Genomic DNA, 230,686 nt, shown 5'->3' on the forward strand with positions numbered 1-230,686 from the left:
GCCCACCCGCCGCTCGCCCGACCTCGCCCGCCTGCCCGAAGGAGCCGATGATGCCCTCCACCAGCACCACCACGCCGCTCGCACCGCACCCCGACCGGCTGTTCCCGGCGGACCCGGGGACGCGCTCGGTCGCCCGCACCGTCTACGAGGCGGTCCGCGACGCCCCGATCATCTCCCCGCACGGGCACGTCGACGCGGCGCTCATCGCGGACGACCAGCCGTTCCCGGACCCCGCTGCGCTGCTGGTCACGCCCGACCACTACGTCCTGCGCCTGCTGCACGCGAACGGGGTCGGGTTGCAGGAACTGGGTCGCCGCGACCTGACGGGCACGCACCCGGACCCCGACGGCCGGGAGGTCTGGCGCCGGCTCGCCGAGCACTGGGACGACTTCGCCGGCACGCCGGTCCGCTACTGGTTCGAGACCGAGCTGCACGACGTCTTCGGTCTGACCGAGCAGCCGTCGGCCGCGAACGCGGACGCGCAGTACGACCGCATCGCAGCCGCGCTCGCGACGCCGGCGCTCCGACCCCGCGCGCTGTTCGACTCCTTCGGGATCGAGGTGCTCGCGACCACCGACGGCCCCGCGGACGACCTCGCAGCGCACGCACGGCTCGCCGCCGACCCCTCCTTCACCGGTCGGGTGCTCCCCACCTTCCGCGCGGATGCCGTGTTCGACCCGTCACGCCCGGACTGGAGGCACGTGGTCGCGTCGATCGGCGAGGCGTCCGGCATCGACACCGGCACCCACGACGGGCTGCTGGCGGCCCTCCGGGACCGGCGCCGGTACTTCATCGAGCACGGCGCGACCGCCACCGACACCGGCGTGCTCGACGCGGGATCCGCGCCGCTGTCCGCGACCGAGCGCTCGCGCATCCACGCGGCGGCGATGCAGGGCCCGTCGGGCGTCACCGCGGCCGAGGCGGTCGCCTACCGCCACGACATGCTCTACCGGTGGGCGGAGATGAGCGTCGACGACGGCCTCGTCATGCAGCTGCATCCGGGCGTGCTCCGGAACCACCACATGCCGACCCTCGAGCGGTTCGGCCCGGACACGGGCCACGACCTGCCGGCCGTCGGCGCGTTCACGGAGCCGCTCCGGCCGCTGCTCGAGGCCTTCGGGACCGCACCCGGCTTCCACCTCGTGCTGTTCACCGTGGACGAGACCGTCTTCTCGCGCGAGATCGGCCCCCTGGCAGGCTTCTACCCCGCCGTGTACGCGGGCGCCCCGTGGTGGTTCATCGACACCCCGGCGGCGATCGGCCGCTACCGGGCGGCGGTGACGGACTCCGCCGGGTTCACGAAGACCTCCGGGTTCATCGACGACACCCGGGCGTACTGCTCGATCCCGGCACGGCACGACATGGCACGACGGGCCGATGCGGCGTACCTGGCGTCGCTCGTGGTGTCGCACCAGCTCTCCGAGGAGGACGCGGTGCGGACGGCACGGAGGATCGTGTCGGACATCCCGCGGGCGACGTTCAAGCTCTGAGCGGGATGCCGCACATGTGACATGCGGAGTGTTCGGTCCTGCGGCGTCGGCGGGGTCAGGGTGAGGCGTCCGTCGTCCATCCGATCTCCGACCGAGGAGCGCCATGTCTCGTCGTCCGTCGTCCGAACGTCCTCCCTCGCCCGCCCCTGCCCGCTCCGGCCGACCCGGCCGACCCGGCGGACCCGACGGGCCGCCCTCGCTCGGCCGCGCGGTCGGCGCCCTGGGGGCAGTGGCCCTCGCGGTCCCCTCGGTCCTGCTCGGACCGGCCGGTGCTGCCGCTGCCGCGACCGCGCCGGCGGCGTTGGTCGGCCTGGCCGTCGAGGTCGCCGCCGACGGCCGCGGGCCCTTCACGCCGGACGACGGCCCGGGCGGGGACCGGGGTCCCGCGAACGGCATCGTCCGGACCCGCGACGCCGTCACGTACCGGGTCACGGTGAACGCCGTCGACGGGACCGCGCACCACGAGCGCTTCGTCCTCGACGCTCCGGCGGGCACGGGTTGGGCGGGGGTCCCGCTCGCGTGCACGGGTGCCGGGTCGGCGGTCGAGGGCCAGCGGCTCACCTGCGACCTCGGCGACGTCCCCTCGGGGCACGCCGTCGCCGTGCCGGCCGTGCTCGACGTCTCCGGGGACCTGCGGAACGGTGACCGCATCGCCGTGACCGGCACCGCGACCGCGGACGACGCCGAGCCCACCGCACCGGTCACGTCGGCGACGACCGTCGTGTCCGCCGCGCCGCGGTACAACCTCAGCAAGGCCGTGGTGGGCTCGACCCTGCGGACGGACGTGCCGGGGCCGGACGGCACCCCCGGCGTGCAACTGCGCTACCCGATCACCGTCGACTGGCAGTCCCCCGTCCCCGGGCAGGGCCTGCTCGGCTTCGAGCGGAGCACGGGCGACATGCACTTCACCGACGACCTGTCCCACCTGCTCGGCGACCGACCGTCGGGCGCGGTGCTCTGGAACGGCGGTCGACCCGCCTGCGGCCGCAACGGCGAGGACGGCGTGCAGTTCGGCGGTCTGCCGGGCGGCCGCGGCGGGGGCGACCGAGCCGTGGCCGACTCCGGCACCGTCACCTGCACGCAGGCAGCGCCGGGCGGCGAGGTCGACGTGACGATCCACGGCGCCGTGACGGACGCCGCGCGCATGCCGGGGCGCAACATCGGCGGCGGCCCGATCAGCGGCGGCGCGAAGCCGTACGTCGTGAGCGGGTGGATCTCGCTGTGGATGCCCACCCCGTCGGTGCCGACGTCCGTCGAGTCGGTGAACACCTTCACGCCGCTGCAGACGACCTCGGTCAGCGGGACACCGAACTTCCCCGGCGGGTCGGAGCCGACGGCCGACAACAGCGCCCGGCGGAACCTCGTCGAACTCGGACCGGGCAGCGCAGGCAAGCGGCTCTGGCGCCTCGGGAGCGACGGCAGCGGCGTGACCGCCGGATCGGCGAAGGACGGGGACCCGTGGGCCACGGGCGGCACCCGACTCCGCAGTGACGTCACGATGGCGAACACCGGTCTCGCACCCTTCCGCGGCGCAGCGCTCTGCGACACCTTCGACCGCCGGACGCAGCGCCTGACGACGGTGGCGGGGCGGGCTCCTGCGTGGTCGAGCGGCCTCGAGCACGCGCACGTGCAGTACGCCGCGTACGACATGGCGTCACCGCCGGCAGGCCAGGTCCGCACCTGCGACGACGGCGACGGTCCCTGGTTCGACGACCCGGCGGAGGTCCCCGGCGGCATCGCGGCGGTCGGGGCGGTCCGCGTCACCGGCGACCTGGCCGGCGGCGCGAGCGGCGGCCTGTACTCCACGGTGACGACGCAGCGCGCGCCCGACGGAACCCGGGTGTACGACTTCGGGCACGCCCGCTTCGGTGACCACCGGCCCGAGTGGGTGCACGACCACCAGGACCCCGGGCTCGGTGCCGGCGGGCTGGCCGACAGCGTGGTGCTCACCGAGGACCTGGTCCGCGTCGACAAGGTCGTCGTCGATCCGGGTACCGACGCTGCGGACACCCCGGACCGGACGAGCTCGGTCGTCCCCGGCAACACCGTCGACTACGCGCTCCGGCCGACCCTGACGAACGGCTTCGCCGACGGACGCCCCACCGACGTGACCGTCCGTGACGTCCTGCCCGCGCACACCTCGTACGTCGAGGACAGTGCGTCGAGGACCCCCGAGGTCGACACGGTGCCGGGTGCCGACGGCCAGGAGCACCAGCGTCTGACCTGGACGCTGCACGACGTGGAACCGAACAGCCGCATCACCCCGATCACCTACACGGCGCGGATCGACCGCTCGGCGCCGGCCGGTCCGATCAGCAACACGGTGACCGTGGCGTCACCGGCCGACCGGTCCGACGAGCGCTGGCGCACCGCCGAGCGCGGCCTGGAGGTCGTGACCACCGGCGGGGTCGGGGTCGAGAAGCGCACGCCTGCCCCCGTCGTCGTGACCGGCGACGATCCGGAGTGGGACCTCGACGTCACGAACACCGACGACGCCGCGATCGGCGGCCTCGACCTGATCGACGTGCTCCCGCACCACGGAGACGCACGAGGCTCGGACTTCCACGGCACCGTCGGACTCGCGGCGCCGGTCCCCACCGACCCCGACGCCGGTGAGGTCGTCCGGTACACCGACACCGAGGCCGCCGACGTCTCCCCCGACGGTGCCGACCCGAGCAACCAGCCCGGCGGTACGACCCACTGGTGCACCGAGGACGAGTTCGGTGCGAGCGGCTGCCCGGACGCACTCGACCGGGTGACCGCCGTCCGGATCGAACGGCAGACGCCGGTCCCCGCCGGCGAGACCGTCACGCACCGGCTCGTGCTCGCGACGAGCGGCGCGCACGACGGCGACCGCTACGTGAACCGGTTCGGCCTGCGGACGTCCGACCTGGCGCTCCCGGTGCAGTCGAACCCGTCGACGGTCCGGGTCGTCGCCGGCATGATCGGTGACCGGGTGTGGGACGACCGGAACGACGACGGCCTGCAGGACGACGACGAGCCCGGCGTCCGGGGCGTCCCCGTCGCCCTGACCGGGACCGACGACCACGGCGACGCGGTCGATCGCCGTGCGACCACCGACGACGAGGGTGGGTACCGGTTCGACGGGCTGCGGCCGGGCGACTACCGCGTGCACTTCACGGCGCCCGACGGCATGCACTTCACCGAGGAGCACGTCGGCGACGACCCGGCGGTCGACTCCGACGCCGGACCGGACGGTGAGACCGCGGCGGTCATGATCGACCGGGTCACGAGCGCGGAGGGTGCGCTCGAGGGGGTGCGCCGCGACACGACCGTCGATGCCGGCCTGGTCGAGGCCGGACCCGGCGACGGTGGGGACGGCGGTGGTGGGGACGACGGCGGGGACCCGGGGGCAGGCGACGGGACCGATGGCCCGGGGAACCCCGGTGACGGTGACGGCGGCCGTCCTGGTGGCACCGGTGCCGGTACCAGGGGCGGTGACGCGCCGATCGGCAGCGGTCACGAGCGGACCGGCGCGGCGCAGGCCCTGTCCGCCGGCCGACTCGCCTACACGGGGACGACCGTCGGTGCTGCGGTGGCGCTGGCGCTCGCGCTCCTCGTGCCCGGGCTGACCGTGCTCATCAGCCGACGACGGTCCCGTCGGTCGTCTGACTGACCCGGCGTCCGGCGCTCCGCACGGCGGGGTCGGGTCACCTCCGGGGGGCTCGACCCCGCTGTCGTGCGCCCACCGCTCACCGTCGGGCAGCAGCGGCCCCGGTCGTGCGCCCGTCGGTACGTCGGCGGTCGGCGGTCGGCGGTCGGCGGTCGGCGGTAGCGTCGCCCCGTGGACCCTGCCTCGATGAGCGCCCCGAGCGCAGCAGCTCGAGCGGACGCCCGTGTCGTGGCGGCCTACGACGACCGGGCGGACGAGTACGCCGAGGTCCTCGGGTCCATGGACGCCGTTCACCCCGAGGACCGGACGCTCGTCGAGGACTGGGCGGACACGACGCACGGACTCCTGCTCGACGTGGGATGCGGACCCGGCCATTGGACCGCGCACCTGCACCGTCGTGGCCACGCCGTCATCGGGATCGAGCCCGTACCGCGGTTCGTCGAGCTCGCGCGCGCTGCCGCTCCCGAGGTCGACTTCCGGACCGGGACGATCGAGGCGACCGGTCTGTCCGACGGCGGTGTCGGCGGTGTGCTCTCCTGGTACTCGCTCGTGCACCACCGTCCGGACCGGGTGCCGGTCGCGCTCGCGGAGTGCCGCCGGATCCTGGCACCCGGGGGCGGGCTGCTCGTCGGGTTCTTCGAGGGTCCGACGCTCGAGCCGTTCGACCACGCGGTGACGACCGCCCACCGATGGCCCGTCGAGCGGATGGTCGCTGCGATCGAGGACGCGGGTCTCACGGTCGACGCCGTGCACCGACGCTCCGACGACGGAGCGCGCCCGCACGCGGCCGTCCTCGCGCACCGGGCCTGATCACGGCTGCCATCCCGGAGTGACCAGCCCGGTCTCGTAGGCGAAGACGACCAACTGCGCGCGGTCGCGGGCACCGAGCTTGATCATGGCGCGCGAGACGTGCGTCTTCGTGGTCATCGGACTGACGAAGAGCCGCTCGGCGATCTCCGTGTTGGTCAGGCCGAGGGCGACGAGTTGCATGACCTGGCGCTCGCGTTCAGTGAGGACGTCGAGGGACGGGGCCAGCGCGGACGGCTTCGCGTGCGTTGCGTAGGCGGCGACGAGCGAGCGCGTCGGACCCGGCGACAGCAACGACTCCCCGGCGTGCACGGTACGGACGGCGCGGAGCAGTTCGGCGGGTTCGGTGTCCTTCACGAGGAAGCCGGCCGCACCGCCACGGATCGCCTCGAACACGTACGAGTCCTCCTCGAAGGTGGTGAGGATCACCACGTGCACGCCGTCGAGGTCCGGATCCGCCGAGATGCGCTGGGTCGCGACGAGCCCGTCCGTGCCCGGCATCCGGATGTCCATCAGCACGACGTCCGGACGCTCACGCCGGACCGCCGCGACGGCCGAGTCACCGTCGCCGGCCTCGCCGACCACGGTCATCCCCGGTTCGGCGTCGACCAGGGCGCGGAGCCCGGCGCGGATGAGCACCTGGTCGTCCACGAGCACGACCCGGATGGCCTCGTCGGTGGTCGTCACGATCGCTCCTCGTCCTCGTCCTCGTGCTCGTCCTCGTGCTCGGCCGCGTCCGCGTCCGACGACCGCGCGGCGACGGTCGAGGGCAGTCGTGCGACGACGCGCCACCCGCCGTCCGGCGTGGGTCCGGCCGACAGGGTGCCACCGACGGCGGAGGCCCGCTCGCGCATCCCGATGATGCCGTTGCCGGACGGTCCGAGCAGCGGCGTGACCCGGGCGTCGGCCGGGTCACGGTCCGGGGCCGGGGAGTCCTCGACCGACAGGTCCACGATCTCCGGTCCGAACCGCACCGCGATGCGGGCGCGGTGCTCGGGAGCGTGCTTCATCACGTTCGTCACCGACTCCTGCACGATCCGGAAGGCCGTGCGGTCCGTGGTCCGGTCCACCGGTGCAGGGTCACCCTCGACCGCCGCGCTGATGTCGACCCCGGCCGCGCGTGCCCGCTCGACCAGGTCCGCCAGGCGGTCGAGCCCCGGGACGGGGGTGCGGTCCGGGGCGCCGAGGTGCGGCTCGCTCCCGGCGGACCCGCGGTCGGCCGTTCCGCCGGTCGGTCCGTCCGTCCTGTCAACGACCCGGTCCCCGGACCCGTCGACCGACCGGAGGACCCCGAGGATCGTCCGCAGCTCGACCAGTGCCTCGCGGCTCGTCTCACGGATGTCGGCCAACGAGGTGCGGGTCTGCTCGGGGAGCGCGGACCCCAGGTGGAGCGCGACACCCGCCTGCAGGTTGATGAGCGACATGCTGTGGGCGACGGAGTCGTGGAGCTCACGGGCGATGCGGACGCGCTCGTCACGGGCGCGTTCCTGCTCTGCGGCAGCGCGCCGACGCCGTCGGTCCGCGACGCGGTCGAGACGGACGCGGACGAGCTCCGCCACGGACAGGGTCACCGCTGCCCAGGCGACGGCGAGGACGACCGCGTCGAGGTTCCGCGCGGGTGCACGGCCGAGGAACTCGTCGGCGGTCGGCAGCAGCGTGACGGCCAGTCCGAGCGCGACACCCACTGCGGTGCGGCGCCCGTGCAGCCACGCGTTCACCGCCGCCATCGTCAGCGCGGCCACGAACGGCCCCCGCGGACTGACCAGCAGGGCGTAGCCGATCGTCGTCACGAGTGTCACGGCGAGGACGCCCGTCGGCCACCGCCAGCGCCACGGCAGGACGAGCACCCCGACGACGAGCAGCACGATCGCGAGTGGACCCGGCTGCGCTGCGTCGACGATCGAGGAGCCGAGGACGTGGGTCGCCCAGGGCGGGCCACCGCGAGGGCCGACGGTGTCGGTCGGCCCGTTCGGGAAACGCGCCGCCAGCAGGGTCCCCACGATCTGCACGAGTGCGACCGGCAGCACCCGACCGAACCGGGCGAAGCGACGGACGCCGTCTCGCTGGTCGTCGGTCGCCTCGGCGGCGGCAGTGGGGGTGCGGTGCATGCGTCCGAGCCTAGGGTCGCCTCGGCGGCACGGCATCGGGTCGTGGCAGGAGCTGTGGACTACTCCCACGGGAGTAGTCGGCGGTGCAGGAGGACCGGTCGTACGGCTGCGGGAGCAGGCGGGAGTCGGCCTCCGTGGCGGACGCGGGACGAGCCTCCGGACCGGATGCTGGGAACGTCGCCCGACCGGGCGACACGATCCGCCCAGGAGGCAACCGTGCACACCGCTCTCACCACCTTCGCCGCCGTCGGCCCCCTCGGGCACGGCGGGCCGCCCTTCTTCCTGTTCCCGGCGTTCTTCCTGCTGGTGCTCCTGGCCACCGCCGTCGTGTTCGGCGTCCTGCGTCGCGGCGGCTGGCGGGCGCGGTCCGATGCCCGGGCCGTCCTCGCCGACCGGTTCGCCCGGGGTGACATCGACGCGGACGAGTACCGCTCGCGGCTCGCGGAGCTCAGCCGGAAGTGACCGCCAGCGCCGACGTGATCGTCGCCACGGTGTCGTCGACCGACCCCTCGATGGACACCGCGACGACGGTCTCGTCGGGCTGGGGCCGCTCGAGGGTCGCGAACTGCGAGTCGAGCAGCGACGACGGCATGTACTCGTGGTGACGGTGCGCCTGGCGCTCGGCGATGAGGTCGTGCGACCCGTCGAGGAAGGCGATCACCAGGTCGGGTGCCGCGCTGCGCAGCCGGTCGCGGTAGACGCGCTTCAGCGCGGAGTTCGCCATGACGCACCGGCGCCCCGACGCCTGCACCTCGGCGATCCGTGCCGCGCAGGCGTCCAGCCACGGCCATCGGTCCTCGTCGGTCAGCGGCGTACCCTGCCGCATCTTCTCCTTGTTGGCGGCCGGGTGGAGGTCGTCGGCGTCGACGAACGTGCTCGGCTGGCCCTGCTCGGCGAGCGCGTCGGCCAGCGCCTGACCGATCGTGGACTTGCCCGAGCCGGAGACACCCATCACGAGCACGGGCGGGAGGACGTCGTGGTCGGTCATCCCTCCACAGTACGGGTCGTCCGCTTCCCGTCCCCAGTTGACCGGATCCCCGTGCCGACCCCAGGTGTCGGTCGTACCGTGGGCCGCGACACGTCAGGACGAAGGAGACTCAGGTGGCGGACAACGAACAGCACGACGACGGCGGCACGGCGAACATCGGTGTCGTCGGTCTGGCGGTGATGGGGTCGAACCTGGCCCGCAACCTCGCCTCGCGCGAGGGCAACACGGTCGCGGTGTACAACCGCACCTACGCGCGCACCCAGGAGTTGCTGGACGAGCACGGCGACATGGGGTTCATCGCGTCCGAGGACATCGACGGCTTCGTCGCGTCGCTGTCGAAGCCGCGCACCGCGATCATCATGGTGCAGGCGGGCAAGGGCACCGACGCCGTCATCGAGCAGCTCGCCGACCGTTTCGAGGAAGGCGACATCATCGTCGACGGCGGCAACGCCAACTTCCACGACACCATCCGCCGCGAGCACGACCTGCGTGAGCAGGGCCTGAACTTCGTCGGCACCGGCATCTCGGGTGGCGAGGAGGGCGCGCTGAAGGGCCCGTCGATCATGCCCGGCGGCTCGGACGAGGCGTGGGAGACCCTCGGCCCGATCCTGAAGTCGATCGCCGCGGTGGCCGAGGGCGAGCCGTGCGTGACGCACATCGGTACCGACGGCGCCGGTCACTTCGTCAAGATGGTCCACAACGGCATCGAGTACGCGGACATGCAGTTGATCGCCGAGTCCTACGACCTGCTCCGTCGTGCCGGCGGACACTCGGTCGACGAACTCGTCCAGATCTACGAGAAGTGGAACGAGGGCGACCTCGAGTCCTACCTGATCGAGATCACCGGCGAGGTCCTCAAGCAGCAGGACGCCGACTCCGGGAAGCCGCTCGTCGACGTCATCCGTGACGAGGCCGGTTCCAAGGGCACGGGTGTGTGGACGGTGCAGAACGCGGTCGGGCTCGGCATCCCCGTCTCCGGCATCGGTGAGGCTGTCTTCGCCCGCGCGGTGTCCTCGAAGCCGTCGCAGCGCGCAGCCGTCCAGCGCTCCGTGACGAACCGACCGGACGTGGTCGACGTCCCCGACACGTTCGAGGACGACGTCCGGGCCGCGCTGTACGCGTCGAAGGTGGTCGCGTACGCGCAGGGCTTCGACCTCATCATCGCCGGGGCGAAGGAGTACGACTGGGACATCGACCTCGGCGCGGTCGCGAAGATCTGGCGCGGTGGCTGCATCATCCGCGCCCAGTTCCTCAACCGCATCGTCGAGGCGTACGACAAGAACCCCGCGCTCGAGAGCCTGCTGGTCGACCCGTACTTCGCGGACGCCGTCGCCGAGGGCGAAGCGGCCTGGCGTCGCATCGTCGGCATCGCCGCTGCGTCCGGCATCCCCGCCCCGGGGTTCTCGTCCGCGCTGGCGTACTTCGACTCGCTCGCGTCCGATCGACTGCCGGCGGCGCTCATCCAGGGGCAGCGTGACTTCTTCGGAGCGCACACCTACCAGCGCGTCGACAAGGACGGCACGTTCCACACGCTGTGGTCCGAGGACGGCCGGCGCGAGGTCGAGCAGGAACCCTCCACGCACTGACCCGGTCGGGCAGCAGGCCCCGTCGGACGGCGGGGCCTGCTGCCGCAGAGTCGACGGGGCGTGTTCCCGCCGGGTCGGCGGGGCCTGCTGCCGCAGAGTCGGCGGGGCGTGCTCCCGCCGGGTCAGCGGGGCGTGCTGCCGCCCGGCCGGAGGAGGCAGCTGCCGCGGCCGGTCGGTCGATCCGTTCGGCCCCGGGGCCGGACACGGGCGACGCGGTCAGGCCACGATCCGCTCCCGCGCGAGGTCGGCGACGAGTCGCTCGAGCCGAGGTCCCCGTCCGAGCAGCCGTCGGGACCCGGGCGACGAGCGGACGAAGAACGTCGCGACGGCAGCGGAGTCGTCCGGTCGGACGTAGTGCATCGCCACGGCGCTCGCGTCGCGCTCCCCCGGGACGTCCTCGACCCCGACGTGCACCATCCGGCTCCAGCGGATCACGAGCAGCCGCGTCGCCCGGCGCTCCTCGAGTTCCCAGAGCGACGCCTCGGTGGCTCCGAACGCCCAGGTCACGCGCTCGCCCAGGGTGGCCTCGGGGCGGGCCCGCAGCACGTCCTGTCGCAGTTCCGGTGTCGGCGCCGCGGGGACCAGCCAGACCGTCGGGTCGATGCGACGGATGGCCAGTGCGAGCGCTTCGTCCGCGCGTCGCCGACGGATCGCGCGGGCGCGGACGACGGCGACGACGAGCCCGACCACGCCGACGGAGATCGCGACGAGCTCGGCGATGCCGAGGAACGCCAGGTCGGTCTGCGGCGCTGCCGCCACGACCACGATGCGGCTGACGACGAGCGCGGTCCAGACACCGACGAGGGTCCACCGCAGGACCGCGAACCGGCGGCCAGCGCTCCCCGGCGTCCGCGGCCGGTGCGCGCGGCGGCCGCTGGGCACGCGGTCTGGTCGGTCCAACACGCTCCCGATCCTCGCACGGCCGCGGTCGGCGGCGCTGTCCCGGAGCGGCGCACGACCGACGAACCCGGCGCGGAGCGGGACCGAGGCGTCCACCGCCGTGCTGTTGTCAGCCCATCCGCGGTGGCGCCGACCTACGCTGCACGGGTGAGCACGTCAGCGGCACCGACCACCGAGCAGGCACCGACCCCGACCCCGGTCAGTCGCCCGGCCCTGCTCGCCGCGGTCTGCGGCGTGATCGCGATCGCCGCGTTCCTGGCGGTCGCCGAGCTCGGAGCACTGCTGCTCGGCGGGGCGGGCAGTCCGCTGGTGGCCGTCGGCTCCGCCGTGATCGACCTCGCTCCCCCGGCGGCGAAGGACCTGATGGTCGGCCTGTTCGGCACCGGGGACAAGGTCGCCCTCTTCGTGCTCATGGCCGTGGTCACGGCCGCGGTCAGCGCTGGCGCCGGTGTGCTCGAACGTGCCCGCCCGCCGTTCGGCGCGCTCGTCCTCGCGGCCGGTGCGGTCCTCGCGCTGATCGCCGTCACCACCCGATCGGGCAGCGGCACGTGGGACGGAGCGCCCACGGTCCTCGGCGTCGCAGCCGCGATCGTCGTGCTCCGCGTGCTCCTGCGTCGCCTCCGCCGGTGGGAGGCAGCGACCGCCGCGCCGTCGGCCTCGCCCCGCCCCGCGGCGACCGAGCGGCGCACCTTCCTCGTGTGGAGCGCGACGACGGCCGTGGCGGCGATCGTCGTGGGAGGAGCGTCGCGAGCCGGCACCGCGGCGGTGCAGGCCGCCGCAGCGGCACGGCGGGCGGTCCGGCTGCCGCGTGCGGCGACGACCGCGCCCGCCGTTCCCGGGGGCGCGTCCCTCGACGTCGACGGGATCACGCCCTACGTCACCCCGAACGCCGACTTCTACCGGATCGACACCGCGCTGCGGGTCCCGTCCGTCGACCCCGCAGACTGGTCGCTCCGCATCCACGGCGCCGTCGACCGCGAGGTCGAGCTGACGTGGGACGAGCTGCTGGCACTCCCGCTGCAGGAGCACATGGCCACGCTCAGCTGCGTGTCGAACGAGGTCGGCGGCGACCTGATCGGCAACGCGCTGTGGCTGGGCTACCCGATCCGTGAGCTGCTCGCTCGTGCGGGTGTCCAGGACGGTGCCGACATGGTGCTGTCCCGCAGCATCGACGGGTTCTCCGCGGGCACGCCGCTGGACGTGCTGCAGGACGAGGGCACAGCTGCGCTGCTCGCGATCGGGATGAACGGCGAACCGCTGCCGGCCGAGCACGGGTTCCCGGTGCGGATGGTGGTCCCCGGGCTGTTCGGGTACGTCTCCGCGACGAAGTGGGTGACGGAGCTCGAGGTCACCCGCTTCGCCGACGCCCAGGGCTACTGGACACCCCGCGGGTGGTCGGAGCGCGGGCCGGTGAAGCTCGAGTCGCGGATCGACACCCCTCGCGGCGGTGCCTCGGTGACCGCCGGGCAGCAGGTCGCGGTCGCCGGCGTCGCGTGGCAGCCGCACACCGGCGTGAAGGCCGTGCAGGTCCGCATCGACGACGGCGCGTGGCAGGACGCCACGCTCGCCGACTCCGTCTCGGCCGACACCTGGCGACAGTGGGTGTACCGCTGGACGCCCGACGCCGGCTCGCACACGATCCGGGTCCGGGCGGTCAGCGCCGACGGTCAGGTGCAGACGAGCGTCGAGCGGCCGCCGGCGCCGAACGGCGCGACCGGGTGGCACACGGTGCAGGTCAGCGCCGGCTGACCCCGCTGCCGATGCCGTCGCTGCCGCTGCCGGGCGCCGCGACGACCGTCACGAGGTCCATGCCCGGTCCGTCCTCGTGCCGGCGTCCGAAGCCACGCTGCTCGTAGAAGGCAGCTCGGCCCCGAGCCGCGAAGAGCTGCACGTCGTCGACCCCACGACGGCGCGACTCGTCGACGAGCCGCGCGAGCACCTCGCCGCCGACGCCCCGGCCGCGCGCGTCCTCCGCCACGATCATCTCGGTCACGAAGGCGTGCAGGGCGCCGTCGCTGATCAGCCGACCGATGCCGACCAGACGTCCCGTCTCGTCGCGTGCGCTGCACACCACCCAGCTGCCGGCCAGCGCCCGACGGAACCGTTCGAGGTCCCACGCACCCCACCCGGTCTCGTCGTACAGGGCCCGGAACTCCGCTGCGGTCGGCAGTGCGAACGAGTACTCCACACCGCGACGGTACCGCGGCGGACGAGTGTCAGGCGGGGAGCTCCGCGACGATGCACGTGCCCTCGACCTGGTCGTCGGACTCGACCGTCACGGTGAACCCGGCACCCTCGAACAGCGCAGCGGACTGCGGCGCCTGCGTCGACGAGACCTCGATGACGACCGCGCCGCCCGGGCGCAGCCACTCCCCCGCTCCCGCGGCCACGCGCCGGTGCACGTCGAGCCCGTCCGGCCCACCGTCCAGCGCGATGCGCCGCTCGTGCTCCCGCGCCTCGGCCGGCATGGTGGCCAGCGCGTCCGACGGCACGTACGGTGCGTTCACCGCGATGACGTCGACGACACCGCGGAAGCGCTCGGGCAACGGCGCGAACAGGTCGCCCAGGACGACGATCCCCCGGTCGCCGATGTTCTCCGCCGCGACGTCGACGGCGTCCGCGTCGATGTCCGCCGCGACGAGGTCGAGTGCGCCGACCCGTCCGAGCAACGCCACCGAGATCGCCCCGACACCGCAGCACAGGTCGACGACCCGGTCGTAGCGGTGCAGGCGTCGCGCGGCCTGCTCGGCGACGACGGTGGTGCGGGTCCGCGGCACGAAGACCCCCGGGACGACCCGGACACGGTGCCCGTCGAACGCGGCCCAGCCGAGCACGACCTCGAGCGGCTCACCGCCGAGTCGCCGCTGCACGAGCCCGCGCAGCTTCACCGGATCGCCGTCGCCGGCCTCGAGCAGCAGGTCGGCCTCGTCCTCGGCGAACACGCTGCCCGTCGCCCGCAGACGGGCAGCCAGGGCACCGCGTGCCGGGTGGACGGGAGGCACGGCTCAGCCCGCCGGCCGGGTCACGCCCGACACGCGTCCGGTCCGCCTACGCGGCACCGTCGAACATGGAGGTCACGGACCCGTCGTCGAAGACCTCGTGGATCGCGCGGGCGATGAGCGGCGCGATCGGCAGGACCTCGAGGCGGTCCCAGCGCTTGTCCTCGGGCAGGGGCAGCGTGTCGGTGACGACGACGCGGTCGATGAACTCGCTCTGCAGCAGCTCGGTGGCCGGGTCGGAGAACACGGCGTGGGTCGCCGCGACGACCACGCCGGTCGCGCCGGCGTTCTTCAGCGCCTCGGCGGCCTTCGCGATGGTGCGGCCGGTGTCGATGAGGTCGTCGACGAGCAGGCACACGCGGCCGGAGACGTCACCGACGATCTCGTGCACGGACACCTGGTTCGGCACGAGCGGGTCGCGCCGCTTGTGGATGATCGCCAGCGGAGCACCGAGCTTCTCGGACCAGATGTCGGCGACGCGCACACGGCCCATGTCGGGCGACACCACGGTCAGGGTCTTCGGGTCGAGGATCTGCTGGAAGCGCTCGAGCAGGACGGGCATGGCGAACAGGTGGTCCACGGGGCCGTCGAAGAAGCCCTGGATCTGTGCGGCGTGCAGGTCGACGCTCATGATGCGGTGGGCACCGGCGGCCTTGAACAGGTCGGCGACGAGCCGGGCCGAGATCGGCTCGCGCCCGCGGCCCTTCTTGTCCTGGCGCGCGTAGGGGTAGAAGGGCGCGACGACGGTGATGCGCTTCGCCGAGGCACGCTTCAGGGCGTCGACCATGATGAGCTGCTCCATGAGCCACTCGTTGATGGGCGCGGTGTGCGACTGGATGACGAACGCGTCGCAACCGCGGACCGACTCGTCGAAGCGGGCGTAGAGCTCACCGTTCGCGAAGGTCCGGGCATCGGTCGGCACCAGGTCGACTCCGAGCTCGTCGGCGATCTGCGCCGAGAGTTCCGGGTGCGCCCGGCCCGACACGAGGACGAGTCGTTTCTGGCCCGTGGTCTTGATTCCGGACAAGTGCGGTGCTCACTCCCTGACCCGCTCGGGGTCGTCTCGATCGACCCGACCGCCGTCAGATCTGTTCGCCGTGCGCGCGCCGAGCCGCCTCGGCCGCCGGCGAACCGGGTCGGTGTTCCTCGACCCATCCGTCGGTGTTGCGCTGCGGGGCGTAGCTGATCGCCAGCGACCCGGCCGGTACGTCCTTGCGGACGGTCGTACCCGCGCCGGTGTACGCCCCGTCACCAATCCTAACCGGGGCGACGAACACGTTGTGCGAGCCCGTGCGGACGTTCGACCCGACCTCGGTGCGGTGCTTGTGCACGCCGTCGTAGTTCGCGGTGATCGTGTTGGCCCCGATGTTCGAGTCCTCGCCGACCTCGGCGTCACCGATGTACGACAGGTGCGGGACCTTGCTGCCGCGGCCGATCACCGCGTTCTTCGTCTCGACGAACGTGCCGATCTTGCCGTGCTCGCCCAGGACCGTCCCCGGTCGCAGGTAGGCGAAGGGACCGACCGTGGCGCCGTCGCCGATGACCGCCAGCGTCGCGTCGACGCGGTTCACGACCGCGCCGGCTCCGACCTCGGTGTCGCGGAGCGTGGTGTCCGGTCCGACCACCGCGCCGGCGGCGATCGCCGTCGCCCCGACGAGCTGCGTGCCGGGGAGGATCTCGGCGTCGGCCTCGACGGTGACGTCGACGTCGATCCACGTGGTCGCCGGGTCCTGCACGGTGACACCGGCGAGCTGGTGCCGACGGACGATGCGGGCGTTGAGCTCACGCGCCGCGTCGGCGAGCTGCGCGCGGTCGTTGATGCCGGCGACGAGCCACGGGTCGGTCAGCGTGACGACGTCGATCGCTCCCCCGCGCGCGGCGACGAGCGACGGGACGTCGGTGACGTACTTCTCGCCCTGCGCGTTGGCCGTGGTGAGCGAGGGCAGCACCGCACGCAGGTGGGTCACGTCGAACGCGTAGATGCCGGCGTTCGCCTCGGTGATGGCCCGTTCGGCCTCGGTGGCGTCCTTGTGCTCGACGACGCGCACGAACGCCCCGGCGGCGTCGCGGACGACCCGGCCGAGCCCCGTCGGGTCCGGGGCGATCGCACTGACCAGGGTCACGGCGTTGCCGGCGTGCGCGTCCACGAGGCGTCGGAGCGACGCCGTGTCGAGCAGCGGGACGTCCCCGGAGAGCACCACGACCGAGCCGTCGAAGTCCGCCGGGAGCGCCTGCACCGCGACCTCGACGGCGCGTCCGGTGCCGGGGACCTCGTCCTGGTCGACCACGATCGCCCCGGGGGCACGCTCGGCGACCTCGGCCGCGACGCGCTCGCGCTCGTGCCGCACGACCACGGCGACGTGCTCCGGCTCGATCGAGGACGCCGTGCGCAGCACGTGCGCCAGCAGGGGCAGGCCGGCGAGGCGGTGCAGCACCTTCGGGGTGGACGACTTCATGCGCGTGCCCTGCCCGGCGGCGAGGACGACGACGGCGATCCGCTGGTCGGTCATGCACCCATCCTGGCGCATGTGCTCCGACCGGGTGCTCGACCCGCACCGGCAGCGCCGGCCCGGAGTGGGGAGAGCGGACCGTGCGCTACGCCCGCGCGGGCTCCCGCTGCACGAACGCCATGAGCACGAGGCCCGCGACGAGGACCACGACCACGCCGATGATCCCGTACCGCGTCGAGCCGCCGATCGTCACCGCGATGCCGAACAGCGCCGGCGCGAGGAACGACGCCGCTCGCCCGGTCGTCGCGTAGAGGCCGAAGAGCTCGCCCTCGCGTCCCGGGGTGGCGAGGCGTGCCAGGTACGCCCTGGACGACGACTGCACCGGCCCGACGAAGATCGCCAGCGTGAGCCCGAGCACCCAGAACCCGGCCGTCGCGCTCCCGATCAGGAACACCCCGATGCCGGTGAGCGCGAGCCCGACGAGCGCGACCGTGATGACCGCCCGCGAACCGAAGCGGTCGTCGAGCCGCCCGGACGCGAAGGTCGCGACACCCGCCACCACGTTCGCCGCGATCGCGAAGAGGATCACCTGCGACGGGCTGAAGCCGAACACCTGTGCGGCGACGATGCCGCCGAAGGTGAAGACCGCACCGACGCCGTCGCGGAACACGGCGCTCGCGAGCAGGAAGACCAGGACGTTGCGGCGTTCCCGCCACAGCCGGGCGACGTGCCGTCCGAGGTCGCGGTAGGCGCTGAGCAGACCGCCCGTGCGCGAACGGTCCGGCGCCGCCTCGGGCACGGTCAGGAAGAGCGGGACCGAGCTGACCGCGAGCCACACCGCGGCGATCCCGATCGCGACCCGGACGTCCCACGACCCGGACGCGACGGTCGACGGCAGCTGCAGGAGGCCGGCGACGCCCTCGGTGCCGAAGTCCTGGATGCAGAGCAGGAGCAGGACGACGAGCAGCACGATCCCGCCGAAGTACCCGGCGGCCCAGCCGATCGCCGACACGCGGCCGGTCTGCGGGCCCGACGCCACCTGGCCGAGCATCGCGTTGTAGCCGACGGTGGCGACCTCGTACGCGACGGTCCCGATGCCGAGGAGCGCTGCGCCGAGCACCAGGTACGGCTGCTGCGGCGCGACGAACACCATCGCCCCGATCGACAGCGCCACCCCGATCGTCCCGATGAGCACGGACCGGCGGCGGTGCCCGGACGAGTCCGCCAGCCGCCCCACCGCGGGTGCGACGAGCGCCACGACGATCCCCGCCAGGGTCAGGGCCGTCGACACCGTCGCGGCGTTGTGCGCCAGCTCCCGCTCGACCGTCTGCGCAGCGGCCGTCGACGAGTCCTCGGCAGCGACGAGCCGCGGGTCGACGAACGCCCGGCTCGCCAGGTAGGTGCTGAAGACGAAGGTGGTGACGACGGCGGTGAACGCCGAGGACCCCCAGTCCCAGAGCGCCCAGGACACGAGTGCCCGCCGGTCGGTGCGTCGCGGCACTGCCGCCGCCGGTGTCGCGGTCATGGCCGAACCGTAGCGCGTCGCGGTGTCGCGGCGGGGCCGACCCGGCCACGGCTCGCCGTGGTGACCGGACGACGGACGGGAGGACGGCACCCGCCGGCACCGCGCCTCCCGTCCGACGACCGCTCACCGGACGGCGCGACCCGCGTCGCGCACGTCGGCTCGCGTCCTCACGCGCCCGCGGGCACGCCGTTCGGGTAGACGACGGACTTGAGCGAGGCCGGGTCGGTGTCGCTCTCGAGGGCCTCGCGGACCGCGTCGAGTCCGAAGCGCCCGGTGACGAGCGCGTCGAGGTCGACCTGGCCCGACGCGACCAGACCGATCGCGACCGGCCAGGTGTTCGTGTAGCGGAAGATGCCGGTGACCGTCACCTCGAGGTTCTGGATGTGCTCGACGGGCAGCACCATCTCGGAGTTGCCGAGGCCGACGAGCACCGCCGCGCCGGCCGGTCCGACGGCCTTGATGCCGTCCGAGACGGCACGGGGCGCACCGCTGGCGTCGATGAAGGCGTCCACGGGGACGATGTCCGAGGTGACGTCGACGGCGACGGGGTCGACGACCTCGGTGGCGCCGAAGGACAGCGCACGCTCGCGCCGCTCGGGGACGAGGTCACTGACGACCACGCGGGTCGCGCCGAACGCCCGGGCGACCTGGGCGCAGATGACCCCGATCGGACCGGCACCGGCGATCAGGACGCTCGAGCCGGGCACGATGCCGGCCTTGCGCGCCGCGGCGATGCCGACGGACAGCGGCTCGAGCAGTGCGCCGGCCTCGAAGGACACCGTGTCGGGCAGGGCGTGCGCGAACTCGGCCTCGATCGTCACGTACTCGGCGAAGGCACCGTCGACCGGCGGTGTCGCGTAGAAGCGCATGTGCGGGCAGAGGTTGTAGCGGCCGGCCAGGCACTGCGCGCAGCGGTGGCAGGGGCGCTGGGGCTCGACGGCGACGCGCTCGCCGACCCGGGCGGGGTCGACGCCCTCGCCGACGGCGGCGATCGTGCCGGAGAGCTCGTGGCCGAGGACGAGGGGCTCCTCGACGACGAAGTCGCCGATGCGGCCGTGGCGGTAGTAGTGGACGTCGGAGCCGCAGACGCCGACGGCGGCCACGCGGACGAGCACGTCGCCGGGGGCGACCTCGGGGACGGGGCGGTCCTCGATCGTCAGGTCCTCGGTGCCGAGCAGGACGCTCGCGCGCTGGGTGTCGGAGGTGGTACTCATGCGGATCTCGCTTCCTCGACCGCGTCGTCGCGGTCGGCTGTGGTGTGGTCGGTGTCGGTCGCGCGGGTCCCGGTCGCTCCGGTCGTGGTCGCGCCGCTCGGGCCGGTCGTGGTCGCGCCGCTGGTTGTCGGGAGGGCCCCGTCGCGCAGCAGGTCGGCGAAGCCGAGCTCGGCGGCGCCCCGGACGAGGACGTCACGGCCGAGCTCCGCCGGCACGATGCGCAGCCGGTCGGTCATCGCCGCCATCGTCTGCGCCCGGACGTCGTCCTCGACACGGTCCCCGACGTGCCCGAGCAGCACGCCGAGGAACCCCCCGAGCACGACGACCTGCGGATCGACGGTGTGGATGGCGTTCCGGATCGCCGTCGCGAGCGCGGTCACCTGGCGGTCCACGACCCGTTCGACCGCGTCGTGTCGCTCGGCCAGGGCGGCGGCGAGGGCGTCCAGGTCGTCGGGCGCGGTCCGGGTCACCGCGGTGAGGGCCCCGCGTGAAGCCTCGGTCTCCAGGCACCCGATCGCCCCGCAGTGGCAGCGGATGCCGTTCGCCGCGACGAAGGTGTGCCCGAGCTCGCCCGCGTACCCGTCCGCGCCGCTGAACGGGCGGCCGGCGCTGACGATCCCACCGCCGATGCCGCTGGCGCCGCCGTTGAGGTACACGAGGTCGTCGACGCCGCGCGCGCTGCCGTAGAGCCGTTCGGCCCACGCACCGACGTTCGCGTCGTTCGCCGCGCGGACGGGCAGCCCGAGACGCTCGGCGAGGGGCCCGGCGAAGGGCTCGTCCCGCCAACCGAGGTGCGGGGCGTCGCGGACGACCCCGTCCTCGACCCGGACGATGCCCGGGACAGCGACGCCCACGCCGACGAGCCGCAGTGCCGGATCGGCGCGTGCGGTCAGCGTGGCGAGGACACGGGCCACGGCGTCGATCGCTGCGGCGGCACCGGGCACGCTCGACTGTGGTTCGACGAAGCGGTCGCGCACGGTGCCGTCGAGCGCGACGAGCGCCACGGCGACGGCGTCGATCTCCACGGTCACCGCGGCGGCCACGACGTCGCGCGATGCCCGGACGACGGCGCTCGGCCGACCGACCCCGGCGGGACGGTCCGCCCCGGCTCCCGGGAGCTCCTCGTGCACGAGCCCCTGCTCGACGAGCTCCCCGACGAGCGCCAGGACCGTCGAACGGTTGAGTCCCGTCCGACGGGTGAGCTCGGCACGGGTGACCGGCCCGCCCTCGTGCACGATGCGGAGGACGCGCGCGACGTTCCCGGGCGTGGTCGTGGCCGACCTGGCCATGGGTCCTCCTCGTGGTGGTGTGGTGTGGTGTTGGGGGGCCGAGTCTCGGCTCGGCGGACACCTTCGCGGGTTCGGCACCGCGGAACTGTCCGCGGTGCCGAGTCTCGCGGGTCCGTCCGTACCCGCGCGCGGCTCAGCGCGAGCGGGAGAACGCGGCGTCGAACGCGGCGTCCGGTGGGGCGATCGTCCCCAGGCGACGCACGAACGCGAGCGCCTCGGGGCCGCCGACGAGTCGGTCCATGCCGGCGTCCTCCCACTCGACGCTCGTCGGGCCGTCGTACCCGATGTGGTTCAGCACGCGGAACACCCGCTCCCACGGCACGTCCCCGTGCCCGGCGGAGACGAAGTCCCACCCACGACGGGGGTCGCCCCACGGCAGGTGCGATCCGAGTCGACCGTTGCGGCCGTCGAGCTGCTTGACCGACTCCTTGCAGTGCACGTGGTACACCCGGTCGGCGAAGTCGAGCAGGAACGCGGCGGGGTCGAGGTCCTGCCACACGAAGTGCGACGGGTCGAAGTTGAACCCGAACGACGGGCGGTCCCGGAACACCTCGAGCGCCCGCTTCGCGGTCCAGTAGTCGTAGGCGATCTCGGACGGGTGCACCTCGAGCGCGAAGCGGACGCCGACCTCCTCGAACACGTCGAGGATCGGCGACCAGCGGTCGTGGAAGTCCTGGTACCCGGCCTCGATCATCGCCGGGGGCACGGGCGGGAACCCGGCGACGGTCTTCCAGATCGAGGATCCCGAGAATCCGGTCACGGTCGACACCCCGAGCGCAGCGGCCGCACGGGCGGTCCACTGCAGCTCCTCCGCCGCCCGCTGCCGGACGCCCTCGGGGTCGCCGTCGCCCCACACGTGCGGCGCGAGGATGTCCTCGTGCCGCTGGTCGATCGGGTCGTCGCAGACGGCCTGGCCGGTCAGGTGGTTCGCGATCGTCCAGACCTGCAGTCCGTTGCGCTCCAGGACCGCCTTCCGGTCGGCCACGTACGCCGGGTCCGTCGCGGCGCGTCGGACGTCCAGGTGGTCGCCCCAGCAGGCGATCTCCAGCCCGTCGTAACCCCACTCGCCCGCCAGCCGTGCGACCTCCTCGAAGGGCAGGTCCGCCCACTGCCCGGTGAACAGGGTCACCGGCCTGGTCGAGCGGCCGCCGCCGTCCGGCCTGGAGGCGCCGCTCGCCCCGGTCTCGCCGGTTCCGTCCGTCGTCGTCATCGTCGTCGTCCTTCCTCGCCTGTCGTGTCGTGTCGTGTCGCGTCGTGCTGCTGCTGCTGCTGCTGCTGCTGCTGCTGCTGCTGCTGCTGCCGAGTCTGGCTCACCAGGACCCGGGGGTGGCACCGGCCGGCACGGTGTCGGGGCGGTCGACGCGCGACCGGACCTCGACCACGGTGTGCTCGCGGGCCGCGGTGGAGACCGCCTCCATCACCTCGAGCACGTGGAACGCGAGGTCGCCGGACGCGCGGTGCGGGCGATCCGTCGCGATCGCGTGCGCCATGTCGGCCAGGCCGTAGCCGCGTCCGGCGTCGGCGTACCCGGCGCTCGTCGGCAGGTCCCGCCACTCGCGGGTGGCTGCGTCGGCGATCGACACGGTGTCGGAGAACCGGTTCGGGTCGGGGACGCCGAGGGTGCCCGCGGTGCCGAACACCTCGAACAGCGGCGCCCTGGTGGCCCAGACCTCGAACGACACCGTGACGGTCGAGACGACGCCGTCCGCGTGCTCGAGGACGGCGACGACGTGCGTGTCGATGTCGACCCGGAGCGGGGTGCCGGCCGCGGGGCCGGTCGCGATGGTGCGCTCGCGGTCCGACCGGGTCGAGGCTCCGCTGACCCGGACGACCGGGCCGAAGAACGACACGAGGCTCGTCAGGTAGTACGGCCCCATGTCGAGCAGCGGGCCGCCGCCGGGCTGGTAGTAGAACGCCGGCGCCGGGTGCCAGAGCTCGTGCCCGGGCGCCGACCACGACACGGCGGCGCCGACCGGGGTGCCGATCGCGCCGCTGTCGAGCGCCTGCCGCGCCGTCTGGATCCCGGTGCCGAGCACGGTGTCCGGCGCGCTGCCCACCCGCAGGCCCGAGCGACGGGCGAGGTCGAGCACGGGGCGCGCCTCGGCCGTCGACATCGCCAGCGGCTTCTCGCCGTACACGTGCTTGCCGGCCTCGAGCGCCCGCGTGGCGATCTCGGCGTGGGCCGCCGGGATCGTCAGGTTGAGCACGACGTCGACGTCGTCCGCGGCGATCAGCTCGTCGACCGAGGAACCGCGGACGCCCTGCGTCTCGCCCACCGACCGTGCCCGGGCCACGTCGATGTCCGCGACGGCGGTGAGCTCGAGCCCGGGCAGTGCCGGGAAGTGCTCGAAGTACTGCTGGCTGATGACGCCGACCCCGACGACACCGACCTTCATCGGGCTGCCCACAGGAGTCCCCTCTCGATGATCGTGCGGAGCGGCTGCGACTCGACGACCTCGAGCCGGTGCCCGGGTGCCGAGACGAACACGCGTCCCTGCCCCCACTGCCGGGTCCAGATCGCCGGCGCGGTGACCGGACGGTTCCAGGCGTCGAAGTCCCGGGCCTCCTGCGTCGTCGTCGCCAGCACGTCGTTGTACTCGTCGGAGAGCACCCAGTACTGCTCGGTCACGAGGTCGAAGTCCTCGATGCCCTGCGTGATCGGGTGCTCGTGCCCGGCCTCGGTGATGTGCACCGTGTACGGGATGTAGTTGTCGGACTGCTCGCCGGTGCGCTCGGACGGGTGCTTGCCCGCGTGGTGCGCGAACTGCCCGCCGACCATGTGCAGGTAGTCGGCGGTGTTCCGGAAGGCGTCCGCGATCCCGCCGTGCCACCCGGCGAGCCCGGCGCCGCCGAGCACCGCCTGCTGCAGTCCCGCGAACTCGTCGTCGGCGATGGTCGACATCGTGACGACCTGCACGATCAGGTCGACGTCCGCCATCACGGACTCGTCGGCGTACACCGCCGTCGAGTCCGACACGTGGACGTCGAAGCCGTTGTCGCGCAGGAAGGGGACGAACAGGTCGGTGGTCTCGACGGGCATGTGCCCGTCCCACCCGCCACGGACGACCAGCGCTCGCTTCGTCGTGTCGTTCATCGTGTCGGCCATCAGATCGCCGTCCAGGCGCTGCCGTCGGACGCGCTGCGCTCGACCGCGTCGAGGACGCGCTGCACGTGCAGGCCGTCGGCGAACGACGGCGAGGGGTCGGTGCCCGCGACGATCGCCCGCACGAGGTCGGCGACCTGGTGGCTGAAGGTGTGCTCGTAGCCGATGAGGTGCCCGGTCGGCCACCACGCGGCCATGTACTCGTGCTCCGGCTCGGTGACGAGGATGCGACGGAAGCCCTGCTCCCCCGCGGGCGCCGACGACTCGTACAGGCGCAGCTCGTTCATGGACTCGAGGTCGAACTGGATCGCGCCCTCGGACCCGCTGACCTCGAGCGTCAGGCCGTTCTTCCGCCCGGTCGCGTAGCGCGTGGCCTCGAAGGTGCCGATCGCACCCTCGGCAGCGCCGCCGGTGAGCCGACCGAGGAAGAACGCGGCGTCGTCGACGGTGACCTGTCCGCGCTCGCTCGACGCGGTGCCGGAGAGCCCGACCCCCTCGGCCATCAGCGGACGTTCGTGCACGAAGGTCTCGAGCGTGCCGGACACGGTCGACAGGTGTGCGCCCGTGACGTGCTCGACGAGGTCGATCGCGTGCGCACCGATGTCGCCGAGCGAGCCCGAGCCGGCGAGCGCCTTGTCGAGGCGCCACGTCATCGGGCCGTCCTCGTCGGACAACCAGTCCTGCAGGTAGAGCGCGCGGACCTGGCGGACCGTGCCGATCCTCCCGTCCGCGACCAGCTGCCGGGCGAACGCGATCGCAGGGACGCGGCGGTAGCTGAAGCCGACCATCGCGCGGACGCCGCGCTCGGCGGCGGCCTCCGCAGCGGCGGTCATCGCCTCGGCCTCCTCGACCGTGTTGGCGAGGGGCTTCTCGCAGAGGACGTGCTTGCCGGCCTCGAGCGCGGCGATCGCGATCTCGACGTGCGAGGAACCGGGCGAGACGATGTCGACGAGGTCGATGTCGGGGTCCGCCACCACCTGCCGCCAGTCCGTCGACGCGGCCTGCCAGCCGTACTGCACGCGCGCTGCCTCGGTGCGCTCGGCGTCACGGCCGACCACCACGGCCATCTCGGGCTCGACGCCGAGGTCGAAGAACCGCGGTGCGGTCCGCCATGCCTGGGAGTGCGCCGCTCCCATGAAGCCGTGCCCGACCATGGCGACGCGCAGTCGTCCCGGTCCGTGTCCGTCCTGTGCCATCCACTCGCTCCTTTGCGATCCGGTGTTGCCAGGATCCACCCTACCGCTTATGTTGGGCGCGGCAACATTTTGTTTCGACGACGAACGGTGATCCACCATGGCAACGACGCCCACCCGCGACGACAAGTTCTCCTTCGGTCTCTGGACCATCGGCTACAACGGCTCCGACCCGTTCGGCGGCCCGACCCGTCCCGCGCTGGACGTGGTCGAGGCGGTCGAGAAGCTCGACGAGCTCGGTGCCTACGGCCTGACCTTCCACGACGACGACCTGTTCGCGTTCGGCTCGACCGACGCCGAGCGCCAGGCGCAGATCGACCGCCTCAAGGGCGCGCTCGACTCCACCGGCATCATCGTGCCGATGGTCACGACGAACCTGTTCTCGGCGCCCGTCTTCAAGGACGGCGGCTTCACCTCGAACGACCGGAACGTCCGTCGCTTCGCCCTCCGCAAGGTGCTCCGCAACCTCGACCTGGCCGCCGAGCTCGGCGCGAAGACGTTCGTCATGTGGGGTGGCCGCGAGGGCTCGGAGTACGACTCCGCCAAGGACGTGCAGGCCGCCCTCGAGCGCTACCGCGAGGCCGTGAACCTGCTCGCCCAGTACGTCACCGACAAGGGCTACGACATCCGCTTCGCCATCGAGCCGAAGCCGAACGAGCCCCGGGGCGACATCCTCCTGCCGACCCTCGGTCACGCGATCGCCTTCACCGAGACGCTCGAGCGTCCGGAGCTCTTCGGCATCAACCCCGAGGTCGGCCACGAGCAGATGGCGGGCCTGAACTTCACGGCCGGCATCGCCCAGGCGCTCTACCAGGGCAAGCTCTTCCACATCGACCTCAACGGGCAGCGCGGCATCAAGTACGACCAGGACCTGGTGTTCGGCCACGGCGACCTGCAGAACGCCTTCTCGCTCGTCGACCTGCTCGAGCACGGCGCCCCGCAGGGCGGCCAGGCGTACGACGGCCCCCGCCACTTCGACTACAAGCCGAGCCGCACCGAGGACATCACCGGCGTCTGGGACTCGGCGCAGGCGAACATGCGCATGTACCTGCTCCTCAAGGAGCGCGCCCAGGCGTTCCGCGCCGACCCCGAGGTGCAGGAGGCCCTGTCCGCCGCGAAGGTCGACGAGCTCTCGACGCCGACGCTGAACAGCGGTGAGTCGTACGACGACTTCCTCGCCGACCGCTCGGCCTACGAGGACTTCGACGCCGACGCGTACTTCGGCGGCAAGGGCTTCGGCTTCGTGCGCCTGCAGCAGCTCGCGATCGAGCACCTCATGGGCGCTCGTGGCTGACGTCGTCGAGCGTCGGCTGGTCGCAGGGGTCGACTCGTCGACCCAGTCCTGCAAGGTCACGGTCCGTGACGCGGCGACCGGTGCGGTCGTCCGGGAGGGGCGCGCGTCCCACCCGGACGGCACCTCCGTCGACCCCCGCCACTGGTGGGACGCGCTCGGCACCGCGATCGCGGACGCCGGCGGGTTCGACGACGTCGCCGCCGTCGCGATCGCCGGGCAGCAGCACGGCATGGTCGCGCTCGACGCCGACGGTCGCGTGGTCCGCGACGCACTCCTGTGGAACGACGTCCGCAGCGCCGACGCGGCCGCGCAGATGGTCGAGGAGCTCGGCCGGGAGGCATGGGTCGCCCGGACGGGTCTGGTCCCGGTGGCGTCCTTCACCGGCACCAAGCTGCGGTGGCTCCGCGACGCGGAGCCCGACAACGCGGCGCGCGTCGCCGCCGTCGCGCTCCCCCACGACTGGCTGTCGTGGCGACTGCGCGGGTACGGCCCCGCCGACGAGAGCCCGCTCGGGCCGGACCTCGACGCGCTGGCGACCGACGGTTCGGACGCCAGCGGCACCGGCTACTGGGACCCGGTACGCCGGGAGTACGACGCGGAGCTGTTCGAGCAGGCGCTCGGGCGTCCCTCACGGGTCGCTGCCGGACCGCACGACGGCGACGCGCACGCCGACGGCGACGGCCCGGTCGTGGTCCCGCGGGTCGTGGCGCCCGACGAGGCGATGGGCACGCTGGCGTCCGACGTCGAGCTGCCGGGCGGCGCCGTCGCCCGCGCCGGTCTCGTCGTCGGCCCGGGGCTCGGCGACAACGCCGGGGCAGCGCTCGGCCTCGGGCTCGGCCCGGGTGACGTCGCGGTGTCCCTCGGGACCAGCGGGACCGTCTTCGGCGTCACCGACACCGAGGTGACGGACCCGAGCGGGACCGTGGCGGGCTTCGCCGACGGGACCGGGTCGCGCCTCCCGATCGTCACCACGCTCAACGCGGCCCGCGTGCTCGAGGTGATCGGCGGACTCCTCTCCGTCGACCACGGCGAGCTCGGCGAGCTGGCGCTGCAGGCGCCGGCAGGGGCGGACGGGCTCGTGCTCGTGCCGTACTTCGTCGGCGAGCGCACCCCGAACCGACCGGATGCCACCGCCTCGCTCGTGGGCATGACGCCCGCGACGACCGACCGGGCGCACCTCGCCCGCGCCGCCGTCGAGGGCATGCTCTGCGCCCTGGCCGACGGCCTCGCCGCGGTCGAGGCCACCGGCGTGCAGGTGTCGCGGCTGCTGCTGATCGGCGGCGCCGCACGGAACGAGGCCGTCCGGGCCGTCGCCGCGCAGGTGTTCGGCCGCGACGTGTCGATCCCGGAACCGGGCGAGTACGTCGCCTCGGGTGCCGCTCGACAGGCCGCGTGGGTGCTGACCGGGAGCCTGCCGTCGTGGGAGGTCGCCGCGACGGTGGTGCCCGCGGACCCGCACCCCGAGGTGCTCGAGCAGTACCGCGCCGCCGCACGCTGATGCGCTGAGGCGCGTCCACCTGGTGGAATCGGGCGTACCCGGTCGGACCTCCCGACCAGGTACGCCCGTTCCGACCAGGGACACCCGGAACGACCCACCACCAGCAAGGACCCCATGCCGCTCACCGACCTGCCCCTCGACCAGCTGCGCGCCTACCGCCCGACCGTGCGGCGACCCGACGACCTCGACGCCTTCTGGACGGCCACCGTCGCCGAGGCGCGGGCGGCCGGCGCCGGGACCGAGCCCGTGCTCGTCCCCGCCACCACGCCGGTCACGGCGCTCGACGTGCAGGACCTGACGTTCCCGGGCTTCGGCGGCGACCCCGTCCGCGCCTGGGTCTCGCGGCCGGCGGACTCGACGGGCGACCTGCCCGCCGTGGTCGAGTTCATCGGCTACGGCGGTGGTCGCGGGCTGCCCGGCGAGCGGGTCGCGTGGGCGCTCGCCGGGTACGTGCACGTCGTGATGGACACCCGCGGGCAGGGCAGCGGCTGGGGAACCGGCGGCGACACCCCCGACCCGCACGGGTCCGGCCCGAACGGTGGCGGGTGGATGGCGAGCGGCATCGCCTCGCCCGCCGAGCACTACTACCGGCGGGTCTACACGGACGCCGTCCGACTCGTCGACGCCGTGCGGACACTGCCGGGCGTCGACCGGGACCGCATCGCACTGACCGGCGGCAGCCAGGGCGGGGGCATCGCGATCGCGGCGGCCGCCCTGGTCGAGGCACACACCGCGCCGCTCGTCGCCGTGCTGCCCGACGTCGCGTTCCTGTCCGACTGGGAGCACGGCACCGACGTCGCGACCGGCGGCCCCTACCTCGAGCTCGCCCAGTACCTCGCCGTGCACCGGGACGCGGTCGACACCGTGTGGGACACCGCGGCGTACTTCGACGGCGTGAACCTGGCCGCAGGCATCACGGCCCCGGCGCTGTTCTCGGTCGCCCTCATGGACGACGTGGTCCCGCCGCGCACGACCTTCGCTGCGTACAACGCGCTCGCGTCGACCGACAAGCACATCGAGGTCTACCCCTACAACGGCCACGAGGGCGGCGGCCACCGGCACTGGGAGCGGCAGGCCGCGTTCCTCGCTCGGCACCTCGGCTGACCCGCAGTTAAAGTTAACAACGTCGGACCGGCGACGATGAATTTAACGCCGCAACGCCGCAACGCCGCAACGCCGCAACGCCGGAACGCCGCAACGCCGGAACGCCGCGACGCGCACTGCACCACTGGTCCTCGGCGAGGAGGCGCAGACTGGTCCGCGCATGCGAACCGATCTCCGCACCCCCACCGCCACCGAACAGCACGGCGCAGCGGTCGACGACGCCGTGGAGCTGTTCGAGGGCGTCTACAGCAGTCACGACATCAACATCGGACAGGCGGTCTCCGAGGGGTTCTCGTATCGGTACCGCGCGGTCGGCGACGACCAGGTGACCACCGCGACGTCAGCGGTCGCGGCGCACCGCTGGGGCACGATCAACCCGGGGCGCCAGTACACCCTGGCGTGGGCGACCGGGCCGGGCATGGTCCTCGACACCGACCGCCGTGACCGGATCACCATGCGGCCGAACGTCCCCGTCATGTACCCGGCAGGACGCCCGTTCACCTTCGACGCCGCCCCCGCGGTCCAGCACGTGATCCGCTTCGACGGCGCCTTCCTCGAGTCCGTCTCGGCTGCGGTCCGCGGTGACCTCCCCGGCCCGCTGGACCTGCGCGCGGAGGCCGACCCGGACGCGCTCCCCGCACTGCGCCGGACCATCGCGGGCGCCGCCACGACCCTGTGGGACCCGGGCGCCGACCCCGTCGTCCGCTCGGTGCAGCACCGTCGCGTCGCCGAGGCCGTCATCGGGGCGTTCGACGTGACCGCTGCGTCCGGCGTCACGGCCGCAGGACGGGGATCGGTGCGGATCGCGCAGGAGTGGATCGCCGCGAACGCGCACCGCCCGCTCACCACTGCCGACGTCTGTCGCGCCACCGGGCTCAGCGCCCGCGGGCTGCAGGCGGCGTTCCACCGCGTCGGAGCCGCGAGCCCGATGCAGTTCCTGCGCGACGTGCGACTGCACCGGGTCCGTGCCGCGCTCGAGGCCGGGGACCCGACCACCACCACGGTCTCCGAGGTGGCGCAGGCGTGGGGGTTCGCACACCTCGGCCGGTTCGCGGGGACCTACGCCGGCGCCTTCGGCGAGCGCCCCTCGGACACGTTGCACCGCAGGGCCCGACGGGACACCGGTCAGTCGCCGAGCAGCGCTCCGACGGCGTCCACGACGACCTGACGGCGGCGCTGCGGCACGACCGCGGCGACCGGAGCGGACGCCTCGGGCTGGAGCGTCGACCAGACCTCCGCGAGCTGGACGACCAGCCCGTAGAGCACCGCGGGGCGGAAGCGCCGCGGGAGCACACCGGCGCGCTGTGCCCGCTCGACCTCGGCGACGGCGTCGGCGTACTGCTCGGCGAGCGCCTCGATCGGTGTCTCCGGCCGCTCGAGCCGGTGCCAGGTGGCGAGACGCTGCACCCAGGGACGCTCGACCAGGACGTCGTGCAGGCGTCCGGCCCACGCCGCCAGGTCGGCCGTGTCGAGCGGCGCGGCCTCGTGCACGGCCGTCAGCTCGCTCGTCAGCAGCGCGTCGAACAGGCCGTCCTTGCCCCCGAAGTAGTGGAACACCTGCGCCTTGTTGCTTCCGGCGTCTGCGGCGAGGCGCTCGATCCGCGCCCCGCCCAGCCCGTGCGCAGCGAACTCGTCGCGGGCGGCGGCGAGCAGGGCCGCACGCATCGCGTCGGCAGCGGGGGGTGTGAAGCGGGCCATGCCCGACACGGTACCGATCCGCGGCCCGGTCCCGCAGGCGACGCGGCGACCGGGGACGCAACGGGAGGCCCGTGGCGGCGTCGCCACGGGCCTCCCGTGCGTCTCGTGCTCGGGTCGGCTACTCCGCCGTCTCGTCGTCCTCTTCGGGGTTGAAGTGCGAGTCGTCACCGGCGAAGCCGGCGGCGACGCCCTCGGGGTGCGCGGGGATCGTGCCGTCCTCGCCGAGGCCGTCGGCCTTCTCGGTGCCCTCGGGGTCGTTGGTGGTGTCGCGGGGGTCGTGTGCGTCCGACATGGCGTGCTCCTTCACGGTGTGAGGAGTGCCACGGTACCCACGCTCCCCCGGGGTTCCCGGAGCGAGGTCGGGTCCCGGACCTCCCGGTGCGGTCCGCGGCCGTGTAGCCTCACGAGCACCGACACCGGGAGGGGCGTCATGGGGCACTCGGACGACGACCGACCGTGGGGTGACGACGCGTTCGAGCATCCGCGGAAGCGCGGGTGGTTCGCGACCGCGGTGAGTATCGTGACCCGCTCCGTCACGGCCGTGGGCGCTGCGAGGAACGGCGGCCAGTCGCCGCGACAGCTGCCGCTCGACCCACCACCGGGTCGGTACGACCACCGCCCCTGACGGGGTCGAGCGACCACGGTGACGGACCGCCTCGGCGCTGCGCGGTCAGACCCGGCCGAGGACGACGACCGTCACGTCGTCCTCGGCCCGCTCGGCCGCACGCAGCCGCACCGTCTCGAGGAAGGCGTCGACGCTCGACGCGGCGCGCAGGGTCCGCGCGAGGTCCAGCAGGGTGTCGATCGTCCCGTCACCCAGGTCGAGCGCGCCGTCGCTCACCACGACGAGGGCGTCCCCGGGCTCCAGGACCGTGGTCGACGCCCTGCGCCGTGCACCCTCGGCGTGCAACCCCAGCGGCAGCCCGTGGGACCGGAGCACCCGAGGCGTCCCCGCCGCCGGCACGTGCACCGCCAGCCCGTGGCCCGCGTCCACCACGTCGACCACGCCGCTGGCCGGGTCGAGCCGGGCGTGGAACAGTGTGGCGAAGGCGCTCGCACGTCCGAGGTCCTCGGCGAGGGCGGGTTCGACGGCGGCGACGGCGGCCACGGGCGCGACGCTGCGGTGCTGCCGGAGGGCGGCCCGGATCCCGGCCGCGAGGAGCGCGGCCGGCTGCTCCTTGCCCATGACGTCGGCGAGCGTCAGCACGAGGTCGCCGTCGACGACCGACCAGTCGTGCAGGTCGCCGCTGAGGTCGCCGTAGGGCACCGTTGTGCCGGCGATCCGGTAGCCGTCGGGCGCGACGGTGCTCGGCGCGAGTGCGCCTGCGACCTCGAGCAGGCGGTCGTGGTGCAGCCCCTGGGCGAGCGCGCGCTCGGCCCAGTGTCCGAGGTCGATGAGCGCGGCGGTGTCCTGGGGTGAGAAGGCGCGCGGTCGCGTGTCCATCAGGCAGAGCGTCCCGACGGGCTCCCCACCCGCGATCGTGAGCGGGACGCCCGCGTAGAACCGGATGCCGCGCCGTGTCACGCCCGGCAGGTCGGCGGTCCGGGGGTCGGCCGTGGTGTCCGGCACGACGGTCGGCTCCGTGTGCTGCACCGTCAGCTGGCAGAAGGACCACCCGACCGGTCCGGAGACGATCTCGTCGGGCACGTTCGGGGTGAGGGTGTGCAGCAGGTCGTCGTCGAGCACGTTGACGTACGACAGCGGCACGTCGAAGACCTCGCGCGCGACCCGGACGATGCGCTCGAAGCGCTCCGACGGTGGCGCGTCGACGACGTCGAGTGCCGCCACGAGCGCGCTGCGCACGCGTGCCTGGTCGTCGGTGCTCACGGGTGTCGTCCTCCTCCTGGTCCACCGGGGCCGCGGTGCGTGGTGGCGCACCGTGACGCGGTCCCCGTGGAAGACTCGTTCCACGCTACCGGCCGGACGTCGGAACGCACGCGGACGCCGCCGCGGAGGCCCTGATCCGGACACTCCACGGCGGCGTCGGCAGCTCAGACGGTCGTCCAGGTCACGGTGCGCCGGTCGGCCAGCGTGACCTCGTGCACGGCGCCGGTCAGGCGCACGACCGCACGGTCCGTCGCCGACCGGGGGAACTCGTGCCGGACCGGTCCGTCCCCGGACGCGACGATCCCGCCCGTCTCCACCGGGCCTCCCGGCCGCGACGCCGCCGCGTCGGACGCGACCCACACCTCGACGTCCCCCGGCTCGACCACCTTCCGCATCGCGCGGTCGGTGAAGGCGAACCGCTGCACCGGCACGTCGAACCGCACCGTGACGCACTCCCCCGCCGCGACCGCGACCCGGGCGTAGCCGAGCAGCTGCGCGACCGGGCGCGTGATCGACGCGTGCGGGTCGTGCCCGTAGAGCTGGACGACCTCGACGCCGTCCCGGTCGCCGGTGTTCCGCACGGTGACCGACGCGGTGAGCGCTCCGTCCGTGGACGCGGTCCCGTCCACCGTCAGGTCCTCGTACGCGAAGGACGTCCAGGTCAGGCCGAAGCCGAACGGTCGGACGGGCGTGGAGTCCGTCGCGGTGACGTCGGACGGTCCGCCGAGACGAGGGTGCAGGTACGAGTACGGCTGCGCGCCGGCCGACCGCGGCAGCGAGACGGGCAGGCGGCCGGACGGCGCCGCGGCACCGGTGAGCAGGTCGGCGATCGCGGTGCCGCCCTCCTCGCCCGGGAAGAACGCCTGGACGACCGCCGCGGGCTTCGGCTGGTCGCCGTCGAGTGCCCAGCCGATCGCGTACGGACGACCGGTCAGCAGCACGACGACGGTCGGCGTGCCGGTGGCGACGACGGCCTCGACGAGCTCGCGCTGCACGCCCGGCAGGTCGAGCGACTCGGAGTCGTTGCCCTCGCCGACCGTGCCACGACCGAACAGGCCGGCCTGGTCGCCGACGACGACGACCGCCACCGAGGACTCCCGCGCGACCGCCACCGCCTCGGCGAACCCGGCGCGGTCCTCACCCTCGACCTCGGCACCGCGGGCGTACCGGACCGTGTCGGACCCGAGCGCGTCCTGCATCGCCTCGAGCACGGTCGGGATCGCGAAACCGGCCTCCAGCCCGGTGTGCGTGGCCAGCACGTGGTTGGCGAAGGAGTAGCAGCCCTGCAGGGCCTCGGCGCGGTGGGCGTTCGGGCCGATCACCGCGACCGGGCCCTGCAGGTCGGCGCCCGGGGTCGGGGAGACGGGGGCTGCGGCGCCACCGTCGAGCGGCAGCACGCCGTCGTTCGAGAGCAGCACGAGCGACTCCGCCGCGAGCCGCCGCGCGAGCGCCCGGTGCTCCGGCGAGTCGAGGTCGACACCGGTGGGCGGTTCGTCCTCGAAGACGTCCGGGTCGAGCAGGCCGAGCCGCTCCTTCTGCCGGAGCACGCGCAGCACGGCGCGGTCGACGAGGGCCTCGTCGACGAGTCCGCTGCGCACCCGCTCGACCAGCGGCGCCAGGTAGGCGTCACCGGTCGGCAGCTCGACGTCGATGCCGGCGGCGAGCGCCGTCGCAGCGGCCTCGCCGCGGTCACGGGCGACGCCGTGCATGACCTCGAGGAACGCGACGGAGAAGTAGTCGGCCACGACCGTGCCGTCGAACCCGAGCCGGTCGCGCAGCAGGTCGGTGAGCAGCGCGGGGTCGGCGGCGACGGGGACGCCGTCGACCTCGGCGTACGAGTTCATGACGCTCCGCGCGCCGCCGTCGACGAGGGCCATCTCGAACGGCGGCAGGAACACGTCGGCGACCTCGCGCGGTCCGGCGTGGACCGGGGCGTGGTTGCGGCCGGCGCGCGAGGCCGAGTAGCCGAGGAAGTGCTTGAGCGTGGCGTCGACGCCGGCGCTCTGCACACCGCGGACGTACGCGGTACCGACGGTGCCGACGAGGTACGGGTCCTCGCCGATGCACTCGTCGACCCGTCCCCAGCGGGGGTCGCGGACGACGTCGAGCACGGGCGCGAGGCCCTGGTGGACGCCGAGCTCGCGCATCGAGCGGCCGATCACGGCGCCGACGTGCTCGACGAGCTCCGGGTCGAACGACGCACCCCACGCCAGCGGTGTCGGGAACGTCGCGGCCTTCCACGCCGCGAGCCCGGTCAGGCACTCCTCGTGCACGAGCGCCGGGATGCCGAGGCGGGTCTCGCGCTTCAGCCGACGCTGCTCCGCCCACAGCCAGGCGGCGCGCTCGTCGGGCTCGACGGGACGGGTGCCGTACACGCGGGTGTACTGGCCGAGGCCGTGCCGGGTGACGTCGGTGAGCGTCGTGCCCTGCTGGGCCGCGGCCATCTCGCCCTGCATCGGGGCGACGACGCCGTTCTGGTCGAGCCAGTAGCCGACCAGCTGCGCGGTCTTCTCCTCGAGGGTCATCGCGGCCAGCAGCGTGGTGACGCGGTCGGACGCGGTCGCGTCCGTGACGTGCCCCGGGTCGGACGGGAGGCCCGTGGCGGCGTCGCCACGTCCCTCCCGTCCGTCACGGGTGGCGGCGGGCCGCGGTGCGGACGTGCCGCGTGCCGCCTGGCCGTCGGTGGTGCCGTCGGTGGTGACCGTGTGGTCGAGCGTGGTCACCCCTTCACCGCCCCGGTCAGACCGCCGACGATGCGCTTCTGGAAGATCGTGAAGAACACCAGCGCGGGGATCATCGACATCGACGTGAAGGCGAGCACCTTCGCCGTGTCGACGGAGTACTGCGACGAGAACGCCTGGACGCCGAGCGGCAGCGTGTAGGCGGCCTCGTTGTTGAGGATGAACAGCGGCAGGATGTAGCTGTTCCAGCTGCCGATGAACGCCAGGATGCCGACGGTCACCACACCGGGCAGGGACAGCGGGACGATCATCCGGAAGAAGAAGCCGAGGCGGCTGGCCCCGTCGATCGAGGCGGCCTCCTCGAGCTCGTCCGGGATCGCCCGCAGGAACGGCACCAGGATGATGACGGTCGTCGGCAGGGCGAAGGCGATCTGCGGCAGGATCACGCCCGCCAGGCTGTTCGTGAGACCGAGGTCCTTGACGAGCAGGTAGAGCGGTGTGATCGCGACCGTGATCGGGAACATCAGGCCCGCGGCGAACAGCGCGTACACCGCACCGCGACCCCGGAAGGAGTAGCGGGCGAGCACGAAGCTGACCATGAGCCCGAGCACGACGACGCCGAGCGTCGTGGTGACCGCGCTGATCGTCGAGTTGCCGAGCTGCTGCCAGAAGATCCCGCTCGACAGGACCGATCCGTAGTTGCCGAACTGGAACGGTGCCGGCAGACCGGCCGGGCTCGTCGTGATCTGCGAGTTCGTCCGGAACCCGCCCAGCACGATGTAGAGCACCGGGGCGAGGTTCGCGGCGACGAACAGGATCGCGACGACGTAGGTCAGTGGGCTCGCCTGGCCGAGTGCTGCGCCGGACTTCCGTGCCCGGGCACCGCGGCGGCCGGGGGCGACGAGGTTGGTGGTGGCGCTGGTGACGGCCATCAGTGCTTCCTCTCGGTGATGGCGCCGGCGGTGTCCCGACGGAGCACGAAGTGCTGGTAGACCAGGGCGACGGCGAGCGAGATCAGGAACATGACCACCGCGACGGCACTGCCGAAGCCGTAGTTGCCCGAGGTCCGGCCGTTCGCGACCATGTACGTCGCCATGGTCGAGGTCCCTGCGGTCGACGAGATGTACTGGCCCCAGATGATGTAGACGAGGTCGAACAGCTGGAGCGAGCCGATGATCGACAGGAACGCCCAGATGCGGATGGTGGGGCCGAGCAGCGGCAGGGTGATGCGGCGCTGGATCTGCCAGTAGCTCGCACCGTCGATCGCCGCGGCCTCGAAGAGCTCCTCGGGGATGCTCTGCAGACCGGCCAAGAACAGGATCACCGCGAAGCCGATGTACTTCCACGAGATGATCGCGAGGAGGCTCCAGATGGCGATGTCCGGGTTGGACAGCCAGTCCTGACGGAGTCCGCCGAGTCCGATGCCCTGCATCAGGTCGTTCACGGCGCCGTTCGACTGCAGCATGAGGCTCCAGCCGGTGCCGACGATGACCTCGGAGATCACGTAGGGCACGAAGACGAGCACGCGGACGAGTCCGCGGCCGCGCATCTTCTGGTTGAGCAGCAGGGCGAGGACGATGGCGATCGGGCCCTGGAGCACGAGCGACATCACGACGATGAAGCCGTTGTGCAGCAGGACCGACTGGAACGCCTTGTCCTGGAAGATGATCAGGTAGTTCTGCAGCCCGACGAAGTTCGTCGGCGGGCCGTAGCCCTGCCACTTGTAGAAGCCGTAGTACGCGGCGAGCGCCACCGGCAGGATGACGAACGTCACGAAGACGATGACCGCGGGTCCGGCGAGGACCGCGATCTCGACGCGCTTGCGCCAGTCGGCGACGCGCTGGGCGGTCCGCCGGGCGGGGAGCGGCGAACCGCTCCCCGCCGGGGACGTCCCGGGAGCCGTGCCCGACGCCTTCGCCGGGGTCGTGCCGAGGGAGGTGTCGAGCGCCATGATCAGCCCTTGGCCGCGGCCTGATTGGTGGTCTCGACGATGTCCTTCGCGCTGCCCTTGCCGGCGAGCAGGTCGACGACGCTGGTGTTCAGCGCGTTGCCGACGTTCTGGCCGTACAGGGTGTCGAGGTACTGCGAGACGAACGGGGCCTCCTGGTAGGCGGCGAGGGCCGTCTTCAGGTAGGGCTCGGACACGACGGACTGCGCGTCCTTGTTGACGGGGATGGCGTTGAAGGCCTTGTAGTACGCCTCCTGGTTGTCCTTCTGCACGATGAAGTTGAGGAAGTCCGTGCAGGCCTTCTTCGGGGCCTGTGCCGAGCAGGAGTTGCCGTCGACACCACCCATCATCGACTTCGGGTCACCCTTGCCGCCGTCCACCGCGGGGAACGGGAACCACCCGAGGTCACCGAGCGGCTTCGCGTCGGGGGTCAGCGAGGCGATCACGCCCGGGTCCCAGGCGCCCATGAGCTCCATCGCGGCCTTGTGGTTCGCCAGGAGTCCGGCCGAGCTGCCGGCGCCCTGCTGCGCGGCGGTGGTGAGGAAGCCCTGGTTGAAGGGCTTCGTCGCGTTGAAGTCCTCGAGCTGCTGGCCGGCCTTGGTCCAGCACGCGTCGTCGAACTCGAGCGTCTTCGCCGCGTCGTTCAGCGTCTTCTCGCTGCACTCGCGGAGCGCGAAGTTGTAGTACCAGTGCGCGGCGGGCCAGGCGTCCTTCGCGCCGACGGCCACCGGGTCGATGTCCTTGGCCTTGAGCTTGGCGATGTCCTCGTTCAGCTCGTCCATCGTGGTCGGGGTGCCGTCGATGCCGGCCTGCTCGAACAGGTCCTTCGAGTACCAGATGCCCTCGGGGAGCACGGCGCCCGGCATGGCGTAGGTCTTCCCGTCCTTCTCGTACCCGGCGAAGGTGCCCTTGCTGATCGACTGCTTCGCGTCGTCGCTGATCGAGTCGGAGATGTCCATGAGCTGACCGGCTGCGATCATCGCGTCCATCTTGCCGCCGCCGCGCTGCAGGAAGACGTCCGGGCCGTCACCGGAGTTGAGCGCGGTCTGGAGCTTGCCGTCCAGGTCCTCGTTCTGGATCGCCTGGGTCTTGATGGTGACGTTCGGGTACTTCTCCTCGAACGCCTTGACGGTGCTGTCCCAGTAGGCCTTGCCCGGACCGGTGGTCGAGTTGTGCCAGAAGGTCATCGTGACCTTGCCGCCGTCCTCCGACGGGTCGCTGCCGCCGGCGGAACAACCCGCCAGCGTGAGAGCAGTGGCCCCGACCAGCGCGATGGCTGCCGCGGCACGGATCTTCCTCGTCATCGTGGAACTCCTCGGTGTCGTCGTTGACGTTCGCGGCAGTCGATGCCGCTGCGGAGAGCGTGCCAGCTGCTCCACGGGCTTGTCAATCGTTATCGATAACGTTTTCTAACCGTGATCTGTTCGCTGGCGGAACGCTGTTGCGGCGGTACGGTGAGCACATGCAGACCGCCGTCGACCACACGCCCGGACCGGGGCGGGTCACGATCGCGGACGTCGCGCGTGCCGCCGGCGTCTCGATCCCGACCGTGTCGAAGGTGGTCAACAACCGCGACGGCGTGGCGCCCGCGACCATGCTCCGCGTCCAGGAGGTGGTCGAGCGCCTGGGCTACGAGACGTCCCTCGTCGCGCGCAGCCTGCGGAGCTCCCGCACCAACGTCATCGGCATCCTGGTCCCCGAGTTCGAGCCGTTCTCGACCGAGCTCCTGCGCGGCGTCTCGGCGGCGACCACGGGGACCGGCTACGAGCTGCTCGCCTACGCCGGACTCGAGGCCGGCACGGGGCAGCCCGGGTGGGAACGCCGCTCGCTCTCACGCCTGTCCGGAACGCTCATCGACGGCGCCATCGTCGTGACCCCCTCCGCCGCCCTGTCGGGAGCGTCCATCCCCGTCGTCGCGATCGACCCGCACACCGGGCCGGAGGGCCACGCGACCGTCGACACCGACAACGTCGCCGGGGCCCGGGACGCCGTGGACCACCTGCTCGAGCTCGGGCACACCCGCATCGCCCACGTGCAGGGGCGCAGTGACCTGGCGTCGTCGCAGCTCCGCGAGACCGGCTACCGGGACGCCCTCGCCGCCGCCGGCATCGCGGTCGACGAGCGACTCGTGCGCGCCGGTGACTACCAGGAGGAGCGCTCGGCAGCCGTTGCTCACGAGCTCCTCACGCTGCCCGACCGGCCGACGGCGGTGTTCGCCGCGAACGACTCGTCGGCCATCGGCGTGCTGCACGCCGCAGCGTCGCTCGGGCTGCGCGTGCCCGAGGACCTGTCGGTCGTCGGGTTCGACGACGTCCCGCAGGCGTCGACCACGACGCCGCCGCTCACCACCGTGGCCCAGCCGCTCGCCGAACTCGGCGCGAGCGCGGTCGCGATGCTCCTCGCCATGCTCCGCGGCGAGCCCACGAGCGACCACGTGCGCCTGCGCTCGACGCTGCGCGTCCGGAGCAGCACGGCGCCGGCGCACGCCTGAGGCGCGCGGCCGCTGCGCGGCGCCTGCCGTCAGTACGGCGAGCGGGCCACATCCGTCACATTCGGCGCTGCTGGCAACCGATCGCACCCGCCCGACGCACGCCCGCGGCGTGCCGTACCCGCTCAGCCGTCGCGACGGGCCGACGGACAGGTCGACGGACGGGAGGCGCGCGACGACCCGGCACCGCGCCTCCCGGCGGTGCGGCGAGCGGGCAACATCCGTCACGCTCGGCACTGCTGACAACCGAACGCACCCGCCCGACGCACGCCCGCGGCGTGTCGTACCCGCTCAGCCGTCCCGACGTCCCGACGGATCGACGGACGGGAGTCGCGCGGCGACCTGGCACCGCGCCTCCCGTCCGGCGGTGCTCGCCTGCTGCGCGGTGGCGCGAGTCGTCCGCGGAAGCGACAGTGCGCCGCGGTCGGGAGACGGAATCACGTCGTTGCCGCGGCGCGGGCCGCGCCGCTCGCGCCCGCGGCGCCCGCGGCGCCAGCGGCACAACCGACGGCACGTCGCGCCACGGCTTTCCGTGGCGCGACGTGCTCCTGGTGTTGCGTGAGCACGTCGCACCCGCCGACAGCGGCGCAGGCCGCGCCGCTCGCGCCCCTCGCGCCCGCGGCGCCAGGAGCACAACCGACGGCACGTCGCGCCACGGCGTTCCGTGGCGCGACGTGCTCCTGGTCGTGCGTGAGCACGTCGCGCCCGCCGCTGCGCGCTGCGCCGACCGGTGCGGCGCCACCCGCGGCGCAGCGCTCAGCGCCGCAGCGTCTGCTTCGGGTACTCGCCGAAGCGCTCGGCGTAGGACGCCGAGAACCGCCCGAGGTGCGCGAAGCCCCACCGGCGCGCGATGTCCCCGACGGCACCGGCCTGCGGCCCTGCCTCGAGGAGCTCCTCGTGCACGCGGTCGAGCCGCACGTGGCGCAGGTAGGTCAGCGGGGAGACGTCGAAGACCCGCCGGAAGGACTCCTGGACGGACCGCACGCTCAACCCCGCGGCCTCGGACAGGTCGACGATCGACACCGGTTCGGCGGCGTGCGCGTGGATGTACTCCACGGCGGCCCGGAGCCGGGCGTTCCGCGGCTGCTCCAGCACGTCGGGCAGGTCGTCGCTCTGCGGCGGGAACATGTCGAGGAAGACCTCGGCAGCGGTGACCTTGGCGTCCTGCCACGCGTCCGAGTCCGGTCCGCCGACGCGCAGCGCCCGGGACAACGCCGTCAGGGCACCCTGCCAGCGGTGCTCGATCGACTCGTCGGCACCGCGTCGTGCGTCGAACCGCATCGGCCGGTCCGCGATGTCCGACCGCGCCGCGGCGACACGTCGGACGAACTCGCGGTCGAAGTGCACCAGCCGCTGGTCGTAGTCCGCGGTGACGAAGCCGAACTCCTCGTCGGCGGGGAACATCACCGGGGTGTCGTGCAGCATGGGCCAGCGCTCACCGCGCATCTCGAGCTCACCCGTGCCGGTGCTGATCCACGTGACGACGTAGTCGACCGAGCCGACGGGCATCCAGCCCCGGATCTCGCCGTGCATCTGGGAGCGCCGGATGGTGACCTCGCTGTCCCCGATCGCGGTGTAGCGGTAGTCGAACCGCCCGTGGGACGGCACGGCGCTCCACCGCTCCCCCGCGTAGATGCCGCCGAGGTCGCGGACGGCGGTGTCCGGGCGCGTCCCGGACACCTCGAACCGCACCGGTGCGATGGTCTCCTCGGCGCCGAACGCCTCGATCAACGGGTCAGCCACGGCAGGTCCGTCGGCGTGGCTCTGTCCAGATGGCGCATGCTTCCTCGTTATCCGGATACGGTTCTGGGGTGGGTGCCGCGTAGTGTCGCGCACGACCGATGCGCACAGAGGGGGCGACCACGTGAGTGAGATCGACCTGACGGCGGCGATCACCCGGCTCGAGGCCGCGATGGGTGCCCTCCGCGGCCGGCTGCGCGAACGCCTCTCCGTCTCCGGCTCGGACCTCACGGTCCTGCAGTTCGTCGCCCGCGCCGCTGCGGCCGACCGGACGGTCCGGGTGAAGGACCTCGTGTCGCACCTCGGCCTGACGGGCCCGGCGGTCACGGGGACGGTCGACCGGCTCGAACGCGCCGGGCACCTGTGCCGCGTGCCGAACCCGGAGGACGGCCGCAGCCGGTTCATCGAGCTCACGCCGGAGACGCAGCGCGCCTACGCCGCGGCGATGGACAGTACGAACGAGCACCTGCACGAGCTCCTGTCCTCCTTCTCCGAGCGCGAGACCACGCGGTACGTCCGCGTGATCGATCGTGTGATCGAGGCGCTCGAGTACGGCGCTCCGACCCCCTGACGGCAGGCTACGGGCGGCCGAGGACCCTGCTCGAACGTTTGTCCAACAAGCGCAGTTAGGTAACTTCCCGACCTATCTTGCCGGACGCGGAGCCGCTCTGCCCGTACCGTCACCACTGGGTACCCCCACACGGGGGTGGATCAGGGAAACGGGGAGGAACCATGGGTTCGTACCAGTCCGAGCCGGGCATCGACCCGGTGCGCATCGAGACGTTCCGCCGGATGCGCAAGCGGTGGAAGTACGGCGAGCTGCAGGACGTGAACGGCCTGTACGCCGACTTCTTCACCGACACCGCGCGCGACGCACGTCGCTGACGGCACGGCACCGCCCGGGCCGCGACGAGCGCGCACCGGCCGGGTGACGGACGGGAGGCCCGTGGCGGGATCGCCACGGGCCTCCCGTCCGTCACGGGGCCGGCGACCGGTCCGCGGTCACCGAGGCTGCGGACGTCACCCCTTGACCGCTCCGCTGGTGAGCCCGGAGACGATCGAGCGGCGGAACACCAGCACGAGGATGACGATCGGGATCGTCGCGGCGACGCTCGCCGCGAAGATCTGCGCGAACGGCACGGTGAACTGGGTCCCGAACAGGGCGATGCCGACCGGGATGGTCCGGAACGAGTTCTCGCTGTTGAAGGTGAGCGCCATGAGGAACTCGCTCCACGACGCCGTGAAGGTGAACACCCCGACGGTGAAGAGCCCGGGCTTCGCCATGGGCAGGATCACCGACAGCACGGTGCGCCAGGCGCCGGCGCCGTCGATCTCGGAGGCCTCCTCGATGGTCGAGGGGATCCCCTGCAGGTAGTTGCGCATGATCCAGATGGCGAAGGGCAGGTTGAACGCGACGTACGGCACGACCAGGCCCGGGTACGAGTTGAGCAGCCCGAGGTTCCGCTCGAGCAGGTACAGCGGCGTCAGGACCGCGATCGCCGGGAAGACCGACAGCATGAGCAGCGAGGTCATGATCGCCGTGCGGCCCTTGATCCACCGCCCGGCGAGGGCGTAGCCGGCGAGGAACGACAGCGCGAGCACGATGACCGTCGTCGCCACCGACACCACGATGCTGTTCACCATGTACTGCCCGAGGGCGTTGTCGCGGAAGGCCACGACGAAGTTGTCGAACGTCAGCGACTGCGGCACGACGGTCGGCGGCGACTGGGCGATCTCCGACGACGGCTTGAGCGAGGTCGAGACGAGCCAGTAGAGCGGCAGCGCGGTGAGCACGGCGATGACGACACCGCTGACGTTGACGGTGTTGACCCACTTCCGCCAGCCCTTGCGGACACGTTGACGGGGCATCAGGCATCCCCTCCCTTCGCCTGGTTCCGGAACGCCCGCAGGAAGAGCAGGCACCCGACGGCCACGATGACCGCGGTGCTGGTCGCGATCGCTGCGCCCGGTCCGATGTTGATGTCCTGGAAGAGCACCTTGTAGCCCATGATCGCGAGCGACTGGGTCGTGGTGCCCGGTCCGCCGTTCGTCAGCACGAACGGCAGGTCGAAGACGCCGAACGCCTGCAGTACGCGGAACAGGACCGCGATCGTCAGGGTCGGAGCCAACTGCGGGACGACGACGCGCCAGAACGTCTGCCACCCGTTCGCCCCGTCGAGCTCGGCGGCCTCGTAGAGGTCCTCCGAGATCTGGACGAGGCCCGCGAGCAGGATGATCGCCACGAACGGCGTGGTCTTCCAGATGTCCGCGACCATCAGACCCGTGATCGCGGGGACCGGTTCACCGAGGATCACCGGGGCGTCGCCGAACAGCCCGAAGAACCACGTCGCGACGCCGTAGGTCGAGTCGTAGATGTACTTCCACAGCTGTGCGTTCACGATCGTCACGAGCGACCACGGCACGAGGAGCAGCGCGAGCATCCAGCCGCGGGTGACCCCCAGCCGTTCGAGCACCAGGGCGACGAGCATGCCGAGGACGAGCTCCACGGACACCGTGACGACCGTGTACAGCACCGTGAAGCCGAGCGCCCGGTACCAGTCGGCGCTCTGCAGCAGGGCCGCGTAGTTGCCGAGGCCGAAGCCCTGGATCGTGAAGCCGTCGTAGCCGATCTCGACGTCCGCGAAGCTCAGGACGATCGAGTACACCACCGGGAAGATCGTGACCGCGGCGACGACCAGGAGCGCCGGGGCAGCGAAGCCCCACGCGCCCCGGGCACGGACGCGCTCCATCCGCGACCGAGCGCTCGTCGGGCGGTACCCGTCGGGCCTCCTCACCGGAGTCCGTCCCCCGGCCGCACCGGCCGGCGTCCGCGTCGCGGTGCCGGCGCTCACAGCGCGTCCCCGGTCAGGGCGAGCGAGATCGCGGAGGCCATCGCGCGGGTGCCGCCGTCGACGGACGCCTGCCCGCCGAGGATGCTGTTGCCGTTCTGGTACACGCCCTGCGAGACCTTCGGGTAGTACGCCGTCGAGGTCGGACGGGGAACGAGCGTGATGCCCGCCGCGGTGTCGTACGTCGGGCGGTTCTGCCGCTTCGCGTCGTCGCTGACCAGGCTCGCGCTGCGGGCCGGCAGGACACCGCCCTCGCGGGTGAGGAACTGCTGCGCCGTCTCGCTCGACATCCAGGCCGCGAAGGTGAGCGCCGCCGCGGGCTGCTGGGTGTGCGGGTTGATGTAGTTCCCCCACCCACCGATCGTCGAGTGGTGCTCGTCCGTGCCGTCGAACGTCGGGCGCGCGGCGAGACCGACCTTGCCCGCGACCGCGGAGTCCGGCCCGTTGGCGATGCCCCACGCGTACGACCAGTTGCGCAGGAACGCGGCGCGACCGCCTGCGAAGGCGTCGTTCGTGTCCTGCTCCTGGTACGTCAGGGTCGCGCGCGGTGCGGCGCCGTCGGTGATGAGCGACCGCATGAACTCGAAGGCGCGCTTCGTCTCCGAGCTCGTGGTCGCGGGCTTCGTCAGGTCGTCGTTGAGCAGCGAGCCGCCCGCATCGGCGACGAACTCGGTGACGTTGCAGGTGAGGCCCTCGTACACGTCGCCCTGGAACGCCAGCCCGTAGTCGACGTCGCCCGTGTCGACGAGCTTCGCGGCGGTCTCCTTGACCTCCTCCCACGAGCGCGGGACCTGGAACCCGTGCTTGTCGAGCAGGTCCTGCCGGTACAGGAAGAACGACTCGTCGATGTAGAGCGGGAACATGTAGTAGGTCCCGTCGACGCTGGCGGCCAGCCGGAGTCCCTCGGGGAACTGCTCGAAGAAGTCCTCGCCGACGAGCTGGTTCACCGGGGTCGCGAGCTTGTTCTTCGCGAACTGCCCGGGCCACGCGACGTCGCCCAGGTACACGTCCGGTGTCGGGCTCCCCGCGGCGATCTGCGTCGTCAGGCTGGTGCGGTTCGTGTCGGTGTCGCTCGGGGCGCTGACGATCCGCACGCGGATGTTCGGGTGCTCCTTCTGGAACTCCGCGATCAACCGGCGACGGAGGTCACCGCCGTCCTTCGAGGCCACCTGCCCCGCCCACCAGCTGATCGTGACGTCGCCCTCGGGCGGGTCGGTGGGCCACTGCTCGACGGTGGTGCGCTCCGGCCGGGTGGAGCAGCCGGCGAGCAGCAGCACCCCCGTGCCCCCGAGCAGGAAGAGCCTGCGGTCGATTGCCATCCGTCCTCCTCGACGAAGGGTGCGCGAGCACCCGGCGATCACGTGGCACCACAGAACCAAGCGCGCCTGAGCGACCGCACAGGGAGCCTGAGTAGGCGACGGACGGGAGGCGCGGTGCGGGCCCCGCCACGTGCCTCCCGTCCGAGGCATGGCCGCGCTGGTCAGCGGGTGGGTGCGGGGGCCGTCGACTCGGCGGGGCGGAGCACGCAGGGCAGCAGGAAGTGCGGGAGCTCGACGGACGTGCCGTCGAGGCGGTCGATCAGCGCGTCGGCCGCGCGCACGCCGAGCTCGCGACCGGGCGCGATCATCGTCGACAGGCGGGGGTGGTGCTGGTCCCCCGCTGCGGCCGACGACGCGATGCTGAGCACCGAGACGTCATCAGGCACCCGTCGACCCGCGGCGTAGAGACCGACCAGCAGACCGGCGGACGAGTCGTCCTTCATCACGAGCACCGCGGTGACGTCCGGGTCCGCCTCGAGCAGGCGTCGGGCGGCGTCGCGACCGCCCTCGCTCCCGGGGCCGGCGTACACGATCGTTCCCGCACCACCGCGCTCGGCGACCGAGCGGCGGAAGGTGTCCTCGACCCGCAGGTGCGGTGCGTACCCGGCCATCGGTGTGCCCTCGAGGCTCTCGAGCACGAGCCCGAAGCGCCGGTGGTCGAGACCCTGCAGGTGGTCGAGTCCGTCCTCGATGGTGGTCTCGAAGTCGATGTCCACGTACGGCAGCTCGTCCGCGTCGCGCGTCCGGCCGATCAGGGTGAAGGGCACCCCGAGCTCGGACAGCTTGACCACGCGCGGGTCGTCCATCCGCACCTCCATGAGGACGACGCCGTCGACGAGACCGCCGGAGACGAGGTCGTCGAGGTCGTCGCCGGCCGGGTCGACGGGCCAGAGCACCAGGTGGTACCCGCGCTCGGAGGCCCGCTCCGCGGCGTTCATGAAGAACTCGGACGTGGTCGGGCTGAAGCGGTTGCCCGTGGTCGGGAAGAGCAGGGCGATGATCCGCGTCCGCCGGCTGGCGAGCGCGCGCGCCACGACGTTGCCGCGGAACTTCAGCTCGCGCATCGCCGCGGTGACCTTCGCCGTCGTCGCCGGCGTGACGTACTTCGTGCCGTTCACCACGAACGACACCGTCGCGATGGAGACGCCGGCGCGGTCGGCGACCTGCTGCATCGTGGCCATCGGCCCCTCCTGATCGATCGGCACCGTCGGGTTCCGTGCAGGTCCGGCGGCAGGCCGGCGACGGTGCCGTCCTGCTCCGCGTGCACTGCGGTGGTCACGAGCATAGACCCGCACCGGAACCAGAAAAGCGCTTTACAGGTGAAGCGCTTCTCTGTTAGCTTCTCGCCCCAGGACCACCGCGACGACGACGTCAGTGGAGTCGACGCACCGTGTCCTTCCCCGCATCCGCGAAGAGAAGAGCAGTGCAATGAAGCCTGGTTTCCGCTCCACGTCCCGCCGGGGCCGCGCCCTCGTCGGCGCCGCCGCGATCGTCGCGACGGTCCCCCTCGTCCTGGCCGGGTGCTCCGGCTCCGGCAACGCATCGTCGTCCGGCGGCGGCGGCAAGACCCTCACGATCGAGGACTACTACGACGCCAACTACGACCCCGTGTACCAGCAGTGCGCGAAGGACGTCGGCGTCGAGGTGAAGATCAACCACGTCGCCGGCGCCGGCCTCATCTCGAAGGTCCTGCAGCAGGCGTCGTCGCGCACCCTGCCCGACGTGCTCATGCTCGACAACCCCGACGTGCAGCAGATCGCCTCGTCCGGGGCGCTGTCCGACCTCGCCGACTACGGCCTCGACGCGGACGACGACGTCCCCGGCGTGAAGGGCGCGAACACGTTCGAGGGCAAGCTCTACGGGCTGCAGCCGAACACGAACTCCATCGCGCTGTACTACAACAAGAAGCTGCTCGACGAGGCAGGCGTCCAGCCGCCCAAGACGTGGGACGAGCTCAAGGAAGCCGCGAAGAAGCTCACGAACGGGTCGACGTACGGCTTCGCGATGAGCAACATCAACACCTACGAGGGCACCTGGCAGTTCCTGCCGTTCTTCTGGTCGAACGGCGGCGACGAGAAGGACATCGCGACGCCCGAGGCCGCCCAGGCGCTGCAGCTCGTGCAGGACCTGCAGGACGACGGCTCGATGTCGAAGAGCTCGATCAACTGGGCGCAGGCCGACGTCAACAACCAGTTCATCGCCGGCAAGGCCGCGATGATGATCAACGGTCCGTGGCAGCTGCCGGCGCTCAAGAAGGCGAAGGACCTCGAGTTCGACAGCGTCCCGATCCCGACGCGCACCGGGTCCGAGACCGTCGCCCCGCTCGGCGGCGAGGCCTTCACCGTCCCGCAGACCGGGAACAAGGACACGATGCAGCTCGCCGGCAAGTTCGTCGGGTGCCTGAACAGCGACAAGATGCAGGCCGTCCTGGCCGGGGTCAGCGGCAATGTGCCCACCAACATCGAGGTCGGCAAGAAGTGGGCGGAGGACCACGCCGACGTGGCCTCGTTCGTCACCACCGTGCAGACCGCCCGGGCCCGGACGGCCGAGCTCGGACCGGACTGGCCCAAGGCCGCCACAAGGATCTACACCGCCGTGCAGCTCGCACTGACCGGCAAGGCCGACCCCGAGCAGGCGCTCGAGCAGGCGCAGTCGCAGAACCAGTAGCGGAGCCGGGGAGCCGGTCGCGAGACCGGCTCCCCGTTCCCTGACGGAAGGACCTGACATGAGCGCCTCCACGCAGATCCGGCCCCGGGCGACGACGCCCGCGGCCCCCGCCCGCCCCGGACAGCGCCGCGCGCGCATCCGGTCGTCCATCACCCGCTGGCTGTTCGTCGTGCCGGCCGCGGTGTTCGTGGCCCTGTTCTTCGGCTACCCCGTGGTCAAGAACATCCTGATGTCGTTCCAGGACTACACGACGAAGACCTTCTTCACCGGCGAGGCCCCCTGGGTCGGCCTCGGCAACTACATCGCGGTCTTCTCGAGCAGCGTCTTCACGACCAGCGTCGTCAACACCGCCCTGTTCACCGCGGGCTCGATCGTCCTGCAGTTCGTCCTCGGCCTCGGCCTCGCGCTGTTCTTCCGGCGGCACTTCCCGCTGTCGGGCTTCCTGCGCGGCCTGCTGCTCCTGCCGTGGCTGCTCCCCCTCATCGCCTCGAGCGCGGTGTGGAAGTGGCTGCTCGACCAGGACAGCGGTGCGCTGAACCAGCTGCTCGGCGTCGTCGGCATCGGCCCCGTGCCGTGGCTGGTCAGCCCGAGCCTGGCCCTCATCGCCGTCATCGGCGTGAACGTCTGGCTCGGCATCCCCTTCAACACGACGATCCTGTACAGCGGGCTGCAGTCCGTCCCGCCGGAGCTCTACGAAGCGGGCGCCCTCGACGGTGCCACCGGCGTCAAGGCGTTCTGGTACATCACCTGGCCGAGCATCCGGAGCGTCGTGAGCGTGGTCATCGTGCTCGGGGTCGTCTACACGCTGAAGGTCGTCGACATCATCCTCGGCCTGACCGGCGGCGGTCCCGCGAACTCGACGCAGACGCTCGCCACGAACGCCTACCACCAGTCGTTCATCAACTTCCAGTTCGGCATCGGAGCCGCGGTGAGCAACGTGCTCATCGTCGTCTCGTTCGTCTTCGCGATGGTCTACATCGCGATCTCCCGGAAGGCGGTCGACGAATGAGCGTCGGACTCGCGAACCAGACCGTGACCGTCACCCGCGCGATCACGACGAAGCGGAGCGCACGAGCGCCCCGCCCGCGCCGCACCGCGAAGGGGTTGCCGTTCACCATCCTCGGGATCGTGTTCCTCGCGATCATGGTCTTCCCCGTGTACTGGATGGTGAACACGAGCCTCCAGGCGACCTCGGGAGCCGCCACCGCGACCTGGTTCCCGTGGAACCCGACGTTCGCCGGCTACCGGGCGGCCTTCGCCCAGCAGGGGCAGAACTTCGTGTCGAGCATGATCATCGGCCTCGGCACCGTCGTGCTCACGCTGGCGATCGCGACCCCGGCGGCGTACGGCCTCGCCCGGTTCCGGATGCGCGGCACGAAGGTGTTCCTGCTCGTGCTGCTCATCACCCAGATGATCCCCGGCATCGTGATCGCCAACGCGCTGTACACGCTCTTCAACAACGTCGGGCTGCTCAACAGCTACGTCGGGCTGATCCTGGCCGACAGCGCCGTGCAGGTGCCCTTCGCGATCCTGCTCATGAGGGCGTTCATGGAGTCGATCCCGCCGAGCCTGGTCGAGGCCGCGCTCGTCGACGGCGCGAACGACCTGCGTGCCTTCGTGTCGATCGTGCTGCCGATCAGCCGCAACGCCATCGTCACCGCGGCACTCTTCACGTTCCTCGGCGCGTGGGGCGACTTCCTCATCGCGCTCACGCTCACCTCGACCGACGCGGTCCGACCGATCACGCTCGGCATCTACAACTACATCGGCTCGAACGTCACCGACTGGGGACCCGTCATGGCGACGTCGGTCCTCGCGTCCCTGCCGGCGGCCGTGCTCCTCATCGTCGCCCAGCGCTACATCTCCGCCGGTGCACTCGGCGGGGCGGTCAAGTGACGACCGCCCCCGACGTGCTCCACGCCACCCCTCCAGGAAGGCCCACACCATGACCACCACCCCGCTGCGCATCACCGTCTGGGGCGAGAACGTCCACGAGCAGGTCGAGCAGCACGTCGCCGAGCGCTACCCAGACGGCATGCACGGCGCGATCGCCGACGGCATCCGCGAGAACCTGCCGGATGCCGTCGTCCGCACCGCCACCATGCAGGAGCCCGAGCACGGGCTGACCGATGCCCTGCTCGCCGAGACCGACGTCCTGACCTGGTGGGGGCACGCCGCCCACGCCGACGTCGACGACGCCGTGGTCGACCGCGTCCACAAGCACGTGCTGTCCGGCATGGGGCTCGTGGTCCTGCACTCCGGCCACTGGTCGAAGATCTTCGGCAAGCTCATGGGCACCACCTGCACCCTGCGCTGGCGGAGCGAGCACGACCAGGAGCTCGTCTGGACCGTGAACCCGCAGCACCCGATCACCCGCGGTGTCCCGAACCCGATCGTCATCCCCGAGCAGGAGATGTACGGCGAGTACTTCGACGTGCCCACGCCCGACGAGCTGGTCTTCATCTCCGGGTTCACCGGCGGCGAGGTCTTCCGGAGCGGCATGACCTACCGCCGCGGCCTGGGGAGGATCTTCTACTTCTCCCCCGGGGACCAGGACTTCCCCGTGTACCACCACCCGGACGTCCGACGGGTGATCGCGAACGCGGCCGAGTGGGCGCGACCGGAGCGCGAGCGCGAGCTGCCGACCCTGCGCCGCTACGACCTCGGCGAGTACTTCGACGGGCAGCACTACCGCGGCCCGTTCGACGACGCACCCGAGGACGAGCTCGCCGAGCCCACCGAGCCGACCGAGCCGACCGAGCCCGCTGAGCCCGCCGAGGCCCGCGCATGACCGAGCACGCCCCGCTGCGGGTCGTGCAGGTCGGCGCCGGCGGCATGGGCCGCGCGTGGCTCGGGACGGTCGCCGCCGACCCGGACGTCGAGCTCGTCGGAGTCGTCGACCTCGACCTCGACGCCGCCCGCGCCGGGGCCGAGCTCGCCGGGTCCCCGACGATCCCGGTCGGTCGTGACCTGCCCGCGCTCCTGGCGGAGACCGGCGCCGAGGCCGTCCTCGACATCACGGTGCCCGTCGCCCACCACCCGGTGACGATGGACGCCCTGCACGCGGGAGTCCCCGTCCTCGGCGAGAAGCCCGCGGCGCAGACCGTCGCCGAGGCGCTCTCCCTCGCCGCCGCCGCCGAGGCCACCGGGCAGCTGTTCATGGTGTCGCAGTCGCGCCGCTACAACGACCAGCTCGTGGCCTTCCGGCAGCACGTCCGCGCGCTCGGCGGCGTCGGCAGCCTGAACACCCGGTTCGCGAAGGCCCCGCACTTCGGCGGCTTCCGCGAGGAGATGGACGACGTCCTGCTCCTCGACATGGCGATCCACGCCTTCGACTCCGCCCGCTACGTGCTCGAGCGCGACCCGGTGTCGGTGTACTGCGAGTCGTGGAACCCGTCGTGGTCCTGGTACCGCGGTGACGCGGACGCCGCCGCGGTGTTCACCTTCGAGGACGACGTCCGCTACGTCTACGACGGCTCGTGGTGCGCGCCCGGTGACGAGACGTCGTGGAACGGTGACTGGCGCGCGTCGGGAGCGTCGGGGTCGGCGTCGTGGGACGGCGACCACGACCCGTCGAGCGTGATCGACGACGCACCCGGCACGCCGGCGGGTGCGCCGGGAGTCGGTACGGAGATCGCCGGGGCGCTCGCGTCCTTCGTGCGGGCCGTCCGGACCGGGGTCACCCCCGACGGCGAGGTGCACGGCAACGTCATGAGCCTGGTGATGGTGGACGCGGCGATCGCCTCCGCCCGCTCGGGTCAGCGCGTCGTGGTCGACGACGTGCTCGAGCAGGCGCACGCGACGGCGCTCGAGGTCGAGCGGGACGACGCCGTCCGGGAGCGGCTCGCCGCGTGGGGGTCGGTGCGGCAGGCGCTCGCCTCCGCGCCGGACCGCACGCCCGCGGGCTGACGCAGGCACGCACGGACGGGAGGCGCGGTGCCGGCCGGCACCGCGCCTCCCGTCCGTCCCGGTTCGCGCCGCCCTGCCGGACGGATCCGCGCGTCGCGGGCGGATCCGCGCGTACCAGGTCGTTCCTCCTGACCAGGTACGCGCGGTTCCGCTTCCCACTCCAGGCGTGATGGGAAGGAACGGGCACACGACACACGGTCGGCTCGTCCGGCATCCGCGACCAGGACGCGAGTGCAGCTCAGGGCGATTACGGTTGCTCCGTGCGTGGACACCGGGCGTCGACCAGCGGGCAGCCGACCCCGGTCGTGCTCGTCACCGCCGACCCGCGTCGTCGTGCGGCACGGACCCCCTGGCGGCGGGTCCTCGTCGGGGTCGTCGTCGCCGCGCTGCTCGGCGGCGCCGTCGTCGCGACCGCGGGCACCCTCGTGTCGCAGCGCGTCGCCGAGTCCTTCGCCGTGCGGGACGCCACCGCCGACACGGCTGCGCTCGCCCGGGTGGTGGTGGAGCCCGCCCTCGTGGACGACGTCACCAGCGGCGACCCGGACGCCCGAGCCGTCGCCCGAGCACGACTCGACGACGCCCTGGCCGGCGAGTCCCGCGCCGGCTCGACGGTGCGTCTGAAGCTCTGGGGTGCGGACGGCACCGTGCTCTGGTCCGACGAACCCCGGCTGGTCGGCGAGCGCTTCCCGCTCTCCGACGAGGACCTCGCGGCGCTCCGGACCGACCGGTCCGACGCCGAGGTGTCCGACCTGGACGAGCCCGAGAACCGGTACGAACGCGGGCACGGACCGCTGCTCGAGGCGTACCAGGCGGTGCACACGCCCTCGGGCGAGGCCCTGCTGTTCGAGGCGTACCGGCCGTACGACCAGGTCATCGCCCGCGCCGCCGACCTGCGGGCCGCGTTCGCCGCGCTGGCGTTCGGCACCGTCGGGGTCGTGCTCGTGCTGCTCGTGCCGCTGCTGCTCTGGCTGCTCGTGCGGATCCGCACGGGCCAGCGGCTCCGCGAGCGGTTGCTCGGGCGCGCGCTCGACGCCGAGGCGGCCGAGCGCCGACGCCTCGCGGGCGAACTGCACGACGGTCCCGTGCAGGACGTCGCCGGGCTCGCACTCTCCCTCGGTGCGGTGCCCGAGACCCGTGCCGCCGCCGAGACGCTCCGGCAGGCGGTGTCCGCCCTCCGGACCTCGATGGCGACGATCCGCCCGGCCGCTCCCGGTCGCGACGGCCTGGGTGCCGCGCTCGACGACGCGTGCGCCCGTGCCCGGGCCGCGGGGGTGCTGACGGACGTCGACGTGCCGGAGCCGCTCGAGGCCTCCACGGCCGCGCGGACCGCGATCGTGCGCTTCGTGCGTGAGGCGGTCTGGAACGCCGTGAAGCACGCCGACGCGACCCGCATCCGGGTGTCGGTGCGGGCCGACCGCGGGGACCTGGTGGTGCGCGTGTCCGACGACGGGGTGGGGTTCGACCCGCGGCTCCTCGACGGGCCGGCTCCCGCCGGGCACCTCGGCACGACGCTCCTGCGCGAGGTCGCCGAGGACACCGGCGGCGCGCTGCTGCTGCGGACCGCACCTGGGGCGGGGACCGCCTGGGAGCTGACGCTGCCCGCCAGGACGGAGTCGCTGCGGTGAGGGTCCTGCTCGTCGACGACCACGCCCTGGTCCGACAGGGCCTCCGCGCCGTGCTCGCGACCACGACCGACTGCGACGTGGTCGGCGAGGCAGGCACGGGTGAGGAGGCCACCGAGCGTGCCGCGTCCCTGCACCCGGACGTCGTCGTGATGGACCTCTCCATGCCGGGCGCGGGCGGGGTCGAGGCGACGCGGGTGATCCGCACCTCGATGCCGGCGGTCCGGGTGCTCGTCCTCACCACCTTCTCCGACGACGACCGCGTGCGCGCTGCCCTGGCCGCCGGGGCGACCGGGTACCTGCTCAAGGACGCGGCTCCGGAGGAGGTCGTCGCCGCGGTCCGCTCGACGGCGCGCGACGAGGCACCCGTCGACCCACGCGTCGCCCGTGCCCTGCTGCCGGGTGCGCCGGCTCCGGGGCGGGACCGCGGACCGGCCCTGCCGCCCCGCGAGCGCGACGTGCTCGACCGCATCGCACGCGGCCTGTCGAACCGCCAGATCGCGACCGAGCTCGGGATCGCCGAACGGACCGTGAAGGTGCACGTCGGATCGCTGTTCCGCCGCATCGGCGTCGCCGACCGGACGAGTGCGGCGCTCTGGGCCCGCGACCACGGCTGGTGACGACGCGGCCGTGCACACGCCGGCGGAGCGGGTACTAGTACCAAGGTCCGATGGTGCCGCCTCCGCGTCCCGGCGACGATCGTCACGAGGGACGCGACCACCGCCGGCGCGTCGGACCAGCCCAGGAGGCACCCCATGACCACCCAGCGCACGCGACGCCGCACCACCGGCATCGCCACCGCGATCGCGCTCGGCGCCGTCGCCGCGGCGGCCCTCGTCGGGGTGTCCCCCGCGAACGCGTCCGGCAAGACGTCGACCGGCGGGGACTACGCCGTCACCGTCAACGGCGCCACGACGAACCCCGCGGTCGGCAGGGACTTCAAGCTCAAGGACGTCGCCGTCACCGGCACCATCGCGGTCCGCGGCAAGCACAACGGCTTCGACATCCGCATCGCCGACCTCGGCGTGTACGACTACACGCTGACCGGGGCACCGGACACCCAGCGGATGGTGACGAAGCCGACCGTGGTGTTCGCCTCGAAGGTCCCGTCGCTCACCGCCGCGCAGCTCGCCGGCACGAAGCTCTCCTCGCTCGAGGTCCGCGACGACACGCTCGTGGCGATCTTCGGCACCGGCGCGGGCAAGTTCAAGATCCAGGCGAAGGACGGCGCCCAGGGCGGGATCTTCCAGATGGAGACCGAGTTCGCCCAGCCCGTGACGTTCACGCACACGCTCGGAGCCGGGCTGTTCTACTTCACCAACCCCTACACGGGGAAGATCAACTTCGGCGACGGCGTCGCGGCGGTGTCCTCGGGCAGCGACGCGCACCAGATGCTGCTCGGCAAGGACAGCCCGCAGGTCGCGACGAAGACCTCGCAGACCGCGACGACCACGACCTGGACGGTCCAGCCCGGCGGACGCATGGGTGGTGTGCTCGGCGAGGACGCGGTCGAGCTGTCGCAGGGCGCGACGAACTGCACGAGCGACTGCCAGGCGCAGAACCAGGTCCGCGGCTCCCTGCCGGTCCCCCCGGACCCGGTGGACCCGCAGCCGCTGCGCGTCGCCACGCGCTGACGGGACCACGCGACGGACTGGAGGCGCGGTGCCAGCTGGCACCGCGCCTCCCGTCCGTCGTTCCGTCCCGCCCGCCCGGCCCGGCCCGGCCCAGCCCGGCCGGAGACTCGGGCTCAGCGACGGTCCTCGTGCCGCCGACCGCGAGGACCGTCGGTCAGGACGAGACTCGGAGCCCGCTGCGACGGACCACGCCGCCCACGCGGGTCAGCGCGGGATGACCGAGAACATGAAGCGCTTCCGGATCATGTACCAGACCAGCAGGATCAGGGCCGTGTGGGCCGCGAAGCCGATCCAGCCGTTGAACCAGTCCACGCCCGGGATCGACGCGATGGCCAGCGCGAAGAAGACCTGCCAGACGAACACGTAGAGACTCGCCTGCCCGATCGGGATCCACAGCCACCCGATGACGGCGCTGATGGGCTTCCAGAACACGGTGAGGATCGCGTACGAGACGATCGCGAAGAAGGCGATGTCGACCAGACGCCCCCACTGCAGGTCCACCCGCTGGTACGCCGTGTTGTACAGGTCGTTGTACATCGACGCGGGGAACGGTGCCGGGGTGAACCCGAACTGGTCGCCCGCCCACACGTAGACGAGGAACGCGGCGTACCCGGTGATCCCGATGCCGATCAGGACCTTGCCGAGTCGGCCGGTCAGCGCCCCGATCACCTGGCGCCGGTAGTAGCCGAGCACCAGGCCGTGCGTGAAGACCACCTGCCAGGTGAGCAGCGGGAACACCGACTCGAACTGCGAGTTCAGCGGGCGGAACTCGGGGTTCAGCGCCTGGAACGCGTACAGCCCCCAGCTGACGAGGAGCAGCGCCCACCAGAAGCCGCGCCGGATCACCCACAGGAAGACGGGGATGAACAGGCTCAGCACCACGAACAGGCCCATGATGTTGAACGGCCACGGCCCCATCTCGAGCAGCAGGAACTGCCGGATCGCGAACCAGGGCGGCGGGTAGGCCAGCAGCTGCATCGCGTTCGGGTACAGGTCGTACACCCGGCCCTCGGCGCCGACGCCCCCGGTGCCGGTCCCCCGGTCGGTGAAGGTGGTGATCGCATCGGTGTTCAGGAACGGCACGAAGCTCAGCGCGAAGACGACCACGATCACCGCCAGGGTGACGACGTACTGCTTCCGCGCCCGCTTCCACGCCCCGACGGCCGCCACCCACTCGCCGAACTTCTTGATCGCGAACGGGTACGTCATGCCGAGCACCATGCCGGACAGGAACACGAACATCTCGGCGCCGGTGATCGCACCGGTGGCGTGCAGCGTGATGTACGAGTAGGGCCCGCCGATCTCGATGTGCGTGATCACCACCGCGAGGATGATGAACCCGCGGAAGAGGTCGAGGCGCAGGTCGCGCCCGGGCTTGCCGTCGTCGGGGTACCGCCAGCTCGGCAGCAGCCGTCCGACGAGCCCGCTCAGCAGGAACGCCGCTGCGAGGCCGAAGGCGCACCAGACGATCCACGCCATCTGGTCGCCGCCGGTCTCGTACTGCTGGCTGATCGCCGCGGCACCCTCCTGCGTCGTCACGCGCTCCGTCACCGGTCCGAGGACGAAGTCCCCGGCCTGTTCGAGGTCCGTCCGGAAGGACCCGGCGATCCCGGGGTCGGCCGTGTCCCGCCAGTCGGCGACGCGGTTGCCGGCCTCGGGCTCGCGCCGGTTCGTCTCGAGGAACGTCACGCCCCGGACCTCGGGGTGGTCCTGCACGGCGGCGATCACCTGCCGCCACCACGCCTGCTTGACCGGGAGCTCGGCCGCACCGCGCAACGAGTGGTCGTACAGCGCGCCGGTGTCGAGCAGCATCGGCCGGTCCTCGCCCTGTGCGAAGCGCTCGGTGAACGTGCCCTCGGACTGCGTCTGCTCGTACCCCCAGGTCTCGTCGAAGCGTGCCGCGACCTCGCCGTCCTGCGGGACCTCGTTGCGGGTCAGCGGGACGTCGCGACCGGCGGCCTCGGTCGCCTTGCCCTTGCCGAAGAAGAACATCGACAGCCCGACCCAGTCGACGCTCTCGGCGCCGGGCCAGTACGGGCCGTAGGGGTCGTCGGCGGCGGTGAGTCGGCCGTCGCCGTCGGTGTCCAGCTCGGCGACGTCGCTGCCCGACAGGGTCTGCAGCCGCCCGGCGGACTCGCCGAACGGGTAGCCCGCGCCGTACGACGGCGACCACACCATGGCAGCGTCGGAGTCACCCGCGTGCACGGCCGCGGCCAGCGTCCGGAACGCCGGGACGAACGCGGTCGGCTGCTGTCCCCAGCGAACCCACGTGCCGTTCATCTGGGGAGCGAAGCGCACGAGCAACTGGGTGTCGTACTGCCGGTGGACCTCCTCGAACAGCCGGTTCGCCGCGGCGGCGTCGGCCTTCGTGAGGGACCGCAGCGACCGCGACGGCTCCAGGCTCACCGCGAGCACCGCGCCCTGGGTCGCCGCCGCGCGGGTCGCCCGCAGGAACTCGTCCCGTGCGCTGCGGTCGAAGGGGTACTCGATCTCGACCCCGTAGACAGACGGCGTCGCGCCGAGCCGACCCTCGTACCCGTCGGGGGCGTCGCTCCCCCAGTCGAGGTCCGGGCCGAACCACACGCGCCCGTCGGAGGGCGTCTCGCCGGCACGACCCGGAGCCGACACGGCCGACGCGGGGAGCGCCCCGCCGAGCAGCAGCGTCCCGACGACGACGAGGAACGCGACGGCCTTCGCCAGCGCGCCCCTCACCGGTTGCACGCCAGGGTCCAGATGTTGTGGCCGCCGGTGTGCTCGTGCTCGAGGCGGTCGAGCGCGGCGATCGCCAGCGCGAGGCCGCGACCGCTCTCCTCGTCGGGGTCGGCCATGGTCACGGCGGACAGGTCGACGTCGGCGGGGCGCCCGTTGTCGGTGAGCACCGCGACGAGCTCACGGTCCGTGGCGCAGAGCTCCACCGTGTACCCGCGACCGGCCTCGGCATCGGTGCGTCGCGTGTGCTCGACGATGTTGGCAGCGATCTCGGCGAGGGCGGTCTCGAGCGAGAAGCGGAGACGGGCGTCGTCGATCGCCATGGTGTCCCACCAGGCGCCGAAGCGGTCCTGCACGACGTCGAGCGACTCGGCGACGGCCGGGACGTCGAAGGTCAGGTCGTGGTCGGTCACAGTGGGCCTCCTGCCGTCGAGGACACGTGTTCGGACTGCGGCGTCCCCGCCTCCGGTCCGCGGTAGAGCACGGCGCGGACGACGATGCTGAAGATGAACAGGTCGAAGATCACCCACGCGGTGTTCACGAGCGGCGCGATGCCGTCCGCCTGGCCCGTGGCGTACCGGATCGCGATCATCACGAGGGCGGCGACGAGCGCACCCATCGCGTACAGCTGGGGCTTCACGAGGTCCCACCGCGGTCGCTGGTCGGACTCGTCCTTGACCTTCGGCGTGACCCGGAACCCCAGTGGCTTGCCACGGAACACGTTCTCGAACGCGCTCGTCACCGACTCGATCCAGACGGGGAACAGCGCGAGCGAGTACTGCTGCCCGCGCCACGTGGGTCTGCCGGCGGCCACCACCCAGAACAGCAGCTGGTTGAGCACGAGGAACGGGATGAGCCGCACGAAGAAGTCGACGCTGTAGGCCTGCACGGGCACGACACCGAACGACAGGCAGAGCACCGGGGCCGCGATGTACACGATCGCCGCGAAGCCCGAAAGGTAGCTCCACATGGTCGAGAAGTACATGAGGCGCTGCCCCCACGACAGGCCCTTCTGCACGAGGGGGTTCTCGCGGAAGAAGACCTGCATGGTGCCCTGCGCCCAGCGGAGTCGCTGCACGAGCATGGTGGGCAGGTCCTCCGGCGCGAGGCCCTTCGCCAGGATCTCGTCGTGGTACGCGGACCTCCATCCCAGGCCGTGCAGGCGCATCGCGGTCGCCATGTCCTCGGTCACGGAGATCGTGGCGAGCGGCATGATCGGCTGGGCCTCGTCGTCGCGGTTCACGTCGAGCGCCCGGGCGAGCACCGCGATGGACTCGATCGCGGCCACCGGCGAGGCGTCCCGTCGTCCGAGCACGTCGAGGGCAGCGTCGTCGAGGCCGGCGAAGGTGTCCGCCTCGGTCGACATCGCGGCGAGCTCCTGCAGGTCACGGCGGACCGACTCGAGGTCGGCGGCGGCGAACCGGTACGCGATCGCGTCGATGCCGCGCTGGAAGTCGTAGGTGACGTCGCCGAGCGGTTCGCCGCGGTCGATCTGGTCACGGGCACGGTCGACGACCTGCTCCGCACCGTCGAGCGCGTCGAGCACCCGCGGGTCGGTCTCGGTCTCGCGGGCTCGTGCGAGCAGCTTCCGCGACGTCTTGATGGTCCGCTCGACGGACTCCTCGACCTCGCGCACGTAGCGGGTCACGCCGAGCTGCATGAGTGCCTCGCGCCGCAGGATCGCGTTCGATCCGCAGAAGAACGCCGCGTTCCAGCCGTCCTTCGACTGCTGGATGGGCCCGTAGAACAGCGGAGCCTGGCTGCCGAGCAGGTCGGCCTCGGGCACGTTCTCGAACCACTGCGGCGTCTGGACCAGCGCCATGCGCTCGTCCTTGAAGTAGCCGAGCGTCCGGTCGAGGATCGACGGCTCCGGGACCTGGTCGGCGTCGAGGATGAGCAGGAACTCGCCCTGCGTCGCGAGCAGCGCGTTGTTGAGGTTGCCGGCCTTCGCGTGCCGTGGCCGGTCGACCCAGTCGGCGCCGCGCGTGATCACGCCGATGCCGAGGGACTCGGCGGCGGCGCGCATCTCCGGGCGGTTGCCGTCGTCGAGGATCCACGTGGCGTGCGGGTGCGTGATCGCCTTCGCCGCACGGGCGGTGCGGACGACCAGCTCGACCGGCTCGTTGTACGTCGTGATGAAGACGTCGACGGTGACGTCCCCGGCGGGCTTCGTCGGCGGTTCCCCGCGTTCGCGGAGTCGCCAGGCGCCGAACGCGAACAGCAGCGAGTCGATCACGCTGTAGGTCTCCGCGAGGATCAGCGGCACCGCGATCCACCACGAGTGCCAGTTCACCGAGCCGATCCAGCGCCAGACGATGTAGTTGACGCCGGCGATCGACGCGAGGAGCGCGACGGTGCGCACGGTCGCGAGCCGCTTGGTCGGGGTACCGGTGGTGAGTCGGCGACGGTCCTGACGGCTGACGTCGAGCGCGGTCATCGGCGTCCTTCCTGCTGCAGCCGGCGAGCGCTGGGTGAGTGCGCCGTACCGCCCTGTCTACCGCAGGCAGGGCACCGCTGTCAGCCCGCCGCCCCGTCCGCGGGGTGAGATCGGCTCATCCGGGCGCTGCGAGCCCCAGATCGTGCGCGAGGCGGACGATCACCTCGTCGAAGTACGCCGCCGGGTCGGTCACCGAGCCGACCGCGTGCCCGAACAGCTCGAACGACAGGACGCCGAACACCGTCGTCCAGGCGATCAGGGTCCGCAGGACGACCTCGGGCGAGGGGTCGTCGTGGAAGCCGCGCTCTCGTGTGTAGGCGACCGCGTCGGCGACGGCGCCCGGCGCTGCGGGCCGCGAGCCGATCGCGGGACCGGCACCGAGCCTCCAGTCCGGAGCCAGCTCGGACCCGGCGACTCCCGACCACGCGTCGGTGACGACGCGGACGAGCACGTGCGTCGTCCGCGAGGCGGGCTCGACCGTGTCCTGCGGTGCGACGTACCCGGGCACGGGTGAGCCGTACAGGAGCGCGAAGTCCCCGGGGTGCCCGATCGCCCACTGCCGGACGGCACGACACGCGGCGACCCAGCGGCCGACGTGGTCGGACCGGTCGACCGGCGCCTCTGCCGCCTCGACCGCGGCGCCGAGTTCGTCGTAGTCGAGCACGAGCAGCGCGGTGAGCAGGTCGTCGCGGCTCGGGAAGTACCGGTACACGGCGGAGGACACCAGGCCGACGTCACGAGCGACGGCGCGCAGGCTCAGCTGCTCCGGTCCCTCCTCGGTGAGCCGGGCGCGCGCGGCCGCGAGGATGCTCGCGTGCACGGCCTCCCGTGCCAGGGACCGGGCGGTCCTCGCCTTCTCCACCATGCCGTCAAGCGTGCCACGGGAGAGCACTGCACACAAACGAGAGCACTGCTCTTGCATCGGAGCCCGTCCGGCTGCATGATGGCTTCCGAGAGCACTGCTCTCCCGAATCTCAGGAGGAACCATGCCCCGTCACCACGTCGTCGTCGGCGCCGGCCCCGTCGGTCGCCACACTGCGGCACTGCTGTCCGAGCGTGGCGACGAGGTCGTCGTCGTCACCCGCTCCGGACGCGACACCGGTCTGCCCGGGGTCCGCCACGTCGGGCTCGACGCCGCCGACGCGGACGCCCTGACGGCCGTCGCGGACGGCGCGGCAGCACTCCACAACTGCGCGAACCCCGGCGACTACACGCAGTGGGAGCGGGTGTGGCCGCCGCTGGCGTCCTCCCTCCTCACCGCCGCCGAGCGGACGGGTGCCGTGTACGCGATCACCGGGAACCTGTACCCGTACGGCCCGGTCGACGGACCGATGCGCGCGGACCTGCCCGACGCCGCGACCGACCACAAGGGCGTCCTGCGGGCCCGGATGTGGGCGGACGCGCTGGCGGCGCACGAGGCCGGACGCATCCGCACGGTCGAGGTCCGCGGCTCGGACTACGTCGGCCCGGGCACCGGCGTCAACGGGCACGTCACGCGGGTGCTCCCGACCGCGATGCGGGGGAAGCCCGTCACCGTGATCGGGCGCTCGGACCAGCCGCACTCGTACACCGACGTCGGCGACGTCGCGCGGCTCCTCGTCGCCGCGGCGGACGACGAGCGGTCGCACGGTCGGACCTGGATCGTCCCGACCAACGCACCGCGGACCCAGGAGCAGGTCCTCACCGAGATGCTCCGGACGGCCGGTCGGCCCGCCGTCCGCGTGCGGTCACTGCCGATCGGCCTGCTCCGCGGGATCGGCGCGGTGTCCCCGTTCATGCGGGAGGTCGCGCAGCTCGGCTACCAGTGGTCGGCCCCCTACGTGGTCGACGACACCGCGACCCGTGCGCACTTCGGGTTCGGCCCGACGCCCTGGGACGAGGTCTGCCGCCGCACGGTGGACGGGCTGACCGTCTGAGCCGACCGGACGGGAGGCACGACCCGCGACGGGCGGGCGGCTCGCGTCCGTCCCGGAGTCGGCCCGGCAGTGGGCAGGGCCGATGGGGTCCCGCGACGCGACTGCGCGACCCCGCAGGACGGGGTCGCGCAGCGGATCAGTGGCCGGTCAGTGGCCGGTCAGTGGCCGGTCAGTGACCGACCGATGGCTGGTCAGTGCCGGGGCTTGCGTGCCGGACGGTCGTCGTCGCGGCGGTCGTCACGGCGGGGACGGTCGTCCCGACGGGGCGCACGCGGTCCGCGGTCGTCGCGGTCGTACCGACGGGCACCGCCGCGGCGGTCCGGCGCGATCTCGATGAGCTTCCCGCTGATCCGGGTGTCGGCGAGCCGGTCGAGCACGCCCGGGTCCATGCTCTCGGGCAGCTCGACGATCGAGAAGTCGGGTCGGATCTGGATCGCGCCGAAGTCGTCGCGCCGCAGGCCGCCCTCGTTCGCCAGGGCGCCGACGATCTGGCGCGGCTCGACGCGGTGGCGACGCCCGACCTCGATCCGGTAGGCGGTCATCGGCTGCGAGCGGCGCGGCCCACGGTCCTCGCGGCCACCACGGTCGTCGTCACGGTCGCGGCGCTCACCACGGCGGCCGTCGCGGTCCACCTGGTTGCGGAGCTGGTCGTCGGCCGGGTCGAGCAGCAGCGGCGAGTCACCCTGCGCCACGACCGCGAGCGCGGCCGAGACGTCCTCGGCGGGCACGTCGTGGTTGCGGACGTAGTGCGCGATGACGTCACGGAACTTCTCGATGCGGTCCTGCTGCTCGAGCGCCGCGGTGATCGCGTCGTCGAACCGGCTGAGGCGCGTCTCGTTGACGTCCTCGACCGTGGGCAGCTGCATCTGCGTGAGCGGCTGCTTCGTGTGGCGCTCGATGGCCGACAGGAGCCGGCGCTCGCGCGGCGTGACGAAGCTGATCGAGTCACCCTTGCGGCCCGCGCGACCGGTGCGGCCGATGCGGTGCACGTAGGACTCGATGTCGACGGGGATGTCGAAGTTCACGACGTGGGTGATGCGGTCGACGTCGAGGCCACGGGCGGCGACGTCCGTGGCGACCAGGATGTCGAGCTTGCCGGACTTCAGCTGGTTGACCGTGCGCTCGCGCTGTGCCTGGGCGACGTCACCGCTGATCGCCGCCGCGGCGTACCCGCGGGCGCGGAGCTTCTCGGCCAGGGTCTCGGTCTCGCTCTTCGTGCGGACGAAGATGATCATGCCCTCGAAGTCCTCGACCTCGAGGATGCGGGTGAGCGCGTCGACCTTCTGCGGGTACGACACCATCAGGTAGCGCTGCGTGATGTTCGCGGCGGTCTTCGTCTTGGTCTTGACGGTGATCTCGGACGGGTCGTTCAGGTACTGCTGCGAGATGCGACGGATCTGCGCGGGCATCGTCGCCGAGAACAGCGCGACCTGCTTGTCGTCCGGCGTCTCGGCCAGGATCGTCTCGACGTCCTCGGCGAAGCCCATCTTGAGCATCTCGTCGGCCTCGTCGAGCACGAGGTACTTCAGCTGGGACAGGTCGAGCGTGCCCTTGGCGATGTGGTCCATGATGCGACCGGGCGTGCCGACGACGACGTCGACGCCACGGCGCAGCGCGGACAGCTGCACGCCGTACGCCTGGCCGCCGTAGACGGGCAGGACGTGCACGTGCTTCATGTGCGACGCGAACTGCTCGAACGCCTCGCACACCTGCAGCGCGAGCTCACGGGTCGGCGACAGCACGAGGGCCTGGGGCACCTTGCTGCCCGACTCCATGCGGGACAGGATCGGCAGCGCGAACGCCGCGGTCTTGCCGGTGCCGGTCTGCGCGAGGCCGACGACGTCGCGCCCCTCGAGCAGCGTCGGGATCGTCGCTTCCTGGATGGCGGAGGGGGTCTCGTAGCCGATGTCCTTGACGGCCTTGAGCACCGGATCGCTCAGGCCGAGGTCGGCGAAGGTCACCACGGGCCCCTCGTCGGCGGTCTCGGTGGCGGTGGCGGTGTCCGTGCTCATGGGGAAACGGTACCTCGGACGGCGGACGCCCGCTGACGCGACCGGGCGAGCGGTGGCCGGACGGGAGGCGCGTGGCGGCGCCGCGACGCGCCTCCCGTCCGTCGCCATTTAGTTGCATTCCGGAACCACCGGATGTATCGTTGCGCGGTCTGCAAAGTTACACAGTACGAAAAAGGAGTTCGATGACCGCCACCGCACCCGTCTCGGTGCAGCAGGGCCGCGACACCGCCGGCCCCGACGCGGCGACCGGCGCGCACGCGCCCGGCACCTCCGGCCAACAGCCGCTCATGACGCACCGCCAGATCCTCCTGGTGATCTACGGCCTGATGGCGGGCATGTTCCTGTCGTCCCTCGGCCAGACGGTGTTCGGCACGGCGATCCGCACCATCGGCGACGACCTGCACGGTCTCGACCAGCAGGCATGGGTGACCACGGCCTACCTGATCACGTCGACGATCGCGACGCCGATCTACGGCAAGCTCTCCGACATCTTCGGCCGACGGCCGCTCTACATCTTCGGCATCGTCGTCTTCATCCTCGGCGCCGTGCTGTCCTCGATGTCCAACTCGATGCTCATGCTCGCGGCCTTCCGTGCCGTGCAGGGCATCGGCGCCGGCGCGCTCATGTCGCTGCCGCTCGCGATCATGGGTGACATCCTCGCGCCGCGTGAGCGTGCGAAGTACCAGGGGTACTTCCTCGCCGTGTTCGGCATCTCGTCCGTCATCGGACCGCTCATCGGCGGCCTGCTCGCCGGCTCCTCCGAGATCCTCTGGATCACCGGGTGGCGCTGGGTGCTCCTCATCAACGTGCCGATCGGCGTCGCCGCGCTCATCATGGTGATCGTCTTCCTGCACCTGCCGAAGGTGCACGGCAAGGGCGACAAGCCGAAGGTCGACTGGTGGGGCGCGACGGCCGTCATCGTCACGCTCGTGCCGCTGCTGCTCGTCGCCGAGCAGGGCCGCACCTGGGGCTGGGGCTCGCCCGCCGCGATCGCCAGCTACGTGATCGGTGCGCTCGGACTCGTCGCACTGCTGCTCGTCGAGTCGAAGATGGGCGACGCGGCGATCATCCCGCTGAAGCTCTTCCGCTCCGGCACGTTCTCGATGGCGACCGTCATCGGGTTCCTGGTCGGCTTCGCGATGTTCGGCGCCATGCTGACCATCCCGCTCTACCTGCAGATCGTCGTGGGCCTGACCCCGACCGAGTCGGGCTTCGCCACGCTGCCGCTCGTCGGTGGGCTGATGATCGCGTCGATCACCTCGGGCCAGATCGTCGCCCGTGTCGGCCGCTACCGGATCTTCCCGGTCATCGGCACGTTCCTGGTGTCGGCCGGCTACGTCGTCCTGACCTTCATGACGATCGACAAGCCGCTCTGGTTCCTGATGATCGGCATGTTCCTGATCGGCCTCGGGCTCGGCTCGGTCATGCAGTCGCTGACCCTGGCGTCGCAGGGCTCGGTCGAGGCCCGGGACATGGGCGTCGCGACCAGCTCGGCGACGTTCTTCCGGCAGATCGGCGGAACGCTCGGCACCGCGGTGCTGCTCTCGATCCTGTTCTCGGTCATGCCGAGCAACATCCTGACGGCGACCGCGAACCAGGCCGACCTGAAGCCGGCGCTGTCGGCCGCACTCGACCCCGCGGTGGCGAGCAAGCCGGCCAACCAGGGCGCGATCGACACGATCTGGGCCCCGATCACCACCCCGCTGCAGCAGACCGTCCAGGGGAAGCTCGACGACGCCTCGGCGCAGGCGAAGCAGGCGGCCGACCAGGCCGTCACGCAGCAGGTCACCGCGGCCGTGCAGCAGCAGGTCGCCGCCGGTGCCGTGCCCGCAGCCGCGGCGCAGGGCGTGATCGACCAGCAGGTCGCAGCGGCCACCCCGGCCGCAGAGTCCGCAGCCCTCGAGGCCGTGGCGGACGAGGCGCACGCCAGCGTCCAGGACGGCACGGTGTCGGTCGACTGGTCGAACGCCTCGCAGCGGTCGTACTGGGTGGACGAGCTCACGCCGGCCCTGGCGAAGCAGATCGACGACGGCGCCAGTTCGGACTCCGCGGCGACGAGCACGAACGACACCTCGTTCCTCACCGGCGCCGACAGCCGCCTCACGCGGCCGTTCATGGCGGGCTTCAACGCCTCGTCCGTGACGATCTACTGGGTCGGACTCGGCGTGATCCTGCTCGCCTTCGTGCTCACCTGGTTCTTCCGGGTGCCGCCGCTGCGCCAGCGCTCGGCGCTGCAGGAACAGCACGACGCCGCGAACGGATCCTCGTCAGACGGCTCCTCGTCCGACGGTTCCTCGTCCGATGTCGACCGCTCGGCGCCGTCGGCCGAGGCCGAGCTCGAGGCCCGCGCCGGGCTCGCAGCAGCCGAGGCCGGATCGTTCACCGGGCCGATGACCGGCTCCACGCCGACCCAGCGTCGGTGACCCCCGGCCGCCCGCACCCCGCCCGGGGTGCGGGCGGCCTCCCCGTGCCGGACCCGTCCGGCACAGACGACCCGGCCCACCGCAGGACACGGTGGCCGCCCAGCACCACAGGAGTGCACGTGAGCACCACAGCAGCACCGGAGCCGGTCACCGCACCGTGCACGTTGCGCGAGCGGAAGAAGCAGCAGACCCGGCAGGCGCTCCACGACGCCGCCCTGACGCTCGTCTCCGAGCACGGTCTCGACGGCGTCACCGTCGAGCAGATCTGCAGCGACGCCGACGTCTCCCCGCGGACCTTCTTCAACTACTTCACGTCGAAGGCGCACGCGGCGCTCGGTCTCGACACCGTCGAGGTGCCGGAGTGGGCGGCCACGCGCTTCGCCGAGGCGGACGGCCGACTCGTCGACGACCTGTGCGTCCTGATCGCCGCGACCGTCCCGCTCTCCCAGGACCGCCGCCGGATGAAGGAGCTCCTCGTGCTCCGACCCGAGATGGCACCGATGGTCATGCAGTGGATGGCCGAGTCGCGGCAGTCGCTCCTCGCCACGGTGTCGTCGCGCACCGACGAGCAGACCGCTCGCACGGCCGTCGGACTCGTGCTGTCCGCGCTGTCCGAGGTCGCGCACCGCGACACCGTCGGTGACAGCGACGAGCTCGCGGTGAAGCTCCGCACCGTCGTCGCCGAGATGGGCGCGATCGCCGCGTCCTGATCCGCGCCCGCGGTGCGACGCACGGTGCCGCACGGCGCTGCGGGGTTCCACAGGGTCCCTTCGGGAAGCCGCAACCGATCGTCCGCGAAGGTTCCTCGCCGCCTACGCTCGCGGCACCGGACGTACCCGACGACCGGTCCCGGCGCGGTCTCCCGACGCTCCGGGGATCCGCGAGGAGCACCATGCACCACGTCCCGAGCGCTCGGTCCGCAGCGCGCACCACCGCAGCGGCCGCCGCCGTGCTGGTCGCCGCCGCACTCGGCGTCCTGCCGGCCGCCACGGCCCGGGCCGCCACCCAGCCCGTGTCGGCGTCGACGGCGTCGTCGTCGCCGACACCGGTCACCCCGCCGACGACGGCGGACGTGCCGTCCTGGGCAGCGGCCACCAGCGAGTCCTCCCCCCAGGTGCTCCCGACCGTCCGGGCCGGCGAACCGTCCTCCGCCGACCTGCGCGCACGGGACGCCGACGGAGCCACGTACTCGCTCACCACCGCGGACGGCGCCACGGCCCACCCGGACGACGGGCTGACCTTCGCCCACGGTGTGCTCTCCGGCACCCCGACCCACGCGGGCACCGCCACCGTGCGGGTCACCGCGACGACCGCGGTCGGCTCCGCGGAGCACTGGGTGCGCTGGACCGTCCTGCCCGCTGCCGCCACCGGCGTCGGCGTGGTCGTCCGCACCGTCCCCGCCGCGTCGGACGGGACGTACACCTGGGTCGGTGCCGACGGCCGGGTCTACCCGGATCCGCTGGGCGTGGCGCTCGGCGGCTCCCTCACGCTCGAACCGTGGACGACCGACCGGTTCGGCAACACGGTGGCGGTCGCCGAGGACGCCGAGGTCCGTGCGAGCGACGACGCCGACCGGGTCGACCGCGGCGACGGGACCGTCACGGTGACCTTCGCCGGCGCGGCGTCGCAGACCGTCCGGGTGTCGGTCGACGGCACCGCGACCACGTTCCCGGTGCGGGTGACCGGCGGACGGGCGGCGACCGCTCCCGAGGGAGACGCCACCACCGCAGCTCGGGTCGGGCAGGACCCGGACGGTGGTTCGTCGAGCGCCCGCTCCGTCGCGGACACCGCCGGCGAGCTCGCCTGGACCGGGGCCGATGCCGCCGTGCCGATCGGCTGGGCCGTGGCGCTCCTCACGCTCGGCACGGCCGTGGTCGGACTGCGCCGGGCGCGTCGGACGCGGCACCGCGCCTGAGCCGGGCGGCCGGCCCGAGGCGCCGGCGTTTCGTCGTGCCGGACGGATCCGAGACGCCGGCGTCACCGCGAGACGCCCCCGATCGCTCGAGACGCCGTCCTCTTCGGCGGCGTCTCGGCACGACGGCGGCGTCTCGGCACGACACCGGCGTCTCGGCACGACGCCGGCGTCTCACGTCGACCACGGACAGGGAGGCCGAAGGGGGCCCGCCGCCGAGCACCGGAGTACGGTCAGCCCATGGACGGCACAGCCCCGACCCCGTACCTCCTGCTCCCCGGCACCGCCCGCACGGCGCTCGCCCGCTGGCAGCAGGTCTTCGGCGGCGACGTCCGCGTCACCTCGTACGAGGAGGCCTCTCGCGAGGACGGGCCGCCCGGCGCCGTGGCGCACGGCGAGCTCGTCGGCCCGGTCCGGCTCTTCGCCGCCGACACCGGTCCCGACGACACCGCGCTCGCGGTCTCCGGCCTGTTGTTCGCCCTGCTCGGGAGCGCCCGGCCCGAGGTGCTCCGGCGGTGGTTCGTGGACCTGGCCTCCGACGGCACGGTGGTCGACGACCTCCAGGAGCGGCCGTGGGGCGACTGGGACGGAACGGTGCGCGACGCGTTCGGGGTGACCTGGTTGATCGGGTTCGAACGGTCAGCGCTCGACGACCAGGACTGACCAGCCTCAGTCCGTCGGGTGCTCGTCGGACCCGAGCGGGAGCAACGGTGCCCAGAACGCGTCCGGGCCGTCCGTGACGACGGCGTCGGCCTCGAAGCGGAACCCGTACCCGCGCACGAAGTCGAGGGCTGCGACCCGCTCGTCCTCGGCGTCGTCGGACGCAGCGTCGGGGAGGTGCACGCCGTGCCCCATCCGGACGCCGGAGTCGCTGATGAGGGTGAGGTCCCACCGGCCCTCCTCCGCGCGCTCGATCCGGACGACGGCGGCCTGTGCAGCGGTGAAGTCAGCCATGCAGCGGATCCTACGGACGGCCGCCCGGGCGCGTTCAGGGTGCCGACGCCCGTACCCTGACCGCATGGACACCCCACAGCCGTCCGGCACGACGAAGCGCCGGATCACCCTCGACCTCGGTCGCCCCCTGCTGACCTGGGGAGCACGACCGACGGTGACGATCGACGGCGTCGGTCACCCGGCCCAGTGGGGCACCGGCACGTGGGCGGTCGCCGACGACGGGTCGACCCGGATCGGCGTCTCCTGCTTCAACCGCCTGTGGCACTTCGGCACCGCCAGCGGCACGGTCGGCGATGCCGACGGCTTCGCCTACCGCAGCAGCGCACTGCCACTGGGCCGCGGTCGGCTGACCGCCCGTCGCACCGCAGGCTGAGCCCGGAGGCGCGGTGCCGGTGGGCGGTCCCGCTCCTCACCGGCACCGCGCCTCCCGTCAGTCGTAGATCGCGATCCAGTCGACGCTCACGTGCCCCGAGGCGCCCGCCGGCACGCGCCCACCGGTGTCGGTCTCGGCCTGCAGCGTGACCCGCATCGGCTTCGTCGGCACGGCCTTCGTCGTCGACGCGACCAGCTTGCCGTCCCAGAAGAAGCGGACCACCTTGCTGTCCCACTCGGTGGTGGCGACGTGGTAGCTGCTCGTGTCGGTGGCCGCGAAGGTCTCACGCTCCGGCTGGAAGGTCATGGCGCCGTTCCGCAGGCTGCCCGGGACGGCCGACGCGGGTCGGGGCTTCGCGCCGAGGGCCGCTTCGGGCCAGTCGATCTCGCCCTCGTTCCACCGGTCGCTCGACGGCCACAGGATCACGACGAACTTGTACCCGGGGGTCTTCGTGGTCTTGTAGCGGATCGAGACGCGGCCGGTGCGGTGCGGCGCGTAGCCGTCGGGCATGACGGCCGCGGCGAGCGGCTGACCGCGGTCGGCCCGCAGCCAGAAGTCGAGCGCACCGTTCTGCACGCTCAGCACCTTCGACGGTGTGTAGCGCCCCTGACCGCTCGTGTCGGAGAACCCGTCGTACAGGCCCATGCCCGGGTACTTCGCGGCGACCTTGCCGGCCGGCGCGGCCGTGGCGAAGTCCTGCCGGTAGGTCTGCTTCCAGGTCCGACCGTTCGACACGACGGCGCCCTTCGGGGCGGAGGTCGTCGTGGTCGACGTCGGTGCGGCGGACGCGGAGGGGGGAGCCGAGACATCGGCGACCGCGCCGACTGCGAGCACGGCGACGGTGAGGGCTGCGACGATCGAAGACTGCAAGGGGCGCTCCTGCCTGTGGGCGCCGACGTGGGTGGCGTCGGCGGACCGTGGTGGTGGTGCTCGGTGTGCCCTGCTGTGTCGGCTCGGGAAGGGCTGCCGTCAGTGGAACGACGGGCGGCTGCCAGGCAACCCCCAGCGGCGTACCCCGTTCGCGCGAGCAGAACGGTCTGACTGCGCGCCGCTTCGCGGATGTCGGCGCGGACCCGCCGTCGCACGTACCCCGATCTGGGGGAAGCGCCGGCCGGTGGGAGGGCGCGGGACGGACGCCGGTGACCGCTCCAGTAGGGTGAGCGACATGTCAGTCGGGTTGCTCGCCGTGGTGGACGACATCCTCTCCGCGGCCCTCAAGGCCAGCGCGAAGACCGCGGGGGTCGTGATCGACGACGCGGCGGTCACTCCGCAGTACGTCCAGGGACTGCAACCGGCTCGCGAACTCCCCGTCGTCGGGCGCATCGCGCTCGGCAGCCTCTTCAACAAGTTCGTCATCATCATCCCGTTGGCGCTGCTGCTGTCGGCGTTCGCCCCGTGGGTGCTGCCGTGGCTGCTCGTCATCGGCGGCACGTACCTGTGCTTCGAGGGTGCCGAGAAGGTCACCGAGTGGTTCGGTGTGCACCACGAGGCCGCCGGCGACGCGCAGCCGACCACGGAGCCCAAGCTCGTCTTCGGCGCCGTGCGCACCGACCTCGTCCTCAGCACCGAGATCATGCTCATCGCCCTGTCGAGCCTGGACACCGGGCTCGACTTCTGGCCGAAGGTCGGTGCCCTCGCGCTGATCGGGCTCGGGATGACGGCCCTGGTCTACGGCGCCGTGGCGCTCCTGGTGAAGGTCGACGACATCGGCCTGCAGATGATGAAGAACGACTCCCGGCGGACCCGCCGTGCCGGTGCGCGGATCGTGCGCGCGATGCCGACGGTGTTCCGGGTCATCAGCATCGTCGGCACGGTCGCCATGCTCTGGGTCGGTGGGCACCTGGTGATCGCGAACCTGGCGGAGACGTTCTGGGCGGGCCCGCAGGAACTGCTGCACGTCGTCGAGCACGCGGTCGAGGCCGCCGGCCCGGTCGTCACGTGGATCGTCGACACCGCGGTGTCGGCCGTGGTCGGGCTCGTGCTCGGCATGGTCGTGGTCGGCATCGTGCTCGGGGTCGGTCGCCTGCGGGGCCGCGCACACTGACCCGGCCGGGCTCCCCCGACGGCACGGTGGCACGGGCCGACCGGCGCGACGCGGCCGTGGCACGGGCCGACCGGCGCGACGTGGCCGCGGCACGGTGGGTCGTCACCGCGATCGGGCGGGGTGCTGCGGCGGCCGGTCCGGCCGAGGGAGGGTCGCCTCAGGCCTCGCCGACCGCGGTCTCCCACTGGTACCAGGCCTCGAGCTGCGCCTGCGCACTGCCGAGGGCACTGTGCGACCCGCGCACCGATCCGTCCTCGGACTCGAGCTCGTACTGCCGCTGGAGCGTGATGCGGGCCAGCATGCGGCCGTCGGCCCACGCCGACCAGGTGGCGTCGCTGTCCTGACGCCAGGTGAGGTCGTTCCGGTGTGCCATGGTGCGGCTTCCGTTCGGTGCCGCAGGAGCCCGGGTGGCGGAACGACCCGTCGGACGCTACGCCGTCCGCCTGGACGGTGCTCAGCCGCACGGACGGCGCTCAGAGCTCGACGTCGCTGCCCATCGTCACCGTGCGCTGTGCCGGCAGCCCGAAGCGCGCTGCCGGATCGGCCGCGTTGTGCGCCAACCCGACGAAGAGCTTCTTCCGCCAGCGCGCCATGCCGCGGTTGCCGGCCTGCGGTCGGAGCGCACCGCGCGAGATGAAGTACGACGCCCCGGCGATCGCCTCCGGATCGACATCGAGCACCTCGGCCAGGCACGCGGCGTGCAGTGCCCGCGGCAGGTCCTGGTCGTCGGAGAACCCGAACTTCACCGTGATGTGGTCGATGCCGTCGTCCTCGTACCCGAGGTCGTCGCGGAAGAACGCCTTGGCGTGCGGCACGTGCGGCACGTTCGCGGTGAGCACCGAGACGATGATCACGGTCCGGTGCACCACGTGGTTGTGCTCGACGTTCGCGCGGAGCGCCAGCGGGGTCGTCTCCTTGTTGGGGTGCGGGAAGATCGCGATGCCCTCGACCCGTGGGACGTGCTTCGTGTTGATGCGCTCGATGAACTCGGCGAGTGAGCCCTCGCGTTCCTTGCGTTCCTCCTGCACGAGCTGCCGCCCCCGGCGCCAGGTCGTCATCAGCGTGATCACCGCGAGGGCGATGAGCAGCGGGACCCAGCCGCCGTGCACGATCTTCGACAGGTTGCCGGCCAGGAAGGTCAGCTCGAGCCCGCCGAAGACCACCGCGGCCAGCACGAGCTTCCACGTCGCCCAGTGCCAGAGCGGCTTGACGACCAGGAGCAGCAGCAGCGTGTCCACGACCAGCGCGCCGGTCACCGACACCCCGTACGCGGTGGCGAGGCTCGCCGACGACCGGAAGGCGAGCATGATCGCGAGGACACCGATGAAGAGCAGCAGGTTGACCGCCGGCAGGTAGATCTGGCCGCCTTCCTCCCGCGAGGTCTGCCGGATCGTCAGGGGCGGCAGCAGCCCGAGCTGGACGGCCTGGCGTGTGAGCGAGAAGGCGCCGGAGATGACCGCCTGGCTCGCGATCACCGTGGCCATCGTCGCGAGCACGACGACCGGGATCTGCAGGGCGTCCGGGAAGAGCAGGAAGAACGGGTCCTTCGCCGCCGAGGGGTCCTGCAGCACCAGCGACGCCTGGCCGAGGTAGTTGAGCACGAGCGCCGGGAACACCACGAAGAACCAGGCGCGGAGGATCGCCGGACGGCCGAAGTGGCCCATGTCCGCGTACAGCGCCTCGGCCCCGGTGATGACGAGCACGACGGCGCCCATCGCCACGAACGTGATGTACGGGTGGGCGACGAGGAAGGAGATCGCCCAGGTCGGCGAGAGCCCCTGCAGCACGCCGGGGTGCGCGACGATGTGCGGGACGCCGGCCGCGGCGATGACCACGAACCAGAGCAGCATCACCGGGCCGAACAGGTTGCCGACCTTGCCGGTGCCGAACCGCTGCACGAGGAACAGCAGCACGAGGATGACGGCCGCGATCGGCACGATGAGGTGCTCGAGCGACGGCGCCGCGGTCGAGAGCCCCTCGACCGCGGAGAGCACGGACACGGCCGGGGTGATGACCGAGTCGCCGTAGAAGAGCGAGACACCGATGATGCCGATCACCAGGAAGACCGTCGCGCCCCCGCGCCGCTTCGCGTAGAGCCGGCGCGCCAGTGCGGCGAGCGCCATGACACCGCCCTCGCCGTCGTTGTCGGCGCGCATGAGCACGAGCACGTACTTGATCGACACGACGATCGTGACGCTCCAGAACATGATCGAGATGACGCCGTAGACGTCCTCCTGGTTCGCCTTCACGATGCCGCCGTCGATGGTGAACACCGTGCGGAGGGCGTACAGCGGGCTGGTGCCGATGTCGCCGAACACGACGCCGAGGGCGGTGAGGGCGAGGGCTGCGAGGCCCTTCGCCGGGCCGTGCGAGGGGTCGTCGACGGTGTCGCTCGTCGGCGCCGGGGAGCGGGTCTCGGTCACGCTCGTCACTTCCGTCCGGGCCGTCCGGGCGACGGCCGCGGATCATCATCGCACCGGCGGAGCGTCGAGGCACTCGGCTGGCGCCCAACCGTGCACGAGTGTGCGGCGACCGGCTGTCGTGCAGGAGCCGTACCCCGTCCCCTCGACGCGTACAGGAACCGCGTCCTACCGTTCGGGTCGATGCGAGCGCGGACGTCCCGCGCACGGAAGGAGTGCACCATGGACCTCGACGGGTTCCAACCGGCCCAGCTGATCGTCTTCGTGATCGCGGTCGTCCTGGTGTTCGGCGGCCTGATCGCCAGCCGCCGGCGTCGCTGACCCGGCGCTCACCCGGTCTGCCGGCACGCGCGTCCGACGCGGGCGACCGACGGACGGGAGGCGCGGGACCGACGGGTGCCCTGCCTCCCGTCCGGTGGGCGGCGGTGGTCGCTGGTGGGCGCCGCCTCAGGCCGCCAGGTCGAGCAGCACGTCGTGCGCCACGCGCGCTGCGCGTGCCGACGCGTCGTCGAGGTGCTCCCGGAACTCGTCGCCGTCCGGTGCGCACAGGTCGCTGATCCCACGGATCGACAGGAACGGCATGTCGTGCACGTGCGTGAACTGCGCGATGGCCGCGGACTCCATGTCCACCGCTGCGACCGCGGGGAAGACCTCGCGCAGCGCACGGGCGCGCCCCTCGGTGACGAAGACCTCGCTCGAGCCGATGGTCGCGGACCGGATGCGGTACGGCGTCCGAGCAGCGGCGGCGCGGGCGAGCATGCGGGAGTCGGGCGCGTACTGCGGCGGCATCCCGGGGACCTGCCCGAGCGCGTAGCCGAACGCCGTCGCGTCCGCGTTGATGTTCACGTAGTGCTCGCCGACGACGACGTCACCGATCTCGATGCCGCGCATGAGCCCGCCGGCGGTCCCGACGCTGAGCACCGGGACGGTGCCGAAGTCGTGGAAGCAGTGCGCGACGGCGGCCGTCGCGTTCGTGAACCCGATGCCGCTGCGGCGGAGGGCGACCACCGATCCGCCGACGTCGAGCAGGTGGTGCTCGTCGTGTCCGCCCACCGGCCCGTCGTCGATGACGACACCACCCAGCAGGGTGGCGACGGCGGAGAGTTCCTCGGTCATCGCGGCGATGACGACGGCGACGGGCGTTGCTTGCACCGACCGATCCTCGCACGGAGCGGCTCGGGAGACGTCACCGGACCTCGACGGCGTACGTCGAGTACCCGTACGGCGTCGCCCGGTCGACACCCTGCAACCGGATCTGCCGCCACGTACCGGACAGCGGGACCCGGTCGGTGCCACCGTCGCCGTCGGTGACGGTGACGATGGTCGTCCACGCTCCGGTCGTCGCGTCGCGACCCTCGATGCGGTAGGCGCGGCCGTACGCGTCCTCCCACCGGATCGTCGCCTCGTGCACCTCGTGGCGCGCACCGAGGTCGACGTCGAGCCGGGCATCGTCCCGGTGCTCGCTCGCCCACCGCGTGCCCGGGTCCCCGTCCACCGCGTGGCGCGCCGGTGTGCCTGCCGACTCGTCGCCGGACGACGAGACCGCGGCGCGCCGGGCGAGGTCCGGCGTCGGCGTGCCCTCGGTGGAGAACACCCGGAACGACCACACCGAGACGCCGTACCGGGTCGTGCGCGAGTCGGCCACCAGGCGCACGAAGCGGGCCCGGACGCCGTCGAGGTCGTGCGTCTCCGTCCCGCCCCGTCCCTCGGCCGTCGTCGAGACCGTGCGCCACGGGTCGGATGCCCGGTCGCGGACCTCGACGTGGTCCGACGCCGCTGCAGCCGTCTCCCAGAGGACCTCGACGCGGTCGAGCGGCAGCACCGAGCCGAGGTCGACGGCGAGCCACTCGCCGTCGCGAGCCGTGCTCGACCACCGGGTGGTGTCGTCGTCGTCCACGGCTGCGTCGCCCGACAGGTTCCCGCGCTCGTCGGACGAGGTCGTCACCCGCTTGCCGACGGCGACGTCGCGGGAGACCGCGGGCGACTCACCCTGGTCGAGGGTCGTGAGGACGGCCTGCCCGGTCGCCGCACCACGGACCGCGCGGACCGTCGCGGTGGCACCGCCGCGGTCCGGCAGGGTCGCCGTGCCCGAGGCGCTCACCGTCGCACCCTCGTCCGCGGTCCAGACGGGCTGGGCGTCACCGGTCAGCAGACCGCCGTGGCCGTCGGCGTCGAACCCGTACGCGGCGAGCCGGACGGAGGAGCCGGGCAGCACCGTGACGCTGCGCGGGGCGACCAGCAGGTCGCGCACGTCCACGTCGGCGGTGGCCGGTGTCCCGGTCACCTGCACGTCCCACACCGAGTAGCCGTACTGGGTGAGGCGGTCGGTCATGTGCAGCCGGACGAAGCGGGCGGTCGCGCCGACCGGCACGGTGTCCACCGACGCGTCCGCGTTCGTGACGGTGCGGACGTTCCGCCAGGGGCCGTCGTCCGTGTCGGACACCTGCACGACGTACCGTGCCGCCGCGGCGTTCTCCCACGTGACCCGGACGGAGTCGACGTCCCGCGCGGACCCGAGGTCGAGCGTCAGGTCCACCGTGTCGACGCCGTGCGCGCTCTCCCAGCGGGTGGCGGGGTCCCCGTCGACGGCCTTCGCCGCGGTGTTGCCCCCGTCGGTCGAGCTCGCGGTCGCGGTGGTCCCCTCGACCACCGGGACCGAGGCGATCGACGACACGACGGCACTGCCCTCGACCCCGCCGGCCTCGACCCCGCCGGCCTCGACGTCGCTCACCGTCGCGACGACGTAGCCTGCGCCGGGCGCGGTGGTGGTGAGGGTCCCGTCACCGGTGACCGTGCCGGGAGCGGTGGTGCTCCAGGCGACGTCGGCGGGCAGCGGAGCCGGGTCACCGTACTGGTCGCGCCCCTCGGCGGAGAACGTCACCGGCTCGCCGACCACGGCACGGGCGGTGCCGGGCGTCACGGCGATGCCCGTGAGCACCGGTGCCGGGGCGACACGCACGTCGTACGCGTCGGAGACCGTGCCGACGGTCGCGGTCACGGACACCTGGTCCGCCGCGGCCCCCGCGTGCAGGGTGCCGTCCTGGTCGATCGTCCCCGCACTCGTCGACCACCGCACGTCGTCGAGCGGCACGGTCGCGCCGTACTGGTCGTAGCCGGTCGCGGTGAACGCGGTCGTGCTGCCCGGGGCGAGCGTGCGCGGGTCGCCCTCCGTCCCGACGACGACCTTCGCCAGTCGGGCATCGAGGTGCGACGTGATCTGCGTCCGGGCGGGCACCGCGATCTGCCCGACGACCCGCTGCCCCGCGTACACGTCGTAGGTGCGCTGGACGTCGTCGACGTTGTCGATCACGTAGGAGTACGTGCCGTCGGCGGCGCGGAACACCTGGCTCAGCGGGTTCGACGTGTGGCGGTCGGTGACCTCGTGCCCGACGGTGCGGTTCGACATCGCCTGGTGGTAGACCATCCCGGCCATCGACTGTCCGGTCACGGTCGGGTCCTGCGCCTCCCAGAGCGCCGCGTGGACGTCGGCGTAGGTGTCCGGGTCGTACTGGGCGAGGAACCCGAGGACGACGTTGCCGAGTGCATCGCCCATCTCGCTGAAGACGGCGGCCGCGCGGGCGGTGTCGGCGCCCGGGCGGTGGTGGGTCAGGTCGACGCCGTACAGCCGGCCGATGGTGTCGGGGTCCGCCCGGTAGTCGGTGACGAGGAACGGCAGGAGCGGCGACGGCTCCGGCCAGTCCCCCGGCTGCCGGTCCGCCGTCGAGCCGTCGAGCTGCGCGGGCACGAGTGCCGCCGGCAGGGCCTCGGGTGTCCACCACCGGGACGGGAACACGACGGAGCCGTCGTCGTCGACCGAGACGTACAGCGTGTCCGTCGACCGGTCGTACAGGGGGTTCGTCGCGGTCTTCGCGGTCACGTAGCCCGGGTGGTTCCGTTCCACGGCCCGGATCGCGTCCTGCAGCTCACCGATCGCCGCCGGCCGGTCCCGCGTGATCGCGACGTCCCCGTAGGTACCGACGCCCCACCACTTCTTGGTGAGCATCTGCACGTGCCCGGCGTTGCCGTCCACGACGCCGTCCTGCCCGACGACCTCGCCCCGGGCTGCCATCATCTGCCGCATGATCGCCATCGAGAAGTCCGGGTCCCACCCGAAGTACGTGAACCACGGCGCGGTCGGCATCCACTGGATCCCGTAGATCCACGCGGGGTCGCCGGAGAAGTACGTGGCCTCGGCCTGCCCGGAGTCGAAGAGGATGCCGGCCTGTCCGGCGTCGTACGCCTCGGGGAACGCGCCGTCGCCGTCGTACGCCGCCGACGCCGGGTTGCCGTGGGCGTTCTGGTAGTAGTCGCGGACGGCGGCACGCTCGGTGACGTACTGCACCGCACCGGCTGCCTGCATGTCCTCGTCACCGAGCACCGACCCGAGCAGGAACAGCCCGGCCTCGGACTGGATCGCCTCGGACGACGACTCCTGGTTGTTGCCGCCCGGCGAGGACACACCGCCGGCGTTCGAGTGACCGGTCCACACGCCGAAGGTGCGGAAGTGCGGGAAGCGCTCGTCGTCCCGGTCCCAGTTCGCGTACTGCTTCGCGACGAGGGTCGCCATCTCGCCGTACCGCTGTGCCCACTCGGGGTCGGCCCGTCCGAGCAGCGCGGTCGCGAGTGTGAAGTAGCCGTAGTGGAAGTGGTTGTCGTTGAACTGGGCGGACCCGTACGAGTCGCCGAACCCGATGAGGGCCTTCCACGTCGGGTACATCGCGAAGAAGTGCTCCCGCTCGCCCTCGCTGTACGTGTACCAGTCCGTGAGTGCGCGCTCGAGGGTCGCCCGCATCCGGTCGGCGTCCTCGGTGTCGCCGATCTGGTCCGCGACGCTCATGTACGCGCCGAGCTGCTGCAGGTCCTTGCCGCCCCAGTAGGTGTCGCCGCCGTAGGTCTCCTTCGCGGCGTAGTCCGACAGGTACTGCCGCATGACCTCCTCGCGGTACGGGTCGTCGCCCGTGCTCGTCGGCTCGGCGCCGATCGGGGTCAGCCCGCTGAAGGCGTACCGCAGCGTCCAGCCGTCGTGCCCGACGGTCGTCCTCATCGTGCCGCGCGGCGTCGCGTACGTGGCTCCGGTGAACGACAGGTCGTGCGTCGCCTCGGCGTACTGGTGCTGCAGCCAGCCCTGGACGGTGTCGTGGTCCGAGCCCTGCAGCACGTCGGTCTGCAGCGACCACCGCTGCTCGACCTGACCCGCCGCGGGGTCGTACGAGTAGTCCATCCGGGTGTCCCGCGGGACGGCGAAGGCCGTGCGGTGCAGGTCGTCGAGCGTCAGCCCCTGCTCGGGCACCGCGCTGAGCACGAGGAAGGGGGTGCCCGCGGATGCCTCGAGCACGTTCCCGGAGCGGGTGAAGGTGGTGCCGGTGGGCGCGTGCACCCCGAACACGTGCCCGTCCTGCCGGATCTCGAAGCGGTCGGTCGTGATCGTCCCGGTGAGTCCGCGGCCGTCGGCGTCGGTGAGCGCGGCGCCGTCCTGCAGGGTGATGCGCGGGGTCATGCCGTGGAACTCGAACCACTCGTACGGCGACCCCTGCACGCTCGTCACGTCCATGTACTGACCGCCCGGTCCGGCCTGCGGCATCCGCCAGCTCACGTTCCAGTCGCCCCAGCGCAGGGCGTCGGCCCGATCGGCGGAGAACGCCGTGGTGAAGCGCTCCGCGATGCCGTCCGGGGCGTCCGTGAGCAGCACCTGGTCGACCAGGACGTGCGCCCACCCGGCACGGAGCGAGTCGACGACCCGGACCTGCGCCGTCCGTCCGCGGTACGCGCTGACGTCCCACGTCGTCCAGCGCAGCTCCTCGCTGTCCGCGCCGGTCGCCTCCTCGACCACCGCGCCGTCGACGAGCAGCTGCACCGCCTCGGCCCCGGGGTGTCGGCCCCCGCCGACCAGGAAGGCGAGGGTCGACCGGTCGACCGTGAACCCCGGCGAGGTGAGCGTGCCGGTCGCGCCGTCGCCGTCGCGGTCGGTGAACGAGTCGACGAACCCACCACCGAGCCAGCCGGACACGGCGCTCTGCCCCGACGCGGTCCCGGACGAGGTCCCGGCGAAGGCGTCACCGGTCGTGGTCCACCCGTCGGGCAGACCGTCCTCGAAGTCGGCGAGCACCCGGTCGGAGGCGTCCGGCGTCGGGTCGACCGTGCCGCCCACGGTGACCGGCGCGTCGAGCCGCATCGCGGTGCCGTCCGCGTTCCAGGACGTCGGGAGGGTCACCTTCGTCCCCTGCGCACTGTTCGACGACACGAACGGGTACGCCCACATGTCGCCCGAGTACCTGCTGACGAGCAGGTCGGTCCACCACTGGTTCGTGGGGACGGGCTTCCCCGCCTGCGACGGGTCGACGTACAGGTGCTGGTCGACGGTCTTCCGCACGTCGGCGACGGACGCGATCTCCGCCGGCGGCGTCGGCGCGTACGAGCCGGCCCCGACGCGCACGCCGTCGACCTGCGGGCCGGCAGCACCGGGAGCGGATGCCACGGCCCGGTCGACCGGCTGGTGCGTCGGGTCGGCGGCTCCGGTCCCTGCGGCAGGGTCCGGCAGGACCGTCGGGAGGGTGCTCGCCGACGCGAGGTCCGCGGCGGCGACGGGCGCGAGCGAGAGCCCGCCGAGCAGGAGCGTGACGACGACGGTGCGGACCAGGTGCACGGAGGGGTCCCTTCCGGGGGCGGAGGTTCGGCGGCGGGGCGTGCGTCGGGTCGCAGGGACCCCTGTCGGCAGGCCCGCGCGGGACGTCAGGAGAAGTGAGGATCCGTTCTAGAGATGCGGTGGCGGCACGACCCCGCTGCGCGTCCGCCGGGCCCCGATCCGCACCGTCGTCGGCTCCCAGCGGGCCCGGGGCTACCGTCGGACCGGTGACGGACGAACGACGCCGCGAGGTCGGCGACAACGACGCCCCGGTCGAGGACGAGATCGAGGAGTCCTTCGACGCGGTGGTCGACGAGGGGGCCGAACGCCTGCAGCGGACCCTGCGGGTGGTGCTCGCGACCGGGTTCGCCGGCGGCCTGGAGATCGGGCTCGGCGTGATGGGGTACCTGGCCGTCCTGCACGAGACCGACAGCCACCTGCTCGCGGGCCTCGCCTTCAGCATCGGGCTCGTCGCGCTGTACCTGGCGCACAGCGAGCTCTTCACCGAGAACTTCCTCGTGCCGATCGTGGCGCTCGTCGCCCGGGAGGGCACGGTGTGGCAGCTCGTCCGGCTCTGGGCGGGGACGCTGGTCAGCAACCTCGCCGGCGGTTGGGTCGTGATGTGGCTCGTCGTCCAGGCGTTCCCGCAGTGGCACACGGTGCTCGAGGAGTCCGCCCGGCACTACGTCGACGCCCCCTTCGGACTGCAGACCGCGGTGCTCGCCGTGCTCGGTGGGAGCACGATCACCCTCGTGACCCGCATGCAGCAGGGCACCGACTCGGACCCGGCGAAGCTCGTCGCGGCGGTCGCCGGTGGCTTCCTGCTGGCCGGTCTGCAGCTCTTCCACTCGATCCTGGACTCGCTGCTGGTCTTCGGCGCCATCCAGGCGGGGGCGTCGATCACGTACGGCCAGTGGGCCGCCTGGTTCGGCTACGTGCTCGTGTTCAACGTGCTCGGCGGTGTCGTGCTGGTGACGTCGCTGCGCCTCATCCGGTCGGCGGACCTGCTGCGCGGTCGACGGCGCGACGCGCCGGACGCACCGGACCGTGCGACGGGCGAGCAGGAGCGGGGCACCGCGCGCTGACCGGACCGGGTGCCGGACGGGAGGCCCGTGGCGGCGTCGCCACGGGCCTCCCGTCCGGCACGGCGTCGGGTCAGCCGACCGGGGTCACCTCGTCCGCGTCGGCGGATGCCGTCACGGTGACCGCGTGCGGCCCGGGGTCCACCAGCAGGCGACGGCGTGCGTCGGTCGCCGACCCGGCGAGCAGCGCCGTCATCGAGCCGGTGCCGGCACCCGACGAGACCTCGACCGACGACTCGTCGAACCACAGGGTGAGCGCGACGCGGTCGCCCTCCGGTCGCACCGTCGACGCCACGTGCCGTCCGAACGACGCCGGGAGCCCCGGCACGGCGGGACGGTCGAGCCGGAGCGAGGCGTCGGCGGCGTCGTAGCGCAGGCCGAGCCGACGTCGGCCGTCGGCGTCGTCGAGCTCCAACCGGACCACACCGTCGGGTCCGCGCAGCGTGATCACGACCTCGACGCGGACGAGTCCCGGGAGCTCGTGGGTGCTCGCCGCGTCGTCGTCGTGACGGAGCACCGTGTCCACGGCACCGGTCGGGCCGACGATCCGCTGCACCAGCTCGAGGCGTCCGTCCCGCTCGGTCAGACCGAGGGCCCGAGCAGCGGTCATCGCGCCGCGCCACGGCGTGGTCGGCAGGTCCTTCGCGTAGTCCCAGTTGTCCATCCACGCGACGAGCGTCCGGTCTCGGAGGCCCGTACCGGAGAAGGTCACGCCGGCGTACGAGTCGGGACCGTGGTCGAGCCAGCGGTACGTCGCGAGCTCCTCGGTGGACTGCTGCCGCCAGGACCCGTCCGGCGACCGGGTCTCGGCGGGGAGCGGCTCGTCCGGGACGAACCGCTCCCCGTCGAACTGCCCGAGCACGACGTGCGTACCGGATCCGCCCGCGACCCCGCCGGGGTTGAGGCTGACCAGCAGCACCCAGACCACGCGGTCGGGGTCGCCGTCGACGGTCAGGGGGAAGAGGTCCGGGCACTCCCAGACGCCACCGACCGGACCGGCGGGACCGTAGGTCGACACGAGGGTCCAGGTGCGCAGGTCGGTCGACCGGTGCACGAGCACCTGGCGGTCCTGGGCCTCGACGGCGACCATGATCCAGCAGGGGCCGTCCGTTCCCTCGTACCGGAACACCTTCGGGTCGCGGAAGTCGGCGGAGCCGCGGCGCAGCACCGGGTTCCCCGGGTACTTCCGCCACCGGTACCCGCCGTCGGTGCTGGAGGCGAGGGCCTGCGACTGCTCGGTCTCGGCGGCCTGCGTCCAGATCGCGACCAGCGGCGGCTGCTCGGCCGATCCGAGCCCGCTCGTGTTCTCCGCGTCGAACACCACGGAGCCCGAGAAGACCTGCCCGTCCGCGTCGGCCTCGAGCGCCACCTCGTGCTCGGTCCACGTGAGCAGGTCGGTGCTCGACGCGTGCCCCCAGCCGACCGTGCCGTGGTCGATCCCGTCCGGGTTGTGCTGGAAGTAGAGGTGGTACCGGCCGTCGTGGACGACCAGGCCGTTCGGGTCGTTCATCCAGTTGCGGGCGGGCGTGAAGTGCCGCCGCGGGCGCCGGATCGTGGCGCCGTCGGCCGCTGGCTCGGTCCGGGTGCGCTCCGTCGCCGGCACGTCGGACTGCGTCGCCGTCTCCGTGCTCACTTGACCGACCCCGCGGTGAGGCCACGGACGAAGAAGCGCTGGAGCGACAGGAACACCACGAGGGGCACGATCAGCACGATGAACGAGCCGGCCGCGACCAGGTTCCAGCCCGACCCGTACTGTCCGAGCAGCCCGAGCAGGCCCTGCTGCAGCACGGGGTTCGTGTTGCCGATGAAGATGTACGCGACGAGGTAGTCGTTCCAGACCCAGAGGAACTGGAAGATCGCGAACGACGCCAGCGCCGGCACCGACATCGGGACCGCGAGCCGCCAGAAGATCTGGAAGTGCGACGCGCCGTCGACGCGGGCGGCCTCGATGAGCGCGACGGGGAGCGTCGACATGTAGTTCCGCAGGATGTAGATGCAGAGCGGGAGCGCGAACGCCGAGTGCACGATCCACGCCGCCGGGAAGGTGCCGGTGATCTGCAGCCCGGTCGCCTGCGTGATCGTCTTGTACAGCTGCAGGACCGGGATCAGCGAGATCTGCACGGGCACCACGAGCAGCCCGACGATGACCGCGAAGTAGAACTCCTTGAACCGGAACTGCAGGAACGTGAACGCGTAGGCCGCGAACGCGGAGATCATGAGCGGCAGGATCGTGGCCGGGACCGCGACGGCGACGCTGTTGAGGAACTCGGCCGCCAGGCTCTGCCCGGTCCCCGAGGTCGCCCCCGTCAGCGCGTTCGAGTAGTTGTCGAGGGTCCACTCCGTACCGAACAGGTTCCCGAAGACGGTCCACCACCCGGTGCTCTGGGCGGCGGTCGTCGTGCGGAAGCTCGTGACGAGCAGGCCGATCGCCGGCACCATCCAGAGCACGGCGATGACGCCCATGACGATGCTCAGCAGGACGCGGGGACGCTGCTCGGCGCTGGTCTTCGTGACCCGTTCGCGCTTCGTCGCGACGATCTCCGGGGCTCCGGCCACCGGGACGATCTCGGTCATCGGAGGGCCTCCTGTTCGCGGTAGGTCCGCACCTGGTACACGATGACGGGCACCACGGCGAGGATGAGGATGACGACCACGGCGGACGCCTTCCCGGGGTTGTTGAACGCGAAGAACTGCGAGTAGAACTCGACGCCGAGCACGTTCGTGTCGAACTGCCCGTTGGTCATCGCGAAGACGATGTCGAAGATCTTCATCACCGTGATGAGGACCGTGATGCCGACGGCGATGATGGTCGTGCGGATCTGGGGAGCGATCACACGGAAGAACGCCTGCCGCTCGCTGGCACCGTCGATGCGTGCCGCCTCGATCGTCTCCTCGGGCACGGCCTTGATCGCCGCGGAGAGCAGGACCATCGCGTAGCCGGCGTTCAGCCAGATCACGACCGCCATGAGCAGGAAGCTGTTCATGCGCAGGAAGTCGTTCTGCAGCCACGGGATCGGGTTCTGGTGCGTGATCGCGGTCCAGATGCCGTTGAGCAGGCCGACCTGGGGCTGTCCCGGTGCGTTGTACGCGTACACGAACGACCACATCGACGCGGCCGCGATGAAGCTCACCGACATCGGCAGGAAGATCAGGGACTTGAACGTCTTCTCGCGCTTCGGCCCGAGTCGGTCCGCCAGGGTCGCCACGAGCAGGCCGATCACGACCACCACCGCCGGGACGACGATGATCCAGAGCAGGTTGTTGAACAGGGTCGACAGGAACGACGGCGTCGAGAAGAGCGAGACGTAGTTGTCGAGGCCGCCGAAGGACGTCAGCCCGTACTGGTCCGTCTTCTGCAGGCTCTGGATGACCGTCTGCACCGTCGGGACGACCAGGAAGACGAGCAGGAGGAGCAGGACCGGCCCGATGAAGACGTAGGGCAGCAGCCGACCGTGCCACTTGCCGTGCGTCTTCGAGACCAGGAAGTTCAGCCCGAGGTAGATCAGGAACGAGACGGCCAGTCCGCCGATGACGGAGACGAGGACGCTGAGGACTTGCTGCACGAGGGGTCACCTCACTTCGTTGTCGGGGTGTGTCGTCGCGGCGTGCAGGCGCCGACGGCCGGGGGCGGTGCCGCCGGGCACCGCCACGGCGCAGGTGGAGGGTGTTACTGGGACGGCCAGGAGTCGTCGATGGCCTTGAGCGTCTGGTCGAGTGACTGCTGACCCGCGGTCCAGGCCGTCAGGTTCGTCCACTCGGTACCGGCACCGACGGCTCCGGGCATCTGGTCGGAGGCGTCGAAGCCGAACACCTTCGAGTCCTTCACGGCCTGCTGCGCGACCTTCTGGAACGGGCTGGTGTACTCGGACGCCGGGAAGTCGTTGTGCGGCGAGAGCGCGGCCGACCAGTTCTTGGCGTAGCCGTTCGTGCCGAACTCCTTGCCGACCAGGTAGTCGACGACCTTCTTCGTGTCGTCGTCCGTCTTGAACGCGGCGACCAGGTCACCACCGCCGAGCGTGCCGGAGGTCGCGGCACCCTCCGGCGTCGGGAGCGGGAAGGCGTTCACGTTCGTCGTGTCGCCCTTCGCGATCTGCTCCTGGATCGCGGCCGGGAAGTTGCCGGTGATGAAGGTGCCCTGGCGCATCATGTAGCACTGCCCCGCCGACTTGCCGCCGTCGACGAACAGGTTGTTGCCCGCCGCGCCGAAGTCGGTGGACGCCATGGCCTTGCCGCCGCCGTTGACCGCGCCGTCGGCGAAGATCATCGACTCGACCTTGCCCGCGGCCTGCTTGACCAGGGGCGAGTCGAACTTCACCTCGTGGGTGATCCAGTCGTCGTACTTCTCGAGGCCGCCGTAGCGGAGCACGTACTCCTCGAGCCAGTCCGTCATCGGCCAGCCGTTCGAGCCCTGCGACGCGATGCCGACGCACCACGGGTAGCCGGAGCCGTCCTTGATGATCTTCTCCTGCAGCGCGGTGAGCTCGGCGTCGGTCTTCGGGACCTCGTACCCCTTGGCCTCGAACGCGGCCGGGTCGTACCAGACGAGCGACTTCACGTTGATGTTGTAGGGCAGGCCGTACGTCTTGCCGTTGACCTTCGCGATGTCGGCGAGGCCGTTCGCCTCGTCCGCGGTGACGCTCTTGACGTCCACGAGGTCGTCGAGCGGCTGGATGCCCTGGCTGATGAGCGACTTGAGCACGCCGGGCTGGGGGAAGATCGCGACGTCGGGGGCCTGGCCGCCCTTCACCTGCGTGACGATCGACGTCTGGAAGCTGTCGCTGCCCGAGTACTTGACCGTGATGCCCTGGCCCTCGGCCCACGTGTCCAGGTCCTTCTGGAACGCCGTGGCCTGCGCACCGGTGAAGCCACCGGAGATCGTGACCGTGCCGTCGGACGATGCGGATCCTCCGGCGCTGCAGCCGGTCAGCGTCAAGCCGGTCCCGACCGCGAGCGCGGCGGCGACGGCGATGCCCTTACGAAGCCTCATTACTTCGACCTTTCACTCGCACAAACCCAAATCGTTTTGTGTTGAGGAAGAGCATCACACAGGGGCCGACCGCTCGCCACGGGCGCGGGTCACGAACGAGTAACGGTTACCGGTCCGATCGAGTCGCGGACGACGAGCTCTCCGCGGAGCCGCTCGACCCCGGCACGCGGCGTCGGCGGTGCGGTCAGCGCTCCCGTCTGCTCGAGCGCACGGCGGACCGCCGCACGACCCATCTGCTCGTGCGGGAGCGCGACGGTCGTCAGGCCCGGACGCAGGGCGGCGGCCACGAGCTGCAGGTCGTCGATGCCGACGACCGACAGGTCACGGCCGATCCGCATGCCCCGCTCCTCCGCGACCTGGTAGACCCCCATCGCCATCTGGTCGTTGAAGGCGAACACCGCGGTCGGGCGCTCGGCGGCGCGGTCGCCGGCTGCCTCCGGTACCGGTCCGAACAGCTCCGTCGCCGCCCGGAAGCCCGCTGCGGCATCCGCGACCTCGCCGACCGCGCGGACCACCACGGGGGTGCCGCCGGCCTCCACCAGGGTCCGCTCGTACCCCTCGACCCGGCCGGTCACGGCGGGACCGGCGCCCTCGACCGTCAGGTGCGCGATGCGCCGGTGCCCCGCCGCGAGCAACGCGCGGACCGCCGTCGCGGCGATGTCCTGCTCGTCGGGCACCACCGACGGCACCGGAGCAGCGGGGTCGAACGCGTCGAGCAGCACCGTCCGGGCCGGGTCGAGCGACCGCGGCAGCCGGATGACCCGGTTCGACGCCGAGGCGAACACCACCGCGTCGACCCGCCGCTGGATCAGGGCGTCGATGCGCGGGTCGTCGAACTCCCCGGCTGCGATGTCGACGATCATCAGGACGTGGTCGTGCGCGGCCGCCTCGGCCTGCGCCCCGACGATGATCTTGCCCGCGTACGGGGTCGACGCGATCTCCTCGGACACGAACCCCAGGACCGCCCGTCGGTCGGTCCGCATGGCACGGGCGATCGGGTTCGGCGCGTACCCGAGCCGTTCGACCGCTTCCTCGACCCGGAGGCGCGTCCGGGCACTCACGGTGCCCTTGCCGCTCAGCGCATGCGACACCGTCGTGATCGACACCCCGGCCTCGGCCGCCACGTCGCGGATGCTCGTCGCTCGCGCCACGTGGTCTCCTGCTCTCTGCCCGTCCGGCCCGACGGCCCTTCCGGGAACCACCCGCGGACCGCACGTGCTGAGCCTAGTCACGCACTCGGCGGACGCGGGCGCGGCGAGGGACTAGCGCGGAGCGGGCGCTCCCACGGCGAGCGCCGACGCCAGGGTCGCGATCAGCCCGAGCCGGGCGAAGTACGGTCGGGCGCCCACGGGGAGCACCGCGATCAGGGCGAACGCGTTTGCGGCGGTGTCCGCGAGCCGGTCCTGCTCGGACGCCGACAGCGGCACCCCGGCCACGACGAGGGTCGCCCACCCGACGATCTCCGCGCTCGGCAGCTCCGGGTCGCAGGCACTGGCACGGTCCACGCCGTCGGGCAGTGGCGTGACGCGGTGTGCCTGCAGGACCGCCTCGAGCTCTTCTCGCATCGCTCCACCGTAGAGAGCGGCACGACGTCGGTCACAGGGAACCGGGGGACGTCACCGCCCGGTCACCGGGTCGGCTCTCGGCTCGCGCGGGTTGAGTGGACCCGTGCAGCCCTCATCGGAACCGACGCAGACCCCGGGTGACGGCGCGCTGCTGTCGCTCGTCTACGCCAGCCGCGCGGTCGTCGGCTTCGGACTCGACGACCTCGACGACCTGCTGGCGCACGCCCGCAGCGCGAACGCCCGCGCCGGCGTGACCGGCCTGCTGCTGTTCCGCGACCACCGGTTCCTGCAGCTGCTCGAGGGGCCCGCCACGGCGGTCCGCGAGAAGATGGCGTACATCGCCGAGGACCCGCGCCACGACCAGGTCACCGTGCTGCTCGAGGAACAGGTGCCCGCACGGCAGTTCCCGGACTGGTCGATGGGCTACGCGGCCGAGACCACCCTGCAGCGCGCCGCGGTGCCCGGTCACCGCACCACCTTCGACGACCTCGACTTCCTGCCCGACGACCACGGCGGGGCACCGGACCTCGCCGCGGTGCGGGAGCTCCTGCAGTGGTTCCGGCAGGACCGGACCGGAGCAGGTGCGGACGTGGGCACGGCCCGCGCACGCTGACCCCGCTGCCGGGGCGACCCGGCCACGGACGGGAGGCGCGGTGCCGGCCCGCACCGTGCCTCCCGTCGGGCACCGCGCACGGCCGCAGCGTGCCGCGCCGGCACGCGTCGTACCTCCCGTCCGGTACGCCGCACGTCACACGCCCGCAGCGCGCCGATCAGCGCAACCAGCGGTACTCGTACTCCGGCCGTCCCTGCCCGCGGTGGCGGACGTCCTTGGCGACCTGCCCGGCGGCGGCCAGGTGCTCGAGGTACCGCCGGACGGTGACCCGCGACAGCCCGGTCGCCTCGGCGACCTCGGATGCCGAACCACCGTCGGACCGCTGCAGCAGCGCGTCGCGCACCACATCGAGCGTCTCCGGGGCGATGCCCTTCTCGTGGTCGGCGGGCGCGACCGGACGGAGCGTCCCGAGCCGCTGGTCGATGTCGGCCTGCGTGAGGGCACGACGGTCCTCGAACCCGCGCCGGAACTCGCGGTACGACGTCATCCGGTCGGCGAGCGACCGGAAGCTGAAGGGCTTGACGAGGTACTGCACGACCCCGAGGGCGATCGCGTTCCGCACCGCCTGGACGTCGTGTGCCGCGGTCACCGCGACGACGTCGACGGCGGAACCGGCGGCTCGCAGCGTGCGGACGAGCTGCAGGCCGTGGGCGTCCGGCAGGTTCAGGTCGAGCAGCACGAGGTCCGGTCGCTCCGCAGCGACCGCGGCGAGCATCGCCCGACCGGTCCCCACGGTGCCGACCACGGCGAAGCCCTCGAGGCGCGACACGTAGGCCGTGTGCGCCTCGGCGGTCAGCGGCTCGTCCTCGACGATGAGGACCCGGATGGGCGCGGTCACGAGGGCACCCGCCCGGTGGTGATCTCGACGGTGAACGTGCTGCCGTCCGGTCCCGTGGTCACGGCGACGTCACCGCCGATGCGGGCCAGTGTGGCGCGGACGAGGTCGAGGCCGATGCCGCGTCCCTCGGGACCGGACTGCTTCGTCGACCACCCGCGCTCGTAGACGGCGTCGACGTCGGCGATGCCCGGTCCGTCGTCGCGGACGACGAGCCGGACGGTCCCGCCGGCTGCGGCGACGACGACCTCGACGCGGCCGCGGTCCGGGCCCTGCGGGGAGCCGGCGACGGCGTCGACGGCGTTGTCCACGAGGTTGCCGAGCACGGTGACCACGTCGGCGGGTGCGGCCGGGACGGGGTCGAGCAGTCCGCTCGTGTCGGCGACCAGGTCGACGCCGCGCTCGCCCGCCTGTGCCCGCTTGGCGGCGAGGAGGGCGTCGAGCACCTCGGGCTCGGTGTGCGCCGGGTCGGCGCACAGGTCGCTCTCGCTGGACGCGTCGGTCTCGCTGCGCCGGTCGGTCTCGCCGTGCCGCTCGACCTCGCTGTGCCGGTCGATCTCGTGTGCGGCGAACCGGATCGCCTCGTCGACCCGACCGAGCTCCAGCAGCGCGACGACGGTGTGCAGGCGGTTGGCGAACTCGTGCGTCTGCGAGCGCAGCGCATCGGTGAGCGTGCTGGTGGCGGCGAGCTCGCCGGACAGGTGCAGCAGGTCGGTCTGGTCGCGGATGGTCGCGACGGTGCCGACCGGCCGGGTCGCCCCCCGCGGGAACGCCATCTCCTGGTTCACCACGAGCACCCGGTCGCTCGTGGCGTACGTCTCGTCCACGGCACGGTCACCCGATGCGAGCAGGGTCCGGAGGGCGTCCGGCACGTCGAGCGCCGCCAGCGGCACCGGATCCTGGCGTTCGGCCGGCGCCGGCAGGTGCAGCAGCTCCGCCGCACGGTCGTTGTGCAGGACGACCGCCCCCGACCGGTCGACGACCACGAGCCCCTCGTGCACCGAGTGGAGCACGCCCTCGTAGGACGCGAAGACCCGCGCGAGCTCCTCCGGGCCCCGTCCCGCGGTGACCCGACCGAGGTACCGGCTGAGCAACCACGAGAACAACGCGGACACCGCGACCACCGCCAGGCCGAGCAGGACGACCGACGTGAGCCGCGGCACGAGGGCACTCGAGATGTTCGCCACGGTGACCCCGGCGGCGACCAGTCCGACGATCCGGCCGTCGTCGTCGGTGATCGGCGTGACGGCCCGCACCGAGGGGCCGAGCGTCCCGGTGGAGGTCTCGGTGAAGGTCCGGCCGTCGAGCGCCGGCTGGACCGTACCGCGGAACGGCCGGCCGAGCTCCGACCGGTCGGGGTGCGTCCACCGGGTCCGGTCGGGCGCCATGATCGTGATGAAGTCCGTGTGGGTGCGGCGCATCAGGTCGAGCGCGTACGGCTCGAGGCGCTCGGACGGGTCCGCGGTGGTCGCCTGCTGGACCACGAACGGGTTCCGCGCGATCGACACCGCGACGGCGGTGGACTTCTCGGCCGCGTCCGCCTCGAGGTCGGCTCGCGCCGAGGTCCAGCTCCAGACGCCACCGACCGCCACCCCGACCACGACGAACAGCAGCTGCAGCGCGAAGAGTCGCGCGGCGATGCTCCACCGACGGGGTACCACTGAGCTGCCTCCTCGCTCCGTTGCGGGACGACCCATCCTCGCGCACGGGGGCCCGTCCGCGCAGCCTCCCCGTGAACGTTGTGAACACAAGTCGCCGCCGCGGGTCGCTCCGCGCGAGGGTGTGTCCGTTCCCCCGAGGACGAACCGACCGGAGCGACGCCGCTCCCGGTCCTGACGACAAGGAAGTCGCATGGCATCGACGCACTCGACCACCGCCCGCCCACGGCGACGCGGTCTGGATCGCTCGCACTGGCTCTACATCGCGGTCATCGTGGCCGTGCTCGCCGGCATCGTGGTCGGCCTGACGGCCCCCGACTTCGCCGTCGGACTCAAGCCCATCGGCGACGGCTTCATCGCGCTGATCAAGATGATGATCGCGCCGGTCATCTTCTGCACGATCGTGCTCGGCGTCGGCTCCATCGCGAAGGCGGCGACGGTCGGCAAGGTCGGCGGGTTGGCGCTCGGCTACTTCGTCGCGATGTCGACGTTCGCCCTGGCGATCGGCCTCGTCGTCGGCAACCTCATCCACCCCGGCGACCAGCTCGACATGTCGAAGGCGACGTACGAGCTGCCCGCCGGCACCGAGGAGAGCGCGTCCTCGACGTCCGGGTTCCTGCTCGGGATCATCCCCGCGACGCTCGTGTCGTCCCTGACGAGCGGCAGCATCCTGCAGACCCTGTTCGTCGCGCTGCTCGTCGGCTTCGCGCTGCAGGCGATGGGCGAGAAGGGTGCGCCGATCCTCACCGGCATCCGACACCTGCAGGCCCTGGTGTTCCGCATCCTCGCGATGGTCATGTGGGCCGCCCCGATCGGCGCGTTCGGGGCCATCGCAGCGGTGGTCGGTGCCACCGGCGTCGCGGCGCTCGTCGCGCTCGGGACCCTCATGGTCGCGTTCTACATCACCTGCATCGTGTTCGTCGTCGGCGTCCTCGGTGTCCTGCTCCGCGTCGTGACCGGCGTCAACATCTTCCGGCTCATGAAGTACCTCGGCCGCGAGTACCTGCTCATCGTGTCGACGTCCTCCAGCGAGGTCAGCCTCCCGCGGCTCATCGCGAAGATGGAGCACCTCGGCGTCTCGAAGCCCGTCGTCGGCGTCACGGTGCCGACCGGGTACTCGTTCAACCTCGACGGCACCGCGATCTACCTGACGATGTCCTCGCTGTTCATCGCGAACGCCCTCGGCACGCCGCTGAACATCCCCGAGCAGATCTCGCTCCTGGTCTTCATGATCATCGCCTCGAAGGGTGCTGCCGGGGTGACCGGTGCCGGACTCGCCACCCTCGCCGGCGGCCTGCAGGCGCACCGCCCGGACCTGGTCGACGGCGTCGGCCTGATCGTCGGCATCGACCGGTTCATGTCCGAGGCCCGCGCGCTGACGAACTTCACCGGGAACGCCGTGGCCACGGTGCTGGTCGGGACGTGGACGAAGCAGATCGACAAGCAGCAGGTCGAGCGGGTGCTGTCCGGTGCGGCGCCGTTCGACGAGCGGACGATGTCCGCCGACGACCACGGCGCGTCGGCTCGCGCAGACGGTCCCGGCTCCGCTCCCGCCACCGACGAGCGGATCTCGACCGAGGCCGTCCGCACCATCGTCGAGCCCGAGGGCTCGACCGCCACCCGCCGGTAGTCCCCCGTCACGAGGAGATCGACGATGATCACGAACCCCAACCACACGAGTCCCGCACCGCACACCGTGCCCGGTTCGCCCCGCGTCGCCCTGGAGGCGTGGGTCGCCCGGATCGCGTCCCTCACCTGCCCGGACCAGGTCGTCTGGTGCGACGGGTCGGCCGACGAGACCGCCCGCCTGACGCAGCAGCTCGTCGACGAGGGCAAGCTGATCGCCCTCGACCCGGAACGCCGACCGAACAGCTACCTCGCCCGGTCGGACCCGGACGACGTCGCCCGGGTCGAGGGGCGCACGTTCACCTGCTCCCGCACGCCCGAGGACGCCGGTCCGACGAACCACTGGTGGGAACCGGTCGCGATGCGCGCCGAGCTCGACGAGCGGTTCGCCGGGAGCATGCGCGGCCGCACGATGTACGTCGTGCCGTTCTCGATGGGACCGGTGGGCGGGCCGATCTCGCAGCTCGGCGTCGAGGTGACCGACTCGGCCTACGTCGTCCTCAGCATGGGCAGGACGACCCGGCTCGGGGCGGACGTGCTCCGCGCGATCGACGCCGGCGTGCCGTGGGTCGCGACCGTGCACAGCGTCGGGCACCCGCTCCGCGACGACCAGGGCGTCCCGCGGCCGGACGTGTCCTGGCCCTGCAACGCGACGAAGTACATCGTGCAGTTCCCGGAGACCCGCGAGGTCTGGTCGTACGGCTCGGGCTACGGCGGCAACGCCCTGCTCGCCAAGAAGTGCTTCGCGCTCCGGATCGCCTCGGTGATGGGTCGTGACGAGGGGTGGCTCGCCGAGCACATGCTGCTCGTCCGGCTCACCTCGCCCGAGGGCCGGGCCGTCCACATCGCCGCCGCGTTCCCCTCGGCCTGCGGCAAGACCAACCTCGCGATGCTGCAGCCGGCCCTGCCCGGGTGGTCCGTCGAGACGATCGGCGACGACATCGCCTGGCTCCGCCCGGGTGCCGACGGACGACTGCACGCGATCAACCCGGAGGCCGGGCTGTTCGGCGTCGCACCGGGGACCGGCCCCGACACGAACCCCGTCGCGGTCGAGACGATCGCCGCGGACACGATCTTCACGAACGTCGCGCTCACGGACGACGGCGACGTCTGGTGGGAGGGCCTCACCCCCGAACCGCCCGCGCACCTGGTCGACTGGACCGGCGCCGCCTGGACACCGGCGAGCGGCACTCCGGCCGCGCACCCGAACGCCCGGTTCACGGTGGCGCTCGACCGGGTCCCGACGCTCGCCGACGGGTGGGAGCGCAGCGTCGCCGTCGACGCCGTCGTGTTCGGCGGTCGTCGGTCGACGAACGTCCCGCTCGTGGCGCAGGCGTCGACCTGGGCCGAGGGCGTGTTCATGGGTGCGACGGTGTCGTCCGAGCGGACCGCCGCAGCCGAGGGCACCGTCGGGGAGCTCCGCCGCGACCCCTTCGCGATGCTGCCGTTCTGCGGCTACGACATGGCCGACCACTGGGCGCACTGGCTCCGGATCGGCGAGCGCCTCGGCGCCGGGGCACCGGCGGTGTTCCAGGTCAACTGGTTCCGGCGGGGCGAGGACGGCGCCTTCCTGTGGCCGGGCTTCCGCGAGAACGCCCGCGTGCTCGAGTGGATCGCGCGCCGCGTCGAGGGCACCGTGCCGGCGGTCGAGAGCCCGGTCGGCCTGCTCCCCGACCTGGACGACCTGGACGTGCACGGGCTCGACGTCACCGCCGCACAGCTCGAGGCCCTCTTCGCCGTCGACCCCGGGCCGTGGCTCGAGGAGTGCGACCTGACCGAGGAGTTCCTCGCCGGGTTCGGCGACCGCACGCCCCCGGTGTTCACCACGATCCTCGACGAGCGTCGCGCCGCCCTGCACGCCACGGCCGACGTCCGGCAGGTCGCCTGATGCCGTCCGGCGCCCCGACCACGACCGGGGTGTCCACCGCTGCCGAGCGTGCGCACCTGCAGCAGGTGTGGGACGAGAAGCTCGCTGCCGCCGAGGCGATGGTGCCGCTCATCGGACGGCTGTACCGGCGGGACGACGTCGTGCCGTCCGTCCACGGCCGTCCCCTGGTGGGGCAGTCCCCGATCGGGATCGTCAAGGCGCACCGGTCGAGCCGCCGGGTCGACGAGACCGAACTGCCGGTCGCGACGAGCCTGGCGATCCTGACCGAGCTCGACACGATGGCGCTGTCGTCGGTGTCGGTGGACCTCGGCGACCTCGCGTCCCGCCACCGACGTGACCGCCTCGGCAGCACCCTGCGCGAGTTCCTCACCGACGAGTTCTTCCTGCACCGGGGCACGGCGGACGGACCGCACCGCGACGCCCCACGCGACGTCGTGCTGTACGGGTTCGGGCGGATCGGTCGGATGCTCGCCCGGATCCTGCTCGAACGCGCCGGGGAGCACGCCCCGCTCGCCCTGCGTGCCGTCGTCGTCCGCCGTCGCGGGCCCGGCGACCTGGTCAAGCGGGCCGGCGGCTCTTTACGAGGGCGAACCGTCGTGGGCTGTGCCAAACCAGGAGTGCCCTTCGCCCCTATGGCTGACGCAGCGCGTTGGCCGATTTACCGTATTGACGCTACAGCGTATGATCAATTTACGAATCATACACAGGAGGGTCAGTGGCTAGCAGGAGCAAAAAAATCGCCGGCCGGCGCGTCGTACGCGCGAAGGACGGGTCGACGAATTCCTACACCAACCGGAACCCGTCCTCGTCGTTCGTGTCGAGGTCGCTCACCTCTGGCCGGTTCCTTCCGAGCGCTGGGGCGTCGCGTCCTGCCTCCGCTCTGGATCAGACGGCGGACGCCTGGCGCGCTTGGCGCGTGACCCGCCAAGAGGTGCCCATCGTTCTCGCACCGACGCAGGATCCCGCGTCGCGGCTCCTGGCAGCACTGTTCCAGCGCGTTGGCGTCATGGACCTGCTCGAGGTGGAGCGGGCGAACGGGTCAATGGAGGCAGTCGTCGACCGGATGCTCGCTAGCATCCCCGGAGCGAACGTCCTCGATGAACGCGTCGGACCGTTCTACGACACCGCCGGGCTCCGGGCGTGGTTCAAGATGAGCCGCCAGACGCTCGACGCGCAGGCGAGGGCGGGGGATGTCCTCTGTGTCATGTCGGGCGACAACCAACGGCTCTACCCATCGTTCCAGTTCGACGCCAATGGGTCGCTCCTGCCTCGGCTCCGCGAAGTGCTCGCAGCGCTCGACCCGGGCCGGGAGGCCCTGTGGGGCGACGCGGTGTGGCTGAACGCCCCCGTCGACGAGCTCGATGGGCTCACGCCGGCGCAAGCACTGCGACGCCGCCGTGGCGATGAGGTCGTGCGCCTCGCGCAGCAGGCGGGAGCGTTCCGGCTCGGATGAATGACAACATCTCACGCAACGACGTCGCGCAGCAGCCGCCCGTCGAAGATCTCGACCTCGACGGGTTCCCGGACGGTGGCCATCCATCGGACGCGGCGTTCCGGGCGCACCTGGCCGAGTTCGGCCCGTGGTACTTCGCCTCCCATGACCACTCGCGCTTCAATCTCGCCGATCCGAACGGCACCTGCTACTTCGCCGACGAGATCGAGACGGCGGTGCGCGAGTTCTTTGGCCAGCGCATCCGGCGCAACGAGCTTGCGGAGGAAGACGTTGCGAAGCTGAAGGTCTCACGCATCAACCCGCCGTCTGATGCGACGTACGCGCACATCAGCGGCAAGGGCGCGGCGACCTACGGGATCACGTCCGAGCTGACGACGATGGGCGACTACTCGGTGACGCGGGCCTGGGCGGAACGCCTCAAAGACGTCTTCGATGGGCTCCGCTACAGCTCCCGCTTCAACCCCGGCGCGACGTCCTGGGCGCTGTTCGGGCAAGCCGGCGCCGCTCCATCGCTCGGCGTCGAACCGGACGCGTCCCTCAACGGTGTCGATGCCGCCCATGCGGCCGGCATCCGTATCCTGCCGACGGCCACGCCGCCGCGGAAGAGCGCAGTCCGGCTGATCCCGCCGCCGTAGGTCCTGAGCGGCCTGCTCGGAGTCGGCAGCGGCCTCTCTCGCCTCACGATGTGTGAGCCGTGAGTCTTTTCGGGATGGCGCCAAGGGGAGCGAGCAATCTACGTCAGGGGCAAGCCCATCGCTTTCCGAACGCCTCATGCACCCGCCGGAGGGCTTCGGGGTTGCCCCACTCTTCGATGCTCGAACAGTCAGTCCGTGCACGGGCAGCTACCAATCCCCAGTTGCCGACGTACTGATACGCATACCAGTAGTCAGAATCAGTGCCTGCTACCCCACCGCCAGCCGTATCCTCACCGCCGAGCGGTACTCGTTCATTGTCCGGGAATACCAACTCCCGATTTACGGGCTCGCAGGATGGCATGTCCGAGGTTTTCAGCGTCTCTACATTGAGCGGCTCGTTTTCCGGGCATGCCCGGAGTGTGGATTCTCCTTGACCCAGCTCGAGAGCGGGGCCGCCCCCTATCCCTGCGCACGCTGTCGTAGAGAACAGCATGCAAATAGCTATAACGCTAATCTTGCCAGATCGGAAACCGTCGGACATGAGAACTCTTTCCGGATAGTGATCGGCCTGCTGACCGACGGCAGGCGAACTGCAGGTGCGACGCTTACTGCAGTGTAGAGCACGAAGCTGCACCCCATCCTCGTAGCGGGTAGGGTGCAGCTTCGCTATCTGCATTCGATCTGACTCAGCCTAGATCTGCGCGTTGAAATAAACTCCGCACAGTGGGCCGCTGGCTACGCCAGTGCTGGGGGTGCTGAAGAGGCACGGGAGCTGACCGTAGTTGACATACGGAGACGAGTACACCTTGTACCATTCCGACTGAACTACGCCGAAGAAGGCTTCGTGCTTGGGCATGTTGTCGTGGTACCCGAAGATGCGGGAACCACCGAAGCCAAGCCACACCTCAACATCCGTGTCGATGGCAGGGGCCCCTGGAACGATAGGAATGGTCGCGGAAGCACGAAGGGTCGCGGCGTTGAAGTAGGGCGTGCTGAGTTCGCCACGGCCGTTCAGTTCGCTGTACGGAGCCGTCCTGCGGGCGATCTCGGTGCAGTTCGTTGCACGGAACGTGCACTTATATCCGATCGACTCACCCATCTTCTCATCGTCATAACGGACATAATGGTCGCTGCCGAAGCCGGCTCGGATGGTCTGCTGGAATCGGCCCGTTGCATTGGGATCTGATCCGCGGCCGTCTCCATGGATACCGAAGAAAGGCTTCGAGAAGTCGCCGGTGAAGCCGGGGAAGTACAGAAGCGATTCTGGGATATAGGCATTCCACCGCACAAGAACGTCAGGTGCCGAGTCAGCGAGCGACTGCGTCGACATCGAACGCGCGGAAGCGCTACTAGTGCCCATCATCAGCGAGTCGATGACAGTCCGGGCTGCGGCCCCCTCGGGGCGAGCGGGCGACGCGCCAGCAGTCGTCGTTGCACTGCGAGCAGCCATGTTCGTGGGGAACGTGACCGCTGGAAGGACCAGGCGCGCGGCGTTGAGAGCCACGGCAGACGCCGGAGCGCCCGCAAGGGTGCTGCTGCAGGCCGTCGAGGTCACATTGGTGAGCTCGCTCACCGCGTATTCGTACTGTTTGGTCGAATCAAGATTGCTGTCCGTCCAAGTCGCCGCGCAGGTGATCGCGACCGGCTTTTCCGGAGTGGGCTCCGCGTACTGCGAGTAGGGATCAATTGACAGTCTCGTGATCAAACGCGGGACGTTCGCCGAACCAAGCATGACCAGTGTGGCCTTACCGCTTGTCATCGAACCGAGCGCCACGGAGGCACGGACATCGTCACTACCGTAGCTATTGGATCGGAACTCAAATGCCGCTAGTTCGGTGCCGCTTTTCTTTGCAGCGATCCTGACAGCGGGGATATTGTCCGCGAATGACAGTGTGGTAGTCGATGAGGACGCCAAGGTGGCACCACTCAGGTCAACGGCCTCATAGCTGGTCGCTCCCGAGACCGCAGCTACGGTGAGCTGGAATCCTCCCGCGGAAGTGCGGGTGAGGGCAGTGGCTCGGAAGGCAACATGGCCGTTTGCGGCCGTGGTGGTCGGCTTAGCTACGTTAGTCATGTCGGTGGAAGACACGTTCATGCCGACGAGCGAGACCTTCTTCGCCCCAGTTCGCCAGAAGCCAAGGACATCGTTCGCCCTGCTGTTTGTGGTGAGGGCCCCCGTTGCGCCGGCAGGCAGTGCAATTCCACCAGTGCGATTCGCATGCAAAGCCGCGAGCGAAATGGACTCACGTGAATCGTTTGGTGCAACCGTGATGTTCGCCGTGTTCCGGCCTGCTGCTTGAGACTGTGCGACCGACCAAACCGCAGCCCGCAGCGGGTCGGTAGAGTCTTCCTGGTGATACGAGGCAATCTGTTCCTCGTTCATGTAAGCAGTGGGTGCTGCGGCAGGGTCTCCAATGACCGTGAGCCCCACGGTGGACGGCAGAGAGGTGAGATAGGTCTTGAGCGCATCGCCGTTCACCTCGATTTGATAGGAGATCAGCGGGAGCGCTCGGCTACCGGCATAGGCTGTTGCCAGGGAGGTCGCAAACGCGTCGTCTCGGTCGGCAAGGACGACCTCACTGGGAGATGGCCCAACTTGCGCGGCAGCAACGGTGAGAGCGAAGTCCGAAGCCCCAGAAACGCGGGTACTCACAGATGCGCCAGCAGTCTTCAGCTCACTCTCAAACGAGCTGGTGAAGTAGGTCGACGCCCTGCTCACAAGAGTGACGTCTGTCACCTTCAGAGCCTTAAGCCGTGTTTGCAACGAGCTCGCGCTCGTGCCGCTGGAGGCGACGAGGACCGGCGCGCCGAGGCGACTCGCGAGAGTCGCTCCGTTGGACGTCAGCGCGTCCGTACCCTGAACGATCACGGCCTTGCTTGAGCCGCTCGCAAAGTCAAGAGCGGCGATGTTGTCGGCCAGCGCCGCGCGATTCGCGCCCGTGACGAGCTGCGTTGTTGTCGCCGCCTGAGCGGCCTGCGGCTGGACGGCAACAGTGATGCCAGCGACCATCAGGCCGGTAGCAACGGTGGCGACGATAGCTTGCCGTCGCTTGTGCTTGGTGCGACCTAGGCGCCCAAACGTCTGCTTCATCTTAAAATCCCCTCAAATTCAGCTGAAGAGTAGCGCAGAATCTGGGCGCTGCTGGCTGCTATCCGATAGGCGACACAACCGGGCCGAAGGCGAAGAGCGGAGGACCGAGTATGAGGAGCGCGAGCGCCCCAAGGATGGTCCAGCGCAGGTCACGATCTCGGGTCCGACGCCACTCCGCTATCCCCATAACGACGGCCGCAAGATCGATCGCCCAAGCGGTAACGGCGACGAGACCCAAAACTGGCCAGAGGAACAATGAGGCGCCGCTGCCCGTAACGATGACTGGCAGCCACATCGCGAGCCACGCGAGCAAGAACAGCACGGCCGATACACGAAGAAGCCTGGCTGGTCGACGGTGCTTTACGGGCTGGGGTGCCGGCCTGTGCTGACGGGATTTGCTCACGCCGCCGACGCTACAGACGGATCAGACCAGGCGAGCGGTTGCGTGTGACGGCAATGTCTCGTGTCTGGTGCAGACCCTGGACCATCAAGCGGATCGTCGTCCCGCAGGTCGCGGCCGGCTAGGTGGTCCCCCTCGTGCCGCGTGGCGTGAACTGACATGGTCCATATTATTGGCTACAACGAACGGCTCTCAGATTGCTCATCTGATGCGCGGATCGTGTGCCAGATGCCAGCTCATTGACCGCGTCGCGCCATGATGCGGCCGGCTACGATGACGGACTCGGCCTCGACGCGCAGCTGCCAGTCGGTCGCGATCTCGGCGATCTCGCCTTCGTCGTCCGGTGCCCACTCGCCGTCGCGGGTGCTCATGCCGATCAGCGCGGCGAAGTGCAGCGCCTCGATGTGGTGCTCGATCTGGATGACGCGTAGCGGGTTCAGCAGCATCCCGGACTGCAGGTCGGCACCAAGCACGACGGTCGCGTGATCGACCGGCGCATCGACGTCCTCGAAGTTCCGAAGCACGCCGAGGATCGGGTTCGTGAACCCCTGCGACGCTTCGGCGATCGTTGCACGACGCCGGGACTCGTCGAGGTGCAGCGTCCGCCCGTACATGCCGTCGTGTGCGTGCAGGTTGCCATCAATCGGAACGTCGAGATCGTCGCTCAAGTCGCTGGGCTCGAGGGCATAGTAAGTGAGCTCGTAGGATCTCGGCTTGGCGTCGAGCTCCGCAAGGTGGCGCCGAGCTTCTCGGACGATCGGCTCTTCCGTCGCCTGTGCTCGCGCCGCTGGGTTCCCGACTCGACGCCCCTTGGTCTTCGCCACGATTGTTCCCCTGCTCCCACACGACGCCGGTCTCTAGCAGCGTAGCTGAGCAACGTTCGTTGCCAGCGGTGCTGATGACATGGTCGGAGACGATCACCGATGCGCGGGGGACCCACCTCGATCTGCTGCACGTCCGCGATGGTGTCGCGCTCTACGACGCCTGGATCAGTGCTGAGCGAGCGCACTCCGACTTCGGACGGCTCGGACTCGTCGAAGCGGGCCCGGGCAGTTACACGGTGTCGCAGTGGATGCTGTCCACCGCGCCGCTCGAGCCGTACCCGGTGCTCGACGACGCCGCGCTCGTGTTGCGCTGCTGGCACCAGATCCTCGTCGAGCGCGGCGTCTGGGCCGAGGACGAGCTCGTGCACGCGCACGGGGGTGAGGTGAGTGGTCAGCGTCCAAGGCGCTTCTTCACGACACCGTAGGTGACGGCCCCGTACTCGGCGGCCGAGAAGAACGTCCCCGGGTCGCCGTTCCCCGAACCAAACTGCAACACGGAGTACGTGAGCCCTACGGTGAATGCCAGGATGATCGCGACGTCGGTGCTGTAGCGCTGGGCGAACCGATCGAGCCCGATCACCGACAGCTGGTCACGAGTACCCGGGTTTGCCGTGTGCGTGGCATCGCCAGCGACCTCTGCGGCGGCCGCGATCTCAGCCCGCTCCTCGCGGTCGAGGTCACTGATCTCGACGACGAGGTGCTCGGCGCCAGCGCCCACGGCGTCGAAGTTCACGCCGAATGGGCCGCGGCCGACGATGGCGGACGTGACTTCGTCGAGGGCGGACACGACTCCATCGTGTCGCGATACCGGTTGCCAGAGGTCGCCCAGCGCGTCGGCCTCGGTGCCGGTCTGTCGGCGGAACGCCGCGGCCGCGAACGTCGCTGAGAGGTCGGGCTGGCGCGCGGCGAACTCGCGAGCGAATGCTGACAACTGCGACGAGTCGCCCAGCATCTTCTCGATGGACGGCGTGAGGGAACGCTTCGCCGCCTCGACGGCGAAGAGGTTTGTCTTGTCGAGGTTCGCGAGGAGCGCGTTGATCTTGGTCTCGGAGATCAGGGGACGTTGGAGCGCGAAGTCGGCCAGCCGGTCCATGTCCCGCTTGTAGCCAGCGAGGAGTTCGCTTTCCTCGACCGACCGAGCCAGGCGCGCAAACTGGTCCGCGTTACGCTCGTTAATGCGAGCCACGGTCTCTGTGATGCTCGAGCTGTTGAGCAGGTCCTGCTGGGCCCGCGTCATGCGGTCGGCGATGCTCGCGACGGAGGTGGACGCATCCAGGAACGACGACCACCGCGTGTCGTCCTGGAACACGCTGTCATCGAACGGGTTGCCGAACGCTGCCATCCGTCGATCGTCCCATGAGCGACAGACAGCCGCCGGCGGATTGCGATGTGTCAGGTTCCGCGCAGTGCCTGAGCAAGGCGGAACTGGTCCCGGTGCTGCAGCCGGATCTGATCGAGCGCCGCCACGAAAGCGTCGACGTCCTTGTCGCGACCGCTCCACCGAGCGAGAGCGCTGCTGATGTCCGAGAGGAACTGCGCTGCCACGTGCCACTGGGGTGCGACGACCACGTCGAACACGAGCGTCTGCAGCTGCTGCAGCGCCTCCTGGCTCCGCGGTGTTCCGGCGAGCATGACGGTGTCGAGCGCTCCGCGGAGAGCCTCGTAACGAGGCCGCTGCGCTGACTCATGGAGCTCGACGCTCGCCCGGTCGAGGGGAGAATCGAGACGCAACGCCTCTTCCTCAAAGACCCTGTTTGAGGTGCCCTCGCCCAGGCCGCCCTCGATCGGACGCGCCGCCCAGGCGTTGGTTCGCCGCACCTGGTCGTGCAGTGACTCGATGAGCTTGCGGATCGCGTCACGAAGCCGGCCCTCGGCTCGCTCCTGCTGCAGCTCGCGCTCGGCCGCCATGCGCCCGGCTTCGGCGTTCCTCGCGATGCGAACGGCAACGATGACCACAGCGACGCTCGCGACCGCTGCAAGGGCTGCCGTCACGCCCGTCGCGTAGTCCCACCAGTCGCGGTGACCGATGGCGTCGACGATGCGCTGAAGATGCTGCTGTTCCACCGCGTCAATGTACGGAGCGGCGCGCCAACCGCCTGCCGCAGTCAAGGTACCGGGCCCTTGCCTCTGCTCGAACACCCGGCGCTCAGTCTGACATCAGATACATCATCGGCGCGGTGCTTATGACCTCTTGGGCGCTCCGGATCCCCGACAAGCTTGGCACATAGCCTCCGCCGGAACAGTGGCGATGACGTGCTCGTCCACACAATCAGCAGCGTCGAATCCGTATAAGCAAAACTCGTTCCTGAACGCCTTTGACCTGATAGCATCGGGTCGCCTCACGTTTATGCGGTAGTCGCAACACCTCATATCGGGCGTTATTCATAAATCAACTCTAGGGGGACGATTACCGCAGGTCGAGTTTGGGACACTGTACAAGTTTGTGGCGTCAATGGGTGTGGCGTTGCTCGTTGCGGCAGTAGTCCTACCATGGATTCTTCTTCAGTCGACCAGTGTGCTCCTAATCTCGGAGCACTCTATTGATGGCCTTCCTAAGTCCACAGCCGATGCTATCGAGCGCAGGCAAGAACTTGTAGTGTGGGCACAGAAGCATTTACCCTTGCCGATTTTCCTCATTCTTGCAGTTCTTGGCCTCTGCCTGCTCGGTTGGGCTCTGGTGAAGTGGGCGCCATCCCAGACGCGCTCCGACGCGAGTGAGCGGATAGCTCTCCAGAAGAATAAAGTTGAGTTCGAGCAAATGACTCGAGACGAGATTGACAAGAAGCTCGAGGATGAAGCGACTGAGGTTGGCCCTGCGCCTCCCGCGGGAGAGGCGTCTTTCGCAGCAGCGACCGACGCACTGACGGCGGCGCAAACCGACGGGACCGCTGGAAGTGGCCCTTCGGGCGGTGCGCCGGACGCCAGTAATGTTTCTGAGGACTCTCACAAGGCGGGAACGTCTCAACCTGCTGATTCAGTGGAAGCCGAAGAAGTAAGGGAAAGCTCTGTTGAGCGATCTCGGCGAGTGATCGAGCAAATTCGATATACCGAGAATCAGGTGGCCGGGCTGTTTGAGACCGCATTTGAGGGACCCTTCGCGGTTGAGCGCGAGATAAAGATTGCCTCGGGCACCGCGCGCGGACGGGTGTTAGATATCCTTCTTGATCCAAAAGACAAGTCGCGCGCGCAACTAGGTGTCGAGGTCAAGTGGTTTGGTGCTCAAATCATGTCCGATAGGCTCAGCGACTTTCTCATGCGGCTTGCAATCACTACGCAGGACTTGTCGGCTGGCACGGTATTCACCGGGATGAGAGGCAGGCCACGCGGGGCGAAGGCGTCTGGTGTTCTCGTGTTGGTGGTCAAGGGTGAGGGCTTCGCGGCGAACGCATATCGCGTTCAGCGCCATATTTCAGAGCTGAACTCCGCGTTGAAGCGGTCCATCGGGGTGGTAATCGCTACTCCCGAGGGGTTGGAGCGAATGCAGCCGGGCGAGTTGAGAGACGCGGTAGCTTCGCTTTGGGCCGAGCCGGACAAAGTTGTCAACTTCGAATGACAAGTCGGTTCATCGAGTAAGAGCAACCGTCCTCGGCGTTCCTCGCCATACGGACCGCAGAGACGGCGATGATGACGCTGGCGATTGCGGCCATGGCTGTAGTCGTGGCGACGACGTAGTCCCACCAGTCGAGCCGCGGCAGACGGCGGGTCGCTGAACGAGCCCGGCGAGCGCTCCGCCTCCAGGATTCGAACCCGGACCTAACGGCACCAAAGGCCGTCGTGCTGCCGTTACACCAAGGCGGAACACACCGGACGGGGTGGAGCCCATCCGGTGCCCGTCCATCCTCCCACGGCCCGGGCGCTGGCCGCGCGCGACCGGTTCGGCCAAGATGGAGGGATGCCGCAGCAGGACGAGGTCGACCGGATCGTCGCGGCGTGGGGTCGGGAGCGGGGCGACCTGGACTTCGGGCCGCTCGAGGTCCTGTCCCGCGTCGACCGTCTCGCCCGGCACCTCGACCGCGCACGACGGGCCGCGTTCGACGCGAGCGACGTCGAGCCGTGGGAGTTCGACGTGCTGTCGGCGCTGCGGCGTGCAGGCGAACCGTACGAGCTCAGCCCAAAGGCGCTGCTGCAGCAGACCCTGGTGTCGAGCGGGACGATGACGAACCGGGTCGACCGGCTCGCGGCACGAGGGCTCGTGAACCGGCGGACGGACCCGCGGGACGGTCGGGGCATCCTCGTGTCCCTCACGGCGAGCGGTCGCGCGGCCGTGGACGCCGCGATCGCGGACCTGCTCCAGGCCGAGCGCGCGATCCTGTCCGGGGTGTCCGAGGACGAGCAGGCGCGGCTGTCCGGGCTGCTCCGACGACTCATCCTCGGGCTCGGCGACTGACGACCGAACGGCTCGACGGGGTCAGCTGGCTCGACGAGGTCGGCCCGGTCGAGTGGATCGGCCGGGGCGTAGCCTGCCCGGCATGCACGCCATCACCCTCGCCGTGGCCGACGTCGGACGATCGGCAGCCTTCTACCGCGCACTGCTCGGCATCGACGGCAGCGGCGTCATCGGGACCGAGTACCCGTCGAGCGACACGGAGGCCGGCGGCACCACCGCGATGTTCACCCTCGACGACGGGTTGATCGTCAGCGTCTACGGGCGCGAGGACATGCGGAAGGACTCCGGCGTCGCACTCGCCGAGGCTCCGAGCACCACCATCGGGCACTTCGAGCCGTCGCATGAGGCCGCACAGGCGTTCCTCGACCGTGCGGCAGCCGCTGGAGCGACGATGCTCGCGGCGCCGTACACGCGCCCGTGGGGCATGTGGTCCGGCTTCTTCCAGGACCCGGACGGCCACCTCTGGGAGGTCGTGGCGAACCCCGGTGGCGGTGACCCGGCCGGAGCGGTCCCCGAGCAGGACAGCATCGACCCGGAGTCGATCGAGTAGCGTCCCCGAGCCCGCGGCCCCCGCTACACCCCGAGCTGCTCGGCCACCTCGAGCCAGCGCTCCTCGAGCTGCTCGACCTCGGCGTCGAGCCCGCCGAGCTTCGTCTGCAGCGCCCCGAGCCCCGCGTAGTCGGACTGGTCGTGCGCGGCGAACGCGTCGAGCAGCTTCTGCCGGTCCTGCCCCGCCTTCGCGATCTTCCGGTCGAGGGCCGACATCTCCTTCTCCGCGGTGCGACGGTCCGCACCCGACAGACCGGGTGCGGCAGGGGCGCTGGACCCGGCCGCGGCACCGCCGGAGCCGCCTGCCGGAGCCGTGTCGGGCCTCCCGGCCGAGGCGGCGGCGGCCGCAGCAGCCGTCTGCGGGACGGAACCGGACGCGCGCAGCCGCATGTACTCGTCGACGCCGCCGGGCAGGTGCCGGAGGTGCCCGCCGAGGACCGCGTACTGCTGGTCGGTGACCCGCTCGAGCAGGTACCGGTCGTGCGACACGACGAGCAGGGTGCCCGGCCAGGTGTCGAGCAGGTCCTCCATCGCGGCGAGCATGTCGGTGTCGAGGTCGTTCGTGGGCTCGTCGAGGATCAGCACGTTCGGCTCGTCGAGCAGGATGAGCATGAGCTGCAGGCGGCGCTTCTGCCCGCCGGAGAGGTCCTTGACCGGCGTGGACAGCTGCTCCGAGGTGAAGCCGAGCCGCTCGAGCAGCTGCGACGGCGTCATCTCCTTGCCGTCTGCGATGTAACTCGTCTTCTTGCGGGCGACGACCTCGCGGACACGGTCGTCCGCGAACTGCTGCAGGTCGGCGAGCTGCTGGTCGAGCACCGCGACCTGCACGGTCTTGCCGGTCTTCACGCGGCCGGTGGTCGGCTGCAGCTTGCCGGACACCAGGTTGAGGAGCGTGGACTTGCCCGCACCGTTCGGTCCGAGGATGCCGGTCCGCTCCCCCGGTGCGATCCGCCACTCGACGTCACGCAGGATCACGTCGTCGCCGAACGAGACACCGATGTCGAGCAGGTCGACGACGTCCTTGCCCAGCCGGGCGGTCGCCATCTGCGACAGGCCGACGGTGTCGCGGATCGGCGGCACGTCGTCGATCAGGGCGTTCGCCGCGTCGATGCGGAACTTCGGCTTGCTGGTCCGCGCGGGGGCACCGCGGCGGAGCCAGGCGAGCTCCTTGCGGGCCAGGTTCTGCCGCCGCTGCTCGCTCGCGGCTGCCTGCCGGTCACGCTCGACGCGCTGCAGGATGTACGCCGCGTAGCCGCCCTCGAACGGCTCGACGACACCGTCGTGGACCTCCCACGTGTCGGTCGACACCGCGTCGAGGAACCACCGGTCGTGCGTCACGACGACCATGCCGCCCTGGTTCGACGACCACCGGCGGTTGATGTGGTCGGCGAGCCACTGGATGCCCTCGACGTCGAGGTGGTTCGTCGGCTCGTCGAGGAACAGCACGTCCCAGTCACCCACGAGCAGCTTCGCGAGCGCGATCCGTCGCCGCTGCCCACCGGACAGGTCGTCCACCGTGGCCTCCCACGGGATGTCGGACACGAGGCCGCCGATGATGTCGCGGATCTTCGGGTCCCCGGCCCACTCGTGTTCCTCGAGCTCGCCGACGACGATGCTGCCGACGGTCGCCCCCGCAGGCAGGACGTCGCGCTGGTCGAGGTACCCGACGGTCAGGCCCCGCCGATGGGTGACGCGGCCGGCGTCCGGCTCGAGGCGCTGCGCGAGCAGGGCGAGCAGGGTCGACTTGCCGTCACCGTTGCGGCCGACGACGCCGATGCGGTCGCCCTCGTCGAGGCCGAGGGTGACGCTGTCGAAGACGACACGGGTGGGGAACTCGAGATGCACGTTCTCGGCGCCGAGGAGATGAGCCACCCGTCAAGGGTAGGCGGCGCGGCGGGGTGCGGGTGCCGCGGGGTGCGGGTGCCGCGGGGCGCGGGCGTGTCCGGCGGTCGTAGGTGTCGAACCAGGTTTCCGACATCGAACCAGGGCGGGCGGCTGGTTCGACGTCGGGAACGTGGTTCGACGCAGGCTCGCGTCGTCTGCGCGACCGCGGGAGTGGGTGTGCGGCTCGTGGTGCGGTGCGCTCCCGGACAACCGTCGGCACGTCGCGCCACGGAGTCCCGTGGCGCGACGGGCTCCGCGTTGTGCGCGACCGCACGACGGCCCCCTCAGCCCGGCCGGGAGGCGCGGCTCAGCCCGCGGGCTCCGGCTCGCGTTCGACGCGGGGCGGGTTGCGCTCGACGAAGGCTCGGTACTGCGCCCGCCAGCGCAGCGCCAGGGCGAGGACGACCGCGAAGAAGACCAGCGCGACGGCCTGGATCGCAGTGAACGCCGACCACGTGGTCGTCAACAGGTTCCCGCTCCAGAGGAGCAGGAAGCCGGGCGCCAACGCGACGCTGAGTGTGGTGTCCCGCCGTCGCCGCTCCGCCACCGCGCGAAGCACGTCCGTCCGTCCGGCAGGCCGTGCCGAGACACCGCGTGCCATCCGGTCGATCGCTCGTCGCTCGCGCGCCCGGAGGCCCGATGTCGGGTCGTTCCCCAGCGGTGGGAACGTGTTGCGGCGGAGCAGCCAGACGATCGCGGCGACCCAGGCAACGATGGCTGGCACCAGCAACACGGCCCCCACCGCGCCCTGGAGGCCACCTCGCTGTTCCACGTGGAGATCGATCTCGGGTCCGGACCACACGCCGACGAAGACACCACCGACGAGGGCGACCATCACCAGTACGACCAGGACCACCCGCCACTGCTGCCGACGCCGACGCACCGCGGGGAGCGGCCGTCCGGCGATGGTCTCGGCCACGGTCTCCCACGTCGCGTCGGAGATCGGGTCGCCCGAGTTGCGCCGCATCAGCTCCCCGGGGTCGGCTCGCCCTCGCCCGCGGCCTCCTTGGCACGCCCAAGGCGCGCCTGCGCCTCCCAGTACTCGATCTCGCGTTCGAGCGCAGCGAGCTCTTGCTCGGTGCCGTTCACGCGCTTGTCGCCGTGGGCGGCGCGGGCGTGACCGATGCTGGCGTACCGGTCCTCGTGACGGTTCGGCTCGAGGTAGCGGCCGTGGTTCCGGTCGTTCGCGCTCCAGTCGTGCCCGACGGCGAACCACACGATGCTGCCGACCACGGGCACGAAGATGCAGATCAGGACCCAGGCGAACTTCGGGAGTCCGCGGACCTGGTCCTCGCCCCGGGTGACGATGTCGATCAGGGCGAAGACGAGCAGCACGATCCCCGCGCCGTACAGCAGAACGCTCATGGCTCCGGAGTCTATGGATCCGCCGAGTGCGGGACCATGCCCTGAACGAGTGCCGGGATCACGATCGGGCGTCGGTCTCCTGCGCGGTTCCACAGGTCTCGGCCGTGGTGACGTCGAGAGCGCCCCCGGCCAGCGGGTGCTGCGTCAGCCACCGTCGCGCGGCGAGGGTGTCCCGAGCGGGAACGACGACGGCTGCGATGTTCACCACAGCGAGCGCGGCGTACATCGGCCAGAGCGTGCCACCGACGGCAGCACTGCCCACCCAGAGCACCGCCGTGGCACAGAACCACACCAGCTCTGTTCCCGACGCTGCCTGCACGGCCGCGGCGGTCACGACGTCGTGACGGTCGTCCGGCACGAAGCGGCGGCCGTGGAACGCCTGCCGGACCGCGTGCCGCTCGCGCGTCTGCAGGATCGCCACCACCGGCGCTGGCGCCGGTCCGGCGCGTCGACGTGCCGCGGCCGCTCGGATGATCTGCGTGAGCAGGAGGACGAGCGCGCCGAGGGCGACGCCGATCGACACCACCGTCCTCGCGGGTGCCTCGGGTGGCACCGTGAGTGCCAGCGCGACCAGGACGGCGACGATCCCCGCAGACCCGCCGAGGACCCGTGCGACGGCACCCGCCGATCGCTGACGGTCGGCCGGGGCAGCAACCGCGAGCACGGCCTCCGCGCGCTCCTGCGCGAGTGCCCACCGGTGACCGGCCGCGGTCTCCTCGTCCGTCACAGCGCAGCGACCCACTCGTCCGTGCCGTCGGTGAACTCCTGACGCTTCCAGATCGGCGTCCGCTCCTTCACCAGGTCGACGAGCGCGGCGCAGGCTGCGAAGGCCTCGGCACGGTGCGGCGACGACACTGCTGCGGCGAGCGCCACGTCCCCGATGCCGAGCGCGCCGACGCGGTGCAGCACGGCGATGCGGACCTCGGGGTGGTCGACGGCGATCGTCCGGGCGACCTCGGCGATGACGTCTCCCGCGCTCGGGTGCCGTTCGTAGTCGAGTGCCGTGACGCCCTTGCCCTCGTCGTGGTCGCGGACGACCCCGGCGAAGGTCACGACGGCGCCGTCGCGGTCGGTCGTGACGGCAGCGGAGACCTCGTCCACCGTGATCACCCGGTCCACGACGTCGGCCACGACGACACGGTCGCCGCTCACGACGCGCTCCGGGGTGCGTGGCCCTCGCCGTGCAGCTGGGCCAGCACGTGGTCGAGCACCCCGTCCAGCACCGCGAGCCCGTCGGCGACGCCCCCGCGCGACCCGGGCAGGGTCACGACGACGGTGCGGCCACCGGCGATGCCCGCGACCCCGCGGGTCAGCAGCGCGGTCGGACCGGCACCGTCGAGTCCGCGCCGGCGGATCTCCTCGGTGATGCCCGGCAGCTCGAGGTCGATCAGGGGTGCGACGGCCTCGGGCGTGCGGTCGGTCGGGGTCACGCCCGTACCGCCCGTGGTGACGACGACCTTCGCGTCCGCGAGGAGCTCGGCGGACACCGTCTCGGCGATCGGGCCGCCGTCGGGCACGATCGTCGGCTCGGCGACGGCGAAGCCGCGTTCGCGCAGCCATGCGGCGATGACGGGTCCGGTGCGGTCGAGCGCGGGGTCGGTCGAGGCCTGCGTGGAGACCACGACGACGCCCGCGCGGCCCCTGGTCGGTTCGGGGTTCATCGGTTGCTCCAGTCGCCCGAGCGCCCGCCGTGCTTCTCGAGCACCCGGACGTCCGTGATCACGGCCGTGCGGTCGACGGCCTTCACCATGTCGTACACGGTCAGTGCCGCGACGCTCGCGCCGGTCAGGGCCTCCATCTCGACACCGGTGCGGGAGGTCGTGCGCACGGAGACCTCGATCCGCACGCGGTCGCCGTCGCCGGTGATGTCCACCTCGACCCCGGCGATGGGCAGCGGGTGGCAGAGCGGCACCAGGTCCGACGTCTTCTTGACGGCCATGATCGCCGCGATCCGGGCGGTGCCGATCACCTCTCCCTTGGGCAGCGACCCGTCGAGGATCCGCTCGACGACGTCGGTGCGGGTCACCAGCGTGGCCGTGGCCGTGGCCGAGCGGGCAGTGACGTCCTTGTCGGACACGTCGACCATGTGCGCGGTGCCGTCGGCGCGGACGTGGGAGAGCTCGGCGTCGCGCACGCCGTTCGGGTGGTCGTCGGTCATCGGAGGCTCCAGACGGTCAGCGGGTCCCCCGGTTCGACGGAGTCGGTGCCGAGGGGGACGTGGACGAGGTGGGTGGCAGCGGCGAGGTGCCCGAGCAGGTGCGAGCTCGGCCCGCCCACGAAGTGCACACGCCCGTCGGCGACCCGGCCGCGGCGGACCTGGTGCTTGCCGACGGGTGAGCTCGCCGACTCGGCGGCCGGCAGCTCGGCGGTCGGGCGGTCCGGTGCACCGACGAGGGCCGCGAGCGCCGGCCGCAGGAACACCTCGAACGACACGAGGGCGGACACGGGGTTGCCCGGGAACGCCACGACCGGCACTCGTCGACCGGCGAGGTCGACGAGTCCGAGGGCCTGGGGTCCGCCGGGCTGCATCGCGACCGGGGTCACGGCGAGTCCGCGCGGCTCGAGCACCTGACGCACGACCTCGTACGCCCCCGCACTGATCCCACCGGTGGTCAGGACGACGTCGGCCCAGTCACCGACGGCCGACTCGAGCCCCGGCAGGAAGGCGTCCGGGGCGTCGCTGAGCCGGACGCCACGGGCGATCGCACCGACCTCGGCCAGGGCCGCACGGAGCGCGACACCGTTCGCGTCGCGGATCACCGCGCCCGTTCCGTCGAGCCCGTCAGGCGCGGCGTCACCGGCGAGTTCGCTGCCGGTGGACACGACGAGCACGTGGACCGGGCGGACCACGGACACCTCGCCGACACCCGCCGAGGCCAGGGCCCCCAGGAGCGCCGGCGTCACCGGGGACCCGGCCGGGGCGAGCTCGGCGCCGACGGCGACGTCGCTGCCGACCCGGCGGACGAACGTCCCGGTGGTCGTCCCGGCGGGCACGGTCAGCACGTCGAGCCCCAGCGCCGCGGGGAACGCCCCCGGCGGTGTCGCCTCCACCGGCACGACGGCGTCCGCGCCCTCGGGGATCCGCGCCCCGGTCATGATCGGCGCAGCGGTGCCCGGGCCGAGCGGTGCCGGCACGGCCCCGGCGGGGATCGGGTCGACCACGCGGACGTCGTTGCCGGCATCGGTCGACCGGACGGCGAACCCGTCCATCTGGCTGTTGTCGAACACCGGCAGCGGGACCGGCGCGGAGACGGCCCGGGTGAGCACCCGGTACCCACGGCCGGCACCGGCGCCGTCCGCCAGCGCGTCGAGCGGCAGGGTCTCCTCCGCCCGCGCAGCGAGCACGGGCGCGAGGAGCGCGGCGACCTCGTCGCGGTGCTGACCGATCGTGCGCACGGATGCCTCCGAACCTCGTGGGGACGCCCCGTTCCCGGTCGATGCCGGAGGGGCGTCAGTAGCGTATCCAGGGCGCACCACGCGCCGAGGACATCCGGAGGACCTGTGGAGGACCACGTGACCACGACCGAACCTGTGGACGGAACAACGGCTCGCATCGGGGTGATCGGGGGCTCCGGCCTCTACCGCCTCTTCGAGGAGGGCACCGCCGACGAGATCACCGTCGACACGCCCTACGGCCCGACGTCGAGTCCGATCACGGTCGGCACGATGGCCGGCAAGCGCGTCGCCTTCCTCACCCGCCACGGTCGCGAGCACTCGGTCGCCCCGCACCTGATCAACCACCGCGCGAACGTCTGGGCCCTCCGGTCCCTCGGCGTACGTGCGATCGTCTCGTCGAGCGCGGTCGGTGGCCTGCACCCGGACTACGCCCCCGGCACCTTCGTCGTGACCGACCAGCTGATCGACCGCACCTGGGGCCGGAAGGACACGTTCTTCGAGGACCAGGTGCAGCACCTGTCCTTCGCCGACCCCTTCGACCCGGTGCTCCGCCGCGCCGCGATCGACGCCGTCGCCGCACTCGACGTGCCCTTCCGGCCGACGGGCACGTGCGTCGTCATCCAGGGCCCGCGCTTCTCGACCCGCGCGGAGTCGACCTGGATGCGCGAGGCCGGCGGCCACACGATCAACATGACGATGACGCCCGAGGTGCCGCTCGCTGCCGAGCTCGGCATCGGCACGGTCAACCTGTCCTTCGTGACCGACGCCGACGCCGGCCTGGCCCCCACCGAGGACGAGGCGGCACGGTCCACCGAGGCCCCTGTCACCCACGGCGCCGTCATGGAGCGCCTGGCCCGCGCGAACGAGGTCATCGTCCGCGCCATCGGCGGCGTCGTCGCCGCGTTGCCCGACGACTACACCCCGCGCGAGCTCGTCCCCGCTGCCGCCAGCGCCAGTGTCCTCGGGGCGACGGCGTGAGCCGCCTGCTCGTCACCGGCGGCGCGGGCTTCATCGGGTCCGCGATCGTCCGTCGCGCCCTCGCCGAGGGGCACGAGGTCCGCGTGCTCGACTCCCTGCGTGACGACGTGCACGGCGACCCGGCCGAGGTCGTCCGCGCCCACGAGCAGCAGGGCCTGTCGTTCGTGCACGGTGACGTCCGTGACCGTGTCGCCCTCGAGGCGGCGCTCGACGGCGTCGACGTCGTCTGCCACCAGGCGGCCAAGGTCGGCCTCGGCGTCGACTTCCAGGACGCCCCGGACTACGTGTCGTCCAACGACGCCGGGACCGCGCACGTGCTCGCCGGTATGGACCGGCACGGCATCGGCCGCCTGGTCGTCGCGAGCTCGATGGTGGTCTACGGCGAGGGCGCGTACGAGACCGCCGACGGCGAGCCGATGCGGCCACCGGCACGACGACGCGAGGACCTCGACGCCGGACGCTTCGACCCGATCGGGCCCGACGGTCGCGCGCTCGTGCCCGGGCTGATCGACGAGTCGGCCGCCCTGGACCCCCGCAACGTCTACGCGCAGACGAAGGTCGCGCAGGAGCACCTGGCCTCGTCGTGGGCCCGCGCGACCGGCGGTACCGCGATCGCCCTGCGCTACCACAACGTCTACGGGCCGGGCATGCCGTCGAACACCCCGTACGCCGGCGTCGCGTCGCTCTTCCGCTCGGCCCTGGCCCGCGGCGAGGCACCCCGCGTCTTCGAGGACGGCCGCCAGCGTCGCGACTTCGTGCACGTGGACGACGTCGCGGGTGCCAACGCCGCGTCGATCGCCGCGACCGCGGAGCTGCCCGCCGAGACCTTCCGCGCGTACAACGTGGGCTCGGGCGTCGTGCACACCATCGGTGACATGGCCGCGGCCATCGCCGGGCCGGACGGCCCGCAGCCGATCGTCACCGGGGAGTACCGACTCGGAGACGTCCGGCACGTCACGGCGTCGTCCGAGCGGATCCGTTCGGAGCTCGGCTGGCACGCGCAGGTCGACTTCGAGCAGGGCATGCGTGACTTCGCGACCGCACCGCTCCGCGCCGCCGTGCAGCGGTGACGCAGCGTCCAGCGGACGACGCCGCCTGAGACTCGTCTCAGCGGACACGGCTCGCGCCTCGGGGCGCGAGCCGTGTCCGCCCAGGCGAGTCTCGCGTCCGCCACCGCACCAGCGCGGGACGCCACCGCACCAGCGCGAGACGCCACCGCACCAGCGCGGGACGCCACCGCACCAGCGCGGGGCGAGCACGCACCACCCGCCCGCGCACGCGGACCCGGGACCGCACCCGGGCCTCCCGGCCGTCCCCCGATCGCGGGCCAGACGGTCCGATCACCGCGCTCGACACGCCCCGGGGGACAGGATCCTGTACCCCGCGACGTGTCATCGTGTTACGTCGTGAGCATGGACCGAACCCCACCCGCCGGCGACCAGCCCGACGAGGACGCGACGCGCGCGACCGGAGATCGGCCCCGTCGCCAGGGCGACCCGCACCGAATGGACCACATGACCGTCGACGTGATCCTCCCCTGCCTGGACGAGGCGGACGCGCTCCCGCGCGTCATCGGCCGCCTGCCCGAGGGGTACCGCGCCATCGTCGTCGACAACGGCTCGACCGACGGATCCGCCGACGTCGCCCGCGCCCACGGCGCGACGGTCGTCACCGAACCGGTCAAGGGCTTCGGCTCGGCGTGTGCCGCCGGCGTCGCCGCCGCGACCGCGGAGTACGTCGCGTTCTGCGACGCCGATGCCTCGATGGACCCCGCGGAGCTGCCCGACCTCGTCGCCCGCGTGGCCGACGGGCGGACCGACCTCGCCCTCGGTCGGCGCGTGCCGACCACCCGTGGCGCGTGGGCGCCGCACGCCCGCTTCGCGAACCGCGTGCTCGCGGTCCTGATGCGCCGCGCCACCGGCTACCGCCTCCGCGACCTCGGCCCGATGCGCGTCATGCGCCGCGCCGACCTGGTCGCCCTCGACCTGCAGGACCGACGCAGCGGCTACCCGCTCGAGATGGTCCTGGCGGCACACGCGGCCGGGTGGCGGGTCGACGAGTCCGACATCGGGTACGCCCAGCGCGTCGGTGACAGCAAGGTCACCGGCACGCTCCGCGGGACGGTCAACGCCGTCCGCGACATGTCCCGTCTGCTGCGCGAGTACGGCCGGGAGGCACGCCCCCGCGTGATCGCGCCCGGTCCGGCCCGCGACGTGGCCGGGTCCACCACGGAAGGAGCACGCTCATGACGGACGTCACGGTGGTCGTCGTGGCCAAGGAGTGCCTGCCCGGCAAGGTCAAGACCCGGCTGACGCCGGCCCTGACCCCGGAGGGTGCCGCCCGCGTCGCCTCGGCCGCGCTGGCCGACACGATCGCGACGGTGCGTGCCCTGCCCGCCGCGCGCCGCGTGCTGCTCTACGACGGCGTCGTCCTGCCCGAGGGCACCGACGACTTCGAGGTCCTGCACCAGGTCGGTGGCGGGCTCGACGAACGCCTCGGGGCGATGTTCGACGCTATGACCGGTCCGACGCTGCTCGTCGGCATGGACACCCCGCAGGCCACCCCCGAGCACCTCGCACCCGTGTTCGACGACCCGGACCGCGACGCGTGGTTCGGTCCGGCGGACGACGGTGGCTTCTGGTCGCTGTACCTGCGCGAGCCCGACGGCGCCCTGCTCCGCGCCGTCCCGATGTCGCAGGACGACACGGGCGCCGTGCAGCTCGCGCGCCTGACCGACGCCGGCCTGTCGGTCGGCACCCTGCCCGCGCTGCTCGACGTCGACACCGTCGCGGACGCCGAGCAGGTCGCCGCCCTCGCGCCGACCTCGCGCTTCGCCACGGCCTTCGCCGCCGAGCACGACACGACCATGACCACGACGACCGGAGGTGCCCGATGACGATGCACGACACCGTCACGTTCGGCGCCGGCGGCGGCGAGCCGTACGCCCGCGCCCTGCAGACCGACGGCCACCTGCGCCTGACCGACCCGGAGCGTCCCGACGTCGAGGTCACGATGGACGTCGGCCGGTGGAGCGCCGCAGCCGACCGGATCGACCGTTCCCTCCTCGAGGGCGCGGACGGCCCCGTGATCGACATCGGGTGCGGCCCCGGTCGCATGCTCGTCGCCGCCCGGGCGCTCGGCATCCCCTCGCTCGGCGTGGACGTCTCCGCCGAGGCCGTCGCGATCGCCCGACGCTCCGGCGGCACGGCCGTGCAGGGCTCGGTGTTCGACCCGATCCCCGACGAGGGCCGCTGGGACACCGCCCTCGTGATCGACGGCAACATCGGCATCGGCGGCGACCCGGTCGCGCTCCTGGCCCGGTGCGGCGAGATCGTCCGCGACGGCGGCCGCGTGGTCGTCGAGACCCACGTGGACCGCGCGGCGGACCGTGCGTTCACCGCGCACGTGGTCGACGTGGACGGCAACCGGAGCGAGGGCTTCCCGTGGGCCGAGGTCGGCGTCGACGCACTCCTCCGTCACGCGGCCACGGCGGGGCTGCGAGCCCGGCAGAGCTGGACCGCCGACGGACGGACGTTCTGCGAACTCGTCGCGTGACCGCGTCGCGTTGTCTTGCATGATTCAAGACAACGCGGTAGCGTCGTGGGCAACAGCCGACGGCGTCCTGGTCGTCGGTCCGACGACCCGGGACCCTCGGCACGACGACGAGGAGCACCCGTGCAGAACCGACAGAACCCCCTCGGCGGCGCCTACGTCTCCGGTCTCGAGCAGCGCGACGAGCTCGGCGCGTACACGGTCGAGGCCGCATGGCGCCCGGTCGGCAGCTACACCGGCACCGGGGCGGGCCGTGCGCTCGGCCGCTTCGTGGACACCCAGTTCCGCCGTCCCGGCACCGCGACGTCCTCGACGCGGACCGTGACCGGCTCGCTGCGGACGACGACCGGGTCGTTCCGGACCGCCTGAGCCCCGGCTCCCCCAGACCGCGAGCGGTCGCCCGACCCGGGACGTCCCCCCACGTCCCCGGCAGGGCGGCCGCTCGTGCCGTACCGGGGCGGTCTCCTGCCGGACCCGTGCGGCTGCGTGACACCCGGCGACGCGCGGAGGGTCCTGGTGCCAGGATGGGCGCATGAACGACCGCGCCGGCACCCCCGCGACCGCAGACGACCTCGTCGACCTCGACGCCCTCCTGGCCGCGTACCACGAGCGTGTCCCCGACGTGTCGATCCCCGAGCAGAAGGTGGTGTTCGGCACCTCCGGCCACCGCGGCTCGTCGCTCGACACCGCCTTCAACGACACGCACATCGCCGCGATCACGCAGGCGATCGTCGAGTACCGCACCGAGCAGGGCACCACCGGTCCGCTGTTCATCGGCCGGGACACGCACGCGCTCTCCGCGCCGGCGGAGCAGACCGCGCTCCAGGTCCTGGCCGCCAACGGCGTCCGCGTGCTCGCCGACGCCGAGGACGGCTTCGTCCCGACGCCCGCACTGAGCCACGCGATCATCCGGTACAACCGCGCGGAGCACGGCGACACTGCCGACGGCATTGTCATCACGCCGAGCCACAACCCCCCTCGTGACGGCGGCTTCAAGTACAACCCGCCGCACGGTGGCCCGGCCGACAGCGACGCCACGTCGTGGATCGCCGACCGGGCGAACGCGATCATCGCCGGCGGGAACGCCGACGTCCGCCGCCAGGACGAGACCGCAGCCGAGGGCTACGACTACCTCGGCACGTACGTCGCGGACCTCGAGCACATCATCGACATCGACGCGATCAAGCGCGCCGGGGTGAAGATCGGCGCCGACCCCCTGGGTGGGGCGTCCCTGCCGTACTGGGAGCGCATCCGCGACCACTACGGCCTCGACCTGACCGTCGTGAATCCCGAGGTCGACCCGACCTGGGCGTTCATGACCCTCGACTGGGACGGCAAGATCCGCATGGACCCGTCGAGCCCGTCCGCGATGGCGTCGGTGCTCGCCCACAAGGACGACTTCGACGTCCTGACCGGCAACGACGCCGACTCGGACCGCCACGGCATCGTCACGCCCGACGGCGGCCTGATGAACCCGAACCACTACCTCGCCGTGGCGATCGAGTACCTCTACGCGCACCGCCCCGAGTGGCGCGACGACGCGGCGATCGGCAAGACGCTCGTGTCGTCGAGCATCATCGACCGCGTCGCGGAGTCGCTCGGCCGCCGGCTGTGGGAGGTCCCCGTCGGCTTCAAGTGGTTCGTCCCCGGTCTCATCGACGGCTCCGTGGCGTTCGGCGGCGAGGAGTCCGCGGGCGCCTCGTTCCTCCGCAAGGACGGCACGGCATGGACGACCGACAAGGACGGCATCATCCTGGCGCTCCTGGCGTCCGAGATCACCGCGGTGACCGGCAAGACCCCCTCGCAGCTCTACACCGAGCTCACGGAGCGCTTCGGTGCGCCGGTCTACCAGCGGGTCGACGCCGCTGCGAGCAAGGAGCAGAAGGCCCGGCTCTCGAAGCTCGACGGCGACGCGATCACCGCCGACACCCTGGCCGGCGACCCGATCACCGCGAAGCTCTCGAAGGCGCCGGGGAACGACGCCGCCGTCGGCGGCGTCAAGGTGGTCACGGACAACGCGTGGTTCGCCGCACGGCCCTCCGGCACCGAGGACGTCTACAAGATCTACGCGGAGAGCTTCGTCGGGCAGGAGCACCTCGAGCAGGTGCAGCGCGAGGCGAAGGAGATCGTGGACGCCGCCCTGGGCGCGTAGTCCCCGACGACCGACAGGGGCGTCACCGGATCCGTCCGGTGGCGCCCCTGTCGCTCCTCCGCATCCGCCGGAGGACCCTGCCGATGTCCACAGGAACGAGGCGGATGGGAACAATCCGTTTGCGCTGGTTGTATTTTTGCAGTGCGCGCAACAACGCTCCCCCGCGCCCGGGCGAGAGCGACGCGCGAGCACCAGTACGCACGGGAGACCGAATGACCCAGACGGCGACCGCACCCGCGGCCCCCACCACGTCCTCGAACGCGGTGATGAACCACCGACAGATCCTGCTCGTCATCTACGGACTGATGGCCGGCATGTTCCTCGGCGCGCTCGACCAGACCATCGTCGGCACCGCCATCCGCACGATCGGCGACGACCTGCACGGGCTCGACCAGCAGGCGTGGGTGACCACGGCCTACCTGATCGCGTCCACGATCACGACGCCGATCTACGGCAAGCTCTCCGACATCTTCGGCCGCCGCCCGCTGTTCCTCACCGCGATCGGCATCTTCATCCTCGGGTCGCTCGCCGCGTCGTTCTCGACCTCGATGCTCATGCTCGCCGGGTTCCGCGCGCTGCAGGGCCTCGGCGCCGGCGGCCTGATGTCGCTGCCGCTCGCGATCATGGGCGACATGCTCGCCCCGCGCGAGCGCGCCAAGTACCAGGGCTACTTCCTCGCCGTGTTCGGCATCTCCTCGGTCATCGGGCCGCTCGTCGGCGGCCTGTTCGCCGGCGCGTCCGAGATCCTGTTCGTCAGCGGGTGGCGCTGGGTCTTCCTGGTCAACGTGCCCGTCGGCATCATCGCGCTCTTCATGGTGACGACGTTCCTGCACCTGCCGAAGTTCGGCGACCGCGGGAAGCCCCGCATCGACTGGTGGGGCGCCTCGCTGGTCATCGTCACCCTCGTCCCGCTGCTCCTCATCGCCGAGCAGGGTCGCGAGTGGGGTTGGGACTCCCCCGGCGCGATCGCCTGCTACGCGATCGGCGCGCTGGGTCTCGTCGCCTTCGTGATCGTCGAGCGCTCCATGGGCGACGACGCGATCCTCCCGCTCAAGCTCTTCGGCTCGCGGGTGTTCTCGATGGCCGCGGTCCTGTCCGTGCTCGTCGGCTTCGGGATGTTCGGCGCGATGCTGACGATCCCGCTCTACCTGCAGATCGTCAAGGGCGTCACCCCGACCGAGTCCGGCTTCGCCATGCTGCCGATGGTGCTCGGTCTGATGATCTCCTCGATCGCCTCGGGTCAGATCATCTCGCGCACCGGCCGCTACGGCGCCTTCCCGATCACGGGCACCGCGTTCACGGCGATCGGCTTCACGCTCCTCACCTTCCTGACCGCCGACAGCCCCCTCTGGTTCCTCATGCTCGGCATGTTCGGCATCGGTCTCGGGCTCGGGCAGCTCATGCAGACACTGACCCTCGCCGCGCAGAACTCGGTCTCCCCGCGGGACATCGGCGTTGCCACGAGTGCAGCGACGTTCTTCCGCCAGATCGGCGGCACGATGGGCACCGCGGTGCTCCTGTCCGTCCTGTTCACGCTCATGCCGACGAACATCACCGGCGCGATGCAGAACGAGTCGACGCTCAAGCCGGCCCTCACCGCCGCGCTCACCCCCTCGGTCGCCAGCGCGTCCGAGAACAAGGGCGTGATGGACCAGATCTGGTCGAAGATCGTCGACCCGGTGCAGCAGAACGTGCAGCAGGGTCTCGACCAGGGTGCCGCAGCGGCGAAGCAGGCCGCGGACCAGGCCGTGACGAAGCAGGTCACCGCGCAGGTGCAGCAGCAGGTCGCCGCCGGCCGGATCCCCGCCGCCTCCGCCGACTCGGTCATCGCCGAGCAGGTCGCCGCGAACAAGTCGGCCGCCGAGCAGCAGGCGCTCGAGACCGCCGCGTCCAAGGCGAACGCCGAGGTCGTCGACGGCACGCTGCAGATCGACTACAGCAACGCCGACCAGCGGAAGGCCGTGGTCGACGAGGTCGCGCCGAAGCTGGTCGACCAGCTGAAGAACGGCGACACGGCGGCCAGCTCGTCCGCCGGCTCGGCCACGAGCGACACGTCGTTCCTCAACGGTGCGGACCAGCGGCTCACCCGTCCGTTCCTGGTCGGGTTCAGCCAGTCGGCCGTCGTCGTCTACTTCGTCGGGCTGGGTGTCATCCTGCTCGCCTTCGTCCTGACCTGGTTCTTCCGGGTCCCGCCGCTCCGCAAGGTGTCTGCACTGCAGGAACAGGCGAACGCGGCGAAGGGCGACTCCGACCGCCTGGCGGCGGACGCGCAGCAGGCGGCGGCGGACACCGGCTCGCTGGTCACCCCGGACACGGGGTCGGTCCGGGCGGTCCCGACCTCGCCCGACGTCACGGTGCAGCAGCCGCAGGACCGGTCCGGAGGCACCACCTCCCCCGCCGACCGACCCGCCTCCGACACGGGTGCAGCTGACCGCGCCGGTCACCACCCCGAGGGCGGCACCCGGGCGCCGCTCACCGACGCGACCACGCACGGCGCGCACGCCGCGGCGGCACCGGTGGACGAGCCTCCGGCCACGACCGCGACCATCCGGACGCACCCGGCGCACGCCTCGTCGGACGGGGCCACGCCGCCGGGTACCACGGCCGAGCACCACGGGCGACACACGGCGGAGTAGTCCGCCGCCGCTGGGAGGCGACATCGTCGACGTCGTACGACGTCGAGGGTGTCGCCTCCGTCGTCCCGCCCGGACGGGCGCCACGCTCGTCAGCGCTGCCCGCGCTCCTGCTCCCGGAGCTCGACGTAGTCGCCAGCCGCGCACTCCGAGGTCGCACTGATCGTGTCGCCGCCGCCCAGGTCGGACGAGTTGAACGCGATGTTCGCGATCCCGGCGCCCCTGCCGTTGAGTCCGGAGTAGCTGCCGTCCCCGTTGGTGAAGCGCTCCGTCACGAGCCCGGCACGCTTCCACAGCGTGGTGAGGGTGCTGACATCGGTCTCGATGTCGCCGCGCTCGGCTCGCGAGGACAGGATCGTGTAGTGCACGCCCTCGCCGTTGCCGCGTTCGTCCGTGCACGTCCCGAGTCGTGGGCCCTCCTCCACGGTCCAGTCCCCTCCGAGCGCACTGGCGGAGTCGTCCACGATCTGCTGCACCGCTCGCTCCGCGTCCTCGGGCCGCGACGACGGGGAACCCGTCCCGCCCGTGCACCCGGCCGTGAGGGCGAGTGCACTGACCATCAGTCCGACCGCAGCCGTGCGGACACTCTTCGCCGCCATCTCCCCCGTCTCCCCGGGCGCAACGCGTCCGCCCCGATCCATCCTGGCCGCTCCGGGCGGCAGGCGCTCAGTCCTCCTGCGCGACGGGAGACACGACCACCGAACCGACCGCCGACTCGACCGCTGCGTGCGGCAACCGACGCCGCATCACGTCGACCGCCACCGGGTTGTCGTCCACGAGCACGAACCGCCGGCCCAGGTCACGAGCGACCGCACCGAGCGTGCCGCTCCCCGCGAAGAAGTCGAGCACCCAGTCCCCCTCGCGCGACGACGCCTGCACCATCCGACGCAGGACCCCCTCGGGCTTCTGCGTCGGGTAGCCGGTCTTCTCGCTGCCGGTCGGCGACACGATGGTGTGCCACCACACGTCCGTCGGCAGCTTCCCGCGCTCGCGCTTCTCCGGCGTGACGAGTCCCGGCGCCATGTACGGCTCGCGGTCGACCGTCTCGGAGTCGAACCAGTAGCGCTCCGGGTCCTTCACGTAGACCAGGATCGTGTCGTGCTTGGTCGGCCAGCGCGTGCGGGACTTCGCGCCGAAGTCGTACGCCCAGATGATCTCGTTGAGGAACGCGTCGCGGCCGAAGAGCGCGTCGAGCAGCACCTTGGCGTAGTGGGCCTCGCGGTAGTCCAGGTGCAGGTACAGCGTGCCGTCGTCGGTGAGCAGCCGCCAGGCCTCGAGCAGGCGTGGCTCGAGGAACGCCCAGTAGTCCTCGAAGCGGTCGTCGAAGCGCATCAGGTCACCGCGGATCCGCTCGTAGGTCCGACCACGGAAGCCCGTGATCGTCCCGGCGTCGCCGACGGTCCGGCGCTGGGCGGTCACCGCGTGGCGCCGCTGCTTCCGTCCGGTGTTGAAGGGCGGATCGAGGTAGACGACCGTGAACGACGCGTCGGGCAGTGTCGGCAGGACGTCGAGGTTGTCGCCGAGCACGACGAGGTCGGGGCTCGAGTCGTCGATGCTGCGCACCGGACCATCCTCCCGCAGAGCGGACCGACGCCCGACCGCACCCAGCCCCCACCGCGTCCGACGGCGTACGGTCCCCTGCATGGCATCACCCGAGGTCCGCAACGACACCGACGCGCAGCAGTACTCCCTGGTCGAGGACGGCGAGGTCATCGGCTTCGCGGCGTACGAGGTCGCCGGCGACGAGATCCGCTTCACCCACACCGAGGTCGACCCCGCACACCGCGGCGGTGGCCATGCGTCGATCCTCGTCCAGCACGCGCTCGACGACGTCCGCGAGGGGTCCCTGCGGGTCGTCCCGCTCTGCACCTACGTCAAGGCGTGGATCGAGCGGCACCCGGACTACCAGGAGCTCACCACGCGCTAGCGCGGCAGGTGCCAGCGCTCAGTAGGTGCGGTCGAGCGTGCCGGGTCGCGCCTCGTGCCGCCCGCCGTGTCCGACCGCAGGCACACGGATGAGGACGGTGCCGCTGAGCAGGTCGTGGTCGTCGTCGGCGGGCGTCGGGGCCTCCTCCGGGAGGCGCGACTGCCGCTCGTACTCGGCCTGCGTCTCGTGACGGGTCGGGGCGAACACCTCGTCCATCATCGCGCCGACACCGCCGGATCCGCCGCTGCGTGTGGCCTTGTTCGACAGGTCGATCCACCCCACGCGATCGGCGACCCACATCACGACGGCCGCCACGGCCACCGCCCCCAGGAGGATCAACCAGTTCACGGTCCCGACGCTACGTCAGTCGACCGGCCAGGGCCTCCGCCGCGCGGATGATCCTGGCGATCGGTCCGCCGCGACGGCGGACTGCTCGCGAGCTCCCGCACCGGTGTCCGTCGTGCGGATCAGTCGACGACGACCGTCGCCTCCGGCTCGAAGCCGCGGTGCACGATGGAGACGTACCAGTACGAGACGACGTCGCCGTGCCGGACGGCATCGCTCGCGTCCGACTGCGGCTCCACCTCGACCGTCAGCCCGCCGCCGCGCGGCACCGTGACCGGCACCCTCGTGACCAGGCCGCACGGTACGTCGGTGCGCAGGACCTCGTCACGGCCGCCGGGTCCCACGGACACCCGCAGGCGCTTGCCGTCGACGCCGTTGCAGGCGACGAGGAGGTCCCAGTCGCCGGCGGGCGTCTCCGTCCCGGCCGCGCCACGGTCGAGTCCGTTCGACGAACCGAAGCCGCGGTCCCCGTCGAGCAGCGCTGCGTTCATCGCGTCGCCCCACCGGTCGAGTCCTGCCGCCCGTGTCGCGTCGGCATCGTCGGACAGCAGTCCGGAGACAGGTGCGGACGAGCAGGCCGTCGCGACACCGAGGACCACGAGTCCTGCGACCGTGGCGGACAGGAGACGGCTCGGACGACGCATGCGCAGAGCATAGAGGGCGCTCCGTACGGGCGTCACTGCCCGGTCAGGGCACCCGCTCGAGCCACTCCCGCGTCGCGAACTTCGTCTCGACCAGCTCCCGCGCGCGGGCCCGCTCCGCCTCGGTCACGTGGCCCTCGTGCGCGCCGTAGAGCTTCGTGAAGGTGCCGATCAGCCGGTCGATGATCTCGGCTCGGGTCAGGCCGGTCTGCGAACGCAGCGGGTCGACACGCTTGGCGGCCGAGGTCGTCCCCTTGTCGCTCATCTTCTCGCGACCGATGCGGAGCACCTCGACCATCTTCTGGCCGTCCATGTCGTAGCTCATCGTGGCGTGGTGCAGCAGGGCGCCGGTGCCGAGCCGCTTCTGCGCCGCGCCGCCGATCTTGCCCTTGGTCGAGGAGATGTCGTTGAGTGGCTGGTAGTACGCGTCGATCCCGAGGGACTTCAGCGCCTCGATCACCCACTCGTCCAGGTAGGCGTACGAGTCGGCGAAGGTCATGCCCTGCACGAGGTCGGTCGGCACGTACAACGAGTACGAGATGATCGCGCCGGCGTCCATGAACATGGCGCCACCGCCGGAGATGCGGCGGACGACCTCGACGCCGTACTTCGCGGCACCGGTCGGGTCGACCTCGTTCTTCAAGGACTGGAACGACCCGATCACGACCGCGGGCTGGTCCCACTCCCAGATGCGCAGGGTCGGACCGCGACGGCCGGCACCGACCTCCTCGGTCAGGACCTGGTCGAGTGCGAGGTGCTCGTTCGGGCTGATCGGCCCCTCGTGAACGATCTCCCAGTCGTACTCCTGCCACGTCGACGCCCGCGAGAGCGCGCGACGGACGGCGACCCCCACCGACTCCGGTGTGAAGCCGAGCAGCACCGCCCCCTCGGGCAGCGCCGTGCGGACCGCGGCGGCGATGCCGGCCGCGTCGGTGGTCGCGGGCAGGCCGTCCACGGCCTGGTCGATCAGCGGCAGCGCGTCGTCCGGCTCGAGGAAGAAGTCACCCGCCAGCCGGAACTCCTGGATGCTCCCGTCGACGACCTCGAGGTCGACGACGACCAGCTTGCCTCCGGGGACCTTGTACTCACCGTGCACAGGGCGAGCCTACGCCCGCCACCCGCCGGACGGGAGGCACGGGGCACCGCTGCCACGCGCCTCCCGTCCGGCAGCCCGTCGCGTCAGCGCGCCACGTGGCGGTCGAGCCACGCGATCAGGTCGGCGACCACCTCGTCGCGGTTCGTCTCGTTGTAGACCTCGTGCCGCGCCCCCTCGTAGACGTGGACCTGGACGTCCGACAGCCGACCGCGACGGCGGTACGCCTGGGCGAGCCGCTCCACGGAACGGGGTCCACCGAGGGTGTCGTCCGACCCGACCTGCAGCAGGATCGGCAGGTCGTGCGGGATGCCTCGGCGCGGCACGCCGAGCAGCCGCGCGGCGTCACGGACGCCGAAGAGCTTGATCACGTCGGCCTCGACCGCGAGCGGATCGGCGGCGATCGCGTCGATGACGGCCCGGTCGCGCGTGATCCACTCGAACTTCGTCGGTCCGGAGCCCGCGTGCCGGGCGTTCAGGTCGCCGCTGTTCATCCACCCGGGCAGCCGGTACGCCGTGGCGGAGAACACGACCCCGTCGTACCGCTCCGACGAGGTGTTCACGATCCGCTGTGCCATGAGCGACCCCCACGAGTGCCCGACGAGCACGAGCGGGACGCCGGGGTCCTGCGCGCGGGCGACGTCGCTCATCTGCTCCACGGCCGCGATCGCCGCCCGCAGGCCACCGGGTCCGAGCCGTCCGAGCCGCGCGTGGTCCCCGTCCCACTGCGCCAGACCGGTCCGGCCGTGCCCGCGGTGGTCGTTCGCGTGCACGGTGTACCCGGCACGGACGAGGTCCTGCGCGAGCGGCTCGTACCGGAGCCCGTGCTCCCCGACGCCGTGCGCGATCTGCACGATGCCCTTCGGCCTGGCGGCGCGCCAGGTCGAGTAGACGATCTCGACGCCGTGGGCGTCGGTGAACGAGGAGTCCCCTCGAGCGGCGGAGAAGGTGGGCACGGGTCGATCCTCGCAGACGTGGAGGCGGCGCAGGCGGTCCGTGGCGTGTCCGTCCGGCGTCCACGCAGCCGGCTCGGAGCCCGCCCAGGTCCACCAGGAACGCTGCACGCCTGGGAGGATCGACCGGTGACCTCCCACCGCATCGATGCCTCGCCCGACACCGCTGTCGACGTCCTCACCGCGGAACGCGAGCCCGTGCTCCGCGTCGAGGACGGTGACACCGTGACCGTTCGGACGCTGAGCGCCGCGGGCTACACCGAACGGCTGGCCGCGCCGGGGGCGGACGCACCGACGCTCCTCGATCCGCGACGCGGGCACTGTCTGGTCGGACCGATCGCGGTCACGGGAGCGCGACCCGGACAGGTGCTCGCCGTGCGCTTCGACGCGCTGGTGCCGGACGACTGGGGCTACACCGGGTCCGGCGGCGTCGACACCCCGGTCAATCGGCCGCTCGGGCTCGTCGACCCTGCGTCGCGCGGGCCGCTGCTCTGGGACGTCGACGCGGACGCCGGCACGGCGCGGAACCAGCTCGGGCTGGGCGTCCGGACCGCGCCGTTCCTCGGCGTGGTCGGTCTGCCGCCGGAGCCCACCGGGGAGCACTCGACGATCCCGCCGCGTCCGCTCGGCGGGGGCAACATCGACTGCCGCGAACTGGTCGCCGGCGCGACGCTGTACCTGCCCGTCACCGTGCCGGACGCGCTGCTCTCCGTCGGGGACGGGCACGCCGCACAGGGCGACGGCGAGGTCTCCGGCACCGCGGTCGAGTGCGGCATGACCACCACGATGACGCTGTCCCTGCTCGACCACGCCCCGGTCGAGGGCGTCCACGCCGACACCCCTTCCGGCCGCATCACGTTCGGGTTCGACGCCGACCTCAACACGGCGACGACGACGGCGCTCGATCGGATGGTCGACTGGATCGTCGGGCTGCACGGGATCACCCGCGGGCAGGCACTGGCGATGGCGAGCGTCGCGGTGAGCATGCGCATCACCCAGGTCGCGAACCGGACCTGGGGCGTGCACGCCCTGCTCCCCCACGACGCGATCCTCACGCCCGACGCAGGCTGAGCGCCCGACGCGAGCCGACGGTCCATCGGCACCACGCGCCGGGACGGGAGGCGCGACCAGCGTGCTCGACGTCGGGGACTCGGGTCGCGCCTCCCGTCTGCCCGTTCCTTCCCATGACACTCGCGATGCATGGAGAGAACGGGCGTACCTGACCGGAAGTTCCGGCCAGGTACGCCCGGACCGACCAGGCACGCCCGATCCGTCCCGGGTGGCAGGCGCGCCACCATGCTCGTCGCGTCCGCGCTGGCGAGACGGCGCGCTCGAGCCGCGCCGCGCCTCCCGTTCGCCCGTTCTTTCCCATCGCACCTGCGATGGAAGGTGAGAACGGGCGTACCTGGTCGATCGTTGCGATCAGGTACGCCCGTTCTCACCGGGTACGCCCGTTCTCACCGGGTACGCCCGATCCGACCAAGTACACCCGCTCCGGGGTCAGTGCGCGGAGTACCCGCCGTCGACCAGGTGGTAGCTGCCGCTGATGAACGAGGCCTTGTCGCTCAGCAGGAACAGCACGAGCGCTGCGACCTCGGCATCGGTACCGAGCCGCTTCGCCGCGTGCTCACCCTCGAGCGCCGCGAGCTCCTCGGCGGAGAGCGACGACCGGACGAGCGGGGTGTCGATGAACCCGGGACCGACCGCGTTCGTGCGGACGCCCTGCGCCGTGTACTCGAGCGCCGCGACCTTGGTCAGCCCGACGAGCGCGTGCTTCGAGGCCACGTACGCGGCGTTGTGCGCGATGCCGACCGACCCCAGCACCGACGCCATGTTCACGATCGCGCCACCACCGGCAGCCAGGATCGCCGGGATCTCGTAGCGGAGCCCGTAGAAGACGCCGTCGAGGTCGACCGCGCGGACCCGGTCCCACGCCTCGACGTCGTACTCGCCGATGGGCTGGGGAGCCGCACCGATGCCGGCGTTGTTCACCGCGAGGTGGAGCGCGCCGTAGGTGTCGACCGCGTGCTGGACCATCCGCTCGTTGTCGCCCGCGACCGCGGAGTTCGCCTCGAACGCACTCGCGGTGCCCCCGGCGTCCTCGATCTCGGCCACGACGCGCTGCGCGGCCTCGGCCTTGATGTCGGTGACGACGACCCGCGCGCCCGCGGCCGCGAGCTCCTTCGCGATCGCAGCCCCGATGCCGCTGCCGCCACCGGTGACGACGGCGACCCTGCCCTCGAACTCGGACATGTTCTCCTTCTTCCTCGACGTTCCGTCGATCGTGCACAAAGCAACACGTGTTGCGTACGTAGCGTACACCTCGCGCAGACCAGTTCGTTCGCCGAACTAATGAGGTAGGCTAACGGTCGTGCCCGACACCTCACTCGCCACCGACCTCCGCGTCGCGGTGGCCCGGTTGTCCCGGACGCTGCGCGCACAGAAGGTCGACGCGAGCATGACGGACGGCCAGTTCTCGGCCCTCGCGCGACTGCACCGCGAGGGCGCCATGACCCTCGCCGAGCTCAGCCGGCAGGACGGCGTCACACCGCCGAGCATGACGAAGTCGATCGCGGTGCTCGTGGACCGTGGCCTCGTGTCCAAGGTCGACCACGGCGACGACCGCCGCAAGGTCCTGCTCGCCGCGACCCCGGCCGGAGCGACCTTCGTCGAGGAGACCCGGCGCCGCCGCGACGACTGGCTCTCTCCGCGCCTCACGACCCTGACCGCCACCGAGCGCCGCACCCTCGCCGAGGCCACCGAGATCATGAGGAGGCTTTCCCAGCAGTGACCGCCCTGTTCCGCTCCCTGTCCACCCGCAACTACCGCATCTGGTTCGCCGGGGCCCTGGTCTCCAACGTCGGCACCTGGATGCAGCGCACCGCCCAGGACTGGATCGTCCTGACGAAGCTGTCCGACAACGACGCGATCGCGGTCGGCATCACGATGGCGCTGCAGTTCGGTCCGCAGCTGCTCCTGCTCCCGCTGACCGGCCTGGCCGCGGACCGCTTCGACCGGCGGCGGATGCTCATGCTGACGCAGGGACTCATGGGTGCCCTCGGGCTCGGCCTCGGGATCATGGTCCTCACCGACACGGCGACCCTGTGGTCCCTGTACGGCTTCGCCCTGGCGCTCGGCATCGTCGCCGCGTTCGACACCCCGATCCGGCAGGCGTTCGTCTCCGACGTCGTGCAGGGCGAGCACGTCTCGAACGCCGTCGCGCTCAACTCGGCGTCCTTCAACGCCGCCCGGCTCATCGGGCCCGCGGTCGCGGGGGTGCTCATCGCCGCGATCGGGTCCGGCTGGGTGTTCGTCATCAATGCCGGCTCGTTCCTGGCCGTCCTCGTCGCGCTCCGCTTCGTCGACCCCGCCCAGCTCGCCGAACGCGTGCGCGCGAAGCGCGGGAAGGGGCAGATCCTCGCCGGCTTCACCTACGTGCGGACCCGTCCGGACATCATCGTGGTGCTCTGCATGATCTTCGTCGTGGGGACCTTCGGCGTGAACTTCCCCATCTTCACCTCGACCATGGCGCGGGTCGAGTTCGGCAAGGGTGCCGGCGAGTTCGGCCTGCTGAACTCCGTCATGGCGATCGGTTCGGTCGCCGGCGCGCTCCTCTCCGCCCGGCGGGACCGCCCGCGGATGCGGACCCTCGTCGTCGCCTCGGCCGGCTTCGGCCTGGCGTGCACGGCGGCGGCCCTCGCCCCGACGTACTGGACCTTCGCGGTCGCGCTCGTCTTCGTCGGCCTGGCCTCGCTCACCTTCATGACCACGGCCAACGCGCTCGTGCAGACCACCACGAAGCCCGCGATGCGCGGTCGCGTGATGGCGCTGTACATGGCGATCTTCGCCGGGGGCACACCGATCGGAGCCCCGGTGGTGGGCGCCGTCGCCGATGCGTGGGGGCCACGCTGGGCGATCGTGGTGGGAGCCGCGTCGGGCTTCGTCGCGCTCGCGATCGCCCTGGTCTGGCTCGTCCGCTGGGAACACCTGCGGCTGCGGTACGACGCCGACGCCCGACTGCACCTCGCGGTCACGCACGCGGTGCCGGTGGTCGGCACGCGGGCGTCGCGTGCCGCGCTGCGGCGCGATCTGGAGCGCGACGAGGCGGTGGCGGACCGGTCCAGCTCGGTCTGAGCGTCGGGACCGTCGCCGGCCAGGAGGCACGGGCCACCCCCGCCACGCGCGCACCGCGACAGGATGCCGGCCGGGAGGCACGGTGCCAGCCCGCCACGGCCCTCCCGTCCGGCGCTGTGCCCCGCCCGACGACCGCAGCTCAGCGCGCGGGGGTCGCGACCGTGAAGACGCGGTCCTCGAGCGCCGCGACGACGGCGTCGACCGCGGCGGCGAGTCCCTCGGCGGCGGCTCGGATCCGGTCCGGAGCACCGACCTCCACGCGTCCGAGCGCCGAACGCGCGACCCGGAACGCGGCGACCTGGTCCCCCACGCAGGCGGGCGCGACGTCCGCGAGGCAGTCGTCGGCGCGCGCCGCGAGGAACGCGAGCGACCGCGGACTGTGCGACTCGTGGAGCAGGAACCCGGCGGCGTCCCGCGGATCGACGCCGTGGTGGTCGCGCCCCCGCCGGAAGGCCTCGCCGGCACCGCACGCCCGCAGCGCGGTGGTCCACGACGCCGCCGACCCCGCATCGACGAGCGACGACGCCAGCAACCGCGCCGTGAGGCCGCACCGCAGCAGGGACCTGCCCAGGGTGAAGAACTCCCACACCTCGTCGCGGCTGACGTCGCCCTCGACGACGCCGACGGCCAGCGCACTCCGTTCCCGCACCCACGCGAGGAACTCGTGCGCCCGGTCGACGGCGACCTTGCGCGGCATGCGCGACCGGGTGACGTCGAGGCAGTCCCAGAGCTCGGTGGACACGACCTCGCGCGCGCGACGAGCGTGGTCCCGTGCCACACCGACCGCGTGTGCCACCGAGGCGGGTTCGTGCCGGTCGAGGGCGAGCGACTCGACGACGGCCGCACGCTCACGGCGTCGTGCGGGCGCGCGTGCCCCCACGACGCGGTGCAGCACGGAGCCGACCGTGGACTCCTCCTCGACCACACCCGCGTCGGGCCGGACGACGTAGACGTCGAGCATCCTCGCGACCACGTCGGCCCGCTCCACCGCGCTCCCGACGTGGAACACGCTCCCCGCGAGTCGGCTCAGCACGTCGGCTCCTGCATGCGGCGAAGCTACCGAGCGGGCGTTGCGGCGGTGTTTCGGGACCGCGTCACGGGTGTTGCGAGCCATCCGGCAGACGCGCTCCCAGGGGACACTCGCTAGACAACCTAACTAGAGCGTCTAGCATTGTCCGTATGACGACCGAGGTGAGGAACACCACCACGGGCTTCTGGTACGGGTCAGGATCCAGGGTCGACGCGGTGGACGTACTGAACGCGCTCCGTAGGTACCGGAGTGCCGAGAGCGCTGCCCAGCGCCGGGCGCGCGAGGCACTCGGCATCGGCGAGAACGCACTGCTCGCGCTCCGGGTCCTGCTGGACGCCGAGTCCGAGGGACGCTCCGTCAACGCGAAGGAACTCGCCGACCGACTCGAGATCACGCCGGCGTCGACGTCGGCACTCGTGGACCGACTCGTCCGCAGCGGTCACGTCGAACGACACCCCGACCCCCATGACCGCCGCGGGGTCATCCTCACCGCGTCCGGCGGGTCGATGCGGCAGGTGCTGCGGGTGATCGACCAGCTCGACACGCGCGCGATCGAGGTCGCCGAGCACCTGCCCCAGACGGACATGTCGGTCATCGTCGCGTTCCTCGAGGAGATGGCCCGGGTCGTCGACCACGACGAGGACGCGGCCGACACGGAGCGCTCCGCGTAGCCTCGTCCCATGCCCAGCGCACCGGACGAACCCGTCGGGGTCCCACCGCTCGGTCCGCGGTCGCAGGAGCCGGACCGCGAGCACGCGCGCGACCCCGAGGACGACATGCCGCTCGCCGAGCTCGACGCGCGCGCCCGGGCCGACGCCGCACTCCGGCGCATCCGGAACGGCGCCGACCCCGCGCGGGAGGCCTTCGACCTGGCGAACACGATGAACGACGAGGCTGTCGGACGACTCCGCGGCGCCGTGCTGCGCTGGCTGCGCCGAGACTGATCCGGCGAGCGGCCTACCGCTGGTCGTCGGCGAAGGCGGTGCCCACCGCAGCGATGTCGTCGGCGCCGTGCCCGGCTGCACTGGCGTCGGCGTAGACCCGGTCGAGCGCGTCGAGGAGGGTCGTCGACACCCCCGCGGTCCGTGCCGCGTCGCCGATCAGCCCGATGTCCTTCCGCAGGCCGTCGAGGGCGAACTGCGGCGCGAGGTCACCGCCGATCATCGCTGCACCCTTCGTGTGCGCGTAGGGCGAGTCGCTCGCGGTGCCGTCGATCGCGTCGAGGAACAGCTGCGGGTCGAGTCCGAGCGCACGGGCGATCGCGAGCGACTGGCCGGTGGCGGCGGTGATCGACGCGACCCAGGCGTTGGCCGCGAGCTTCAGGGCCGTGCCGTCGCCGACCCGCTCCCCCGCGCGGACGGTCTTCGCCCCGATGGCGTCGAGCACCGGGTCCACACGGTCGAGCACGTCCGACGGGCCGGCGGCCAGCATGGTGAGCTTGCCCTGCTCCGCCGGGGCCTTCGTTCCGAGCATCATCGCCTCGACGAGGGTGATGCCGTACTTCTCGGCCAACTGCACCACGGTCTCGGTCCCCGCGACGCCGATGGTCGAGGCCTGCACCCACACGGCGTCCGCGGGAGCGTCCCCGGCAGCGGTCTCGAGGACGTCGACGACCGCATCGGTGTCGAAGAGCGTCAGCAGGACGACCTCGGCGTCGCTCACCGCCGCGGCAGCGTCCGTCGCCACGGTGGCGCCGGCGTCGCCGAGCGGGCGGGCCTTGTCGGCGCTGCGGTTCCACACGGTCACCCGGTGGCCCTCGCGCAGCAGCGACCCCGCGACCCCTGCACCCATCGTCCCCGTACCCAGCACCGTCACGCGCACCACTGTCTCCGTCCTGCGTCCGGCACCCTGCCGACGTCGCTCTCGACGCTACGCCTGCGCGGCCCGACCAGCCTGACCCGACCAGCCTGGCCCGGTCGGCGTGCGGACGCCGACACCCGTCGCCGGTGCGACCCGTTCAGAGCAGGCCGCGAGCGGCGAGCCACGGGGCCGGATCGATCGGCGTCCCGCCGACGATGACCTCGAAGTGCAGGTGCGGGCCGGTGGAGACCCCGGTGCTGCCCACGGCGCCGAGCTGTTCGCCGGCCGACAGCGTCTGCCCGGGCAGGACGTCGATGCGGGACAGGTGCCCGTACCGCGTCTGCGTGCCGTCCGGATGTGCGAGGAGCACCTGGTTGCCGTACCCGCCGAGCGGCCCGGCGGACACGACCCGTCCGGGCATCGCGGCGACGACGGGCGTCCCGGATGCCGCGGCGAAGTCGAGCCCGTGGTGGTTCGTCGAGCACGCACCACACCCGGCGACCTGCCGACCGCCGAAGCCTCCGGCGGTCGGGATCGTCCCCGCGACGGGACGGACCACGTCCGAGCCCGTCGTGATCTGCACACGGCCGTGTCGATCGCCACCCGCCCGGGTCGCCTGCACGTCGAAGCCGTCGCGGACGACGGTGACGGTGACGCCGGACGCGACGCGGTAGTGCTGCTCCGGCGCCGGGGCGACCTGGTGCGCGGGTGCGGATGCGGGTGCGGCGCCGAGACCGAACCCGGTGGGGTCGTCGAGTGCGGCGGCCGGGGTCGACACGGAGACGACCAGGCAGGCTGCGAGGGCGGACGCCGTCACCGGGAGGAGTCGCGAGGACGACCCCGATCGGGCCGCCGGCAGCGCCGCGGGACGCTGAGGCCGACCGACAGCGACGCCCCTGCGGAGCTCGGGGACGTGCCGGTCACGCCCGGGTCGCCCGGACACGCGCGGGTCGGGCACGCGCAGGTCGGGTACGCGCAGGCCGTGCTTGTTGTGCTTGCCGAGCCTGCCGGGACGATCGGCGGACCGGCGAGGGGTGCGGAGGTCACGACGACTCGGCAGGGCTGCTCCGGACCGAGCGCCGTCGATGGTGGTGGTGGTGGTGGACACCGAGGCGGCGGCAGGGGGGACCGCCGCCTCGGCGGTCTGGTGGCCGACACGGACGGACCGGGCAGCTGCGTCGTTCGCCGCTCGGCGGGCCGCTCCGCGGGGGCGGATCGGTGCCGTCGGTGCCGAACCGGGGGCGCTGTCGGTCGTGGTCATCGTCATCGTGTCGGGAGATCGGATCGGGTGTGTCGGGATGGGGTGTGTCGGGATGGGGTGTGTCGGGATGGGGTGTGTCGGGATGGGGTGTGTCGGGACGCTCGGACGTCGTCCGTCATCGGTGGCGGTGCCGGTCGGCTCAGCCGCGGACGACGCCGTCGCGCGTGATGCGCTCGAGCTCCCCGACGACGGCGTCGACGACCGCGCGGGTGATCGCATCGGTCACCGCTTCGACCAGCGCGAGCTGGTCGGGCGTGACGGCGACCTCGTTCGGGAGCGCGGTCCCGACCCGCTGCGGGATCTCGTCGATCGCGGCGACGAGGGCAGCCGGCACCAGGGCGGACCGCATCGGGGACACGGGAGCCGTCAGCGGCGAGGTGGGTGCGGGGACGACCCGGGTGCGTGCGGCGGTGACGGAGACCGCTGCTGCCGGAGCGGGCGTCGCCGTCGGGGCCGGTGCCGGTGCCGCCGGAAGGGTCACCGCGGGCTGCGCCTGTTCCGGAGCCGTGGTCGCGGCGCGGGAGGCCCGACGCGAGATCGAGTCGAAGAGGGGCGTGGAGGACATGCTGCTTGCCTTCCGGTCAGTGGTGGATCGGGCCGTCCTGGGCGGTCCGACTGGGCTCGTGCCTCGGGCACGAGGACGATTCAACCACTGATATTCCGAATGTGCAATAGCGCGTTCTGAATCAGTCGGGCTCGACCGCCTGCGTCGGGTCGTCGCGCCGCAGCACCTGCTTGACCCGCTCGACGATCGTCGACGGCGGATTGTTGTAGGCGTTCGCGGGTTCCTGCCCGCTCAACGCCTGGATCGCGTCCATGACGGCGTCGGTCGCGTGGCGCCGTGCACGGCCGGACGACGCCTCGCCGAAGTGGGACAGGTCCATCGGTGCACCGAACTCGATGGTGACGCGGGCGAGCCGCGGCAGCCGCGAGCCGACGGGCTGCACGTCCTCGGTGCCGGTGAGTGCGACCGGCACCACCGGAGCCCCGCTCGTCAGCGCCAGCCAGGCCACGCCGGTCCGACCCTTGTAGAGCCGACCGTCGAGGGACCGGGTGCCCTCGGGGTAGATGGCGAAGGCCTCGCCGGCCTCGAGCCGCTCGAGCCCGAGGTCGAGGGCGTGCTGCGCCGCGGCTCCCGCTCCGCGTTCGACCCCGATGGCACCGATCCCGCCGAAGAACGCGCGCGAGACCGCACCGCGCAGACCGGTCCCGGTGAAGTACTCCTGCTTGGCCAGGAAGGACACCTTGCGCGGCGCCATGAGGGTGATCGCCGGGGAGTCGATGAAGGACCTGTGGTTGCTCGCCAGGATGACCGGCCCGTGCTTCGGTACGTTCTTCCGTCCCACGATGCGCGGTCGCCAGACCAGGCGCGCGAGCGGGGTCACCACCGCACGGCTCATCGTGGTGGCGAACTTCGTCGTACCGGGCAACCGGGCCTCCTCGTCGTGGGAGGTTCCGAGTGTAGTGAGCGTCGGGCGGGCCACATTCCGTCTGCGGAATGCGTCTGCGTGGCGACCGCCGGCGGCTCAGTCCGCGTGCGCTGCGACCACGTCGAGGACCGCGCGCCCGTAGCGCTCGAGCTTCGCGCCGCCGATGCCGGAGATCTCGCTGAGGGCGTCCTCGTCCGCCGGCTTCACCGCAGCGATCCCCCGCAGCGTCGCGTCGTTGAACACCACGTAGGCGGGGACCCCCTGCTCCCGGGCCTGCGCCGCACGCCAGGAACGCAGCGCCTCGAACAGGCCGAGCGCCTCCTGCGGCACGTCGGTGACCGCCTGACGTCGCACCCGTTGACCCCGCGAGGCCTTCACCGGGTCGCGACGCATCAGCACGCGCGTGCGACCGCTCAGGACCTCGGCGCTCGTGGGGCTGAGGACGATCGTGCCGAAGCCGTCGCCCGACACCGCCGCGTAGCCCTGCGCCAGGAGCTGCCGGGCGACCGCACGCCACTCCCCCTCGCCCAGGTCGTTGCCGATGCCGAAGGTCGCGAGGGAGTCGTGCCGCAGCTCCTGCACGCGGGGTGACTGCTTGCCGACCAGGATGTCCACGAGGTGCGCGACGCCGTACCGCTGGCCGCGCTCACGCTCCAGCCGGACCACGGTCGACAGGAACTTCTGCGCGGGCACGGTGCCGTCCCACGGCTCGGGCGGCGCGATGCAGGTGTCGCAGTTCCCGCAGGCCGTGGACTCCTGCCCGAAGTACGCCAGCAACCGCACCCGGCGGCACTCGATCGTCTCGCACAGCGCGAGCATGGCGTCGAGGTGGGCGCTGAGCTGCCGCCGGTGCGCCGCGTCGCCCTCGGACTGGTCGATCATCCGGCGCTGCTGCACGACGTCGTTCAACCCGTAGGCGAGCCACGCCGTCGAGGGCAGCCCGTCACGACCCGCACGGCCGGTCTCCTGGTAGTACCCCTCGACCGACTTCGGCAGGTCGAGGTGCGCCACGAACCGCACGTCCGGCTTGTCGATGCCCATGCCGAAGGCGATCGTCGCGACCATGACGATGCCGTCCTCGCGCAGGAACGTCGACTGGTTGCGCTCACGGACCTTCGCGTCGAGGCCGGCGTGGTACGGCAGCGCCGGGATCCCCTGGTCGGCGAGGGCGGCCGCGGTGCGTTCGACCGAGTTGCGGGACAGGCAGTAGACGATCCCGGCGTCGCCGCTGTGCTCGGTGCGGATGAACGTCAGCAGCTGCTGCAGCGCGCCGGTCTTCGGCTCGATGCGGTACTGGATGTTCGGCCGGTCGAAGTCGGCCACGAAGTGCGCGGCGTCGTCGAGCCCGAGTCGGCCGGAGATCTCGCGGTGGGTCTGCGGCGTCGCTGTCGCGGTGAGGGCGACGCGCGGCACCGTCGGCCAGCGCTCGTGCAGCACGCTGAGCTCGAGGTAGTCGGGGCGGAAGTCGTGGCCCCACTGGGCCACACAGTGTGCCTCGTCGATGGCGAACAGGGCGATGCGGGCGCGGTCGAGCAGGGATCGGGTCGACTCGAGTCGAAGGCGCTCGGGCGCGAGGTAGAGCATGTCGACCTCGCCGGAGACGACCGCCCGTTCGACCCGGGCGCGCTCGTCGGGGCCCTGGGTCGAGTTGAGGAACGCGGCGCGGACGCCGTTGGCGGCGAGGGCGTCGACCTGGTCCTGCATGAGGGCGATGAGCGGCGAGACGACCACGCCGACGCCGTCACGGACGAGCGCGGGCACCTGGTAGCAGAGCGACTTGCCGCCACCGGTCGGCATGAGCACGAGCGCGTCGCCGCCGGAGACGACCTGGTCGATGATCGCGGCCTGCTCGCCGCGGAAGGCGTCGTACCCCCACACGCGGTGCAGGACGTCGAGCGCGGCAGCCCGCGACGGCGAGGTCGTGGTCGTCGTGCTCATGCACCCAGCCTACGAGCGCGGGGCGACACCCACCGTCTCGTCCACAGGCACCGCGTCGTCCGGGCCGGCCGCCGACGTGTCCCGGTCCGTCTCGGGACCGCGGGCCGGTGCGGCTGCCCAGCCCGTGCCTCCCGGCCGGGTCCACTGCCGACCGCCCGCCCAGACCGGAGCCGGACCGCGGAAGCGGGGCGCCTCGTGTCCCGGGAAACGACGGTCGAGCCCCCGCCACCACGCGAGGAGCTCGATCATGCCCCAGAAGGCGAGCGAGGTCGCGAGCGTGACCAGGAAGCCACCCGCGGTGCCGTCCGAGGCGTCGAGGTCGACCTTCGACCAGCCGGGGGCCTGCAGCACGAAGATCATGATGTTGTTGAAGGCGTGCTGGAGGACGGTGGCCTCCATGCCGCCGGTCCGCAGCACGATGATCGCGGCGATCAGCCCGAACGAGCCGACGTCGAGGATGCCCCACACGTTGTAGCCGTTCGGGATGTGCCCCGCGGCGAACGCGACCGTCGACACCGCGACGGCGACGACGACGCCGACGATCCGCACCGGGATCCACGATGCGATCGTCTGGATCAGGAAGCCGCGGAAGACGTACTCCTCCGCTGCACCCTGGAAGGGCACGAGCACCAGGACCATCACGACCGTGAAGGTCAGGGTGGCGGGCGAGACCGTCGACTGCCCGATGGCGTCGTGGTCCCAGCCGAAGCCGCCGTCGAACGAGAACATCCCCCACGTCTGCAGCAGGAACATCGGGATCGCGATGACGAGCGTGGGGAGCAGGCACCACAGCGTCCACCGCCAGCGCACCCGGAAGCGCGTCGACGACAGGATGCCCGCCGGGCCGATCCGGGCGATCTTCACCGCGAGCAGGATGCCGGGCAGCAGCACCACGAGCGACAGCAGGGTCAGCGACAGGATGAGCGGGTCCGTGGGGTCGAGGGCGCCGCTCGTCAGGTCGTCCTGGAACCCGATCAGCCCCTCGGCGCCCTGCGTCGCACCGATCGGCACGAAGTACGCCACCGCGAGGACGATCTGCGTCACGACGTAGTACCCGACGAGGAACGCGAGCGCGACCAGCGGACGCCACCAGCGCCAACGGGCATCGACACGGGGCAGGCGGTGGTAGGGAACGCTCACCCGCGCAGGCTACCGGCACGGGCAGGATGGGAGCCGTGCTCTCCGTCCTGCTCGGCCTGACCGGTGCGGTCGTCTACGGGGCGGCCGACTTCCTCGGCGGCCTCGCCGCACGCCGGGTCCGGGCCGTGGTCGTCGCGGCCGCCGCGGCGGCGGTCGGGCTGGTCCCGCTCGGTGCCGGGGTGCCGCTCGTGGGCGCGACGTTCTCGACCGGTGCGGTCGTCGCGGGGACGGCCGCGGGTGTCTCCGGGTCCGTGGCGGTGCTGCTGCTGTACCGGGCGCTGGCCGTCGGCCCGATGAGCGTGCTGTCGCCGCTGACGGCGGTGTTCGCCGCGCTCAGCCCGGTCGTCGTCGCGCTGCTGGGCGGGGCGGTGCTGTCGTTGGCGGCGTCGGTCGCGCTCGTGGTCGCGGTGCTCGCGGTCGTGCTGGTCGCGGCGGTGCGGGACTCCTCGGGTGCGCGGGTGACCGCGGTCGGGGTCGCGACGGCTGCGGTGGCAGGGTGCGGGTTCGGCGGGATCGTGCTCGCGTACGACGCGGCACCCGGGGACGCCGGGGTCGCGACGCTCCTGGTCGGGCGGGTGGTGCAGGCGGTGCTGCTCGGCGCCGTGGCGGTCGCGGTGGCGGCGCGGTCGGGGCCGGTGCGGCCGGCACGGTCCGGTCGGCCGGGAGGCACGGATCGCGTCGGTCCGCCGGCACCGGCCGCGCGGTCTGGCGCGGCTGACGCGAGGGCGGTGCGTCGACCGGGCCGGTCGCGCCGACCCGGCTCGTCGGGTCCGTCGCGGTGGCGGGGTCCGTTCCGCTGGCCGCGCTGGTCACGACCGACGGTGGTCGCCGTGGTGGCGTGCGGGGTGCTCGACGCCCTCGCGAACGCCTGCATCCAGGCGGCGCTGCACGTCGGCTCGGGCGACGCCACGCTCCCGGTGGTGAGCGTCCTCAACGCGCTGTACCCGATCGGCACGGTGGTGCTCGCCGGCGTCGTGCTGCGCGAACGGCTGACCGCGGTGCAGTGGACGGGGATCGTGCTCGCGTTCGTGGCCGCGGTCGGACTGGCGCTGGCCTAGCGGGCGTCGGGCGCCCTTGGTCCGGGGCTGGCGTACGTGGTCCGGCGCTGGTGTCCGTGGTCCGGCGCTGGTGTCCGTGGTCCGGCGCCCGGCGTCGGGATCAGTCGTCGGCGATGAGGCGCTTGCCGAGCGAGACCGCGCGGTCCGGGGCGTACCCGAGCGAAGCGTAGAACCCGAGGACCTGCTCGTTCCCCTCGCGCACCTGCACGTTGACCTTCGGGCAGCCGCGCTCGGTGAGCAGCCGTTCGAACTCGGCCATGAAGGCGCGACCGAGTCCGGAGCCCTGCAGGTCGGGACGGACGGCCAGGTAGTTCACCCAGCCGCGGTGCCCGTCGTACCCAGCCATGCCGACGCCGACGACCGTGCGCTCGTCGTCGTGCTCGGGCTGCTCGGGCTGGTCGGGCTGCTCGGCGACCAGGAAGAGCTCGGGCTGCTCGGCGACCTTCCGCGCGATGTCACGACGCGGGTCGTTCCACGGACGCAGCAACCCACAGGCTTCCCACAGGGCGACGACCGCCTCGGTGTCGTCGGGGCGGAACGGTCGGAACACCGGGGTCATCCGTTCACGCTAGCGGGACCCGTGGGCATCCACAGGTGCGAGGACTCGTCACCTGTTCCTCGGCGTGGTCTGATAGACCTGTCCGACCACCCCATCCGGATCAGGAGCACCGTGACCGCACACGACACCGCCCCGACGCGCCGCTCGGCGCGCGAGGACGAGGCCACGCGGCCGCCACGACGCCCTCGGCGCCGTCAGACCGTCGGCGGGGCGCTCGTCTCGCTGCTGGCCGAGCTCCTGATCATCGCCGGTGCCGGCACGGGCCTCTACGTGGTGTGGACCGCGTGGTGGACGGACGTCGTCGCCGTGAACGAGCAGACGAAGCTCGTCGACGACCTCGGGCAGCGCGCGGCGCCGAAGGTCGAGGGCTCGGAGCACCGGGGCGAAGCGCCCGTGCTCGCCGAACCGCCGGAGGTCACGAGCGTGTTCGGCACGATGCAGATCCCCCGCTTCGGCGCCGACTACCTCCGTCCGATCGGTGAGGGCACCGACCGCGAGCGCGTGCTCAACACGATCGGGCTCGGGCACTACCAGGACACCGCGATGCCGGGCGCCGAGGGCAACTTCGCCGTCGCCGGGCACCGCGTGACGTACGGCAAGCCGCTCAACCAGATCGCGGAGCTCAAGACCGACGACGCGATCGTCGTCCGGGTGACCGACGAGGAGAAGGACTTCGACGTCTGGTACGTCTACAAGGTCACCGACTCGCAGATCGTCACGCCGGACAAGATCGAGACGATCGCGCCGGTGCCGAACCAGCCGGGTGTCACGCCCTCGGCCGAGGACCGCTGGCTCACCCTGACCGCGTGCCACCCCATGTGGTCCGCCAAGGAGCGCTACGTGACCCACGCCAAGCTCGACTACTGGATGCCCGTCTCGGAGGGCACCCCCAAGGAACTCTCGGAGACGCCGAAGTGATCTTCCCGTTCGTCTGGCGGATCCTGCCCGGCCCGGCTGCCCTGAAGGTCCTCGAGCTGCTCGTGCTGCTCGCGGTGATCGTGTACGCGCTGTTCACGTGGGTCTTCCCGTGGATCGCCGCCGACATCCTGCCGCCGCCCGACGGCACGGTGGACGCGCCGCCGTCGCCCTGACTACAGCCGTCCGTCGACCGCCCGCGGGGTCCGCAGCGGCGGTCTGCGGTCCGACGTCTGCGCTGCCCGCGCGGATCGTCAGACCGTGGTCGTGACCCGCGAGCCGCCCTCGGCGGTGCGCCGCACGGCGATGCGCTCGGGGATGCGCTGCTTGAGCTCCTCGACGTGGCTCACGATGCCGACCTGCCGTCCGCCGGCGGTGAGGCGTGCGAGCTGCCCGATGACGTCGTCCAGCGTCTCCGGGTCCAGCGTGCCGAACCCCTCGTCGACGAACAGGGTGCCGAGCGAGACCCCGCCGGCCTCGGCCTGCACGACGTCGGCGAGCCCGAGTGCCAGGCAGAGCGACACCGTGAAGGTCTCGCCGCCGGACAGGCTCCCCGGAGCGCGCCGGGTGTCGGTGGTGTGGTCGTGGACGGCCAGCGCGAGGCCGGTCCGGCGGGCTCGCGACCCGGCCTCGCGCTCGTCGGACGTCTCGAGGGTGAACCGCCCTCCGAGCATGCCCCGCAGCCGGTCGTTGGCCGCGGCGACGACGTCCTCGAAGCGCCGCATGAGCACGTAGGTGCCGAGGGTGATCCCGCTCGGGTTCACGGCGGTGACACCGTTCGCGACGTCGGCCAGGCGGACCACGGCGCGGCTGCGTGCCGACGTGTCGTCGCGAGCACCGACGGCACGGACCACCTCGGCGGCGCAGCGGGCTGCGGCCTCCGACCGGTCGGACGCCGACACCGCCGCGCGGGTGGCCTCGTCGGCACGCTCGGCAGCGGCGACGGTCGCGGTGCGGGCGGCGTCCAGGTCGAGCGCGACGGTGGCCTCGGCATCGACGGAGCCCTCGTCGGCGGCGGCTGCCACCACCGCCGGTTCGACGAGCCCGGCGTCGACGACGGCACGCTCCCGCTCGGCGGCGACGACCTCGGCCTGTAGTGCGGCCGACGCATCCGGCTGGAGCAGTGCTGCCCGGGCCGCGTCGAGCGTGTCGAAGCCCTGCTCGGTCAGCGCCAGGTCGACCTCGGCGGACCGCTCGCGCACGGCCTGTGCCGCCGTCGTGGCCTGCGACTCGGCGACCGCGACCTCGTCGGCTCGTGCGACGAGGTCGTCGAGCTGCCGGACCAGCTGCGCGAGGGAGCGGTCGTCCGACGTCCCGTCGATGCGGCCGGCGGTGTCGGCGGATGCGTCCCAGGAGCCCGCGGCGAGGGTCGCTGCGCGCTGTCGGGCGTCCGTCACGGCAGCGGCGTCCTGGTCGAGGCGCGATCCCTCTGCCCCGCTCGTCGCCACGAGGACGGCGTGGTCGGCCTGCACGGCGTTGTGCTCGCGCTCGAGTGCCCGGGTCTCGTCGTCGTACGCCGTCCGCTGCTGCTCGACCTCGGCCACGCGGACTGCCGCCGCGTGGGCGGCCTGCACGCGGGCGTCGGCGACCGCGGCTCGGGTCGCCAGGGCGTCGGCGTCCGTCTCCCCGACGGCGACGCGCAGTCGTTCGAGGGCGGCACGCTCGACGGCGAGCGCGGACGCCGCCTCGGCGAGGGCGCCGTCGGCGGCGCGTGACGCGTCGGCGGCTTCGTCGACGGCGGCTGCGTCCGGGTGGTCGTCCTGCGGCAGGGCGACGTCCGGGTGCTCGAGCGCGCCGCACACGGGACAGGGGTCGCCCGGGACGAGTGCCGCGCCGAGTTCGCCCGCCAGTCCGGCGATGCGGCGGGTGCGCAGGGCCTGCTCGGTCCGCAGGAGCGCTTCGGCGCGGACGCGACGGTCGGCCACCACCTGCTCCGCCCGGTGCACGGCGGCGGCCGCGGCGTCACGGGCGTCGAGGTCTGCGCGCAGCTGCCGGAGGCGCTCGACCTCGGCGCGGGCGGCCTCGGCGTCGCCCGCGGCGGTGGCCGCGGTCCGGGCTTCCTCGACGAGCGCGGCCCGACCGGCGGGACGAGCCTCGAGCGCACGGTCGAGCTCGGCCACCCGTCGGACGAGCAGTGCGGCCCGGTCGGCGGCGTCCGTGCGGGCCCGTCGGCGGTCGTCGAGCGTGGCCTCGACCGCGACGAGGTGCCGGACCGCCGCGACGCAGGTGGCGAGGTCGGCGCGGCGTGCGGCGGTGTCGACGTCCGACGGGACACCGAGGCGCGCACGGAGGTCGTGCGCTCGGCGACGGTGCTCGTCAGCACGGGAGCGGGCGGCGTCGAGCCCCTGTGCCGGCGTCGTGACCCGGCCGGCCCGTTCGGCGAGCGCGAGCCGGGCGCGGGCGGCCTCGACCCGGGATGCGGCGTCGTCGAGGGCGCGGCGACGATCGAGGAGCGCGGCACGTCGCGCCCTGGCCTGCAGTCGCGCGGCCACGTCGTGCTCGTGCACCCGGGCGCGTTCCGCCGCCGCGACCGCGTCGGTGCGATCTGCTGCGGTCGCCGTGGCCACGGCGCGCAGCGCGTCGAGGGTCCCCGGCACCGAGGCCTCGTCGGCGTCGACGACACCGGCGGCCTGGGCGAAGCGGCTCAGCGCGTCCCGCACCCGGGCGTCGGCGGACTCCACCTCGGCCTGGACCTCGCGGCGGCGGGCGGCGAGCTCGTCCGCCGTGCGGTCGTAGACCTGGGTGCCGAAGAGCGACTGCAGGAGCTTCCGGCGGTCCTCGCCCGGTGCCCGGAGGAAGCGAGCGAACTCGCCCTGCGGGAGCACGACCGTCTGCAGGAACTGTGCACGGTCGAGTCCGACGACCCGAGCGACCTCGAGCCCGATCTCCGGGATCCGCGAGGACACCGGCTCACCGACGACGTCGCCGGGGTGTGCGAGCCGGAAGAGCTGCGCCGACGCCTGCTGTCGCACCGTCCCTGCGCCGCGCTGCTTCGGCCGGTCGTACTGCGGCGTCCGGCGGACCCGGTACACGCCGGCACCGGTCTCGAACACGAGCTCCACGAAGGGTTCCACCCCGGGGTCGGCGTGCTGGCTGTGCAGGCGGTCGTGCGTCGATCCCTCGCCCGCGAGCCCGCCGTACAGGGCGAACACCACGGCGTCGATGATGGTCGACTTGCCGGAGCCGGTCGGGCCCTCGAGCAGGAACACCCCGGAGGCGGCGAGCGCCGCGAAGTCGATCGTCACGAGTTCGGGGTAGGGCCCGATCGCCCGGAGTTCGAGTCGGTGCAGGTACATCAGCGCCCCCGGTCGTCGTGCATCGCGAGGACCGCTGCCTCGTACGCCTCGGTCAGGACCGCGCGGTCGTCGTCGCCCGGCGTCGCGCCGGTGGCGAACGCGACGAAGTCGGCCGCGACCTCGACCGGGTCGGAGGTCGCCGTGACCGCCCGCGCCGCCTGCCGGTCGGGGCGGTCGGCGGGCTCGTGCGTGATCGCCAGCGCGTGCGGGAAGTGGTCCTTCACCCGGGCGTAGAGCCGCTCGGGGTGGACGGTGTCGGTGACCGCGACGCGGACCCAGGCGTCGGCGTCCGCGCGGTGCGCGCCGGACTCGATCGCCTCCATGCTCGTCCGGACGTCGACCAGGCGCCGCGGCACGGGCGCGGGTACCAGCTCCGCCGAGACCCCACCGTCGGCCGCCAGTTCGACGAGGGTGACGCTCTTGCGCTGCTGCCGTTCCCCGAACGAGAACGCGAGCGGCGACCCGGCGTACCGGATGCGGTCCCCCGCGCCCACGCGCTGCGGTCCGTGCAGGTGTCCGAGCGCGACGTAGTCGATGCCGTCGAACACCGAGGCAGCGACCTGGTCGACCCCGCCGACCCGGATGTCCTGCTCGCTGTCGCTCGGAGCAGCCCCGCCGACGAAGGCGTGCGCGACGACGACGCTGCGGGTGCCCGGGCGCTCCGCCAGGTCTGCTCGGATCCGTGCGGTGGCTGCGCCGACGACCGCCTGGTGGGACCGGGCGAGGGGCTCGTCCGGCTCGTCCGCGAGGGCGTAGCGCGTCAGGTCGGGGTGCAGGTACGGGATCCCGTACACGGCGACCGGGCCGTACTCGTCGTCGAGCAACACCGGCGTGCCGATGCCCGTCGGCTCCGCCAGGATCCGCACGCGGTCGTGCATGACCCCCGCGCCGAAGCCGAGCCGGGCGGCGGAGTCGTGGTTGCCCGGGGTCAGCACGACCGTCGCCGTCTCGGCCAGGCGTTCGAGCGTCCGGGAGAGCAGCCGGACGGCGTCGACCGGTGGGATCGCACGGTCGTAGACGTCGCCGGCGATGACGACCAGGTCGACCGCGCGGTCGCGGACGGTCTCGACGAGGAAGTCCGCGAAGGTCGACTGGTGTCCGAGCAGGTCCGCACCGAGCAGCGTGCGGCCGAGGTGCCAGTCGCCGGTGTGGAGGATCCGCATGCCGCCACGGTAGCGGCGGCCGGGGACATCACCAGCAAGCCCGTACCGCCCTGTGGAGGACCGGCGCGTGCCGGTACCTGTGCAGGAACGTCAGCGCACGCAGCTCGTGCCGGCGCCGAGCCCGACGATCGACGTGAACTTGATCGCGACCGGAGCACTGGGGACCGACGTCCAGGTACCGACGGCGTTCGTCTGGATGCGCACCGTTCGCTGCGTCTCGAGCGCGAGCGCACCGGTGAGCTTCACGGACGCACTCCGCGCCTTCCCGTCGGCCGTGGTCGCGAGTACGGCTCCGGTGTTGTCGGAGAGGGTGAACGACCTCGGTTCGTCGCCCGCGTAGTCCCAAGCGATCACGACCGAACCGCTGGAGTTCGTGCACGAGAGGGGGGTGGCGACCGGCACGGTGGAGGCCGTGAGCCGGACGGCCGTGTCCGTGGTCCGACCGAACGGTGCAGCATCGGCCTGCGTCGGCACGAGCACGGCGCTCGCCCCGACCACGACGGCGACGAGCCCGAGGACCCCGGTCTGGCCCACGCGAGGGACGCGCTGCACGGCCGCGCGGCGTGCGGCGCGGCCGCGCTCGTCGACGTGGCGCGGGACGGCACGTGGCGACCGGCGGTCCGGGACGCCGGGAGCGCCCGCAGCGGTCGGCGCTGCGGAGGCGAGCCGTGCCTCCCGGCCGTGGCCCGCGGTCCCGCCGTCACCCGCGTGCCCACCGTCGCCGCGGTGCCGCGGACCGCGTCGACGGAGCGGAGCGTCGACCGTGCAGAGCAGGAGCACCGCGACGAGCGCGAGGGCGACGGTGCCGACCTCGACCCAGCGGCCCTCGCGGACCCAGAGCACCGGGGTGGCGACGGACGGCACCCGCAGGAAGCCGACCCCGTGCACGGCGGAACGCTCGATCGGCGTCGAGTCGACCTGCGGGTTCGCGTCGCCCTTCGTGACGACGGTGCCGTCCGGGCCGGGTTCGACGAACCGGTGCATCCGCAGGTGTCCCGGCTGGTCGGGGTCGTCCGCGAGCAGGATCTGCCCGGGCCGGATCTCCGCCGAGGCGACCGGTCGCGACACCACGACGTCGCCCGGCGCGAGGCGCGGTGCCATCGACCCGGTCATCACGGTGGTCGGGTGCCAGCCGAGGAGCGCCGGGGCGGCCGACCACAGCGCGAGCCCGAGGAGCGTCGCGACGACGGCCCGGGCCGCGGTCGCGACGACGACACGCCCCCAGTCGACGACGTCGTGGAGCACGTCGTGCGGGGTGTGACCACCGTGCACTGCGATGCTGACCATGACTGCCTTCGACCGGGGGCGTGGTGACGGGCGAGGTGCCCTGCTAGTTGTTCTGGGCCTCCCAGGTGAGACCGATCTGGGCGTTGGTGCCCTGCGCCGCGTTCGGGGTGTTCGCGGAGACGGTGTACGTGACCCTGTAGACCCGGGTCTCGCTGGCGGCACCGGTCGTGGTCCACGCACCGAGGCCGGAGGCGAAGTTCGTCGCCTGCGTCCCGAGGTTCGGGAGCGTGTTCTCGAAGAGGGTCCCGCCGGTCGCTGCGGGGGTGAAGCCCGAGCACGACGAGAAGCCGCCGCCGGTGCCCTGCTCGATCTTGATCGTGGTGTTCTGCGCGAGCACGCTCGAGGTCGACGGCGAGGTCGCGTAGAGCTTCACGGTCGACGGCAGCGACCCGGTGGAGGTCACGGTGATGCACTTGCTGTCGGTCGAGCCGGGCTTGAGGTTCGCAGCGGTGAAGAGCGCGGTGTTCGCGTCGTCGTCCGACAGCGCGACGGTGCCGGCGGTCCAGTTGCTGGTGGGGTTCGTGGTGGTGGCCGAGAAGGCCGAGTACGAGGCGGTCGACACGACGACGCCCGAGGCGACGAGAGCGGCGGGCACGGCGATCCAGGCGGCGAGACGGGCGGCGCGAGGGGACACACGGGACATGGTTGTCCTCCGGAGGAGAGATTCTGATCGGTGGTGGCTCCGGACCCGCGGTGGTTGGTCGCGCTACGGTGCCTGTGTACTACGGCGATCAAGCTACTTGTCGAACGTGTTGATGACAAGAGAAGCAATGACCCCATTGTTGGGGGGTGTCTCAATCGTTGAGATACTTGTTGCATGGACCTCTGACCCGGGTCCGCCCGCGTCCCGTCGATCGCCGCCGCGATCACCACCCGAGAAGAGCCACCCCGTGACGGACACCTCCCCCGCCCTGCCTCCCCTGACCGTCACGACCGGCCTCCCCCCGGCCCCGGTCTCCCCCGACGTCGAGATCGACCTCGAGAGCGACCTCGAGAGCGACCTCGCGATCGGCGACCCGGCACCGGCGCACCGTGTCGGCACGGCCGCGGACGACGCCGGGCTCGCACGGATGATCGCGGCCTTCCGGGTCCTGCAGGTCCGGCACGCTCGGGTCCTCGCGCACGAGAGCGCCGCGCAGGGCCTCGGCATCACCGACACGCGCTTCCTGGTGCACCTCGCGGCATCGGAGGGGCAGGCGACGACACCGAAGCAGGCCGGCGACGTCCTCGAGCTGAGCACCGGTGCGATGACCTCGCTGCTCGACCGGCTCGAGCGCCACGGGCACCTCGAGCGACGCCCGAACCCGGGCGACCGGCGGAGCATCCTCGTGCACCTGACGCCGTCGGGCGCAGCCGTCGCACGGGCCGTCAGCGCCGCGTACGCCTCGGCCTTCAGCGAGGCCGTCCCCGCCACCGAGCGGAACGGCGTCGCGGCTGCCCTCGAGGACATCGGCGCAGCGCTCGACCGGCGGCACCGCGCGGCCACCGCCCGCTGAGCGCGGACCGGGGCCCTGGAGCAGGGCCCGCACCCGCCGCGTAGCGTCGGCCGCATGACCCCTGCCGAACTCCTCACCGAAGCGTTCTCCCGCGTCCCCGAGACGGTCGAGCGTGCGCTCGACGGTCTGTCCGCGGACCAGCTCGCCGCTCGCCCGGCGGCCGGCGCGAACACCCTCGCGTGGCTCGCCTGGCACATCGCTCGCGGGCAGGACGCGCAGGTCGCCGACCTCGCCGGCTCCGAGCAGGTCTGGACCGCGGACGGCTGGGTCGATCGGTTCGACCTGCCGTTCCCGGCCGACGCGCTCGGGTACGGGATGTCGCGCGACGACGTCGGTCGCGTGCGCGCCTCGGCGGACCTGCTGAACGGCTACCTCCGCGCGGTCCACGAGCGGACGGTCGCGTACGTCGCGACGCTGGCGCCGGAGGACCTCGACGCCGTCGTCGACGACGCCTGGGACCCGCCGGTGACCCGCGGCGCACGGCTCGTCAGCATCCTCGACGACTGCACGCAGCACGCCGGCCAGGCCGGCTACGTGCGCGGCCTGCTCTTCTTCAGCCGCTGACCCCTTCCGCGGAACGCAACGTCGGTGGTCGCTCGCAGCGTCGTCGCGCTGCGCGGGACCGCCGACGTTGCGTCCTGCGGGACGGTCGGACGGGAGGCACGGTGCCAGCTGGCTCCGTGCCTCCCGTCCGTCGAGGTGGTCGCGTCTAGCGCGCCGCGAGCTCCGCGACGATGCCGTCGCCGGGGGCGGCCTGCACGAGGTCCGCCTCGATCTCGGCGTTCTCGAGGATGCCCTCGATCTTCCGGACGCGGCCACGCGGGACGAGCGTGACGACGGTGCCCTCCTTGCCGGCACGGCCGGTGCGGCCGGAGCGGTGCATGTACGCCTTGTAGTCGTCCGGGGCGTCCGCCTGCACGACGAGCGACACGTCGTCGACGTGGATGCCGCGCGCCGCGACGTCCGTCGCGACGAGGACGTTCACGCGGCCGCTCGTGAGCAGCTGCAGGTTGCGCGTGCGGCGCGACTGGTTGAGGTCACCGTGGAGCGAGGTCGCCCGGATGCCAGCGTCCTCGAACTGGTCGGCCAGGCGCTCGGCGTAGGCCCGGGTGCGGGCGAAGACGATCGTCTTGCCGTCGCCGGCGACGAGCTCCTCGAGCACCTGGTCCTTCTGGCGCTGCTCGACGACCAGCACGCGGTGGTCGATGGTCGAGGACGCCTGGTCCTCGCCGGCGACCTCGTGGACGCTCGGCTCGTGCAGGAACTCCGACACGAGCGATGCCACCTGGGCGTCGAGCGTGGCGCTGAACAGGAGCTTCTGGGCGCGGTTGCCCTGCGGCGTGACCTCGGCCGTCGCGGAGAGGATCTCGCGCACCGGCTCGAGGAACCCGAGGTCGCACATGTGGTCGGCCTCGTCGAGCACGGAGACGACGACCTCGCTGAGGTCGAGCTTCCCCTTGTTCATGAGGTCCTGCACCCGGCCGGGCGTGCCGACGATGATGTCGACGCCACGCTCGAGGGCACCCTCCTGGCGGCCGTAGGGCACACCGCCGTAGATCTGCGTCGTGAAGAGGCCCACCGAACGGGCGATCGGCTGCACCGTGCGGTCGATCTGCAGGGCGAGCTCACGGGTCGGGGCGAGGATGAGCGCACGCGGGGCGCGGCCCATCTTGCGCTTCGTGCCGCCGCCGTGCTCCATGAGCTTCTCGACCAGGGGCGCACCGAACGCGATCGTCTTGCCGGAACCGGTGCGGCCACGGCCGAGGACGTCCTTGCCGGACAGCACGTCGGGGATCGTCGCCGCCTGGATCGGGAACGGGGCCGTGGCACCCATCTCGGCCAGGGCGCGGGAGATGTTGCCGCCGATGCCGAGGTCGGCGAAGGTCACGCCCTCGACGTCGGCCGCGACGGTCGCCTCGGCCTGGAGCTTCTCGAGCTTGACGTCGTCCGCGGGGACGTAGGCCGGGCGCGAGTCGTCGCGGTCGCGGCGGGGCGCGCGGTCGTCGTCGGAGGAGCGGCGCTGCGGGCGGTCGTCGCGGTCGAACCGGCGCGGGGCACGGTCGTCACGGTCGAAGCGACGCGGGGCACGGTCGTCACGGTCGAACGACCGGCGCTGCGGACGGTCGTCGCGGTCGGGGCGTCGGGCACCACGGTCGTCGTCACGACGGGGAGCGCGGTCGTCGCGGTCGAACCGGCGCGGGGCACGGTCGTCACGGTCGAACCGACGAGCACCACGGTCGTCATCGCGACGGGGGGCACGGTCGTCACGATCGAACCGACGCGGGGCACGGTCGTCGTCACGACGGGGGGCACGGTCGTCACGATCGAACCGACGCGGGGCACGGTCGTCGCGGTCGAACCGACGCGGGGCACGGTCGTCATCGCGACGGGGAGCGCGGTCGTCGCGATCGAACCGACGCGGAGCACGGTCGTCACGGTCGAATCGACGCGGGGCACGGTCGTCATCACGACGGGGAGCGCGGTCGTCGCGGTCGAACCGACGCGGAGCACGGTCGTCGCGGTCGAACCGACGAGCACCACGGTCGTCCTCACGACGAGGGGCACGGTCGTCACGGTCGAACCGACGCGGAGCACGGTCGTCGCGGTCGTGGCCACGACCACCACGGTCACGGTCGAACCCGCGTCCGCCGCGGTCGTCACGGCGCTGGCCGCCGTCGCGCGGCTCCCAGTTCGGGCGAGCCGGGCGCTCGCCCTGCGATGCGCGGCCGCGACGCTCCTCGGCGTCCCAGCGCTGCTTCTGCCGCGGCTGGGCCGGGTCGGCGGCGCGGTACCCGCGGTGCTTGCTGCTGCGAGCGGCGGGCGTGCCGTTCGCGTGGCGGACTCGGTCGTCGGCACGCTGACGCGCGCCCTTGTCGTACGGGGCCATTGCTACTTTCCGGGGTGCAGACGTCCCACAGCGCCCGGCAGCGACATCGGCGGGGGCTCTTCAGCGGGGAGGGGGTTCTTCCCGTCGCGGATCGACGTGAATCCAGCCCTCGAGCGCACACACACCCAAACGAAACCCGCGGTCACATACCGCGGTGCCGAAGGCCGACCGATCGAGTCTACGTGACACGAGCCCGCCTGGCCAGCCCCGATCGACCGGCTACCGGCCGCGCGCGGGCCGTCGGCCGCGGGGCGGAGGGGTGCCGGGCCTCCAGACCGTGAGCGGGATCAGGACTCCGCGAGCCGCCGTCGCTGCTCGGCCACGTCGAAGTCGGCGGCGGGCCAGGTGAGCTGGAGGTCCTCGAGCGCGCGGAGCAGGAGCTGCTGCACGGCGAGTCGGGCGTACCACTTGCGGTTCGCGGGGACGACGTACCAGGGTGCCCGGGCCGTCGAGGTGCGCTCGAACACCGTCTGGTACGCCTGCTGGTACTCGTCCCACAGCAGACGCTCGTCGATGTCGCCCGGGGTGAACTTCCAGTGCTTGTCGGGGCGGTCCAGCCGGTCGCCGAGGCGCTCGCGCTGCTCGTCCTTCGAGATGTGCAGCATGACCTTGACGATCGTCGTGCCCTGCTCGACCAGACGGTCCTCGAAGTCGACGATCGCGCCGTACCGACGCTCGATCTCCTCGGGCGGGGCGAACGCGCGCACCTTCTGGACGAGGACGTCCTCGTAGTGGGATCGGTCGAACACACCGAGCTGCCCCGCCGCGGGGAGCTGCCGTTCGATGCGCCAGAGGAAGTCGTGCTCGCGCTCCTCGGCGGTGGGCACCCCGAAGCCCGCGTAGTGGACGCCGTTCGGGTCGACCGCGCCGACGACGTGCGAGACGATGCCGCCCTTGCCCGCGGTGTCCATCGCCTGCAGCACGAGGAGCACACGACGCTGGTCGCCGGCGGTGCTCGCGGCGTGCAGGCGTTCCTGCAGGGCGGCGAGGCGGTCGGCACCGGCGGCGAGGGCCTCGAGCCCGTCGATCTTGCGGCCGGGGAAGCCCGGCGTGCCGTCGGGGTCGACGCGGTCGAGGCGGAAACCCTCCTCGACGCGGAGCAGCGGTTCGGGGTCGGTGTTCCAGGCCTTGCGACGGCTCACGGGTCCTCCTGCGGGTCTCGTGCCCATCCTGGCACCCGGCGGATCCCGGCGTCCCTGGCGAGATCGGGCGTACCTGGCGAGATCGGGCGGCCCGGGCGCCCGGTGACTTCGGGTGGACCTGGCGAGATCGGGCACACCTGGTCGATCTGTTCGACCAGGTACGCCCGGGACGACCAGGTACGCCCGGGACGACCAGGTATGCACGGGACGACCAGGTACGCCCGGTTCGACCAGGTACGCCCGGCTCGGCCGCGGGGAGGAGCCCACTCGTCCGGACGGCGGACGCAGCGCCGAGCGGGCGGGATTAGCGTGGACGTCGATGAAGACCGGCCGCACCCTGCTCGCGCTCCTCACCGCGCTCGTGGCGACGGCCGTGCTCGGGTCGTGCAGCGGCACACCGGCGGGCGACCGTGACGACGTCGTCACCGCCGACCCCGTGATCTACCCGCTGTCGCTGCGCTACCCCGGCATCGAGGTCGTCGCCGACGTGCCATACGGTCGGGAACCGCTGCAGCGCCTCGACGTGTGCCTGCCGCCCGACAGCGCACCGGACACCACGGCGACCCCGACGGCCCCGACGTCGACGCCAGCGACGCCGGCCGGTGACGCCACTGCGCGCGCGGACGCACGGGACACCCGTGCTGCCGGCGGCCGACCGGCCGTGATGCTCGTCCACGGGGGCAGCTGGTCGCACGGTGACAAGGCAACCGCCGCCTACCGGGCGGTGTGCCAGTACCTGGCGTCCGAGGGCTTCGTCACCGTGAACGTGGACTACCGCCTCGCACCGACGGACCCGTTCCCGGCGGGGCTCGACGACGTCCGCCGAGCGCTCGACTGGGTGTTCCGACCCGCGACGCTGGGGACCTACGACATCGACCCGGACCGCGTCGGGCTCTTCGGCGGCAGCGCGGGAGGCAACCTCGTGGCGATGCTCGCGGTGACCGACCACGAGTCGGCCGCGTGGGCCGCCGGTGACCGCATCCGCGCGGTCGTCGACCTCAGCGGTCCGACCGACCTCACGACGCGGTCGACCGAGCCGGACGGGGTGTCGGCGTCGTTCCAGCGGAAGCAGCTGCTCTACCTCGGTTGCCGGGACTACACGACGTGCCCGGCGGCACGGGCGGCCTCGCCGGGGTACCACGTCACCGACGAGACCGCTCCGTTCTTCGTGGGGCACTCCACCGACGAGTTCATCCCGCTGTGGGAGTCGCAGGAGTTCGTCGCCACCCTGCGCGAGCACGACGTCCCCGTGACGTTCGTCGCGGTCGAGGGGACGGCGCACTCGATCGCCCAGCTCGACCGGGCGATGAGCGAGCGGGTGGTGGCGTTCCTCCGCGACCGTCTCCGCTGACGGGTCCGGCCGGGCCGTGCCCCGTGCGGGTGGCACCCGGACTCGGGTGTGCGGGGGCTGGGGCGTCCGCGCACACTCGAGGGGTGACCGACACCACGAGCCGTCCCGCGCGCCCCGTCACCGAGTGGCCCACCCGGACTTCCGTCCGGACGTACGCGGAGCTGCTGCTCGGACTGTCGTTCGCCGCCGCCGTGGCCTTCGGCGGATACTCGGCGGCCACCGGGCACATGGCGATCGCCGCCCAGGGTTCCGCCGTCGTGTTCCTCGTGACCCTGACCTGCGTGCTCGTGTCGTGGTTCCGGCAGGTCGACGCCGAGGAGTCCGGCACCCGCGACTGACGCGGGTCTCGGGCATCCGGACCCCGGCGTCCGCCGTCTGACGCCCAACACCCGGCGCCCGCGGTCCGGCGCCCTCGGTCCGGCACACGCGACTGACGCCTCGAGCGTCCGGACCCCGGCGCCCGGTGTCAGTGCTCTGCTGCCGCCTCCCGCTCCGCCCGCCGGTCGGCCCGGCGTTCCCGGAAGCCCTCCACCACCGAGTACAGCGCCGGCAGCACGACGAGGGTCAACAGCGTCGAGGACACCAGACCGCCGATCACCACCAGGGCGAGCGGCTGCGAGATGAAGCCCGACTTCCCCGTCAGCCCGACCGCCATCGGCAGCAGCGCGAAGATCGTCGCGAGCGCCGTCATGAGGATCGGCCGGAGGCGGCGGGTCGCTCCCTCGATCAGTGCCTCGCGGACGCGGAGCCCACGGCGGCGGTACTGGTTGACGAGGTCGATGAGCACGATCGCGTTCGTGACGACGATGCCGACGAGCATGAGCAGGCCGATGAGCGACGCGACCCCGAGCGGGATGCCCGTGACGATCTGCAGGAGCAGCGCACCGGTCGCCGCGAACGGCACCGAGAGCAGCAGCAGGATCGGCTGCAGCAGGCTCCGGAAGGTCGCGACCATGATCACGTAGACGATCAGGATCGCGACGAGCACGGCGAGCAGCAGCTGGCTGAACGCCGACGACTGGCTCGACGCCACACCGCCGATCGTCGCCGACGCACCCTTCGGCAGGTCGAGGGCATCGACGGCCGTCGTGACGTTCTGCACCGCCTGTCCGAGGTTCGTCGAGTCGGGCGTGACCGTGATGGTCGCCGTGCGGACGGCGTTCGACGTGGTGATGGTGGTCGGGCCGTCGGACTGCTCGACCGTCGCGACGTCGGTCAGCGGGACCTCGCCGCTCGCGGTCGGGATCGACAGCGACTTCAGCGCGTCGATGGTGGTCGGCGGCTCCGGGTCGGCGATGTAGACGTCGAGGGTGGCGTCGTCGATCTCGACGCTGCCGGTGTCCCGCGGCGAGACCGCAGCGGCGACGATCCCGCCGACCTGGGTCTCGGTGAGCCCGCGCTCGGCGGCCTTCGTCCGGTCGACCCGGACGGCCAGGTACGGCTCGGCGGCGGACAGGTTGCTCGACGCCGCGGTGGTGCCGTCGACGCCGCGCATCTCGGTGAGGACCTTCTCCGCCGCGGTCTGCAGCTCGGCCTGGGTCGGCGCGGTGACGTCCACCTCGATGTCGCTCGACCCGCCGAAGCCGCCACCGGCGCTCGACAGGCTGACCTCGCCGACGCCGTCGATCCGCTCGATGCGGTCGCGGGCCTCGGACTGGATCGTCGTCTGGTCCACCCCGGCGTCGGTCGTGACGTTGTACTGCACGGAGGCAGATGCACCGCCGCCGAAGGCGGCCTGGATGGACTGGCCGCTCGACCCGATCGTGGTCTGCACGGTCTCGACGCCGGAGACGTCCTGCAGCACCCGCTCGACCTTGCGCGCGGCGTCCGACTGCTCGTCGAGACTGGTGCCCGGCTCGAGGTCCTGCGTCACGGTGAAGGTGTTCTGCCCGGAGTCGCCGAGGTAGTTCGTCTTGACGAAGGGCACGGCCGCTGCGGTGCCGCCGAGGACGACCAGGGCGAGCACGAGGACGAGCGCCGGGCGGCCGACCGCCCAGCGGAGGACGGGCAGGTACCCGCGACGCAGCCGGTCGGACGTCCCGGCGTCGTGCAGGTCGTCGGCCGAGGTCAGCGCCCCGGTCGACGTCGGTCCAGCCGCCCCGGACGCAGCCGACACCGGTGCCGACGAGCTCGCGGGCACGGTCTCGGTCGACCCGGTCTCGGTCGATCCGGTGGTCGGCACCGCCGCGTGCCGGTGCGTCTTCGGCGCCCGGAGCCACCAGTACGCGAGCACGGGCACGATCGTCAGCGACACGAACAGCGACGCGAGCAACGCCATCGTGACCGTGAGCGCGAAGGGCCGGAACAGCTCGCCGACGAGCTCGGCGACGAACGCGACCGGCAGGAAGACCGCAACGGTCGTGAGCGTCGAGGCGGTGACCGCCCCGGCGACCTCGCGCACGGCGTCGAGCACCGCCCGCCCGCGGTCGACGCCGGGTTGCAGGTGCCGTTTGATGTTCTCGATGACGACGATCGAGTCGTCGACCACGCGGCCGATCGCGATGGTGAGCGCGGCGAGCGTGATGATGTTGAGGGTGTAGCCGGCGGCCTGCATGCCGATCGCGGCGAGCAGCACCGAGGTCGGGATCGAGATCGCGGTCACCAGCGTCGACCGCCACGACAGCAGGAACACCAGGATGACGACGACCGCGAACCCGAGGCCGAGCAGGCCCTCCTCCGCCAGGGAGTCGATGGACTGCTGGATGTAGGGCGCCTGGTCGAACACCACGGTGAACTGCGGGTCGCCGGTGACCTTGGCCTCGATGCCGGGCAGTGCGGCCTTCACCGTCTCGGAGACGTCGACGGTGTTCGCCTCCTGCGTCTTCGTGATCGCGATGGTCAGCGCGGTCTTGCCGTCGACGCGGCTGATCGAGGTGCGCGGCGACTCCTCGATCTGCACCGTCGCGACGTCACCGAGCGAGGTCGGCGTGGAGGCGGTGCTCCCGCCCGCACCGCCGGTCGCGGTCGTCCCGGTGCCGGTCGCACCGGTCTGGCCCTGGCCCGCGGCCGTCCCGCCCGCGGTGCCGTCCCCGGAACCCGCGGAGCCGGTGGCCGTGCCGGTGCTGCCGGGAGCGCCCGCGGCACTGCCGGAGTCCGTCGCAGCACCGCCCGTGGACGATCCACCGGTCGACGAGCCGGACGACCCGGACCCGCTCGACGCCGTCAGGGGCAGCCCGCGGATGTCGTCGAGCGACGCGATGCGCTGCCCGGTCTGCACCGAGAGGGTCGAGCCGTCCTGCGTGATCGTGCCACCGGGGATCAGCGTGCCGTTGTCGTCGAGGGCGTCCGAGATCGACTGCGTCGTGAGCCCCCGTGCCGCGAGCTCGTCCTCGTCCGGGGTGATCACGATGCGGCGGCCGGGGTTGCCGAAGACGTCGGCCTGCCGCACGCCGTCGAGCTTCTCGAGGTCGGGCACCGCCGTGGCGTTCAGCCGGTCGACGAGCTGCTCTTGGTTGCCCGAGGCGGTGACGGCGAGCTGCAGCACGGGCAGGTCGTCGAAGGACCCGGTGACGATCTGGGTCTGCACGGTGTCCGGCAGCGACAGGGCGTTCACCGCGGTCTGGATCTTGTCCTCGGCGCTGGCCAGGTTCGACCCGTAGTCGAACGAGGCGGACACCACGCTCTGCCCGGTCGAGGAGGTCGCACTCGTCGACTCGAGGTTCGGCACGACCTGGATCGCCTGCTCGATCTTCGTCGAGACGTCGTTCGACACCACCTCCGGTGTCGCGCCGGGGTAGGCGCTGACGATCGCCACCTGGGGGAACTGGACGCTCGGGATGAGCTCCTGCTTGAGGTTCGTCAGGGCGACGCCGCCGAACACCGCGACGACGATCGTGACGAGCGCGATGAGGGCGCGGTTCCGGAGGCTGAAGACCGAGAGGAGGTGCACGTGCCGATCCTCGCAGTTCCACCTGCGAACCAGACCGCCCGGCGCAGGTCCGTGGACGAACGTGCACCTGTGGACGGCCGGGCGTTCAGACCACCGCGGCGAGTGACCCCCGGGTGCCTGCTGCCTCGCCACCGATCCGCGACCACGCGCGCCCGAGCACGTCGACCAGGCGCTCCCGGTCCGCCGCGGCCGTCGTCCAGGGCACCCGGAGGAACCGCTCGAACCCGCCGTCGGGGCCGAACACCCCACCCGACGCCAGGAGCACCCCCTCGGCCCGCGCGGCCAGGACGAGTGCGCTCGACACCGGACGGCCGAGCCCGACCCACGTCGTCAACCCGCCTGCCGGCGACGGGACGTCCCACTCCGGCAGCCGGGCGCGCAGGCCGGCCACGAGCTCGTCGCGACCGGCGCGCAGGAAGGTGCGCCGCCCCTCCAGGACGGCCGCCGTGCGCGGCACGAGCTCGCGCGCGACGAGCTGGTCGAGGACCGGCGTGCCGAGGTCGCCCGTCGGGCGGGCGAGCAGCAGGCGCTGGAGGAGCTCCGGTGCGGCCCGGACCCAACCGATGCGCAGGCCGCCCCAGAAGACCTTCGCGGCGGAGCCGATCATCACGACCGAGGCGCCCGACGGGTCGGCCGCGGCGAGCGGCGGCGCGGGGTCCCCGTCGATGCGGAGCTCCCCCATCGTCTCGTCGGCGACCACGGTCGTGCCGGTCGTCGCGGCGACGTCGAGCAGCAGCCGCCGGGTGTCCGCCGTCATGGTCGCCCCGGTCGGGTTGTGGAGCTCGGGCATGACGTAGGCGACCGCCGGGGCCGTCCGGCGCAGGGTCGTCTCGAGCGCTGCCGCGTCCCAGCCGGCGCGGGCGTCGACGGGCACGCCGACGAGTCGCGCACCGGCCTCGCGGAAGGCCTCGTGCGCGTGCGGGTACGTCGGCGACTCGACGAGCACGGTGTCGCCGCGGCGCACGAGGACGCGGGCGAGCAGTGCGATCGCGTGCTGGGCACCGATCGTGACGACCACCTGCGAGGGGTCGGTGGGCAACCCGCGCTCGGTGTACCGGTCCGCGATCGCCGCGCGGAGCCCGGGGTCGCCGACGGTGTCGTAGCCGATGCCGGCGAGCGCGGCGGGCACGGACCGGACCGCCCGCTCGACGGCGTCGGCGACCTCGGGTGCGGCGTGCAGGGCGGCCTTCCGCAGGTCGAGCAGGTCCCCGGGCACCACGCCGCCGAGTCGCTCGGGGTCGGGCCGACCGGCCAGGTCGCGCGGCAGGTGCACGACGCTGCCGGACCCGCGCAGCGACACCACGAACCCGTCGTCCCGCAGCCGGGCGTAGGCGTTCGCGACGGTCGTCCGGGAGACGCCGAGGGCCTCGGCGAGCCCGCGTTCGGCGGGCAACCGGACGCCCAGCGGCACCCGGCCGTCGATGACGAGCACGCGGACGGCGTCGGACAGGGCCTCGTACGCGGGGGCGTCGGTGCCGTCGCGCCAGTCGGCGAGCAGGAGGGCGGCGGCACGGGCGCTGAGGGAGACCGGGGGCACGGGGCCACGCTAGCCCGATTGGCTCTCGACGGCCAGGCCAATCCGGCGGGAGCATCGGTGCATGCGCCGCTCCACCGCCCTCGTGCTCCGCTCCGTCCAGCTCGCCGTCGGGCTCTTCCTCTACGGCGCCTCGACCGCGCTGCAGGTCCGCGCCGTGGTCGGCGTCGGATCGTGGACGGTCCTGACGCAGGGCCTGGAGAACGTGCTGCCCTGGTCGTTCGGCGTCATCACCGTGGCGTCGAGCGTCGTCATCCTGCTGCTCTGGATCCCGCTCCGCCAGAAGCCCGGCATCGGCACGCTCTGCAACGTGCTGGCGATCGGCCCGTCGGCCGACCTGGTGCTGTGGCTCGTGCCGGAGCCCGACGGCCTGGTCCCCCGGATCCTGCTGTTCGCCGCGGGGCTCGCGCTGCTCGCCGTCGCGACGGCCTGCTACATCGGCGCCGGGCTCGGCACCGGTGCCCGGGACGGCCTGATGGTCGGCGTGCACGAGCGGTTCGGCTGGCCGCTGTGGCTCGCCCGTACCGTCATCGAGGTCACCGTCGTCGTGGTCGGGTGGCTCCTCGGCGGCGACGTCGGGGTCGGCACGGTGGTCGCGGCGTTCGCGATCGGCCCGATGGTGCAGCCGCTCATGCCGCTCTTCCGCCGCCTGCCGTGGTCCCCGCAACGCCAGGGCAGCACCCCTGGTGGCGGCGCACCGACTGCGGCTAGGGTCGCGCCATGCGACTCGGAGTGTCCTCCTACAGCTACGCCCGCTCGCTCCAGCGCGGTGCACTGACGATCCTCGACGTCGTCGACCGGGTCGCGGACGCCGGCGGCGAGCACCTCGAGATCGCCGCGGGCGGGTTCGGCGACGACCTCCCCCGGCAGCCCGAGCTCGTCGACCGGTTGCGCGAGCACGCCGCCGCCCGCGGGATCGGGCTCGCGAACCACGTGATCGGTGCGGACTTCTCGGACCCGGCGACCGTCGACGCCGAGGTCGCCCGCGTCCACGAGCACCTCGACGTCGCACACCGGCTCGGCATCACGCACCTCCGCCACGACGTCGTTCCCTGGGCCTGGCGGGACGCCGACCACGCGGAGTTCGAGCGGGTGCTGGCGCAGGTGGTGCCGGTCTGCCGCGCGGTCGCCGAGCACGCCGCGACGCTCGGCATCACGACGATGGTCGAGAACCACGGCTTCGCCTTCAACGACAGCGAGCGGATCCTGCGACTGGTGCACGAGGTCGACCACCCGGGCTTCGGCGCGCTGCTCGACGTCGGCAACTTCGTCTGCCTCGACGACGACCCGCTGCGCGCGGTGCAGCGGGTGCTGCCGGTCGCAGCGGTCGTGCACCTCAAGGACTTCCTGGTGCGCGAGACCCCGCCGGCGGCGGACGGGTGGCTCACCACGCTGGCCGGTCGCGCCGTCCTCGGCACGGTGGTCGGGCACGGCGACCTGCCGCTCGGCCGGATCGTCGAGCGGATCGTCGCCAGCGGGTTCGACGGGCCGGTGTCGATCGAGTTCGAGGGACTCGAGGACGACGTCGACGCGGTCGAGCGCGGACTCGCGAACGCACGCCGCCTGTGGGCGGCGGCCGGTGGCTCCTGACGCGACCGCCCGGCGGTCGGGCCGCACCCGCACCGTCTCGCCGGTCGCGGCCGACTCCTGCGCTGCCAGCACGATCGCCAGGGTGCGCAGTCCCACGGCCGCGTCGGGCTGGGGCTGCTCGCCCGAGCGCACCGCGGCGACGAACGTGTCGAGCATCGCGGCGTCGAAGTCCGGCCCGTAGGGCAGGACGACCGACCGGCCGCTCGCGGCGTCGAGCCCGCGGACGCTGGGCCGGAAGAAGTCGACGTCCACCGATCCCTCGGTCCCGACGACGGTGAGGGCCAGCCCACCCCACGTCGGCGAGGTGTCCGGACGGCTCCACGAGCAGTCGATCGCCGCGATCGTGCCGTCGGCGTAGGTGATGGTGACCAGACCGGCGGTCTCGGCCTGCGCGCGCGACGCGTGCAGCACCCGGTTCGTGACCGCCGTGACGGTCTCGGCCGGCGTGCCGTCCAGGAGCTCGTCGAGCAGGTCCGCGATGTGCACGACGTGGTCGACGATCGCGCCGCCGCCGGACAGTCCGGGTTCCGTGAACCACGAGCGGGTCAGCGGCAGCATGCCGTTGTTGGCACCGCGGACCGAGAACACCTCGCCGAGGCGGCCGGACCGCTTCGTCGCGGCGAGCCGGGCGAAGGTGCTCGCGAAGCGGACCGGGAAGGCGACCATGAGCAGCACGCCGGCGGCCTCGGCGGCGGCGCGCATCGCGAGCCCGTCCTCCCAGGTCGTGGCGAGCGGCTTCTCGCACAGCACGTGGGCCCCGGCGGCGGCGGCCTGTTCGACCAGGGCGCGGTGCCGGGCGTTCTCGCTCGTGACCACCACGGCGTCGACCCCGCTCGCCAGCAGCTCCTCGACGGTGTCCACGTACGCGACCCCGAGGGCATCCGCGAGTGCACGACCGCGCAGGTCGACCAGGTCGGTGCCCGTCGAGGTGCCGTCCGGGTCGGTGCCGACGACCTCGACGTCGGGCATCGCCTGCAGCGCGGACAGGTAGGACAGGGCGTGCGTGTGCGCGAAGGACAGCACGCCGATGCGCAGGGCGGTCACGCCGTCGCCCCCTCGTGCGTCCCGGCCGCCGGGGCGGGCTCGAGGTCGACGGGCTGCCCCGTCGCGACCGACCGCAGCGCGGCGTTGACGATGCGGACCGCGGTGGCGCCGTCCTCGGCGGACACGCGGGGCACCGCGCCGCCACGGAAGGCCCCGAGGTACTCGCGGATCTCGAGGAAGTACGGGTCCTCGGCGGGGTCGAGCTCGGGCAGGTCGCCGCCGACCCCGGCTTCGTCGAGGAGCTCCGCCGTGTAGTTCCGCTCGGCGCGGGAGTCGTGCGACAGGGACCCGAGGGTGCCGGTGGCGGAGAACTCCGTGACGAACGGCAGGTGCGCCGGCCCCCAGATGCCCGCGACGTGGCTGATCGCCCCGGACGCGTGGGTGAGCAGCACGTGCGCCGCCTCGACTGGGTGGTCGACGGTGCCCTTGCGGACGTGCACCGCGCTGACCCGGACGACGTCGCCGGCGATCCACCGTGCGATGTCCAGGTCGTGGATCATCTGGTCCATGATGATGCCGCCCGAGAGCTCGGGGTCGGCGAACCAGGCGGAGCGGGTCGGGAACGCACCCGAGCGGACGAACCGCAGGACGGCCAGTTCGCCGAGCTGCCCGGCCTCGACCGCGGCCTTGAGACGGACGTACTCGGGGAAGTAGCGGACCACGTGTGCCGGGTAGAGCTGGCGACCGGCCTCCTGCGCGAGCCGGACCAGGTCGTCGGCGTCCGCGTCGGTGCGGGCGAGCGGCTTCTCGCTGATGACGTCCTTGCCTGCGGCGAGCGCCGCGCGCACGACCTCGGCGTGGGCGTACGTGGGGACGACGACGTCCACCACGTCGACGCGGGCGAGGAGTTCGTCGAGTGAGTCGACCACCTCGCCGCCGTGTGCTGCGACGAGGTCCTCGGCGCCGACCTCGGAGAAGACGACGACGTCCCCGATCCGGAGCAGGTTCGGCAGGTGCGCGTGGGCGATCACCCCCGCGCCGACGAGGCCGATCCGGAGTCGCTGAGCGGTCATGGGGTCCTCCTGGTTCGTGGTGGTGCGGTGTCCGTGGTGGGTTCGGCGCCGTGGGCAGCGGTGGTGGCGGCAGGCGGCGCAGGGGCCGACTGCGCTGCGGTCGACTGCGCTGCGGTCGACTGCGCAGCGGTGCGGGCGAGCAGGGCTGCTCCCGCCAGGCCAGCACCGGCGCCCGCGAGGGACTGCTCGATGCGGGGCGCGGGACGCCAGCCGAGCCGCGCGTCCACCGCGGTGCGCAGCGGGGCGAGCAGGCGTTCCCCGGACTCGCCGAGTCCGCCGCCGACGACGACCACCGCCGGGTCGAGCACGGCGGACAGGATCGCGATCCCGGCGGCGAGCGCGTCGACCGCGTCGGCCCAGACCGCGGCGGCCACGGGGTCGGTGTCCACGGCGGCGACGATCTCCTCGGTCGCGCCGTCGATCGTGCCGCCGGCCGCGCGGTAGCGCCGTCGGATGTTCCGTGCGGAGGCGTACACCTCGACGCACCCGCGCTGCCCGCACGTGCAGGGCTCGCCGCCCGGTCGGACGCACACGTGTCCGACCTCGCCGGCACCTCCGGCTGCCCCGACCACCAGGCGCCCGTCGACGACCAGGCTCGCGGAGACGCCGGTCCCGATCGGGATGAAGACCAGCTCGGCGACGTCCCGGCCCGCCGCGGTGCGTGCTGCGATCTCGGCCGTCGCGGCAGCGCGGGCGTCGTGTGCGACGGCGACGGGGACGCCGTACCGGTCGCGCAGGAGTCCGGCAAGGGGCAGGTCGTGCCAGTCGAGGTTGACCGCGACGACCACCGTCCCGGTCTCGGCGTCGACGACCCCGGGCGTGCAGAGACCGATGGCGGCGAGCGGGTGCCCGGCGGCGGCGGCTGCTGCGGCGAGTCGGTCGACGACGGCGGTGACGGCGGCGAGCGCCGGACCGCCCACGGCGGCGTCCGTGGCCGCCGCGTGCGCGTCGGTCGCCGCGTGCGCGTCGGTCGCCGCGACCGGCGCCAGGGTGGGGACGACCGCGCGGTCGAGGACGACGTCACCGACCCGGACCATCCCCTTGACGGTGGTGCCGCCGACGTCGACGGCGACGACCGCGCCCGATGCTTCCCGGCCGCCGTGCGAGCCCGTGCCCGCGGCGCTCATGCCGTCCGCTCCGTCGCCGCGCGGGCGAGTTCGTCGACGCGTGCCGGTGCGAGCACCTCGTCGATCGCGAGCACCGTCGCCCCGCGGATGCCGGCGTCGCGCGGGGACGAGCTCGCCCGGACGTCGAGGGCGTCCGCGACCATCGGCAGGCACGACCGGTAGAGCTCCCCGCGGATCGTCGCGACCAGGACGGACGACGCCGACATCGCCCCCGCCAGCACGACCTCGCTCGGGTTGCAGAAGTTCACGATGCCGGAGAGCACGCGGCCGATGTGCTCCCCCGCCCGGCGGAGCTCGTCGAGGACGACCGCGTCGCCCTGCGCCGCGAGCGCGAGCACGTCGCTCGTCCCGCCGACCTGCCGTCCGCCCGCGCGCAGCCGCGCCACGATCGCTCCCCCGGACGCCACCGACTCGAGGCAGTCCGGCACGCCGCAGGTGCAGCCGATCGCGGCCTGGCCGTCGACCGGGGTGTGGCTGATCTCGCCGGCGGCACCGCTCACCCCGCGGTGCAGGCGCCCGTCGAGCAGCACCCCCGAGCCGATGCGGGTGCCGAGCTTCACCGCGACGAGCGTGCCCGTGCGGTCGGGGCCCGGACGCTCGGCCAGGGCGATGAGGTTCGCGTCGTTCTCGACGAGGACGGGGGCGTCGGTGTGCTCGGCGAAGAGCTCGGGCAGCACGGCACCGTGCCACGACGGCTCGAACGACGGGGTCGCGATGCTGCCGCCCGGGTACGACACGGGCGCGGGGACGCTGATCGCGGCGCCGCGGAAGCGGGTCGTGTCGAGGCCGGCGTCGCGGGCGAGCTCGACGAACCGGTCCCACAGCGCGGCGACCGACGCCCGCGGTCCGGCGGCGACGGGCACCGTCGCGGCGCCGTGCTCGAGGGCGTCGGTGTCGGCGACGATCCGGCCGGCCAGGTCGGTGAGCACGATGCGCACGTGGTGGGCGCCGAGGTCGGCCGCGGCGACGAAGCCGGCGTCCGCCACGAGTTCGAGCCGCCGGGCACGCCTGCCGCCGCGGGACCCCTCGGCGCCGCTCTCGCGCACGAGCCCGAGCGCGGTCAGTGCGTCGACCCGGGCCGAGGCCGTGGACGGTGCGAGTCCGGTGCTCCTGGCGATGCTCGAGCGCGAGGTCGTGTCCGAGACGCGGATCAGTCGGAGGACGTCCCCGACGGACCCGGGGTTCCGGTCCATGTCCTGGAAGTGCTGCTCGTGCATGCCGACACTGTAGCGACGAAACGGTCGATTATCGAACGAAGTCGTTGCAGATTCGACTGTTTACTTTTGGTGATCGAACGGTAATCTGCTCGAAACAGCCGATTCCTAGCGTTCAACGACGAGCCAAGAGGAGGTCCGCATGACGAGTGCGGTTGAGAACCCGGCCCGGGTGCGTGTCCCCGGTCGACGGTCGTCCACTGCGGACGCGAGCCGGATGGAACGACGCGAGGGCCGAGCGGGCTACGTGCTCATCGCCCCGACGACGGTGCTGCTGGCGCTGTTCTACCTGTACCCACTGGCGCAGACCGTCTTCTACTCGTTCACCGACTGGAACCCCGCGTCCGGCGAGACGAACGGCTTCGTCGGCCTGTCGAACTTCACCGGGCTGTTCCAGGACGGCGAGTTCGTCCGGGCGGCCGGCAACACGGCGCTGTACGTGGTGGTCGTGGTGCCGATCACGATGGCCCTCGGGCTGTTCTTCGCGGCACTGCTGGCGCAGCCGTTCCGCGGTCGCGGCGTCTACCGGGCACTGCTGTTCGTGCCGTACATCGCCCCGATCGTCGGCAGCGCACTGATCTTCAGCTTCATCCTGTCGCCGCTCGGCGGTCTGGTGAACGGCGTGGTCACCGCGCTCGGTGCTCCCCCGATCGGCTTCCTGACGTCCGAGCCGTGGGCCCTGGTCTCGGTGATCGTGTTCTCGATCTGGCAGGGCGTCGGCTACACGATGATCATCTACTCGGCCGCGCTCACGAACATCCCGGCGTCCTACATGGAGGCCGCGACGCTCGACGGCGCCGGGCCGATCCGCCGCTTCTTCCGGATCTCGCTCCCCCTGGTCGCCCCGACCACGGGCTTCCTCGCGATCACCGGCGTGATCGGCGCGCTGCAGGTCTTCACGCAGGTCTACGTCCTGACCCAGGGCGGCCCGATCAACTCGAGCGAGACGATCCTCTACTACATCTACAACCAGGGCTTCGTGTTCTTCCACGGTGGCTCGGCCAGCGCTGCCGCCGTGCTCCTGCTCATCGTCGGCATCCTCGTCGCGGTCGTCCAGCTGCGGGTCATCAACCGCCGTGATCCCGTCGAGCTGAACTAGGACCGCCACCGTGACCCAGATCGCCTCCCGCACCCTCCCGGCGGACGCACACCGCGCCTCCCGTCCGCACCACAGCCGCCCGTTCGGCGTGCTGTTCCGCAAGCACTCACCCGCCGTCCTGCGGCACGTCATCCTGCTCGTCGCGGTCGTGCTGTTCTTCGGCCCGTTCCTCTGGATGCTGCTGACGAGCTTCAAGTCCTCGGAGGAGGCGCTCGCCTTCCCGCCGACCTTCCTGCCGCGGCAGTGGGAGCTGTCGAACTACACCGACATCTTCACCGTCGCTCCCTTCGGGCTGTACTTCTTCAACTCGACGGTCGTGGCGATCGCGACCACCCTCGGGCAGATCGTGACGAGCCTGGCTGCGGGCTTCGCGTTCTCGCGCCTGAAGTTCCCCGGCAAGAACATCGTCTTCGTCGTCCTGCTCGCCGCGCTCCTCGTGCCGTTCGAGGTCGTGTTCACGCCCCTCATCACCCTGCTGTCCTCGCTGCACTGGCTGAACAGCTACCAGGGCCTCATCGTCCCGAACATCCCGTCGATCCTCGGCACCTTCCTCTTCCGGCAGTTCTTCACGTCGTTCCCGAGCGAGATCGAGGACGCCAGCCGGGTGGACGGTGCCGGGGTGTGGCGGCGGATGTGGTCCGTCGTGACGCCGATGGCGACGCCGATGATCGGGTCCTTCGCGGTCCTGTCGTTCGTCTACAACTGGAACAACTTCTTCTTCCAGTTCCTCGTCGCGTCGCGGACGGAGTTCTTCACCGTCTCCGTCGGCCTCACGCAGCTGCAGTCCGCGAACGCGAGCCAGAGCTTCAACCTGCTGATGGCCGGCTCCACGCTGGCGATCCTGCCGGTCTTCATCGTCTTCATCATCTTCCAGAAGCAGATCGTGTCGGCCATGGCCGGCGGACTCCGCTGATCCCGCACCGCCCCTCGCTCCACTCCTCCTCATCACCCTCCGCCCCAGGCGGGGGCACCCTTCGCTCCACCCGAAGTCCGAGAAAGGACGACTCATGCGCAAGCGACTGCTCGGCGCCACGGCCCTCGCCGTGGGTGCTGCACTGGCCCTGTCCGGGTGTTCCGGCGGCTCCGTCACCGGCAACTCCGGCGGCAGCGGCGGCAAGACCACGATCACGGTCTGGCACAACTACACGGGGCCGCAGGCCACCGAGGTGAAGAAGCTCATCGACGAGTACAACTCCTCGCAGGACGAGATCGACGTCCAGCCCCAGTACGCGGCCTCGTCCGACCAGTTCGACGCGAAGCTCATCAACGCGCTGAAGAACGACACCGGTCCCGACATGGTGCTCGGTGACAGCACCCCGCAGCAGACCGGCGAGGTGATCCAGACCGGCAAGGTCCTGCCGCTCGAGGACCACCTGTCGAGCGGAGACGTCACGAAGGACAGCTTCACCGAGGGCATGCTCTCGACCGGCGAGTTCGACGGTAAGCAGTACACGCTGCCGACCGACATCGGCGACTACGCCGTCGTCTACAACAAGGAGATGTTCAAGGCCGCGGGCATCACCGACACCCCGACGACGTGGGCGGAGTTCCAGGACGACGCGAAGAAGCTCACCAAGGGCACGACCCAGTACGGCGCCTACCTGCCGATCGGTACCGGTGAGTGGCCGGTCTTCACGTGGCAGTCGATGCTCTGGGGTGCCGGCGGCGACTTCCTCAACGAGGACAACACCAAGGTCGAGTTCAACAGCGACGCGGGCGTGAAGGCCCTCACCGCGTGGACGGACATGCTGCAGGACGGCTCGGCCTACCCGCAGTCGCTCCTGACCACCTCGACGAACGGCGCCGTCCCCGCGCTCACGTCGAAGAAGGCCGCGATGGCGATCACCGGCGCGTACGACCTGTCGACCATCGACAGCACGCTCGGCAAGGAGAACGTCGGTGTCTTCCCGCTCCCGGGCATCGAGGAGCCGGCGATGAACCTCGGCACGAACAACTCGTACATCATCGAGACGACGACCGCGAAGCAGGACGCCTCGTGGAAGTTCCTGCAGTGGTGGCTCAGCCCGGACACCCAGGCGAAGTGGGACATCGCGACCGGCCTGCTCCCCGCGAACCAGGCCACGGCGGACAACGCGACGTGGAAGCAGTACCTGGACGAGAACCCGCGCCTCAAGGCCTTCGCCGACGAGCTCGAGTACGCCAAGGCCCGTCCGTCGATCACCGCGTACGGCGAGGTGAGCGCGGCGCTGTCGACGCAGCTGCAGTCCGCGATGCTGCTGAAGACCAGTCCGAAGGAGGCCCTCGACGCGGCGGCGGAGAAGGCACAGGCGGCGCTGGACGACGCCGCGAAGTAGGCCCGCTCCGCAGGACGGCCCCGCTCCCCACCGGGAGCGGGGCCGTCCTGCATCCTGGCCTGGTGACAACGGGTCACTCGCGATGTACCGTGACTCCACACACGCGATACATCGCGAGTTCGAGGAGGCAACATGGCCCAGGAGAAGTGGCTCGTCGAGGAGCCCAAGGTGATCGACACCGGCATCGTCCGCGCCCTGCGCGTCGGGCTCGCCGGTGGGCAGGTCGACGTCGTGGCCCACGACGAACCGACCGCCCGGGTGGAGGTGCACGGCGTGTCCGGCAAGCCGCTCAAGATCGAGCTGGACGGCGACACGCTCACCATCGACCACCCGCAGGTCCGGTGGGACGACCCGCTCGGCTTCCTCAGGTCGTTCCGCGGTCGCGCCACCGCCGACGTCAGCGTGCTGGTCCCCCGCGACGCACGGGTCACGGTCGGCGTCGTCTCCGCGGGGGCGCTGCTCTCCGGCACGAACCGCGGCGCCTCGGTGAACACCGTCTCGGGCGACGTCGTCGTCGACGGGCTCGCGGGCGACCTCGCCGTGCACGCCGTCTCCGGGGCGACCACGGTCCGCGACCTCGACGGCGCACTGACGGTCCGCACCGTGTCGGGCGACGTCGTGGCGACGGGCGCGATCCCGCGCCTCACGGCCGACGGGGTGAACGCCGACGTGGTGCTCGACCTGCAGGGCACCCCGGACGCCGCACGCATCAACACCGTGTCCGGGTCGGTGAGCGTCCGGCTCGAGGACGGCGTCCCCTACCGCTGCACCGTCAGCACCGCGTCCGGCAAGCTGCAGTTCGACGACTCCGAGATCCGCGGCGTCCGCGGCTCGTACGTCAAGCAGGGCGGCGAGCTGAGCGGGCAGTGGCTCGACCTCAAGGTCAACTCGGTCTCGGGCGACGTCGCGGTCCTGCACGCCCCGCCCGCCCCGGCCGCCCCGACGGACGCCCCGACCGGCGCGGAGGCGTCCGAATGAGCCCCGTCTTCGCGCACGGTCACCTGCGCCTGTCACTGCTCGCCATGCTCGCCGACCGCCCCATGCACGGCTACGAGCTCATCCAGGCCCTCGGCGAGCGCTTCGGCGGCGCGTACGTCCCGAGCGCCGGCACCGTGTACCCGCGGCTCGCCAAGCTCGAGTCCGAGGGGCTCGTCACCAAGACCGTCGACGGCCGCAAGACCGTGTACGCGATCACCGACGCCGGCCGTGCCGAGCTCGACGCCCGCGCCGAGGAGCTCGCCGCGGTCGAGTCCGGGGTCGCCGACTCGGTGCGGTCCCTGGCCGACGGCGTCCGCGCCTCGGTCGGCGAGGCCATGCGCTCGCTCCGAGCGGACCTCGCTGCGAGCGCCCAGGCCCCGCGCGGTCAGACCGCCGACGAGCCCGTCGACGCCCCGACGGAGGGCGCCCGCGCCCTCCGCGAGGTCGAGATGGCGATCGCCGCGTTCCGGCAGCAGGTCCGGGCGGACCTGCGTCGCCGCGCGACGCGCGGGACGCTCACCGAGGACACGGTGACGCGCCTGCGGGACGGCCTGGAGGCCCTGCGCCGCTCCGTCTGACGGCCGCCGGCGGACGGGTGGTGGCGAGCCGCGCCTCCCGTCCGCTGCCCGTCGACGTGCGTCCGGCGCACGGCCGTCGCCGCCTGTCCGTTCCCACAGTGTTGACTCGGGCGCGCAACTGAGTAGGTTTGCCGCTCGTGACGAACGAGATCCGGTCGCTCAAGGCGCGACTGATCGGCGATCCCCTGCCCTCCGAGAAGCTCGAGGGACAGCTCCTCCCGAAGCACCTGGCGCTGCCGATCTTCGCGAGCGACCCGCTGTCGAGCGTGGCGTACGCCCCGCAGGAGCTCCTCATGATCCTGCTGCTCGGCGGGATGGCGTTCCTGGCCTTCGCCCCGTGGGTCGCGGCCGTGGTGGTGCTGCTGCTCGTCGTGGTCGTCGCGTCCTACCGGCAGCTCGTCAAGGCCTACCCGTCCGGCGGTGGCGACTACGAGGTCGCCCACCGGAACCTCGGCGAGAAGGCCGGCCTCGTCGTGGCGAGCGCGCTGCTCGTCGACTACGTCATGACGGTCGCCGTGTCGGTGGCCTCGGGCGTGGACAACATCATCTCGGCCCTGCCGACACTCGACCCGTTCCGCGTCGAGCTCGCGGTCGCCTTCGTCGTGCTGCTCGCCGGGGTGAACCTGCGCGGCGTCCGCGAGTCGAGCAAGGCGTTCGCGGTGCCGACCTACCTGTTCGTCGGCTCGGTGTTCGTCATGGTCGTCACCGGCCTGGTCCGCACCGCCCTCGGCAACGCCCCCGTCGCCGAGTCCGCCGCGTACACGATCGACAACGTCGAGCACACGACGCAGGCGGCCTTCGTGCTGCTGCTCCTGCGCGCGTTCGCGTCCGGCTGCTCGGCCCTGACCGGTGTCGAGGCGATCGCGAACGGCGTGCAGGCCTTCCGTCGCCCGAAGATCCGCAACGCCCAGACGACGCTGGTGCTCATGGGCTCGATCGCGATCGTGCTGTTCGTCGGGCTCATCACGCTCGCGCTCGTCTCGCACGTGCACTACGCCGAGCGCGCGTGCGACCTGCAGGGCTTCACCGCGTGCGCGACCACACCGCAGCGCTCGCTCATCGCGCAGATCGCCGCCGCGACCTTCGGGGGCGGCAGCGTGCTGTTCTTCGTCGTCCAGGCGACGACGGCTGCGGTCCTGCTCCTCGCCGCGAACACGGCCTTCAACGGCTTCCCGCTGCTCGGCTCGATCCTGGCGCGGGACTCCTACGCGCCGAAGGCCCTGTCGACCCGCGGCGACCGCCTCATCTACTCGAACGGCGTCATCGTGCTCGCGCTCGTCGCGGTCGCGCTGCTCGTGGTCTACCGCGCGAACGTCACGAGCCTCATCCAGCTGTACATCATCGGCGTCTTCGTGTCGTTCACGCTCGGCCAGACCGGCATGGTCCGGCACTGGCTGCGCCTGCTGCGCTCGGAGCGCGACGGCAGCGCGGACGAGCCCGTCGACCGCGGACAGGTGTGGCGCTCGCTGACGATCAACGCGATCGGCGCGACCTCCACCTTCGTCGTGCTCGTCGTCGTCACCATCACGAAGTTCACGCACGGCGCCTGGCTCGTGTTCGTGATCATGCCCGTGCTGTTCGTCCTCATGCTCGGCGTGAACCGGTACTACCGCGACGTCTCGCACGAGGTCGAGGCGGACGTCGACACGCAGTTCGGCGCGACCGGCGACCACGCGATCGTCCTCGTCAACACACTCCAGAAGCCGGTGCTCAAGGCGATCGACTACGCCATCGCGGCACAGCACGCCGGACTCGAGGCGGTGCACGTCGCGATCGACGACGCCGAGGCCCGCCGGCTGCAGGAGCAGTGGGCCGAGCACGGGATCGAGGTCCCGCTCACCGTCGTGCCGAGTCCCTACCGCGACATCTCGATGCCGCTCATCCGGTACATCAAGGCGCACCGGGCCGAGCACGGGTCCGAGGTCGTCACCGTCTACACGCCGGTCTTCGTCGTCGGGCACTGGTGGGAGACCCTGCTGCACAACCACCGCGGGCGCCGGATCCGCAAGAAGCTCCTGCTGGTGCACGGGGTGACCGTGGCCCTGGTGCCGTGGCTGCTCGACTCGTCGGAACTGCTCTACGGCCGGCGCTCCCGTCCGCTGCCGGGGCAGGAACGCCGCGGTGAGCCGGTCCGGCCGGCCCTCCGCCGCTCGCCGCAGGGCGTGTCCCACCACGACGCGCAGGAGGACCGCCTGCTCCGGTCCGTCCAGCGGAACAGCCTGCAGCCGGTGGGGTCGCCGGCGCAGCGCGACGGCCTGCAGCCGCGGCGGGCGTCGCGTCCCGCCGGTCCCGCGGAGGGCGTCGACCCGACCCAGTGCACGGGCGAGGTGCACCTCCTCGTCCCCACACCTGCACGCCGTGACGGCGGCCGGTCGTAGCATCGTCGGCGACATGACGATCTCCGACCTGCGCACCTTCGCGACCTTCGACGGCCACGGCGGCAAGGTGTCGAAGCGCGTCGAGGTGCTCGACCACGAACCACCGGTGGCCGGACCGTACGCCGGACTCGTCGCCGTGCGCGGTGAGCACCCGCTCGGAGCCCTCGACGAACGCCCCGCCGACGACCGCGCCGACCTCGCCCGCGGGGTCGCCAGCATCGGCTGGGTCGACCCGGCCACGCTCCGCGACTGGTACCGACCGGACCGCGTCGTGGTCACGCGGCTCGAGGCACGCCGCTCCGGGCTCGAGCCGGGGCTCTACGCCGACTCGCGTGGCCGCGGTCGCGTGCGGATCGACGGCCTGGAGGGACTGCTCGCCCCCGACGGTCGGCCCGCCTTCCGTGCACTGGCCGGTCCGGTCGACGCCCCGGTGGTCGACGTCCCCCTGCCCACCGACCAGGCGGTGCGCCTGGTCGCCGTGCGCGCCGTCGAGGGTGGTCTCGAGGTCGTGACCACCCCGGTCTCGCCGTTCCTCTCCCCCGGTCGGTACGCCGCGTACGACGCCGACGTGGTCGGGCTGCCGCCCCGGGCGTCCACCGGGCAGGTGTCCGTGCGGGCGGCGGTGCTCATCGACGGGTCGTTGCACGAGGTCGTCCGGATCGACGAGCGGGCGGCGACGATCTGGATCGAGCAGGGCGGCGCCGAGGTGCCGATCGCGACGAGCGGCGTCGGACCGGACCTGGTGCGCTACACGGCGACGCCGGTCTGAGCGCCGCCGTCCGCCTGGTCGGGAGCCCTGTCCGCGTGCCGGCGCACGTCCCCTGGGGGACGTCGTCGCTGCGTGTCGTGTCCGGCGTCGCGCGTAGGTTCAGCGCCATGACCGACGCAGCAGACCAGACCCCCGACGAGTCGCACCAGGGCGAGACCCTGGGCGGCGAGCGTCCCGACCCCTCGACGACCGCGAGCAAGGACCCGGAGCAGTGGGTGACCGGCGACGAGCCCATGACCGGCCCGCAGCGCAGCTACCTCGACACCCTCGCCCGCGAGGCCGGCGAGGAGCTCCCCGCGGACCTCAGCAAGGCCGAGGCGTCCGAGCACATCGACCGCCTGCAGCAGCAGACCGGGCGCGGCGCGGACTCCTGACGCGACACCCTGTCGCCCGACGCCGGTCCCCGCTGTGGTGGACCGGCGTCGGTCGTTCCAGAGCGGCGGTCCCCGATTCGGCGGACCGGCGTCTGGGTGACCCCTGGCCGAGTGCGGACAATCCCCCGAGGGCCGCGGGTCGATGACACGTCACCGCATAGCGTCGTCGCCATGCGAACGACATCGACCTCCATCGGCCTGACCGCGCTCCGCATCGTCCTCGGCGTGGTGTTCACCGCACACGGCGCCCAGAAGTTCGCGCAGGGGATCCCCGGCGTCGCGCAGGGCTTCTCGGGCATGGGCGTCCCGCTCGCCGAGGTCGCGGCACCCCTCGTCGCCGGCCTCGAGCTCGTCGGCGGGATCCTGCTCGTGGTCGGCGTCGCGACACGGGTCGTCGGACTGCTGCTCGCGGTCGACATGGTCGTCGCGGGCCTGCTCGCCCACGCGACCGCCGGCTTCTTCGCCCAGGACGGCGGCTTCGAGTACGTGCTCGTGCTCGCCGTCGCCTCGCTCGCGATCGCCCTGACCGGACCCGGGCGGTTCTCGCTCGACGCCCTCGTCCTGCGCTCGGCACGGCGGAAGCGGGGCGTGCCGGAGCCGCTCGCGGCGTGAGCCCTGGTCACCTCTGCGACCGGCCGACGGGGGACGCCGATGGGCAGGTGGGGAACGGGGTACATGGTAGAGTGATCGGCAGATTTCAAACCACGAACCGTTCGGTTCCCCGGGTGGCAACCATGCACCCGCCAGGACCGGACCAGAGCCGATCACGAGGGGGTCACGCATGGGGCGCGGCCGTCAGAAGGCAAAGCACACCAAGGTCGCCCGGGAGCTGAAGTACTTCAGTCCGGACACGAACTACGGTGCGCTCGAGCGAGAGCTCTCCGCCGGGCAACACTCGGACGAGAACTCCTACGTCGACCGCTGGGCTGACCAGTACGGTGAGGAACCGGGCGACGACGAGGACGAGTTCGAGCCCCAGCAGGACCAGGACAAGTCCGCCTGACCCGGACCGTCGACGCCGCGCACCCTCCGGGGTCGCGCGGCGTCGTCGTGTGCGCGGGCACCGGCGGTCGGCGGGCACGTCCAGCTCGCTGGGCTCGAGCCCTGGTCGCACGACTTGCCACTCACCTTCGACATGAGCGGCAGTTCGCGCGACCCGAACGATCGCACGCGGCAGGTCGTGCGACCAGGACGGCCGCGCCGGCACCGGTGGAACATCGCCGACGACGGCCCGAGCGGGTCGACCTCGCCGCACCACCGCACTCGGCGGCGAGCTTCGGTCGCAGGACTTGCCGCTCACCTTCGACATGAGCGGCAGTTCGCGCGACCGGAACGACCGCACGCGGCAGGTCGTGCGACCAGGACGGCCGCGCCGGCACCGGTGGAACATCGCCGACGCCGTCAGCTCGGCGCAGACGGTGACGCCGCGCGACCGCACGACGCCGTCAGCTCGGCGCGACCGTACGACGCCGCGCGGCCGACGAGGTCGGGGCGGTGCGCCTCAGCCCGCGTAGGAACCGACGAGCCGGACCGCTCCCCCGTCGACGCCCTTGGCACCCTGCTCGAACCCGTCCAGGTCCCGCGCCGAGGTCGACACCGTGCCGACCGTCCACGCGGGCAGCCCCGCGGCCCGCAGGTCGTCGAGCACCGCCGATGCCGAGGACGCCGCGACGACCGCGAACATCCCGATGCCGAGGTTCCAGGTGCCCTCGGTGTCCTCCACCGGTGTCCCCGCCATGTCCGCGAGCACCCGGAACACCGTCGGGGGCGTCCACGTCGAGCGCTCGACCTCGACCCAGGTGCCGACGGGCAGCACCCGCGCCAGGTTCGCGGCGATGCCACCACCGGTGACGTGGGACAGCGAGTGGACGACGCCGGGTCGGGCGTCGAGCAGGTCGAGCAGCGGCGCGGTGTACAGCCGGGTGGGCTCGAGCAGGGCTTCGCCCACCGAGACGCCCGCGCCGAACTCCGGCAGCTGGTCGGTGTACCCGATGCCCTTGCCGGAGAGGATGTGCCGGACGAGCGAGTACCCGTTCGAGTGCAGCCCGGAGGACTCGATCGCCACCACGACGTCGCCGTCATCGACGAGGTGCGCGCCGAGCTGACGTCCGGCCTCGACGACGCCGGTCGCGGCACCCGCCACGTCGTAGTCGTCCGGCCCGAGCAGCCCCGGGTGCTCCGCCGTCTCGCCGCCGACCAGGGCGGTCCCGGTCGCCGAGCAGCCGCGGGCGATGCCGGCGACGATGTCGGCGATGCGGTTCGGCACGACCCGGCCGCAGGCGATGTAGTCCGTCATGAAGAGCGGCTTCGCGCCCACCACGACGATGTCGTCGACGACCATGCCGACGAGGTCCTGGCCGATCGTGTCGTGCTTGTCGATCGCCTGCGCGATGGCGACCTTGGTGCCGACGCCGTCGGTCGAGGTCGCGAGCAGCGGACGCTCGTAGTCCTTGAGGAACGAGACGTCGTAGAGCCCGGCGAACCCGCCGACACCACCGAGCACCGATGGGTTGTGGGTCGCCGAGACGGCGGACTTCATGAGTTCGACGGCCAGGTCACCGGCGGCGGTGTCGACACCGGCGGCAGCGTACGGGTTCGGCATGCGTGGTCCTCCGCGGAGCATGGCAGACTTGTTCGGTACCACCCGATCCTACGGTCTGGAGCACTCCGCGAATGTGCGGCATCGTCGGCCTCGTTGCGCAGGGGCCCGTCAACCAATCCATCTACGACGCCCTGCTGCTCCTGCAGCACCGGGGCCAGGACTCGACCGGCATCGCCACGGTCGAGGGTCGCGTCCACCACATGCACAAGACGCGTGGGCACGTCCGTGAAGCATTCCGCACCCGCGACATGCGTGCCCTGCTCGGCACGATGGGCCTCGGACACGTCCGGTACGCCACGAAGGGCGTCGCGAGCAACGAGGAAGAGGCCCAGCCGTTCTACGTGAACGCGCCCTACGGCATCGTGCTCGTGCACAACGGCAACCTGACGAACACCCGCGAGCTCACCCGCGAGCTGTTCGACATCGACCGCCGTCACCTCAACACGACGAGCGACACCGAGCTGTTGGTCAACGTCCTGGCGCACGAGCTCCAGGGCCAGGTCCGCGGCAGCGAGCTCGACGCCGGTCAGGTGTTCGACGCGGTCGAGCGCGTGCACGAGCGCGTCGAGGGCTCCTACGCCACGATCGCCACGATCGCCGGGCACGGCCTGCTGGCGTTCCGCGACCCGTACGGCATCCGACCGCTGATCCTCGGCCACAAGTTCGACGAGGCCGGGCAGCCGGAGTGGGTCGTGGCGAGCGAGTCCCTCGTGCTCGAGTCCGGCGGCTACGAGGTCGTCCGCGACATCGCTCCGGGCGAGGCCGTGTTCATCGAGATGAACGGCCAGATGCACGCCCGCCAGTGCGCGAAGGACCCGCGTCTGGTGCCGTGCTCGTTCGAGTACGTCTACCTCGCGCGTCCCGACTCCGTCATGAACGGCATCTCGGTGTACGACGCCCGCCTCCGTCTCGGCAACCGCCTGGCCGACACGATCGCGCAGTACGCCCCGACCGGGGACATCGACGTGGTCATGCCGATCCCGGACTCGTCCCGACCCGCGGCCATGCAGGTCGCGCAGAAGCTCGGCATCGACTACCGCGAGGGCTTCTTCAAGAACCGCTACGTCGGCCGCACGTTCATCATGCCCGGGCAGGCGGAGCGCAAGCGTTCGGTGCGCCAGAAGCTCAACGCGATGTCGTCCGAGTTCAAGGGCAAGAACATCCTGATCGTCGACGACTCGATCGTCCGCGGCACCACGAGCCGCGAGATCGTGGAGATGGCACGAGCAGCCGGTGCGAACGAGGTCACGTTCACGAGCGCCGCTCCCCCGGTCCGGTACCCGCACGTGTACGGCATCAACATGCCGACCCGCGCCGAGCTGATCGCGCACGACCGGAAGATCCCGGAGATCAACCGCGTGCTCGGCAGCGACCACCTCATCTACCAGGAGGTCGCGGACATGCGTGACGCGATCATCGAGGGCTCGGACGTCACCGACCTCGAGATGAGCTGCTTCACCGGTGAGTACGTCACCGGCACGGTGAGCCCGGAGTACCTGTCGTGGGTGGAGGCGAACCAGCTCAGCTGAGTCGCGTCGCCACGGCGACCACGGAACGGACGGGAGGCTCCCCACCAGCTGGTGGGGAGCCTCCCGTCCGTCGTGCGGTGCAGACCGTCAGCGGTCGGTGCGTCCCGCGGGTCCGCCCGCGTCACCGTGCTCCTCGACCTCGCCGTCGACGGTCTCCTCGGCCGGCTCGACCTCGACGCGCTCCGCCGTCAGGCGGGCGGCGCGGCGGGCGAACACGCGGTCGAGGACGATCGCCACGACGGCCCCGACGAAGGCGCCGATCGTGACACCCCAGAGCGAGAAGTAGCCGACCAGCGTGCCGAAGTCGGCGTCCTGCTGGTCGCCGCGGTCGATGTCCATGGTGAGCGTCACGACCAGCAGGGTCGCGAGGAAGCCGAGCACCGCGCCGCCGACGATGAACACGCCGAACTTCGGTGCGCGGCGGATGGTGACCTCGTCCGCCGAGCTGACGGCGCTCGGAGCCGGCGTCGCGGCCGGCGCTGCCGGGCGGTCTTCGGGTCGGTCGGTGTCGCTCACCCGACCATTGTCCCCCACTGTGGGACGTCCGTCGGCCTGTTGCGCGTCGACCGATCCAGGGCATGATGTCCCTACCGGTCGGTATCCACGGAACGCAGTCCGTCGGACACCGACCACCCGGTCGAGGACGATGTCGGAGCCCGGGAACGGGATCCGTGAGCCGGGGGGAGCAGGCGGACGACCAGGAACGGGAGGTGACGGGGTGCACGAACAGTCCGTCCGTGGGCGTCGCCGCCCCCGCACGCCCGGACGCGTCCCGTGGCCGATCGTGCAGCGTCGCGAGGAGGACCGCGCGGTCTCCGTCGTCGCTGAGCACCGCTGGAGCGTCGCGATCGTCGGCGCACCGGGGCTCGGCAAGACCTCCACCGCCGCCCGCGTGACCGACCGCGTCGCTCGCCGTGACCCCACCGGTCGCACGGTCGTCGTGCCGATCACCGCGGTCGAAGCCGGTCGCTCGATGCCGTTCGGTGCCGTGGCGGACCGCTTCGGTGAGCTGCCGGCGGCCCTGGCGGACCTGGTCGACGACGCCTCGGCCGCACGCCGACTGCGCGAGACCGACGACCTGGCCGACCGCGACGTCGTGCTGCGCGTCGACGACGCCGACCACCTCGACGCCATCTCGGCTCGGTACGTCGCCTGGCTCGTCCGCGACCAGGGTGCGCGGCTCGTGCTGACGTGCCGCGACTTCACCGCACTGTCGGAGCCGCTCCGCGCACTGTGGCAGGACGACCTGCTCGAGCGCATCGACCTCGCCCCGCTCGACCTGCACGAGACCGGCGAGGTCGTCGCACAGGCACTCGGCGCGCAGCTCGAGACCGCCTCGACCGAGCGCGTGCACCGGGCGACCGCCGGCAACCCGCTGTACCTGCGCGAGGTCGTCCGGGCGGCACTGACGTCCGGGGCGCTCGACCAGACCGCGACGGGCTGGTACTGGCGCGGCCGGGTCACCGCGTCGAACAGCCTGGCGGACATGTACCGCACCGAGCTCGGCGCGCTGCCCGAGGACCTCCGTGACGTCGTCGACATCGTCGCGCTGGCCGATCCGATCCCGCTCGTCCGGCTGCTCGGCATGGTGTCCGGCGGTGACGTCGACCGGGTCGTCGCGCTGGGCCTGGTCGCGGTCGACTCCGCCGAGGACGGCACGAGCATCGTCCGGTCGTCCCACCCGCTCGTGGGCGAGGTCGTCCGTGGCCTCGTGCCGGTCGCGCGGCGCACGGCACTGTTCGCGCGCGCCAACGCCTTCCGGACCGCCCGACCGGAGGGTGCGCCGCCCGCCGCCCGGCTCCGCGCCGCGCTCTGGTCGCTCGAGTGCGGTGTGCTGCCGTCGGTCGGCCAGCTCATCGACGCCACCCAGGTCGCCGTCCGGCTGCAGGAGCACGAGAGCGCCGTCGCCCTGGCCTCGGCCGCACTGCGCACCGCGCTCACGGCCACCGAGCGGGTCACCGCCCTCTGCCTGCGGTCCATCGCGCACTCGTACAGCACGGGTCGTGAGGCCGGTCGCGCCGACGCGGAGGCCGCGTGGGACCTCGCCCGGAAGCGCGCCGGCGAGATCGACGACGCCGTCGTGGTCGAGGCGTGCGAGACCCTGGCGAACATCCGGCAGTTCCACGACGACGACGTCGACGCCGCCGTGGCGCTCTCCGAGGCCCTCGCACCCCTCGTCGGTCCGGAGACGGCCGAGCACGTCCGGCTGCTCCGACTGGCCCACCTGGGTTGGGGCGGTCGGTTCGCCGAGGTCCGGGCGGAGATCGAGCGGTCGCGCATCCTCCAGCAGCCGACCGTGCCCGTGTCGCTCCTGTGCCTCGCGCCGTGCGTCACCATGGCACTCGCGACCGAGGGCCGGCTCGAGGAGGCCGCCGCGTTCGCGCGTCGGGCCATCGCCACCGCCGTCGAGCACGTCGAGGCTGCCCCGTGGGGCGTCGGCGAGAACGTCTCGGTGCTGCACCAGGTGCAGGTCTGGCGCGGGGACATGGCCGACCTGGTCACCGAGATCCCGGTCCGACGCGGGAGCCCGTTCCTGAAGTACGACTTCACGCTCGAGCTCATCGGCCTGGGCAACCACGCGATCGGCCAGCGACGGTGGGACGACGCGATCGCCGCGTTCTCGGCGGCGTGCGAGCGCTACGACGTGGCCGACCACGGCGGGTTCGCGGCCTACCCCTGGGCACGACTGGCCATGGCGTACGCGTACGCCGGCGACACCGAGCGCGCGGCCGCGGCACTCGAGCGCGCCCGCACCACACCGGGCCGCGCGATGCGGATCACCGGCGAGCAGGTGGCGGTGTCGATCGCCTGGACCGAGACGGTGCTCGGCAACCCGGCCGGACTCCGACACGCGGACGAGATCATCGAGCGCAGCACCCGTGACGGGTCGTGGCTGCACGTGATGTACGCGGTGACGCAGCACTACACGCACGACATGACGTCCGGGCGGGACACCACCGCGTCGCTCGCCCGCATGCGCGAAGCCGCAGCGCGCGTCGACGGTCCCCTCGCCCGCGCGGTCGTCGAGTACGCGGACGCCGAGCTCGCCGGCGACCGGACGCGGGTCGTGGCGGCACAGGGGGTCCTCGCCGCGCACGGGATGGCCGTGTCCGCCGGTCGGGTCCGCCCACCGCTGACGAACCGGGAGTACGAGGTCGCGGAACTCGCGGCGCAGGGCCTGAGCAACCGGCGGATCGCGGAGACGCTGAGCCTGAGCGTGCGGACGATCGACGCGCACATGTCGCGGATCTTCGCGAAGTGGGACGTGCACGCAAGGTCGGAGCTGGTGGAGCTGCTCGGCACCCGCTGACCACGCGTCGGCGTCCTGATGGTCGTCCTGCGGCGTCCTGAACCGCCTCGGAAGCTGACGCAGGGTCAGGAAAGGTCCCCGATGGGACCGCGATCGTTGCGGTTTGCAGCACGACTCGCCGTACCGGTTGACAACGAAGGCAGCATGTCGCGTACCTTGAACCCTGTCGCCGGGTTCGGACCCGTTCGGGTCGGGTCCGAATCCCGGCGACTTCGACGATACGCGGGTGGTCCTGTCGGTCACATCGGTAGGACCTACCTAAGTCCGTGAGCCAGGCTGTACGACCCGGCCGAGCGCCCCGGCTGCCGGGTCACCCGGCCGCGCGACCGCAGCGGCGCGACCGGCGTCAGACCGCGGTACGGACCGGCAGGAACGCCGTCAGGTCGGCCCGGGACCCGGACGCGCTGACCCGGGACGCCGCCAGGGCCTCGTCCCACCGCAGCTCGCCCAGCGCCAGGGCCAGCCAGGTCGCGGCGTCGGTCTCCACCACGTTCGGCGGGGTCCCCCGCGTGTGCCGCGGACCCGGGACGGCCTGCACCGCGGCGAACGGCGGGACGCGGACCTCGACGCTGTTGCCGGGGACGTCGTCGGCCAGGCGCTGCAGGGTCCACCGCACCGCGGTCGCGACGTCCGAGCGGACGGTCGAGCCCGCGCGCACGGCGGCGAGCGCGGAGCGTCCGGCGGCGTCCTCGATCCTCTTCGGCGGCATGTCCACAGGCTAGCCGTCGCATCGCGGACGGCGTGTCGCGCTCGGTAGGCTTGCCGCGTGCGAATCCTCGTCCTCGGTTCCGGTGCCCGCGAGCACGCGATCATCACGGCCCTCCTCGCAGAGCGGGCCGGACACGTCATCACGGTGGCCCCCGGCAACGCCGGCATCGCTGCCGACGTCGAGACCGTGTCGCTCGACCCCACGAACGGCGAGCTGATCGCCGAGTACGCGATCGAGAACGGCGTGGAGCTCGTGGTCGTCGGGCCCGAGGCGCCGTTGATCGCCGGGGTCGCCGACCCGCTCCGGACCCGGGGCATCCCGGTGTTCGGCCCGAGCCGTGCGGCCGCCCAGCTCGAGGGGTCGAAGGCGTTCGCGAAGCGCATCATGGCCGAGGCCGGGGTCCCGACCGGACGCCCCGTGTACGCCGGCACGGTGGACGAGGCCGTGGCCGCGATCGACGAGCTCGGGGCACCGTACGTGGTCAAGGCCGACGGGCTCGCCGCGGGCAAGGGCGTCCTGGTGACCGAGGACCGGCAGGCGGCCGTCGACCACGCCACGTACTGGCTGCAGCACGGCCGCGTGGTGGTCGAGGAGTTCCTCGACGGCGAAGAGGTCTCGCTGTTCTTCCTGAGCGACGGGCACGACGTCCGGGCACTCAGCCCCGCACAGGACCACAAGCGCCTGGGCGACGGGGACACCGGTCCGAACACCGGCGGCATGGGCGCCTACTCCCCGCTCCCGTGGCTCGCCGAGCGGTGGGAGTCCGAGCAGGCGTTCGTCGCCGAGGTCACCGAGCTCGTGGCGCTCCCCACCGTCCGTCGACTCGAGCACGAGGGGACGCCGTTCATCGGCCTGCTCTACTGCGGGCTCATCGTGACCGAACAGGGCGTCCGCGTCATCGAGTTCAACGCCCGCTTCGGCGACCCGGAGACCCAGGTCGTGCTCCCCCGCCTGACCACGCCGCTCAGCGCCCTGCTGACGGCGGCCGCGACCGGACAGCTCGCGTCGGCTCCGCAACCGGCGTTCAGCACCGACGTCGCGGTCACGGTGGTGCTCGCGAGCGAGGGCTACCCGGAGAACCCGCACACCGGTCGGGTCATCACCGGCATCGACGCTGCCGAGGCGCGCGAGGGCGTGTCCGTGGCGCACGCCGCGACCGCCGTGCTCGACGACGACCTCGTCGCCACCGGCGGCCGGGTGCTGAGCGTCGTCGCGACGGGCACCGACTTCGCACAGGCCCGGGAGCGCGCATACGCCGGACTCGGCGACATCGCGCTCCAGGGGGCGCAGTACCGCACCGACATCGCCGCGAAGGTCGCACGGTGACGGCCGTGTCCGAGCTGCCCGGCTGGCGGCACGTCTCGTCGGGCAAGGTCCGCGAGCTCTACGTGCCCGCGGGCGTCGACGACGTCGCGAGCGCGTCGGAGCTGCTGCTCGTCGCCTCGGACCGGGTCAGCGCCTACGACTTCGCACTCGAACCCCCGATCCCCGGCAAGGGCGAGCTCCTGACGCGGCTGTCGCGCTTCTGGTTCGACCGCATCGCGGACGTCCCGAACCACCTGGTCGACCCCGGTGCCGGCGGGACCCCGGTGCCGGAGTCCGTGGCCGCCAGGTCCATGCACGTGCTGCCGCTCGCCATGTTCCCGGTCGAGTGCGTCGTCCGGGGGTACCTGGTCGGCAGCGGTTGGGCGGAGTACCACGAGACGCAGAGCGTGTGCGGTGTCCCCCTGCCCGCGGGGCTGTCCGAGGGCGACCGCCTGCCCGAGCCGATCTACACCCCGGCCTACAAGGCGCCGCAGGGCGAGCACGACGAGAACATCTCCTTCGAGCAGACCGTCGAGCTCGTCGGGCGCGAGGACGCCGAGGCCCTCCGCGACCTGTCGCTGCGCGTCTACGGTGAGGCGGCGGCGATCGCCCTCGAGCACGACGTCGTGATCGCCGACACGAAGTTCGAGTTCGGCCGCGACACCGACGGCACGATCCGGATCGCGGACGAGGTCCTGACCAGCGACTCCAGCCGCTACTGGGACGCCCGCTCCGGCAGCCGCACGGACTCGTTCGACAAGCAGATCGTGCGCGACTGGCTCAGCGCGAACTGGGACCGCCAGGGCACCCCGCCGGTGCTGCCGGCGGAGATCGTGGACCGCACGGCCGCCCGCTACGCGGAGCTCATCGAGCGCCTCGGCGCCTGACCGCCGGGCCGGCGTCGCGGCCCGGCCGGGTGCGTCCCGCCACGCGTCCGCCGATCACGGATCGCGCCCCGGCACGGACGTCGCGCCCTCGCACGGACGTCGCACCCCGCCACAGCAGGGTGTGTCGTCCGCAGCGGAGCGCGACATGACCGGGTGCCGACCGGGAGGCGCGTGGCGGGGCCGCCGCGCGCCTCCCGTCCGACCACATGACGACCGACGACCGCCGGTCGCCGGTCGCCGTGGCTCAGTCGCGGACGAGCACGACGACCGTCAGGTCGTCACCGGGGTCGTGCTCGAGCGCACGGGCGCGGACCCGACCCAGGAACGCGTCGATCTCGGGCTCCTCGCGCCACAGGGCCCCGAGCCGGGACAGCGACTGCAGCGTCGAGTCCCAGAGTTCGAGCGCACCGTCGCTGACGAGCACGAGGACGTCACCCTGCTCGAGCACGAGCGACCCCGACGACCGGGTGAGCCCGGCCGGGTGCAGGCCGATCGGCAGGTCGTTCGACAGGAGCGTCCGTTCACGGCCGTCCGCACGCATCTGCAGGACGAGGCCGTGCCCGGCGTCGACGAAGTCCATCCGCCCGCTGGTCGGATCGAGCCGGCCGTGGAACATGGTGGCGAACGACTCGGCACGGCCGAGGTCCGGCGCGACCTGCTCGTCCAGGGCGGCGATCGCCCGCCCGGGCTCCTCGTCCGGCCGCGCGAGGAGCGCTCCGCGGATCGTCGCCGCCAGCAGCCCGGCGGACATGCCCTTGCCCATCACGTCCGCGACCGTCAGGTGCAGGGCGTCACCGGCGAGGTGCCACTCGTGCAGGTCGCCGGAGACCACCCCGTGCGGGACCGACATGCCGCCGATCCGGTACCCCGGCACCGTGACCGGCGTGGGCTGCAGCCCGGCGAGGACGTTCCGGAGGCGGTCCTCGTCCGCGCCGGCCGCGAGCTCGCGCTCCGCCCACACGCCGAGCTCCTCGAGCAGCGCCAGGTCGTCGGGCTCCAGCGTCCGGGGCTGCGGGTCGACCAGGCAGAGCGTGCCGACCTTGACGTGGTCGTCGCCGACGCGGAGCGGCACACCGGCGTAGAAGCGCACGTTGGGGTCCTCGACGACCATCGGCATGTCGGCGTACCGGTCGTCGGCGCGGGCATCCGGTACGACGATCGGACCGGCCTCGTCGAGCGTGCGGCCGCAGAACGTGTCCCGGAGCGGGATGGTCGGCCCGAACACGGCGTCGCTCTGCTGCGACTTGATGGTGAGGACCTCGGTGCCGGCGAGGTTGAGGAAGGAGCCCGAGACACCGAACGCCTCGCGGGCGATCCGCGTGATGCGCTCGAAGCGTTCCTCGGGCCCGCCGTCGACGACGTCGAGCGCGGCGACGAGGGCCGCGCGGCGGACGGCGTCGGGCGATGATCCGGCGGAGGTCGGTGAGGTCCCCTGGTGCATGCCCTCCACGCTACTGGTCCGCCGTGGGAGCGCCCCTCCCCAGAACGGTGGACCCGGGAGCGCGCGACCGGATCCGCCGGACGCGCGCCTCCGTCGGACGCGCGTACCCTCGGCACGGTGATCCGTCGTGCTCCGCTCGTGCTCGCCCTCGGCGCTGCCGCCGCGCTCTCGCTGACGGGGTGCGGCGCCCACGACTCGACCGGGCAGATCTCGGTGACCGTGTCGTCCAACGCTGCGGATCGCCCCTACGAGGTGAAGGTCTTCGCCGCGACCGGCAAGCTGTCCGAGCACCAGCGGGTGTTCCCCGGAGGCACCGCGGACTTCGCCGGGGTCCCGCTCGGCGACGTCACGGTGCGGGCCGGCGACCTGTGCTCCGTCCGCACGACGGTGTCGGGCGACGACGTCACGCGGGTCACGCTCAGCACGACCGGCTGCTGACCGGCCACCGCGTCCGGCCGACCCCGCTGCAGGGCCGTCCACCGCGTCCGGCCGACCCGGCTGCAGGCCCGTCCACCGCGCTGCGCGGGGTCCCTCACCGCGGGTCGGGCACCGCGTCCCACTCCTCGCCGTACCGGCCGAGCACGCTCCACCGCGTGACCGGCCAGGTCACGACGAACGCCCGTCCCACGACGTCCGCCGTCGGCACCGTCCCGTGGATGCGCGAGTCGGCCGACTCGTACCGGTTGTCGCCCATCACCCAGATCCGCCCCGCGGGCACGGTGACGTCGAAGTCCTCCGCCGAGACACGGTCCACGTCGGACGGCCGGACCACGTACGGCTCGTCGACCGCGTGCCCGTTCACGGACAGCCGTCCCTCGGCGTCGCAGCACGACACCCGGTCGCCCGGCAGCCCGATCACCCGCTTGATGAGGTCGTCGCCCTGCTCGCTGGTCAGCCAGTCGCCCGGGTCGCGGAAGACCACGACGTCGCCCCGGCGGAGCGGCGCGACGCCCGGCACGAGCTCGTTCACCAGCACGTTGTCGCCGATCAGCAGCGTGCGCTCCATCGAGCCGGACGGGATCGAGAACGCCCGCACCAGGTAGGCCTTCACCAGGAAGGACGCCAGCAGCGCGACGACCACGATGACCGCCAGGTCGCGGACGAAGCGCCACCCGGACCGTACCGGTCGTCCGGCACGCGACTCGTCGGTCTGCTCGCTCAATGCGTCACCACCACCTTCACCAGGCCGATCACGAAGGCCACCGCGGCGAGCACGATGCCACCCCAGAGCCCGAGGAACGTCGGACGCCGTCCGCTGAACCGCTGCAGGAACACCCCGACCATCCCGATGCGGACGACGAGGATGACGATCGCCGCGGTCTGCGCCCACTGCGCCGGCAGCCAGTCCGCCCACGCGACGGCGTAGAGCACCGCGGGGATGAGGCCGGAGGTCGCGATCGGGTTCGCGTCGCGCAGGATCGCCCCGATCGTCTCCCGGTGCTCGGCGTCGTCACCGGTGTCGCCGATGGTGTGCGCCACGAGGTGGGACAGCACGTGCGCCAGGTACGTCAGCACCGCCGTCGCGAGCACCGTGAGCACCGCTGCCCCGTGCTCGATCTGCTCCGGCCCCACCGCGATCGCGACCGCGAGCACGGTGATGTTGCCGTAGATGTACGACGACATGCGGTCGCGCAGACGGTCGACCGGGAAGGTCGCCAGGTCGGGTCGGCGGGAGGGCGGCATGCTCCCATCCTGGCCCTGCGGCGCCGCGCCGCGCCGACGGGATCCCGTGTGCGATGCCATCCTGGTCGGGCGACGCACCGACGCGTCGCCCGGACGGGAGGCACGACCCATGACCCACGGACCGCTCACCAGCAGACCGCTCGCCCTGGTGACGGGCGTCGGCCGCCGCGCCGGGATCGGTGCCGCGATCGCGACGCGGCTCGCCGCCGACGGTTGGGACCTCGCCCTCTCGTGGTGGGGGCCGTACGACGCGCGCGTGCACGGCGCGGCCGACCCCGACGGGGTGGACGCGGTGGTCGCGGAGGCCGAGCGTGCGGGGGCACGGGTGACGCGCCTCCCGGTCGACCTGGCCGACCCCGAGCAGGCGGCCGCGCTCGTCGGCCGCGCCGAGGCAGAGGCCGGCGTGCCGGTGACCGCCGTGGTGATGTCGCACTGCGAGTCGGTCGACTCGGACTTCGCGACCACGACGGTGGAGTCGTTCGACCGGCACCTGGCGGTGAACGTGCGCGCGCCGTTCCTCGTCGTGCAGGCGTACGCGCGGCGGCTCCGCGAGGGTGCAGCCGTACCGGAGGACCGCCGTCGCATCGTCGCGCTGACGAGCGACCACGTCGGGTTCAACCTGCCGTACGGCACGAGCAAGGGCGCACTCGACCGGTTGATCGTCGGGGCTGCCCTCGAGCTCGGTGACGTGCGGGTGAGTGCGAACCTGGTGAACCCGGGCCCGAACGACACCGGGTGGATGACCGACGAGATCCGCCGGGCCGCCGTCGCGCAGACCCCGCTCGGGCGCCCGTCGATGCCGACCGACACCGCGGCGCTCGTCGGGTTCCTGCTCGGGCCGGACGGCGGGTGGGTGAACGGCCAGCTGCTGAAGACCGACGGCGGGTTCAGCGCGAAGTAGCCCGTGGTCGCGGTTTGGTTGACGCGTCAACCAAACCGGCGCACACTGGGGGCATGCACACGCAGGACCTGCTCGCAGCCGACACCGGGATGGGCGCCGTCACGCTCCGCGTGGCCGACCTCGACACGATGGTCGCCTACTACCGCGACGGCGTCGGCCTGACGGTGCTGACGAACGCGGGCGGGACCGCCGTGCTCGGTCGTGGGTCGACGCCGATCGTCGTCCTCGAGCACGCCCCCGCGATGCGGCACGCCGCTCCGCACGAGGCCGGGCTCTTCCACACCGCGATCCTGTTCGACACGCAGGCCGACCTGGCGGCAGCGCTGTACTCCGTCGCGACGAAGTACCCGCAGACCTTCACGGGCAGCGCCGACCACCTGGTCAGCAACGCGTTCTACTTCCAGGACCCCGAGGGCAACGGCGTCGAGCTGTACTGGGACCGCGACCGCACCGAGTGGTCGTGGACGCACGGGATGGTCGACATGGCGACCATCTACGTCGACCCGAACGCCTTCGTGCAGGAACACCTGACCTCCTCGGCACTCGAGACGGCCAGCACGCGCCCCGGCCGGGTCGGCCACGTGCACCTGTCCGTGGGCGACGTCGCCACCGCGAAGGCGTTCTACGTCGACCGGCTCGGCTTCGCGACGACCGCGGCGATGGGCGACCAGGCGCTGTTCGTCAGCGCGGGCGGGTACCACCACCACATGGCGATGAACACGTGGAACTCCCGCGGGGCCGGGCGCCGGCAGCAGGCACTCGGGCTCGGGCTCGTGCGGATCGAGGTCCCGGGCGCCGACGACCTCGGCGCACTCGTGTCCCGCATGCACGACACCGGGGTGCAGACCGCGGACGACGGTCGGACCGTGGCGTTCGAGGACCCGTGGGCGAACCGCATCGAGGTGACCGCGCCCGGTCGCGGCTGAGCGGTCTCGCGCGCGGGCGGTCTGCGCCGAGGCTCGGCTCCGCGGACACGTTCGTGGTCGAGCACACGCGAACGTGTCCGCCCAGCCGAGCCTCGGGCCGCACCGATGCGCAGGTGGACCCGGCAGGATGGACGCGTGAGCGAAGACATCCGGTGGGAGGTGGTCGAGGAGAGCGCACTGTCGCTCCCCGACCACGAGGCGATCGCAGCGATGCTCGGGCAGGCGTTCCCGAGCTGGTCGCACTGGTACGTGGGCGGCCGTGACTACGCCGGCATGCAGCCCGAGCGCCGCGTCGTCGGCTGGGGCGAGGACGGCACGGTGCTCGCGCACGTCGGGATCCGTCGGATGTTCGTCACGGTCGGTGGGCAGGACGTCCTGGTCGGCGACACCGGCATCGTCGCCGTCTCGCCGAGGCTGCAGGGCAGCGGGGTCGGCCGCGAGCTCCTCGTCCGCACCCGCGCCGTCCTCGAGGGACTCCGCGTGCCCTACGGCTTCCTCGGCGCCGGCGAGGACCGCATCCCCTTCTACGCGCACATGGGCTGGCACGAGGTCGACGGCGCCGTCGGCACGTTCTCGGCCTTCACGGCCGACGGGGTCGGTGTGAACGAGACCGAGCAGGGCGGCTGGATGGTCCTGCCGGTCGAGGCGCAGCTGGAGGACTGGCCGACGGGCGAGATCATGCTCAACGGACAGCAGGTCTAGGAACGAGGACCGGGCCCCGCCACCAGCCGGGCGAGGCCATGCGCAACGGACAGCAGGTCCAGGAACGAGGACCGGACCCCGCCACCAGCAGGGCGAGGTCATGCGCAACGGACAGCAGGTCCAGGAGCGACAACACGACGGACGGGAGGCCCGGTACCAGCTGGTACCGGGCCTCCCGTCCGTCAGGTGGTGGCGACTACGCCTCGACCGCGACCTTCTCCGGGTCCTCGTTCGAACCGGGCGCGCTCGGCGCGACCGCGGCGCGCACGCGCGCCCCCAGGTCGGCGTCGACGCTGGTCCAGTAGGCGAACACGCGCTCGCGCAGGTCGTCGCGCGTCACCTTCGAGACGTGGCCGGCGATGTTGCCGACCAGGCGCTCACGCGCGGCGTCGTCGAGGACCTCACGGTAGAGCGTGCCGGCCTGGCCGAAGTCGTCGTCCTCCGCGTGCAGGGTCGCCGCGGAGCGCTGCAGCGCGCCGTCGGACTCCCAGCCCGGGACGTCGTCCGTCGCGGTCGGGTCGGCGTGTGCTCCGCCCTGGGTGTTCGGCGCGTACACCGGCACCTCGGCCTTCTGGAAGTCGAAGCGCATGGCGCCGTCCTTCGAGTACGAGTGGACCTCGTTCTTCGGGGCGTTCACCGGCAGCTGCGCGTGGTTCGTGCCGACGCGGTAGCGCTGGGCGTCCGCGTAGCTGAAGATGCGCGCGAGGAGCATCTTGTCGGGGCTCGCCGCGATGCCGGGGACGAAGTTCGACGGCGCGAACGCGGCCTGCTCGATCTGCGCGAAGTAGTTCTCCGGGTTGCGGTTCAGCTCCATCGTGCCGACCTCGATGAGCGGGTAGTCCGCGTGCGGCCACACCTTCGTCAGGTCGAACGGGTTGAAGCGGTAGCCCTCGGCGTCCGCGTACGGCATGACCTGCACCTTGAGGACCCACTTCGGGAAGTCCTGGCGCTCGATCGCCTCGTAGAGGTCGCGGATGTGGAAGTCGGCGTCCTCACCGGCGATGCGGTCGGCGTCCTCCTGCGTCAGGGTCTTGTGGCCCTGCTGCGTCTCGAAGTGGTACTTCACCCAGAAGCGCTCGCCCTCGGCGTTGATCCACTGGTAGGTGTGCGAGCTGAAGCCGTCCATGTGGCGCCACGACGACGGCAGGCCGCGGTCACCCATGAGCCACGTGACCTGGTGGGCCGACTCCGGGGAGAGGGTCCAGAAGTCCCACTGCATGTCGTGGTTGCGGAGGTGGCTGCCCGGCAGGCGCTTCTGCGAGCGGATGAAGTCGGGGAACTTGATGCCGTCGCGGATGAAGAACACCGGGGTGTTGTTGCCGACGAGGTCGTAGTTGCCCTCTTCGGTGTAGAACTTCAGCGCGAAGCCGCGGGGGTCGCGCCAGGTGTCCGGGGAGCCCTGCTCACCGGCGACGGACGAGAAGCGGGCGAGCATCTCGGTCTGCTTGCCCGGCTGCAGGAACGCGGCACGGGTGTACTGCGACACGTCGTGCGTGACGGTGAAGGTACCGAACGCACCGCCGCCCTTCGCGTGGACGACGCGCTCCGGGACGCGCTCGCGGTTGAACTGGGCGAGCTTCTCGACCAGGTAGTGGTCGTGGAGGGCGAGGGGGCCGTCGGCGCCGACACCCATGGAGTGCTGGTCGCTCGAGACCGGGGCGCCGCTGTTGGTCGTGGTGGTGGGGGTGCCGGCGGGGCCGGTCGTGTTCTGGTCGGACACGGTTCCTCCTCAGGTGGAACGGTTGGTTCGGTCAGGATGGTTCGGGTTGCTCGTGGGGCGCGTCACGTCGGTGTCGCGCCGGGCGGTCTCGTCCGACTCCGGACGTCCCGCCCGTGTCAGGCCGTGACGACCTGGGCGTCGTCGCGTTCCGCCGCTGCGCAGCGTTCGCAGATGCCCCAGTACGTGACCTCGGCCGTCGTGACGGCGAAGCCGTGCGTCTCCGACGGCGTGAGACAGGGGGCGTGGCCGACCGCGCAGTCGACGTCCTCGACCGCGCCGCACATCGTGCAGACGATGTGGTGGTGGTTGTCCCCGGTGCGCCGCTCGTACCGCGCCGGACTGCCGGCGGGTTCGATGCGCCGGACGAGTCCTGCGCCGGTCAGGGCGCCCAGCACCCCGTAGACGGCCTGGTGGCTCGTCGTCGGCAGCTCGGCCGAGACCGCGGTGAGGATGTCGTCCGCGGTGGCGTGCGGCATCGCTCCCGAGGCACGCAGGACGGCCAGCCGGGGCGTCGTCACCCGCAGGCCGGCAGCCCGGAGCAGGTCGGCGTCGGCGTCCATCAGCTTCTTTCTCTTGCATCGGTCAAGACAAGCTCCACCGTACACGGTCGTGGGCTCGGAGCCCAGGGTGGCGGCGTGCTGCGCGTGTCGGCGCGTCATCCGGCCGTGCCCGTCCGCAGCGGCGGCGTACGCCCGCCCCCCCCCCCCCACGGCGATTCCGCGCGCCGCTCTCGGGAGGATGCATGCCGCTGCTGGCATGCGATGTGTCACGATCCGGTCGCGATCCGCTGGGACGATGCTGATCCAGCCGGTCGGGCGCTAGCGTCACGGCATGTCCACGAAGCAGGGGCCTTCGTCGCGGATCGACTCCGTGCCGGCCAGCAGCGCTCAGGACGTCCGGGGGATCATCGCGCAGCGGGACCTGGTCGTCGACCTCATCAGGACGGCGTGCGTCGTCCTCGTCGTCGTCGTGCACGTCACGATGGTCGGCGTGGCGGTGTCGGCCGACGGCATCGGTGTCACGAGCCCGCTGCAGGAGGCGGCCTGGTACGTCCCCGCGACGTGGGCGGGCCAGGTGATGCCGCTGTTCTTCGCCGTCGGCGGGTTCGCGAGCGCGGTCGGGTGGCGCAGCACGCTCGCTCGGGGCGGCGGCGCGCGGGACTTCGTGGCGACGCGACTCGTGCGGCTCTACCGCCCGGCGGTGCCGCTGTTCGTGGTGCTGGCACTCGGCCTGGGGATCGCGACGGCCCTCGGCACCCCCGCGGAGCTGCTCGCCGAGGTCGCGTTCGGCATCGGCTCGCCGCTCTGGTTCCTCGCCGCGTACGGCATCACGCAGTGCTGCGTGCCGGTGATGGCACGCCTGCACGCGCGGGCGCCGTTCCGCACGCTCGGTGTCCTGCTGGTCCTCGCGACGGCCGTCGACACCCTCCGCTTCGCGACCGGCACCGCCGAGGTCGGACTCCTCAACCTCGGCCCGGTGTGGCTCTTCGCGCAGCAGCTCGGGTTCCTCTGGGCAGACGGCTGGTTCGCCCGCCGCTCGAGGCTGCTGCTCGCGGCCGTCGCGCTGGCCGGGTACGCCCTCCTCGTCCCGCTGACGAGCGTCGGACTCTGGGCGCCGGACATGCTGCAGGACCTCAACCCGCCGATGCTGCCGCTGGCGGTGCTCGCGGTGTCGCAGGTCTGCCTCGTGCAGCTCGTGCACCGACCGCTCACCCGACTGATGCAGACCCGGCCGGCGCAGGCGACCGTGTTCGTGCTCGGTCGTGACGGCATGGCGATCTACCTCTGGCACCTGCCGCTGTACATCGCCCTCAACGGCGTCGCGCTGTTGCTCGCCGTCCCGTTCCCCGACCCGGGTTCCGTGCCGTGGTGGGCGACGCGGCCGATCGCACTCGTCGTCGTGCTGGCCGCGGCGATCGGTGTGGCCAGGGCGCTGCGTCGGTGGGACCGCCCGCTCCCCCGACTGCAGCCGGGGACCGACCGGGCGGGGTGGCCCGTGGTGACCGTCGCCGCGCTGTGCACGATCGGTCCGGCGTTCGTCGTGATGCAGTGGCACCTGTCCTTCGGCGTCGCGGTCCTCGGCGCGGTCGCCGTGCCGGTCGGGGTGTGGTTGCTCGGCCGGACCCGGCCCGCCCGGACAACCTCGGCAGCCGTGGGACCAGTGGGCACCTGAGCCGATCCTCACCGCCGCTGCGCATCGGCCCGGCTGCGGCGGGGTCCGACGGGCGGAGGATGACGGAGCCGGCTCGTCCGGCCCGACACCAGGAGGCACCCCACGCCCGAACCCGCCGAGTTCTGGAGCACCTGGCACGTCGATCCCCTGGCCGCGGTGCTGCTGGCGGTCGCCGCGGTGACCTACGGCTGGTGGCTCGTCGGCGCTCGACGCCGTGGGGCCCGGTGGTCCGCCTGGCGCACCGCGTCGTTCCTGGTCGCACTGCTGCTCTTCGCCGTGCTGCAGTTCGGCATCGTCGGGCGGTACGACCAGACGCTCCGGTGGGCGTTCACGCTCCGGCTCGCCCTGTTGTTCTTCGCGGTGCCGACCTTCGCCGCCCTGGCCGCTCCCGTGTCCCTGCTGCGCCTGGGCGGACCCGCGCACTGGTCCGCCGTCGCCGACCGCGTGGTGCACTCCCGGCCGATCCGGGTGCTCGGCAACGCGATCGTCGCCCCCGTGGTCGGGCTGGTGCTCTTCGCGGTGCTGCTCACCCCGCTGTCCGCGGTCGTGCGCGAGTCGAGCGTGTGGGCCGCGTTCATCACCGTGTCCGTGCCGGTGCTCGGCTTCACGGTGCTCGGGCCGCTGTCCGAGCCGGGGGTCCTCCGCAGTTCGACGTTCGTGACGGTCGAGTTCCTGCTCGCCTTCGTGGAGCTGCTGCTCGACGCGGTCCCCGGCATCGTGCTGCGCGTGTCGGACCACGTGCTCGACGGGTCGCTCGTGCACGCCGTGGGGCAGCCGTGGTTCCCGACCCCGCTGCGCGACCAGCACCTGGCGGGTGACCTGCTCTGGTTCATCGCCGAGGTCGCCGACGTCCCGGTGCTCGTGATGCTGTTCGTGCGTTGGCAGCGGACGGACCGCCGCGAGGCCCGCTCCGTGGACGCCCTGTCCGACGAGGAGATGGCGGAGCTGACCCGGGCGCACCTGCAGCGGCGGGGGTGAGCTGGGTCCGGGGGGGGGGTCGTGCGGCGCCGTCGTACGACAGATGCGCTGTCGTACGACGACGATCCTGTCGCACCAGTCCCCGCCGATCCACGCTCTTCCGCTCTGGACGGCAAGAACGACAAGACCGCTGTCGTACGACAGCGGTCTTGTCGTTCTACACCGGCACAACCCGGACGACTGCCCCGCAGCGTCAGCGCGCCGCGGCCTCGGGCTCCGCCGCGCCGGGCTGCGTCTCGACCGCGCCGGTCTGCTTCCACGCCGTCGTCTGCTTCGGCTTCGCCAGGAACAGCGCCGCGACGATGGCCGCCACGAGCACCACGGCCGGCAGCACGAGCGACTGCCCCATCGCCGTGGCGAACGGCTGCTGCAGGAACTCGGGCAGCGCGCCGACCTGCTGCTCCGCACCGCCCGAGCCCGTGCCCGACCCGGACGGGAAGTTCGCCGTGATGCGCGCCTCGATCAGCGCCGCGATGCCGGCCGAACCGAGCACCGCACCGATCTGCCGCGTGGTGTTGTAGACGCCCGACCCCGCACCGGCGAGCGCCGGCGGCAGGTTGCGCGTCGCCGAGACCGAGAGCGGACCCCACATGCAGGCGTTCGCGAGCCCGAGGAGCGCGCTCGGCAGCAGCGTCCAGCCCCAGCCGGCACCCGACCACAGCAGGGCGCCGAACCAGAACAGCCCGCCGGAGAAGCACGCGAGGCCGAACGAGCCGACCCACCGCGGGTTCCACTTGTTGAGGTTCTTGCCGACGAGCGGTGCGAGCGCGGCGGACAGGACGGCCTGCGGCACGAGCAGCAGCGCGGCCTGGGTCGGCGAGAAGCGCAGGACGTCCTGCGCCCAGAGCATGATCGGCAGCGCGAACGACGAGATCGCGACGCCGACGGCCGTGATGGCGATGTTGGCGAGCGTGAAGTTGCGGTCCTTGAACAGGCCGAGCGGCAGCAGCGGCTCGCCCTTCTGCACGCCCTGCCACACCACGAAGGCGGCGAGCACGACGATGCCGGTGATGATCAGCGACCAGACCGAGATCGGGCCCGTGATGGTGCCCCAGTCGTAGGTCTCGCCCTCCTGGATGCCGAAGACGAGCAGGAACATGCCGGCGGCGCTGAGCACGATGCCCAGGTAGTCGAAGTGGTGTCCGTGCCGCTCGAAGCGGGGGACGAAGCGCTGCGCGAGCACGAAGGCGACGACGCCGACGGGGACGTTCACGAAGAAGATCCACTCCCAGCCGAGGCCGTCGACGAGCAGCCCGCCGACGATCGGGCCGACGAGCGAGGCGACGCCGGCGACGGCGCCCCACAGGCCCATGGCCGCACCGCGGTTCTGCGGCGGGAAGATGCGCGTGATGACCGCCATCGTCTGCGGGGTCATCATCGCGGCGCCGAGGCCCTGCACGACGCGGGCGAGGATGAGCACCTCGATCGACCCGGCGAGGCCGCACCACAGGCTCGCGAGGGTGAACACCACGAGACCCGCCTGGTACAGCACCTTCGGGCCGAACCGGTCGCCGAGGCGCCCGGTGATGAGCAGCGGCACCGCGTACGCGAGCAGGTAGGCGCTCGTCACCCAGATGACCGCGTTGATGTCGGCGTCGAGCGCCTGCGCGATCGTGGGCGTCGCGACCGACACGATGGTCGAGTCGACGAGGATCATGAAGAAGCCGACGACGAGTGCCCAGAGCGCGGGCCACGGCTTCTTCCCGTGCTGCAGGTCGGCGGACGTGGTGGAGGTCATCGAGTGGTGTCCTGGTCCTTCTGTGGTGCTGGGTCGGGGACGGCGGGGCCGTCCCAGGGGATGTCGCCGCTCGCGATCCGGTCGGCGGTGGCGGTGAGCCACTCGATCTGCGCGGTGAGCATGCCACGCACGTACGACACGTCGAGCCAGTAGCGCTCGGCGAGCTGCTTGGCCTGGAGGCCCGTGGCGGCTTCGTCGTACCCGGCACGTTCCGCGCGGAGTGCGGCAGCGCGTGCGCGCATCGCGGTCACCGCGTCGGTGGCGGTCAGGTTGTCGACGTGGGACACCGCGAGCTGGAACTCGGGGTACTCGTCGGCGGGCTCCGCGATCATGCGCCGGAGTCCGGCGTCGAGCTCCGCGCGGCCGTGGTCGGTGATGGCGTAGGTGGTGCGCTCGGGCCGGTTGCCCTCGCGCGCGGTCCCGAGTGCCTCGGCGTACCCGAGGTCCACGAGGCGTCCGATCTGGTGGTACAGCGTGCTCGGCCGGACCTTGACGTTCTGGTCCTCGTGCCGGTGGAGCATCGTCTGGAACATCTCGTACGGGTGCATGGGCGCCTCGGCGAGCAGGCCGAGCGCGGCGAACGCGAGGGGCGTGAGCGACGCCATCCGTGCCTCCAGACCGTGTTCGCGAGCGATTATTCGACTTGGAACATACGCCTTGGACGACTTCTCCACAAGCGGCCCGGCGCGGCGCGCGCGGCCCGTAGACTGATGCCGTCCCACCCAACCCACCCAAGCGCTGGAGTGAACACGTGCCAACCATCGTCGTCGAGGTCATGCCCAAGGCAGAGATCCTCGACCCCCAGGGCAAGGCGGTGGGCAACGCCCTCGCCCGTCTCGGCAAGGCCGACCTGACCGACGTCCGCATCGGCAAGCGCTTCGAGATCGCCGTCGACGGCCCGGTCGACGACGCGAAGCTGGCCGAGGTCCGCGACATCGCGGCCGACGTCTTCTCGAACGCCGTGATCGAGGACGTCGTCTCCGTCACCGTGCAGGACGCGTGACGCGGATGCGCATCGGCGTCATCACGTTCCCGGGCTCGCTCGACGACCGCGACGCCCAGCGCGCGGTCCGCCTCGCAGGAGCCGACCCCGTCGCGCTCTGGCACGGCGACCACGACCTGCAGGGGGTCGACGCGATCGTGCTCCCCGGTGGGTTCTCGTACGGCGACTACCTGCGTGCCGGCGCCATCGCGGCGAAGGCCCCGATCATGGCCGAGGTCATCGACGCCGCAGGCAAGGGCATGCCCGTGCTCGGCATCTGCAACGGGTTCCAGATGCTCGCCGAGGCCCGCCTCGTGCCGGGCGCCCACACCCGCAACGCGCACCAGCAGTTCATCCGCCGCGACCAGAAGCTCCGCGTCGAGACCGCCGGCACCGCCTGGACCTCCGGGTTCAGCGCCGGGCAGGAGATCACGATCCCGCTGAAGAACGCCGACGGCCGGTTCGTCGCAGACGCCGACGAGATCAAGCGCATCGAGGACAACGGCCAGGTCGTGTTCCGCTACGTCGGGGTGAACCCGAACGGGTCGATCGACGACATCGCGGGCGTCTCGAACGAGCGCGGCAACGTCGTCGGGCTCATGCCGCACCCCGAGCACGCGACGGAGCCCGGGTTCGGCCCGGACACCCCCGCGGCGATGGCCTCCGGCACGGACGGCCTCACCTTCTTCACCTCCGTGATCGAGTCGACGCTCGTCAAGTGACGACGACTCCGACGAACACGACTCCAGTGACAGGGAACGACAACACCGTGACGACCCACGTTCGCCCGAAGCCCGACACCGTCCAGGACGCCGCCGCCACCCCCGACAAGGAGCAGCCGTACGAGGCACTCGGGCTCAAGGCCGACGAGTACGCGAAGATCCGCGAGATCCTCGGCCGCCGCCCCACCTCGGGCGAGCTCGCCATGTACTCGGTGATGTGGTCCGAGCACTGCTCGTACAAGTCGTCGAAGAACTACCTCCGTCAGTTCGGCAAGAAGGTCACGCCGGAGATGACGAAGAACCTGATGGTCGGCATGGGCGAGAACGCCGGTGTCGTCGACGTGGGCAACGGTTGGGCGGTGACCTTCAAGGTCGAGTCGCACAACCACCCGTCGTACGTCGAGCCCTACCAGGGCGCCGCGACCGGCGTCGGCGGCATCGTCCGCGACATCATCTCGATGGGCGCGCGCCCGGTCGCCGTGATGGACCAGCTGCGCTTCGGTGCGATCGACCACGAGGACACGGCGCGCGTCGTGCACGGCGTCGTCGGCGGCATCTCGTTCTACGGCAACTGCCTCGGCCTGCCGAACATCGGTGGCGAGACCTACTTCGACCCGGTGTACCAGGGCAACCCGCTCGTCAACGCCCTCGCGGTCGGTGTCCTGCGGCACGAGGACCTGCACCTGGCGAACGCCTCCGGTGCCGGCAACAAGGTCGTGCTCTTCGGTGCCCGGACGGGTGGCGACGGCATCGGCGGCGCGTCGATCCTGGCGTCCGACACCTTCACCGAGGGCGGCCCGACCAAGCGCCCGGCGGTGCAGGTCGGCGACCCCTTCGCCGAGAAGGTCCTCATCGAGTGCTGCCTCGAGCTGTTCCGCGAGGAACTGGTCGAGGGCATCCAGGACCTCGGTGCCGCTGGCATCTCCTGCGCGACGAGCGAGCTCGCCTCGAACGGCGACGGTGGCATGCACATCTCGCTCGACGACGTCCTGCTGCGCGACCCCACGCTCACGGCCGAGGAGATCCTCATGTCCGAGAGCCAGGAGCGCATGATGGCGGTCGTCCGCCCGGACAAGCTCGACGCGTTCCTCGCGGTCGTCGGCAAGTGGGAGGTCGAGACGAGCGTCCTGGGCGAGGTCACCGGCACCGGCCGTCTCGTCATCGACTGGCAGGGCCAGGAGATCGTGAACGTCGACCCGCGCACGGTCGCCGTCGACGGTCCGGTGTACGACCGCCCGGTCGCCTACCCGTCGTGGATCGATGCGCTGCAGGCCGACACCGCCGCCTCGCTCGAGCGTCCGACCGACGGTCCGGCCCTCAAGGCGCAGTTCCTGCAGCTGCTCGGCTCGCCGAACCTCGCGTCGAAGAACTGGGTGACGAACCAGTACGACACCTACGTGCTCGGCAACACCGCGCTGTCCTTCCCCGACGACGGCGGCATGATCCGCGTCGACGAGGAGACGGGGCTCGGCGTCACCGTCGCGACCGACGCCAACGGCCGCTACTGCCAGCTCGACCCGAAGCAGGGCGCGCGCCTGGCGCTGGCCGAGGCGTACCGGAACGTCGCCGTCACCGGCGCCGTCCCCGCCGCGGTCACCGACTGCCTGAACTTCGGCTCGCCGGAGAACCCCGAGGTGATGTGGCAGTTCTCCGAGGCCGTCGAGGGCCTGGCGGACGGCTGCATGGAGCTCGGCATCCCGGTCACCGGCGGCAACGTGTCGTTCTACAACCAGACCGGCACGACCCCGATCCACCCGACGCCCGTCGTCGGTGTGCTCGGCATCATCGACGACGTCGCCCTGCGCGTGCCCTCGGGCTGGCAGGACGACGGCCACAACGTGTACCTGCTCGGCACGACGAGCCTCGAGCTCGACGGCTCGGCGTGGGCCGGCACCGTCCACGGGCACCTCGGTGGTCGCCCGCCGGCGGTGGACCTCGACCGCGAGAAGGCCCTGGCGGAGCTGCTGCACGCGGCATCCGGCGAGCAGCTGCTCACCAGCGCCCACGACCTGGCGGACGGCGGCCTCGGCCAGTCCCTCGCCGAGTCGGTCCTGCGCTTCGGGATCGGCGCACGCGTGGTGCTCGACGAGCTCGAGGAGCGCGACGGCGTCGACACGGCGACCGCGCTGTTCTCGGAGTCGACGGGTCGCGTCATCGTGACCGTGCGCCGCGAGGACGACGTGCGGTTCCGCGGGCTGTGCGAGGGTCGCGGCTTCCCGGTGCTGCGCATCGGTGTGACGGACGCCTCCTCCGGCACGCTCGAGGTGCAGGGCGCGTTCGAGGCGTCGATCGACGAGCTGCGGGGCACGCACGGCGCGACGCTGCCGGCGCGCTTCGGCGACGTGATCGTCGAGGACGTCACCGAGGGCTACGTCGGGCGCGGGCCGCTCGACGACCACGGTTCGTTCTCGCCGCGCACCGACAGCTGACGGCGACCAGGAGCACCGCGACCGCATGCCGATCGTCACCCTGCCCTTCGTCGAGCTCGTCGACCGGTTCGGCCCCGTGCCGGACGGCGTCGAGCTCGACGTGTGGGACGTCGAAGGCCCGTACGACCGCCCCGAGGACGTCGCGCTCACGCTGCTGCCGTTCTACTTCGCGGGTCGTCACCGGTGGCAGTTCGTGCACGACCTGCCGAACCTGCGACTCCTGCAGCTGCCGAGTGCCGGGTACGAGCACGCGCTGCCGCACGCCCCGGCACACGCGCAGGTCGCGAACGGCCGCGGCATCCACGACGACGAGACGGCCGAGCTCGCGGTCGGTCTGGCGCTGACCTCGCTCCGCGAGATCCACGCGTTCCAGGCCGATCGCGCCGCAGGGGTGTGGGACGTCCGCACCACCCGCTCGCTCGCCGATCGTCGCGTCACGGTGGTCGGTCACGGGGCGATCGGCGCTGCGATCGCCACGCGGTTCGAGGCGATGCGGTGCGACGTCACCGTCGTGGCGCGCACTGCGCGGGAGCAGGACGGGCGGCACGTGCACGCGTTCGGGGAGCTCCCGGAACTCGCAGCCCGGACGGACGTCCTCGTGCTCATCACCCCGCTGACCGACGAGACCGAACACCTCGTCGACCGAGACCTGCTCGCTGCGCTGCCCGACGGAGCCCTCGTGGTGAACGTCGCCCGCGGGCGGGTCGTCGACACCGATGCCCTGGTCGCGGAGCTCCAACGCGGGCGGCTGTCGGCAGCGCTCGACGTGACCGACCCGGAGCCGCTCCCGGCCGGGCACCCGCTCTGGACGACGCCGAACACGGTGCTGACGCCCCACGTCGGTGGGAACACGGACCTCAGCGTGCCGCGAACCCTCGAGCTCGTGCGACGCCAGGTGTCCGCGCTGGCAGCGGGCCGGCCCTTCGCCAACGTCGTCCACGGCTGACGCCCGGCCCCTCAGCGCAGCGGCAGCGCCATTCCGAGGCTCGGCGCGACGTCCTCGAACCCGAGCGAACGGTAGAGCCGCTGACCGGGCGGGTCCCCGACGAGCGTGATGTAGGCGCCTTCCGGCGCGCGGGACCGGATGTCCGCCACGAGCCACTCGACGACGACCCTCCCGAGCCCCCGGCGCTGGTGGTCCGGATCGGTGGCGATGTCGGCGATGTGGAAGTACCACCCGCCGTCCCCGATCGTGCGGCCCATGGCGACGGGGACCCCGTCGGTGTCGACGACGTGCACGGCCGACCAGCTCCCCGCGATCGCCCCGGCACCCTGCGCAGCGTCCTTCGGTGACAGACCGGAGTCCCGTCGCAGGCGCAGGTAGTCGTCCAGCGGCGGCGGCCCGACCACCAGGCGGTACCCGTCGGCGAGCACGCCCGACGCACCGGCCACGGGCACGGGCACGGGCACGGGCGCCCCAGCGCCATCCCCGGCCCCGGCACCAGCGCCGGCCCCAGCCCCGACCTCGGTCACGACCGGGCCGCCACCGGCACGATGCACGCGGGCGACCCGACGGCGATCTGCGCCACGGTCTCGCCCGGCACCCCGTCCGCCCCGATGGGCAGCACGGCGATCGCGTCGGACATCTGGTTGGCCACCAGCAGGTACCCGGGCACCTGCGCGAAGTGCCGCGGCCAGACGCCGCCGCACGACGCCGACCCGACGACGGTCAGCCCGTCGTCCGCGGTGTCGAGCACCACGATCAGGTCCCGGCCTCGGACCGCGACGACGACCCGTCCGGCCCGGTCGACCTCGACGTGGCTGAGGAGCGACTCCCCCACCTCGCCCTCGAACGCCGGCGCCGACGCGATCGGCCGCAGCGTCCCGGAGTCGTCGCGGCGCAGGCGGTACACGCGTCCGTCGAGCTCACCCGCGACGACGAGGTCCGCGTCGGCCCCGGCCCCGAGCCACGCCATGTGCCGCGGCCCGACCCCGGGCCCGAGGTGGTGCACGCGCACGAGGTCGATCGCGGGGTCAGCCGTCACCCGGAACTCGTGGAGTGCATCGCCGCCGAGGTCCGCGACGAGCACGGTGCCGTCGGGCGTCGCGATCGACTGGTGGGCGTGCGGCCCCTCCTGCCGGTCCTCGACGGGCCCCTCGACGTCGGGCAGCACGCCGGTGACGAGCGCCGACTCGGCAACGACGACCCGGTCCGCGCTGCCGTGGGTCCCGACGACGCCGTCGCTCGCGGTCACCGAGGCGGCGTGCGACTCAGCGGCCTCGAGCGACACCGCGGTCACGGTGCCGGAGACGTAGTTCGTGACGACGAGCGCACCGGAGGGGTCGACCCGCACGTGGCAGGGTGCGTCACCACCGGCGTCGGCATCCCACCGGTGCTCGAGCGCACCACCGGCGTACCGGAAGGCCGAGACGCGACCGTCCGCGGTCTCGGACACGGCGTAGACCCGGTCGCCGGAGAGCGCGAGGAACGAGGGGTCGTCCATCACGGCGACGGTGGAGGCGGTGGTCCCGTGCACGACCGAGATGCCGGTCGCGTTCCCACCGCCCGTGGCCGTGTACGACCCGACGAGCAGGTGCAGGTCGGCGAGATCCCGCGGGAAGTCGTCGGCCGGGACCACGCCGGCGGCCCCGCTCACCGCTCGCCGCCGGCGATGCGCTCGTGGTGGTGGATGACCTCGGCGACGATGAAGTTCAGGAACTTCTCCGCGAAGGCGGGGTCGAGGTGCGACTCGGCGGCCAGCTGTCGGAGCCGCGCGACCTGCACCTGCTCACGCCCCGGGTCGGCGGCCGGCATGCCCGCCTCGGCCTTCAGGTAACCGACCCGCTGGGTGTACTTGAAGCGCTCGGCGAGCATGTGGATCACGGCGGCGTCGATGTTGTCGATGCTCTGCCGGATGCTCGCCAGCTCGGCGACCGCATCGTCGTGGACGGGTGTGGACTCGTCGGCACTCATGGCCCGAGCCTACCGGCGGGCCTCCGCCGAGCGGGCTGGTGTGACTGGCGGACACGAGCACTGCTCCGGGGCTGCGAGAATGGAGGCCATGTCGGTCCTGCTCGTGATCTCGGGCGTGTGTGCGGTCCTCGCGGGCCTCGTGCACGTGTACATCTTCTTCCTCGAGTCCGTCGTATGGACGAGTCCTCGCGTCCGCCGCGTGTTCGGCATCGCCTCGGAGTCCGAGGCGCAGGCCACCCGCTCCCTCGCGTTCAACCAGGGCTTCTACAACCTGTTCCTCGCGATCGGCGCGATCCTCGGCGTCGTGTTGGTCGTCACCGGCAGCGGTGCGACGGGGTGGACCCTCGTGGTGTTCTCGAGCGCGAGCATGCTCGGCGCCGCGGTCGTCCTGGCCGGCACGGGTCGCCGGTACCTGAACTCGGCGTTCGTGCAGGGCTCGCTGCCGCTCATCGCCCTGCTCTTCGCCTTCATCGGCTCCACCTTCACCGCCGCGTAGCGGAACGCGCGGAACGGCACCAGACGTCGGACGGGAGGCGCGGTGCCGGCCCGCACCGTGCCTCCCGTCCGGCGACCGCGCACCATCCGTCACCGCCGGTCGCCACGCCCCCGCACGCACGCACGCACGCAACGAGGGACGCACGCAACGGGAGACGCCGGGTCGCGACTCGCGACCCGGCGTCTCCCGTACTCCCCCTGTGGCTGTCGGTCAGCCGACCTTCTTCGCGAACTCGTCCGGCAGCCGGTCCAGCGCCCACTCGATGGCGGCGGTGGTGCCGAGCGAGAACGCGTTCGACACGTCCGCGTCGTCGACGACGATGGAGTGCCCGCCCTCGACCGACGGCACCTTCTGGAACAGCGGGTCGGACTCGGCCTTCGACGCGTCGACGTAGATCGGCAGGACGACGGTCAGGTCGGCGTCGAGCAGGTCGAGGTTCTCCTCGGACAGGCTCACCGAGAACGCGTCGCCGGCCTGCTGGTCGACGGCCTTCGGGATGGTGAAGCCGAGCTGCTGCATGAAGGTGGAGCGGCTGTCCTTCGAGGCGTACGCGCCGAAGCCGTCCGCCGTGTACGAACCGACGACGGCGGTCTTGCCGTCGAACTCGGGGTGCGCCTTCCGCGCCGCGGCGTACGCGTCGTCGAGGTCGGTCAGCAGCTTCTTGCCCTCGGACTCCTTGCCGAGTGCACGCGACACGAGGTCGACCTGCTGCTCGGTGGTGGTGAGGTAGTTCGCGCCGCCCTTCGGCACCGCGACGGTCGGCGCGATCGCGGAGAGCTTCGCGTAGCGGTCCTTGTCGCCCGAGCTCTTCGTGTCGAGGATCAGGTCCGGCTTGAGCTTGAGGATCTGCTCGTAGCTGGGCTCGAGCGTCTGGATGATCGTCGGCTTCTTCGTGTACGCGTCCTTGAGCCACGGCCCGACGCCGTCGCCACCGAAGGCGAGCCAGTCGCTGGCGCCGACGGGCTGCACGCCGAGTTCGAGCGCCGTCTCCGCGTCACCCCAGCCGAGGGCGACGACGCGCTTCGGCTGCGAGGGGATCTCGGTCGTGCCGAGTGCGGTCTGGATCGAGACGGGGAACGCGCCGCCCGAGCCCGAGGCGCCGTCGGACGCGGCGGGCGACGAGGAGCCGGAGGTGCACCCGGCGAGGACGAGGGACGCGGCGACGACGGCGCCGGCGGCCGCGAGCACGCGGCGGACGCGGCGCGCTGAGGGGGAGGTTCGGATCACACAGGTAAGGCTACCCTAAGCACCCCAGTCGAGGGTGCTGAGCGGCTAGGCTCCGGACGTGGAGTTCACCGACCCCGACCGGACCCGGCTGGCCGTGCTGGGCTCCCCCATCGCGCACTCGCTCTCCCCCACGCTGCACGCGGCGGCCTACGACGTGCTCGGGCTGCCGTTCACGTACGGGAGGCACGAGGTCGCCTCCGGTGGGCTCGACGCGTTCGTCGCGGGGCTGGGTCCCGATTGGCGCGGGCTCAGCCTGACCATGCCGCTCAAGCGGGACGTGCTGCCGATGCTCGACCGCACCACCCCGCTCGTCGACGAGCTCGGGGTGGCCAACACCGTGGCGTTCCGGCAGGAGGGCGACCGCGTCGTCCTGGCCGGCGCGAACACCGACGTCGAGGGCATCGTCCGACCGGTGGAGGCACTCGGGCACCTGCCGGGCGAGGCAACGATCGTCGGCGGTGGGGCCACTGCGGCGAGCGCCCTCGCGGCTGCGGTGCGGCTCGGCGCGGTCGACGTGCGGCTCTTCCTCCGCGACACCGCGAAGGCCGGCTCCCTCGTGGACCTGGCGGTGCGCCTCGGGGTGACGCTCGAGGTGCTGCCGATCGACTCGCTGCCGGGGACGCGGCACGGGTTCCTCGTGTCGACGCTGCCCGGCGGCGCGGCCGATCCGCTCGAGCTGCTGCCCTCCGGGCCGGACGCGGTGCTGTTCGACGTCGCCTACGAGCCCTGGCCGACCGCCGCGGCCGGACGCTGGGCCGCTGCCGGGGGCCGGGTGCTCAACGGGCTCGACATGCTGACGGAGCAGGCGATCGGGCAGATCCGGTTCTTCGTGTCCGGCGACGACACCGAGCTGCTGCCGGACGAGGCCGCGGTCCGACGGGCGATGCGGCTCGCGGTCGGGCTGCCGGCGACCATCACCACCTGACGATCAGCGCTCAGGCACCACGGTTCAGGCGACCACGCCGTCGACGGTGAACCACGGTTCAGGCGATGACCCCGTCGACGGTGAACCACGGTTCAGGCGACCACGCCGTCGACGTAGAACCACCGCCCCTGCTCCCGCACGAACTCGCTCGTCTCCTCGAGCGTCCCGCGGTCGTCGTCGGTGCGCCACCACGCGCGGAAGGCGACCTGCCCGGCGGAGTCGAACGGGCCTCCCGACCGGGTCGACACGATGTCCAGGCGCGTCCAGCGCTGCGACGGGTCGAGCGTCAGCTCGTCCGGCCGGGTGCGCGGGTGCCAGGTGAGCAGCAGGTACTCCGGCAGCCCGAGTGCGAACGCGGTGAACCGGGAGCGCATGAGCCGCTCGGCGGTCGGGGCGGCTGCACCGGCGTGCAGGGGGCCGCAGCACTCGCCGTAGAGGTTGCCGCTCAGGCAGGGGCAGCGCTGTTCGTCGTCCACCCGGGCACGCTAGCAGCGGGCGGTCCTCGCAGCCTCGCGGCGTAGAAGGGATCCGTGTACCGGCTCGGATGGCAGGTGTTGCGCGGGCGCCTCTGGGAGGTCGTCGACCCGGCGCGGGCCCGTCGTGCCCTGTGGGCCGCGGGAGCCGTCGCCGCGGTCGCCCTCGTCGTGTTCGTCGCGACGGAGTGGGCGTGGGCCTGGGTGGGCCCCGGTGTCCTCCGCCCGGTCGCCGCGATCACCTTCGCGACGCTCGGAGTCCTCGCGGTGGCGTTCTCGTGCTTCCCGACGGCTCGCGAGATCGGTCCCGAGCTCCGGATCAACGGGCGACAGGTGCGACCCGACTGGCAGCTGTCCGTGCGGTGGTCGGTGCAGCCCTACATCGGCCGGCGAGCGCGGCCGGTCGCGCCCGAGGACCGCGAGGCCGTCCTGATCGACGTGCCGCTGTTGCAGCGTGGACTGGTGCGACGGCTCTCGCGGCTCGGGCCGCTCCTGGTGGGGGCGGCCTCCGGCGGGATCACGGCGCTCGTCTCCGGACAGGTCGAGGTCTTCGTGATCCTGTGGCCCTTCGTGTACCTCTTCACGCTCCCGGACATGGTGGCGCGGCTCGGGCTCGCCGAACGTGCCCGCCTCGCGGCGCTCGAGACGACACCACCCATGCCGGGGCACCGTGCGCTCCGGCGCCGGCACCCGCACGGGTCGAAGGTCCGCCTGCCCGGCGAGTGACGGCTGCGCGCCCGCACCACTGTCGGCCCCGGCGGGCACACTGGGCGCATGTGTGGAAGGTTCGTCGTCTCCGACACCACGGCCGATCTGCTGCCCGAGCTCGTGGGTGAGCTCGCGGCGCGCACCGAGCACGTCGACGAGGACACCGGCGAGGTGCACGCCGGCCTCGCCCCGAGCTGGAACGTCGCGCCGACCGACCCCGTGTACGCCGTCCGGCAGCGCCACGGGCAGCGCGAGCTCCCGCAGATCAGCTGGGGCTTCGTGCCGAGCTGGGCGAAGGACTTCCGGAAGCAGCGGCCGAAGCCGATCAACGCCCGCATCGAGACGGTCGCGACGAGCGGCATGTTCAAGCGGGCCTTCGCGACGAACCGGTGCATCGTCCCCGCGCTCGGGTACTACGAGTGGGTCGTGCGCGAGGACGGCAAGGAGCCCCACTTCGTGCACGAGCCCGACGGCGCACTGGCGATGGCGGGCATCGTGAGCGCCTGGCCGGACCCGACGAAGCCCGAGGACGACCCGGACAAGTGGCGGCTGTCGCTCGCGATCATCACCCGCGACGCACACGTCGCGCCCGGCGAGGTCCACGACCGGATGCCGGCGTTCCTCACCCCGGACGGCTACGACGACTGGCTGGACGGCGACCTCGGCTCCGACGACCTGCTCGCACTGCTCGACCACGAGTCGCTCGCGGTCGCGGCCGGGCTCGAGCAGTACGAGGTCTCCCGCGCGGTGAACAGCGTGCGGAACGACGGCCCGCAGCTCATCGCACCCATCGGGTGAGCGCTGCGCACCACGGGCCCGTCCGCTGACCCCCGAGGGCACGGCGACCCGACGTCGGGTCGTGACCACGGACGACGGACGGGAGGCCCGGATCACGTGCGCCTGTCGGCTGTCGTGATCCGGGCCTCCCGTCCGGTGGTGGGGTGCGGTCGTCAGGACCCGCTGCGGCGGCGCGTCCCCGTCACGACGGCGGTCCCGTCACCTCGGCGGCGGACCACCAGGAACGCCCCGGCCAGGACCATCGCGACCGCGGCCAGGCCGAGTCCGACGAGTCCCGTGGTGCCGGTGAAGGCGAGCTTCGCGATGTGCGCGACCGCCGCGATCCCGGTGGGGTAGGACACCTCGATGGTCGCGCGGACCAGCTGCGCGGCACTGTCGAGCACCGTGTAGTCGATCGAGGTGCGCGCTGCCCAGCCGTGCTCGGGGGTGAACACGACCTGCCCGCGGTCGACCTGCCAGGTGCCCATGCCCTGCACGACGACCCGGTCGGTCGGTGCGCCGGTGGCCGGGTCGACCAGGTGCAGCGTGGTCGCCACGAAGTGCGCTCCGCCACTGGCGTGGTCGTTGTCGATCGGGCGGATGGTGACCGGGTGGCCCACGGCACCGACAGCCGAGTCGTCCGTGGCGGTGGCGGCCGCGACGACCGTCATGACCGCGGTGGCCGTCGTCGTCTGCCCGGAGGCGTCGGTCACCGTGTAGGTGAACCGGTCCGTGCCGGTGAAGCCGTCGGCGGCCTCGTACAGGTACGAGCCGTCGCGCTGCACCGAGACGGTGCCGTGCGCGGGCTTCCGGTCGAGGGCGGCGGTCAGGCCGGTCCCCCGGTCGTTGCCGAGCAGGCCGTGCCGGGCGTCACGGGCGACCGGGGTGCCCGCGACGGTCCGTGCGCTGTCGTCGACGGCGTCGATCCCGACGGTGATCCACACGGTGGCGTCCGCGGCCTGGCCCTCCAGGTCGTGGTCGCGGTACGTGACCGAGTCCACACCCGAGAAGCCCTGGTCCGGCGTGTAGACGAACGTCCCTGCGCCGGCGATGCGGACCGTGCCGTGCCGAGCCGTCCCCGCGGACACGACCCGCAGGGCCGAGCCGTGGTCGTTGCCGAGCACGCCCGGGTCGACCGCGGTCACCGGGGTGCCGGCGGCGGTGCTGGTGCGGTCGTCGGTCGCGACCGGGGTGACAGTGATCGTCACGAGGCCGGTCGATGTCGAGCCCTCGGCGTCCACCGCGGTGTACGTGAAGGTGTCGGTGCCCGAGAAGCCGGCAGCCGGCGTGTACACGTACGAGCCGTCCTTGCGGAGCTCGACCGTGCCGTGCTCCGGCTGCCGGTCGATCTTCGCCCAGAGCCCCGCGCCGGAGTCGTCGGTCAGGACGCCCGAGGCCGCGGACACCCGCAGCGTGCCGTTCGTGGTGGTGGTGCCGTGGTCGGCCGTCGCGACGTTGCCGACCAGGACCGTGACCGTGGCGGTCGCGGTCTGCCCGGAGGCGTCGGTCACCGTGTAGGTGAACGTGTCCGTGCCGGACCAGCCCGTCGTCGGCGTGTAGACGAGCGAGCCGTCCGCCGCGGTGGTCACCGTGCCGTGACGCGGAGCCGTGTGGTCCGTGACCGTCAGCCCGGTGCCGTGGTCGTTCCCGGTCAGCACGGTCCCGCCGAGCGCGAGCGGGGTGCCGGAGGTGGTCTGCAGCACGTCGTCGGTCGCGGTGGGTGCGACGGTGACGCGCACCGTGGCGGTCGCGGTCGAGCCGGCGGCATCGGTCACCGTGTAGGTGACGGCGTCGGTGCCCGAGAACCCGTCGGCGGGCGTGTAGGTCACGCCGGTGTCGCGGGCGGCCGTGCCGTCGGTGCCGGTCGTGTCGGAGATCCGGACGGTGCCGTTCGCAGCCGTGCCGATGCCGGTCACCCGGAGCGCGGTGCCCTTGTCGTTCTCGGTCACGGCGACGTCGATCGGGGTCCCCGTCGTGGTCGTCGCGGTGTCGTCGACGGCCTTCGGTGCGACGGTGATCGTGACGGTGCCGGTCGTGGTGTTCCCGGAGCCGTCGGTGATCGTCACGTCGAAGGTGTCCTTGCCGGAGTACCCCGGCTCGGGCGTGTACGTGTACGAGCCGTCCTTCCCGACCTCGACGGTGCCGTGGCCCGGGTCCGTGTTGTCGGTGACGGTCAGGCCGGTGCCGGTCGCGCCCTCGAGCACGCCCTCGTCCGCGGGCACCACGAGGGTGCCGTCGGCGGTGGCGTCGGCGTCGGTCGCGGCGACCACGGGCGTGATGGTCACCGTGACGGTGCCCGCGGCCTGCTCGTCGTTCGCGCCGGTGACCCCGTACGGGAAGGTCGCCGTGCCCGAGGTCCCCGGAGCCGGGGTGTACGTGACGGTGCCGTCGGCGTTCAGCACGACGGTGCCGGCGCTGGGCTGCCCGACCGACGTGACGGTGAGGCCGGAACCGTGGTCGTTGCCGGTCAGGTCACCCGAGGTCACCGTGACGGGCTGGTCGGCCGCGGTGCGGATCCGGTCGTCCTCGGTGCGGGGCGTGACGGTGATCGTCACGAGCCCGGTGCTCTTCTCGTCGGTGTCGGACGCGTCCTCCGCCGTGTAGGTGAAGCGGTCCGAGCCCGACCAGTCCGCGGTCGGCGTGTAGGTGTACGAGCCGTCGGCGGCGAGGTCGACCGTGCCGTGCAGCGGCTGCTCGTCGATCGTCGCGGTCAGCCCGGTGCCGTGGTCGTTCGCCAGGACGCCCTCCGCCACGGGGACGGTCAGCGTGGTGGACGCCGGGACGGTCGCGGAGTCCGCGGTGGCCTGCGGTCCGACCACGACGACGACCCAGGTGGAGTCGGTGCGGCCCGAGGCGTCACGGACGTCGTACCAGAACGAGCCGGTACCCGAGAAGCCGTCCGCAGGGGTGAACACGGCGTTGCCGTCCGCGTCGAGCACGACCGTGCCGTCCGAGGCCTTGCCCACGCCGGTGACGGTGAGCCCGGTACCGGAGTCGTTGCTCGTCATGGCCGTCGCCGCGACGGTGACCGGGGTGCCGGCCGTCGTCGAGGTGGTGTCCGGGCGGGCGGTCGGCGAGACCGCGATCGTCACGGTCGCCGGCTGCGACGTCCGGCCGGAGCCGTCGGACACCGTGTAGGAGAGGGTGTCGGTGCCGGACCAGTCACGGGCCGGGGTGTACTCGACGGCGCCGTCCCCGTTCACGACCGCGGTGCCGTGGGCCGGAGCCGTGGCGATCCTCGGCGTGAGGTCGGTACCGGTGTCGTTCCTCGTCACGTCGAACGCGACGGGATCGTTCGCCGTCGTCGCGGCGCGGTCGTCGGCAGCGACGGGCACGACCACCACGGTGACGGTGCCGCTGACGACCGTGCCGGCGCTGTCGGTGGCCTGGTAGGTGAACGTGTCGGTGCCGGAGAACCCGGTCGCGGGCACGTAGGTGTAGGTGCCGTCGGGTGCCAGCGTCAGCGAACCGTGCGTCGGCTCGGTGTTCGAGCGGATCGTCAGGCCGGTGCCGCGGTCGTTGCCGAGGACGCCGTCGGCGCGGGTCGTCGCCGTGGCGGTGCCGTCTGCGGGCAGCGTGATCGTGTCGTCGACCGCTGCGGGGCGCACGAGGACGGTCACGGTGACCGTGTCGGACTTCCCGTTGCCGTCGGTGACCGTGTAGTCGAAGGTGTCGTCACCGGAGTAGCCGTCGGCCGGGGTGTACGTGCACGAGCCGTCCTTCCCGACGGTGACCGTGCCGTGTGCGGGCTGGGTCGACCCGGTGACGGTCAGGCCGGTGCCCTCGTCGTTGCCGAGCAGGCCCGGGGCACCGACGGTGGTCGGTCCGCCGGCGGTCACGGTGATCGCGTCGGCGCCGGCCGCGGGCAGCACCGTCACGGTGACGGTCGCCGTCGTGGTGGTGCCGTTGCCGTCGGTCGCGGTGTAGGTGAAGGAGTCGGTGCCCGAGAAGCCGGGGGCCGGGGTGTACCGGTAGGACCCGTCCTCCCCGAGCTCGAGGGTGCCGTGCGTCGGGTCGGTGTGGCTCGTGATGGTCAGGTCGCTGCCGCCGTCGTTGGCCAGGAGGCCCGTGGTCGCGTCCGCCGTCGCGGTCCCGCCGGCGCGCACCGAGAAGGCGTCGTCGGCGCCGCTGGGCGAGACGGTGACCGTGACCGTGCTCGTCGACGTGCGGCCGGAACCGTCCGCCGCGGTGTACGTGAACTGGTCGGTGCCGGAGAAGCCCTTCGCCGGGGTGTAGGTGAAGCTCCCGTCCGCCGAGGTCGTCACGGTGCCGTGTGCCGGGGCGCCCGCGGACTGCAGGGTCAGGCCCGTCCCGGAGTCGTTGCCGAGCACACCGGCAGCGGCGACCTCCAGCTTCGTCCCGACCGGGGTGCTGTAGGCGTCGGGCTTCGTCGCGACGTGCGCGAGCTTGAGCGTGTTGGTGAACGTGACGACGACGTCGGTGCCGTCGGCGGTGGTCGCCTGCGGGAACCGGAACGCCGCCGTGCCGCCGGTACCGCTCGCGACGGTGCGCTTCGTCGACAGGTCGACGGCCTGCCACGTCGTGTCGTAGTCCGCGGGGTCGGTCGTGCCGGCGGGCTGCTGCGTGACCGTGTAGTCCTTGTCCGGCGTGGTCAGCAGGGCACCGGCGGTCTTCGACTGGACGCCGGTCGCGGTGCCGCTCGTCGTGCCCGAGGCACCGGGCGTGGTGGCCTGGATGCCCTGGCCGGCGATGGACAGCGCGAACTGGTCGGTCTCCTTCCAGCGGTCGTCGACGGAGGCCTGTCCGGTCAGGGTGTCGGCGTAGTTGCAGGTGGCGAGGTCGGTCGCGCCGAAGTCGCCGGTGATCGCGAAGCGACGCTGCTCGGCACCCGACGTCGGGTCGAGCTGGAACACCGTCGTCGTCTTTACACCGTTGGTCGCGGTCGCGGACGAGGAGACGTAGAGGTACCCGTCGGACGAGAAGGCGATCCCGGGGCTGTTCGTGCCGTTCGGCAGCGTCCCGATCTCGGTCGTCGACAGGTTGCGGCCGCCCGACGGCATCGCCGTCGTCGGCAGCTCGGTGGTGTCGACGCGGTAGACCTTGTGCGCGGCCACGACGAACATGAGCCCGCGCGAGCTGAACGCGAAGTCACCGTTGACGCCGGTGCCGCCGGTCGAGTTCGTCGTCGTCATGCCAGTCAGGGTGCCGACCTGGCCGAGCAGCTTGCCGGCTGTCGGGTCGTACGCCCAGATCCGGGACGCGTCGCCGTAGTAGTAGATGCCGGTGACCGGGTTGACCGCGCCGCGGATCACGGTGTGCACCCCGTCGGTCGGGATGGTCGCGAGGACCTGCCCGGTCTTCGGGTCGTACTGCTTGATGGTCGCGGTACCGCCGTTGGCGGCGCCGAACATCGAGACGCCCTCGCGCGAGATGCCGAGGCCGTTGTTGCCCTCGGCCCCGAGCTCGGTGACGGGAACGTTCTTCCCGGCATCGGTCGTGGGGGTGATGTCGACCGCGATGACCTTGCCCGTGCCGTCCACGGCGTAGAGCGTGTTCTGGTTGCAGACGAGGCGACCGTTGTCGAGCGCCGAGACCGCAGCCGACGCCGGCTCGGCCGCGACGACCGCGGTGGTGGCGGACACACCGGCGCCGACGAGGAGCGCGGCACCGAGCATGGCGACGAGACGTCGGCCGGGGCGTCGTGAGGGCAGGGGGCGACGACCTGCAGGGTCGTCACCGGGCACACGGGTGCCCTGGTGCACAGGCAGCATGAGTCACTTTCGGGTCGAGACGATGCCGACGCCGAGCTGTCGTGACGGTCCGTGCAGAGGGACGGTCGCTGGCGTCGTCCCGATCCTGGCAGGACACTGAGTGCACCAGGGGTCAACGCCGGTCCCCAGTGTGGGGGACCCTCCTCGAACTGGGGGTGCCTACTGGCGGCCCCGCGGGGAGGGTCGCGGCGGGCGCACGACGACGGGAGGCCCGGGTCACGTCCGCCGTGTGGCGGAGGCGACCCGGGCCTCCCGGCCGGATCGTTGCTCAGTCGAGCGTGCGGCGCACGTCCGGCAGCAGCTGGTGGAGCCGCTCGGCGAGACGGTCCTGCGCCTCGTGCAGCGAGCGGAAGTCGCCGACGTACTGACCGAAGGTGTCGGACACGAAGAAGTGTGCGCCCTGCTGATCGATCACGCCGCCGTAGTAGCCGCCGTAGTTCGCCGCCCAGAGCCCCGCGTCGGCCTCGGACCAGACGACGTGCGCCCGGGCCGGCGCATCGGGGGACACGACGCCGGCAGCGATGCCGGTGATGACCTCGATGGTCGCCGTGTCCACGGTCACCTCGGCCTGCTGGCTGTTGGCGACGCTGGTGCTCATGGTGGTGCTCCTCGTGCTGCTGTGGTGCTGGACGGTGCTGGTGGTTCGGGCCGTGCTGATGGTGCGGGTCTGGCTGGTGGTGCTGACCGCGAGGGCCGGATGGTCGTCGGGCACTACGCGACCGGACGGATCACGGCCGGCAGCATCACGTGGAGCTGGTCCGAGAGCTTCGTCTGGGCTTCTTCGAGCGTGGCGAAGTCGCCGACGACGAGTCCGAAGGTGTCCGAGGCCACGTAGCGGCCGTCGCGCTTGTCGACGCTGCCGCCGAAGTAGCCGCCGTAGTTGGCGACCCACTCGCCGTCGTCCTCCTGCGTCCACGTGGTCTTGGCACGTGCTGCGCGGCCGGAGTGCTCTGCCTCGGCCTCGAGGATCGCGATGACGTCGACCGTGTCGGTGTCGAGGGTGACCTCGCGGGTGTCGGTGGTGACGGTGGTGCTCATGTCGCTCTCCTTCGCGATCCGGGGTACATCAGGTGATGGTGCAACCGTACGAGAACGTCCCCCGGCGACGCCAGCGATGCCCGTCCATTCACGGGTTTCGTGCATACGGATCGGGGTACAGCCCCGGATTTCCGGGGTCGGGGGACGCGGGAACGGGGTACAGGTGCGCGATCGGGGTACTCGTCCCGTGGATGAACTGCTTCCTGCGGGTTCCCGAGGTCCCCTCGCGTCCATCCCGGACGGGAGGCGCGGCCCACTAGCGTCGTTCCCGATGAGCACCAGGACGAGGACCACGATCGTGCGCAGCGGGATGGTGGCTGCGGTCGTGCTCGTGGGCGCGGTCCTGCTGGTACCCGGCGTCGCGGACCGGGTCCGGTCCGCGCTGCTCCACCTCGTGGGCGCGCTGCGCGCGCTCGGGCACGGCACCCTGACGCTCGGTGACGGGTTCGTGGCCGCGATCGCGGTGACCCTGGTGACCGCCCTGCTGCCGGTGCTGCTGGCGGGGGCGAGCCGTGCCTCCCGGCCGGCCGGGGTGGCGGGACGCGCCCTGGTGAGCGCCGTCGTCGTGCTGGCGGCCGCCGTCGTCGTGGCGGCACAGTCCTCCACCCCGGGCGAGCAGTTCCGGTCCGTCGTGCTCGCGGGCCTCGTCGGGGTCGCGATCGGGGCGCTGCTCGACGCGGCCTGGCACGCACGGCACCGCGCCGCGCACGCGTCGGGGCGCACGAGGCGGGTGGCGTGGACGCTCGCGGCCGCCTACGCGCTCCTGGTGGTCCTCGTGGCGACGGCGGGCTCCCCCGTCGACCGCGGGATCCACCCGTGGCTGACGCGGGCGATCGCCGCGGGGCACCGGCTCGGCGCTCCGCAGTGGCTCGACTACGGATCGGTCGAGTTCACCGCGAACGTGCTCTTCTTCGTGCCGTTCGGATTCTTCGTGCTGCTGCTCTTCGGCGCGCGCGCGTGGTGGGTCGGCATGCTCGGCGGGTTCCTGGCGAGCTGCGCGATCGAGACGGTGCAGGCGCTGTTCCTGCCGGCGCGGTTCGCGTCGGTGGACGACGTGCTGTCGAACACCTCCGGAGCGGTGCTCGGGGTCCTGCTCGGGATCGTGGTGCTGGGGCGGGCCCGTGTGAGCGCGGCTCGCGGACAGTCACGGGCCGCAGTGTGACGATCTGACGACGGACGAGCCGCTCGGCCCGCGCACGGCCTACGGTCAGCGCATGGACCCGAACCCCGATCGGAAGCACCATCGCCCCTACCGCCGGCCGTCGACCTTTCCCTGGTGGCTGTGGATCGTCGCGCCGCTCGCCGTGATCGCCGTCGTGGCGATCGCCCTCGTCGTCACCTGATCCGTCCGACCTGACCCGTCCTCGTCCCTCCACCGACGACAGCACGAAGCCCCCGGCACCGAGGTGCCGGGGGCTTCGTTCAGTTCAGCTGCGCTCAGGCGGCGTCGTTCTGACGACGGACCGACTTGCGAGCGACCAGGAGGCCACCACCGAGGACGATGGCGCCGCCGGCAGCCCAGAGGCCGAGCGTCGAGATGGTGCCACCGGTGAAGGCGAGCTGGCCGGGGGTGCCGGAGTTGCCGTTCGAGCCGACCGTGACGGCGGTGTCGCCGGGGGCGACGGTGAACGAGGCGAGGCCGACGACGCCCGAGGTGGCGCCCGTGGCGGTCAGGTTGTAGGTACCCGAAGCACCAGCCGGGAAGGTGACCTTGACGACGAGCGCGCCGGTCGGCGAAGCCGTGTAGGCCTTCGAGACCGTCGTGGTCGGCAGCGCACCGAGGGTCACGGCGCCGGCGCCGGTCACCTGGACGTTGACGGTCTCGCCGTTCTGGAACGCACCGTCGGTGAAGCTGACGTTGGCGGTGCCGCCCGCGCTGTAGGTACCCGAGACGGAGACGCTCGAGTCCGGCGCGTAGCCGGCAGCGTTCGCCGCGGTCGGGATGGCGATGAACGCTGCGCCCGCGAGGACGGCAGCTGCGATGAGCTTCTTCATGAAGTGTTTCCCCTAAGAATCTGATCCTGCAGACCCTGACACCCAGAGCCCGTGGCACTCCCCCCAAACGCAAGCCGTGAAGGAGCAAGCGGTCGCTATGGCGAAGTTCCCTCAATCTAGCGGGAATCCTCAGGTTGTTGCCACCTGATCCGAAACTTTTTCGAGATCGGCCCAGCCCTGGTGCGCATGAGGGACAGCTGAGGGGTGCTTGCACCCCCTGCTCGGGGCGCGGTAGCGGAATCATAAACCCAGGTCAGAGGCACTATTCGACGGATCCACCCCGCGCATCCCGCCGCTCGGTCTGTTCCTGAGACCGGCTGAGCCGCGTGCTCAGAAAAGTCCTGAACCCCCCACTCTGGGGACAACATGGACCGCGCTGCACGGCTCGACACGCCGTCGCCTCCGTTCCGTGGACGGGCCGCGGACGTATGGTTCGCGCTCAGCCCGCGGGGACAGGGTCCTTGCACTCGAACTGGAGGGGCTCGACCTTGCCCTGCTTGACGCCGGGCGTCGAGATCGCCTCGACACCGGCGTTCGCGAACTCGGCGTCGCCGAGGTACGCGACGCGGAACGTCGTGCTCTCTCCCGGCGCGAGCAGCGTCTGCAGCTGCGTGACCGGGTGCCCGCCGTCGGTCGCGGTCTGCACGCCGACCTGCTTGCCGTCCCGCGTCGAGCCGAGGTAGATGGCGTTCTCCGGCGCGTAGACGGCAACGAGCGTCTTGATCTTGCCCGGTTCAGTGCCGAAGTCCCCACCACCGGTCACGTAGCGCGGGAGACTCGTCGCGGCATCCGCGGGAGCGATGTTCTTGAGGGTGACCTCGACCACGGACGTCGGACGACCGTCCTGTCGGCAGACGGACGATCCGACCGACACGGTCTTGTCGAGGTAGTAGTCCATCTTCGACCCGGTGCCGTCGTTCAGGTAGACGCCGAACTGCCGGGTTTCACGCGATGCCGTGGGGAGCTCGCCGGCCAGCGCTGTCCCGTCGAGACGCTGCTGCTCGTCCTTCGTCGCGCTCCACAGCCGGAGTCGACCTTCGTCGGTTCCCTTGGTCAGCGCTGAGATGAACTGTTTCGCGTCGAAGCCCCCGCTCGACACCTTGTCGAAGACCGCGCTCGCGGCCGAGGCGAAGAAGGCGTCCTGCACCGCGGGGTCCGAGTACTTCGTGTAGACGTCGCTCAGCAACAGCTGGACGGCGTTGTCCGCAGTGAGCGTGTCACCCGTTGCCAGCTGGACCGGCCCGGTCGCACGGAGCATGTAGCTCAGCGTTACCGGGTCCATCGCGAGGACCCCATCGACCTCCTGCCCGAACTTCTGCTTCCACATCTCGCGGGCGAGCTGTGCTGACACGTCGAAGCGGGGCGTGAGGTTGACGTCCTGCATGTACCTGCCCGTGATGTCCCCGTACAGGCTGGTCGTGTCCGCTTCGAGCGGAAGCACCGGCTGCTCGTAGGGGCCGAAGGACGCACCCGCGGCCTGGTTCTCGAGCTTGATCGACCCGTCCTGCACCTTGAGCAGCGCGACGGCCCCTGGGATGCCCCCGCCGGCGCGGAGCTCGGCGTTGTTCTGGAAGAGCAGCACGTAGTTGCGCTCGCCGTCGCGAGCGAGCATCGCCGGTGCGAGCTGCACGACGCGGTTGGCCGTGTCGGCCTGCTTCGACGCAGACTGCACGGCGTTTCGCAGTTGGTTGACCGCGGACGTCACCGGCGAGAGCGTGCCGCTCGTGTCGATCACCTGCGCATCGCGGTCGGCCCTGGTCAGCGTCTCGGCCGCCTGCGCGACCGCCGGCTGTGCCGTGACGAGCGGATCGAGGTCAACCTTCCCGTCCTTCGGCGCGAACGAGTCGACGCCGAGTCCACCGACGACGCCGGCGACGGGACTCACCGCACCGTCGGCCACATCGTCGACGACCACGGCGACCTCGCGCACAGCACGCAGGTTCGTCCCGAAGAACGGGACGTACTGGGCCGCGCCCCACACCGGGTCACCGGTCAGCGACCGCGCCGCGGACGCCTCGTCCTCCAGGTGCTTCGCGGTCTGCTGCGCGGCGCTCGTGTCGGCGTCCGTCAACTGCGACCGCAGCGTGCTGACGTCGGACACCGCGCGTTCGAGATGCCCCTTGGCGAGCACACCGCGCACCCCCACCCAGGCGACGGCGAGGATCAGCAGGAGGACGACGGCCAGGACGGTCCACAGCACGACGCGGGCCCTGGACCCCCGGCTCACTGCAGCGCGTCGCGACTCGGGCTGGTCGGACATGAGGTAATCCTACGGTCCCTCATGTCCGACCGAGGTCACTGCCGAACCGAGTCTGCGTGCTCGCGGTACCAATCGATGGTGCTGCGGAGCCCCTCTTCGAGCCCGATCTGCGCGGTCCAACCCGCCTCGGCGAGCTTGGACACGTCGAGGAGCTTCTGCGGAGTGCCGTCGGGCTTGGACGTGTCCCAGACCGTCTCGCCCTCGAAGCCGACGACCCTCGCGATGGTCTCGGCGATCTCCCGGATCGTGACGTCCGACCCCGTACCGACGTTCACCTGGTCCGGGCCGTCGTAGTGCTCGATGAGGTGGAAGACAGCCGAGGCCATGTCGTCGACGTGCAGGAACTCGCGGCGGGGTGACCCCGTGCCCCAGTTCTCCACCTGGCGGACACCCTGCTGCACAGCTTCGTCGTACCGACGAATGAGGGCGGGCAGCACGTGCGACCCCTTGGGCGAGAAGTTGTCGCCCGGCCCGTAGAGGTTGGTCGGCATGGCGGAGATCCAGGAACGACCGTGCTGACGTCGTACCGCCTGCACCTGCAGGATCCCGGCGATCTTCGCGATCGCGTACGCGTCGTTGGTCGGTTCGAGGTGTCCGGTGAGGAGGGAGTCCTCCTGGATCGGCTGTTCCGCCAGCTTCGGGTAGATGCAGGACGATCCGAGGAACACGAGACGCTCGACACCGTGCTCGACCGCCGCATCCATGACGTTGACCTGGATCTGCAGGTTCTCGCTCAGGAAGTCGTGCGGGTAGGTGTCGTTCGCGAGGATGCCACCGACCTTGGCCGCCGCCAGGACGACGTGCTTCGGCCGCTCCTGCGCGAAAAAGTCGAAGACGGCGGCGCGGTCCTTGAGGTCGAGTTCGGACGAGGTCCGTCCGATCAGATCGGTGAAGCCCTCTGCTGCGAACTTCCGTTGGACCGCCGACCCGACGAGACCACGGTGTCCGGCGATGTAGACGCGGTCGTCACGATCGAGCGGCCCTGGGGTGAGCTCGGCCGCCATCAGGATTCCCAGCTCGCGAGCTTGACGGTGTCGATCCAGGGCCGACCCTCGTGCTGGAGCGCTTCGATGTCCGCGTCGACCATGATCCGAGCGAGCTCAGCGGTGTCGACCGTGGCCTCCCAACCGAGCTTCTCCTTCGCCTTCGACGCGTCGCCGACCAGGGCGTCGACCTCACTCGGGCGGAGGTACCGCTCGTCGAACCGCACGTGGTCCTCCCAGTTCAGCCCGGCGTGGGTGAACGCCGTCGACAGGAAGTCCTTGACGGTGAAGTTCCCGCCGGTCGCGAGGACGAAGTCGTCCGGTTCATCCGCCTGCAGCATGCGCCACATGCCCTCGACGTACTCCGCCGCGTACCCCCAGTCCCGGACTGAGTCGAGGTTGCCGAGGTAGACGTGGTCTTCCATGCCCGCCTTGATCCGGGCAACTGCGCGCGTGATCTTGCGCGTCACGAACGTCTCGCCTCGCCGAGGGGACTCGTGGTTGAAGAGGATGCCGTTGACCGCGAACATGTCGTACGCCTCGCGGTAGTTGCGAGTGACCCAGTAGCTGTAGACCTTTGCGGCACCGTACGGCGAGCGCGGCCAGAACGGGGTCTCCTCGTTCTGCGGAGGTGGGGTGGCCCCAAACATCTCGGACGACGACGCCTGGTAGAAGCGCGTGTGGATACCGGACATGCGGACGGCCTCGAGCATGCGCATCGAGCCGACGCCCGTGACGTCGCCGGTGTGCTCGGGCTCGTCGAAGGACACGCGCACGTGCGACTGCGCGGCGAGGTTGTAGACCTCGTCAGGCTTCAACTCACCGAGGAGGCTCACGAGACGGGCACCGTCGCCGAGGTCCCCGTAGTGCAGGAAGAGCTTTGCGTCGGGGTTGTGGGGGTCGACGTAGAGGTGGTCGATGCGCGAGGTGTTGAACGTCGACGCACGACGGATGACGCCGTGCACCTCGTACCCCTTGCGAAGCAGAAGTTCGGCCAGGTACGACCCGTCCTGTCCGGTGATGCCCGTGATGAGCGCGCGCTTGGTCAAGCAGTCCCCGATTCCCTAGTGGCGGTTGAGCGGCGGCCTCTCGCCAGCGTCTCCAACAGCTGAGCAAATGTATCGAACGAGGCCGCTGCCGTCAGACGCTCGGTCCGGAACCGTCGACCAGACGCGCCCATCGCCCGGGCCCGCTGAGCGTCGCCGGCGAGCGCGACCGCTGCGTCAAGCAGAGCCTGCGGGTCGCCGGCGGGCACAACTGGCCCCGCTCCCGCGAGGAGTACCTCACTCTCGGTGACACTGCCGGGGTCTGTGGCGGCGATGACTGGCAGCCCTGTGCTGAAGTACGACGTGAGCTTGCTCGGGACAGCCATGCCCGCCACTCCAGCACGTTCGTTCACCAGCAGCGCATCAGCGGAAGCGAGCGCATCGCGGAACTCGTCGTCAGGGAGAGAGGCAATCATCTCCACGTTGGCCACCCCGGCGGCGAGTTCAGCAAGGGTCGAGCGTTGATTCCCGTCTCCGAGCAGGACGAAGCGCACTCGCGAACCGGTCGCAGCTGCGAGGCGGGCCGCGTCCACCACGTTCTCGAGGCCTTGCTTCACACCCATGTTCCCCGCATGCAGGACGACGAACTCCGACGAGTCCCAGCCGAGGGCCGCGCGTGATGCGTCGCGATCGACCTGCCAGTCGTCGTCGAGGTGGGACCAGTTCCGGACGACCTCGACTGAAGCAGGACGAACACCGAGCTCCTCCACGACGGTGTCGCGGAATCGCTCGTGGATCACGACGACCGCATCGGCAGATCGCAGTGTCCACTTCTCGATCGCACCGATGAGCCGGCTTGACAGACCAGGACGTCCGACGCCGAGCTCCCGAAGACCAAGAGTGTAGAGATCCTGCACCCAAACTACGACCGGTCGCCGCGTCACGAGACGCGCCTTCACCAGCGCCGCTGCGGACGAGATGAGCGCAGGTGAAACCAGGACGACGACGTCTGGCTTCGCAAAGCGCGTGCAAATCGCCGCGACGCCGAAGGACAGTTCAGAGAGAGCGCGCGCAACTCCCCCGGGCTTCGACGGGAGCCGATGCCGCCGCCTGACCACCATCACCCCGTCCTCGACGGAGATCCGCGAACGAGGGGGATGTCTTTCAGCGAAGCGCCACTGTGGATAGTGAGGGAACCCACTCAGCACCCGAACGCGCCACGACCGAGACGCAAGTTCCCTGGCCAACCCGCCGGTGTACGGAGCTATCCCCGTTGATTCAGGCCCGAAGTTGAGCCCGACGATCGTCACGGATCCTGCTCTTTGCACACGCGATGATAACAGGTGCTCAGTTTAGTAGGCGTGTTTCGCGAGTCCGGCGCCGCCGCCCTCGATGGTCCGAGCATCGAGTCGGCCTGTCCAGCCCTCGGTCAGAGATGGCAGCAGCGCTCGCGGCTCAGACGATCGTTGTCGGGGCAGAATCAAGGGGACCGTTCGGCGAGCAAGCGCCTCGCCTTCTTGGCGAATCTGCGACCAGTTCCTTGCTCGACTAACTGACTGTCGGACATCCGATGGCGAAGCGAACGAGCAGCAGGACACTAGCCTGAGCCGACAGTAGGAAGAAGGGCAACCAACATTGGCTCGGATCGTAATCATGCAGCCGTACGTGCCCACGTACCGCGCTGCGTTCTTCGAAGCACTCGCGACAGAGCTCGCGCATGACGGTCACGAGCTGGTGATCGCGGCCGGCGCTCCCACTGGCGCTCAAGCGAGTCGTCGAGACTCTGCGCACCTCGAAGGCGTCTTCCAGCTTGCTCTGACAACGACGACGATCCGACTCGGCAGAGCCCGTCTGCGACTCGTGAGCGGTCGCCGGGCATGGAGAGATGCGGACGTCGTCGTGGCCGAGCTCGCGGCAGGCGCGTCCGCGACGTACGAGGCGTTGTTGCAGCGGAGGAGACCAGTCGGGGTGTGGGGCCATGTCGAGGCCTTCACCGCAGAGGACAATCGGATCACCCGCATGCTGCGCCGATGGCAGACGAGGGCCGCCGATCACGTCCTCGCTTACACGGACACCGGGGCCACGTTGGCGAGTAGGTGGCGCGCTAGCAGCGCCGGAGTGACCTCGCTGCACAACTCGATCGACGTCCGTGAGTTGAAAACGAACATCGAGTTCGTTCGGACGAGCGATCCATCCGAGTCGCGTTCTCGCCTTGGGATCGGCGATGGTCCGGTCTTCGCGATGGTCGGTGGCCTGGACGAAAGCAAGCGAATCGACCTCGTCGTGGAGGCATTAGACCTCCTCTGGACATCGCGACCAGACATCACCCTTGTGGTGGGGGGACGAGGCCGACTCGAGGCTGCTTTCGCTCGTGCCGCCGCTAGAGGCCAGGTACGGTTGCTCGGTTACATCGGCGATGAGTTGAAGGCGCACCTGGCGAACGTAGCGATCGCCCTGGTGAATCCCGGCCGCGTCGGTTTGATCGCTGTTGAGAGCATGGCGATGAGGCTTCCCATCATCACAACCACGGGCACTCGACACGGTCCGGAATACGAATACCTCACGCCAGACTACGACAGCATCGAATGCGCCCCCACCGCCGATGCTCTGGCCACATCGATGAAGCAACTCGCCGATGACCCCCAGACAGCACTCCGTCTGGGTGCCGCCATCGGAGAGAAGTCGACGAGGCACTCACTCGACCACATGGTGGGGCAGTACGCAGAGGCGCTCAGGGCGCTCCTTGCCCTCTCGAAGTCGAGGGCGCGTCACCCTAGGATGTGAGTAGGCGAGGTCGGTCCTCGTTGTACAAGGACTTGGGGACTCATGGCTGTCGACGTCGTGCGCGTCATCGCGCTGAAGCACGCTCCAGGTGAGCGCACATCATGGGGCCGCTCGAAAGCACTTGTTTACCTCTGGGGGGCCGCCGAGCTTCTCTTCGTAACCAACCCATGGCAGGTCTCCTCCAACCTACGTGTGAAGGTCCTCCGGGCCTTCGGTGCTCAAATCGGAGACAGGGTGACATTTAGGCCCCGCACACGCGTCCGGTTTCCCTGGAAGCTGCACATCGGTGACGATAGCTGGATCGGCGAGGGCGTCTGGTTCCACAACCAGGACCACATCTACATCGGTCACGACGTCGTGATTTCCCAGGAGACCTTCCTCACCACCGGCAGTCACGCACACAAGCGCGACATGGCCCTCATCACGCGTCCCATACAGGTCGAGTCTGGCGCGTGGATCACTTCCCGCTGCATGGTCCTCGGCGGCGCGACAATCGGATCTTCGGCGCTCATCCGACCCATGTCAGTCGTGCAAGGCGACATTCCTCAGGGCGCGGTGGCCGGCGGAATCCCCGCCGTCGTTGTTGGGCAACGTTTTGGCGCCGGTGAGGCATCATGAACATCGTTCAGACGGTCACACTCGTGTCGCGGAACGGCGCGTTCGGTGGCCCGCTCGCGGTCGCGGTCACTCAGTGCCGCGAACTCGCTCGACGAGGCCATCGCGTGACACTCCTGGCGGCCTGGGACGGCGAGTTGAGGCTGAACATCCCAGGCGTACGAGTAGTGCTGTCAAGAGGCGGCCGTATCCCCGGCGCAGGGTTTAGCGGTGTTCACGCACCATCGCTGATCAAATGGCTCGCCGACCATCGAAGCGAAGTAGACGTCGTCCATGTCCACGCAGGGAGACACGCACTCGACCTCCAGCTCGCCTCAAGGGCGCGGACGCTCGGGATCCCCTTTGTCATGCAGACTCACGGAATGATCATGCCCGCGGGAGGACCGATCGCACGCATCCTCGACCTCGCGCTTACGAGGCCCCTGCTCCGCGCTGCAACCGCCGTTTTAGTACTAACCGACCGAGAGACTTCCGGGATCCGTGATATCGAGCCGGCGGCAAGGGTCCACACCGTCCGCAATGGGCTCGCCGCGAGCGCACGCCCAGCCGAACGAGTTTCTCTCTCACCCGAAGTATTGTTCCTGGCGCGCCTGCATCCGAGGAAGCGCGTCCTCGCCTTCGCGGAGATGGCATTGATACTTCACGCCAAAGGGGTCGACGCGAAATTCACCGTTATCGGGCCCGACGAGGGGGATCTCACCGAGCTCCAGCGACTGTGTGCAGATCACCCGGCGGTACCAATCTCTTACGAGGGTTCGGTCGAGCCGGGAAAGGGAGCGTCTCGAATAGCTGAGTCTGAAGTTTACGTTCTCCCCAGCCATGGCGAGGTCTTCCCGGTGACGGTACTCGAAGCCCTGTCCGCGGGCAGCGCAGTGGTACTCACTGAAGATTGTGGTATCGCGCAGCGACTCTCGGACCTAGACGCAGCATCTACTTCTAGTGGCACTCCTGCCGATCTTGCGTCATGTGTGGAGGAACTTCTACGCGACACAGCCACTCGAGAGCGACGCGCTAGGAATGGGCGCGCCCTCATCGACAGCGAGTTCGGCGCACGAATGATGGTCGATGAGATCGAACGCCTATACCCGGCGCACGTACCCAGCTCGGGGCAACGTTCGCCACGAGACCTCCGGCTTCCGGCACAGGGCGGGACATCAGAACGGAGCTCTCACCATGACACCATTCAATAAATCTCCGTTGGTCGACCGCGCGGCACCAGCCTTCGGGTCAATTCTCTTCATCATTCTGGGCCTACTCGTTCCTGTCGCCGTAGTCGGGTTGACCCCAAATCCGCTCTTCGACACGTGGCCCGGAGCCGCCCTGATCGCCACCCTCAGCGCCGCCCGCTTCTCCTGGGCTGTCAGCGGAGCGAAGAGGCGCTTGTTCGAGATGGTGATCGGTCTGTTCGTTTACGGATTTTTGGGCGTTGCCCCCCTAGTGCAGCTACGCACCGGAGACACGCCCGAAACCACCCCTGGCTTCGCCGCCCAGTACGCTACGACCACTATCGGAGTCGTCCTCGTCGGATACCTCTCGATCATCGTTGGCAGTTGGGCTTGGGCCATCCGGCGGCGCAATTTATCAGACGCACCGTTACCCGCTAGAAGCACAAGGCTTGCCCCCGTCCGCGTATACGGTGTGACAGTTTTCGCGTTCGTCATGACCTCTTACTACCTCTACAAGATGGGCCTACAATCGATAGTCAGCCCTCGGGCTGCACTCGACTCAGCCCGCGCGGCTGCGTGGTCGGACTCCACGACGGCCACGCTCGTCGGCGGCTTTACGACGATGAGCCTCCTGGTGGCATCTATCGCGCAGATCTTGCTCTGGCGACAACTGCGTCGCGACGGCGAGGTACCGAATATTCCGCTCGCCGTCTTCACCGGGATTGCGCTGCTCGCTGTCGTTAACCCAGTCAACAGTGCACGGTACGCGGTCGGGACCGTTTACCTGGCGCTCTTGGCTGCATGCGCCATCTACTGGAGCTTGCGGCGGTACCGAACTGTCGCCACCGGCGCTCTCGCCGCGCTCTTCTTTATATTCCCCATCGCAAGTACTTTCCGCAGAACCCTCGACACGAGCATTCAGTTCCGAAGTCCCCTCCAGTCTCTGACCGGTGGCGACTTCGACAGCTTCAGTCAAATCAACAACGCAGTTTTCTACGTCGCCGCAAATGGTACTACTCTCGGCAAGCAGTTCCTTGGCGTGTTTTTCTTCTGGGTTCCTAGGTCGATCTGGCCAGACAAGGCTGTCGACACAGGCGCCCTTCTCGCCAACTTTCGTAATTATACCTTCACGAATCTTTCTGCTCCGCTCTGGGCGGAATTCTTCGTGAATGGAGGCTGGGTCGCAGTAATAGTCGGCATGTTAGGAGTCGGTTACCTTGCACGACTCTGGGACGAGCGCCTCAACAATCAGATCCGGATGGTCAGTGCACCAGGAATCATTGGGTGCATCCTGCCCTTCTATTCCTTGATTCTCTTGAGGGGATCGCTGCTTCAGGCGGTGGCGTCGCTGGCCGTGGTCATCCTGCTCGCGGCCTTCCTGGCACCAACGAGACAACACTCTGTCACCGTGCCGCCCGAGGGCGCCTTCGAGCCTCGTCGATCGAAGCGGCCTAATCCCAAGACAGTTCTCCGCAACTCTCGCGCCGCGCAAGTAGAATGCTCAGATAGCGCGAGTTCGGAACGTCCGGAAGCAGCCGAAGCGCGCGACTAGAGCTCCCGCACCTCCCGTGCGGGAACTCCTGCGACTACAACGTTGTTTCGGACGTCCTTCGTGACCACGGCTCCAGCGCCGACGATCGATCCCTTTCCGATCGTGACTCCAGGTAGCACGGTCACTCCTGCGCCGAGCCATGTGCCGTCTCCGATGGTGATGCCGCGAGAAATCATCGCGCCTGCACGACGAGTGGAGTCGCCGATCTCATGACTCACTGTCAAGAGCCTGCCGCCGACCCCGATACTCACACGCTCCCCTATCACAACCGGAGCCTCTGCCTCGACATAAAGGTCACTGTTGATGAACGTTCCGCGCCCGATCGTCAGGCCGTCTCCAAGGACTTGGAGCCCTTCTCGAAGAATGGCCTGACTGAGCGCGATGCCGCTCCGTCGCAACACGAAGAGACGTAACGGCTGGGGCACCCAGATAGGTCGAACCGCGTTCCTCAAGGTCGCGCGCCACTTCCTGGTAACGCGTGCACTGAAGCTTCTCGGCAAGATGTGTCTCCTTCGTCTATCAATGGACCACTTCCGAACACCGTCAGCGAGTCACCATCGTGGTTCAGGCCGAACGTTTGGAACGCAATGTCAGACCCGCTTGAACGATCGCAGGGAAGAGCTGGGAGGATGACACACCCACCCCAGCACCCATAACGGAACCCGTACTCGCACCTATCGCTACTGCCGGCAGGGCAACGATGAGGCCAACTGCGCGTAGTCGAGCCAGCGTTTTGACCTGGCGTCGGTGCTTCATGACCAGGGTGGCCGTCGCCCCGAACACGCTCGCAACGACACCCAGGGCGAGCCCCAAGGACGCCTGGCGCGCAATCTCGACGTGCTCGCCCACGAGGAGCCTCAGCGCCGCCGAGGGCGCGAATTGAATCGCCGCAAGGTAAGCAACCGTGACGATCGTCAGCAAAAGCCACACGTCCCGTACAGCGCGAGGCCAGGGGCCCACGGCGGACGGGTCGGCCCGCAGGGCACTCGACACCACGAACGGGAGTGCGCTGCTCAGGAGCCCAATGGGCGCTACCAGTGTTTCAGCGAGCCTTACGCCGGCCAGGATATTCGGCCCCCCGAGAAGTCCGAGAAGCGCGAGACCACCGGAGCTGGTTACAAAGAACACTATCCACTCGAGCCCCCCAAGCCGAAGGAGCGGCCAAGTCACGAGGAGCCAAGCTTGCAAAGGCTCGAAGGTCCCGCCGCGGCGTCCTAGGGTAATCAAGCTCAGTATTGCGATCGTGACGAGCGCCGACGACGCGCAAAGGCTTGCTAACGCAACCGTCAGCCCATCCGCACCTGCGAGCGCGCCAAGGAGGATACCCACGAGCGCGGCAAAAAATACGATCGCATCGGCTAGTGGCAATGCCAGTGCCCTCGTCACTGTGCGGCTTAGAAGACTCCTGGCCATCTCATATGCGCCCAGAGTCACGACCGACAAAGCGAGTAGCCACCGAACCAGCAGTGGCAAATCACCACTGGTTAGGAGTACTGCAGCGACCAAAGGGATACTGAGCGCGCATCCGACCGCAATCAATACCGCTGGGCGAGGCACGGTGTCGTTCAGCAGTAATGCTGGTACGAGAATCATACGAACCGCACCGACCCACATCGACTCTATGGTCCAGC

205 protein-coding genes, 1 tRNA gene and 2 pseudogenes (1 of these 208 cut by a window edge) are annotated in these 230,686 nt (G+C 71.7%); 96 read left to right on the plus strand and 112 right to left on the minus strand.

All coding sequences use genetic code 11. The features are described from left to right. Positions 1 to 50: 50 nt before the first annotated feature. From uxaC to M3666_RS11660, 3 genes are all read left to right on the plus strand, one after another. Positions 51 to 1,490 (plus strand): glucuronate isomerase, encoded by a 1,440-nt coding sequence (gene uxaC, locus M3666_RS11650; protein ID WP_251155411.1) that lies wholly within the window; start codon positions 51 to 53, stop codon positions 1,488 to 1,490. Between the two features lie 229 nt (positions 1,491 to 1,719). Then, a complete protein-coding gene (locus M3666_RS17105; protein ID WP_251155286.1) occupies positions 1,720 to 5,127 on the plus strand; it encodes an SdrD B-like domain-containing protein in 3,408 nt (1,135 codons plus the stop codon). 183 nt (positions 5,128 to 5,310) lie between these two features. Continuing rightward, complete coding sequence (locus M3666_RS11660) at positions 5,311 to 5,934, plus strand: class I SAM-dependent methyltransferase (RefSeq protein WP_251155287.1); 624 nt, start codon at positions 5,311 to 5,313, stop codon at positions 5,932 to 5,934. On the opposite strand, the gene M3666_RS11665 is transcribed toward M3666_RS11660, so the two are convergent. Together M3666_RS11665 and M3666_RS11670 are read right to left on the minus strand one after the other, a co-directional pair. Continuing rightward, entirely contained in the window at positions 5,935 to 6,618 is a 684-nt protein-coding gene (locus tag M3666_RS11665; RefSeq protein WP_251155288.1) for a response regulator transcription factor, read from the minus strand. It abuts the gene before it with no gap. Further along, entirely contained in the window at positions 6,615 to 8,039 is a 1,425-nt protein-coding gene (locus M3666_RS11670; protein ID WP_251155289.1) for a sensor histidine kinase, read from the minus strand. Before M3666_RS11670 ends, M3666_RS11665 begins: the two co-directional genes overlap by 4 nt. 216 nt (positions 8,040 to 8,255) lie before the next feature. Here M3666_RS11670 and M3666_RS11675 point away from each other — a divergent pair, with 216 nt between their 5' ends. Further along, positions 8,256 to 8,501, plus strand: a complete 246-nt coding sequence (locus M3666_RS11675) for an SHOCT domain-containing protein (RefSeq protein ID WP_209683798.1) — start codon at positions 8,256 to 8,258, stop codon at positions 8,499 to 8,501. Here the strand turns inward: M3666_RS11675 and M3666_RS11680 are convergent. After that, complete coding sequence (locus tag M3666_RS11680; RefSeq protein ID WP_209683801.1) at positions 8,488 to 9,027, minus strand: gluconokinase; 540 nt, start codon at positions 9,025 to 9,027, stop codon at positions 8,488 to 8,490. The genes M3666_RS11675 and M3666_RS11680 overlap by 14 nt on opposite strands. Before the next feature lie 113 nt (positions 9,028 to 9,140). On the opposite strand from M3666_RS11680, the gene gndA reads away from it, so the two are divergent. After that, a complete protein-coding gene (gene gndA, locus M3666_RS11685; protein WP_081984671.1) occupies positions 9,141 to 10,613 on the plus strand; it encodes an NADP-dependent phosphogluconate dehydrogenase in 1,473 nt (490 codons plus the stop codon). Positions 10,614 to 10,829: 216 nt separating this feature from the next. Here the strand turns inward: gndA and M3666_RS11690 are convergent, their stop codons facing one another. After that, the gene (locus M3666_RS11690) at positions 10,830 to 11,516 is read right to left on the minus strand and encodes a hypothetical protein (protein WP_251155290.1); all 687 of its coding nucleotides are present in this window, start codon (positions 11,514 to 11,516) and stop codon (positions 10,830 to 10,832) included. A 144-nt stretch (positions 11,517 to 11,660) separates the two neighbouring features. Between M3666_RS11690 and M3666_RS11695 the strand changes: the two genes are divergently transcribed. After that, positions 11,661 to 13,262 (plus strand): molybdopterin-dependent oxidoreductase, encoded by a 1,602-nt coding sequence (locus M3666_RS11695; protein ID WP_251155291.1) that lies wholly within the window; start codon positions 11,661 to 11,663, stop codon positions 13,260 to 13,262. Here the strand turns inward: M3666_RS11695 and M3666_RS11700 are convergent. The 11 genes from M3666_RS11700 to M3666_RS11750 all read right to left on the minus strand — a co-directional run bounded on the left by M3666_RS11700 (position 13,249) and on the right by M3666_RS11750 (position 25,289). Further along, the gene (locus M3666_RS11700) at positions 13,249 to 13,701 is read right to left on the minus strand and encodes a GNAT family N-acetyltransferase (protein ID WP_251155292.1); all 453 of its coding nucleotides are present in this window, start codon (positions 13,699 to 13,701) and stop codon (positions 13,249 to 13,251) included. The genes M3666_RS11695 and M3666_RS11700 overlap by 14 nt on opposite strands. A 28-nt stretch (positions 13,702 to 13,729) precedes the next feature. Then, positions 13,730 to 14,515: a putative protein N(5)-glutamine methyltransferase gene (locus tag M3666_RS11705; protein ID WP_251155293.1), complete on the minus strand. Its 786-nt coding sequence runs from the start codon at positions 14,513 to 14,515 to the stop codon at positions 13,730 to 13,732. A 46-nt stretch (positions 14,516 to 14,561) separates the two neighbouring features. After that, positions 14,562 to 15,539, minus strand: a complete 978-nt coding sequence (locus M3666_RS11710) for a ribose-phosphate diphosphokinase (RefSeq protein ID WP_066652469.1) — start codon at positions 15,537 to 15,539, stop codon at positions 14,562 to 14,564. Between the two features lie 55 nt (positions 15,540 to 15,594). Beyond that, positions 15,595 to 17,022 carry a bifunctional UDP-N-acetylglucosamine diphosphorylase/glucosamine-1-phosphate N-acetyltransferase GlmU gene (gene glmU, locus M3666_RS11715; RefSeq protein ID WP_209683812.1) on the minus strand — a complete coding sequence of 476 codons (1,428 nt, stop codon included), beginning with the start codon at positions 17,020 to 17,022 and terminating at the stop codon, positions 15,595 to 15,597. A gap of 85 nt (positions 17,023 to 17,107) precedes the next feature. After that, positions 17,108 to 18,487, minus strand: a complete 1,380-nt coding sequence (locus M3666_RS11720) for an MFS transporter (protein ID WP_066652465.1) — start codon at positions 18,485 to 18,487, stop codon at positions 17,108 to 17,110. Between the two features lie 167 nt (positions 18,488 to 18,654). Beyond that, a complete protein-coding gene (locus tag M3666_RS11725) occupies positions 18,655 to 19,701 on the minus strand; it encodes an NAD(P)-dependent alcohol dehydrogenase (protein WP_209683818.1) in 1,047 nt (348 codons plus the stop codon). After that, the gene (locus M3666_RS11730) at positions 19,698 to 20,990 is read right to left on the minus strand and encodes an ROK family transcriptional regulator (RefSeq protein WP_251155294.1); all 1,293 of its coding nucleotides are present in this window, start codon (positions 20,988 to 20,990) and stop codon (positions 19,698 to 19,700) included. Before M3666_RS11730 ends, M3666_RS11725 begins: the two co-directional genes overlap by 4 nt. Before the next feature lie 133 nt (positions 20,991 to 21,123). Further along, entirely contained in the window at positions 21,124 to 22,200 is a 1,077-nt protein-coding gene (locus tag M3666_RS11735; RefSeq protein ID WP_235426493.1) for a sugar phosphate isomerase/epimerase, read from the minus strand. A gap of 100 nt (positions 22,201 to 22,300) precedes the next feature. Beyond that, complete coding sequence (locus M3666_RS11740) at positions 22,301 to 23,398, minus strand: Gfo/Idh/MocA family protein (RefSeq protein ID WP_251155295.1); 1,098 nt, start codon at positions 23,396 to 23,398, stop codon at positions 22,301 to 22,303. Then, a complete protein-coding gene (locus tag M3666_RS11745; RefSeq protein ID WP_209684439.1) occupies positions 23,383 to 24,084 on the minus strand; it encodes a ThuA domain-containing protein in 702 nt (233 codons plus the stop codon). Before M3666_RS11745 ends, M3666_RS11740 begins: the two co-directional genes overlap by 16 nt. 11 nt (positions 24,085 to 24,095) lie before the next feature. Further along, a complete protein-coding gene (locus M3666_RS11750) occupies positions 24,096 to 25,289 on the minus strand; it encodes a Gfo/Idh/MocA family protein (protein WP_245171588.1) in 1,194 nt (397 codons plus the stop codon). A gap of 97 nt (positions 25,290 to 25,386) precedes the next feature. On the opposite strand from M3666_RS11750, the gene xylA reads away from it, so the two are divergent. The 4 genes from xylA (at position 25,387) to M3666_RS11770 (ending at position 30,350) form a co-directional block, all read left to right on the plus strand. Next, positions 25,387 to 26,580, plus strand: a complete 1,194-nt coding sequence (gene xylA, locus M3666_RS11755; protein ID WP_066652452.1) for a xylose isomerase — start codon at positions 25,387 to 25,389, stop codon at positions 26,578 to 26,580. Next, positions 26,573 to 28,078 carry an FGGY family carbohydrate kinase gene (locus M3666_RS11760; protein WP_251155296.1) on the plus strand — a complete coding sequence of 502 codons (1,506 nt, stop codon included), beginning with the start codon at positions 26,573 to 26,575 and terminating at the stop codon, positions 28,076 to 28,078. Before xylA ends, M3666_RS11760 begins: the two co-directional genes overlap by 8 nt. Before the next feature lie 114 nt (positions 28,079 to 28,192). After that, positions 28,193 to 29,182, plus strand: coding sequence for an acetylxylan esterase (locus M3666_RS11765; protein ID WP_251155297.1), 990 nt, complete (start codon positions 28,193 to 28,195; stop codon positions 29,180 to 29,182). A gap of 160 nt (positions 29,183 to 29,342) precedes the next feature. Then, on the plus strand, positions 29,343 to 30,350 hold the full coding sequence (locus tag M3666_RS11770; protein WP_251155298.1) for a helix-turn-helix domain-containing protein: 1,008 nt from the start codon (positions 29,343 to 29,345) through the stop codon (positions 30,348 to 30,350). Here the strand turns inward: M3666_RS11770 and M3666_RS11775 are convergent. From M3666_RS11775 to M3666_RS11805, 7 genes are all read right to left on the minus strand, one after another. Then, complete coding sequence (locus tag M3666_RS11775; protein ID WP_251155299.1) at positions 30,308 to 30,880, minus strand: TetR family transcriptional regulator; 573 nt, start codon at positions 30,878 to 30,880, stop codon at positions 30,308 to 30,310. The genes M3666_RS11770 and M3666_RS11775 overlap by 43 nt on opposite strands. A gap of 118 nt (positions 30,881 to 30,998) precedes the next feature. Continuing rightward, a complete protein-coding gene (locus M3666_RS11780; protein ID WP_200884131.1) occupies positions 30,999 to 31,172 on the minus strand; it encodes a hypothetical protein in 174 nt (57 codons plus the stop codon). Positions 31,173 to 31,550: 378 nt separating this feature from the next. Further along, positions 31,551 to 32,708, minus strand: a complete 1,158-nt coding sequence (locus M3666_RS11785) for a GAF domain-containing SpoIIE family protein phosphatase (RefSeq protein ID WP_251155300.1) — start codon at positions 32,706 to 32,708, stop codon at positions 31,551 to 31,553. A 164-nt stretch (positions 32,709 to 32,872) separates the two neighbouring features. Continuing rightward, positions 32,873 to 35,245, minus strand: a complete 2,373-nt coding sequence (locus tag M3666_RS11790; RefSeq protein ID WP_251155412.1) for a glycoside hydrolase family 3 N-terminal domain-containing protein — start codon at positions 35,243 to 35,245, stop codon at positions 32,873 to 32,875. A gap of 182 nt (positions 35,246 to 35,427) precedes the next feature. Beyond that, a complete protein-coding gene (locus M3666_RS11795) occupies positions 35,428 to 36,321 on the minus strand; it encodes a carbohydrate ABC transporter permease (RefSeq protein WP_066652437.1) in 894 nt (297 codons plus the stop codon). Beyond that, positions 36,321 to 37,340: a carbohydrate ABC transporter permease gene (locus M3666_RS11800; protein WP_058728968.1), complete on the minus strand. Its 1,020-nt coding sequence runs from the start codon at positions 37,338 to 37,340 to the stop codon at positions 36,321 to 36,323. The genes M3666_RS11795 and M3666_RS11800 overlap by 1 nt, the downstream gene beginning before the upstream one ends. A 2-nt stretch (positions 37,341 to 37,342) precedes the next feature. After that, the gene (locus tag M3666_RS11805; RefSeq protein ID WP_066652430.1) at positions 37,343 to 38,641 is read right to left on the minus strand and encodes an ABC transporter substrate-binding protein; all 1,299 of its coding nucleotides are present in this window, start codon (positions 38,639 to 38,641) and stop codon (positions 37,343 to 37,345) included. Positions 38,642 to 38,799: 158 nt separating this feature from the next. Here M3666_RS11805 and M3666_RS11810 point away from each other — a divergent pair, with 158 nt between their 5' ends. Further along, positions 38,800 to 39,828, plus strand: coding sequence for a LacI family DNA-binding transcriptional regulator (locus M3666_RS11810; protein WP_066652428.1), 1,029 nt, complete (start codon positions 38,800 to 38,802; stop codon positions 39,826 to 39,828). A 753-nt stretch (positions 39,829 to 40,581) separates the two neighbouring features. Here the strand turns inward: M3666_RS11810 and M3666_RS17110 are convergent. Then, a complete protein-coding gene (locus tag M3666_RS17110) occupies positions 40,582 to 41,568 on the minus strand; it encodes a helix-turn-helix domain-containing protein (RefSeq protein WP_251155301.1) in 987 nt (328 codons plus the stop codon). A 121-nt stretch (positions 41,569 to 41,689) separates the two neighbouring features. Between M3666_RS17110 and M3666_RS11820 the strand changes: the two genes are divergently transcribed. Then, positions 41,690 to 42,136, plus strand: coding sequence for a MarR family winged helix-turn-helix transcriptional regulator (locus M3666_RS11820; RefSeq protein WP_209683845.1), 447 nt, complete (start codon positions 41,690 to 41,692; stop codon positions 42,134 to 42,136). Between the two features lie 161 nt (positions 42,137 to 42,297). Then, positions 42,298 to 42,450 (plus strand): hypothetical protein, encoded by a 153-nt coding sequence (locus M3666_RS11825; RefSeq protein ID WP_209683848.1) that lies wholly within the window; start codon positions 42,298 to 42,300, stop codon positions 42,448 to 42,450. Between the two features lie 135 nt (positions 42,451 to 42,585). On the opposite strand, the gene M3666_RS11830 is transcribed toward M3666_RS11825, so the two are convergent. The 4 genes from M3666_RS11830 to M3666_RS11845 all read right to left on the minus strand — a co-directional run bounded on the left by M3666_RS11830 (position 42,586) and on the right by M3666_RS11845 (position 46,914). Then, positions 42,586 to 43,434 carry a carbohydrate ABC transporter permease gene (locus tag M3666_RS11830; RefSeq protein WP_081984659.1) on the minus strand — a complete coding sequence of 283 codons (849 nt, stop codon included), beginning with the start codon at positions 43,432 to 43,434 and terminating at the stop codon, positions 42,586 to 42,588. Beyond that, positions 43,434 to 44,360 (minus strand): carbohydrate ABC transporter permease, encoded by a 927-nt coding sequence (locus tag M3666_RS11835; RefSeq protein WP_251155302.1) that lies wholly within the window; start codon positions 44,358 to 44,360, stop codon positions 43,434 to 43,436. Before M3666_RS11835 ends, M3666_RS11830 begins: the two co-directional genes overlap by 1 nt. A gap of 53 nt (positions 44,361 to 44,413) precedes the next feature. Continuing rightward, positions 44,414 to 45,733, minus strand: coding sequence for an ABC transporter substrate-binding protein (locus tag M3666_RS11840; RefSeq protein ID WP_066652411.1), 1,320 nt, complete (start codon positions 45,731 to 45,733; stop codon positions 44,414 to 44,416). Between the two features lie 161 nt (positions 45,734 to 45,894). Next, the gene (locus M3666_RS11845) at positions 45,895 to 46,914 is read right to left on the minus strand and encodes a LacI family DNA-binding transcriptional regulator (protein WP_251155303.1); all 1,020 of its coding nucleotides are present in this window, start codon (positions 46,912 to 46,914) and stop codon (positions 45,895 to 45,897) included. 247 nt (positions 46,915 to 47,161) lie between these two features. Between M3666_RS11845 and M3666_RS11850 the strand changes: the two genes are divergently transcribed. The 8 genes from M3666_RS11850 (at position 47,162) to M3666_RS11885 (ending at position 55,565) form a co-directional block, all read left to right on the plus strand. Next, positions 47,162 to 48,400 carry a sugar ABC transporter substrate-binding protein gene (locus tag M3666_RS11850; RefSeq protein ID WP_066652409.1) on the plus strand — a complete coding sequence of 413 codons (1,239 nt, stop codon included), beginning with the start codon at positions 47,162 to 47,164 and terminating at the stop codon, positions 48,398 to 48,400. A gap of 58 nt (positions 48,401 to 48,458) precedes the next feature. Continuing rightward, the gene (locus M3666_RS11855) at positions 48,459 to 49,409 is read left to right on the plus strand and encodes a carbohydrate ABC transporter permease (RefSeq protein WP_066652406.1); all 951 of its coding nucleotides are present in this window, start codon (positions 48,459 to 48,461) and stop codon (positions 49,407 to 49,409) included. After that, positions 49,406 to 50,296: a carbohydrate ABC transporter permease gene (locus tag M3666_RS11860; RefSeq protein WP_209683854.1), complete on the plus strand. Its 891-nt coding sequence runs from the start codon at positions 49,406 to 49,408 to the stop codon at positions 50,294 to 50,296. Before M3666_RS11855 ends, M3666_RS11860 begins: the two co-directional genes overlap by 4 nt. Before the next feature lie 49 nt (positions 50,297 to 50,345). Further along, positions 50,346 to 51,191, plus strand: a complete 846-nt coding sequence (locus M3666_RS11865) for a ThuA domain-containing protein (protein ID WP_251155304.1) — start codon at positions 50,346 to 50,348, stop codon at positions 51,189 to 51,191. Next, positions 51,188 to 52,309, plus strand: coding sequence for a Gfo/Idh/MocA family protein (locus tag M3666_RS11870; protein WP_066652397.1), 1,122 nt, complete (start codon positions 51,188 to 51,190; stop codon positions 52,307 to 52,309). Before M3666_RS11865 ends, M3666_RS11870 begins: the two co-directional genes overlap by 4 nt. 260 nt (positions 52,310 to 52,569) lie before the next feature. After that, the gene (locus tag M3666_RS17115) at positions 52,570 to 53,934 is read left to right on the plus strand and encodes an ATP-binding protein (RefSeq protein ID WP_251155305.1); all 1,365 of its coding nucleotides are present in this window, start codon (positions 52,570 to 52,572) and stop codon (positions 53,932 to 53,934) included. Beyond that, positions 53,931 to 54,551 (plus strand): response regulator transcription factor, encoded by a 621-nt coding sequence (locus M3666_RS11880; protein ID WP_251155306.1) that lies wholly within the window; start codon positions 53,931 to 53,933, stop codon positions 54,549 to 54,551. Before M3666_RS17115 ends, M3666_RS11880 begins: the two co-directional genes overlap by 4 nt. Before the next feature lie 135 nt (positions 54,552 to 54,686). Continuing rightward, positions 54,687 to 55,565, plus strand: coding sequence for a hypothetical protein (locus tag M3666_RS11885; RefSeq protein WP_066652389.1), 879 nt, complete (start codon positions 54,687 to 54,689; stop codon positions 55,563 to 55,565). A 204-nt stretch (positions 55,566 to 55,769) separates the two neighbouring features. Here M3666_RS11885 and opgC read toward each other — a convergent pair whose 3' ends face one another. The 4 genes from opgC to M3666_RS11905 all read right to left on the minus strand — a co-directional run bounded on the left by opgC (position 55,770) and on the right by M3666_RS11905 (position 61,576). Continuing rightward, entirely contained in the window at positions 55,770 to 58,286 is a 2,517-nt protein-coding gene (opgC, locus tag M3666_RS17120; RefSeq protein ID WP_251155307.1) for an OpgC domain-containing protein, read from the minus strand. Further along, positions 58,274 to 58,687, minus strand: a complete 414-nt coding sequence (locus tag M3666_RS11895; protein WP_066652386.1) for an ATP-binding protein — start codon at positions 58,685 to 58,687, stop codon at positions 58,274 to 58,276. Before M3666_RS11895 ends, opgC begins: the two co-directional genes overlap by 13 nt. After that, entirely contained in the window at positions 58,684 to 60,711 is a 2,028-nt protein-coding gene (locus M3666_RS11900) for a glycosyltransferase (RefSeq protein ID WP_066652384.1), read from the minus strand. Before M3666_RS11900 ends, M3666_RS11895 begins: the two co-directional genes overlap by 4 nt. A 115-nt stretch (positions 60,712 to 60,826) precedes the next feature. Beyond that, positions 60,827 to 61,576 (minus strand): TetR/AcrR family transcriptional regulator, encoded by a 750-nt coding sequence (locus M3666_RS11905; RefSeq protein ID WP_066652382.1) that lies wholly within the window; start codon positions 61,574 to 61,576, stop codon positions 60,827 to 60,829. A 121-nt stretch (positions 61,577 to 61,697) separates the two neighbouring features. Here M3666_RS11905 and M3666_RS11910 point away from each other — a divergent pair, with 121 nt between their 5' ends. After that, complete coding sequence (locus tag M3666_RS11910; RefSeq protein WP_209683869.1) at positions 61,698 to 62,627, plus strand: NAD-dependent epimerase/dehydratase family protein; 930 nt, start codon at positions 61,698 to 61,700, stop codon at positions 62,625 to 62,627. Between the two features lie 191 nt (positions 62,628 to 62,818). On the opposite strand, the gene M3666_RS11915 is transcribed toward M3666_RS11910, so the two are convergent. Continuing rightward, positions 62,819 to 64,639 carry a DEAD/DEAH box helicase gene (locus tag M3666_RS11915; RefSeq protein WP_066652376.1) on the minus strand — a complete coding sequence of 607 codons (1,821 nt, stop codon included), beginning with the start codon at positions 64,637 to 64,639 and terminating at the stop codon, positions 62,819 to 62,821. A 182-nt stretch (positions 64,640 to 64,821) separates the two neighbouring features. Between M3666_RS11915 and M3666_RS11920 the strand changes: the two genes are divergently transcribed. The 4 genes from M3666_RS11920 (at position 64,822) to M3666_RS11935 (ending at position 69,637) form a co-directional block, all read left to right on the plus strand. Then, positions 64,822 to 67,062, plus strand: coding sequence for an MDR family MFS transporter (locus M3666_RS11920; RefSeq protein WP_374109586.1), 2,241 nt, complete (start codon positions 64,822 to 64,824; stop codon positions 67,060 to 67,062). Between the two features lie 119 nt (positions 67,063 to 67,181). Further along, positions 67,182 to 67,772 (plus strand): TetR/AcrR family transcriptional regulator, encoded by a 591-nt coding sequence (locus M3666_RS11925; protein ID WP_066652370.1) that lies wholly within the window; start codon positions 67,182 to 67,184, stop codon positions 67,770 to 67,772. A 182-nt stretch (positions 67,773 to 67,954) separates the two neighbouring features. Beyond that, complete coding sequence (locus M3666_RS11930; protein ID WP_251155308.1) at positions 67,955 to 68,977, plus strand: hypothetical protein; 1,023 nt, start codon at positions 67,955 to 67,957, stop codon at positions 68,975 to 68,977. A 237-nt stretch (positions 68,978 to 69,214) separates the two neighbouring features. After that, positions 69,215 to 69,637 carry a VOC family protein gene (locus M3666_RS11935; RefSeq protein ID WP_251155309.1) on the plus strand — a complete coding sequence of 141 codons (423 nt, stop codon included), beginning with the start codon at positions 69,215 to 69,217 and terminating at the stop codon, positions 69,635 to 69,637. A gap of 6 nt (positions 69,638 to 69,643) precedes the next feature. Here the strand turns inward: M3666_RS11935 and M3666_RS11940 are convergent, their stop codons facing one another. Beyond that, positions 69,644 to 69,928, minus strand: coding sequence for a hypothetical protein (locus tag M3666_RS11940; protein ID WP_251155310.1), 285 nt, complete (start codon positions 69,926 to 69,928; stop codon positions 69,644 to 69,646). Positions 69,929 to 69,992: 64 nt separating this feature from the next. Here M3666_RS11940 and M3666_RS11945 point away from each other — a divergent pair, with 64 nt between their 5' ends. Further along, the gene (locus M3666_RS11945) at positions 69,993 to 70,301 is read left to right on the plus strand and encodes a hypothetical protein (RefSeq protein ID WP_251155311.1); all 309 of its coding nucleotides are present in this window, start codon (positions 69,993 to 69,995) and stop codon (positions 70,299 to 70,301) included. Between the two features lie 57 nt (positions 70,302 to 70,358). Here M3666_RS11945 and M3666_RS11950 read toward each other — a convergent pair whose 3' ends face one another. Further along, a complete protein-coding gene (locus tag M3666_RS11950; RefSeq protein ID WP_251155312.1) occupies positions 70,359 to 71,171 on the minus strand; it encodes a glycoside hydrolase family 16 protein in 813 nt (270 codons plus the stop codon). Between the two features lie 295 nt (positions 71,172 to 71,466). Between M3666_RS11950 and M3666_RS11955 the strand changes: the two genes are divergently transcribed. Continuing rightward, the gene (locus tag M3666_RS11955; RefSeq protein ID WP_066657781.1) at positions 71,467 to 72,345 is read left to right on the plus strand and encodes a DUF808 domain-containing protein; all 879 of its coding nucleotides are present in this window, start codon (positions 71,467 to 71,469) and stop codon (positions 72,343 to 72,345) included. Between the two features lie 157 nt (positions 72,346 to 72,502). Here the strand turns inward: M3666_RS11955 and M3666_RS11960 are convergent, their stop codons facing one another. The 4 genes from M3666_RS11960 to M3666_RS11975 all read right to left on the minus strand — a co-directional run bounded on the left by M3666_RS11960 (position 72,503) and on the right by M3666_RS11975 (position 81,408). Then, complete coding sequence (locus M3666_RS11960; RefSeq protein WP_251155313.1) at positions 72,503 to 72,718, minus strand: hypothetical protein; 216 nt, start codon at positions 72,716 to 72,718, stop codon at positions 72,503 to 72,505. A gap of 100 nt (positions 72,719 to 72,818) precedes the next feature. Then, positions 72,819 to 74,768 (minus strand): potassium transporter Kup, encoded by a 1,950-nt coding sequence (locus tag M3666_RS11965; RefSeq protein ID WP_209683882.1) that lies wholly within the window; start codon positions 74,766 to 74,768, stop codon positions 72,819 to 72,821. Between the two features lie 444 nt (positions 74,769 to 75,212). Beyond that, positions 75,213 to 75,917: a 5'-methylthioadenosine/S-adenosylhomocysteine nucleosidase gene (gene mtnN / locus M3666_RS11970; RefSeq protein ID WP_066652353.1), complete on the minus strand. Its 705-nt coding sequence runs from the start codon at positions 75,915 to 75,917 to the stop codon at positions 75,213 to 75,215. A gap of 34 nt (positions 75,918 to 75,951) precedes the next feature. Beyond that, positions 75,952 to 81,408 carry a discoidin domain-containing protein gene (locus tag M3666_RS11975; RefSeq protein ID WP_251155314.1) on the minus strand — a complete coding sequence of 1,819 codons (5,457 nt, stop codon included), beginning with the start codon at positions 81,406 to 81,408 and terminating at the stop codon, positions 75,952 to 75,954. A gap of 206 nt (positions 81,409 to 81,614) precedes the next feature. On the opposite strand from M3666_RS11975, the gene M3666_RS11980 reads away from it, so the two are divergent. Continuing rightward, complete coding sequence (locus M3666_RS11980; protein ID WP_066652338.1) at positions 81,615 to 82,472, plus strand: formate/nitrite transporter family protein; 858 nt, start codon at positions 81,615 to 81,617, stop codon at positions 82,470 to 82,472. A 70-nt stretch (positions 82,473 to 82,542) separates the two neighbouring features. On the opposite strand, the gene M3666_RS11985 is transcribed toward M3666_RS11980, so the two are convergent. The 6 genes from M3666_RS11985 to M3666_RS12010 all read right to left on the minus strand — a co-directional run bounded on the left by M3666_RS11985 (position 82,543) and on the right by M3666_RS12010 (position 89,021). Next, positions 82,543 to 84,102 carry a glycoside hydrolase family 32 protein gene (locus M3666_RS11985; protein ID WP_251155315.1) on the minus strand — a complete coding sequence of 520 codons (1,560 nt, stop codon included), beginning with the start codon at positions 84,100 to 84,102 and terminating at the stop codon, positions 82,543 to 82,545. Beyond that, the gene (locus M3666_RS11990) at positions 84,099 to 85,043 is read right to left on the minus strand and encodes a carbohydrate ABC transporter permease (protein ID WP_209683910.1); all 945 of its coding nucleotides are present in this window, start codon (positions 85,041 to 85,043) and stop codon (positions 84,099 to 84,101) included. The genes M3666_RS11985 and M3666_RS11990 overlap by 4 nt, the downstream gene beginning before the upstream one ends. Further along, positions 85,040 to 86,032, minus strand: a complete 993-nt coding sequence (locus M3666_RS11995) for a carbohydrate ABC transporter permease (protein WP_066652333.1) — start codon at positions 86,030 to 86,032, stop codon at positions 85,040 to 85,042. Before M3666_RS11995 ends, M3666_RS11990 begins: the two co-directional genes overlap by 4 nt. Positions 86,033 to 86,136: 104 nt before the next feature. Next, the gene (locus tag M3666_RS12000) at positions 86,137 to 87,456 is read right to left on the minus strand and encodes an ABC transporter substrate-binding protein (RefSeq protein ID WP_066652332.1); all 1,320 of its coding nucleotides are present in this window, start codon (positions 87,454 to 87,456) and stop codon (positions 86,137 to 86,139) included. A gap of 89 nt (positions 87,457 to 87,545) precedes the next feature. Next, the gene (locus M3666_RS12005) at positions 87,546 to 88,607 is read right to left on the minus strand and encodes a LacI family DNA-binding transcriptional regulator (RefSeq protein ID WP_251155316.1); all 1,062 of its coding nucleotides are present in this window, start codon (positions 88,605 to 88,607) and stop codon (positions 87,546 to 87,548) included. Between the two features lie 111 nt (positions 88,608 to 88,718). Continuing rightward, positions 88,719 to 89,021: a hypothetical protein gene (locus M3666_RS12010; protein ID WP_066652329.1), complete on the minus strand. Its 303-nt coding sequence runs from the start codon at positions 89,019 to 89,021 to the stop codon at positions 88,719 to 88,721. 103 nt (positions 89,022 to 89,124) lie between these two features. On the opposite strand from M3666_RS12010, the gene M3666_RS12015 reads away from it, so the two are divergent. After that, positions 89,125 to 89,634: a BLUF domain-containing protein gene (locus M3666_RS12015; RefSeq protein ID WP_251155317.1), complete on the plus strand. Its 510-nt coding sequence runs from the start codon at positions 89,125 to 89,127 to the stop codon at positions 89,632 to 89,634. A gap of 157 nt (positions 89,635 to 89,791) precedes the next feature. Here M3666_RS12015 and M3666_RS17125 read toward each other — a convergent pair whose 3' ends face one another. After that, positions 89,792 to 90,472 (minus strand): response regulator, encoded by a 681-nt coding sequence (locus M3666_RS17125; protein ID WP_251155318.1) that lies wholly within the window; start codon positions 90,470 to 90,472, stop codon positions 89,792 to 89,794. Further along, the gene (locus M3666_RS12025) at positions 90,469 to 92,130 is read right to left on the minus strand and encodes an ATP-binding protein (protein ID WP_251155319.1); all 1,662 of its coding nucleotides are present in this window, start codon (positions 92,128 to 92,130) and stop codon (positions 90,469 to 90,471) included. Before M3666_RS12025 ends, M3666_RS17125 begins: the two co-directional genes overlap by 4 nt. Positions 92,131 to 92,320: 190 nt before the next feature. Between M3666_RS12025 and M3666_RS12030 the strand changes: the two genes are divergently transcribed. Genes M3666_RS12030 through M3666_RS12050 form a run of 5 tightly spaced genes read left to right on the plus strand, consistent with a single transcriptional unit; the run spans position 92,321 to position 97,729 of the window. Beyond that, positions 92,321 to 93,757, plus strand: a complete 1,437-nt coding sequence (locus M3666_RS12030) for a cation:dicarboxylate symporter family transporter (RefSeq protein ID WP_066652321.1) — start codon at positions 92,321 to 92,323, stop codon at positions 93,755 to 93,757. Positions 93,758 to 93,781: 24 nt separating this feature from the next. Continuing rightward, the gene (locus M3666_RS12035; protein ID WP_251155320.1) at positions 93,782 to 95,641 is read left to right on the plus strand and encodes a phosphoenolpyruvate carboxykinase (GTP); all 1,860 of its coding nucleotides are present in this window, start codon (positions 93,782 to 93,784) and stop codon (positions 95,639 to 95,641) included. 29 nt (positions 95,642 to 95,670) lie between these two features. Beyond that, entirely contained in the window at positions 95,671 to 96,561 is an 891-nt protein-coding gene (locus tag M3666_RS12040) for a hypothetical protein (RefSeq protein ID WP_251155321.1), read from the plus strand. After that, the gene (locus M3666_RS12045) at positions 96,558 to 97,094 is read left to right on the plus strand and encodes a hypothetical protein (RefSeq protein ID WP_251155322.1); all 537 of its coding nucleotides are present in this window, start codon (positions 96,558 to 96,560) and stop codon (positions 97,092 to 97,094) included. Before M3666_RS12040 ends, M3666_RS12045 begins: the two co-directional genes overlap by 4 nt. Continuing rightward, complete coding sequence (locus M3666_RS12050; RefSeq protein WP_251155323.1) at positions 97,091 to 97,729, plus strand: RES family NAD+ phosphorylase; 639 nt, start codon at positions 97,091 to 97,093, stop codon at positions 97,727 to 97,729. The genes M3666_RS12045 and M3666_RS12050 overlap by 4 nt, the downstream gene beginning before the upstream one ends. Before the next feature lie 691 nt (positions 97,730 to 98,420). Here M3666_RS12050 and M3666_RS12055 read toward each other — a convergent pair. Then, complete coding sequence (locus M3666_RS12055) at positions 98,421 to 100,820, minus strand: hypothetical protein (protein WP_251155324.1); 2,400 nt, start codon at positions 100,818 to 100,820, stop codon at positions 98,421 to 98,423. Positions 100,821 to 101,456: 636 nt separating this feature from the next. Then, positions 101,457 to 102,044 (minus strand): hypothetical protein, encoded by a 588-nt coding sequence (locus tag M3666_RS12060; protein ID WP_251155325.1) that lies wholly within the window; start codon positions 102,042 to 102,044, stop codon positions 101,457 to 101,459. 74 nt (positions 102,045 to 102,118) lie between these two features. On the opposite strand from M3666_RS12060, the gene M3666_RS12065 reads away from it, so the two are divergent. Further along, positions 102,119 to 102,469, plus strand: a complete 351-nt coding sequence (locus M3666_RS12065) for a hypothetical protein (RefSeq protein WP_251155326.1) — start codon at positions 102,119 to 102,121, stop codon at positions 102,467 to 102,469. Here M3666_RS12065 and M3666_RS12070 read toward each other — a convergent pair. Both M3666_RS12070 and M3666_RS12075 read right to left on the minus strand, forming a co-directional pair. Beyond that, complete coding sequence (locus M3666_RS12070) at positions 102,436 to 103,386, minus strand: hypothetical protein (protein ID WP_251155327.1); 951 nt, start codon at positions 103,384 to 103,386, stop codon at positions 102,436 to 102,438. The genes M3666_RS12065 and M3666_RS12070 overlap by 34 nt on opposite strands. Before the next feature lie 50 nt (positions 103,387 to 103,436). After that, the gene (locus M3666_RS12075) at positions 103,437 to 104,108 is read right to left on the minus strand and encodes a hypothetical protein (protein ID WP_251155328.1); all 672 of its coding nucleotides are present in this window, start codon (positions 104,106 to 104,108) and stop codon (positions 103,437 to 103,439) included. Between the two features lie 532 nt (positions 104,109 to 104,640). Here M3666_RS12075 and M3666_RS12080 point away from each other — a divergent pair. Beyond that, on the plus strand, positions 104,641 to 105,597 hold the full coding sequence (locus M3666_RS12080) for a hypothetical protein (protein ID WP_251155329.1): 957 nt from the start codon (positions 104,641 to 104,643) through the stop codon (positions 105,595 to 105,597). 173 nt (positions 105,598 to 105,770) lie between these two features. Here the strand turns inward: M3666_RS12080 and M3666_RS12085 are convergent. After that, positions 105,771 to 105,842 (minus strand) — tRNA-Gln (locus M3666_RS12085). Positions 105,843 to 105,936: 94 nt separating this feature from the next. On the opposite strand from M3666_RS12085, the gene M3666_RS12090 reads away from it, so the two are divergent. Together M3666_RS12090 and M3666_RS12095 are read left to right on the plus strand one after the other, a co-directional pair. Then, positions 105,937 to 106,431, plus strand: coding sequence for a MarR family winged helix-turn-helix transcriptional regulator (locus M3666_RS12090; RefSeq protein WP_209683931.1), 495 nt, complete (start codon positions 105,937 to 105,939; stop codon positions 106,429 to 106,431). An 82-nt stretch (positions 106,432 to 106,513) separates the two neighbouring features. Next, positions 106,514 to 106,981: a VOC family protein gene (locus M3666_RS12095; protein WP_251155330.1), complete on the plus strand. Its 468-nt coding sequence runs from the start codon at positions 106,514 to 106,516 to the stop codon at positions 106,979 to 106,981. A gap of 23 nt (positions 106,982 to 107,004) precedes the next feature. On the opposite strand, the gene M3666_RS12100 is transcribed toward M3666_RS12095, so the two are convergent. The 9 genes and pseudogenes from M3666_RS12100 to M3666_RS17130 form a co-directional block, all read right to left on the minus strand. Next, positions 107,005 to 108,327 carry an ABC-F family ATP-binding cassette domain-containing protein gene (locus M3666_RS12100; RefSeq protein WP_374109588.1) on the minus strand — a complete coding sequence of 441 codons (1,323 nt, stop codon included), beginning with the start codon at positions 108,325 to 108,327 and terminating at the stop codon, positions 107,005 to 107,007. A 56-nt stretch (positions 108,328 to 108,383) separates the two neighbouring features. After that, positions 108,384 to 108,852: pseudogene (locus M3666_RS17240) on the minus strand (ATP-binding cassette domain-containing protein); the annotation flags it as partial. Between the two features lie 319 nt (positions 108,853 to 109,171). Next, positions 109,172 to 109,831, minus strand: coding sequence for a hypothetical protein (locus tag M3666_RS12105; RefSeq protein ID WP_251155332.1), 660 nt, complete (start codon positions 109,829 to 109,831; stop codon positions 109,172 to 109,174). Then, positions 109,831 to 110,229 carry a PLD nuclease N-terminal domain-containing protein gene (locus M3666_RS12110; protein ID WP_251155333.1) on the minus strand — a complete coding sequence of 133 codons (399 nt, stop codon included), beginning with the start codon at positions 110,227 to 110,229 and terminating at the stop codon, positions 109,831 to 109,833. The genes M3666_RS12105 and M3666_RS12110 overlap by 1 nt, the downstream gene beginning before the upstream one ends. Before the next feature lie 58 nt (positions 110,230 to 110,287). After that, positions 110,288 to 110,956: a hypothetical protein gene (locus tag M3666_RS12115; RefSeq protein ID WP_251155334.1), complete on the minus strand. Its 669-nt coding sequence runs from the start codon at positions 110,954 to 110,956 to the stop codon at positions 110,288 to 110,290. Then, complete coding sequence (locus tag M3666_RS12120; RefSeq protein ID WP_251155335.1) at positions 110,953 to 111,360, minus strand: molybdenum cofactor biosynthesis protein MoaE; 408 nt, start codon at positions 111,358 to 111,360, stop codon at positions 110,953 to 110,955. The genes M3666_RS12115 and M3666_RS12120 overlap by 4 nt, the downstream gene beginning before the upstream one ends. 17 nt (positions 111,361 to 111,377) lie before the next feature. Continuing rightward, a complete protein-coding gene (locus tag M3666_RS12125) occupies positions 111,378 to 111,890 on the minus strand; it encodes a molybdenum cofactor biosynthesis protein B (RefSeq protein ID WP_251155336.1) in 513 nt (170 codons plus the stop codon). Next, positions 111,887 to 112,387 (minus strand): cyclic pyranopterin monophosphate synthase MoaC, encoded by a 501-nt coding sequence (gene moaC / locus M3666_RS12130; RefSeq protein WP_066652259.1) that lies wholly within the window; start codon positions 112,385 to 112,387, stop codon positions 111,887 to 111,889. The genes M3666_RS12125 and moaC overlap by 4 nt, the downstream gene beginning before the upstream one ends. Beyond that, positions 112,384 to 113,625, minus strand: coding sequence for a molybdopterin molybdotransferase MoeA (locus tag M3666_RS17130; protein ID WP_251155337.1), 1,242 nt, complete (start codon positions 113,623 to 113,625; stop codon positions 112,384 to 112,386). Before M3666_RS17130 ends, moaC begins: the two co-directional genes overlap by 4 nt. A 117-nt stretch (positions 113,626 to 113,742) precedes the next feature. Between M3666_RS17130 and M3666_RS12140 the strand changes: the two genes are divergently transcribed. The 8 genes from M3666_RS12140 (at position 113,743) to M3666_RS12175 (ending at position 122,943) form a co-directional block, all read left to right on the plus strand. Further along, a complete protein-coding gene (locus tag M3666_RS12140; RefSeq protein ID WP_251155338.1) occupies positions 113,743 to 114,603 on the plus strand; it encodes an MTAP family purine nucleoside phosphorylase in 861 nt (286 codons plus the stop codon). After that, entirely contained in the window at positions 114,600 to 115,673 is a 1,074-nt protein-coding gene (locus M3666_RS12145; RefSeq protein ID WP_251155339.1) for an NAD-dependent epimerase/dehydratase family protein, read from the plus strand. The genes M3666_RS12140 and M3666_RS12145 overlap by 4 nt, the downstream gene beginning before the upstream one ends. A gap of 435 nt (positions 115,674 to 116,108) precedes the next feature. After that, positions 116,109 to 116,852: a glycosyltransferase family 2 protein gene (locus M3666_RS12150; RefSeq protein WP_251155414.1), complete on the plus strand. Its 744-nt coding sequence runs from the start codon at positions 116,109 to 116,111 to the stop codon at positions 116,850 to 116,852. After that, positions 116,849 to 117,499, plus strand: a complete 651-nt coding sequence (locus M3666_RS12155) for a DUF2064 domain-containing protein (protein WP_251155340.1) — start codon at positions 116,849 to 116,851, stop codon at positions 117,497 to 117,499. The genes M3666_RS12150 and M3666_RS12155 overlap by 4 nt, the downstream gene beginning before the upstream one ends. Continuing rightward, a complete protein-coding gene (locus M3666_RS12160; protein WP_066652249.1) occupies positions 117,496 to 118,158 on the plus strand; it encodes a class I SAM-dependent methyltransferase in 663 nt (220 codons plus the stop codon). Before M3666_RS12155 ends, M3666_RS12160 begins: the two co-directional genes overlap by 4 nt. Before the next feature lie 120 nt (positions 118,159 to 118,278). Then, positions 118,279 to 118,524: a hypothetical protein gene (locus M3666_RS12165; RefSeq protein WP_209683951.1), complete on the plus strand. Its 246-nt coding sequence runs from the start codon at positions 118,279 to 118,281 to the stop codon at positions 118,522 to 118,524. Between the two features lie 163 nt (positions 118,525 to 118,687). Beyond that, the gene (gene pgm, locus M3666_RS12170; protein WP_251155341.1) at positions 118,688 to 120,307 is read left to right on the plus strand and encodes a phosphoglucomutase (alpha-D-glucose-1,6-bisphosphate-dependent); all 1,620 of its coding nucleotides are present in this window, start codon (positions 118,688 to 118,690) and stop codon (positions 120,305 to 120,307) included. Positions 120,308 to 120,519: 212 nt separating this feature from the next. Then, entirely contained in the window at positions 120,520 to 122,943 is a 2,424-nt protein-coding gene (locus M3666_RS12175; protein WP_251155342.1) for an MDR family MFS transporter, read from the plus strand. 89 nt (positions 122,944 to 123,032) lie between these two features. On the opposite strand, the gene M3666_RS12180 is transcribed toward M3666_RS12175, so the two are convergent. Both M3666_RS12180 and M3666_RS12185 read right to left on the minus strand, forming a co-directional pair. Beyond that, complete coding sequence (locus M3666_RS12180; RefSeq protein WP_251155343.1) at positions 123,033 to 123,539, minus strand: hypothetical protein; 507 nt, start codon at positions 123,537 to 123,539, stop codon at positions 123,033 to 123,035. Between the two features lie 67 nt (positions 123,540 to 123,606). Further along, entirely contained in the window at positions 123,607 to 124,494 is an 888-nt protein-coding gene (locus tag M3666_RS12185; RefSeq protein WP_251155415.1) for a site-specific DNA-methyltransferase, read from the minus strand. 88 nt (positions 124,495 to 124,582) lie between these two features. On the opposite strand from M3666_RS12185, the gene M3666_RS12190 reads away from it, so the two are divergent. After that, a complete protein-coding gene (locus M3666_RS12190) occupies positions 124,583 to 124,867 on the plus strand; it encodes a GNAT family N-acetyltransferase (RefSeq protein ID WP_066652241.1) in 285 nt (94 codons plus the stop codon). Positions 124,868 to 124,885: 18 nt separating this feature from the next. Here the strand turns inward: M3666_RS12190 and M3666_RS12195 are convergent, their stop codons facing one another. The 4 genes from M3666_RS12195 to M3666_RS12210 form a co-directional block, all read right to left on the minus strand. Beyond that, a complete protein-coding gene (locus M3666_RS12195) occupies positions 124,886 to 125,215 on the minus strand; it encodes a hypothetical protein (protein WP_209683961.1) in 330 nt (109 codons plus the stop codon). Positions 125,216 to 125,334: 119 nt separating this feature from the next. Further along, positions 125,335 to 125,856, minus strand: coding sequence for a hypothetical protein (locus M3666_RS12200; RefSeq protein ID WP_066652236.1), 522 nt, complete (start codon positions 125,854 to 125,856; stop codon positions 125,335 to 125,337). Between the two features lie 43 nt (positions 125,857 to 125,899). Beyond that, a complete protein-coding gene (locus tag M3666_RS12205; RefSeq protein WP_066652234.1) occupies positions 125,900 to 126,949 on the minus strand; it encodes a biotin/lipoate A/B protein ligase family protein in 1,050 nt (349 codons plus the stop codon). Positions 126,950 to 127,032: 83 nt separating this feature from the next. Then, positions 127,033 to 127,902 carry an alpha/beta hydrolase gene (locus tag M3666_RS12210; protein ID WP_251155344.1) on the minus strand — a complete coding sequence of 290 codons (870 nt, stop codon included), beginning with the start codon at positions 127,900 to 127,902 and terminating at the stop codon, positions 127,033 to 127,035. Positions 127,903 to 128,028: 126 nt separating this feature from the next. Here M3666_RS12210 and M3666_RS12215 point away from each other — a divergent pair, with 126 nt between their 5' ends. Then, positions 128,029 to 128,970, plus strand: coding sequence for an acetamidase/formamidase family protein (locus M3666_RS12215; RefSeq protein ID WP_251155345.1), 942 nt, complete (start codon positions 128,029 to 128,031; stop codon positions 128,968 to 128,970). A 429-nt stretch (positions 128,971 to 129,399) separates the two neighbouring features. Here the strand turns inward: M3666_RS12215 and M3666_RS12220 are convergent, their stop codons facing one another. Next, positions 129,400 to 130,152 (minus strand): SDR family NAD(P)-dependent oxidoreductase, encoded by a 753-nt coding sequence (locus M3666_RS12220; RefSeq protein ID WP_251155346.1) that lies wholly within the window; start codon positions 130,150 to 130,152, stop codon positions 129,400 to 129,402. 118 nt (positions 130,153 to 130,270) lie between these two features. On the opposite strand from M3666_RS12220, the gene M3666_RS12225 reads away from it, so the two are divergent. Continuing rightward, the gene (locus M3666_RS12225; RefSeq protein WP_251155347.1) at positions 130,271 to 130,690 is read left to right on the plus strand and encodes a MarR family transcriptional regulator; all 420 of its coding nucleotides are present in this window, start codon (positions 130,271 to 130,273) and stop codon (positions 130,688 to 130,690) included. Further along, on the plus strand, positions 130,687 to 132,033 hold the full coding sequence (locus M3666_RS12230) for an MFS transporter (RefSeq protein WP_251155348.1): 1,347 nt from the start codon (positions 130,687 to 130,689) through the stop codon (positions 132,031 to 132,033). Before M3666_RS12225 ends, M3666_RS12230 begins: the two co-directional genes overlap by 4 nt. Positions 132,034 to 132,172: 139 nt before the next feature. Here M3666_RS12230 and M3666_RS12235 read toward each other — a convergent pair whose 3' ends face one another. Continuing rightward, entirely contained in the window at positions 132,173 to 133,066 is an 894-nt protein-coding gene (locus M3666_RS12235; protein ID WP_209683965.1) for an alpha-E domain-containing protein, read from the minus strand. Positions 133,067 to 133,212: 146 nt separating this feature from the next. Here M3666_RS12235 and M3666_RS12240 point away from each other — a divergent pair, with 146 nt between their 5' ends. Beyond that, the gene (locus M3666_RS12240) at positions 133,213 to 133,734 is read left to right on the plus strand and encodes a MarR family winged helix-turn-helix transcriptional regulator (RefSeq protein ID WP_251155349.1); all 522 of its coding nucleotides are present in this window, start codon (positions 133,213 to 133,215) and stop codon (positions 133,732 to 133,734) included. Between the two features lie 9 nt (positions 133,735 to 133,743). Continuing rightward, positions 133,744 to 134,007 (plus strand): hypothetical protein, encoded by a 264-nt coding sequence (locus M3666_RS12245; protein ID WP_251155350.1) that lies wholly within the window; start codon positions 133,744 to 133,746, stop codon positions 134,005 to 134,007. Between the two features lie 13 nt (positions 134,008 to 134,020). Here M3666_RS12245 and M3666_RS12250 read toward each other — a convergent pair whose 3' ends face one another. From M3666_RS12250 to M3666_RS17135, 6 genes are all read right to left on the minus strand, one after another. Continuing rightward, positions 134,021 to 134,878 (minus strand): NAD(P)-dependent oxidoreductase, encoded by an 858-nt coding sequence (locus M3666_RS12250; RefSeq protein WP_209683967.1) that lies wholly within the window; start codon positions 134,876 to 134,878, stop codon positions 134,021 to 134,023. A 142-nt stretch (positions 134,879 to 135,020) separates the two neighbouring features. After that, entirely contained in the window at positions 135,021 to 136,124 is a 1,104-nt protein-coding gene (locus tag M3666_RS12255; RefSeq protein WP_251155351.1) for a M23 family metallopeptidase, read from the minus strand. A 139-nt stretch (positions 136,125 to 136,263) separates the two neighbouring features. Next, positions 136,264 to 136,689, minus strand: a complete 426-nt coding sequence (locus M3666_RS12260; protein WP_209683971.1) for a hypothetical protein — start codon at positions 136,687 to 136,689, stop codon at positions 136,264 to 136,266. A 121-nt stretch (positions 136,690 to 136,810) separates the two neighbouring features. Beyond that, positions 136,811 to 137,524: a 1-acyl-sn-glycerol-3-phosphate acyltransferase gene (locus tag M3666_RS12265; protein ID WP_081985203.1), complete on the minus strand. Its 714-nt coding sequence runs from the start codon at positions 137,522 to 137,524 to the stop codon at positions 136,811 to 136,813. Between the two features lie 126 nt (positions 137,525 to 137,650). Then, on the minus strand, positions 137,651 to 139,492 hold the full coding sequence (gene recQ, locus M3666_RS12270) for a DNA helicase RecQ (RefSeq protein ID WP_251155352.1): 1,842 nt from the start codon (positions 139,490 to 139,492) through the stop codon (positions 137,651 to 137,653). Between the two features lie 9 nt (positions 139,493 to 139,501). Further along, a complete protein-coding gene (locus M3666_RS17135) occupies positions 139,502 to 140,632 on the minus strand; it encodes a CPBP family intramembrane glutamic endopeptidase (protein WP_251155353.1) in 1,131 nt (376 codons plus the stop codon). 35 nt (positions 140,633 to 140,667) lie between these two features. Here M3666_RS17135 and M3666_RS12280 point away from each other — a divergent pair, with 35 nt between their 5' ends. Further along, on the plus strand, positions 140,668 to 141,690 hold the full coding sequence (locus M3666_RS12280; protein ID WP_251155354.1) for an EamA family transporter: 1,023 nt from the start codon (positions 140,668 to 140,670) through the stop codon (positions 141,688 to 141,690). Positions 141,691 to 141,790: 100 nt separating this feature from the next. Here the strand turns inward: M3666_RS12280 and M3666_RS12285 are convergent, their stop codons facing one another. Further along, the gene (locus M3666_RS12285; RefSeq protein WP_066652210.1) at positions 141,791 to 142,249 is read right to left on the minus strand and encodes a GNAT family acetyltransferase; all 459 of its coding nucleotides are present in this window, start codon (positions 142,247 to 142,249) and stop codon (positions 141,791 to 141,793) included. Between the two features lie 111 nt (positions 142,250 to 142,360). On the opposite strand from M3666_RS12285, the gene M3666_RS12290 reads away from it, so the two are divergent. Beyond that, entirely contained in the window at positions 142,361 to 143,167 is an 807-nt protein-coding gene (locus M3666_RS12290) for a class E sortase (protein WP_235426468.1), read from the plus strand. Further along, complete coding sequence (locus M3666_RS12295) at positions 143,164 to 143,340, plus strand: hypothetical protein (RefSeq protein WP_158407726.1); 177 nt, start codon at positions 143,164 to 143,166, stop codon at positions 143,338 to 143,340. The genes M3666_RS12290 and M3666_RS12295 overlap by 4 nt, the downstream gene beginning before the upstream one ends. Before the next feature lie 78 nt (positions 143,341 to 143,418). Here the strand turns inward: M3666_RS12295 and M3666_RS12300 are convergent, their stop codons facing one another. The 4 genes from M3666_RS12300 to M3666_RS12315 form a co-directional block, all read right to left on the minus strand. Beyond that, on the minus strand, positions 143,419 to 146,460 hold the full coding sequence (locus M3666_RS12300; protein WP_251155355.1) for an AAA family ATPase: 3,042 nt from the start codon (positions 146,458 to 146,460) through the stop codon (positions 143,419 to 143,421). Continuing rightward, complete coding sequence (locus M3666_RS12305; protein ID WP_251155356.1) at positions 146,460 to 147,623, minus strand: exonuclease SbcCD subunit D C-terminal domain-containing protein; 1,164 nt, start codon at positions 147,621 to 147,623, stop codon at positions 146,460 to 146,462. The genes M3666_RS12300 and M3666_RS12305 overlap by 1 nt, the downstream gene beginning before the upstream one ends. A gap of 90 nt (positions 147,624 to 147,713) precedes the next feature. Further along, positions 147,714 to 148,910 (minus strand): S24/S26 family peptidase, encoded by a 1,197-nt coding sequence (locus M3666_RS12310; protein ID WP_251155357.1) that lies wholly within the window; start codon positions 148,908 to 148,910, stop codon positions 147,714 to 147,716. 43 nt (positions 148,911 to 148,953) lie between these two features. Beyond that, the gene (locus M3666_RS12315; protein ID WP_251155358.1) at positions 148,954 to 149,553 is read right to left on the minus strand and encodes a CalY family protein; all 600 of its coding nucleotides are present in this window, start codon (positions 149,551 to 149,553) and stop codon (positions 148,954 to 148,956) included. 247 nt (positions 149,554 to 149,800) lie between these two features. Here M3666_RS12315 and M3666_RS12320 point away from each other — a divergent pair, with 247 nt between their 5' ends. Then, positions 149,801 to 150,406 carry a MarR family transcriptional regulator gene (locus M3666_RS12320; protein ID WP_251155359.1) on the plus strand — a complete coding sequence of 202 codons (606 nt, stop codon included), beginning with the start codon at positions 149,801 to 149,803 and terminating at the stop codon, positions 150,404 to 150,406. A 54-nt stretch (positions 150,407 to 150,460) separates the two neighbouring features. Next, entirely contained in the window at positions 150,461 to 150,970 is a 510-nt protein-coding gene (locus M3666_RS12325) for a DUF664 domain-containing protein (protein ID WP_066652197.1), read from the plus strand. A gap of 145 nt (positions 150,971 to 151,115) precedes the next feature. Here the strand turns inward: M3666_RS12325 and M3666_RS12330 are convergent, their stop codons facing one another. After that, the gene (locus M3666_RS12330; RefSeq protein WP_066652195.1) at positions 151,116 to 153,293 is read right to left on the minus strand and encodes a DEAD/DEAH box helicase; all 2,178 of its coding nucleotides are present in this window, start codon (positions 153,291 to 153,293) and stop codon (positions 151,116 to 151,118) included. A gap of 287 nt (positions 153,294 to 153,580) precedes the next feature. After that, a complete protein-coding gene (locus tag M3666_RS12335; RefSeq protein ID WP_081984632.1) occupies positions 153,581 to 154,462 on the minus strand; it encodes a PPK2 family polyphosphate kinase in 882 nt (293 codons plus the stop codon). A gap of 292 nt (positions 154,463 to 154,754) precedes the next feature. On the opposite strand from M3666_RS12335, the gene M3666_RS12340 reads away from it, so the two are divergent. Both M3666_RS12340 and M3666_RS12345 read left to right on the plus strand, forming a co-directional pair. Continuing rightward, complete coding sequence (locus M3666_RS12340; protein WP_066652193.1) at positions 154,755 to 155,786, plus strand: alpha/beta hydrolase; 1,032 nt, start codon at positions 154,755 to 154,757, stop codon at positions 155,784 to 155,786. A gap of 83 nt (positions 155,787 to 155,869) precedes the next feature. Then, positions 155,870 to 156,124 (plus strand): hypothetical protein, encoded by a 255-nt coding sequence (locus M3666_RS12345; protein WP_251155360.1) that lies wholly within the window; start codon positions 155,870 to 155,872, stop codon positions 156,122 to 156,124. Positions 156,125 to 156,252: 128 nt separating this feature from the next. Here M3666_RS12345 and M3666_RS12350 read toward each other — a convergent pair whose 3' ends face one another. Both M3666_RS12350 and M3666_RS12355 read right to left on the minus strand, forming a co-directional pair. Then, on the minus strand, positions 156,253 to 159,675 hold the full coding sequence (locus tag M3666_RS12350; RefSeq protein ID WP_251155361.1) for an efflux RND transporter permease subunit: 3,423 nt from the start codon (positions 159,673 to 159,675) through the stop codon (positions 156,253 to 156,255). An 85-nt stretch (positions 159,676 to 159,760) separates the two neighbouring features. Then, complete coding sequence (locus M3666_RS12355) at positions 159,761 to 161,212, minus strand: PLP-dependent aminotransferase family protein (protein WP_251155362.1); 1,452 nt, start codon at positions 161,210 to 161,212, stop codon at positions 159,761 to 159,763. A gap of 61 nt (positions 161,213 to 161,273) precedes the next feature. On the opposite strand from M3666_RS12355, the gene M3666_RS12360 reads away from it, so the two are divergent. Together M3666_RS12360 and M3666_RS12365 are read left to right on the plus strand one after the other, a co-directional pair. After that, entirely contained in the window at positions 161,274 to 161,987 is a 714-nt protein-coding gene (locus M3666_RS12360; protein WP_251155363.1) for a YitT family protein, read from the plus strand. Continuing rightward, positions 161,930 to 162,799, plus strand: a complete 870-nt coding sequence (locus tag M3666_RS12365; RefSeq protein WP_251155364.1) for a sugar phosphate isomerase/epimerase — start codon at positions 161,930 to 161,932, stop codon at positions 162,797 to 162,799. Before M3666_RS12360 ends, M3666_RS12365 begins: the two co-directional genes overlap by 58 nt. A gap of 87 nt (positions 162,800 to 162,886) precedes the next feature. Here M3666_RS12365 and M3666_RS12370 read toward each other — a convergent pair. From M3666_RS12370 to M3666_RS12385, 4 genes and pseudogenes are all read right to left on the minus strand, one after another. Further along, positions 162,887 to 163,768 (minus strand): annotated as a pseudogene (locus M3666_RS12370) (Gfo/Idh/MocA family protein); the annotation flags it as partial. 71 nt (positions 163,769 to 163,839) lie between these two features. Continuing rightward, positions 163,840 to 164,856, minus strand: coding sequence for a Gfo/Idh/MocA family protein (locus M3666_RS12375; protein WP_251155365.1), 1,017 nt, complete (start codon positions 164,854 to 164,856; stop codon positions 163,840 to 163,842). Then, complete coding sequence (locus M3666_RS12380) at positions 164,853 to 165,983, minus strand: ROK family protein (RefSeq protein WP_251155366.1); 1,131 nt, start codon at positions 165,981 to 165,983, stop codon at positions 164,853 to 164,855. The genes M3666_RS12375 and M3666_RS12380 overlap by 4 nt, the downstream gene beginning before the upstream one ends. After that, positions 165,980 to 167,200 (minus strand): ROK family transcriptional regulator, encoded by a 1,221-nt coding sequence (locus M3666_RS12385; RefSeq protein ID WP_066652175.1) that lies wholly within the window; start codon positions 167,198 to 167,200, stop codon positions 165,980 to 165,982. The genes M3666_RS12380 and M3666_RS12385 overlap by 4 nt, the downstream gene beginning before the upstream one ends. Positions 167,201 to 167,339: 139 nt before the next feature. Here M3666_RS12385 and M3666_RS12390 point away from each other — a divergent pair, with 139 nt between their 5' ends. The 10 genes from M3666_RS12390 to M3666_RS12435 all read left to right on the plus strand — a co-directional run bounded on the left by M3666_RS12390 (position 167,340) and on the right by M3666_RS12435 (position 176,691). Next, positions 167,340 to 168,296 (plus strand): carbohydrate ABC transporter permease, encoded by a 957-nt coding sequence (locus M3666_RS12390; RefSeq protein ID WP_081984625.1) that lies wholly within the window; start codon positions 167,340 to 167,342, stop codon positions 168,294 to 168,296. Between the two features lie 10 nt (positions 168,297 to 168,306). Beyond that, on the plus strand, positions 168,307 to 169,209 hold the full coding sequence (locus M3666_RS12395; protein ID WP_251155367.1) for a carbohydrate ABC transporter permease: 903 nt from the start codon (positions 168,307 to 168,309) through the stop codon (positions 169,207 to 169,209). A gap of 94 nt (positions 169,210 to 169,303) precedes the next feature. Beyond that, positions 169,304 to 170,611: an ABC transporter substrate-binding protein gene (locus M3666_RS12400; protein ID WP_066652171.1), complete on the plus strand. Its 1,308-nt coding sequence runs from the start codon at positions 169,304 to 169,306 to the stop codon at positions 170,609 to 170,611. 132 nt (positions 170,612 to 170,743) lie between these two features. Then, a complete protein-coding gene (locus M3666_RS12405) occupies positions 170,744 to 171,589 on the plus strand; it encodes a DUF4097 family beta strand repeat-containing protein (protein ID WP_066652169.1) in 846 nt (281 codons plus the stop codon). Then, the gene (locus M3666_RS12410; protein ID WP_251155368.1) at positions 171,586 to 172,167 is read left to right on the plus strand and encodes a PadR family transcriptional regulator; all 582 of its coding nucleotides are present in this window, start codon (positions 171,586 to 171,588) and stop codon (positions 172,165 to 172,167) included. The genes M3666_RS12405 and M3666_RS12410 overlap by 4 nt, the downstream gene beginning before the upstream one ends. Before the next feature lie 128 nt (positions 172,168 to 172,295). Next, positions 172,296 to 174,545: an APC family permease gene (locus tag M3666_RS12415; RefSeq protein ID WP_251155369.1), complete on the plus strand. Its 2,250-nt coding sequence runs from the start codon at positions 172,296 to 172,298 to the stop codon at positions 174,543 to 174,545. A gap of 13 nt (positions 174,546 to 174,558) precedes the next feature. Then, entirely contained in the window at positions 174,559 to 175,314 is a 756-nt protein-coding gene (locus tag M3666_RS12420) for a hypothetical protein (RefSeq protein WP_251155370.1), read from the plus strand. A 107-nt stretch (positions 175,315 to 175,421) separates the two neighbouring features. After that, a complete protein-coding gene (locus M3666_RS12425) occupies positions 175,422 to 175,688 on the plus strand; it encodes a DUF3072 domain-containing protein (protein WP_066652161.1) in 267 nt (88 codons plus the stop codon). A 171-nt stretch (positions 175,689 to 175,859) separates the two neighbouring features. After that, positions 175,860 to 176,300: a DoxX family protein gene (locus tag M3666_RS12430; protein ID WP_066652159.1), complete on the plus strand. Its 441-nt coding sequence runs from the start codon at positions 175,860 to 175,862 to the stop codon at positions 176,298 to 176,300. A 169-nt stretch (positions 176,301 to 176,469) separates the two neighbouring features. Further along, positions 176,470 to 176,691, plus strand: coding sequence for a DUF3073 domain-containing protein (locus M3666_RS12435; protein ID WP_066652157.1), 222 nt, complete (start codon positions 176,470 to 176,472; stop codon positions 176,689 to 176,691). A gap of 498 nt (positions 176,692 to 177,189) precedes the next feature. Here M3666_RS12435 and purM read toward each other — a convergent pair whose 3' ends face one another. Further along, entirely contained in the window at positions 177,190 to 178,290 is a 1,101-nt protein-coding gene (gene purM, locus M3666_RS12440) for a phosphoribosylformylglycinamidine cyclo-ligase (RefSeq protein ID WP_251155371.1), read from the minus strand. Between the two features lie 71 nt (positions 178,291 to 178,361). Between purM and purF the strand changes: the two genes are divergently transcribed. After that, positions 178,362 to 179,819 carry an amidophosphoribosyltransferase gene (gene purF / locus M3666_RS12445; protein ID WP_066652154.1) on the plus strand — a complete coding sequence of 486 codons (1,458 nt, stop codon included), beginning with the start codon at positions 178,362 to 178,364 and terminating at the stop codon, positions 179,817 to 179,819. Between the two features lie 87 nt (positions 179,820 to 179,906). Here the strand turns inward: purF and M3666_RS12450 are convergent, their stop codons facing one another. Further along, complete coding sequence (locus M3666_RS12450) at positions 179,907 to 180,335, minus strand: hypothetical protein (RefSeq protein WP_209684023.1); 429 nt, start codon at positions 180,333 to 180,335, stop codon at positions 179,907 to 179,909. 202 nt (positions 180,336 to 180,537) lie between these two features. Here M3666_RS12450 and M3666_RS17140 point away from each other — a divergent pair, with 202 nt between their 5' ends. Continuing rightward, the gene (locus M3666_RS17140) at positions 180,538 to 183,129 is read left to right on the plus strand and encodes a LuxR C-terminal-related transcriptional regulator (RefSeq protein WP_251155372.1); all 2,592 of its coding nucleotides are present in this window, start codon (positions 180,538 to 180,540) and stop codon (positions 183,127 to 183,129) included. A 346-nt stretch (positions 183,130 to 183,475) separates the two neighbouring features. On the opposite strand, the gene M3666_RS12460 is transcribed toward M3666_RS17140, so the two are convergent. Further along, positions 183,476 to 183,838, minus strand: a complete 363-nt coding sequence (locus M3666_RS12460; protein WP_251155373.1) for a sterol carrier family protein — start codon at positions 183,836 to 183,838, stop codon at positions 183,476 to 183,478. A 57-nt stretch (positions 183,839 to 183,895) separates the two neighbouring features. Here M3666_RS12460 and purD point away from each other — a divergent pair, with 57 nt between their 5' ends. Then, positions 183,896 to 185,164 carry a phosphoribosylamine--glycine ligase gene (gene purD / locus M3666_RS12465; RefSeq protein ID WP_251155374.1) on the plus strand — a complete coding sequence of 423 codons (1,269 nt, stop codon included), beginning with the start codon at positions 183,896 to 183,898 and terminating at the stop codon, positions 185,162 to 185,164. Between the two features lie 5 nt (positions 185,165 to 185,169). Beyond that, positions 185,170 to 186,030 (plus strand): phosphoribosylaminoimidazolesuccinocarboxamide synthase, encoded by an 861-nt coding sequence (locus M3666_RS12470; protein WP_251155375.1) that lies wholly within the window; start codon positions 185,170 to 185,172, stop codon positions 186,028 to 186,030. Between the two features lie 244 nt (positions 186,031 to 186,274). On the opposite strand, the gene M3666_RS12475 is transcribed toward M3666_RS12470, so the two are convergent. After that, positions 186,275 to 187,471, minus strand: a complete 1,197-nt coding sequence (locus M3666_RS12475) for a PP2C family protein-serine/threonine phosphatase (RefSeq protein WP_251155376.1) — start codon at positions 187,469 to 187,471, stop codon at positions 186,275 to 186,277. Between the two features lie 117 nt (positions 187,472 to 187,588). Between M3666_RS12475 and M3666_RS12480 the strand changes: the two genes are divergently transcribed. Then, complete coding sequence (locus M3666_RS12480; protein WP_144411227.1) at positions 187,589 to 187,909, plus strand: hypothetical protein; 321 nt, start codon at positions 187,589 to 187,591, stop codon at positions 187,907 to 187,909. Between the two features lie 94 nt (positions 187,910 to 188,003). On the opposite strand, the gene lepB is transcribed toward M3666_RS12480, so the two are convergent. Both lepB and M3666_RS12490 read right to left on the minus strand, forming a co-directional pair. Next, complete coding sequence (lepB, locus tag M3666_RS12485) at positions 188,004 to 188,633, minus strand: signal peptidase I (RefSeq protein WP_245171601.1); 630 nt, start codon at positions 188,631 to 188,633, stop codon at positions 188,004 to 188,006. Then, complete coding sequence (locus M3666_RS12490; protein ID WP_209684029.1) at positions 188,630 to 189,154, minus strand: hypothetical protein; 525 nt, start codon at positions 189,152 to 189,154, stop codon at positions 188,630 to 188,632. Before M3666_RS12490 ends, lepB begins: the two co-directional genes overlap by 4 nt. A gap of 109 nt (positions 189,155 to 189,263) precedes the next feature. On the opposite strand from M3666_RS12490, the gene M3666_RS12495 reads away from it, so the two are divergent. The 3 genes from M3666_RS12495 (at position 189,264) to M3666_RS12505 (ending at position 191,683) form a co-directional block, all read left to right on the plus strand. Then, positions 189,264 to 190,055, plus strand: coding sequence for an SDR family oxidoreductase (locus tag M3666_RS12495; RefSeq protein WP_066652145.1), 792 nt, complete (start codon positions 189,264 to 189,266; stop codon positions 190,053 to 190,055). A gap of 53 nt (positions 190,056 to 190,108) precedes the next feature. After that, entirely contained in the window at positions 190,109 to 190,981 is an 873-nt protein-coding gene (locus tag M3666_RS12500; RefSeq protein ID WP_251155377.1) for a VOC family protein, read from the plus strand. Between the two features lie 135 nt (positions 190,982 to 191,116). Then, positions 191,117 to 191,683 carry a GNAT family N-acetyltransferase gene (locus M3666_RS12505; RefSeq protein WP_209684035.1) on the plus strand — a complete coding sequence of 189 codons (567 nt, stop codon included), beginning with the start codon at positions 191,117 to 191,119 and terminating at the stop codon, positions 191,681 to 191,683. Between the two features lie 196 nt (positions 191,684 to 191,879). Here the strand turns inward: M3666_RS12505 and M3666_RS12510 are convergent, their stop codons facing one another. Together M3666_RS12510 and M3666_RS12515 are read right to left on the minus strand one after the other, a co-directional pair. Continuing rightward, positions 191,880 to 193,403, minus strand: coding sequence for a catalase (locus tag M3666_RS12510; RefSeq protein WP_271826246.1), 1,524 nt, complete (start codon positions 193,401 to 193,403; stop codon positions 191,880 to 191,882). Positions 193,404 to 193,519: 116 nt separating this feature from the next. Beyond that, positions 193,520 to 193,963: a Fur family transcriptional regulator gene (locus M3666_RS12515; RefSeq protein WP_251155378.1), complete on the minus strand. Its 444-nt coding sequence runs from the start codon at positions 193,961 to 193,963 to the stop codon at positions 193,520 to 193,522. Between the two features lie 271 nt (positions 193,964 to 194,234). On the opposite strand from M3666_RS12515, the gene M3666_RS12520 reads away from it, so the two are divergent. Together M3666_RS12520 and M3666_RS12525 are read left to right on the plus strand one after the other, a co-directional pair. Continuing rightward, a complete protein-coding gene (locus M3666_RS12520; protein WP_251155379.1) occupies positions 194,235 to 195,575 on the plus strand; it encodes an acyltransferase in 1,341 nt (446 codons plus the stop codon). Positions 195,576 to 195,731: 156 nt separating this feature from the next. Continuing rightward, positions 195,732 to 196,553, plus strand: a complete 822-nt coding sequence (locus M3666_RS12525; RefSeq protein WP_251155380.1) for a cytochrome c oxidase assembly protein — start codon at positions 195,732 to 195,734, stop codon at positions 196,551 to 196,553. Positions 196,554 to 196,746: 193 nt separating this feature from the next. Here the strand turns inward: M3666_RS12525 and M3666_RS12530 are convergent, their stop codons facing one another. Both M3666_RS12530 and M3666_RS12535 read right to left on the minus strand, forming a co-directional pair. Then, a complete protein-coding gene (locus tag M3666_RS12530; protein ID WP_251155381.1) occupies positions 196,747 to 198,291 on the minus strand; it encodes a DHA2 family efflux MFS transporter permease subunit in 1,545 nt (514 codons plus the stop codon). After that, positions 198,288 to 198,896: a PadR family transcriptional regulator gene (locus M3666_RS12535; RefSeq protein ID WP_066652130.1), complete on the minus strand. Its 609-nt coding sequence runs from the start codon at positions 198,894 to 198,896 to the stop codon at positions 198,288 to 198,290. Before M3666_RS12535 ends, M3666_RS12530 begins: the two co-directional genes overlap by 4 nt. Before the next feature lie 146 nt (positions 198,897 to 199,042). Here M3666_RS12535 and purS point away from each other — a divergent pair, with 146 nt between their 5' ends. The 4 genes from purS to M3666_RS12555 are packed head-to-tail and all read left to right on the plus strand — an operon-like array spanning position 199,043 to position 203,370. Further along, positions 199,043 to 199,294 (plus strand): phosphoribosylformylglycinamidine synthase subunit PurS, encoded by a 252-nt coding sequence (gene purS, locus M3666_RS12540; RefSeq protein ID WP_066652126.1) that lies wholly within the window; start codon positions 199,043 to 199,045, stop codon positions 199,292 to 199,294. 5 nt (positions 199,295 to 199,299) lie between these two features. Then, positions 199,300 to 199,995, plus strand: coding sequence for a phosphoribosylformylglycinamidine synthase subunit PurQ (gene purQ / locus M3666_RS12545; RefSeq protein WP_066657734.1), 696 nt, complete (start codon positions 199,300 to 199,302; stop codon positions 199,993 to 199,995). 47 nt (positions 199,996 to 200,042) lie between these two features. Next, positions 200,043 to 202,424 carry a phosphoribosylformylglycinamidine synthase subunit PurL gene (gene purL / locus M3666_RS12550; RefSeq protein WP_235426458.1) on the plus strand — a complete coding sequence of 794 codons (2,382 nt, stop codon included), beginning with the start codon at positions 200,043 to 200,045 and terminating at the stop codon, positions 202,422 to 202,424. Between the two features lie 25 nt (positions 202,425 to 202,449). Further along, positions 202,450 to 203,370: a 2-hydroxyacid dehydrogenase gene (locus M3666_RS12555; protein WP_251155382.1), complete on the plus strand. Its 921-nt coding sequence runs from the start codon at positions 202,450 to 202,452 to the stop codon at positions 203,368 to 203,370. 11 nt (positions 203,371 to 203,381) lie between these two features. On the opposite strand, the gene M3666_RS12560 is transcribed toward M3666_RS12555, so the two are convergent. From M3666_RS12560 to M3666_RS12570, 3 genes are read right to left on the minus strand one after another with little or no spacing between them, the layout of a single operon-like run. Beyond that, complete coding sequence (locus M3666_RS12560; protein ID WP_235426456.1) at positions 203,382 to 203,834, minus strand: GNAT family N-acetyltransferase; 453 nt, start codon at positions 203,832 to 203,834, stop codon at positions 203,382 to 203,384. 59 nt (positions 203,835 to 203,893) lie between these two features. Continuing rightward, on the minus strand, positions 203,894 to 205,021 hold the full coding sequence (locus M3666_RS12565; protein WP_251155383.1) for a beta-propeller fold lactonase family protein: 1,128 nt from the start codon (positions 205,019 to 205,021) through the stop codon (positions 203,894 to 203,896). Continuing rightward, positions 205,018 to 205,338, minus strand: a complete 321-nt coding sequence (locus M3666_RS12570; RefSeq protein ID WP_066652113.1) for a chorismate mutase — start codon at positions 205,336 to 205,338, stop codon at positions 205,018 to 205,020. Before M3666_RS12570 ends, M3666_RS12565 begins: the two co-directional genes overlap by 4 nt. Positions 205,339 to 205,426: 88 nt before the next feature. Between M3666_RS12570 and M3666_RS12575 the strand changes: the two genes are divergently transcribed. Further along, positions 205,427 to 205,834, plus strand: a complete 408-nt coding sequence (locus M3666_RS12575; RefSeq protein WP_251155384.1) for a DUF1304 domain-containing protein — start codon at positions 205,427 to 205,429, stop codon at positions 205,832 to 205,834. A gap of 210 nt (positions 205,835 to 206,044) precedes the next feature. Here the strand turns inward: M3666_RS12575 and M3666_RS12580 are convergent, their stop codons facing one another. After that, positions 206,045 to 207,061, minus strand: coding sequence for an iron-siderophore ABC transporter substrate-binding protein (locus M3666_RS12580; protein ID WP_251155385.1), 1,017 nt, complete (start codon positions 207,059 to 207,061; stop codon positions 206,045 to 206,047). Positions 207,062 to 207,119: 58 nt separating this feature from the next. Here M3666_RS12580 and M3666_RS12585 point away from each other — a divergent pair, with 58 nt between their 5' ends. Beyond that, positions 207,120 to 207,986: a shikimate dehydrogenase gene (locus M3666_RS12585; protein ID WP_251155386.1), complete on the plus strand. Its 867-nt coding sequence runs from the start codon at positions 207,120 to 207,122 to the stop codon at positions 207,984 to 207,986. A gap of 92 nt (positions 207,987 to 208,078) precedes the next feature. On the opposite strand, the gene M3666_RS12590 is transcribed toward M3666_RS12585, so the two are convergent. Beyond that, positions 208,079 to 208,462, minus strand: a complete 384-nt coding sequence (locus tag M3666_RS12590; protein WP_251155387.1) for a YchJ family metal-binding protein — start codon at positions 208,460 to 208,462, stop codon at positions 208,079 to 208,081. A 54-nt stretch (positions 208,463 to 208,516) separates the two neighbouring features. On the opposite strand from M3666_RS12590, the gene M3666_RS12595 reads away from it, so the two are divergent. Together M3666_RS12595 and M3666_RS12600 are read left to right on the plus strand one after the other, a co-directional pair. After that, positions 208,517 to 209,185 carry a hypothetical protein gene (locus tag M3666_RS12595; RefSeq protein ID WP_251155388.1) on the plus strand — a complete coding sequence of 223 codons (669 nt, stop codon included), beginning with the start codon at positions 208,517 to 208,519 and terminating at the stop codon, positions 209,183 to 209,185. Positions 209,186 to 209,233: 48 nt separating this feature from the next. Then, positions 209,234 to 209,965, plus strand: a complete 732-nt coding sequence (locus M3666_RS12600; RefSeq protein ID WP_251155389.1) for an SOS response-associated peptidase — start codon at positions 209,234 to 209,236, stop codon at positions 209,963 to 209,965. Positions 209,966 to 210,117: 152 nt separating this feature from the next. On the opposite strand, the gene M3666_RS12605 is transcribed toward M3666_RS12600, so the two are convergent. The 3 genes from M3666_RS12605 to M3666_RS12615 form a co-directional block, all read right to left on the minus strand. Next, complete coding sequence (locus M3666_RS12605) at positions 210,118 to 215,676, minus strand: Ig-like domain-containing protein (protein WP_251155390.1); 5,559 nt, start codon at positions 215,674 to 215,676, stop codon at positions 210,118 to 210,120. A 268-nt stretch (positions 215,677 to 215,944) separates the two neighbouring features. After that, on the minus strand, positions 215,945 to 216,274 hold the full coding sequence (locus tag M3666_RS12610; RefSeq protein WP_209684057.1) for a hypothetical protein: 330 nt from the start codon (positions 216,272 to 216,274) through the stop codon (positions 215,945 to 215,947). Between the two features lie 113 nt (positions 216,275 to 216,387). Then, positions 216,388 to 216,714: a hypothetical protein gene (locus M3666_RS12615; RefSeq protein ID WP_209684059.1), complete on the minus strand. Its 327-nt coding sequence runs from the start codon at positions 216,712 to 216,714 to the stop codon at positions 216,388 to 216,390. 271 nt (positions 216,715 to 216,985) lie between these two features. On the opposite strand from M3666_RS12615, the gene M3666_RS12620 reads away from it, so the two are divergent. Together M3666_RS12620 and M3666_RS16830 are read left to right on the plus strand one after the other, a co-directional pair. Then, complete coding sequence (locus tag M3666_RS12620; RefSeq protein WP_251155391.1) at positions 216,986 to 217,876, plus strand: VanZ family protein; 891 nt, start codon at positions 216,986 to 216,988, stop codon at positions 217,874 to 217,876. Positions 217,877 to 217,928: 52 nt separating this feature from the next. Next, the gene (locus M3666_RS16830; RefSeq protein WP_285841330.1) at positions 217,929 to 218,057 is read left to right on the plus strand and encodes a hypothetical protein; all 129 of its coding nucleotides are present in this window, start codon (positions 217,929 to 217,931) and stop codon (positions 218,055 to 218,057) included. A gap of 94 nt (positions 218,058 to 218,151) precedes the next feature. Here the strand turns inward: M3666_RS16830 and M3666_RS12625 are convergent, their stop codons facing one another. The 5 genes from M3666_RS12625 to M3666_RS12645 all read right to left on the minus strand — a co-directional run bounded on the left by M3666_RS12625 (position 218,152) and on the right by M3666_RS12645 (position 224,248). Continuing rightward, entirely contained in the window at positions 218,152 to 218,709 is a 558-nt protein-coding gene (locus M3666_RS12625) for a hypothetical protein (protein WP_251155392.1), read from the minus strand. A gap of 439 nt (positions 218,710 to 219,148) precedes the next feature. Next, on the minus strand, positions 219,149 to 220,969 hold the full coding sequence (locus tag M3666_RS12630; RefSeq protein ID WP_251155393.1) for a DUF4012 domain-containing protein: 1,821 nt from the start codon (positions 220,967 to 220,969) through the stop codon (positions 219,149 to 219,151). Positions 220,970 to 221,004: 35 nt separating this feature from the next. Then, a complete protein-coding gene (locus M3666_RS12635; protein WP_251155394.1) occupies positions 221,005 to 221,973 on the minus strand; it encodes a GDP-L-fucose synthase in 969 nt (322 codons plus the stop codon). Further along, complete coding sequence (gene gmd, locus M3666_RS12640; RefSeq protein WP_251155395.1) at positions 221,973 to 223,001, minus strand: GDP-mannose 4,6-dehydratase; 1,029 nt, start codon at positions 222,999 to 223,001, stop codon at positions 221,973 to 221,975. The genes M3666_RS12635 and gmd overlap by 1 nt, the downstream gene beginning before the upstream one ends. After that, a complete protein-coding gene (locus M3666_RS12645) occupies positions 222,998 to 224,248 on the minus strand; it encodes a glycosyltransferase family 4 protein (protein ID WP_251155396.1) in 1,251 nt (416 codons plus the stop codon). Before M3666_RS12645 ends, gmd begins: the two co-directional genes overlap by 4 nt. 343 nt (positions 224,249 to 224,591) lie before the next feature. On the opposite strand from M3666_RS12645, the gene M3666_RS12650 reads away from it, so the two are divergent. From M3666_RS12650 to M3666_RS12660, 4 genes are read left to right on the plus strand one after another with little or no spacing between them, the layout of a single operon-like run. Next, positions 224,592 to 225,722 (plus strand): glycosyltransferase family 4 protein, encoded by a 1,131-nt coding sequence (locus M3666_RS12650; RefSeq protein ID WP_251155397.1) that lies wholly within the window; start codon positions 224,592 to 224,594, stop codon positions 225,720 to 225,722. Positions 225,723 to 225,764: 42 nt separating this feature from the next. Further along, positions 225,765 to 226,340 carry an acetyltransferase gene (locus M3666_RS12655; protein ID WP_251155398.1) on the plus strand — a complete coding sequence of 192 codons (576 nt, stop codon included), beginning with the start codon at positions 225,765 to 225,767 and terminating at the stop codon, positions 226,338 to 226,340. Then, positions 226,337 to 227,527 carry a glycosyltransferase gene (locus tag M3666_RS17245; RefSeq protein ID WP_374109587.1) on the plus strand — a complete coding sequence of 397 codons (1,191 nt, stop codon included), beginning with the start codon at positions 226,337 to 226,339 and terminating at the stop codon, positions 227,525 to 227,527. The genes M3666_RS12655 and M3666_RS17245 overlap by 4 nt, the downstream gene beginning before the upstream one ends. Then, positions 227,511 to 229,055, plus strand: a complete 1,545-nt coding sequence (locus tag M3666_RS12660) for an O-antigen polymerase (protein ID WP_251155399.1) — start codon at positions 227,511 to 227,513, stop codon at positions 229,053 to 229,055. Before M3666_RS17245 ends, M3666_RS12660 begins: the two co-directional genes overlap by 17 nt. Here M3666_RS12660 and M3666_RS17250 read toward each other — a convergent pair. Then, on the minus strand, positions 229,052 to 229,231 hold the full coding sequence (locus M3666_RS17250; protein ID WP_374109589.1) for a DapH/DapD/GlmU-related protein: 180 nt from the start codon (positions 229,229 to 229,231) through the stop codon (positions 229,052 to 229,054). The genes M3666_RS12660 and M3666_RS17250 overlap by 4 nt on opposite strands. A 388-nt stretch (positions 229,232 to 229,619) precedes the next feature. Further along, positions 229,620 to 230,686: the 3' portion of a hypothetical protein gene (locus M3666_RS12665; protein ID WP_251155400.1), read on the minus strand. It continues 73 nt past the right edge of the window; 1,067 of the gene's 1,140 nt are visible here — the last part of the coding sequence; the start codon falls outside the window, past its right edge; it ends in the stop codon at positions 229,620 to 229,622.

The sequence above is a fragment of the Curtobacterium sp. ODYSSEY 48 V2 genome (assembly GCF_023712625.1).
Classification (GTDB): Bacteria; Actinomycetota; Actinomycetes; order Actinomycetales; family Microbacteriaceae; genus Curtobacterium.

What these genes read in the sequence shown, in the direction of transcription:
- uxaC (WP_251155411.1), top strand. Translation starts at nt 51, where the DNA reads ATGCCCTCCACCAGCACCACCACGCCGCTCGCACCGCACCCCGACCGG.
- M3666_RS11660 (WP_251155287.1), top strand. Translation starts at nt 5,311, where the DNA reads ATGAGCGCCCCGAGCGCAGCAGCTCGAGCGGACGCCCGTGTCGTGGCG.
- M3666_RS11670 (WP_251155289.1), bottom strand. Translation starts at nt 8,039, where the DNA reads ATGCACCGCACCCCCACTGCCGCCGCCGAGGCGACCGACGACCAGCGA.
- M3666_RS11680 (WP_209683801.1), bottom strand. Translation starts at nt 9,027, where the DNA reads ATGACCGACCACGACGTCCTCCCGCCCGTGCTCGTGATGGGTGTCTCC.
- glmU (WP_209683812.1), bottom strand. Translation starts at nt 17,022, where the DNA reads ATGACCGACCAGCGGATCGCCGTCGTCGTCCTCGCCGCCGGGCAGGGC.
- M3666_RS11720 (WP_066652465.1), bottom strand. Translation starts at nt 18,487, where the DNA reads ATGACCGCGACACCGGCGGCGGCAGTGCCGCGACGCACCGACCGGCGG.
- M3666_RS11725 (WP_209683818.1), bottom strand. Translation starts at nt 19,701, where the DNA reads ATGAGTACCACCTCCGACACCCAGCGCGCGAGCGTCCTGCTCGGCACC.
- M3666_RS11730 (WP_251155294.1), bottom strand. Translation starts at nt 20,990, where the DNA reads ATGGCCAGGTCGGCCACGACCACGCCCGGGAACGTCGCGCGCGTCCTC.
- M3666_RS11735 (WP_235426493.1), bottom strand. Translation starts at nt 22,200, where the DNA reads ATGACGACGACGGACGGAACCGGCGAGACCGGGGCGAGCGGCGCCTCC.
- M3666_RS11745 (WP_209684439.1), bottom strand. Translation starts at nt 24,084, where the DNA reads ATGAACGACACGACGAAGCGAGCGCTGGTCGTCCGTGGCGGGTGGGAC.
- M3666_RS11750 (WP_245171588.1), bottom strand. Translation starts at nt 25,289, where the DNA reads ATGGCACAGGACGGACACGGACCGGGACGACTGCGCGTCGCCATGGTC.
- xylA (WP_066652452.1), top strand. Translation starts at nt 25,387, where the DNA reads ATGGCAACGACGCCCACCCGCGACGACAAGTTCTCCTTCGGTCTCTGG.
- M3666_RS11765 (WP_251155297.1), top strand. Translation starts at nt 28,193, where the DNA reads ATGCCGCTCACCGACCTGCCCCTCGACCAGCTGCGCGCCTACCGCCCG.
- M3666_RS11770 (WP_251155298.1), top strand. Translation starts at nt 29,343, where the DNA reads ATGCGAACCGATCTCCGCACCCCCACCGCCACCGAACAGCACGGCGCA.
- M3666_RS11775 (WP_251155299.1), bottom strand. Translation starts at nt 30,880, where the DNA reads ATGGCCCGCTTCACACCCCCCGCTGCCGACGCGATGCGTGCGGCCCTG.
- M3666_RS11780 (WP_200884131.1), bottom strand. Translation starts at nt 31,172, where the DNA reads ATGTCGGACGCACACGACCCCCGCGACACCACCAACGACCCCGAGGGC.
- M3666_RS11795 (WP_066652437.1), bottom strand. Translation starts at nt 36,321, where the DNA reads ATGGCCGTCACCAGCGCCACCACCAACCTCGTCGCCCCCGGCCGCCGC.
- M3666_RS11800 (WP_058728968.1), bottom strand. Translation starts at nt 37,340, where the DNA reads ATGGCGCTCGACACCTCCCTCGGCACGACCCCGGCGAAGGCGTCGGGC.
- M3666_RS11805 (WP_066652430.1), bottom strand. Translation starts at nt 38,641, where the DNA reads ATGACGAGGAAGATCCGTGCCGCGGCAGCCATCGCGCTGGTCGGGGCC.
- M3666_RS11810 (WP_066652428.1), top strand. Translation starts at nt 38,800, where the DNA reads ATGCAGACCGCCGTCGACCACACGCCCGGACCGGGGCGGGTCACGATC.
- M3666_RS11825 (WP_209683848.1), top strand. Translation starts at nt 42,298, where the DNA reads ATGGGTTCGTACCAGTCCGAGCCGGGCATCGACCCGGTGCGCATCGAG.
- M3666_RS11830 (WP_081984659.1), bottom strand. Translation starts at nt 43,434, where the DNA reads ATGCCCCGTCAACGTGTCCGCAAGGGCTGGCGGAAGTGGGTCAACACC.
- M3666_RS11840 (WP_066652411.1), bottom strand. Translation starts at nt 45,733, where the DNA reads ATGGCAATCGACCGCAGGCTCTTCCTGCTCGGGGGCACGGGGGTGCTG.
- M3666_RS11845 (WP_251155303.1), bottom strand. Translation starts at nt 46,914, where the DNA reads ATGGCCACGATGCAGCAGGTCGCCGACCGCGCCGGCGTCTCCATCGCG.
- M3666_RS11850 (WP_066652409.1), top strand. Translation starts at nt 47,162, where the DNA reads ATGAAGCCTGGTTTCCGCTCCACGTCCCGCCGGGGCCGCGCCCTCGTC.
- M3666_RS11855 (WP_066652406.1), top strand. Translation starts at nt 48,459, where the DNA reads ATGAGCGCCTCCACGCAGATCCGGCCCCGGGCGACGACGCCCGCGGCC.
- M3666_RS11860 (WP_209683854.1), top strand. Translation starts at nt 49,406, where the DNA reads ATGAGCGTCGGACTCGCGAACCAGACCGTGACCGTCACCCGCGCGATC.
- M3666_RS11865 (WP_251155304.1), top strand. Translation starts at nt 50,346, where the DNA reads ATGACCACCACCCCGCTGCGCATCACCGTCTGGGGCGAGAACGTCCAC.
- M3666_RS11870 (WP_066652397.1), top strand. Translation starts at nt 51,188, where the DNA reads ATGACCGAGCACGCCCCGCTGCGGGTCGTGCAGGTCGGCGCCGGCGGC.
- M3666_RS11885 (WP_066652389.1), top strand. Translation starts at nt 54,687, where the DNA reads ATGACCACCCAGCGCACGCGACGCCGCACCACCGGCATCGCCACCGCG.
- M3666_RS11900 (WP_066652384.1), bottom strand. Translation starts at nt 60,711, where the DNA reads ATGACCGCGCTCGACGTCAGCCGTCAGGACCGTCGCCGACTCACCACC.
- M3666_RS11905 (WP_066652382.1), bottom strand. Translation starts at nt 61,576, where the DNA reads ATGGTGGAGAAGGCGAGGACCGCCCGGTCCCTGGCACGGGAGGCCGTG.
- M3666_RS11910 (WP_209683869.1), top strand. Translation starts at nt 61,698, where the DNA reads ATGCCCCGTCACCACGTCGTCGTCGGCGCCGGCCCCGTCGGTCGCCAC.
- M3666_RS11915 (WP_066652376.1), bottom strand. Translation starts at nt 64,639, where the DNA reads ATGAGCACGGACACCGCCACCGCCACCGAGACCGCCGACGAGGGGCCC.
- M3666_RS11920 (WP_374109586.1), top strand. Translation starts at nt 64,822, where the DNA reads ATGACCGCCACCGCACCCGTCTCGGTGCAGCAGGGCCGCGACACCGCC.
- M3666_RS11930 (WP_251155308.1), top strand. Translation starts at nt 67,955, where the DNA reads ATGCACCACGTCCCGAGCGCTCGGTCCGCAGCGCGCACCACCGCAGCG.
- M3666_RS11935 (WP_251155309.1), top strand. Translation starts at nt 69,215, where the DNA reads ATGGACGGCACAGCCCCGACCCCGTACCTCCTGCTCCCCGGCACCGCC.
- M3666_RS11940 (WP_251155310.1), bottom strand. Translation starts at nt 69,928, where the DNA reads ATGGCTGACTTCACCGCTGCACAGGCCGCCGTCGTCCGGATCGAGCGC.
- M3666_RS11945 (WP_251155311.1), top strand. Translation starts at nt 69,993, where the DNA reads ATGGACACCCCACAGCCGTCCGGCACGACGAAGCGCCGGATCACCCTC.
- M3666_RS11955 (WP_066657781.1), top strand. Translation starts at nt 71,467, where the DNA reads ATGTCAGTCGGGTTGCTCGCCGTGGTGGACGACATCCTCTCCGCGGCC.
- M3666_RS11960 (WP_251155313.1), bottom strand. Translation starts at nt 72,718, where the DNA reads ATGGCACACCGGAACGACCTCACCTGGCGTCAGGACAGCGACGCCACC.
- M3666_RS11990 (WP_209683910.1), bottom strand. Translation starts at nt 85,043, where the DNA reads ATGACCGAGATCGTCCCGGTGGCCGGAGCCCCGGAGATCGTCGCGACG.
- M3666_RS12000 (WP_066652332.1), bottom strand. Translation starts at nt 87,456, where the DNA reads ATGAGGCTTCGTAAGGGCATCGCCGTCGCCGCCGCGCTCGCGGTCGGG.
- M3666_RS12010 (WP_066652329.1), bottom strand. Translation starts at nt 89,021, where the DNA reads ATGCGAGAAGAGCTCGAGGCGGTCCTGCAGGCACACCGCGTCACGCCA.
- M3666_RS12030 (WP_066652321.1), top strand. Translation starts at nt 92,321, where the DNA reads ATGGCATCGACGCACTCGACCACCGCCCGCCCACGGCGACGCGGTCTG.
- M3666_RS12035 (WP_251155320.1), top strand. Translation starts at nt 93,782, where the DNA reads ATGATCACGAACCCCAACCACACGAGTCCCGCACCGCACACCGTGCCC.
- M3666_RS12050 (WP_251155323.1), top strand. Translation starts at nt 97,091, where the DNA reads ATGAATGACAACATCTCACGCAACGACGTCGCGCAGCAGCCGCCCGTC.
- M3666_RS12055 (WP_251155324.1), bottom strand. Translation starts at nt 100,820, where the DNA reads ATGAAGCAGACGTTTGGGCGCCTAGGTCGCACCAAGCACAAGCGACGG.
- M3666_RS12065 (WP_251155326.1), top strand. Translation starts at nt 102,119, where the DNA reads ATGACATGGTCGGAGACGATCACCGATGCGCGGGGGACCCACCTCGAT.
- M3666_RS12070 (WP_251155327.1), bottom strand. Translation starts at nt 103,386, where the DNA reads ATGGCAGCGTTCGGCAACCCGTTCGATGACAGCGTGTTCCAGGACGAC.
- M3666_RS12090 (WP_209683931.1), top strand. Translation starts at nt 105,937, where the DNA reads ATGCCGCAGCAGGACGAGGTCGACCGGATCGTCGCGGCGTGGGGTCGG.
- M3666_RS12095 (WP_251155330.1), top strand. Translation starts at nt 106,514, where the DNA reads ATGCACGCCATCACCCTCGCCGTGGCCGACGTCGGACGATCGGCAGCC.
- M3666_RS12100 (WP_374109588.1), bottom strand. Translation starts at nt 108,327, where the DNA reads ATGGTCGTCGTGACGCACGACCGGTGGTTCCTCGACGCGGTGTCGACC.
- M3666_RS12105 (WP_251155332.1), bottom strand. Translation starts at nt 109,831, where the DNA reads ATGCGGCGCAACTCGGGCGACCCGATCTCCGACGCGACGTGGGAGACC.
- M3666_RS12110 (WP_251155333.1), bottom strand. Translation starts at nt 110,229, where the DNA reads ATGAGCGTTCTGCTGTACGGCGCGGGGATCGTGCTGCTCGTCTTCGCC.
- M3666_RS12125 (WP_251155336.1), bottom strand. Translation starts at nt 111,890, where the DNA reads ATGAACCCCGAACCGACCAGGGGCCGCGCGGGCGTCGTCGTGGTCTCC.
- moaC (WP_066652259.1), bottom strand. Translation starts at nt 112,387, where the DNA reads ATGACCGACGACCACCCGAACGGCGTGCGCGACGCCGAGCTCTCCCAC.
- M3666_RS12150 (WP_251155414.1), top strand. Translation starts at nt 116,109, where the DNA reads ATGGACCACATGACCGTCGACGTGATCCTCCCCTGCCTGGACGAGGCG.
- M3666_RS12155 (WP_251155340.1), top strand. Translation starts at nt 116,849, where the DNA reads ATGACGGACGTCACGGTGGTCGTCGTGGCCAAGGAGTGCCTGCCCGGC.
- M3666_RS12160 (WP_066652249.1), top strand. Translation starts at nt 117,496, where the DNA reads ATGACGATGCACGACACCGTCACGTTCGGCGCCGGCGGCGGCGAGCCG.
- pgm (WP_251155341.1), top strand. Translation starts at nt 118,688, where the DNA reads ATGAACGACCGCGCCGGCACCCCCGCGACCGCAGACGACCTCGTCGAC.
- M3666_RS12175 (WP_251155342.1), top strand. Translation starts at nt 120,520, where the DNA reads ATGACCCAGACGGCGACCGCACCCGCGGCCCCCACCACGTCCTCGAAC.
- M3666_RS12180 (WP_251155343.1), bottom strand. Translation starts at nt 123,539, where the DNA reads ATGGCGGCGAAGAGTGTCCGCACGGCTGCGGTCGGACTGATGGTCAGT.
- M3666_RS12190 (WP_066652241.1), top strand. Translation starts at nt 124,583, where the DNA reads ATGGCATCACCCGAGGTCCGCAACGACACCGACGCGCAGCAGTACTCC.
- M3666_RS12200 (WP_066652236.1), bottom strand. Translation starts at nt 125,856, where the DNA reads ATGCGTCGTCCGAGCCGTCTCCTGTCCGCCACGGTCGCAGGACTCGTG.
- M3666_RS12220 (WP_251155346.1), bottom strand. Translation starts at nt 130,152, where the DNA reads ATGTCCGAGTTCGAGGGCAGGGTCGCCGTCGTCACCGGTGGCGGCAGC.
- M3666_RS12240 (WP_251155349.1), top strand. Translation starts at nt 133,213, where the DNA reads ATGACGACCGAGGTGAGGAACACCACCACGGGCTTCTGGTACGGGTCA.
- M3666_RS12245 (WP_251155350.1), top strand. Translation starts at nt 133,744, where the DNA reads ATGCCCAGCGCACCGGACGAACCCGTCGGGGTCCCACCGCTCGGTCCG.
- M3666_RS12255 (WP_251155351.1), bottom strand. Translation starts at nt 136,124, where the DNA reads ATGACCACGACCGACAGCGCCCCCGGTTCGGCACCGACGGCACCGATC.
- M3666_RS12260 (WP_209683971.1), bottom strand. Translation starts at nt 136,689, where the DNA reads ATGTCCTCCACGCCCCTCTTCGACTCGATCTCGCGTCGGGCCTCCCGC.
- M3666_RS12265 (WP_081985203.1), bottom strand. Translation starts at nt 137,524, where the DNA reads ATGAGCCGTGCGGTGGTGACCCCGCTCGCGCGCCTGGTCTGGCGACCG.
- recQ (WP_251155352.1), bottom strand. Translation starts at nt 139,492, where the DNA reads ATGAGCACGACGACCACGACCTCGCCGTCGCGGGCTGCCGCGCTCGAC.
- M3666_RS12285 (WP_066652210.1), bottom strand. Translation starts at nt 142,249, where the DNA reads ATGACCCCGGTGTTCCGACCGTTCCGCCCCGACGACACCGAGGCGGTC.
- M3666_RS12300 (WP_251155355.1), bottom strand. Translation starts at nt 146,460, where the DNA reads ATGTACCTGCACCGACTCGAACTCCGGGCGATCGGGCCCTACCCCGAA.
- M3666_RS12305 (WP_251155356.1), bottom strand. Translation starts at nt 147,623, where the DNA reads ATGCGGATCCTCCACACCGGCGACTGGCACCTCGGCCGCACGCTGCTC.
- M3666_RS12310 (WP_251155357.1), bottom strand. Translation starts at nt 148,910, where the DNA reads ATGGTCAGCATCGCAGTGCACGGTGGTCACACCCCGCACGACGTGCTC.
- M3666_RS12315 (WP_251155358.1), bottom strand. Translation starts at nt 149,553, where the DNA reads ATGTCCCGTGTGTCCCCTCGCGCCGCCCGTCTCGCCGCCTGGATCGCC.
- M3666_RS12325 (WP_066652197.1), top strand. Translation starts at nt 150,461, where the DNA reads ATGACCCCTGCCGAACTCCTCACCGAAGCGTTCTCCCGCGTCCCCGAG.
- M3666_RS12330 (WP_066652195.1), bottom strand. Translation starts at nt 153,293, where the DNA reads ATGGCCCCGTACGACAAGGGCGCGCGTCAGCGTGCCGACGACCGAGTC.
- M3666_RS12335 (WP_081984632.1), bottom strand. Translation starts at nt 154,462, where the DNA reads ATGGGCACGAGACCCGCAGGAGGACCCGTGAGCCGTCGCAAGGCCTGG.
- M3666_RS12340 (WP_066652193.1), top strand. Translation starts at nt 154,755, where the DNA reads ATGAAGACCGGCCGCACCCTGCTCGCGCTCCTCACCGCGCTCGTGGCG.
- M3666_RS12360 (WP_251155363.1), top strand. Translation starts at nt 161,274, where the DNA reads ATGCGCCGCTCCACCGCCCTCGTGCTCCGCTCCGTCCAGCTCGCCGTC.
- M3666_RS12365 (WP_251155364.1), top strand. Translation starts at nt 161,930, where the DNA reads ATGCGACTCGGAGTGTCCTCCTACAGCTACGCCCGCTCGCTCCAGCGC.
- M3666_RS12375 (WP_251155365.1), bottom strand. Translation starts at nt 164,856, where the DNA reads ATGACCGCTCAGCGACTCCGGATCGGCCTCGTCGGCGCGGGGGTGATC.
- M3666_RS12380 (WP_251155366.1), bottom strand. Translation starts at nt 165,983, where the DNA reads ATGAGCGCCGCGGGCACGGGCTCGCACGGCGGCCGGGAAGCATCGGGC.
- M3666_RS12385 (WP_066652175.1), bottom strand. Translation starts at nt 167,200, where the DNA reads ATGCACGAGCAGCACTTCCAGGACATGGACCGGAACCCCGGGTCCGTC.
- M3666_RS12390 (WP_081984625.1), top strand. Translation starts at nt 167,340, where the DNA reads ATGACGAGTGCGGTTGAGAACCCGGCCCGGGTGCGTGTCCCCGGTCGA.
- M3666_RS12400 (WP_066652171.1), top strand. Translation starts at nt 169,304, where the DNA reads ATGCGCAAGCGACTGCTCGGCGCCACGGCCCTCGCCGTGGGTGCTGCA.
- M3666_RS12405 (WP_066652169.1), top strand. Translation starts at nt 170,744, where the DNA reads ATGGCCCAGGAGAAGTGGCTCGTCGAGGAGCCCAAGGTGATCGACACC.
- M3666_RS12410 (WP_251155368.1), top strand. Translation starts at nt 171,586, where the DNA reads ATGAGCCCCGTCTTCGCGCACGGTCACCTGCGCCTGTCACTGCTCGCC.
- M3666_RS12420 (WP_251155370.1), top strand. Translation starts at nt 174,559, where the DNA reads ATGACGATCTCCGACCTGCGCACCTTCGCGACCTTCGACGGCCACGGC.
- M3666_RS12425 (WP_066652161.1), top strand. Translation starts at nt 175,422, where the DNA reads ATGACCGACGCAGCAGACCAGACCCCCGACGAGTCGCACCAGGGCGAG.
- M3666_RS12430 (WP_066652159.1), top strand. Translation starts at nt 175,860, where the DNA reads ATGCGAACGACATCGACCTCCATCGGCCTGACCGCGCTCCGCATCGTC.
- M3666_RS12435 (WP_066652157.1), top strand. Translation starts at nt 176,470, where the DNA reads ATGGGGCGCGGCCGTCAGAAGGCAAAGCACACCAAGGTCGCCCGGGAG.
- purM (WP_251155371.1), bottom strand. Translation starts at nt 178,290, where the DNA reads ATGCCGAACCCGTACGCTGCCGCCGGTGTCGACACCGCCGCCGGTGAC.
- purF (WP_066652154.1), top strand. Translation starts at nt 178,362, where the DNA reads ATGTGCGGCATCGTCGGCCTCGTTGCGCAGGGGCCCGTCAACCAATCC.
- M3666_RS12460 (WP_251155373.1), bottom strand. Translation starts at nt 183,838, where the DNA reads ATGCCGCCGAAGAGGATCGAGGACGCCGCCGGACGCTCCGCGCTCGCC.
- M3666_RS12475 (WP_251155376.1), bottom strand. Translation starts at nt 187,471, where the DNA reads ATGCACCAGGGGACCTCACCGACCTCCGCCGGATCATCGCCCGACGCC.
- M3666_RS12490 (WP_209684029.1), bottom strand. Translation starts at nt 189,154, where the DNA reads ATGCCGCCCTCCCGCCGACCCGACCTGGCGACCTTCCCGGTCGACCGT.
- M3666_RS12495 (WP_066652145.1), top strand. Translation starts at nt 189,264, where the DNA reads ATGACCCACGGACCGCTCACCAGCAGACCGCTCGCCCTGGTGACGGGC.
- M3666_RS12500 (WP_251155377.1), top strand. Translation starts at nt 190,109, where the DNA reads ATGCACACGCAGGACCTGCTCGCAGCCGACACCGGGATGGGCGCCGTC.
- M3666_RS12515 (WP_251155378.1), bottom strand. Translation starts at nt 193,963, where the DNA reads ATGGACGCCGACGCCGACCTGCTCCGGGCTGCCGGCCTGCGGGTGACG.
- M3666_RS12520 (WP_251155379.1), top strand. Translation starts at nt 194,235, where the DNA reads ATGTCCACGAAGCAGGGGCCTTCGTCGCGGATCGACTCCGTGCCGGCC.
- M3666_RS12530 (WP_251155381.1), bottom strand. Translation starts at nt 198,291, where the DNA reads ATGACCTCCACCACGTCCGCCGACCTGCAGCACGGGAAGAAGCCGTGG.
- M3666_RS12535 (WP_066652130.1), bottom strand. Translation starts at nt 198,896, where the DNA reads ATGGCGTCGCTCACGCCCCTCGCGTTCGCCGCGCTCGGCCTGCTCGCC.
- purQ (WP_066657734.1), top strand. Translation starts at nt 199,300, where the DNA reads ATGCGCATCGGCGTCATCACGTTCCCGGGCTCGCTCGACGACCGCGAC.
- M3666_RS12555 (WP_251155382.1), top strand. Translation starts at nt 202,450, where the DNA reads ATGCCGATCGTCACCCTGCCCTTCGTCGAGCTCGTCGACCGGTTCGGC.
- M3666_RS12570 (WP_066652113.1), bottom strand. Translation starts at nt 205,338, where the DNA reads ATGAGTGCCGACGAGTCCACACCCGTCCACGACGATGCGGTCGCCGAG.
- M3666_RS12575 (WP_251155384.1), top strand. Translation starts at nt 205,427, where the DNA reads ATGTCGGTCCTGCTCGTGATCTCGGGCGTGTGTGCGGTCCTCGCGGGC.
- M3666_RS12600 (WP_251155389.1), top strand. Translation starts at nt 209,234, where the DNA reads ATGTGTGGAAGGTTCGTCGTCTCCGACACCACGGCCGATCTGCTGCCC.
- M3666_RS12605 (WP_251155390.1), bottom strand. Translation starts at nt 215,676, where the DNA reads ATGCTGCCTGTGCACCAGGGCACCCGTGTGCCCGGTGACGACCCTGCA.
- M3666_RS12610 (WP_209684057.1), bottom strand. Translation starts at nt 216,274, where the DNA reads ATGAGCACCAGCGTCGCCAACAGCCAGCAGGCCGAGGTGACCGTGGAC.
- M3666_RS12615 (WP_209684059.1), bottom strand. Translation starts at nt 216,714, where the DNA reads ATGAGCACCACCGTCACCACCGACACCCGCGAGGTCACCCTCGACACC.
- M3666_RS12620 (WP_251155391.1), top strand. Translation starts at nt 216,986, where the DNA reads ATGAGCACCAGGACGAGGACCACGATCGTGCGCAGCGGGATGGTGGCT.
- M3666_RS16830 (WP_285841330.1), top strand. Translation starts at nt 217,929, where the DNA reads ATGGACCCGAACCCCGATCGGAAGCACCATCGCCCCTACCGCCGGCCG.
- M3666_RS12625 (WP_251155392.1), bottom strand. Translation starts at nt 218,709, where the DNA reads ATGAAGAAGCTCATCGCAGCTGCCGTCCTCGCGGGCGCAGCGTTCATC.
- M3666_RS12630 (WP_251155393.1), bottom strand. Translation starts at nt 220,969, where the DNA reads ATGTCCGACCAGCCCGAGTCGCGACGCGCTGCAGTGAGCCGGGGGTCC.
- M3666_RS12635 (WP_251155394.1), bottom strand. Translation starts at nt 221,973, where the DNA reads ATGGCGGCCGAGCTCACCCCAGGGCCGCTCGATCGTGACGACCGCGTC.
- M3666_RS12650 (WP_251155397.1), top strand. Translation starts at nt 224,592, where the DNA reads ATGCAGCCGTACGTGCCCACGTACCGCGCTGCGTTCTTCGAAGCACTC.
- M3666_RS12655 (WP_251155398.1), top strand. Translation starts at nt 225,765, where the DNA reads ATGGCTGTCGACGTCGTGCGCGTCATCGCGCTGAAGCACGCTCCAGGT.
- M3666_RS17245 (WP_374109587.1), top strand. Translation starts at nt 226,337, where the DNA reads ATGAACATCGTTCAGACGGTCACACTCGTGTCGCGGAACGGCGCGTTC.
- M3666_RS12660 (WP_251155399.1), top strand. Translation starts at nt 227,511, where the DNA reads ATGACACCATTCAATAAATCTCCGTTGGTCGACCGCGCGGCACCAGCC.
- M3666_RS17250 (WP_374109589.1), bottom strand. Translation starts at nt 229,231, where the DNA reads ATGATTTCTCGCGGCATCACCATCGGAGACGGCACATGGCTCGGCGCA.